A 230,686-nucleotide genomic window follows, 5' to 3' on the forward strand; every position below is an offset into this window, starting at 1 on the left:
GCTGGGCGCGCGCGTTCAGCTCGTCCCGCAGCGCCCGCCGCAGCAGCTTCCCGGTCTCGTTGAACGGCAACTCCGTCCATTCATGGACGTGCGCCGGCACCCGCGTCGAGCGCAGCCGGGCGCGGACCCACTCCTGCAGTTCCGTTTCCGACACGCGCGCCCCTGGCGCGGCGACCACGACAGCCTCGACCCGCTCGCCCCACTCGCGGTCGGCGACACCGACGACCGCGGCCTCGGCGACCGCCGGATGTTCGACGAGGACGTCCTCGATTTCACCGGGTGAGATGTTCTCGCCGCCGCGCACGATCACGTCGTCGGCACGACCGTCGAGGAACAGGTAGCCCTCGGTGTCGAGTCGTCCGCGATCCCGCGTCGGATACCATCCGTCGGCGTCGAGGGCGCTGTGGGAGGTGTATTCGCCGGCGACCTGCTCGCCGCGGACGAACACCTCTCCGTATTCCCCGACGGGGACCGGCGCGCCGGTGTAATCCCGAATCTCGACCTCCACCGAGGGCAGCGGGCGGCCGACCGAGCCGAGTCGCGCTCGGACGACAGGATCGACGCTGGCGAGGGCGGCGCGATGATCTTCCGGGCCGAGCACGGCGATCGTCGAACTCGTCTCGGTGAGTCCGTAGGCGTTGACGAAGTCGACATCGGGAAGCAGTTCCATGGCCCGCTCGACGGTCTGCTGCGGCATCCGGCCCCCGCCATAGGACAGTGCCCGCAGCGCCGGCAGTCGGGTGCCGGTCGTCTCCAGAACGTCGAGGATCCGTCCGAGCATGGTCGGAACCACCATGGCCTGGGTAATACTTTCTGCGGCAGCGAGTTCCACCCATGCCTCGGGTGAGAACGACGGGAGCTGCACCATGCGGCGCCCCGCATAGACCGAGCTGAGGATCGAGCTGATGCCGGCGATGTGGTAGTTGGGCACCGACACCAGGATGGCTTCGTCCTCGTCGGCGTTGAGGAACTCGACGGTGCCGACGATGTAGTTGGTCAGGTGCCGGTGCCGCAACACTGCGGCCTTCGGTGTGCCGGTGGTACCGCTGGTGAACAGCAGGACCGCGGGATCGTCCGGGTCGACGAAGGGCAGGTCGGGATCGGCGACGGACGACGAGGTGGCGTCAACGACGTCGTCGGTGCGACGGATCAGCACGTCCTCACGCGCGGTGAGTCGACCGGCCGCCTGCGCGCCGACCACGACCGTCGCGGGCGCGAGCCGACCGACCGCCTCGTCGAGCTGAGCATTGGTGAGCCGATAGTTCAGCGGTGCGATCGGCAGCCCGGCGGTGGCCGCCCCGAAGAGCAGAACCGGAACGGCGGGGGTGTTGAGATCCAGCAGCGCGACGTGCTCGTGACCCGACGCTGTCAACTGCGCAGCCAGAGAACGCGCTCGGTCGAGCAACTGGCGATAGGTCAGCCCCCCCACACGGGATCCGACAGCAATCCGATCGGGTGCGGTGTCCGCCGCCATCTCGAGGAGCAGGGTGAGATTCATCAGGTTTCTCCTCAATCAGAGGACGGCAGCGGCTTCGCGGACTTGAGCGTGAGCGGACGGCCATCGACGGTGAGCGTTCCCACGCCGGCCTTGACGCACAGGACCTCGAGTCCGGTGTCCTGGTCCTCGTAGCGCTTCCCGACCTGCGTGCCGTCGGCCAGTCCGGCAGCGGGCTGGCCGGCGGCTTCGGTAGGAGCTGCGGCATCGACCATCGGCTGTCCGCCGCATTCGATGACCAGTTCACCCGCCGGCCGCACGATGACCACGGACGTATCGCACACGGTGCTACGGAGTTTGGTTCCCGGCTTCATGTCGTCTTCTTTCTCGGTGCTTCAGCAATAATCGATGTTCAGTTCAGGGCGAGTTCGTCGCTGGCGAACAGCTCCCGGAACTTCGCCAGTGCCTGCTCCCGTCGAGCGGGCAGGTGGCCGGTCGGGAAGAGCCCGGGCGCGGGTTCCACGCCGCGCAGCAACTGCTTGGCGACCTGGATCTTGTGCAGTTCGGTGGCGCCGTCCGCGAGTGCCATGTGGAAGCTCTCCATCACCCAGCTGCCGAAGGGCATCTCGGTGGAGATTCCGAGGGATCCGTGGATCTGGACGGCGCGGCCGGCGACGTCGAGCAGCACCTTCGGCATCGCGGCTTTGACGGCGGAGATGTCGATGACAACCTTGCGGTAGTCGTTGTACTTGTCGATCTTCCATGCCGTCTGCAGAACGAGCAGCCGGAACTGCTGGAGCTGGATCCACGAGTCGGCGATCATTTCCTGAACGAGTTGGTGATCGGCCAGGGTGCCGCCGCGGCTCTGCCGTGACACGGCACGCTCGAGCATCATGTCGAGCGACTGCTGGACGAGTCCGACGGTGCGCATCGCGTGGTGGATGCGGCCGCCGCCGAGGCGGGTCTGCGCCACGGCGAAGCCTTGGCCCCGTTCCCCGAGCAGGTGGTCCTTCGGGATCCGTACATCGGTGTAGCGGATGTAGGCGTGCGTACCGCCGAGGCTCTCGTGCCCGGACACGCCGACGTTGCGGATGATCTCGATTCCCGGTGTATCCGAGGGAACGACGAACATCGACGCGCGATGGTGCCGATCCGCGTCGGGGTCGGTGACCGCCATGACGATCAGGAACGACGCGAAGTTGGCGTGTGAGGAGAACCACTTCTCCCCATTGATCACCCACTCGTCGCCCACCAGCTCGGCGCGGGTGGTGAACGCGGTCGGATCCGAGCCTCCTTGCGGCTCGGTCATCGAATAGGCTGAGACGATCTCGTTTTCGAGCAGCGGCTCGAGGTAACGCTTCTTGAGTTCGTCGTTGCCATAGTGCGCCAGGATCTCGGCGTTTCCCGAGTCCGGTGCGTGGCAACCGAAGACGACCGGGCCGCTGTGGGTGCGGCCGAGCTTTTCGTTGAGGAGGGCGAGCTTGAGCTGGCCGTATCCGGGGCCGCCGAGGTCGGGGCCGAGGTGGCAGGCCCATAACTTTCGCTCACGCACCTGCTGCTGCAGGGGCTTGATCAGGGAGTTGCGGACCGGGTCGTTGACGTTCCAGGCATGGTCGACGACGCGGTCGACCGGCTCGATCTCCTTGGTGACGAACTCCTCGACCCATTCGAGGTCTTTGCGGTACTCGTCGTCGGGTTCGAATCCCCAGCTCATAGCCATATCTCTTCTCCAAACTCAGCGGGTGAGGACGGTGCAGGCACTGATGCCCGGGGCGCCGTAGACGTGGGTGAAGGCCGTGCGGGGCGAGCCCGGAACCTGTCGGTCGCCGGCGTCCCCACGCAACTGCAGGACATTCTCGTAGACCTGGCGCAGCCCGGTCGCGCCGATCGGTTCACCGTTCGCGAGCACACCGCCGTCGGTGTTGATCGGCAGCCGTCCGTCGATCTCGGTAGCGCCGGTCTCGATCAGGGCGCCCTGTTCGCCGTGCTCACACAGTCCGGTCTCGGCCATGTGCATGATCTCGGCGCCGGATTCGGTGTCCTGGATCTGCGCCAGATCGATTTCGCTCGGTTCGATCCCTGCGGCTTCGAACGCCGCCGCGGCTGCTTCGACCGTGGGACCGTCCGCGACAGCCGGCGACGTCCAGGGGCTGTACACCTCGAACGAGCCGAACCGACGCGACCGGAATTCGCAGGACCGCAGGTAGATCGGCGTCGAGGTGTACTGCTTGGCGCGGTCCGCCCGGGCCAGGACCAGCGCCACCGCCCCCTCCCCCGGCGAACAGAACATGTACTGCGTGAGGGGGTAGCTGATCATGGGCGCGGTGGCGATCTCCTCGACCGACAACGGCTTGCGGCGCCACGCGTTCGGATTGCGTGAACCGTTGCGGAACGCCTTCGCGGCCACCTCGGCGAGCGTGGTGTGTTCGATGCCGTGCACACCCATGTAGCGCTGGATCTTCATGGCGAAGAACTGTGTCGTGACCATCATGCCGGTCTCGCCGTACCACGCACCGAGCCCCAGGTTCTCCGGGTCCTCGTTGAACGCTCCGGGGGGATGCTTGTCGAAGCCGACCACCATGCCGACGTCGTACGCACCGGAGAGGATGGCGTGTCGGGCGGACGTGAGCGCGGAGCCGCCCGTCCCACAGCCGTTCGAGACGTTGATGAAGGGAAGTCCGGTCATGCCGAGCTCGGACACCAGCGTGTCCGCATCACCGGCGGAATAGCTTCCACCGTAGGCGAACTGCATGTCCTTCCACTCCACGCCGGCATCGGCGAGAGCCTGCCGAACGGCGTAGGCGCCCTGCGTCCGCCCGCTCACCCCAGGGGTGCGGCCGAACGGGTGGATGCCGATTCCGACGATGGCGACGTCCTTAGGGTTCATCGGATGTCCTGGCCTTCCGAGTCGAGGGGAGCGAAGGCGTAGGTGAGCACCGTCGTTCCGTCAGGGTCGGTGAAGGCAGGGATCAGGCGAAGCCCGTAGCGGTCCCCGTTGTTCAACCTCTGTGGGTCGTTCTCGGTCAGGACGGATTCGACGAGCACCTCCCCCAGGTCGATGTATCCGACTCCGTAGGGCGTGAACGGCCCGCCGTCGGAGCGGTACGGCGACTTGGGTTCGAACCCCTGCACGGTGAACGCCCACAGTGTTCCTTCGCGCGGTAGTTCGTGGGGTTGTGTGTTGGTACGACTGCAGCGGGGGCACGCATCGTGGAAAGGGAAGGTCACCGTCGCGCAGTCCGCACAGCGACTCCCACACAGCGCCGGTCCGTCGCCGGAGCCGGTGTCGATGTCGGTGGTGAACAGCGTCCGGTCGATCAATCGATACGGCATCACGTCCGGTCCTTTCTGTACGAATATGCGTGCGACGCAATAGCGGATGTGCGGTACGGGCCACGACGGCGGGACCGGCCGATCCGGCCATGCCCGCCCAGCGTCGCTGGAATGTGATGCGGCTCGCATCCCCTTAGGACACTGTATTCATCATGAGGAAAATGGGCAAGGGATCTCGGATTTCCGATCGGACCCTGCGGACGGCCTCCCGGAAGTGCTCGGTCAGCGACGGCAGTCTCGCCACGGCGTCGTGCGGTCCGTGCGTGGCTCCGCCGGCAGGCCCAGCATGCGTTCGGCGATGATGTTCCGCTGGATCTCGTCGGACCCGCCTGCAATGCGGTAGCCCGGCACGCCGAGCACGTGCTGGCTCCACGCGAACGTGCCCCATTCCCCGGAATCGACGACGAGTCGGGGACCGAGCGCGGCAGCGACGAAGTCGGAGATCCCCAGCATGCGCCGGACCCACTGCATCTTGCGGACCGACCCGACCGCGCCCAGCGGGTGTCCTTGCCTTCGGGCCTGCTCGTCTCGGGCGTGGGCAATTTCGCCCAGCTTGTGCGCGATGACCACGTCGGCAAGCTGTTGCCGCAGCACGGGGTCCCGGTCGGCCCCGGTGAACGCGGCCAGCCCCACCGCCTGCCGCCAACTGCCACCTACCCCGGTCGTCGAGGAGCTGGCTCCGCGCTCGAAACCGAGGGTGGTCAATGCCACCTTCCAACCGTGCCCGACCTCACCGAGGCGCAGGCTGTCCGGAACTCGCACCTGATCGAGGAAGACTTCGTTGAAGCTGGTTCCACCCGACATCTGGCGCAACGGCCGGATCTCGATGCCGGGTGAATCCATGGGCACGAGGAAGGCGGTCATGCCCTGGTGCTTGGGGACATCCGGGTCGGTCCGGGCGATGAGCTGCCCCCACTGCGCGAACTGTGCCCCGGAAGTCCACACCTTCTGTCCGCTGATCACCCAATCGCCGCCGTCTCGCACGGCGCGGGTTCCCAGCGATGCCAGATCCGATCCCGCTCCGGGTTCGGAGAAGAGCTGACACGCCAACTCGCGTCCACTGAGAAACGAGCGGATGAAGCGCTGCCTCTGCTCGTCCGTGCCGAGCAACCGGATGGTCGGCGCGATCAGATGGAGAGTGACCGACAGCAATTCGTGGGCTCCACCGGCGTCGAACGCTCGTTCCTCCGCGGCGAACACATCCTCGAACTCCGGGGCCAAGGCACGACCACCGAATTCCTCCGGCCATGTCAGGGCGCCGTAGCCGGCCTCGTACTTCGTTCGCTGCCATTCCCGCAACCGGTCGAGGAGTGCTTGTTCCGCCTCGAACGACAGGTTGTGGAACACGGAGACATCGTCCGAACCGCTACCCCACACCGGAACACCGTCGTCCGTGCCGGCCCGGGGCAGTCCCGATTCGGTCAGCCAGGCCCGCGCCTGCTCACGAAACGTCTCCAAGCTCGGACTGCGCATCCGATCCACCTCCTTCGAGCCCCGGGGCTCTGTTGAATATTCGACACGGTCCTACTCGGGAAACGGGCCGAAACTGTTTCGGCCGCGGCGACACGAAAGATCACCGTCGGTCGTTCCCCACTGCTCGGGTCCGAGCCCCTAGGGCACCCACCACGTTCCGGGAAGGCACGACGTGCCTCGCTCGGCGCTGTCCCGTCCGACCGGTCAAGTGCGGCCACACACCGCATACGCCGCGCATCCGAGACCGTTGCGTCGGCAGATCATGCCCTCAACAGGCCCAGAGCTCGGCGCGCCAACGGCGCGACAGCAGCACCCCGCTCCCCCATCCGAGGGTCCGTCGACTCGCCTCGTACGAAGCGAGCGTAGAGCTGCTGCAAGATCACCACGGTCTTCCAGCATCCGAAGGCCTCGTACCATCCGATGTCGCTGAGATCCAGGGTGCTGTTCTGCGCGTATCGCTCCACGACAGCGTGCCGCGACGGCAGTTCGAGCGCATCCATGCCCGGTACGGCGGTAAACGCCGCATCCGAGCCGGGGTCGGCCGTGGCATCGGGCCAATAGTTCAACAGCGTTCCCAGATCCACGAGTGTGTCCCCGACGGTGGCCATGTCCCAGTCGAAGACCGAGGTGACGCGGGTGGGATCATCCGCGGCAAACTGGCAGTTGTCCACCTTGTAGTCGTTGTGCACGATGCCGCTGCGCTGGCTGATCGGTTTGCGCGCCGACAGCCGATTGGCGACGTCGCGAACCAGTGCGATCGTGTCGTCGTCGCCGACCTCGGCTTCGACCGCCGCCCATCGCTTCTGCCACCCCGCCAGTTGGCGCTCGAGGTAGCCTTCGGGACGGCCCAGATCGCCTAGACCCACCGCTGCGGGCTCGACCTCGTGCAGGTCGGCCAACGCATCGATCACTGCGAATCCGATCCGATGGCCCGCGTCAGCGAAAGATTGCATCGAGGCGGGCACGGTGTCCCACACGACGATTCCCTCTCGATACTCGTTGACGAAGAACTCGGCTCCGATCACGGTCGGGTCCGCGCAGTGCAGCAGCGCCCGCGGCGCCCGCGGATACCCGGCGTGCAGCCGCGAGAGCACCTTGTACTCCCGGGCCATGTCGTGCGCCCCCGGCGCCAGGGTTCCGAACGGTGGCCTGCGCACCACGAGGAGCGTCTCACCGAACTTCACCCGGTAGGTGAGATTCGCCGAGCCCCGCGGGAACTGCAGCACGGAGAATTCACCGTCCAGCTCCGGAAGGTGCTGCCGCAAATACCGTTCCAGGCTCTGCCAGTCGAGTTCTTCGCCGGCTCGCACGGGCGCCAGCTCCACCTGCGGCTCTGCCGCACTTCCGGAGGTCACTGCGTCTCCCCCACTCTCCACCGGGGCAAAATGATCCGATTTCCCTCGGCGTCGCGCCCCAGGTCTTCGAAATCGGCGTGCAGAACCGTGTTCTGGTCCACCTCGGCCCGCCCCGGTAGGTACCCGATCATGCGGACACCGGGACTGTCGTCGATGTCGATGAGAACCACGGTGTACGGCGTGGGAAACGAGTGATGCACCTGATGCTCGACAACGGTCCACGAACGCACCCGGCCGCGAGGTGGGACCTCACGCCATTCCAGCGCATCGGCGTCGCAATGCACACAGTAGGGACGAGGCAGGTGGGTGTGGCCACCGCATCGGGTACAGGTGAGCACGGCGAGTCGACCCTCTGCCGCCGCCGCAAAGAAGCCTCTCGACGCGGGATCGACAACGGTCGGGGCCAGGCGGGCGCTCATGCCGCCACCAGAATCAGTGCCGAGGTCGACGGCGGCGGAGCAGAGGTCACCAAGGACACCGAGGCCCCCGGGACCTGGTTGCTCGAGGTTCCCCGAATCTGGCGGACTCCCTCGACGATGTGGTTCATCCCATGGATGTAGCCCTCGGACATGTGTCCTCCGCTGGTGTTGAACGGTATCGATCCGCCGATCTCGAGCTCGCCCGCTGCGGCGAACTCCCCGGCTTCCCCGCGGTCGCAGAACCCGTAGTCCTCGACCTGGAGCAGGGCCGTGATCGTGAAGCAGTCGTACAGCTGGGCCGAATCGACCTCCTTCGGACCGAGGCCGGCTCGGCGGTAGAGGGTTTCTGCGCAGTACCGCGACGGCATGTCCAGCGGGTTGTCCCGCATCAGTACCGGATACATCTGCCCCGGCTGAGGGCGGGGACCGCTGGCCATGGCGGCGGCCCGGATCACAGCCGGCGTCTGCCGCAGGTCGCGGGCGCGCGCGGTGCTGGTCACCACCACCGCGGCTGCGCCGTCGGTTTCGAGGCAGTAGTCGAACAACCGCAGTGGTGAGGACAACATCCGCGAGTCGAGGTAGTCGTCGAGCGTCATCTTCCGGGCGTACATCTGCGCCCGCGGATTGTTGTTGGCGTGTCGACGAGCCGCGAGTGCGATGTGCCCCAGTTGCTCGGACGTGGTCCCGGTCTTGTACATGTACTCCTGAGCGAGGAGTGCGAAGAACTGGCCCGGGGAGAGCAGGCCGTAGGGGCCGAAGAACTCGGTCATCGACTCGCCTCCCCCCGTGGTCGTCGCCGGTTCCGAGGAGAGGCCGAACCGGTTTCCGGACCGGCCGTTGAGGGAACGGAACACGACGACGGTGCTCGCCTGGCCGCTCATGATGGCGCCGACGGCTTGGGCCACCATGGCCGCGGGGCCCGACCCTCCCGGCCCTGCCTCGCCGTAGTACGTCAGATTGCGGGCGCCGATGGCGTCGGCCAGCGCGGCGCACGAGACCAGATCCATGTCGTTGCGGATGACCCCGTCGACGTCGGCGGGGTCGAGGCCCGCGTCGGCCAGGGCCGCCCGAGATGCCGCGGCGGCGAGGGCTGTCACGCTGGTTCCCGAGTCCTTCGAGTAGTCGGATTCGCCGACGCCGACGATGGCGCACACGTCTCGCTGCCACATGTCAGTCATGGGAGAGCACCTCCTCGGTGTGTTCCCCGAGCATGGGTGGGCGGTGGGGGTCGCCGTAGCCGTTCGAGAATCGGTAGGGCGCACCGGGGAAGGTGGTCGTGCTGCCGTCCGCCATGGTCACGTCGACGAAGAAGTTCCGGGCCGCGAGATGCTCGTCGCGCAGCACCTCCTCGGGTGCGCGCAGCGGTCCGATCGGGAGCCCCCACTTCTGGCCGTCCCGGTAGACCGTTTCCGAATCCTGGATCATGAAGAACGCTTCGAGCAGGCCCTGGATGTGCGCGAAGTTCTCCTGCCGATAGGCCAAGGAGTCGAATGCTCCCTCGGCGAGGTCGGCGACGAGTCCGACCTCGTCCATCCAGGAGGTGAGGGCTTTCCACGCGAACTGATCGGCGAGGATGAGGGCGAAGTAGACCCACACACCGTCGGCGCACTGAAACAGCGCGGACTGGGTCGGCGACGGCTGCGCGTGCCGACAGGTTTGCCGTTTGACCACGGCCTTCGGGTAGAACCAGTACGGATTGGCGAGTTCGCCGGTGACCGCGATCGATTCGTGCATCGACACGTCGACCAGTTGGCCGCGTCCTGTCTGCTGTCGCTCGATCAGGGCGAGCACCACCCCGCACAGCGCGAAGCTGGCTGCCGTCATGTAGCCCTGATTGCCACCGGGCCGGATCGGCGGAATGGAGTGGTCGTCGTATCCACAGCTGTTGAGAAGCCCCCCGGCGGCCAGCCCGACCAGGTCGGAACTCAGATAGTTCGCCCACGGACCCGTGAGCCCGAACGGGGAGATCGACAGGGCGATCAGCTTGCTGTGCTGGGCGCACAGGCCCTCGAGATCGAGACCGGCCGTGGCGAGATCGACAGGTCGGCCGGTGGTCAGCACGATGTCCGCCTCCGCGATGAGCGCGGCACGGGCGGCGCGGCCCTGATCGTCGTCGGCCAGAACTACCGACTGTTTGGACGTGTTGTAGGTCCAGAAGTTCAGGCTGTGGTCGGGGTCCTCCGTCCCGTTGGCCCAAGGTCCGATGTGTCGGCTGGCGGCGCCGCCGGTCGGTTCCACCTTCACGACCGTGGCGCCCTGGTCTGCCAGCAACTTGCCGGCGTATTCCCCGGCCGGGTCGTCGGCGATCTCGACGACCCGCAGCCCGCTGAATGCCAGTTCCATCAGATCACACCTTCCGCGGTCAACTCGGCGATCTCCGCGTGATCCAGGCCCAGGATGTCGCCGAACACGTACTCGTTGTCTTCGCCCAGCAGGGGGGCAGAGCGCCAGTTCTGTTGCACGGTTCTGGTGAACCGCATCGGAGTGCCCTCGAATTTCGCGACGCCGATGACCGGATGGTCGAGCTCGAAGAAGGTGCCGCGATACGCGATCTGCGGGTCCGATTCCGCCAGATCCCGGGAGTTCTGCACCGCTGCCGCGGGCACTCCGGCCTGCTGCAGCAGGTGCATGGTCTCGTGAGCCGGCCGCAGCGCCGTCCACTGCGACAGGTGCGCATCGAGTTCGTCCTGACGCGCGTACCGGCTGCGCGCGTCCGCGAACTGCGAAGCCGTCGCCCAGTCGGGTCGGCCGAGGGCCGTGACGAGTCGCTCCCACTGGTCGTCGTCGAAGACCGCGATGGCAACCCAGGTGTCCTCGCCCTGCGCCGGATACACGCCGTGCGGTGCCGCGGCCGGGTGGACGAGCCGATTGCCCGTCGGGTACTCGGGGCGTCGCGTGACCACGCCGTTGACGGCGACGTCGAGCAGATCCGGGCCGAGCAGATTGATCCCGGCCTCGACGGCGGAGACGTCGATCTCCTGGCCCTTGCCGGTGACGGCGCGCTGCATGATCGCCATGAGAACCGCCGCGGAGTTGTAGTACGCCGCCTGGTTGTCCATGTACGACAATCCCCACCCCGACGGTTCACGCCCCGGGAGTCCCGAGATGAACGACAGACCGGACACCGCCTGCACCACGGGGCCGTAACTCTTGAACTTGTGGTGGGGTCCGCTGTGCCCGTACCCGCTCATTCGGGCGAGGATCACATCGGGAGTGATCTCTTTCAGTGCGTCGTAGGTCAGCCCCCACTTCTCCATGACACCGGGTGCGAAGTTCTCGGTGACCACCGAGCTCGCACCGATGAGTTGCCGGACGAGTTGCTGACCGCGTTCGGTCTTCATGTTGATGGTGACGCCGAGCTTGTTGCGGCTGTAGTTGTTGAACAAGCCGCCCTTGTTGGGGTCCGGGTTGGGGTCTTCCTCGCCGTACGAGCGGACCTCGTCCTTGTAGATCGGCAGGCGCCGCGGCATGTCGAGGCGATCACGTGATTCGATCTTGATGACTTCGGCCCCGAAGTCGGCGAGCATCCGCGTCGCTACGGCCCCGACCCCCATCCAGCAGAAGTCGGCCACTCGCACCCCTGCCAGTGGACCCACCCGCATCCCTGGGCGGCGCCCGATCGTCGTCGGCGTGGGATCTTCGATTGCAGTCACCACATGCCTCCTGTTCCAGAATCGTCTCGAGAGATGGGGTCGGGTGCGACTCCGTGGAGTCCGCCGATGTGTCTCGTGTCACCCGACCCCGAGCGTAAACATCATGAGGAAATAGCACAAGTTGTGCCGCGAAAAGACCCCGCACGCAAACTCCGTGCGGGGTCTCGTTGCGCCGCAGCCTTCTTGAGTCGACGATCCAGTCGTCAGCCCACGGCCATCCGACCACCGTCGACGGGCAGGATGGTCCCGGTGGTGAAGCTCGAGGCATCGCCGGCGAAATACAGAGCGGCCCCTACGATCTCGCTGGGCTTTCCCCCGCGGGGAATCGGCCAGGACGAGGCCAGCTCGTCGAACGCGTCCGCATCCCAGCCCTTGCTGATGTCGGTGAAGAACGCCCCGGCCATGATCGTGTTCACCCGCACTTCCGGACCGTACGTCGCCGCGAGCCCCTTCGTCAGCGAATTGAGTCCGGCCTTGGCCGCGCCGTACGGCACATACTCCGGAGCCGGCCGCTCGGAGGCATTGCTGCTGATGTTGACGATCGTGCCGTGGCCGGCGGATTTCATCCGTTCGGCCACCAGCGCACCGAGCCGGAACGGTCCCTTGAGGTTCACTGCGATGATCTTGTCGAACAGTTCCTGACTGATTTCGCCCAGGCTGGGATACAGCGGCGCGATGCCGGCATTGTTGACCAGCACATCGAGGTGACCGAATCGTTCGTACACTGCATCGACGAGGGCCGGCATCGCATCCCAGTCACCGACGTGCGCGCCGATACCCATCGTCTCGACACCGGTCCTCGCTGCGATCTCCGCGGCAAGGTCGATGCAGGGCTGCTCCTTCCTGCTGGCGACGACGATGTCGGCGCCCTCTTCCGCGAATGCCCACGCCATCTCGGCGCCCAGGCCGCGGCTGCCTCCTGTGATGAGGACGACCTTGCCGCGAAGATTGTTTCGGTCGGTTCCCATGCTTCTCCCTTCGCGGGCACGGAGCCCGCATCGGCAATTCAGTAGAGCGACTCGCCGCCGTCGACGATGTGGTTGACGCCGGTGACGAAGCCCGCTGCCGGGCTGCTCAGGTAGACCGCGGCCGCACCCATGTCCTCGACGGTGCCGGCCCGGCCCATCGGGACGGTCGCCGCCATCTTGGCGAACGTGTCGGGGTTGCGTTCGAGCGCCATCGGGGTCGCGGTGATGCCCGGTGAGAGCGCGTTGACTCGGACACCGAATTCGGCGAGTTCGTACGCGGCGACACGAACGAACTGGTTGAGTCCGGCCTTCGTCGTGGCGTAGTGAATCGTGCCGGGCCGGGTTCCCAGCGCGCGGATGGATGATACGACGAGGACGGCGGCATTCTGTTGCTTGTCCGCACGCGCCGCCATCCGGGTGGCGGCCTGGTGACAGCATCGGAAGGTGCCGCTGAGATTCAGGTCGAGCGTGGACTGCCAGATTTCCTCGGTCATCTCCAGGAACGGAACCATGGACCCGCTTCCCGCGTTGGCAACGAGGATATTGAGATCCCCGAACTCCGCGTCCACCCGGTCGAACATCGCGGCAACCGACTCCGGTTGTCGGATGTCGACCTCGACGATGTCGACGCGCTGGCCCGGCCGGGCCACGTTCTGCAGCTCCTTCTGTGCCGTTTCGAGCTGGGTCCGGCGGCGGGCGGCGATCATCACGTCCGCTCCGGCGCGGACCAGGGCCTCGGCGATCCCGAGGCCGATGCCCTCGCTGGCCCCGGTGACCAGTGCCCGCTGTCCGTCGAGCGCCGCTGTAGGGTTGTGTTCGTTGCTCATGCAGTCTTCCTGTTGTCATGGCGCACGGCGCCGGATGTGGTCAGACGTCGAGTACCAGACGGGCCGACTTGGCGCGTGACACGCAGGGCATCATGGTGGCACACGAGGCCTGCTCCTCCTGGGTCAGCACCGAATCGCGATGGTCGGGAATGCCTTCCAGTACGGGCGTTTCACATGTTCCGCAGGTGCCCTCGCTGCACGAGGAGATGATGTCGACGCCGCACTCCTCCGCCACCTCGAGAATCGACCGCCCCACCGGCACCGTCACCGTGACGCCACTCTGGGCGAATTCGACGTCGAACCCGTGGTCGGGTTCTGTGGGTTCGACGATCTTCGGGACGAAGCGCTCGACACGCAACTGTCGCGGGGGTGTCGCCTCGGCGCAGCGCGTTTCCAGGGTGGCCAGCAGACTCTCCGGGCCGCACGAGTACACCACGGTGTCGATCGCCGTCTCGGACACGAGCGTGCCGAGATCCGGGATTCCGAACTCGTCGTCGGGCCGGATACGCACCCGATCTCCGAACTTGGCGAGTTCGTCCAGATAGGCCATGCTCGTGCGGGACCGGCCGCAGTAGAACAACTCCCACTGAGTCCCCGCCGCCTCGAGCTGCCTGATCATCGGCAGGATGGGGGTGATTCCGATCCCGCCGGCAACGAACAGCACTCGTGGCGCCTGTGCGTCAAGCCGGAAGTGATTACGTGGTAGCGAGACGCGCACCGGCGACCCTTCGGGCAGGCACTCGTGCGCGTAGCGGGATCCGCCGCGGCCGGCCTGTTCGCGAAGGATGGATACGATCCAACGGTCGTCTCGAGCCTCGAGGCCGGTCAGGGAGTATTGCCTGAGCAACTCGCCGAGTTCGAGGTCGATGTGTGCGCCGGCGTCCCACGGGGGCAGGGCGCAGCCGTCCGGGTGCGCCAAGGTCAGCTCGACGATGCCGTCGGCAACCGAGCGGCGCTGGAGGACGCGTAGTTCGAGGTCCATTTTCACTTCCGGTTCGATCGGGCCGAGGGCAGGGTGCCTGGCGCAGCAGGATGCGACGCCAGGCACCTCCGAGAGTTATCCGTAGTCACACCACTCGGTCAGGCGACCGTTGTCGAACGTCATGATCGACAGGACGTTCAGCTTGCAGAACTCGCCCGCCTTGCCGAATCCGGGGACGTCGGCGGCGGCGGTGCCCTGCCAGGTGGTTTCCCGCATGACGGAATTACCGGTCGTCGCCCACCGAGTGGTCTCCCCGATCGCGCGGTCGGGGAAGACCGCGCTCATCTGTTCCACCGTCTGCAGCATCAGGTCGCGCCCCTTGGCCGCGACACCGCGGTTCTGGTGCACCACCACGACATTCTCGTCGACGAGCTCGCGCAGTGTATCGAGGTCGAGACGGTTCCAGGCATCGACCACACCGTGGGCGAGGTCCAGCAGTTCTACGGAATTGGTGTTGTTCATGGTCCTGTCCTTCGGGAAGGCTCGGGTTACGGCTGAACGGTGAGGGTGAACTCGTGGATCCCGCGGGTGGGCATCGAGTGGTACTGCACCGACTGTCCCTCGGCGAGCGCGAAACGCGGCATCTTCTCCACCATGCGCTCGAGAACCCGGGTCATCATCACGCGAGCGAAGTTCGACCCCAGACACCGGTGCGGTCCGATGCTGAACGCGAGGTGGTTCTTGTCCGTGCGGTGCAGATCCCAGGTATGCGGATTCGGGAACTTCGCAGGATCGCGATTGGCGCCGTTGTACGAGGTCCATACCTTGGCATCGGGTCCGAGTTCGGTCCGGCCGACGGTGACCGGACAGGTCGTCGTACGCTGCAGGACTGTCACATTGGCGAACATACGCAGTCCCTCCTCCACCGCCTCCGGGATCAGCGCCGGATCGGCAACGATCTCGGCGAGGTCGTCCGGATGGGTGGCGAGATGGTGGATCGTCCCACCCAGCACGGTTCCGGTCGATTCCAGACCCGCGATGGACAGCGGAAGAACCACCGCGATGCGCTCGGCGAGAGTAGGTTCGCGGCCATCGATCTCCTCGACCTGGCACACCATGCTGACGAGGTCGTCCTCGATCGGGTGCGCCATGCGTTCACGAACGAGCGCGTCGATCGCGGTGTAGAGGCTGACGAAGGCGGTCTCTGCCTCCTCGGCCGTTTCACCGACAAAGATGTCGTGAGCCCACTTCATCCAGTCGTCGATGCGGTCACCCTCGAGATTGAGCAGATTGGAGAAGACCGCGCGAAGCTGCAGCGGACGCAGGAAGTCCTCCATGACGCGGAAGCTACCGGCCGCGATGCCCGCGTCGAGGAAAGAGTCGATCTCCTTGGTGATCGCCGGCAGAAACCGGCGCATCTTCTCCTCCGTCAACTCAGGATTGAGGAGTTTGCGCCAGCCGGTCTGGGCAGGCGGATCGAGGTCCTCGGGCAGAAAGCGTCCTTCGTTCTTCGGCGGCTCGGAACGATTATCGTGTCCGAGGATCGCCACGCCACCCTCCGAGGAGAACCGCTTCCAATCCCGCAGGACCTTGAACACGTCCTCGTACCGGGTGGCGACGTAGCACGGCGTCTCACCCTGGGTATGAACGGACAGTTCGTCGCTGGCCTGCATGCGGTTGATCTCGGGCCAGAAGTTCTCGTTGAACTGCTCGGACCACAGATCGACGGGGCACCCCAACGGCATCGGTGTCGGGGACTGCACTTGCTCGGTCATTGTCAACTCTTCCTTCTCACGACACCGTGATCGCAGCTTCTGGACAGACACCGGTGATCTCGGACTCCCCCGTCGCCTCGGGGAGCGTTCCATCACCCTTCACGACGGCTTTGCCTTCCTCGTCCGCCTCGAACAGCGCGGGAAACCGCGCGTAGCAGCGGCCGTGCGCTTGGCAGTAGTCGTGATCGATCGAAATCTTCGCCATCGTGTTCTCCTAGGCTCGTGCCAGCTGACCACCGTCAACGGGGATGGCGACCCCGTGGATGTACCGGGCCTCCTCGGACGCGAGCCAGGCGACCGCATTGCTGACGTCCTCGGGCTCGACCCACGGAATCGGCAGGAGCGTCAGCTCGGCGAACAGCTCAGCGGCGTCGTCGGCGGTCGGGTTCTCGAGATGCGGAAGAAACATCTTCAGCAGGCTCTCGTTGATGGCCATCGGGGTGTTGACCGCACCCGGATTGACGGAGTTGACCCGAATATTGTGCGGACCTACTTCGTTCGCAAGAGAAAGCATCAGGCCCTGGAGTCCGTGCTTCGAGGCGGCATAGTGGGACTGCCCCGGTGCGCCGCGCAGTCCGACAGTCGAACTGACGAAGATCACCGAACCGCCCTCCCCGCGCTCGATCATCGACGGCAGTACCGCACGACATACGTGCCACGCACCGACGAGGTTGGTATCGAGGATGTCCGACCACTGCCGATCGGTGAGGCCGACGACTGCCCCTTGGTTCGAGATGCCTGCATTGGACACAAGGATGTTGATGCGCCCGAACTCGGTGAGCGCTTCGTCGACGACCTCCTGAATCCTGGCGAGATCGCGTACGTCGGCGGCGCGGGCGATGATCCGCTGCCCCTCCTTCTCGACCAGGCGGACTGTCTCCGCCAGATCGTCCGGGGTTCCCTGCGAGTAGTCGAGATTCTCCTGCTGCCGGCAGAGGTCGATCGCAACGATGTCGGCACCATCCTGGGCCAGCCGTACGGCATGTGTCCGACCTTGGCCGCGTGCGGCTCCGGTGATGAATGCGACCTTGCCGCTCAACCGCTTCATGGGGCCTCCTGGCTCAACTTCCGTGGGTGTCGTCGACCGCGACGGACACAGCGTCCGCGCAGCTTTCATGCGGTAAAAGGCGTCCCGCTATGGAACGGAGACGATGCGGCGATCATCGTGTGATGCCCATCACCGAGCCGCCTGAGACCATATTGCTCATGATGAACTCGGAAGTCAAGAGCCTTCGGCCTTATTCTTTATGAGGAATAAAGTCCGCCAGGCCGATCGGGAGGGTGAGATCCGGACGGCAGCGACCGACGTGCTCACAGCGAAGCCGGCGGGACAGAGTTGTCTCGCCGGCTTCCGTCAGCAGGATCGCATGCCGAGTGAGCGTGCGCTGGCTACAACCACTCGACCGGCGAGTTCAGCGGCACCGCCAAACGGGAGCGACAGTAGTCCACGACCCCACGTAGATGGTTCTCCATGAGCTCGCGAGCCCGCCGGCACCGCCCCGCAACCACCGCCTTCGCGATGTGCTGATGGTCGTCGGTGAGCACGGCGCGCAGCTTCCGTGGATCATCCAGGACAGCGACATGGTGCGTGACGATCTGGCCGTAGGTTTCGAGACTGAGCGAGAGCACTCGATTACCCGCCAAGGTGGCGACGGCATGATGAAACCCCGCATGTTCCTCGAGATACGGGCCGAGTCCTTCCTCGGAGTGCTCGTGCTGCTGCAGGAACGGTTCCATACGGGTTGCACGCAGCGCACCGTCGGGGTTTCGAGCCGCACGCTCGGCAAGTTCCGTCTCGGCCCAGACCCAGGCATCGAACAGTTCCTCGTACGTGGCACCCGCCATGTTGTAGAACAGCGCCGACACCCTGCCCAGATGGGCCGCGTCCACTGATCCAACGATGGGACCGCCGCCCGGTCCCCGGCGAATGGTGATCATTCCCTGGACCTCGAGGAGACGCAGACCCTCTCGGAGGGACTCACGACTGACACCGTACTGCTCGAGCATCGTCGCCTCCGAGGGCAAGCTCGTCCCCGGTGGCAAGCTCTTGCTCTGAATCTCACCGACAATCGTGCGCGCGACGGTCTCTGCGGCCTTCAACGGGCGCAACAGCGACACTTCACCGCGGGCAGCCGACCTGCTTCCGTTCACATCGCTTCGAGGCGTATTTCGTGGCATCTCATCCCCCTGACAGGACGGCCGGCGCAGATTCCGGACGTCGTTCGGACACTTTTACTTTCGTTTCCCGTCCCACACTTTCACGACCGGCCCGCGCAACACGTCCCAGAACCGACAGCAGGAATTCACACGGATACGACATCGTCTACCCTGAGGGTGCAGGTTGAAGACCGAGTTTGTCGGCGATCGCAGCAAGCCGGTCACAGCGCTCACGGTGCGTGCGTCCGCGCCACACCATGTCCGCCCAGATCACCAGGTCGCCCATACCGTGGTCGCGGTAGCGCTCGAACTCCGCGACATCGACCTCTGCCAGGCGGACGTAACAGGGAAACTCACCTCCCTTCCCCAACCCTTCTCGCAGCCGGTGGACCTCGCGCACCATCTCCAAGGACTCGACGAAGGTGGGCGTCCCTGAGGTGAACCACCCGTCTCCCAGCCGCGACGCCCGGGCCAGCGCGGCCGGACTGTTACCGCCGAGGATGATGGGAATCTCGACAGGCCTGGGGTGCACCTGAACATCCTCGAAGCGGAAATGCTTGCCTTCGTGCCGGAATGCAGTTCCCGACCATGCCTTGCGCAAGACCTCCAGGCACTCCTCGGTCCTCGACATGCGCGTACGGAAGGGTACCCCGAACGCGTCGAATTCCTCCTCGAGCCATCCGGCCCCTACCCCGAAGAGCACACGTCCCCCACTCATCTCCTGGACGGTGATCGTGGTACGCGCTGTATGGAGGGGATGCCGCAGTGGTGCCAGATACACGGCTGTGCCGAGCTTGATCCGCGTCGTGACTGCCGCGATTGCTGCATGGACAATCCACGGATCGACCAGTTCTGTCTCGATGTCGACGATGGGACCGGAATGATGCTGGCTGGTTCCCGCCGAAGGATGCTCTCCGGCATGAACCAAGGGACGAAGCACGTGTTCTCCGATCCAGAGAGCGTCGAAACCCAACCCATCAGCACACGCTGCGAGCTCAACCAGGTCGTTCCCGGTCATTCCGTACGCGCTCAGCCCTACGGAGGTCACCCTTGCCCCTACTTCCTGCGTGAATAGCAACGCTAGATGTTAGGTAGTACACAGTAGCGAGAATTGCTCATGATATAAAGGCCTCTACTGGCTGCCTTGTGGCAAGTCCGACCGGGTGGCCGGATTCGGCCGCTCCGAAACGGAGCATCGTTGAAGCGATGACGGTGTCGGGATGCCGAATCCGAAGAGACGACGCGCTTGAGCCGGCCTCGTCGAACCCCGTAGCTTCAGCAGCTGCAAGACAGCAACGAAGACGATCGTATATGAACCGATGGACACGGTGACCGGTCATCTGCCAGCCATCACCGCAGGGCCACTTGCAGACGCAGAGGAGTAGACCCGCGTAAGCACCCCGCAACATCTGCTCGCCCACGCCCAACTGCTCGACGGCACGGTAACCGTGGCCGTGCTGAGAGCCCTCACCGACCAGCACGGCCTGGAAGCACTGTCAAATGCTTGCCCGCTGGCACGGTCAGGTTCGAGATGAGTCCGCTCGGGCCCATGGACGCCTTCGACTTCTGCAGCAACTCCGATAACCGGACCTTATTATGGTACGTGCTGCATGGTGCAGTAAACGAACCGCACCCTTGCTCTCCGCGAGGGCTGGTTCGTATCCAAATCCACTATCCTGCAGTTGATCACACCTACGCCTCGGCGTAGCGCCGCTTCACAACCTGGTGCGCCGCCGAGGGCCACCCCGCGCTGCCGACGTATCCGCTAGCCGTCGCCGCCTGCCTGATCGCATCACGGACCACGACATCGACGCCCGCGACTACGTCCCGGCCATCCTGGCCTGCTAATCGCCGCGATCGCCCACCATTGCGAGGTCGGGAACCACCAGGTGCCGATCGGCTACGACCTGCTTCGCACCACCCTGGCCGGCATCCGCGCGACTACGCCACCGCTGGCCCTCGCCCCGTACCCCGCGGGCCCCTGCTCCGCAGCGACATCTTCCCGATCGTCGACAAGTAGGCCCGCACCGACATCATAAACTGGGCCAATTAGATCCTCGAACGCCGCGACGCCGCGCTCCTGCTGCTCGGGTTCGCCGCGGCGCTGCACCGCATCGAACTTGCGGCCCCGCCCGCAGTGATACGGCCGCTCGGCACCACACCGCCGTTCGACGAGCATCTCTGCCGCGGCTCCAGTCCCGTACCGGCAAGGACGCGCCGATGCTGCGGGTGCCCGGCAAGAACGACCATCCCTCCCCCACCGTCTCGTGTGGGGCGGCAGTGCACTAGGCGATCCGCCGTCGCGCCGAGCGTGCCGGTTTGCGACCCCGACCTCGTCGCCCGGTCAAGTCCCGTGAGGTGGTGTGCGGCGGTGTCGCGTGATTCCTCGTCGGTGGTTCAGGCGGTCAAGGCCGGTGTCACCTCCTCCGTGTCCTCGGTGACGCTGTCGGCGGGCGTATCGGTGCGGGAGCGAGCCAGTACGTCGAGGCCGAGGTAGCGGCGGCCTTCGATCCACTCGTCGTGCTGCTCGGCGAGCACCGCTCCCACGAGCCGGATCAGGGCGGTGCGGTCCGGGAAGATCCCCACCACGTCGGTCCGGCGGCGGATCTCCTTGTTGAGCCGCTCTTGCGGATTGTTGGACCAGATCTGCCGCCAGATCTGCTTGGGGAACGCGGTGAACGCCAACAGGTCGACCCGGGCGGCGTCGAGGTGCTCGGCGACCTTCGGCAGCTTGGCCTCGAGGGCATCGATCACTCGATCGTATTGGGCGTGCACGGAATCCGCGTCGGGCTGGTCGTAGACGGTCCCATGCTCATGGCAGGCGACAGACCCGACGCCGGAGCACCGAGCATCCTCGATGCCTTCTCGTACCGGAAATGGACAAGCACAAGGACCGCCACCGCCAACCGCGAACATCACCGACACACCCCACCACCACCCGCCGAACACCACCTGAAGAACCGAGCTGGTTCCGGATGCCGAAGCGGTGATCCCCCATCAGGGCCGCCGCCGACTAGGCTCGACGCCGTGAGCGTGCGTGCAGGAATCATCGTGACCGGAACCGAGGTGCTCACCGGCAGGATCGCCGACCAGAACGGACCCTGGCTGTCCCACCAACTCCTGACACTCGGCGTCGACGTCGCCCACCTCACCCTCTGCGGCGACCGGCCCGCCGACCTGACCGCACAACTACGCTTCCTCGCCGATCAGGGCGTCGACCTCATCATCACCAGCGGTGGTCTCGGCCCCACCGCCGACGACCTCACCGTCCCCACCATCGCCCAGTTCTGCCATCGCGAGCTACTGCTCGACCCCGAACTCGAAGAACACATCGCCGGTGTCATCCGCCACCACCGCCCGCACACCCCGGACCTCGACGCCGGGCCGACGCGTACCGGGATCCGCAAACAGGCACAGATCCCCACCGGTGCCACCGCCCTGCCACCGACCGGCACAGCACCGGGCGTGGTCATCCCCGCCGTAGCCGGTGACCGGCCGGTCCCGACCATCGTCATCCTCCCCGGGCCGCCCGCAGAGCTACAGGCGATGTGGCCCAACGCGATCACCGCACCTGCAGTCACCGACGTACTGACCCGAGCCGACGACCTGCAGCAGGAAACCGTACGCGCCTACGGACTGCACGAGGCACACCTCGCCGAGACACTGCGCCGAGCCGACGCAGAAATCGCCGACCTCGACCGGCTCGAGATCACCACATGCCTACGACACGGTGAACTCGACATGGTGACCCGATTCGCCTCCGCCGACACAGACATCTACCGCCGACTACTCGATGTTCTCACCGAACACCACCGACACCAGATCTTCTCCACCGACGGCACCACCATCGACGACCAGCTGATCGAGCTCCTCGACGGCCGATCCATCGCAACTGCGGAATCGTGCACCGGCGGACTCATCGCTGCACGCCTCACCGCCCGCCCCGGATCGTCGGCCTACGTCACGGGCGGCGTCGTCGCGTACTCCAACGACGCCAAGTCCGACCTGATCGACGTACCCGCCGAGACGATCGCCGCGCACGGTGCGGTCAGCGAACAGGTCGCCGCAGCGATGGCCGAAGGCGCCCGACACCGGCTCGAGGCCGACATCGCGGTCTCCACCACCGGAATCGCCGGCCCCACCGGCGGCACCGAAATCAAGCCGGTAGGCACAGTCTGCTTCGGGGTCGCGATCGACGGACAACCGACACACACCCTCACCCGCCACTTCCCCGGGAACCGCGAACAAATCCGAACCCTCACCACCACAGCCGCACTGCACCTCGTTGCCGCACAACTCAAACAACAATGAGACCCGCACCGAACCACCTAATGAGAGCCGGCGGGTCCGGCGATACGGCAGACTCGTCAACGGTAGCGGCGGGCAGGTGAGCACTCAAGCTCCCTGGACATCGAGTCGGGAGTGTCAGTTTTCCGGTGGATCCGGTTCTGGCGCATCGGTTTAGTTCTCACTCGGGTGATCCGACCCTCGAAGTGATAGCAAACGCGTTCAACGCCGGCTTCCACCTCATCGCCCATCGTGATCTTCCCTTCCCCGTCGGGTCCAGCGCCCGGTCGCCAAAGACAGACACTTCAACGCGGCTTGCTCGTTGGGTGTCGACCGTCACGTAATTCCCCGTGCTCGGGCGTGCTGAGTCGAGGGTCGAGGAGCGACTCGGCGACGACTGGGTTCGGGAACAGCGGGTACCAGTCCTTCGGGGCGCGATTGCTCCTCAGAATCAGCGGTTTGCCGGCGATCGCCCGGTCCGACACCAGATCGTAGAGGTCGTCAGACTGGGTGGTGGTGTGCTCGCGCATCGCGAAGTCATCGATGATCAACACCAGCGGCCGGGTGTGTTCGCGCATCCGCTGATCGATGGTGCGGTCTGCATGGCCGCCGGCGAGGTCGGCGAGCATACGGGCGCACTTGACGAACCGCACGTCCCCGCCGCGGCGGGCAACATGATGCCCGAGTGCTTGTGCCACATGGGTTTTTCCGACTCCAACGGTTATCGATGGGTGTTCGTCGACTCTCAGTAACGTCTCCGACGACGTGTGTTGACCTTGCTCTGTGATCGTTGTTGCCGGGTTATCGCCGGGAGCGCAACAACGTCAGGAGCGATGCTGTGGCCTACTGTGTGGCGGTGCGACCGCCTGGCGGGTGTCGGACATGGACGGTGATCGACGGCTCGTATCGGACCGTCGGACCGGTCGAGCAGTGGTTGGAGGCGCATCGGCACCTGTGGTCGCCGAACACGGTGCGTGGGTATGCGACCTCGCTGGCGCAGTGGTGGACGTTCCTCGAACGACGCGGAGAAGCCGACCGGTGGCAGGACGTCGGTGTCCCCGCGGTCGGTGGGTTCCTGTCGTGGTTGCGCAACGGCCGCACCGTCGAGCACGCCGTGGTCGCGGCGCAGCCGGTGCCGGCGCCCTCGACGCTGGAGGCACGGCTGGCGGCAGTGGTGTCGTTCTATGGGGGTTCCCCCTGACATGTGGACATCGTGAACACTGGGTCGTGAGGATCCAGAGGAAGAGATGTCACTGATGGTGATGAAGGCATACTCGGCGGAGTTCAAGGCCGATGCCGTCGCGCTGTACCTGTCCGATCCGAACCATGCCTTCGAAGGCATCGGCAAGGACCTGGGTGTCAGCCGGGAGACCCTGCGCAACTGGGTGCGCGCCGAACGTAAACGCACCGGCGCGCCCGCGGCCGGCCGCGGAGCCACGCGGCCGTCACGACCGTCCGGCGAGGTATCGTCCGAGTCCGTGCTGGGAGAAGAGAACAAGCAGCTCAGGGCCCAGATACGGAAGCTCGAGACCGAGCGGGAGATCCTGCGCAGGGCCGCGAAGTATTTTGCGGGCGAGACGAACTGGTGAGCCGCTTCCAGTTCGTCGACGACCACCGCGACACCGTGTCGGTGAAGTGGCTGTGCCGGATCCTCGAGGTGTCCCGCTCCGGTTTCTACCGGTGGCGGGCTTCGGCGCCGGTCCGCGCCGAACGCGCCCGCGCCGATCGGGAGTTGGCCGAGCGGATCGGCGTCATCCACGCCGATTCCGACGGCACCTACGGGTCCCCTCGGGTGACCGCCGAGCTGCGCGATGCCGGGTTCGAGGTGAACCACAAGCGGGTCGAGCGGGTGATGCGCGAGCACGGGATCGTCGGGGTGCATCTGCGTAAGACGGTGCGCACCACGGTGCCCGCTCCGGACGCGGCCGTGGTACCGGACCTGATCCGGCGGGACTTCACCGCGAGCGCACCGAACACCAGGTACGTCGGGGACATCACGTACTTGCCGATCGGCGACGGTCAGTTCCTTTATCTGGCAACGGTATTGGATCTGCACTCGAAGCGGTTGGCGGGGTGGTCGATCGCGGAGCACATGCGCACCGAGCTGGTCACCGAAGCGTTGCGGGCGGCCGCGTCGGTGCGTGGTCCTGTCGGGTTGGACGGCGCGATCTTCCACAGCGACAACGGGGCTCAATATGCGTCGACCGGGTTCGCCGAGGTGTGTCGTGAGCTGGGGGTGACCCGGTCGCGGGGTGCGGTCGGGACGTCGGCGGACAATGCGGCGGCGGAGTCGTTCAACGCGACGTTGAAACGGGAGACGCTGCAGGGACGGAAACGTTGGGCCAGCGCAGGCGAGGCACGTGCTCACGTGTTCCGCTGGGTCACGCGTACAACACGAGACGAAGGCATTCCACTCTCGGTCAGATCTGTCCGATCGAGTTCGAGCAGCGATCGGCTACGCTGGCCACTGCCGCATAGGAACTGGTGTCCACATCTCGGGGGAAACGCCCCGCGACCAACCTCATGGCGGTAACCCCGAAGTCGTCGTGGCCCTGGGTGAAGACGCTGCTGCATTCGGTCTACGACCAGACCGACGCGGATTCCGTTCACGCCCAATACGATCGCGTCATCGACGCGCTCGCAGCGCAGCTGCCGAAGGTCGCCGAGCACCTCGACGCCGCCCGGGTCGACCTGTTGGCGTTCACCGCGTTCCCCAAACAGATCTGGCGACAGATCTGGTCCAACAATCCGCAGGAGCGGCTCAACAAGGAGATCCGCCGCCGGACCGACGTGGTCGGGATCTTCCCGGACCGCACCGCCCTGATCCGACTTGTCGGGCGGTGCTCGCCGAGCAGCACGACGAGTGGATCGAAGGCCGCCGCTACCTCGGCCTCGACGTGCTGGCTCGCTCCCGCACCGACAAGCCCGCCGACAGCGTCACCGAGGACACCGGGGAGGTGACACCGGCCTTGACCGCCTGATCCACCGACGAGGAATCACGCGACGACGTCGTACACCACCTCACGGGACTTGACCCGCCGCCGTCGCGCACATGCCCGGAGCCGCTACCAGGCCGTGGGCCCGCACAGGGGTGTGACGACAGCTGATCCGATCGGCGAGAACACCGACCTCGATACCTCCGATGCCCCTCACGAGCCAGGCAGGACTTCCACGCCGACTCGACCAACACTCGACGGGTACGGAAGGCCGGCTCCCTCGGCCAACGGGCGCGCAGGTAACTGTTCTTCACACCTCGCGTAGCAAAGCCACCGCATCACTCATCTCGTAGCGGTCCACCAGCAGCGTCAGTACCTTCTCGACACTCATCGGCGGGTTCCCCAGACGCTTGACCATCACGTCGACCGCCTGCCGCGCCACCATCGGCGACACCGCGACGGTATCGGCGGCGAACTCGGCCGGAGACACAACCTTAAAGATGTTTCGATAATAGGGCGTGTCGTTGCACGTGATTCGCACCGCGCTGCTTGATCATTGACGAATGGCAGGGAAGAAGACCGATTCCGGCGACGAGTCCGACGCCCGGAAAGTCAAGCAACGCGGCGCTCGCCGTGATCTCGACGCGTTGCGTGACCGACGGATGCGGGCCGCAGAGATGTTCGCCGCGGGACGGCGGCAGATCGACGTCGCGGTCGAGTTCGAGGTCTCCCAGCAGACCGCGTCCCGCTGGTATCGACAGTGGGCAGACGGAGGCCGTGAGGCACTGGAAGGAGCAGGTCGGGCGGGACGCCGGCCGCGTCTCGACGACACCCAGATCGCCGCCATCAGAGAGGCATTACTCAAAGGACCCCAAGCCCACGGCTTCGCAACCGGAGTGTGGACCCTGGGCCGGGTCGCAATCGTCATCGAGCGGATCACCGGCGCGCACTACGGGCCCACCCAGACCTGGACGATCCTGCGGACCCGGCTCGGTTGGAGCCGGCAGCGCCCCGCACGGCGGGCAGTCGAACGCGACGAGGATGCCATCGTCGCCTGGCGCGAGAACGAGTGGCCGCGGATAAAAAAATAGCGCGGCGCCGAGGTGCATGGATCTGCTTCCAGGACGAAAGCGGCGTATCGCTGCTCCCGGTGGTCCGTGCAACCTGGGCGCCCAAAGGCACCACCCCCGTGCTCCGTCACCGATTCTCGTGGAAACGCATGTCCATGGCCGGGGTCCTGGCCTATCGGCCCGACCGCAGTCGCAGCGCGTTCGTGTTCTCCATGACCGACGGTGCCTACAACACCGACAAGCTCATCGAGTTCCTCACCGAACTCCGCGCCCACTTTGCCGGCGAGAAGCTCATCCTGATATGGGACGGGCTCATGGCCCATCGATCCCGGGCGATGACCGCGTGGCTGGCCACCCAACGCCACTGGCTCCACGTCGAACGCCTCCCTGCGTATGCGCCCGAGCTCAATCCCATCGAACAGGTCTGGGGCAACATGAAATCCACCGAACTGGCCAACCTGTGCCCCGATACCCTCGACGAGGTCCGCGTGGCGACCGAGACCGGACTGACCCGGATCGGCTCGAGCTACGACCTGTGCCACAGCTTCCTCGACCACACCGGACTTTCCCTATGATCATCACTCACTCAATTACCGAAACATCGTTAATATGCTTCGGCACACGGTCTTCCGGGAAATCCTTCAAGTTACTGGTGACGATGACACCCGCCCCACCGACAACCGCGGCCGCCACCACATGCTCGTCGTCGGGATCGGGCAGACCGTAGGAACCCTCCAGCGGCTCCCATCCGGTCACCACCGCATCGTCGAACGCTGCGCGCATCCGCCCCACCAGACGGGCCGCGGCGGCAGCCGCATCCGCAGCATCGCTTCCGCGGCCCTCGAGCTTGGCCGCCTCGTGGTACTCGAGCTCTTCGAGGATCGCGTCCGACCACAACGGCCGATACAGACCCGCGATCGCCAAGGACAGCAGGAAGTCGCGTTGTCGGCTGGGCCACAGCACGGACGTGTCGAGAACAGCAGCGAACATCCGCGCAGTGTAACGAGTCTCGGCGACGAGGCTCTTTCTCGCAGTTACGCGGTCGTGTTGCGGGCCCGCCGACGCGCCGCCACGGCCTTACGGGCAGCTTTCAACTGCTCGGTGACCACCTCGGGATCGTCTTCGTCGACGAGGGCCACGGACGTGGCAGCCAACGCGTCGTACTGCTGCGCGCGTCGCCGCTGCTGGTAGTCGAGGACATCACGCAGCACCAGTCGGTGCCGGGTGCCGACCTTCTCCGCCGGCAGTTCACCCACCGAGATCAGCCGTTTGACGGTCGGTCGGGTCACCCCCAGCAGATCGGCCGCCTGCTGGGTGGTCAGTTTCGTGGTGTGCGGAGCAACGGTGACCGCTCGCCCGGCCTGCAACGCCGAGACCACCTGCTTGAGGATCGCGTGCACCTCGGTCGGCAAGGGCACCTGGTCACCCTCGTCCGCACCGACGAGCAGGTACCGCGGTTCCACCCGGTCGTCGAAGCGCCGTTCGTGCGCGTCGAGGAAGCTGATCACCTCGGCGAGCCGGCCGCCTTCCTCGGGCTCCGGGAGATACGTGCGCTGCTCCAACGCCTGCGTCATGTCTTCACTCCTCCTATTCGAAAGAAACGTAACACCCTTTCGGAACTTTCGAAAGGGTGTTACGGGGAGCATCACACCAGCACTCCACGCACCCAGGCTCCCCGTTCAACGCCGGTGCGACCAGCCTCCTACCCGAACTGCCCGAGCTATTACTCACCGCGCTCGGCGACCGTGACGCGGTCCTCGACGGTGAGATCGTCGCCTTCGCTTCCAAGGGCCAGCCTTCGTTCGGTCTCCTCCAGCACCGCATGCACGTACACAAGCCCACCGCCGCGCGCGAATCCATGACCGCGACATCCCCGGACCGCGCATACAGGTGCCGCTGTTCTTCACCGAGGTCACCGGGTGAACGGACGCCCGGCGGGTGGATCGCCGAGCCCCGTGCGGCCCTGCTCGACGCGCACCTCGCCGAATATCCCGGGTCCGGCGGCGCCTCGACGTACTGGTACGGGCTCGAGCCGGTGATCCGGCAGGCCAGCGACGCGGCCCGATTCCGTTCGGAGCTCGGCGTTCCCGTGTTGCAGAGCGGTGACGTGGCCGCCGATGTGTATGCCCCCTGGCGGCTGCCGACGCGGGCCGTGCTCTACGTTCCGCAGTTCCTCGACTTCACCGCGGCCGGGTTCACGCCCGCGACCGCCGGCGCGCACACCCTCGAGGTGATCGTCCCCGCCGATCCGACGCTGTGGCGCACCGCCCGTGCAGTCTCCGACGCGGCGATCTTGGTCGATCCGGTGATTGCGACGCACGATGTGCTGCGCAGCCCGGGACCCGACGCGCACGAGGCTGCCGGGCACCTGCGCCGGGCGATCGAGGAGGGCACCTTCCGTGGCTGAGGTGCACCTCCTCGCGGCGTCGAACGCCGCCGATCGGGGCCTATAGGGCCTTGGCGGATCTCGCCGCCGCTGCCCACGGCAGCAACTACCGGGTCATCGACGGGCACAGGGTGCACATTCTCGGCCGAGTCTACCCCCTTACCCAGCAGGGTGCCGGCGTCACCGCCGACGCCGATGCCGGCATGGACACCGTGGTCGCGGCCGGCTCCGATCTGCACGAAGCTCTGGTGCGACGCGGGTACCGCCGCGTGCGGGGCAATCACTACGAAGCGTCCTCGGGCTCCGAAGTGCCTCTGGGCGTTCCCCCCGAGATGTGGACACCAATTCCTATGCGGCGGCCAGCGTAGCCGATCGCTGCTCGAACTCGATCGGACAGATCTGGCCGAGAGTGGAATGCCTCCTTCTGGTGTTGTATCGCGTGATCCAGCGGAAGACGACGGCTCGGGCCTCACCCGCACTGTTCCATCGCTTCCGCCCCTTCAGCGTCTCCCGTTTCAACGTCGCGTTCAGCGACTCGGCGGCCGCGTTGTCCGCCGACGTTCCGACCGCACCCCGCGACCGGGTCACCCCCAGCTCGCGGCAGAGGTCAGCGAACTCGGCCGATGCATACTGGGCACCATTGTCGGAGTGGAAAATTGAGCCGTTCAGGCCGGACGCGCCACGCACGGCGGCCGCCGATCGCAGTGCATCGGTGACCAGTCCGGTGCGCATGTGATCGGCAATCGACCACCCCGCCAACCGGCGCGAACTCAGGTCCAACACCGTCGCCAGATACAGAAATTCACCGTCACCGACTGGGAGGTAGGTGATGTCGCCGACGTACCGGGTGTTCGGTGCGCTCGCGGTGAAATCCCGCCGGATCAGGTCCGGCACCACGGCCGCATCCGGATCGGGGACGGTGGTGCGCACCGGTTTGCGCAGGTGCACGCCCACGATCCCGTGCTTGCGCATCACCCGCTCGACCCGCTTGTGGTTGACCTCGATTCCGGCCTCGCGCAGCTCGGCGGTCACCCGCGGAACCGAAGTCGGTGACGAAGTCCGGGCGTGTGTGGGCGTGGTCCGGAGATCGTCTCGGACCTTCGACACAGGAAGCCCCGCCTATCTCAGAGCCGCTCTCGCTGTGATCGCAACGGGCTGGCTCCCAATTCAGCGCAGCCACCGATACCGATCGCGTAGCCCGATTCGGTGCGGCGTAGGCGTCCTCCGTCGCGGCGAGCGTTCCTTCGTTTGCCTCGTGCTCAGCGATCTCCCGCCAGCCACGTCTGGCTCGAGTTCGGGGGCAGATCGATCGTCTCGCGGAGGAGGCGGTGCAGGCGGGCACCGAGACGGGGTGCGCCCCAATGGTGACGGTGGGTGCTTTCGTCAGTTCGGGATCGCCGGTAAGGGTACGCGCCAGCGGGGGGCCGAGGTAGGGCAGCAAGCAGCACGCGGGTTCGCTGGTTCAATCCGGACCCGGTTGCCTTCGTCGATCGACTACCGGTGACCCATCGCGTACGAGACGCGCTGCCGTGGATAGCGCCCCAGCACCGCCTTGGTCCTCGAGGTGGCCTGAACGAGGTCTCATTTGGCCCCGGACGGTTCAGCTATCCGTTCTCGTGATCCTCTCATCTGTTGACCGATCCAGCAGCGCGGCAATGACAGCGGGTTTCTCGAGGGAAAGAAAATGCCCGGCATCCGGTATCTGGACGAACTCGGCGTGGGGCAGCGCACGGTTGTTCGCGTCGCGGTCGGACGCCCTGGACCAATCGTGTTCCCCGTAGACCAGATCCACGGGAACCGTCACCCGTGGATACACTGATCTGGCAGCGACCAGACTCGGCAGGGCACCGTACACGGCCCGGGCCACCGAGGCATAACCGGGCCGCTTCCCCACCGCGAGGAGCTCGTCCAGGTATTCGTTCGTCAGAGCAGAGTCGTCGACGAAACCACCTCGCAGAATTGCATGCATGACGGGTTTCGGTTCGATCGTCGCGAATCGAGGGCCGATGACCGGCGCGAGGATGCCGGAGATGATGCCGCGGGCAAGAACACCGGAACGAAGAATGCCACCGGCGTAGTCGTAGGGATTGATCGCGACGACTCGCCGAACTCGCCCCGCAGACTCCGCCGCGGCGGTGAGGGCAAGGACGGCTCCCATCGACTCTCCCACCACCGTCACCTCGTGCAGGTCCAGGTGCATGAGCAGCCTGGTCACGCCGGCACGCATCGCCGGTTCGTCGTAAGACGCCCCCGGCACGATGTCCGAGTAACCCATCCCCGGCAGGTCCAGCGCGTAGACCGTGTGGTGCCGAAGTAGCAGCGGGATGAGGTGTTGGAAGTGTTCCGCCTGCGTACGAACGGTGTGCAACAGCAGAACCGGAGACCCGGAACCACCCATGAGATAACGCAGTCGGCCGGCGAGCGCGCCGTCGTCGGGTGACGGGTCCAGGAACTGACTCGTCGTGCCCGCGATGGTGATGCTGGGTCGTGAATCGTCGGCGCCCATGGTGTCCTCCCCACTACAGGATTACTTGATTTTCTCAAGCTATCATGTGATGGTTGCGCTGTCGTCGCGGTAATCCCCGACGACGCACCATCGGCGCACTGCACGTCCCTGAGAGCGATCGTGAGAAGCAGCCACTGATGCGCTGTAGTCGGTCGCTCGAGCCGCGGGTTCCGCTGCGGCGATCATCGCCGCGAGGCCTCGACGCGGCGCACCGTCGACTCTTCCTTCGGTCGCGACGGCAGGAACAACGCTGCGATGAGGGCACCGAGCACGGTCACTCCCGCGGCGACATACGATCCGGCCGTCAGGCCGCCGAGGAAGGCACTGTTCGCAGCGTGTGACACTGCCTGCGCTGTGATCTGGTCGCCACCTCCGCGGAGCTGCTCGGAGGCATATACCGCGGCGCCTATAGATTCTTGGGCAACAGTTTTCACTTCTTCAGAGAGGGCCTGCGCCGCGTCGGATGCTGCCAGAGACGAGGCGTACAGGGAGGCGTAGACGCTGCCGATGATCGCGACTCCGAGCGTGCCGCCGACCTCTCTGGTGGCGTCGTTCATCCCCGATCCGATACCCGCTTTCTCCGGCGGCACGGCCCCCATTATCGCTTCGGTCGCCGGGGCCGAAGTGAGTCCCAGTCCGAGGCCCAGTGGGACCATCTGCAAGGCGATCTCGGTGTAGCTCGTCGATTCGCTCAGGGTGGAGATCCAGAGAAACGCCGAGGTGAACAGGACGAGCCCAAGGGTGACGATGAGCTTGTTGCCCAGTTTTACCGCCAGAATGGTGCCGAGGACGGACCCTACCGCGATCGACGCCGCGACCGGGATGAATTTCAATCCCGTGTCGAACGGTCCGAAACCGCGAACGAGCTGGAAGTACTGGGAGATGAGGAAGATGAATCCGAACAACGCGAAGTAGGCGAACGTCACCGCGGCACTGGCAGCGGTGAACCGCATGTTGGTGAACAGTGCGACGTCGATCATCGGGTCGATTTGCTTGCGCTCCCACATAGCGAGAGCGAACAACAGTGCCGCGGCGACGGCGAATCCTCCCAGGGTCGCGGCGCTGGCCCAGCCGTGTTCCGGCGCTTCGATGACGGTGTAGACCAAAGTTCCGACTGCGAGCACTGACAGGACGAGGCCACCGGCGTCGAGGGGCGGTGTACTGGGGTCACGGGAGGTAGTCACCACTCCCGCCGACACCGCGATCGCGATGACGGCTGCGGTGGCGAGCGCGAGGAAGACGCTCCCCCACCAGAAATGCTCGAGCAACCAGCCGCCCAGGATCGGTCCGCACGCCACCCCCACGCCTGTTGTGGCCCCCCAGATTCCGATGGCCTTGGCCTTCTCGGCGCGTTCGGTGAACACGTTGGACAGGATCGACAGGGTCGTCGGGTAGACGAATGCTGCACCGAGCCCCATCACCGCCTGCCAGGCGATCAACTGTCCTGAACTCTCGGCGAACGACGCTCCGACAGCTCCGCCGCCGAAGATCGCCAGCCCCAGAAGCAGGGCCCCCTTACGTCCGTAGCGGTCACCGAGGCTACCGAACGCCAACACGAATGTGGCGAACAGCAGGTTGTAGGCGTCGACGATCCACTGCAGTTCCCGGTTGGTCGCCTGAAAATCCAGTGCGAGTGAGGGTAGAGCCACATTGATCGCGGTCGTGGCGAGGCTGATCGCCAGAGTCGCCGCGCACAACACGAGCAGGACCGCTGAGCGCGGCGTCTGGGATCGCTCTTGGATGATTGAGTTCACGACTTTATTATTTCAAGCATTCTGACAAAATTGTCAAGTGTAGGATGGGAGTGTGAAGTCGTACGGGGAATTCTGCTCGCTCTCGCGGGCGCTGGATGTGGTCGGTGATCGGTGGACGATGCTGGTGGTCCGCGAACTGCTGGTCGGGCCGAGCAGGTATTCGGACTTGCACAAGGCGCTGCCCGGGATCGCGACGAACCTGCTGGCGAGTCGGCTGCGAACCCTGGAAGAGGCGGGAGTTGTCGCGTCGACCGATGCGCCCGCGCCGGTGTCCGCGCGTGTCTATTCCCTGACCGAGTGGGGCCGAGGGCTGCAACGCCCCCTGGTTGAGCTGGCACGGTGGGGCGTGCCCCTGATGTCGGCGGGTACCGGCGAGGACCACAGCAGAGGGCGGTGGCTGGTATTCGCGATCATGGCGTTGTTTCCGGAGCCGGCCGCGACGCAGGAGGACTCCGGCGTTCCCGCGGTGACGGTACGCATCGATGCCGACGGTGACAGTCTGCTGCTCGTCTCCGACCCGACGGGAGTTCGCGCGTCGGTGACGAACGCCGGTGAGCCGGCCGAGGTGATCGTGGCGGGGTCGTCCGAGGAGGTGTTCCGCACGCTCTCCGGCGACCGCACCGAAGGCTCGCACGCCCACGTCACAGGCGACGCCGACGCGCTCCGACGCTTCTTCGAGCTGACCTCGTCGGCATTGACGCCGACCGCCACGTCGGACGCCAAACCTGAGAGCGGATCATCTTCGCCCACCTCGACTCCTCCCCTGCCCCTACACCGGTGAGCAGCTCGTCGCCTCGGTGCCGACCTGAACCGGCGCACCCGCCAGGCCTGGAAGCGGCGGCGGCCTGAGTTCGGTGGCGATTTCGTCGCGAAGCGGCCCGGCGGCAGCGGATTTAAGCGCCCTGTGGGAGGGTGCGACCGTTGAGACGATTGAGACCATTAAGAGCGTGTCTTGTATGGGTCGGATCCTGTGTACGGCATGATGCATGGCGTGGTCGATGCGTTGTCTACTCGGTTGGTGCCGGATGCGTTGTGGGAGATCGTCGAACCGCTGCTGCCTCGGTTCTCGCCGAGGCCGCAGGGCGGCGGCCGGGCGGCGCTCGATGATCGGGCGGTGTTCACCGCCGTCGTCTACCGTCCTCACCAGTGGCTGCGCCTGGCGGCACCTGCCACCGTCGTTCGGGGTCAGCGTCCCGACCGCGCACCGCCGCTTCGCGGCCTGGGCAAAGGCCGGGGTGTTCGACGAGCTGCACCGCCAAATCCTCGACCGACTCGGCGCCGGCGGGGACCTGGACTGGTCCGCGGCGATCCTGGACGCCGCGCACGTCCGGGCGAAAAAGGGGCTCTCTGACCGGTCCCAGTCCGGTCGACCGGGGCAAGAACGGCTCGAAGATCCACGTCCTCACCGACGCCGACGGGATCCCACTCGTCACCGCGGTGACCTCGGCGAACACCCACGACAGCGTCATGCTGCAGCCCATGGTGGCCGCGATCCCGGCGGTCCGGTCGCGTCGTGGTCCGCGGCGCCGGCGACCCGGCCGGTTGCGGGCGGACAAGGGCTACGACTACCCCGTGCACCGTCGGTGGCTGCGTCAGCGGGGCATCGTCCCGCGGATCGCTCGCCGTGGCGTCGACAGCAGCGAGCGTCTCGGGCGGTACCGGTGGAAGATCGAACGCACCCTGGCGTGGCTGAGCGGCTACCGCCGGCTGACGATCCGCTACGAACGTCACGGCGAGCACTTCGCCGGATTTCTCCAACTCGCCGCCGCGCTGACGTGCTGGAAGAAGCTTCCCAAATGAGACATACTCTAAGGACGGTGAGCCGCATGCCGCCTTCGGGTCACGATGCGTTGTTCGGCGTGATGGTGCGGTTCTTCAGCCTCCCCGATGCCATGGGAAAGCGCACTCGCTCTGTTAGCAGCTCTCCGAGAGCACGGACGCGGACGAGCAGCGCAAGAAGCGTTGATGCGCACCCATCGCAGCGCGCGGCTATCTACTTCGACCTGAAAAACGAGGCGTCTCGGTGAGCATGATTCGGCTGTTCTCGGCCGGTCGGGATTGGGTGGCCGCAAGTCTCTCGATCGGCGTCTTTCACGCTGCCAGGGTGCTGATCTTGACCAGGTTGTGTGCCAGGACCCCGTGGCCGATCCAGATCTGAGCGCCTTCGGTGCTGTCGATGCGGGTGCGGTCCCAGCCGTATCCGCGTTTGAGGGTGCTGATTCTGCCTTCGACTCCGGTGCGCCACTTGATTGACCGTCGGAACGCTGGGCGGTGTTCCTCGGCTCGCCGGCCAGCTGAGGGTTTGCCCTTGCGGGGGATCGCCACGTTACGCACGCCGAGGTCGTGGAGGTCATCCTCGACGGCTTTCTCGCCGTAGCCGCGGTCGGCGGTGACCGTGCGGGGTGGGCGTCCGGCGCGTGTGCGGACCCGATCCACAGCCGGGGCCAATCGGGGTGCGTCGGCCGGGTTGCCGCGTTCGACGTTGTGGTCCACGATCACGCCGTCGTCGCCTTCGACGAGCTGGGCCTTGTGGCCGAACTCGACGGGCCTACCGAGCCGTCCCTTGGCGATGGGCCGAGCGTCGGGGTCGTGCAGGCTGACCCGCCGGGTGGAGCCATCCGGTGTCTGCCCGGCCAGCCGCTGCCGGGTCTGCCAGGCGATCCGCCGGGTGGCGGTGACCAGGTCCTCGAGGTCGTCGATGGCCCGGGCCAGGCGTCCCCGCCGGCGTCCGGCCGCCGCGTCGTGCTCGCCCTGGGCCTTCTGGGCTGTGGCCTTGGCGCGCGCCCGGCGCAGCGTGTGTTTCGCGTTGGCCAGCAGCCGTTCGGCATCGGTGGCGGCGCTCTCGGCCAGGTCGGCCAGCTCTCCAGTCGTGTGCCGGACCGCCGCCAGTGCCTCATCGCGACCCGCGGCGCTGCGCGAACGCAACTTCGCCCCGATCGAGTGCGCCCGCTTGCCCGCCGCACGGGACCGGTCCCGCACCCGGGTCCGAGTCGCCCCACCGGCAGCCTGGATCCGCTTTCCGGTGACTGCGATCCGCCGGATCGCTTTGGCCAACAAACCGGAGTCGGTGGGGTAGGACACGTTGCTGGGGCGTTCCCCCGAGATGTGGACACCAGTTCCTATGCGGCAGTGGCCAGCGTAGCCGATTGCTGCTCGAAGTCGATCGGACAGATCTGACCGAGAGTGGAGTGCCTTCGTCTCGTGTTGTAGCGCGTGACCCAGCGGAACACGTGAGCACGTGCCTCCACTGCGCTGGCCCAGCGTTTCCGGCCCTGCAGCGTCTTCCATTTCATCGTCGCGTCGAACGACTCCGCCGCCGCATTGTCCGCCGACGTTCCGACCGCACCCCGCGACTGGGTCACACCCAGCTCACGACACACCCTCGGCGAACTCGGTCGACGCATATTGAGCCCCGTTGTCGCTGTGGAAGATCGCGCCGTCCAACCTGACAGGACCACGCGCCGCCGCGGCCGCCCGCAACGCCTCGGTGACAAGCTCGGTGCGCATGGGGTCGGGTGGCCGGAGGCCCGTGAGCCTCCGGCTCCCTCAGAACCGTGCGTGACAGTCTCCCGTCACACGGCTCTTCCCATTCCTGCCGTGGAGACCTGCGTGGTCATTCGCCAATGCACGAACGCGCGGGGATACGCCTCAACGAGACGCTTCCACCACGCGAACGCCTTCGAGAACCTCGCGATCCGTCGGAACTTGTTCCGGGCCCACCGCATCAGGTAGGCGTTGATGCGTCGTAGCAGGGGAAACAGCGCTGAGCGATTGTGCTTGCCGTAGTACTGCATCCAGCCCCGCACGATCGGATTGATCCATCGTGCGATCTCCCTGAGCTCGAGGTCCACGCGCCGACGCAGCTTCCATCGGCGCACCCTGCTCCCCATCTCCTTCAGCGCGCTCCGGGACACCGTCGGAGCAAAGACGGTCAACAGAGAGCCGCCCTTGACCCGCACCGGACGCGGAGCGAACGTATAGCCGAGGAAATCGAACGTCACCCGGTCGAACCGGCCACGGTGACGTCCTCCCCGGCAGTACGTGATGGTCGTCTTGTCGGGGTGAACCTCCAACCCGGCCTCGGCCATCCTGTCGGAGATCACCGAGACCATGCGCCGCGCCTGGCGCTCGGTGGCCGAATGCACGACGATGTCGGGCGGCAACAGTGAAGGGGCCCACGGCGTGACCCCCAACGCCCGGCTGTAGGACGGCCTCGAAGGACCCTAGGGGGACGGCGTCGACGGGCGACCACCACACCATTTTCACCCCGGAACGGGCGTCCCGACAGGGACATGCTGGCTAGCATGGTTGATTCCTTTGATCCGGATCAGTCACAGCGGCCGAACCGATCACCACGCGTTTCTCCACTACGCCCGGTCTGACGGTATCCTGACCGAACAGGATCACTCAGGTGGTTAACAGCCGAGCCTCGGGAGGCGCAGACATGGCTTCGGTCAACGACACACAGGCGGCTTCGCACAGCGAACTATCGGCGGCGCGACGCCGTCGAGACATCGCTCGCGCCGCTACCGAGCTGTTTGCGAGCCGTGGGTACGGCGGTGCCACGATGGATGCCATCGCCGAAGCCGCGGGAGTGACCAAGCGAACATTGTATCGCTATGTCCCGACTAAGCAGGACGTCTTGCCGCTCATCCACGAGCAGTTCCTCAGCGCGGCCGAGCAACTGATACCCGCTTCCCGGGACGGTGTTAGTGCTGAGCGCGGCCTCCAGGAGTTTATCGAGGCATACGTGCGCGTCGTCGTCGACCACCGGGGCGCGGTGCGGGTCTTCTTCGAGGAGGAGTACAACCTGTCCGCCGTCGCCAGGACCCAAGTGGTCAGTCGACGCGACGCTTTCGAAGGTCACCTTCGCGGGCTGCTGGCCACGGGGGCGCGCAGTAAGACGTTCCGGCCGATCGACCCTGCTGTCGCCTCTGCGGCAATCCTCGGCGCGCTCGCCGAGACCTACCGCTGGTACTCCCCCGAGGGACTATTGGGCGTGCACGACGTCTCCAACTCGCTGTGCCGCCTCGTGGTGGACGGCATTCTCGCTGACGGCGGCGAACCTGCTGCGCCAGTTCTTGCCATGCCGGCGGACGTGGCTGAGCTCGAGGCCGTCCCGACGATTCCCGACCACGTTCTCGAAGCAGCGGTCACATTGTTCGCATCCCAAGGCTTCCTGGAGACCAACACGCGCGACATCGCAGAGGCCGCCGGCATCACGAAAAGCGCGCTCTTCTACCACATCGGGTCGAAGGACGACCTCCTCTTCGCGATCGCCGCCAGCTTCGGACACGCGAGCGTCCAGCAACTGCACGACCTGATGAGCGACGTGACCGAGAAGACTGCTGTCGCCCAGCTCGAGCGCGTCATCGTCGGCCACGCAAAGACGATGGGCGAGCGCAGCGACGAAGTCCGCGTCTTCGTCGACCAGACCCGTTATCTGAGCCCCGAGAAGGCCGAGGTCATCGAGCAGCTACGCACCACATACGTCGCCGGCGTCGAAAGCATCATCGCCACCGGCGCGAACGCCGGGCTCTTCGTCCCGGTCAACACCAAGGTGACAACCCTGGCCATCCTGGGGATGCTCAACTCGATGCCACGCTGGTACCGACCGAAAGGTCCGCTGAGCCCGGAGCAGGTGGGCTCGATATTCGCCGACCTCGTCATTCATGGGATCCACCTCAAGAGCCCCTCAATGAGCCGGTGACATTGCAACGACGTCGGACACGGTCGGCGGGCGGACAGCCGCAGCCTTCTCCTGCCGGGAGAGTTCCGACTCGATCGCCTTGGTATCACGGTCTGACTTCAGACATGGGGTTCCCCGCCGCGCGAGGATCGCCTCAGCCCGAGCGTGTTGGGCCTGGTCAGGGCGATGCGCAGGAGTCCCGCGACACCGCTGTGGCCCGTGGCGCGTCACCGCGACACATACGAGGCCGCGATGCAGGCTCGACCCGTGCCCGCGGGAATCAGCCTCTCGTAGGTCTCCACGCCGGGCGGCGCCGCCAAGTGGGTCCGTCCAGCACGGGCGCGGGACGCAGAGGCGATCCTCTACCTGCACGGCGGTGGCTTCGTGATGGGCTCGATGGTGACGGCTCGCCCATCGCCGCCGACCTTGCGGCGTGGGCCGGGCGACCGGTACGCGTGCTCGACTACCCGCTCGCACCTGAAACCACGTTCCCTGAGCAGCCTCGTGCGGCAGCCCGCACCTGGGCTTGGCTCCTCGACCAGGTCGGAGATGTTCACGATCTGGTCATCGCCGGCGACTCCGCGGGGGCGCCCTCGCCGTCTCCACCGTGTTGCTGCTGCGCGAACAGCACCACCCACTGCCGGCCGCGTGCGTCCTGCTGTCGCCACTGCTCGACCTGCGCATGGACAATCCGGCACTCGATACGGCGCTTGCCGACGACCCCCAATTGCCCCGCTGGTTGCTCGGCTGGATGCGCGAGAGCTACCTGGGCGGCGTGACCGATCGGGACGACAGCCTCGCGTCTCCCGTACTCGCCGACCTCCGCGGGCTGCCGCGAACGCTGGTGCAGACCGCCGAGCTGGAGGCGCTTCGCCCGGACGCCGAGCTGTTCACCGCCCGCTGCGCAGAGTCCATGGTTGATTGCTCCCTTCAGGTCTGGCCCGGGATGATCCACGTCTGGCTCAACTTCACGCCCCGCCTGTCCGAAGCGGCCGAGGCGTTGCGGGCGGTGGCCGACTGCTGGCCGAACGACCATAAAGGCTCTGTCCGGTCAGTATACTTTCGTGATTTCTCGGCTACGCTGCTTTCCGATCGGGGACACGCGTCATAGCGACAACCGGGTGGTGCCGCGGCTGGTGCTCCCACTCCACCCCTCACCCGTCCAGGAGGACGTCATGACTCAAACTGATGCGCAGGCTTCGACCACCGAGGCGCTGGACCCGGACTAGATCGCCGCGAAGTACCTCGAAGAACGCGACAAACGGCTCCGAGCCGAGGGATTGGGCCAGTACATCACCGTCGACATCGACTCGGAGGTCGACCACGACCCGTTCGTCAAGGGGGTCGCCGAGCGCGCTGCGGTCACGGAGACCGTGGAGGTCCTCGTCGTGGGAGGTGGCTTCTCGGGGTTGATGGCAGCAGCCGAGTTGGTCCGCAGCGGTGTCCATGACATCCGGATCATCGAACGCGGAGCCAGCTTCGGAGGCACGTGGTACTGGAACCGGTACCCGGGCATCGCCTGCGACGTGGAGTCGGCGACCTATTTCCCCATGCTCGAGGAGATCGGCACGGTTCCGAGCGAGCGTTACGCGAACTGCGCCGAGATCCGCTCGCACGCCGAAGCCATCGCCCGCCGCTTCGACCTCGACGCGAAGGCGTTTTTCCAGACTCGCGTCAACGACCTCACCTGGGACGAGGGGACGAGCCGCTGGATCGCCACCACGACCCGCGGCGACCGGATCACGGCGCACCACGTGGCGCTCGCGACCGGAGGCCTCATCTCCAAGCCCAAGCTGCCCGGCGTGCCGGGTCTGATGGACTTCAAGGGCAAGTGGTTCCACACCAGCCGCTGGGACTACGACTACACCGGCGGTGACTCGTTCGGCGGCCTCACCGGCCTCGCCGGGAAGCGGGTCGCAATCATCGGCACTGGCGCCACCTCGCTCCAGGTCGTGCCCCACCTCGCCGAGGCGGCCGAATACCTGTACGTCGTCCAGCGCACCCCCAACGCCGTCGACATCCGCGGCAACGGGCCCACGGACCCTGACTGGTTCGCACGCCAGGCGCCCGGGTGGCAGACGGAGCGCATGGCCAACTTCGACTCGATCCTCGCGGGGATCCCCCAGGCCGAGGACCTGGTCGGCGACCAGTGGACCCAGATCTGGGGCTTCCCGCCGCTGGAGATGCCCGAGGACGGCTCGGCGCCCGACATGGACGCCTACATGCAGGCGATCATGGCCAACGACCTCAAGCAGATGGAGCGGATCCGCCAGCGCGTTGACGAGCTGGTCGACGACCCCGCGACAGCCGAGGCTCTCAAGCCCTGGCTCGCGACGCACTGCAAGCGCCCCGGCTTCCATGACAGCTACCTGCAGACCTTCAACCGCGCGAACGTGACCCTGGTCGACACCCAGGGCCGCGGCCTGGACCGGATCAGCGACCACGCATCCACTTCGACGACCCGGCCTACGAGGTCGACTGCATCATCTACGCAACTGGGTTCGAGGCAGCGATCTCCCCCGGCCGCTCGGGCGGCTTCGAGGTGCGTGGCCGCAGCGGCGTGCTCCTCGAGGATCGCTGGGCGGCAGGCGCGGCCAACCTCCATGGCATCTACACTCACGGTTTCCCCAACCTCCACGTCATCGGCGGGGTCCGCGGCGCCGCAGTGTCGATCAACATCCTGTACGTCAACCGCGAGCAGGCCCAGCACGTCGCGTCCGTGATTGCAGACCTCAACAACCGCGGGGTGGAGTCGTTCGAGATCACTGTCAAGGCCGAGTCGGACTGGCAGGACCGCATGGCGGAGAAGTCGGTCTACAACGAGGAGGCCACCCGCGCCTGCACCCCCGGCTTGTCGCGTACCGGGTCTGTTGGAGGGTCTCATCACACGGAAGGATGAGATCCATGGGAGCACCGCGAAAGTACCCGGAGGAGCTGAAGGAACGAGCGACGCGACTGGCAGTCGAGGCACGCCGCGATCCAGGATCCAAAACAGGAGCGATCAAGCGAATCGCTGATCAACTGGGCATCCACCCCGAGGCCCTGCGTACCTGGGTTCGTCAGGCCGAGATCGACGGTGGTGTCCGTCCGGGCACCACGACGGACGAGGCGAAACGCATTGCCGAACTCGAACGCGAGAACCGAGAGCTGCGGCGTGCCAACGAGATCCTGAAAACGGCCTCGGCGTTTTTCGCGGCAGCGGAGCTCGACCGCAAACTCAAGTGATCGTCGACTACATCGACGCCACAAAGCCGATTACGGGGTCGAGCCGATCTGCCGAGTCCTCGCACAGGCCGGAGTCCAGATCGCCCCGTCGACGTACTACGCAGCCAAAACCCGCCCACCATCGCCGAGGACGGTCCGCGACGGCGACCTGACCGAGCAGATCCACCGAGTCCACGCCGAGAACTACGCCGTCTACGGAGCCCGCAAGGTCCATGCAGAGCTGAATCGACAAGGAACCCGGGGCCCGGTGCACCGTCGAACGCTTGATGCGCACCGCAGGGCTTCGCGGTATCGGAAGGACGAAGAACCCGCGGACCACCATCGCCGCAGCGGACACCGACAGGCCCGCCGACCTGGTCAAACGCGGATTCACGGCCTCAGCGCCGGACCAACTGTGGGTTGCCGACATCACCTATGTCCGCACGTTCGCCGGATGGGTCTATGCGGCGTTCGTGATCGACGTGTTCTCTCGTCGCGTCGTCGGCTGGCAGCTGTCGACGAGTCTGCGCACCGATCTCGCCCTCGACGCACTAGAGATGGGCATCTGGACCCGCGAACATACAGGTCAGGACCTGCCGCGGTTGATCCACCACTCCGATCGCGGAGTGCAGTATCGAGCCGTTCGCTACACCCAGCGCCTCGCCGAGGCCGGCGCGGTCGCCTCGGTCGGCAGCTGTGGTGATTCGTACGACAATGCCCTCGCGGAAGCGTTCAACTCCCTGTTCAAGGCCGAACTGATCCGTAACAAGGGCCCCTGGCGATCGATCGACGACCTCGAGATCGCAGTGGCCGAGTACGTCGACTGGTTCAACTATCGCCGCCTCCACGGTGAAATCGGGATGATCCCGCCCGTCGAAGCCGAACAGTCCTACTACCATTCACACATCCCCGTCGGAACAACCGAGCGGGTCATCGAGAGCCTCCACTGAACCCGGGGCGCAACAGGTAGAGGCGACCTGACCGATATCGACAGTCGGTTCGGATGAAGATCCCCAACCACGACTATCACCTCGACGTGGGCGACTTGTCTGACATCGAGAAGTGGAACGCGCCACTCGCAGGCGTGGCGGCAATTTTCGCCACCACCCGGATTCGACGCCGCTGCACGGAACCGATTCTGGGGCAGGTTGTGATCCTGACCGGATCGTGGACCATACTGGAGTGAACCAACCGAACAGATCGCACAACTCGATTGCACGATCGGGTCCACAATCACAGCAGCGAAGCAGAGGTTTACATGGCTTCACGGGCACCAGCGGCGAAGCAGAAGCGACGCGAGGAGATCATCGATGTCGCGACAGCACTCCTCGGGAGCAAGGGCTACGGCCATACCACCATGGACGACATCGCGGCAGCCGCGAACGTCACCAAGCGCACGTTGTATCGCTATGTGCCCACCAAGCAGGATATCTTGCCGATGATTCACGAGCGGTTCCTTCGTGCCGCCGAGGATCTCAACTATCGATACAACAGCGAAGACGACCCCACGAAACAGGTGCTGACATTCATCCGCTCGTTCGTTACCGTGCTAGTCGAGCATCAGAACGCCGTCCGGGTTTTCTTCGAAGAGCAGTACAATCTTCCACCGGAGGCGCGATCGAAGATCGTCGATCGACGGGACGCCTTCGAACGCGGGTTCCGTGATCTGGTACGCGCTGGCCAACGGGCCGGCGCGTTCCGGCAATGGGACGTGGACATCGCGGCGTTCGGAGTCTTCGGTGCGGTCGGCAGCATTTATCTGTGGTATTCACCCTCGGGCGAATTCGGTATCGAAGAGCTCTCCGGTCTGATGTCGGACCTCTTGGTGGGCGGGCTTGCGGAGGCCGTCCCGCGCGCATCCAAACGGCCCCATAAACGGGCCTCTCGATTGGAACAAACCGCGGAAGCGGTCGGTGTGGAGCCGACGAAACTTCCTCCTCCGGTGATCGAGGCAGCAACTCGGTTGTTCGCGACACGAGGTTACCTGGAGACCAACACACGGGAGATCGCGGAGGCCGCAGGGGTCACGAAGAGTGGATTGTTCTATCACATCGGCTCGAAAGAAGACCTCCTCTATGCCCTCAACCTTCAATTCTGTCTGGCTCGTCTCGACGATCTCCGCCAAGTCCAGGCGTCGCAGGGCCTTGGCGACCCGGGGTCGCATTTTCGCCGATTGGTGATCAACCACAGTCGGATCATGGAGAAGGAATCCGCTTCCGTCCGGATCTCGCTCGATCAGCACCGATACCTCACCGAGGACAACCGCGCCCGGATCGACGCGTTGCACCGCCAGTACGTGGATGGTTTCGAGCGAGTGATTCGCGATGGTATCGACGCCGGTGTCTTCAAACGCGTGCATCCCCACGTTACGGCGCTCACGCTTCTCGGCATGCTCAACTGGATGTCACGGTGGTACCGGTCGAGCGGACGGTTGACCGCCAACCAGGTCGGCGCGGTCTTCGCCGACCTCTTCCTTCAAGGGCTGGCAGAGCCTTCATGATCTGGATCATCGGCTTGCCGAGCTGACGCAATGGCGCATGCGGACCGGGTCCAGGCACCGGGAAGCAATACCCGCTCGTCTTCGCGGCCCCGGCTCTGCGCGGTTCTGCTCGCGAGCTACCAGGACGCCGACAACGGCCAACGCGTCTCAATCGTGGCCCGGGCCGGTGTCGGTGCCACCGCGCCTGAGGTTCACCTGGCCGCCGCCGCTACGGCGGCCAGGCTTGCACTCGAGCTGCTCGTCGACCGTAAGGACGACCCGGTCGAGAGTCTTCCGACGCTGCTCGCGCGACTCCCGGACTGTCTGGCCGAGGCGATCGGATGACCGAACTGCAAGTGGATCTCAGACCAGCAGACAAGCCACCACCGGCACGGCGCCCGGGGCTCGGGCCCGGGAAGCGCAGGTCCGCGCCTCGCGCAGGGTCCGGTGCACGCTCCGAGCAATCGCTCCGGAAGTGTTCCTGTCAACGATGTCCGAAGGGATGATCGAGCGAATCGGCACCCAGAGTGAGCGCAAATTCACCCATCGATTCGCACTAACGTGTCGGCACGGCGGAGACGGAGTCTGGAGCTTCGCTCAGCGGAACGATCTTCGACCACACCGAACCCTTCCCGGACAAGAGAAGACGCGCGATCCGAGCGTCTCCGGACTCCGCGGTCCCCTCCTCGGCACGCCATGCCAGAACCGGCCGCGTCAACCTGTGAAGCGTGTGCTCCCGAGTCGTCCCCAATGCGCCCAAGACCTGATGCACGTTGCGGATGACGACCGACGAGGCGTGCCACATCAGAGAAGCAGCCACCGCAACGGGAAGCTGCAGCGCTGCGATATCATCGCCGGCATCGACAGCGGTCGCGACGGCGGCATCGAGCGAGAGTGTGGCAAGGGCACATTCCGCGGCGGCATCGACGACGAGGCGCTGCACGGCCTGCTGCGACCCGATCGACTTGCCGAACTGATTCCGTTCGGCTGAGTATCGCGTCGCGACACGGACCGACTCGGACATAGCGCCGGACATCTGTGCGGTACGGGCCAGGATCGTCCGTAGCCGCATCACCTCGACCGTCGTCGGGTCGATGGCAGTCGAGGCAATCACCGAGGGATCGAAACTCACGTGGTCGTAGCTGCGGCCGGACAGATCGCGATGTGGCTCGATCCGGACCTGTGAGTTCTCGGGACTCACCGAGCAGGCTCGCCACCCGTGCGTGTCTTCCCAGACCACTACGAGAGTATCCGCGACGCTTGCCCACGGGACTCGACCACTCACTTCCAGATGATTGCCGGGTCGTGGTGAGCTACGCATCGAGGCCGCGGTGGCGATGCCAGTACACGGAAGACCGGTCCGCTGAGACAGCCACCGCGCCACGAGATCGTGCTCCGCATACGGTATCGGTGCGGCGTACTGCGCCGCGGTCCGCAGGAGAACCGCCGATTCGGCCCAGGTCCCGCCCTCAGGCGTCGACGTCAGTTCCGCGAGTCCGAGCTCCTCGAGCCGGCGCCAGAGCTCCATATCGAGATCGCCGTCTGTGGCGACCGATCGACGGCGCTGCCAATCGGCGAAGATCTGGTCGATGAGCGTGACCACATCAGGGTCGGCTGTGTGCTTGCTGTGCATGTGAAGCTCCGTCTTCGCGCTGGTGGATGTGATAGGCCTCAGCGGAGCCCGAGAATCCGAGCCACGATGCCCCGAAGGATTTCGTTGGTTCCGCCACGCAGGGTGAAGCCGGGGCGTGCGAGCAGCGCCTCGTCCAAGGTGTCGCGCAGCGAGGCCGAATGTTCTCCGGCATTGAGGGCGTAGGCGAGATCCTCGAGAACATCGCCTTCTGTCATGGTGCCGAGCAACTTGACCACCGACGACTCGAAATCGGCGCTCTCGCCGCTGCTCAGTTTGACGGCGACCTGTGCCGAGGCATGATGGAGCGCGATCACGCGTGCCAGATTCCGGCCCAGAGCGGGCGTCGGCGCGAAATCACCGGCTCGAACAGCATCGGCGCACAATTCCAGGACCGGCTGCACCGAGAGGAAACGCTCCGGACCCGATCGTTCATAACCGAGTTCTGCGATGACCTGCTGCCAGCCCTCACCCACGACGCCGAGAACCTGGTGGTCGGGGATGAAGACATCGTCGAGCACGACTTCGTTGAAGTCGTGCCGGCCGTGGAGCGAGACTATGGGGCTGATGTTCACACCGGGTGCTCGCAGATCGACCAGTACCTGACTGAGCCCATCATGACGCCGAGATTTCGGGTCGGTGCGTACCAGGGCGAGCAGGAAATCTGCCCGGTGCGCATGTGACGTCCACACCTTGCGGCCGCTGACGTGCCAACCTCCGCGAGTCCTGCGGCCACGGGTGGCGACGGCGGCGAGATCCGATCCGGCCTCCGGTTCGGACATGCCGATCGAGAAGGCCAGCTCTCCAGCGGCGATCGCCGGGAGATACCTCTTTTTCTGAGCGTCGGTCCCGTGTTTGAGAAGCCCGGGTGCGATCTGTCGGTCGGCAAACCAATGCGCGGCGACAGGCGCACCCGCCGCGAGCAGCTCCTCGGTGACAACGAACCGCTCGAGGTACGTCCGGCCTTGCCCGCCGTACTCAGTTGGAACGGTCATCCCGACGAAGCCCGCGGCGGCCGCACGACGGCTGAAGTCACGGTCGAAACCGGACATCCACGAATCGACCTGGGGTCGGAAGCCGCCCGTCGCGAGCTCCTTCTCGACGAAACGGCGGGTGGCAGAACGAAGGGCCGTCAGATCACCCGCGGGCGGCAGACGCAATGGGGCCTCGTCGGCCGGCCGGTATGAGAGAGTCATGACAGTGCTCGCAGCATCGTCGCGGTACCCAGACCACCACCACAGCACATGGTGACGATTGCTCGCTCGTGTCCCGATTCGGCGAGTTCGTGGGCGGCCGTCAAGAGAAGCCTGGCTCCGGTGGCGCCGACCGGATGGCCGAGCGCGATGGCACCACCGTTGACGTTGACCGCATCCAAGGTTGCTCCCTCGGGGCGGAATTCCTCCAACCACGCGCCCAAAACGCTGGCAAAAGCTTCGTTCACCTCGACGACTCCCACCTCGTCCAGACCGACCTGGGAGCGCGCCAGCAGGCGCTTCGTAGCCGGGATGGGGCCCGTCAGCTTGATGACCGGGTCGACACCGACCAGCACCTGATGTTCGATCTCGGCCAACGGCGTCAAGTTGTTGTCCCGCGCGAAACGATCGGAAACGACCACCACGCAGGATGCGCCATCGGACACCTGTGAGGAATTGCCCGCAGTCAGTACGCCGCCAGGATCGAAGACGGGCTTGAGCCGAGACAACGTCTCCATTGTCGACGGCCTGGGTCCTTCATCGGTGTCGATTTCTCCGACCGCTGTGATCTCCCGGGTGAACCGGCCGGCAGCGATGGCTGCCGCGGCGCGCTCCTGTGAGGCGACGGCAATCTCGTCACACCGGATCCGATCCAGCTTCCATCGCTGGGCGATACGTTCTGCGGCCTCGCCTTGACCGGTCACCTCGAAGCGCTCGCGGTACTCGGCCGAATATGGATCCCCCATCCCTGATCCGACATCCTGTCCCAGCGGGTGGCTGCTCATGTGCTCCAGTCCGGCACACAGCACGACGTCGGCCACGCCGCTGGCGACGAGACCGGCCGCGAGGTGCACTGCTTGCTGGCTCGATCCGCATTTCGCATCGATTGTGGTGGCGGGCACTGCTACTGGCAGTCCCGACGTGAGCCAGGCGGTCCGTCCGACATTGTTCGCCTGATCACCCGCTGTGGTTACGCACCCGGTGATCACCTGATCAACCTTTCCGGCATCAATGGCGAGTGAGTCGAGGGTTGCGCGCATGAGCCCGCCGAGAAGCTCGGCAGGATGTGCGCCGGCGAGCCGACCGTTCCGCCGCCCGATGGGTGTCCGTGAACCGCCGGCCAGCAGCGCGTTGGCCATGTGAAACCACCTCCATAGGTGTTGTCTCATCACCGAATGCTCGGAGAGAGCCTTGCGAACAGGTGTCCTGATCAGTCAGTATACACATTGGACATTCGCCTGCTCCCGCCTTCGTGGTTGCGGGACTACTGGCATATCGGCAACAAGGAGGCTCGTGCACATGGGTGGAATCAACGTGGATATGAACGGCAAGGTGGCCGTCGTTACCGGATCGACTTCCGGCATCGGCCGTGCCATTGCCGACCTTCTTGCAGAGGCGGGCGCCACGGTCGTCATCCTCGGACGTGACGCCGAGCGTGCCCGAGCCGTCGCAAAGGAAATCGGCTCTGGTGCTATAGGATACGGTGTCGATATCTCGCAGAACGATAGTGTGCTGCGTATGCGCGATGAGGTCATGGCGCGGTTCGGCACTGTTCCTCTTCTGGTCAATAATGCCGGGCTCGACCGATATGGCGCTTTCCTCGACAACGAACCTGCGGTCTGGCCCGAGCTCATCGACGTCAACTACCTTGGTCCGGTGCAGGTGACGCATGCTTTCCTGCAGGGCATGGTCGATGCGGGCGGTGGCCGCATCGTTAATGTCTCGAGCGATGCCGGACGCGTGGGGAACGGCGGCGAGACGGTTTACGCCGGCACCAAAGGTGCCATGATCTCGTTCACCAAATCACTTGCGCGCGAGGTGGCGCAGCACGACATCACTGTCAACTGCGTCTGCCCGGGCCCGACTCGAACACCACTCTTCGATGCCAACATCCCGATCCGTAAGCAGGAAGCGCTTGCGCGTGCGACGCCCATGCGCCGAATTGCCGTTCCGGAGGATGTCGCCGGAGCAGTGCTCTTCTTCGCATCCGAGCTCGCCAGCTTCATCACGGGGCAGGTTCTCAGCACGAGCGGCGGACTGACCATGGTCGATTGACCCACCGCTCGGATTTGCACGGTGAGACAACGGAGCCGTCACCATTACGTCGTATTCGAGCCATGCGACCTCCCCGATAGGTCCGAGCGATGAAATCTGTCCGATCAGTATATATAAACACCGATGTGAGCTAGATTACCTCTCGCATGATCATGCTGGCCATCACCTCGGTTGAGCGGCTCCGACAAGTTCAGGAGTCACGAAGAGCGACATGCCTTCTGTGACTCCGCTCCACATCCACCAGGAGTTCGAATGTCACTTCCCCCATCGAAATCGAGCGAAAGAAGAACCGCTGTCGTCACGGCGATCTGCTTCGCCGCACTTGTCTTCGACGGCTACGACATGGTTGTGTACGGCTCTGTCGTACCTTCCTTGCTCGAGGTCCCGCAATGGAACCTCTCACCCCAACAAGCCGGTGCCATAGGAAGTTATGCGCTCTTCGGCATGTTTTTCGGGGCGATCGCCGCCGGAACTCTGACCGACTTCATCGGACGACGACGTGTGCTGATCGGATGCATTACGTGGTTTTCAGCACTGATGATCCCGGTCGCCTTGGCGCCGACGCCTGAACTGCTCGGTCTGTTCCGATTCCTGGCCGGACTGGGTCTCGGTGGGCTCGTCCCCACAACCATCGCGTTGGTCGTCGAGACAGCGCCCAAGGAGCGGCGGAACCTGATCAACTCGATCATGTTGGCCGGATTCCCGGCGGGCGGGATGCTGGCCGCTTTCGCGACTATTCTCCTACTGGAGCCGATCGGATTCAGGGGCATGTTCATGCTCGGTGCGCTGCCCTTGGTCACCCTGGTTCCGCTGGCGGTATGGTTGCTGCCGGAGTCGACTGATTTCACCGCAGCGCGTTCAGCGCGTTCGGATCGGAGCGATTCGGCAACTTCTGAATCCGGTACTGTTCGAGACCTGTTCAGAGGACGAACCTCAGTGGCCGCGACGCTCCTGGCGATTTCCATAGCGTCGGGTCTCTGCCTCAACTACGCACTGAATACCTGGTTGCCCAAACTCATGCAAGGTGCCGGCTATGAACTCGGCTCAGCCTTGACATTCCTTCTGGTACTGAACTTCGGCGGCGTTCTCGGCGGACTGTTCGGATCTGCTCTTGCCGATCTGCGTGGGGGAAAGTGGGTGGCGTGTGGAATGTTCCTGATCGCCGGACTGTCGTTGTTCGTCGTTTCGATTCCAAAGCCGATTGTGCTGACGTATCTGGTCATCGGGATCTCGGGAGCGACAGTCCTTGGCGCAGGCATCGTCGTCTACGGCTATATCGCGACGCATTTCCCGACCGGTTACCGAGCCACCGCCCTCGGGTTCACTTCTGGTTTCGGGCGATTGGGGGCCATCGCAGGACCGCTCATCGGTGGTGCGCTAGTGGCAGCGGCGGCGGGACTCACTGCCAGCGTCGCGGTCTTCGCCGCGATAGCCACACTCGGTGCACTAGCTGTCGTGCTCGTCCCGTCTGTCCGCGAAAGCCCCACAGGCACATCGTCGCCCGCGCAGATGGACAAGTCTCTTGTTCAGCCGTAGGTCGATGGCCCTGCCGATTCACAGACCCCGCCGCATCGGGTCGCACTGAAGGACAAGCAATCATGAGCGGACTTTTCGAGGGCAAGGTCGCCCTCATCACGGGTGCGGCCCGAGGCCAAGGGCGAAGTCATGCACTCCGACTCGCGGACGAAGGCGCCGACATCATCGCGATCGACATCGCATCCCAGATCGACAGCGTCCAGTACGCCATGGCAACACCGGAGGACCTCGCACAAACCGCCGCCGATGTCGAGGCCCGTGATCGCCGGATCGCCACCTACCAGACCGATGTGCGCGACTCGGATGCGCTGAAGGAAGCAATCAATGCGGGCGTCGCAGAACTCGGCCGCCTCGACATCGTCATCGCCAACGCGGGCATCGTCGCATTCTCAGCGAACGAGCCGGACCCATTGGCCGCGTTCGAGGACACGATCGCCACCAATCTCGCCGGGGTTCGACACACCGTCCAGGCTGCCGCGCCTCATCTTATCCAACAATGGAACGGAGGCGCGATCGTCCTGATCAGTTCCACACAGGGTCTCTCGGGCCGCGGTGGCAACGGATCCGGCGCCATGGACGGTTACGTCGCCGCCAAGCACGGTGTGGTGGGATTGATGCGCTCGTACGCCAACTGGCTGGCGCCGTACCGGATTCGGGTGAATTCGATACATCCGACCGGCGTGAACACGCCCATGGTGGCGAACGAGGCGGTCATGGAATTCCTCAATTCGTCTCCGAGCGTGGGCGCGGCACTGACCAACCTCATGCCGGTCGACATGGTAGAGCCGGCGGATGTCAGCAACGCGGTCGTCTTCCTGGTCTCCGACAATGCACGCTACATCACGGGAGTGACGCTTCCAGTCGACGCGGGGTTCCTGGTCAAATAGTCACCTGAAATGCCGCGGCGGGCGATGGGCTCCCTATCGGGAGTGCATCGCCCACCGCGGTGTCTGTTCCGTCCGCTTGCACTGTGCGCTTACGAAGCACTCGGGGCGCTCTGTGCTCGCCCCTTGCCAGCGGCTCGTACTCGCTCGTTTCGCGGTGGTCGGCGTCTCCGGGTGCGATACGAAGCGTCGCCTTGATCTCGCGGATAACCCGACCGGCGCCGACATCATCGCGAACGACATCGCGTCCCAGAGCGAAAACGTGCATCCCGCCATGGCCGCGTTCGAGGTCACGTCGCCACGCATCTCGCCGGTGTTCGACACACCGTCCAGGCCGCTGCGCCTCATCTCATCCAACAAGGGGACGGAGGCGCGATCGTCCTGATCAGATCCACACAGGGCCTCTCGGGCCGCGGGGGCAACGGAACGCCGGGGTTCTTGGTCGAGTAGTCACGTGAAAAGCCGCGGCGGGCGATGCGCTCCTTATCGGAAGTGCATCACCCACCGCGGTGTCCGCGTCGGCCCGCTGCCTCGTGAGCCGCGGTCGGCCGCGGTGCCTGTCCCCGCACGCTCACCGTGCGCTGTCGAAGCTCTTGCGGTACTCGGGGCGCTCTGTGCTCGCCACCTGCCGGCGCAGCTCGTACTCGTTCGCCTCGCGATGGTCGGCGTAGCCGGGTGCAATACGAAGCGTCTCCTTGATCTCGCGGATCAACCCGACCGGCGCATCCGCGAGCCGGTCGCACATGTCGATGCCTGTCTGAAGGAGTTCGGCGTCGGGTACGCACTTCCATGCGAGGCCCAGCTCCGCTGCCCGGCGGCCGCGAAGCGGAGCACCGAACAGCGTCATCGCCGCGGCCACCTGGGGTGATGTCGCGCGGTCGAGCATCCAGGTATGACCACCACCCGGGTGGATCGGGATCGAGATGAATCGTGAGTCGAATACGGCCGACTCTGCGGCGACACGTACATCACAGGCCAACGCCAGGTTGAATCCAGCACCCACCGCGGGGCCGTTGACAGCGGCGATCGTTGGCAGGCCGAGGTCGCGTACGGTCAGGAACGCGGAGTAGACCTGACGCAGAGCGGACTCGTCGGCGGTCCGCAGCACCGTACGATCCGCGCCCGCACAGAACGCCGAGCCGCTGCCGGTGAGGACGACCGCGTGCACAGATTCGTCGCGGTCCAACCCCGTCAGTGCGTCGGTGAGTTCAGCGGCCATCGTCAGTGAAATCGCGTTGCGGCAGGAGGGATCGTCGAGAGTCACGACCGCTGTCGGGCCGACGTGCTCTATCCGAACGGTTTTCATATATGTCTCCGTGGATCTCGCTCGACTCGACGAATGCTGTCTGACGTCGTCGTCAGATCAGCCGTCCGATGTCGGGAGCGGTCAGCGGGTTGCGGCGTCCAGTTCATACTCACCGATCTCTGGATCTTTGGTCCGCTCCCACAAATCGATCAACCGCCACGGTGAATTGGTCACGACGCGGCCGCTGTCATTGCGGTACCAGGTTTTCATTCCGCGGTGCGTCCAGATGAGACTCTCGTGCGCCACGTCGATCTCGGCGTTGTACTGATCGCGGAGGTCTTCGCGGCATTCGATGGTCTTGGCGCCGCGCTCGATCATCTCGGCGATGAGATTCATGATGTAGCGCACGTGGCATTCGGTGATGAACACGAGGCTTCCACCGTGACCGAGGTTGGTGTTCGGGCCGTACAGCATGAACATGTTGGGGAAGCCCCGTTCGGTCATGCCCAGATAGGCACGCGCATCGTCGTGGCCCCACTGCGTCCTCAGCTGTACACTGTCGCGACCCCGAACCTCGTACGACCCCAGCAGGTTGAGGCTGTCGAAACCAGTAGCGTAGATGATCACGTCGACGTCGTACTCGGTACCGTCGGCGGTACGGACCGAGTCGGTCCCGATACCCGCGACCCCACTTGTCTCCAGGGTGACGTGCGGGAGCTTGAGAGAATCGAACCACCCATTGTCGAGTAGCATCCGCTTACCGAATGGTGGATAGCTCGGCAGTGCCTTCTCGATGAGGTCGGGCCGGCCCTCGAGTTGCCTCTGGAAGTACTTCGTGAAGTACTCACGGTGTCCGTCGTTGGTCGGATTCACCGCAGTGGCATTGTCGCGCCAATCTGGGTGGATGACGAGACTTTCGTACACTTTGTCACCAAATATCCATGCCTGGCGCATCCGATACCATGCCGCGTAGTACGGCACGTGATCCATCAAGTAATGCGTGGCATCCGACACATCGCGGCTGTAAGTCGTATTCGGCGCGATCCATTGCGGCGATCGCTGAAAGACGACAAGCGATTCGACGGTTTCCGCTATTGCGGGTACCAACTGCATGGCACTGGCACCGGTGCCGATAACTGCCACCTTGCGCCCGCGCAGGTCCAGATCGGCCGGCCAGCGAGCCGAATGAAACTGCTCATGAGCGAAGGTGTCCTGCCCGGGGATCTTGGGGATCTTGGGTTGGTTCAGCTGGCCCACCGCGGATACGAGAAAAGTCGATTCCACGTGGAGTTCGGAGCCGTCGGAATCGGTACCGGACACGTGCCACGTGCCGGAACCCTCGTCGAACTTGGCATCCTCGACGCGCACACCGAATCGGATGTGCTCGAGCAGTCCGAACTTTTCGGCGGTTGCAGCCAGATACGCTTGAACATTGTCGCGCTTGGCGTAGTACTGAGGCCAGTTCGTCGGGTTGTAGGAGAAGGAATACCAGTAACTCGGTGTGTCGACCCCGCAGTCCGGGTATCGATTCTCGAACCATGTTCCGCCCAGATCCTGGTTCTTCTCCAGAATCGTAAAGGCGATGCCCGCTTCCTTGAGTTGGACACCCATACTGATGCCGGACATTCCCGCCCCGACAATGGTGACAGAGTACTCCGAACGCTGCGGTAGCTCGGAGAAGCGCTCCTTGTCGTACCGGGGACGAAGACCCATCTCCTCGGCCATCAGACCGGCGTACTGCTCGCCGACGGGTTCGCCCATGCACACGCTCATGATGCGTACGAGATCATCGTCGTCGAGTTCGCGTTCGGGCTGACCCGTGTCGTACCACCGCATGACCTCAGCCAGGGCGGCAGCCCTGACCTCGGCCTGTGCGCCTTCGTCCAATCCGCCGGTGGAGTTGTCCGACAAACCCTTGGTGCGGCTTGGCGCGTAGGGGGGGCGCAACCAACGCTCCTCGTCGGTGAGGTGCGCCAATACGGCGACAAGTGTCGGGATATTGGCGTCCTGCAACGCCTCCTCGAGTCGCTCCGGGTCGATGAGCTGGCGGCCAGCAGCCTTCCCTAGCGTGACGATCTGCTCGAAGGGTCGGTGGCCGGTGCTTGCGGACAGCGTCACTTCGCACCTCTTTCTCTTAGGTATCCTGTGCGGTCAGTATATACATAAGTCGAGCCGCGGGTGAAATGGTTGAGGGAATGCGCCGAGGAGTTGACCTGATGCGGACCGCCGCCGAGGTGCCCACCTCCCTGTTCAGCACAGACGTCAGCAACCTCTAGCGCGACTCGGGTCGCGGCACCGGCCCTGATCAGCGGCCTACAGCCGTTCCGACACTGACCGAGTGACGGGTCTGGCTGGTGATCCCCGAAAACGCTGCGCGCGAAGCCGATGCCAGCGAACCGAACCGCCGGGTGAGCTCGGCAAGTGCGTTCCTGGCGGTCACGCACCGGTCACTCGTGCGCGGTCTTGCAGCGGAACCGCATCTCGCCGCCAACGTGGATCGCCACGCCGGCACTGCGATCACTGCGGACGCCGGCGACAGTCCGTAGGTGCCATACTCCGTAGCTGCCATACTTGGCGACCGACCACCGCCAGGAAATCCTGGCCTCGTCGCCACGATTCGCGCAGCAGGTGGAAATCGCGAACCCCATCAATACTTTCTGTGGCATGCGTCAGCACCCCCCCGTTGTGACAGACGTCTTGAGTGGGCCAAGGAGACAACATGACCGCAGCCGGGTGCAGCGGTACCGCATGACCAGGGCGGACGTGGCGGCGCACCACCGTCTTGGTGCGGTCGTAGACGACGGTGGCCGGGACACCACCGAAGTGGTCGAAGGCACGAATGTGAGCTCCCCAGAACGCGGACAGACCCATGCTGTGGGTGAAACAGCGTCAGCGGGTCCCGCGAGTAGGAGAGCACCATGTGGAACGAGTAGACCTTGCGCCCGGAGCCGAACAGGTCCCCTTCCTCACCCCAGTCGACCTGGGCCTGCGCCCCGGGGACGGTGTCGAAGCGGCGGTGCAATCCACCCGAGGGCAGCGTCCGGTCCGCCTCCAACTCGTCGGCAATGACGGGACGTGCTGTGCGACAGAACATTTTGACGCGCTGATAGTGCACGGTGATGTGGTAGTCGGCGGCGAGGCGTTCGCAGATCACCGACGCCTTGAGGCCGATGTCGGCGCGGAGCATCTGTTCGATCACCGCGGCGGTCTCGTCGGTGATCGCCCGGGGCTGCGTCCCGGCCCGGGACGTGCCCTTCGGCGGGGTGGTCGGCGCGTCGGCGGCGAGGTAGCGGCGCCCGGTGCGCCAATCGCAGCCGCATTCACGGGCGATCTCGGCATAGGTCGCACCGGCCTCGTGCAGTGCTGTGAAACGGCGGATGTTCATCCAGGACTCTCCATCGAGGATCATGGGCAAGGGGCCACCCTTCGGGTTCGTCAACTTGGCGGTAGACGAGCCGAAGGGTGGCGCTTGCCGTGGGCGAGTAACGGCAGGACTCGCCGAACACCTACATATGAGGTTGTACCTGGACCGTCACGTCAGGGTGTACGCGGACAACATCGCCGCGGTCGACGAACAGATCGAGGCGCAGCTGGCCCCTTTCGCGCAGGCGGCGGCGCAGCTGGATGAGATCCCGGGGATCGGGCCGGTGGCCGCCGCGATCATTCTCGCCGAAATCGGGGTGGACATGTCGCGGTTCCCGACCGCCGGGCACTTGTGCTCTTGGGCGAAGTTCTCTCCCGGTGTCCACTCCTCCGCGGGTAAGTCCAAGGGCAACGGTTCGACCGGGCACGGCAACCGCTACCTTGCCCGGGTTCTCGGGGAGGCCGCCGTGATTGCGGGCCGCACCGACACGTTTCTCGGTGCCAGATATCGGCGGATCGCCAGACGACGAGGGAAGAAGCGAGCCATCGTCGCTGTCGGGCGTTCGATCCTGATCATTGTCTGGCATCTGCTCTCCGACGAGAACGCAGCCTTTGCCGATCTCGGTGCCGATCACTTCACCCGCCACCTCGACCCGGACAGACGGAAACACAGTCACATTCGTCAACTCGAAGCCCTCGGGTACTCCGTCACCTTGACACCGGCCGCCTGACCCGCACCACGCCACGCCCGCTTCCGCTCCGCTCGGCCGGGAGCTGGCACGTGTTCGCACCCGTGCGCAGGTCACCTCATTTTCGGATTAGCGGGCTACGAAACTCGACCACAACCTGACCGACAATCGACCTCGGCCTCCTTGCCAAGCCGGGACCAGTTGCCGCCATCGTCGACTGACCGCCCGACAACGGGCTACTTCCCCCCGCCATCCAGCTGGTGAAGAACAGCCCGGACGATCACCGGTCACCGCCAACAGAACCGATTGTCAGCGCTCACCTGGAGTGCTGTGCCGGGTCACTTTGCACTGCGGGCTGACGCGTTCGCCGCCAGCGTACGATTCATGACCTCGGTGTCGAGGTAGTAGGGCCGGCATTCGATAGCCTTACCGTCACGCACCCGCCACCACTCCGAAATATTGATCTGGAGTCTGTCGGGACCGGTAGCCATCACCAGGACCTGCGCTGCCACCCATTCGCCCTCGGCGATGAGGACCTGGACATCGAGGGTAGACCAATCGTAGTGCTCGGCGAGCGCCCCGATGCAGCCCAACACCGCATCTCGCCCTTCGTAGGTCCCGCCGACAGCCAACGAATCGGCCTCGACCAGTACCATGTCGTCGGACGCCAAGGCCAGGAAGGCCTCGATGTTGCCGGTCCGAACCGCATCGTAGATCGATTGGACGACATGCTTGCTCTGCTCGGCGGCGTTGACGGTAGTACTCATCGGTTCCTCGCTTTCTGTTGTGCCGGCCGCAGCCGACTTGGAAGTGCTCTATTCAATTCAGAGTTGCGGACGAAGCGAGCACCACGACAGCGTTTCCGCGGACGAGAACGGTATCGTCCCGCGAACACATCAGCTGAAGCCCTACTCGGCGCCCCGACGGTTCTTCCGACACGGATACGATCTCGGCAGTGCATGTCAACAATTGACCCGGATGGGCAACCGCCAGATTGGTCATGCCGACCGACGTCAACCGGCTGTTTGGTCCCGCCCAGTCAGTAACCTGGCGAACCATCAGAGCCGTCTGCAGCGGGCCGTGGACCAGTAGATCCGGGTAGCCTTCGCGCTCCCGCGCCCACGTGACGTCGTAATGAATGCGGTGCGCATTATGTGTCGCTGCCCCGAAGGCGAACATCTGCACCCGGTCGACAGTGACCTGCAGATCGGGCAGGCGGTCGCCTATGTGAAGGTCGTCGATCGAAGCGGTCTTTTCGACATCACCGGTACTCATCGCGCCACCAATCTGAAATCAGTTGTTGCGATGAGACTTCCATCAGAATCGGTGTACCTGGTCGTCCACGTCGCAAGGAGGAAATCACCGGATCTGCCGCGTTTGGAGACGATATCGGCGAGCACCCTGGATGCGAATACCTTCTCACCATCGAGGATCGCACGCAGGAACTCTGACTTGTCGCCGCCGGCCATCCGTCTCTCCGGCAGTCCGGGGAGGTCATACTCGGGCACGCTGCCATCGGCTCGGAGCTCGCCGAGAGCGCGAAGCGGACGGACGACCATCGGCAAGAACATCGGAGGCATCACCAAAGCGGGGTAGCCGTGACGCTTAGCCACGTCGATATCGAAGTACAGCGGGTTGGTCTCGCCCACCGCCAAGGCCCAGCGCTGGAACTCGCGGGCGCGCACGGTACCTTCGCCGGACCAGGTCTCACGCCCGATCCACGCCGCCGCCTCGTCTGGAATCGGTCGCGGCAATGTCGGCGATTCAGCCATCTGAGTCCTCCACTGTGTAATGAAGCAGCGTCACATCGTCGCGCTGCACAAACGACGGCCGGACGCGCAGTCCCACCCGCAGGTCGCCGGGGTTGACCCCGACGAGTTCGGTCACCAGGTGCGGCCCTTCATCCAAGCGGACAACGGCGATCGTCTGTGGGAGGTCGTGAGCCCACGCGGCAATCGTAGGTTTGTGACCCACGGTGAATGTGAAGACCTCACCGTGGCCCGAAACCCGTCGCCACTCGAGGTCGTCGGTGAGCGTGCCCGGTGTACGAGATCGTGGATAGAACACGTATCGGTCCGCGGACGGTGAGTACTGGATCAGAATCTCGCCTCGCGCCAGACCCTCCCAGAACGGCGCGGACACATCCGTGGGACGGGGAACCGGCTTGTCGTGCTCAACTGTCGTCGCGGTCATCTCAATCACCCTCCAAAACGAGAGCCACCTGTTCGCTCATGATCCCGCCATTGCCACTGACGAAGGCGATATTGCAGTCGTCGATCTGATTCGAGCCCGCCCGGGCGGAGATCTGCCGTACCGCGTCGCACACGTGATGCATCCCTCCCGCGACGTGGGCCTGCCCGAAAGACAATTGGCCGCCCACGGTGTTGCACGGGAAATCACCCTTGAACGTCAGATCATGTCCGAGGACGAACTCGCCGCCCTTGCCCTTGGGAACGAAACCGGCGTCTTCCAGGGACATCAGGACGGTGATGGTGTAGCAGTCGTAGATCGACACCATATCCACGTCCGTGCGTGCGCGGCCGGCCATCTCGAAGGCTCGATCGGCGGCCTGACGGATCGGTGTGTCGAGGAGATCCTCGACAAAGGCCGGCGACTTGGATGTCAGGCGTTCGCCGAATCCTCGGATCCAGACCGGACGGTTCCGTGATCGCGCTGCGACCGCTTCGCTGGCCACCACGACCGCCGCACCGCCGGAAACCGGCATCACCATATCCAGCATGCGCAGCGGTTCCGCGACCATCGGGGACGCGTTGACGGTCTCCAGGGTGATCGGCTTGTCATGGAAAATCGCTGTCTCATACGAGTTCGCGTTGGTGCGTTGGTCGACAGCTATTTTCGACAGCGCGGACCGATCGAGTCCGTACTCCGCGTCGTAACGCTGGGCGATCATCGCGTACGGGGCGTTTTGGGCGGCCAGACCGTACGGAAGCTCGAATTCAGCTTGTGCGGAGCCGAAGAGGGTGCTCGAGGCCCCCACGGAACCGCGCTTCGCATCGGGGGCCAGCAATCCTTGTGCCTTGCCGGTCCGTGAGCTGGGCGTCGGCTGCCCCGGCGTACAGCAGAGCACGACATCCGCGATTCCCAATTCGATCGCCGCCGCCGCGCGCCAGATCATACCAGCCGCTGTCGCGCCGCCCAGATCGACGAACTCCGCGAAATCGACCTTCAGGCCTAGATACTCGGCCACTGTGGCCGGAACGAACTTCGTCGACTCGGCGATCGCGGTCGTGCAGATGCCATCGATGTCTTCGGGCCGAAGCCCCGCATCATCCACAGCCGTCTTGGCCAGTGCGGCCCACTGCTCGAGTGACAGCGTGGGTCTGGCGACGGAGAGCTTTTCCGGTGCGAGCTCGACCATGCCGACGATCGCCGCTCTTCCACCGAGTCCATTGATCGCCCGATCGGCTCGGGTTTTCGACGCAGGACTCATGATTCCCCGCTCAGGTAGAGGTCGGCGAAGTCGGTGCGCAGACGATACTTCTGGATCTTGCCCACGGTTTCCGGCAATTCGGCCACGAAGACGATCGACTTGGGTGTTTCGTAGCCCGCGAGACGCTCCCGGCAGAATTCGATCAGTTCATCCTCGGCGACGGTCGCATCGTCGTGCAGAATGACAACACCGGTCACCGCCTCTCCCCATCGTGGATGGGGTAGGCCGACCACTGCGGCGCGCGCAACTGCCGGGTGGGTGGCGAGCATCGACTCGACACGCATGCTCGAAATGTTCTCGCCACCGCTTTTGACGATGTCCTTGTAGCGATCGACCAGGGAACGGAGTCCATTCTCGTCGACGATGACGCTGTCCCCGGTGTGGAACCAGCCGTCGCGGAAGGCCTCACGCGTCGCTTCTTCGTTTCGGTAGTAACCCGCGGTCATCACCGCGGACCGGTAGACCGCCTCGCCGGGGACACCCCGCACGCTGTTCCCGTCAATGTCGACCACATCGGAAGACAACATCGGGCTGGGAACGCCCACGCAGTTGATCGACGGCGCGGTGGCGGCATATGCCTCGGGCCACTTCGACGGCCAGAACCGGTGACAGGCGATCGACTCGGTCTGCCCGAAGACCCCGAGCACGTGCACCTGGGTGCCAAATCTGGCGCGCAGACGGTCCAGCGTGCGCGGCGGCATGGCGCCCCACCCGTAAACCACCATTGTGCACGCTGAGACATCCAGATCGATATTCGCTTCCAACTGGTCGAGCACATCGGCCGCGAACTGGGGCGATCCCACGAACAGTGCGGTGCTCCGGTCATCGTGCAGAGCCTGCGCCACCCGCGCCCCGGTCTGTCCGCGGCCGAGGTGGACGGTGCCACCCGACATCAGGGCGCCGAACGGGAACGGCTGATCGCCGACGTGGTAGATCATCGGCAGGAAAACGGCCAGGCGGACGTCGCATTCATGGGCGAGACCACGGGTGAGCGAGACCGCCATGCTCAGCGCTGCCACCTGGGTGGAGTGATGGGTGATCATCACGGCTTTGGGTAGTGATGTCGTACCGGAGGTGAACAAGAGTTCCCAGACGTCGTCGCCATGGATCTCGACGTCTGGCTCAGTCGTCGGTTGTCCCGCGACGAATTCACTCCAGGGCTTCGACCCTTCTACCACATCGCCGCCGGCCATGATGGTCGCGATGGCGGGCAGGCCAGCATCGGCAACCACGGCGGCGATTCGGGGCCACATCTCCGCGTCGACGATCACAGCACTTGGTTCTACGAGCGCCACCAGGTGACGAAGCACGTCAGGGGCGAGATTCACGTTCATCGGGGCGACGACCATCCCCGCCTTCGCGATACCGATCTTGGTCACGAATGCCTCGACCGTGTTGTCGCAGAACATCATCACACGGTCGCCCGGAACCAGACCCGCCGCGGCAAGGCCGTGGGCGACCTGGTTCGCGAGTGCGTCGGCCCGCGCATTGGTGAGTGCCGCGTACTCCGACTCGCCGCAGGCGCCGGTGAGGGAGATCTTGTCCGGATAGCTCCACGTGAGTCTTTCGAAGACATCGCCGACGGACGTACGTTCCCATCGGTTTGTTGCGCGTCGCCCGCGCAGGCTCTCGACATCGAAGGTGGGTTCGCGGCGATTCGATGCCTCGGCCCGGGTATGGCGCTCATCGATCTCGGTCATAGGAAGCCTTTCAAAAATTTCGACGATGGTGGTGGCCGTGCCACCATCGAGGTTACGTCTGTCGGCGGCACCCGGCCGCCGCTGCCGGTCGCCGAGATCAGTGACGATGACCGGGACTGATCACGTCCGCGGCCGTCGGCGTTCGCTCGGCGGCGGACGCCTCCTGCCGTGCCAGTTCGGCGTCAAGCGCGCGGTTGTCACGCCGGGCCCGAGCGGCCAGTACGCGCCCGGCCGAGTCGCTGAGCGTGCACATCCCCGGGATGGTGGGGTTGTGTGCGCATCCGCCGCCGGACCCTGTCGACAACGCGGTCCGAGCCGCGAATGGTTCTTGTTTGGACGGCGTGCCCACCCTGCCCCCCAGCCGAATCGGTACGAACACTCGGCGGGCCTGCCCGGTGCAGGATTCACAAGCGACCTGTACCGGTGGCGGGCTGCTCACCCATTTCTCCGAGATTGTCAGGCACTCGGAACACCTGAAGTCAACGAGGATCATGGCGCTCGTCTACTCAAAGTGTGAACCGGTGTTGCCGAGTTCGGCCCAGTCCTGCGGATCATGTGTGATCCAGACGGTTGCCTCCTCGGCCTCCTGGATGCGCTTGAGACGGCGAAGGCTCTGCAGCGCGATCTTGCTGTTGTCGTCGAAGGGCGTCGGGAATTCGGCGGCGAGAGCGGCTCGCAGGTGTGCGGTGTCTCCGGCAAGGATGAACGTCCGCGAAGCGAGCCGGACCTTCAGACTCAGATTTCCCTGCGTATGTCCCGGCATGGAGAGAATGGTGAGACTGCCATCGCCGAAGAGGTCGACGTCGGCTCCGGGCACGATCCGCCAGTTGAGCTGTCGCAACCCGCCGAGGGCCTCCGGCGCATACGCGAACGCGCCGACTGGATCCGGAGCGAACGCATTGGCGAACTCGCCGGCACCGACATAGAAGGTGGCCTGCGGGAACAGATGATGTGCACCCGCGTGATCGAGATGCAGATGAGACGACACGACATGCGTGATCTGCTCGGTCCGGAAGCCCCGGTTTGCGAGCTGCCGGTCGATCTGCTGCTCAGGCGTCGCCTGCAGGCCGAGGATGGCAGCCACCTCTTCGCCGTATTCTGCGACCGGATCTGCCATACCGCTCGGCGAGAGTCCGGTGTCGAAGAGGATCAGCCCCTTCTCGTGTTCGATGAGAAACGCCGGCATCGGGACGGTGATCGATCCGGATGCGCCGAACATCAACAGGCTGGAGTCGAAGGTGAAGGTGGGCGTATCGAGCGCCCACAGCTTGCGTGCAACGTTGAGAGACACGGGGTTTGCCGTTCTGCCGTCGTGTGGCGGGTGACCACACTTAGATGGGTGGATACTTGCCGCGCTAGAGAGTGGGGATATAGCCGGAGGGCAGGGCGATCGACTTGATCTGGTAGCAGTTCTCGCGCCCTTCGCGGGCTCGCTCGCGTCCGAGGCCGGAGCGTTTCACGCCGCCGAAGGGACCTCCACCGCCGCCGGGAGGCGCCTCATTGATGCGACAGGTGCCCGTCGTGACCCTCCGAGCGACCTCGACTCCGCGATCGAGATCCTCAGTGAACACAGCCCCGCCCAATCCATAGTCGGAATCATTGGCGATCCGAACTGCATCGGCATCATCGTCGTACGCCATCACCGAGATCACCGGTCCGAAGATCTCTTCCTGGGCGATAGTCATATCGGTGGTGACACCGGTGAATACAGTCGGTTCCACGAACCAGCCTCGGTCCAGGTTCCGCGGGCGAGCGCCGCCACACGCCACGGTTGCTCCCTGTTCGCGGCCGATGGCGAGATACTTCTCCACCCGCTCACGCTGCCGACGAGCCGCCAACGGCCCGACCGCGGTTGACTTCTCGTGCGGGTCACCGACCACCAGACCGGACACGGCGCCGACCAGTGCGTCGATCATCTCCTGCTCACGTGAGCGGGGCACCAGGATACGAGTCGTCGCGAAACACAGTTCGCCATTGTTGGGCATCGAACTCTCGATGACCTGGGAGAGTCGTTTGTCGATGTCCACGTCGTCGAGCAGGATCGCGGCCGATTTGCCGCCGAGCTCCAGCGTGACGCTCTTGAACGAGCTCGCGGCGAGGGAGGCCACGCGTTCGCCGGCCGCGGTGCTACCGGTGAAACTGATGCGGTTGACACCGGGGTGGGAAACCAGGCGCTCCCCGACTTCCACCCCGCCGGGGATGATGCTCACCACGCCTTCGGGAATTCCTGCCTCGTGGAAAGCCTCGGCGACGAGGTACGCGGAGAGCGGAGTCTCGGGCGCCGGTTTGGCGATCACCGTGCATCCAGCGAGCAGCGGGGTCACCATCCGTCCAAGAAGCGAATGCACCGGTCCATTCCACGGGATGATCGCGCCGACGACACCGATCGGAAGCCGTTCGACGAGCACTTTGCCGGCTGGGCCGTCCCGGAGTTCCGCCGTCTCGAAGGCCTCCATCTCAGCCACTTCAGCGGCAATCGACTTGACCGCTCCCCCAGTGAGCGGCCCCATGAAGCTCAACGGCGAGCCCATTTCGTCGATCTGCAAGTGGACGATCTCGTCGACTCGGGGTGCGAGCAGCTCCATAACCCGGGTCAGGTATGCCCCGCGTTCCTTGACGGTCATATGAGGCCACGGGCCTTCGTCGAATGCGTTCCGTGCGGCGGCCACCGCGACATCGACATCGGCCGGGGTGGCCAAGGGCACCGTGGCGAACACTTCCTCGGTCATCGGCGAGACGACATCCAGTCGGTCCTGACCGGCCGGCCGGCGCCACCGGCTGCCGATGTAGATCTCCTCACGATTCAGCATTGCGATTCCTTTCCGAAAGCACCGTGATGTGCTGGTAGGTGTAGTTCGGGCACGCGCGGAGCGGATGAGCGGGCACACTCCGTCTCCGGTACATCAGTCTGACCACTCCACGAGTGCGTCGAGCGCCTCGATGCGGTCGCCCGAGGCGAGAACCGGGTTGACCTCGAGTGACAAGACCGGCCGCGGCGCGGTTCGAGCAGCCCTGGCCACCGCCAGGATCTGCTGAACCAGACCCTCACGGTCGACCGAGGGGCCGCCGCGGTATCCGTCGAGCAGAATCGAAGCGCGCAGCTCGGTCAGCATCTCTTGGACGTCGGCGGCGGTCACCGGCAGAACTCGCAGACTGACATCCTTCATAGCCTCGGTCCAGACCCCGCCGAGGCCGACGGCGAGTGTATGCCCCCAGGTCGGGTCCGCCACGACTCCCACGATCAGTTCGATCCCACTGCTGCGCATCGGCGAGATCAGAACGCCGTCGGGTGGAGTCCCCGTAGCCGCGATTATCCGTTCCTGCACGCTCTTGTAGGCCGCGCGGAGTTCGTCGGCATCGCCGATTCCGAGGACGACACCGCCCATGTCGCTCTTGTGCTGGAGCGCCGCTCCAACAGCCTTCACCACCACGGGGTACCCCAGCCGATCGGCGGCGACGAGGGCGTCAGCCTCCGACATGACGTGCTCGCCGGGAACCACCGTCACCCCGCGCGAAGCGAGGTAGTCGCGCGTTCGGACCTCGTCCCACCCCTGTGGTCCCGGATCGGTGTCGTTGATGGCCTCGTCGTTGTCGAGCGGAGCCGATCGGTGTGGCGCCGCCGCCCTCGTCGCCTCCCACTCAGTGCGTTCGGCCAGCCGTCCGAGCGCGCGCACCACGTGTGCGAGCCCGCCGGACAGGAACCGAGCGTTGTGACTGCGGAAGTAGTTCGCGGCCAGCTGCGAGGTGCGGGCGCTGATGTTCTCGACGAAGAAGGTCGGCACCGTGCTGGTCGACAATCGTTCGGCCGCCTCGGCAACGACATCACTGAGATGGTTGGCGAGCGCTTCCGGTGTGTGGGGTGCCGGAACCCCCAGCATGAGCGCGTCGACTCGTGAGTCGCCCGCCACGGCCTCGGTGATGTCCGCTAACGCCCCCACGCGGGTGGTGGCCGTACCCGTGGTGTCGAGCGGGTTGTTCACTACACCCGGCGCTTCCGGAATGCGCGAGACGTCCTCGATGGTCTCTGCACCGAACTCCGGGAATTCCAGTCCGGCCCGCTCGCCGAGGTCCGCGGCCTGGGCGCAGAAACCACCCGACATGCTGATGAAGCCGATCCGCCGCCCGATCGCGCCGCCCGTTGCCGATGCGACGCCGGCCGTGTACACGAGTTCCTCGGCTGAGTAGACCCGGATGATGCCGTGCTGACGAAATGCGGCTTCGACGACATCGTCGTCACCGGCGATCCCACCGGTATGTGCTGCCGCGACTCGCGCCGCTGCGGAACCACGGCCGACTTTACAAGCGATAACCCGTTTTCCGGCCTGGTTCGCCATCGCAACGGCAGCCAGGAATTCGTCCGCATGACGCACAGACTCCAGATACAGGGCGATGACTCGGGTGTGCTCGTCCTCCGCGGCATACGCGACGGCGTCGCTTGCGGTGAGCATTGCCTCATTTCCGGTGGCCATCACCCAACTGACGCCGATCTGATCCTGAGCGGCGAAGTTCACCAAGGTCGAGCCGACAGCTCCGCTCTGGGAGATGATCGCGATGTCGCCGGTCGGGATCTCAGTCGGCAGCCGTGTCCCCATCGCGATGAGTCCAGTCGTGTTGTTGAGGAATCCCAACGTGTTCGGACCCAGTAGCGTGATTTCTCGTTGCTCAGCCACCCGGACCAGCTCCGCCTGCAGGGCTCTCGATTCCTCGTCGCCGGCCTCGGCGAATCCGCCGCTGAGCACCACGGCGTTCCGGATGCCGTGGTCGGCGATCTGCTCCACGGCGTCGATGACGCGGGGAGCGCCGACCGCGATGAACGCGAGGTCCAGATCGCGCGGAAGGTCCGCCACCGAACGGACGGTTTCCCGGCCGAAGACGAGTCCCTGCGCGTTGGGGTTGACCAGATGCACATCGGGTGCGCTGCCGACGCCACCGGCACCGTCGATGCTGCCGATAAGATGACGAAGGAACATGGACCGTTCACTCGCGCCCACGATGGCGACGCGGCGCGACTCCATGAGGCTGGCCACCCGCGCTGCGGCCTGCGCCGATGTGGTGGACGGGCTGATGACACTCATGCGGATTCCTCACTGGCTTTCTTGTCTTGTTGCCCCACGAGCCCGAGCTCGCGGCGTACCTTGTCCAGCGCTCCGTGCATCTCTTGATCGCGGCCGCGCAGGATCTGTGTCCGTGTTTCGATCTCCATTGCACCCGCGAACGTCGCGGTTTCGAGATTCAGTTGCATATCAGCCTTTGTCGACCGGACTGCCTCGGGCGGAAGGGCCGCGATCGATCGGGCAATGTCCATCACGTGGTCGAGCAACGTCTCGGCCGCTACCACTTTGTTGACCAATCCTGTGCGCTCCGCCTCCGCGGCATCCATGAACCTCCCGGTCAGCAGCAGTTCGGAGGTGAGCCCCCAACCGATCAGGCGGGGAAGCAGCCAGGAAGTACCGAGCTGCCCACCCGAGAAGCCGAGCCGGGTGAAGGCCGCGTTGAATTTCGCGGCCGGCGAGGCGTAGCGCAAGTCGGCGCCAAGGGCCAGCGAGAGGCCGCCACCGGTCGCCGGACCGTTGACCGCAGCGATGACCGGTATGCCAATTCCTCGTAGCGCAGTCATCGCGCCGGCCCCGAGTTCCTGGTGCCGACGCATCCGGGTGGACGACCACGACTCGATGTCCACCATGTTGGACAGATCGCCACCTGCACAGAATGCGCGACCGGCCCCGGTGAGTACCACTACCCGTTCATCTTCGTCCGAGTTGACCGCCTCGCCGAGCACAATCAAATCGGCGAACATCTGAGGGGTCATCGCGTTGAGTCGTCCGGGTCGGTTCAACGTTGCCAACAGGATGCCCGGGGACGGGTGATCGAGTCGTATCGTCTCGAGTTCGATACTGACGGTCATTTGTCCTCCTGCACGGATCGGAATACACCGGCTGCTCGTGTGCGGCGTTGGCCAATCGGACACGGTGTGGTTCCGGTCACCCGAGCAGTACGGTCGGAACCATACCCGCGGTAGCCTCGCTTGTACACTGTGCGGTCAGTGTATATCTTAGGTCACATCTTCTGCCTCGGAGGTCTATATGAGCGCAACGGACGCAAACACCCATGACCAACCGGTCTCGGAACGTCTCAGTCCCACCGTGCGCGGTCTGGTGCGGGCCATGTACCGAAACGCTGCACAGCCGGAATGGACCATCGAGCGTCACCGGATGGGCTTCGAGGAGGCGACCACTCCCCGACCGCTCGCCCCCGGGGTCGAGATCGAGAGGATCTCTACCCCAGGAGGTGCGGCGGAGTGGGTGCGGCCTCCCGGCTCCGACGATCGGCAGACGGTGCTCTACCTGCACGGTGGGGGGTTCATCATGGGATCGATCAATACGACACGAGCGATGGCCACCCACCTCGCGCTGGCGACCGGCCGCCCACTGGTTATCCTGGAGTACTCGCTGGCGCCCGAGGTCCGGTTTCCGACGCAGCCACGCGAGGCCTGCGATACATATGCCTGGCTCTGCGACCAGGTGGGCGCCGCCCAGCTGGTCGTCATGGGCGATTCGGCGGGGGGCGGCCTGGCGATGAGTGCGATCCTCGAGGCTCGCCGTCGTGGCCTGCCGATGCCCGCGGCGGCGGTACTGTTGTCACCGCTGCTGGATCTACGTATGCAAGATCCCGGGCTGGATCATGCGGCGGAGCACGACCCGCAACTACCTCGTTGGCTGTTGAGCATGATGTGCAGCAGCTACCTGGGCCCGGACCACGATGCCGAGAACCCGCTCGCCTCCCCCGTGCTGGCCGACCTGCGCGACTTTCCACCTATTCTGGTCCATGCCGCAGAGCTGGAAGGGCTCCGCGGCGATTCCGAACTGCTGAGCGTTCGGGCGCGGGAGTGTGGCGTACGCTGCGACCTCGAAATATGGCCCGGGATGATTCACGTCTGGCATGCTTTCGCGCCCCGTCTGCCCGAGGCGGCCGCCGCTTTCGAGCAGATCGCCGGCTGGCTCGATACGACCGTCGGCATCCAATGAAAGAGTCTGGCCGGTCAGTATACTTTCAAGTGTCTTGGAGTTACTATTCGCCTACGGACCGTGATTCCGGTCACTCGCTCGCAGCCCGATCGTGACGACGTCAGATCGAAGTCGCTCGACTCGTCAATCAGGAGGACATTCCATGACCGAAACGAACAGTGCCCCAGACGCCGCCCAGATTGCGGCCAAATACCTCGAAGAGCGTGACAAGCGCCTTCGCAACGACGGCCTCTCACAATTCGTGGAGGTTCCGGTCGACTCGGATATCGACGCCGATCCGTTCGTCGACGAACCGATCGAACGCGATCCGGTCACCGAGGAGGTCGAGGTCCTGGTGGTCGGCGGGGGATTCGCGGGGTTGATGTCCGCCGCGAATCTCGTACGTGAGGGAGTGACCGATCTGCGCCTCGTCGAGCGTGCGGCCGACTTCGGTGGTACGTGGTATTGGAACCGCTATCCCGGAATCGCCTGTGACGTGGAGTCCTCGATCTATCTCCCGATGATCGAAGACATCGGCACGATTCCCAGCGAGCTCTACGCCAGCGGCACCGAGATCCGCAACCACGCAAAGACTATCGCCGACAAGTACGACCTGACCCGGCGGACGTTGTTCCAGACCCGCGTGAACGACCTCGCCTGGGACGACGAGACCAACCGCTGGGTCGCCTCGACCACCCTCGGTGACAGCATCACAGCACGCCACGTGGTCCTGGGGACCGGTGGTCTGATCTCCCGGCCGAAGCTGCCGCGTATACCGGGCCTCGACACCTTCGCAGGCGAGTGGTTCCACACCAGTCGGTGGAACTACGACTACACCGGGGGCGACGCGACGGGAGGCCTCACCGGCTTGGCGGATAAGCGGGTGGCCGTCATCGGTACCGGTGCCACCGCGCTACAGGTGATCCCGCATCTCGCCGAATCTGCGGAGCACCTCTACGTCTTCCAGCGGACCCCGGCCGCGGTGGACTACCGTGGCAACGCCCCCACCGATCCCGAGTGGTTCGCCGCCCAGGAGCCGGGTTGGCAGCGCAAGCGAATGGCCAATTTCGATGGCCTGCTCGCGGGCATTCCCTTCGACGAAGACATGGTCGGCGACCAGTGGACGACAATCTGGGGTCTGCCGAAGCTCGAGATCCCGGAGGATGGATCGGCACCGGACACGGCGGCGTACATGCAAGCGGTGATGGCGAATGACCTCGAGCAGATGGAGCGGGTACGGGCTCGCGTCGACGAACTGGTCGATGACCCGAAAACCGCAGAATCGCTGAAGCCGTGGTTTGCCACTCACTGCAAACGCCCCGGCTTCCATGACAGCTACCTGCAGACCTTCAACAGGTCCAACGTCACACTCATCGACACGCAGGGACGCGGTGCCGAAAAGATCACCGAGAACGCGATCTACTTCGACGGGCAGGCGTACGAGGTCGACTGCATCGTTTACGCCACCGGATTCCAGGCGGCGATATCTCCGGGCCGCGCCGGCGGGTTCGAAATCCGCGGGCGTGACGGCGTAACGCTCGAGGGCCGATGGAAAGAGGGAGTAAAGAACCTGCACGGCATCTACACTCATGGATTCCCCAACTTGCACGTCGTCGGGGGCGTCAAGGGCGCGGCCATCTCGATCAACATCAATTACGTCAACGGCGCGCAGGCCGAGCACGTGGCGAAGGTGATCAAGTCGCTCAGCGAGAAGGGCGTCGAGGCATTCGAGGTCACAGCTGAGGCCGAGGATGATTGGTCTGCGCGGATGGCTGAGAAGTCGGCGTACAACGAGGAGGCCACTCGCGCGTGTACCCCGGGGTACTACAACAATGAGGGGGACTTCAATGAGAAGCCGCTCTTCGCAACGGTCTACGGTGGTGGACCTATCGAGTACATCGAGATCCTCGAAGAGTGGTGCGACAATGAGATCACAGCCACGTCGGTAATCACGACGAACGGATCGACTCGGTCCGATTCGACAGCTGGAAGGGCTCGATAACGATGATAACGACATCCGCGGCGGTATTCCGCGACCCAGCCCAACCCCTGATCGTGACCGAACTCGAGCTCGACGAGCCCCGCGCGGGTGAGGTTCTCGTACGGTATGTCGCAAGCGGTCTGTGCCACAGCGACCTGCACGTCATTGATGGTTCGATGTTCCACCCCGCGCCCGTGGTCCTGGGTCACGAAGGAGCGGGAATCGTGGAGGCGGTAGGTCCTGGCGTCACAACCGTCTCCGTAGGAGATCACGTGCTGACCTCCTACCAACCGGCGTGTGGTCGCTGCTGGTATTGCTCCCAAGGGCGCTCGAATCTGTGTGTGCTGCGCGATGCGAATCGCACCGTGATGGCGGACGGCACGACTCGGATGAGGGACAAGAAGACGGGCGAGGATATCCTTCACTTCTTCCAGCTCTCGACGCACAGCGAACGCGCCGTTGTCCCCGAACTCGGGTTGGTGCCCATCCGCAAGGACGCGCCACTCGATTTGGCATGTCTCGTTAGCTGCGGCGTTGCCACAGGTTTCGGCGCAGTCATCAATCGAGCGAAGGTGCACACCGGGAGCACGGTCGTGGTCATCGGGTGCGGCGGAGTCGGTCTCAACGCGATCCAGGCCGCCGTGCTCGCCGGGGCGGCCCGGATCGTGGCCGTCGATCGGCTACCCCACAAACTCGAACACGCTCGGGAGTTCGGTGCGACCCACACTGTGGACGGCACGGATACAGAGAAGGCCTTGGCCGACATTCGTCAGATCTGTGGTCACGACGGCGCAGACTACGCGATCGAGGCAGTCGGGGCACCGGCGACCATCATGATGGCGTTCAATTGCCTACACCGCGGGGGTACCGCCGTCATCAACGGAATCGCCGCGGATGGCACGACGATCACCTTCGACCCGCGGCTACTGCTAACCGAGCGGGTTCTGACCGGAACCTCGTTCGGCAGCATCCGGTCGCGAATCGATCTGCCGATGATCGTCGACCTGTTCATGGACGGCAAGTTCAAACTACGCGAACTTGTCAGCCGGCAGGTCGGCCTGGCGGAGATCAACGACGCGTACGACCGCCTCGCCAAGGGCGAAGCACGCCGCGAGGTGCTCGTCTACAGCTGAATGGGGACGCCGCAACGCCCGTTCGGATCGGTCGCAGGCCGACTGGTCCATGGGTGCCGGCACCACTGCACAGGCCCACGGTTCGGAGATCGAGCCGGGGGCCTGTGCAGTAGGAACTCACACGGTTCGATCCGCACTCCCCGTCGGCGAAGCACGGAATGAGCGTGCGGACATTTCGGTGGACGCGATACCGTCAGCGGCGACGCTTGTGTGTGTGACCTGCATGCGCCAGAGGCAGGCGGGGTCGCGAATCAGCGTCTGCGTCGGCGCGACTCCGCTCGGGCGCGCTGTGGCGGGCGGTCGAACCGTTCAACTTCGCCATCGTCAGCGGTCGGTATGGGTCTGGTCTGGTCTGGTCATATTGAATATCGCCGAGAGTACTTCTAAAAGCTCTGAGCAGTAACGCTATCCATCGTCGTTGAGCATCCGTATGGCGCTGTCGTGACAGTTGAAACAGGCGTTGGCGCGGATCCAGAATGCGCAGGCGGTCTCTTTGCGTTCGTCGCCAAGGATCTCCGAGTACGCCAGCCGGGAGTGGTCGCCGCTTGCGTGATGCACGAAGGCGTACCCCGGGTGCTGCTTTCCCTGTTGCTGTTGCGATGCCGTCAGATTCGTCATCGGCCATCAAGTCCCCGCGGACGGTTCAGGGCTGTACTCGACCGCGTACCCCAGCTGCCACGCCGATCCGCTCAGCCAACTCCTTTTCGGCGCGCGCGGCGCAGGACGGGTCGCCGGCCTGGCACCGATCAGAACCCAACCCGAGGACCGCGAGGAGATGGCACAGCCAATTCATCGGAACGGTGCCATGGTGACCTTCAACTAATTGTCCTGTGGCCGAAATAGATTCGTTTCAGTGTTCGCATTTTCCCGCTTGAGGCACCCCTACCACGCGCCCCGATTGCCGGGTCCCTCTTTACCACCGAGGCGACGTCACTTACACCTCTGCGGCGCGTACCGCTCACAGCGCACCGACTTCCAAGAGGTCCTCATGACCCACGCTAATGCCTTCCTCACTCCGAAGGGCAGAGTGAAACTCGCTTCGGCGATTGTCGATCAGGGCTGGACGTTGCGCCGCCGCTGGGCGATTCCAATGCTCACCCGCGACCGCGAAGAAATGAGCCGACCGCTACCGGGTCGGCGGCGAGACTGCGATGGTTGCCCGCTCCAGCCGGCCACATCGCAGCCCTCATCGCACCCCGACCCGAACCGAACGGCGAATCATCAACCCGCGCTTCACGCGTTGCTGGGGAGCACACCGCATCGCCTATCACCTGCATTTCCCGCGCAGCACCGTCGGGGCAGTCTTACGCCGCTCGCGATGCCGTTGTTGCGGCACCTGGACCACACCAGCGGTCTCGTGGTCCGCCGCCCGGCACCGCGCCGCTACGAACACGACACCCCCGGTGATTTGATCCACGTCGATATCAAGAAGCTCGGTCGGATTCTCGACGGCGGCGGCCACCGCAAGCTCGGACGCACGATCGGCAACCGCAACAACAAAAAGCAGAGCCTGAGGTACGCCTTCGTGCATCACGCAAGCGGCGACCACTCCCGGCTGGCGTACTCGGAGATCCTTGGCGACGAACGCAAAGAGACCGCCTGCGCATTCTGGACCCGCGCCAACGCCTACTTCAACCGTCATGACCTCACCGTCAAACGGGCCACTGGCTCAACCCGCCACCCCATGGACCGGAAAACGGGGCCGACCCGAGATCGGCCCCGCTGCTGACTAGAACCGATCAGCCCAGGTTTCTCCACTTTGCAGCCACGTGGTGTTCCTCCAGCCGCGGTCCACGGCCGGGGAAGAGCTTCTCACGCAAGGTGCCGGGCTGATAGTCGCGCTTCATCAGTCCCCGCTGCTGTAGTTCTGGCGCTACGTGGTCAACAAAGTCGGTGTAGGTGCCAGGAACCAGCATCGACATGATGTTGATACCGTCGACGCCAGCCGCACGGTATTCCTCGAGCTTGTCGGCGATGCTCTCGGGTGTGCCCGTGACCCGCCACTGTTTGGCGGAAAAGGCGAGGAGATCCGCCACGGTTGCCGGTCGGTCCGGCACCGTGTCGATGACGAGCTGGATGACGCCTCTCATGCCCGGAACCTGCTGGATCAGTTCCTCGAGTGGCTCATCGGGATCACTGGTGCTGAGGTCCACACCGATGGTGCCACTCATCACCGCCATCTGGGCTTCCAGATCGTTCCACTCGTCGTACTCGGCTTCCTTGCGTCGAGCCTCCTCCTCCGTCGAGCCCACGATGAAGGTGAGCCCTTCGATGAAGCGGATGTCATCGGGCCGCCGGCCCGCCTGGGCAGCGAGCGCCTTCACCTTCTCGATCTTTGCCGCGGAGGCCTGTGGCGGCCCCGAGATCATGAAGACGCCTTCCGCGTGCTTGGCGGCAAAGGCCATACCGGCCGACGATGCGCCCGCTTGGAAAAGAACAGGCGTACGTTGCGGCGACGGCTCCACCAGGTGCGGGCCTTCGACGCTGTATCGCTCGCCCACGTGATTGATCTTGTGGATCTTGCGCGGGTCGGAGAACAGGCCGGTGTCGCGATCCTTCACCACAGCCTCGTCTTCCCAGGATCCCTCCCACAGCTTGTAGGTGACCTCGGTGTATTCCTCGGCCCACCGATAGCGCTCGTCGTGATCGACGATCGTCGGCAATCCCATGCTGCGCGAGCCGTTCTTCGACACGCTGGTAACGACGTTCCAGCCGATTCTGCCCTTCGTCAGGTGGTCCAGCGTCGACGCAGCGCGAGCGAACGAGAAGGGATGTGCTTGCAGGATCGAGCTCGTGTACACGAAACCCACATCTTCCGTGGCGTGTGCCATTGCGGAGATGAGAACACTCGGATCGCTCACCGGGAACTGCACCGCACGCTCGGCGATCACGTCCCACGAACCGCGGAACTCGCCGTACAGGCCGAAGATGTCGGCGATGAAGATCCCGTCGAGCTTCCCGCGCTCAGCGATCTTCGCCATCTCTACCCACAGGTCCAGTGAGTTGTATTCGATGGCACGGGATTCGGGATGTCGCCACATTCCAGGCGAGATGTGGGACGGCGTATTCATGATGAAGATATTGAAAAGCAACGGGTCTGTGCGTGACATGAATTCGTCTCTCTGTAAGTGGTCACCATGGCCCAATGCGGCAGAGGGACCTGTCTGCCGGATTGGCAGGCTGGGGCTGAGGTCGGGCCCTTCAGCCGGCGTTGGCTGGCGGGTTGGCACCGACAACGACCGCGACGTAGGTGCAGTCTTCGTCGTAATGGTTGCGCCAGGCGTGCGGAGCACCGGCCATCACCAGGATCGATCCTGGTGACAGAGTCCGTACCTGCCCGCCGGGTAGTTCGATGTCGACCTTGCCGGAGATGATGATCTCGTAGTCGATCGTGTCCGTGCGATGCATGCCTGCGTCGCCGTGGGGGTCGCCCTGGACGTCGTCCCTGTCCAACGCAGAGACGTCGAGCTTTCCCGCGGAGCGGGCAGGAAATCGGAAGATGCCGAGGTTGGATCCGCCCGGTGGCGGGAAGGACATGTCAGCGGGAGCTGCGCCGATATTCGTCGGCAGAGACACGACGCCCCCGGTGGACCACAGGAATGCTCCATCGAGCGATTCCGGAATCTCCATCGTTGCGGGCGGACCCGCTTCGACGAAGTAGGAATTGCCATCAGCGTCAACCACTGCGACAACAAGGTCGAACTCATCTGCTACAGCCATGGTGGGGCTCCCTGCTCTCGTGGAATGTCGGCCGCGGCGCACCGGACGCCCCGGATAGCCGTGAAGGTCGGTGTACAACCGTTCGGTCTGCTACTGGTCAGTCCTGTCGAGGCGCGGGGGCGCCGGCAACGATGTCGTCGAACCGGCCCTGGAGCGTCTCCACAGGCGCTGGATGGGTCAGGACGTGCGGCTTGTTGTTCTTGATCGCGTCGACCGCCATCCGCCCCACCGCATCGGGAGTGATGTACTCCCAGGGGCTCGCCGCGACATCGGCGTCTATCTCCTGCTTGACCGCGCTCTTCTCGACCGGGTTCTCGGGCTGCGTGACGTACTCCGTCCACGACTTGACCCCGCGCGTATCGGACTGTTCTTCCGCGGAGCGGAAGCGCTCACTCGTCACGATCCGCGTCCGGACCGGGCCGGGGTGCAGGATTGTCACCCCGATGTTCTGAGTCTTTAGCTCCTCGCGTGTGGCGTGCGACAGCCCGTCCACCGCGCTCTTGGAAGCCGAGTAGGCCGAGTGACCCGCGACGGGCACGAGAGAAGCCATCGACGAGGTGTTGAGGATGTGCTTTTCGCCGGGGGTCTCCCGCATTCGGGGAACGAAGACGTGGTGGCCGTGCAACACACCCCAGAAGTTGACCGCCATGACCCACTGGAAGTCCTCGTAGCTGGTATCCCACGAGGCCCGGAACGGTCGCAGTGTGACCCCGGCGTTGTTCACGAGGATCTCGACGGAGCCGAACTTCGCATAAACGTCGTCTGCAAGCTGCTCGACCTGATCGAGCTTCGACACGTCAATTGCGTACGCTGCGGCCGTTCCTCCGCTGGCCGAGATCTCCGCCGCGACTGCCTCGGCAGCGTCCTTGTCGAGGTCGACGACCGCGACGCTCACTCCTTCGGCGGCGAGCTCGAGCGCGATCGACCGCCCCATGCCTCCACCGGCGCCCGTGACGACGGCGGTGCGGCCGCTGATTTCCTTCATACTGAATCCTTTGTGACAGAAGCCGCGCCGGCGCGACGACAGCGCTACACGGATCGGCTTCGGGGGAATGTCGGCCATCGAGTAGGTGGACAGCGTGTGTTCTACGACACAACAATAGAAACGGCACAGCGCCGAGCGGTATCGGGACTGTGCCAAGCAATTGCGTGAAGATGACATCCGCCGGCCTGGGCCCCTCATAGCTACCCACACGTTGTACGCGACGAATCGGTGCTTGCATCCCTGGCCGGCGATCAGCCAGGAATCGATCACTTCATTGCTACTCCCGCGCCGAAACACACGTTCAACAAGAAGAATCCGACCCCGGGTGGGCAAACCCATCTCCCGGCCGCGGAGCCAGAGATCGATTTCACGGCATGTCTAGTGCCGCGTCAGTGAACCTTCGCCTCGATATGGTGTGACACGCTGGTCGGGTCCAAACTCGCCGAGTTCCTGGTCGCCGAGGGGGTGGCCCGTCGACATCAGTCACGAGGGTCTGCGGGTGCTGCTCCGCGAGGAGGGTGTCTCGTTTCAAAAAGTGAAAACGTGGAAACGCTCGAAGGACCCGGACTACGCGGTCAAGAAGGCCCGGGTCGAGCATCTCTACGCCATCGCCGACGGCGAAGTCGAGGCCGAACCCCATGAGCCGCAGGCGATCGTCTTCCTCGACGAGTTCGGGCCCTTGAACCTACAACCGCACCCCGGCCGACAGTGGGCCGAACGCGGCGGCAAGCACAAGGACCCGAACCGGGAGCCGCGGCGCCGAGCGACCTACACCCGCCCGCATGGGGTGCGGCACCTGTTCGCCGCCTACGCCCTGGGCAAGGATCGGCTCTACGGGCACGTGAAGACGACGAAAGACCGCACCAAGTTCCTCGAGTTCTGCCGCTACCTGCGCAGTCTCTACCCGGTCGAGGTGCGCATCGCGATCGTGTGTGACAACTTCGCCCGCACCTGACCACCCACAGGTGCCGGCGGGTGGCGGAGTGGACCGAGGCCAACAACGTCGAGATCGCCTACACCCCGACCCACAGTTCGTGGTTGAACCGGATCGAGGCGCAGTTCACCGCCCTGCGCTACTTCGCCCTCGACGGCACCGACCACGGCAGTCACCGCGAGCAGGCGTCGATGATTCGCCGCTACATCATCTGGCGCAACAAACACGCCGAGGACGAGCGACTACGCGAGATCGTGGACAGGGCAAACATAGCCTGATGCGGCACTAGCCGGTCGTCGCCGGGGAGATGCCGAGTGCTGGATGCTCGTGACTCGCCCGTCGCACTGGGGACGGGCGAGTCACGGGGTGTTCGGTACCGAGCACGCAGGAACACTCTTTGAGGGATAGGTCCGAGCCCCCGAGTGGATCGGCCTTGCACCGGTGCCGCTCGACTGCCCGCGACCGTTGTATGATCGGGTGAATACCGGTGCCGTGTCGATGGAATCGCTCACCTGCTGAGCACGGCCCAGTCCATCGCGGGCCGCCATTCGGCACCCTGCTCACCGGGAGCCGAAGGCCGCGCACGGTCCCTCCGAAGCACGGTCCAGGCCGCGGTGGGCGCAGCTACCCGCGAACTGTATGCGCCGGCCATTCGGCCCGAAGGGACGCTGATCGACGGAATCAAAAGTTCGCGAACAATGTTCGACTCAGCCGCTCCGCGCCGAAGTGCTCGCCCACTTCGTGGCCCACCGTTTACCGACCTGAGCCGCAGCGCGGCATCGGCCCAGCCGGCACCCGCCGGCCCAGAGACAGAGCGATAAGATCCGGTGCCGGTCACATGGCTTCAGAAGGTACGTGATCCATTGTCGTCGAGAACTGGTTCGCGGGTCGCTCGAACCCGAGCGTCTCGCGCAAGGTCGTGTGCTTGTACTCCGTGCGGAACCGTCCACGTCGTTGGAGCTCGGGCACCACCAAGTCCACGAAGTCTTCGAGCTCCTCGGGAGTGCCCTGCAGGCAGAGGATGAAACCGTCGCACACCCCGCTGTCGACCTCGTTCTCCATGTAGTCCGCGATCGTCTCGGCGCTACCGACTACAGTGCCTGGCACGTTGAAGCGGGCGATGAGCTCTCGCAGCGTGGGCTGTCGGCCGTCGACCGAAAGCGACAGGACTGCCTGACGATAACCCGCAGTAAGTCGGTTGTCGCCTAGCTCGGGCAGCGGTTCGTCGAGCGGGTACCCCTTGAGGTCGACGCCGAGCATCCCCTCCATGTCATCCAGAGCCAGCCGTGGATCGAGGTGCGACGCCAGCCAGTCCCACTTTTCCTGCGCCTCCTGGTCGGTCCGACCGATGACCGGAGTGATCTGAGACAGAACCCTCATATCCGTACTCGCACGGCCTTTCGACGCTGCGAGCCCACGGAGTTCCTCGGTGTAGGCCCGACCGGCGGCACCGGTCAGCGGAGTGAAGATGACTTCGCCGACCGACGCGGCAAGCTCCCTGCCCGGCCCCGAGCTGCCAGCCTGCGCGATGACTGGGTATCCCTGCGGGGGACGCATGATGTTAAGCGGCCCCGCGACGTCGTAGTACTTGCCATGGTGGTTGGTGGGATGCATCTTGCTCGTGTCGTAGAAGACGCCGGCCTCCTTGTCGATGAGATAGGCGTCCTCCTCCCAGCTGTCCCACAGCTTCTTCACCAGCTCGACGAATTCGGTGGCCCGGTCGTACCGCAGCTCGGTGGACACCTGAGCAGCATCGCTGAAGTTGGCAGCATCGAACGCGCTACCGGATGTCACCACATTCCATCCGACCCGGCCTCTTGAAAGGTGGTCGATGCAGGCTAGCTGGCGCGCCAGGATGTAGGGCTGGTGGAACTGGGTGTGGGCGGTCGCGATGAGACCGATGTGCTCAGTCGCGCTCGCCATCATCGTGACGGCGATGAGCGCGTCCCAGACGCCGACCTTCGCCGTTAGGTGCCGCAACTCGTTCGACATGGGCCAGACCGACTGGTTGTCCGCCATGAAGACGGCGTCGAGCTTACCCCGCTCGGCAGTCTGGGCGATACCGCGCCACAGGTCCGGGTCCCAGATATCGTTGCCCGTGGTGTCCGGACGCCGCCACGACGCCTTGTGCCAGCCGCCCGCATGGGGCATGACGCAAACGTTGATGTGATTGCTGGTCATGTCGCTTCCGTTCTGCTGCCGACCACCCGCTATATGTCGGCCGCTGGGTCCAAGTGAGGTCTGCGCACGGGCGGTGTACAGCTGCCGCGCGTCACGCGTCGATGGCAGTCCATCGCAGGCACCATCTCGGCTACTCTGCGGATGCGGACCGAACAGCATGTGCCCGTGCCCGATCCCAGTGTCCCGTCACCGTACCGACGGTGGATCGACGGGAGTTATCGGAGGCGCGTCAGCCACTTTCGACTTCATGCCAGGGCGATGCGCGACGGCCGTCGGACGACCACTCTGATCTGATCTGACGATGATCTTTACGAGTGGGTTTCGTTCGAGAACACAGGCACCACGTCCGTCGCGGTTTCGGCGATGTCGTGAACGTCGAGACGGACTCGGCTCGCCAGATCAGAGATGAACGGTGCCGCCCTCGTCCTGCCGAGAGTTAGAGAGTCCGCATATGCGGGGCGCAGCCGGGGGAGATCGAAGGATCGGCATGTCGATGCAGGCAGGGGGACGGGCTTCGAGTTGATCATGTGATTGCTGAAGTCCCACGATCACCCCGAGCGCCCGTGCCCCTGCTGCCAGTCTGTCTCATCGAACCCCTGAAGGCCCGACTTCGCCGCGCATCTCGACATCGATGCCCGACCGGAGTTCGAGCCGACGCATCCGAGGGGATCCCACCGCCGGAGGGTCCGAAGACCGGGTCGTGTTCGAACACGTGCTCGCCGCACTCATGCACGGCAGCGGCTACGAACGCATCGCCATCGCCGGATGCTCCGACCGCACCATCCGTCGACGCCTCGCCGAATGGTCCGCCAAAGGGATCGGCCTCGAGGTGCTCCGTGCCGCCCTGGGCGCCTACGACCGGATGCTCGGCCTCGACCTCGATCACCTCTCGGTCGACGGATCGATCACCAAATCCCCGTGCTGATGGGAGGTTTCGGGTCGATCGCCGGTCGATCGCGGGAAGCAGGGCACGAAACGCTCGGTGGTGTGCAACGGCGGCCGGATTCCGCCGGCGCTGGTGCCGGCCGGCGCGAACCGGCACGACTCACCACTGCTCGAACCCACGATCCGGGCCGTGCCCGACATGATCGGGCCGCTGCCGCAGCACTCGTGTGTGCACCTCGATCGCGGCTACGACTCGGCCAAGACCAGGGATCTGCTTGAGGAGTTGGGCTACGAATACGATATCGCCCGCAAGGGGGTGCCCGCCCCGGTTCAGGCGGGAAGACGCTGGGTGGTCGAGCGGACACATGCGTGGATGAACGGGTTCGGCAAGCTGCGTCGCTGGACCGACAAACGCGCCGTGATCGTCGACTTCTACCTCTCCTTGGCCGCTGCGCTGACCGTGCTCAGGCGCCTGAGCAACCGTGCACGCGCCCACTACCGGTGGCCGACCCGACCCACCACCCGACGACTCAAGTGATCACCATTTGCCGGTCGCTCTTAAGCTCGCGATTGACTAGTCAACGGCCAGGCTCAGCGGACGTCCACGGGAGCGGGTCGCTGTCGCGCAGACGACTGTGGTGTTGTCGGTAGTGGCTTGGGGTAGCGCCCGACCAACGTCGGAACGCGGTGCTGAAGCTTGCAACTTCGACGTAGGCGAGCTGTGCGGCGATCTCGGAAACCGGCAGGTCGGTATCGGTCAGGAGACGGCACGCCTCCCGCAAACGCGCCACCTCCCGCAACTCACGGAAACTGACGTCGCACTCATCGAGCCTACGCTGCAGCGTCCGCTTGGACACAGCGAACTCACGGGCGACGTCGGTCAGTGTCATCCCTGAACTCCCGGGTCTGCTCAGGATTGCAGCGACCTGCTGATCGAGCTGGAACGACGCCCGGACCCAGTCATCCGCGCGCCCAGCCCTACCTGCATAGACGTCGTACAGAAGCCTGTTCGATCGCGGGAGCGGGACGTCCAGCAGCTCACTCCGCCAACCGATCCGAGCAGCATTCCGGCTCAGAACCGCCTTCCGGCCGACCAGTTTGGTCAATGCCGGCGGAACGGAAGCCATCGGCAACTCGACCCGGTCCAGCGGGAACGGTCCGTTCCACAGGTCGTTTAGCATCGCCGCCATGGCAGCGACGTCCCGACAAATGGAGAACCGATAGAACGGGCTCGACGGAGGGACATCGGGAGGCAGGCTGATCTCGATGCCCGAACTCCCGGTGTCGAGCTCGTCGAACGTGCGAAAAGTGACAGCGCTGTAATACATGTCCACGGTGGCCGGCAGCTCCCTCCAGTGACGGAGCGTCGGCGCGACGATCATGGCGGAGCCCAGCGAGTCAAAGGCCGGAAAAAGGTACCGCGTCCCGGTTTCGACCCAGATGTCTGATCTGTGCTCGGTAGCCGCTGCGAAGGCTTGCTGAAACGCAAGCTCCTGGCGCCACCCGATCCGACCATCCCCACGCGCTAGGAGGTCGGCGCGGATGTGCGCCGCACGGAGCAACGGCTCCGGGTCGAGGCCGTGATCCTTGGAGACCTCACACATAATGCGCACGCTCAGGCTGGGCACCTCTGCCCAGGCGCGACGTTCAGGGGGATGCGAAGCCTTCCCCGTGGCGGCTCGTGCGTTCCCGCCCCTGTTCTCAGCGGGGCGGTGAACATCGAGCACTCCCATTTTGCCCTCCTCGACATCAACGCTGCTCCTGCACACAACGGGGCAGTGTCGCCGATATCACAGTATACCGCCTTCGAAATGTCCCAGTCCGAGGCGAGCCGCTCTACCGGGGCTGGTCGACAGCTCGGTGGGACGCGTCATCGACACACTGCTCCGCAACGACGCCGTCCTGTGCTACGCCCTCCTCTACGGGCCGGACGCACCGCCTCCTTCCTCGGCGAACGTTACCGACGCACCCGCAAACGCCGCGACGTCACCGGCCGGGTCCAGGCGGCCTTCCCGGACGGGGTGGCTGGTACGGGTTCGATCTGTGGACCCGCGCCGCCGCGACCGGCGCGGACCTGCTCTGGCGGGTCAAGACGAACCTGCGGCCGAAGCATGTGGACACCCAGGCCGACGGGTCGTGGCTGGCCGAGATCGCCCCGTCGGCGGGCTCGAACCGCAGCACGATCGAACCGTTGATCGTGCGGGGTGATCGACTACGCCCTCGACAACGGACGAGACGATCCCGAGCAATACCGCCTGCTGACCACGATCCTCGACCCCGAACAGGCCGCAGCGGAGGATCTCGCCTTCGCCTACGCGCAGCGGTGGGAGATCGAGAACACCTTCGACGAGCTCAAACCCACCAGCGTGGGGCGCGGGCGGTGCTGCGCTCGCAATCGCCGGATCTGGTCCTGCAGGAAATCTGGGGGCACCTGTGTTGTCACTACGCGATCCGCACCCTGATGGTCGACGCCGCGCTCGCCGGCGGGCACGACCCGGACCGGATGTCCTTCGTCGCCGCGTTGCGCATCACCCGCAGAGCGCTCTCGCACAGCGCTTTTCCCCCTCACGACCGTAAGGCCCCACCGGGTTGTGGCGGTGCGCCATCGACAAGCTCCTGCGTCGCCTCAACTCGGTTCGCCGACTGCGGCCGGGCCCGCGCGTGGTCAAACGCAAAGTCCTCAAGTGGGCCGCCAAACGCTCACACCACCGACATCGTCCGCAGCCCACGCACACGGCGGTATGCACAGTGAGGCCACCTAACTGAACTGTATTGGGACTAGGCGCGAGCAGGGCTGCGCATCCGATCGCGGGGCACCTCCAACTCGACCGGCGCGGCCTCGGTCAACACGATCTTGGCGCGTCTGCCACCCACGGGAGTTGCCGCTGCCCCTGCCGGCGGGGTCGCTCTTGCCGTAGCCGAGGTGGGATCAAGAATTTGCCCTTTCGACGAACCATGCAGCGACCTGGGTGCGTGAGGTGAATCCCAGCTTCGTCAGCAGGTGTTCGACGTGCCCTTGTGCGGTGCGAGGGGAAATCACCAAGCGAGCGGCGATCTCCTTGTTTGTCAGTCCCTCGGCGATCAATCCAGCAACCTCCCGCTCGCGCTTGGTCAGGTGCGCGGCGGGACCGCTAGGTGGCGCCTCAGGAGGATGAAGTTGCTGACCCAACGCGTAGGCGACGGCGGCGTCGAAACTCAGTGCCGCGCCATCCCGGTGCCCGGACGCGGAAACCTCCCTGCTCAACGCGCGCCGCGTGGCGCCGTCGAATTCGTCCTGGTACTCGCTCAAGTTGGGCAAGAAGACCATCGGTCTGCCTACCGACCGGCTCAACTCCTGCGAGGCGCCCATCAGTACGACCGCCCGTCGTGCGTCTTGGTCCTCGGCGGCGATCCATGCCAGCGCCTGCAGGCACAGGCTGGCATTGAACCGGTCGTTCACCTCGCGGTCGAGTTGCAATGCCTGCTCGAGGAGCTGGACACCTCGTTCACGCTCCCCGCGTCGCCATACGGCGACCGCCAGCCCCCACAGGCAGTACGACCGAAACACCGATTCACCCCGGGCATTGGTGATGGCCAGAACACGCTCGTAACAGTCGATGGCCTGTTCGGTGTCACCGAGAAACTCGTCGGCCAAGCCGAGGCCGGTCAGCGCCACGACCTCGACCACATCGTTGCGTCCGGTGTATGTCTGGACAGCCTTCTCGAGATGAGCGCGTGCGTCGAGAGCATGTCCACCGAACAGGGCGGCGTAACCGAGAGCGCTGTCGATGTGGGCGCGTGTCAGCGGATCGCAGGTGCGAGCAGCGAGCACGTGTGCCTGGTCGAGCAGGGCGGCTGTCGCCTGCAGGTCACCCTGAATTCCGCTCATCAGGCTGCCGAGAAACAGCGCTTTGGCGTGATCGGTGGTCGGCGCGGACGGTTGACTGGCTAGAAGCCGGTCGAGCCACCGTCTCCCCTCGCTGAACAGACCCTGGGAAAGCCAGAACGGGTACAAGGCGGCAACGATCCGAAGCCCGGAATCGGGGCTGTCGGAGACACAGAATTCCAATGCGTCCCGAAGATTCGGGTGTTCCCGCACGAAGGTGGTGATCAACGCGAGCTCGCGTGAGCTGATCCACTGCGATTCCGCGTCGAGTGCCAGGCGTTCACACCAGTCTCGGTGCCGCTCAGATAGTTCGGTGTGCTCGCCGCTCTCGTGAGCCTTTTCTCGGCCATAGTCGCGCACGGTCTCGAGCATCCGAAACCGCACCGTCGCACCCGCCGCCTCCCGGGTCAGGATCGACTTGTCGACAAGGTAGGTCACCGTGTCGAGGAGAGCCTGCGGGGTCAGATCGGGGCCGCAGACTTGTTCGGCGGCATCGAGATCGAAGCTGCCGGCGAACACCGAAAGTTGCGCCCACAGTCGCTGCTCCGCCGGTGTACACAGGTCGTAACTCCAGTCCATGCACATCCGGAGCGTTTGCTGTCTCGACGGTGCGTCCCTGCTGCCGCGGGTCAACAGTAGGTACCGGTCGGTCAAGCGTTGCAGAATCTGTTCCGGTGTCATCGTTCGCAACCGCGCGGCTGCCAGCTCTATCGGTAACGGGAGTCCGTCCAATCGCTGGCAGATCCGAGCGATGGTGACCCTGTTGTCGTCGGTCACCTCGAATCCCGGGGCCGCGGTCGCGCCGCGTTCGGCGAACAAGGTGACCGCGTCGTTACCGGCCACCGCCCGCGAGAGGTGGCCGGGGTCGGGGACGCCGAGCGGTGGTACGAGCAGCACCGCTTCCCCGCCGATGCCGAGCGGTTCGCGGCTGGTGGCGAGAATCCGGAGCCGAGGGCACCTGTGAAGCAGGGTTTCGGTGAGCTTGGCGGCAGCAGCGACCAGTTGCTCGCAATTGTCCAGGATCAGGAGCTGCTCGCGGGGTGCGAGGAACTCGACAAGCACCTCGCGAAGCGGTCGCGCCGATTGATCACGTAATCCCAGCGCGTTGGCCACCACCCCCGCCAAGAGCAGCTCGTCGCGCAACTCCCCGAGTTCCACAAGCGTGATGCCTTCCGCGAAGTCGCGACGCACCTTGGCGGCGATACGGAGGGCCAGACGGGTCTTCCCTACCCCGCCGGTGCCGGTCAGGGTAAGCAGCCGCGACCTCGACAGCACGTTCTTCGCCGCGGTCAGCTCCGTCCGCCGGTCGACGAAGCTGGTCAACTCCAACGGGAGATCGCCCCCACGGCCCGAATCCGTCGACCATGACGGGGAAGGCGACACACCCCTTTCGGAAGGCCCGTCCACAAAAGGTGCGCCGGGCGCCAGCCCCGGCGCGGTGTACATGGCCATCCCGTCGACCGCGAAACCATGACGCAATTGGGATTCGCGCAGCTGTCGGCTCAGCTCCGTGACGGACGGGCGAGCCGCAGGGTCACCTGCCATGGCCTGTTCGATGATTGCGCTGACGTCCTCGGAAATACCGTGCTCGCGTGGGTTCGGAACCGGCTCGGACGTGATCCGCAGGAACTGGGCGACCAGATGCTCGCCGCTGCGGCGTTCGAACGCCGCGTGACCAGTGAGCGCCGTAAACAAGGTGGCGCCGAGGCCGTAGACGTCCGCGGAAGTGGTCGCAGAACGTCCGGCGATGACTTCCGGGGCGGTGAAAGCCGGTGACCCAGTTACCACCCCTGTGGTGGTCTCGAACCCCCCGGTAATGTGCGCGATGCCGAAGTCCGTCAGCGCCGGCTCGCCGTAGTCGGTGAACAATATGTTTGCGGGCTTGACATCACGATGGAGGATGCCAAGACCATGCGCGGCCTCCAAGGCACCGGCCATCTTCACAGCGAGTCGGAGTACCTCGTCCAGGGGAAGCGGGCCGTGGTGTCGAATGCGGGCATCTAGAGAGCCTCGGGCGTAGTACGGCATCACAATGAACGGCCGGCCGTTCTCGGTGACATCGGCATGGAGAATGTTGACGATGTTGGGATGACCGGTCAACCGGCCCGCCGCACGCTGCTCTCGAATGAACCGCTTCCTGTTCTGTTCGTCGAGATCCGCGGTAAGCACCTTGACAGCCACCGTGCGCTCGAGCGCCGTCTGCGTGCACCGGTACACGACCCCGAATCCGCCGCGTCCAATCTCGAGCGCATCCTCGAACCCGGCCGCGGCAAGCTCCGCCGTCACCACGCCGGGCACGCCGCGCTGAGTCGCGAATGGATCCACGTTATTCATCGACACATCTCTTCACGGTTGCACGTCGAACTGGTCGACGAACTCAGTGAGCAACACCTAAGCATATCCCAGGGCGCTCCCACCGCGGCCGGACCGATACCACAGCACGAGGGCTCCGGTCGATCGGTGCGCCGGTCGGAGCCGCCGATGTACCTCTCAGCTTGACTTTTAACCTCCGCCATCACGCCGGGCAGTTGGTCCTGGCATGGTTCGGCGTGTCGTCGAGGCAGGAGGCGGCCACCGTCTGATCATCTCGAGGTTCCTTCCACAGAACTTTCGAGACGAACCAGGCGGTGACCGTGAACATCAGTGTGCCCGACCAGGGGGTGGTCGGGGAAGGATCGGATGCCGATGCGCGTGTCGCCCTGACCGCGTTCCGCGAGGAGTTCTACCGCTGTCTGCAGGCCCGCAGCGACGCGGTGTTCGAGTTGGCCGATGCGCTGCTGTGCGCAGGCGGCGCGGTCCGCAGCCTGGTCGAGCTGTCCCTGACCCCGGAGCACCGCCGCGGCCACGGCGCTTTGTACGACGCAATCAACTGTGGCCGAATGGATATCGCTCGACTCCGTCGTTCGCTCGCCGATCTGACGGTGCCTCGTGACCGCGACGGTGCGATCGTACTCGCAGTCGATGTCAGCCCGTGGCTGCGCCCGGACGCCCGCACCAGCGCACACCGGGCGTTCTGCCACGTCTACGGGCGAGGCAAGAACGCGGCGCAACTGATCCCCGGATGGCCGTACTCGTTCGTCGCCGCCCTCGAGCCGGGCCGTACCTCACCGGCGGCGGTGCTCGACGCCCGCCGGCTGCATCCCGATGACGACGACACGACGGTCACGGCCGCCCAGGTGCGGGAGGTGGTGGTCCGGTTACGCGAGGCCGGGCAGCACCGCGACGGCGACCCGGACATCCTGCTGATCTTCGACGCCGGCTACGAGCTGGCCCGGTTGGCGTTCGTGCTCACCGATCTCCCGGTGCTCGTGCTAGGCCGGATGCGCAGCGACCGGGTGTTGTGTTTTCCGGCGCCGCCGCCGGGCCGCACCGGACGCCCGCCGCGGCACGGCCGCGAGTTCCGGTTCGCCGATCCGGCGACCTGGCCGCAACCTGCGAGCACCACGGGCACTGTCACCGACCGGTACGACACCGCCACCGCATCAGTATGGAATCGGCTGCACCCCAAGATTACTCATCGAGGTGTGTGGGCCGATCACCCCGGTCCACCGCCGATCGTCGCGGGCACCGTGCTCCGACTCGAGGTCGAGCATCTGCCCGGGAACCGGCACCCGGACCCGGTGTGGCTGTGGTGCTCGGATCCGGACGTGGTCCTCGCCGAGGACGTCGACCGGTTGTGGCAGATGTTTCTCAGGCGCTTCGATCTCGAACACACCTTCCGACTGTTCAAACAGACTCTCGGCTGGACCTCCCCGAAGATTCGTAGTCCCGAGGCCGCCGACCGGTGGACCTGGCTCGTGCTCGTCGCGCACACTCAACTGCGGCTCGCCCGACCCTTGGCCGAGGACCTGCGTCGTCCCTGGGAGAAACCTGCACCGCCGCATCGATTGTCCCCGGCCCGCGTCCGCCGGGGGTTTCCGCGCATCCACCGGGCCCGGGGCTCTCCGGTCGGTGCGCCGAAACCCTCCCGGCCCGGCCCCGGACGGCCACCCGGCTCGAAGAACACCCGCCCTGCACCCCTCACCACGTGGGCAAACGCCACCGAACTGACGCCCAGGAATTGGTCGGTGTCACGCCGGCAGGGTCGGGTGGCCCCGGGGAATCTCACCCCGGGGCTCCCACAGCACCGTGCTTAACAGTCTCCCGTTACACGGCTCTTCTCACCTGATCCATTGAAAATCGGCCATCCAGTCCCAGTGGGCGAACAGGCGAGGCTGGCGTCGCAACAACCCCTTCCACCACCGCTCGGCCCTCTTGAACGACCTCAGCCGCTTGAACTTCCGTCTCGCCCAGCGCACCAGGTAGGTGTTGATGCGCCGCAACAGAACGTAGATCTCGCTCCGATAGAACTTGCCGTAATAGGTCATCCACCCCCGAATGATCGGGTTCATCCACCCGGCCAACTCGGCCAGATCCTGAGCGGTTCGCAGGTGAATACGCCAGCCCTTGACCTCCGCGCTCTTGGCTTTGAGCGCATCGGCACCCATCGCGGGCAGAAACGCACTGAACACTCTCAGTCCATCCCTGGTCTGCGCCTTCCGCGCTCGAAACGTATACCCCAGGAACGTGAACGACGTGTTCTCACATTCGAACCGCCGATTCTTGTCCTTGCAGTACACGATCTTGGTCTTGGCCGGATGCAGCTGCAACCCGACCTCGGCCATCCGAACCTCTAACGCGGCCAACACTTCCCTGGCCCTGTGCTCCGTCGCGCAATGCACGACGGCATCATCGGCATAACGTTCGAACTCCACGGTCGGGAACTCCCGCTCCAGCCACATGTCGAACGCATAGTGCATGAACAGATTAGCAAGCACGGGCGAGACAGCCGACCCCTGCGGGGTCCCGCAATCCCGCTCGACCAACCTGCCGTCGGGCATGAGAATTGGGGCCACCAACCACCGCCGCACATACAGCACAATCCAGCGCTGCTCGTGAGTCGTGTTCGCGGCCACCGCCTTCGCCATCAGATCATGGTCAACCGAATCGAAAAACTTGCTGACGTCCAAATCTATGACCCAGGCCTTCTGCCAGCACCTTTCGCGGCACTTCGCGACCGCGTCCAACGCACCGCGCTCGGGCCGGTACCCGTAGGAGTCGTCATGGAAGATCGACTCCGTCCGAGGTTCCAACGCCAGCGCGACCACCGTCTGCGCCACTCTGTCACCGACGCAAGGTATGCCGAGAACCCTCGTCCCGCCACCATGCGGCTTCGGTATCTCCACCGCACGCACCGCGGGCGGAAAGTACGTCCCCGAGGACATTCGGTTCCAGATCTTGTAGAGGTTGTTCCCCAGATCGACCTCGAACTCCTCGATGGACTGCCCATCCACCCCGGCGGCACCCCTGTTCTTCCGGACCTGCTTCCACGCCCGCCACACCAGGCTCTTCGGTATGTCGAACGGTTTTCCTTCCGAACCCGTACTGCTCACTCGGCTCCTCCCGGGACACACCCGGTTGCTCGAACAAACAACACCAGATGAGCCGGCCCCTTCGCTCCACCCCCATTACAGGAGCTTCCCCACTACTACGAGCCGGTCCGCCGGCGCGCGCCGCCACGGTACTCAACACCTCCGGTTTCGGCCGTCCGGTGCTCTCCCTCTTCACCCACCCGCCCGGGAACCGGACATCGGGCAGTATCGACACGCGCCTTCCCACGTTCCATGCAGAAGCCGCAGTTCGGGCTCGCGCCGCCTCCATGCCGGACACCGCCTGGCCAATACACGGTCACCCGCCAGGCTCATCCCGGCGCCATTTAACCGCCCCGGTTTTGATGCCAGCTACTTGTTTCGACACGTCAACAGCGGTTCACTCGCGTTCGCCTTCCCGAACCCCACCTGACGCACTCAAAGGCGCGCCTTCCCCCCGACGCTCACCACGACAGTCTTCAGCTAACGCAGCTCGGGGTGGTTTGAAGCCTCCTACCGCAAGGCAACTCCGAGGGGCCACAAAACCCTCATCTCCTGCACAGCACCGCTTCCAGCAAGGTCACCTACTCAATCAAACCTCACCTTCCGCGCTCGTGGCGCACTTAAAAGCCAAGCTCAGAACGTGTTTGAGAACCTGGTGGATGTCACGCCGATCGGGCGAGCCGGCGTGACATGGTCACGATCATGGCGATGTGCACCATCGCCTCATGATGATCGGGCCGGGTCTCGTAGTCGCGGACGCATCGACGGTGTTTGCTGATCCACGCGAAGGTCCTCTCGACCACCCACCGGCGGGGAAGGACCGTGAACCCGGTGGCATCGTCGGTGCGCTTGACGACCTCGACCACAAGAGCGAGAACGTTTTTCGCCCAGGTGACGAACCGTCCGGCGTAGCCGCCGTCGGCCCACACCAGGCTGATCGTCGAGAATCGGGCCCGCAACGACGCCAGCAGCCGCAACCGCGCATCACGGTCCTCCGATTCCGGCCACGGTCACCACCACCGCCAACAGCAGCCCGTTGGTGTCGACCGCGATGTGCCGTTTGCGGCCGTTGATCTTTTTCCCCGTGTCGTATCCTCGGCTGGACCGGCCCACGGTGTCGGCACCGGGCACCGATTGCGAGTCGATGATCGCCGCTGTGGGCAGAGGGCCGCGGCCGTCGTGGATCCGGAGCCGATCGCGCAGTGCGTCGTGGATGCGCTGCCAGGCCCCGGCGCGGACCCAGCGGGCGAAGATGGCGTACACCGTCATCGCCGGCGGGAACTCCGATGGGAGTTGCCGCCACGCGATACCGCCACGCACCACGTAGAAGATCGCATCGAGAATCAGTCGGCGGCAGTGTTTCTCGGGCCGTCCACCGTGTCCTGTGGCGTTGCCGGGAGGTGGGAGCAGCGGCTCGAGCAGCGCCCCCTGCGCGTCGGTGACCGACGACGAGGGATACACCCGGCATCGGTGCCCGGCGGCCCCCTCGGGGGTCGGGCATGACGGGCACAGCGCGATGAGCGATGATGACAACGTGGGCTCCTGGTCGGGTCGTGGCGTAAGCACCTACTGACCTACCAGGAGTTCACTTCCTCCTCAGTGATCCCATCTTGTAACTTCAAGCACAGAGGTTCACAAACACGTTCTCAGCGAACTTGACCACCACGAGCGCGTCCACCGTACTGCGCCCATCGACTACGCCGACCAGCCTCAGTCCGTCCTGCATCCACAGATCATCGACACGAGACCCTGTCGCCGGTCACATCGACAGCTACTGGCCAGCCTGCCGATAGAGCCATCGGTCCACAGGTGCAGCACCACCACTGCGCACCGTTGGCGCTCCTTGCGTCGCCCCCGGGCTGTACGGACTTAGGAGAGGTAGAGACCCCGTAGCACGCCGCAGCACAGGGGCCGGATCGGGTCAGTCATACGCGAGACTGCTCGGACGTTGCCTACCGAAAATAGATATGAGTGCGAGTTGGCGCGGCTTCACCGCTCATCCGCACATTGGGACCAGAGAAGGGAGTAAGAGGCACGCGACCAACCGCCCAGCAGGTCACATCGTTCTCCCACAGCGGCGAGGCGCGGTGCTATCCTCCCGGGATTGCGGTTCTGGTGGGCACAGTCGCATAGGCCTCGATCCTCGAGCGGTCGAGGAACACATCGGGTGCCAAGTCCGCATGACCTGTGACGGCCCTTCGGCGACGTGTACCTGGCCGATGCCCCGTTCGACCCTATTCACGTTACTCATCTTCGTCGTTGTCGGAAAAGGCCGCCCTGATCGCCACTTACTCCGATGTGGCACGTTCGCACAACTCGGCTGACGCTACTTCGCTACAACGGGACAGCCAACCCTCGATAGTGTTACAGGTCACAGGCCGTCCAGGGCCCGGACGAGACTTCCGCGGTTCGCAGGGACCTACCGCATGCTCCGCGTGCCGGCCGGAGGGATTTTTTAACGAAAGGTTCTCTGTTGGAGAAGATCAAGGGCCGCACCGCGGTGGTCACCGATGCAGGCGGCGGCATCGGCCGTGCTATCGCACTGGAACTCTCGGCCGTGGGCGCCCAACGTCGCCATCGTGGACATCGACAAGGCGGCGACTCCTACGTTGCGAGCGCCTCGCTCAACGGCATCCACTCGTCCCCGTACAACCTCGCCTACGGAGCCGCCAAGGCGGGACTGGTCTCGCTCGTCCGATCCCTCGCCGCGGAACTCGCGCCCACCAACGTCCGGGTCAACGCCATCCCACCCGGCATCATCGCAACTCCACGAATGCAGCACCTGTTGGACACCACCGGCCGCAACGGTGAGTTCGCCGACGCCGTACCCATGAAACGACTCGGCTCACCAGAGGACGTGGCCGGCGCCGCACTGTTCCTGACCTCACCGCTCGCTTCCTACATCACCGGCCAGGTCATCGGTGTCGACGGTGGCGCATCGGTCAAATACCCACTAGCCCTGATGACAGATACACACTAAAAGGAGATGGCGAGATGACCACGACAGTCTTCGACCCCAAGGAACTGCGCAGAATCTTCTCCGGATGCCCCAGCGGAGTCGTCGCCATCTGCGCCGAGATCGACGGCACACCAACGGGCATGGCGGTCAGCACGTTCGTACCGGTATCCCTCGAACCGGCACTGGTAGGGGTGTTCATCCAGAACACCTCACGCACCTGGCCGATGCTCGAACGAGGAACCCGACTCGGACTGAGCGTTCTCGGGTCGGACAACGAGCACGCGGCCACCGCGTTGGCCATGAAAGAGGGGAATCGGTTCGAATCGATCACCACCACAGTCGCCGACTCCGGTGCCGTCTATGTCGACGGCGCAACAACATGGCTCGAAGGCGCGGTGTGGTCGAAAACCCCGGCAGGAGACCACTTCATGGTCCTCTTGGAAGTTCACTCCGCCACGATTCACGACGTCACCGGTCCCCTGATCTTCCACGCCAGCACCTTCCACAGACTTCCGGCCTGACCAAGGGGTGTCCACCATGGTTCGATCAGTGATAATGCACAACGAGACGGCGCCGTCCTTCGTGCCGGAACGCATCGTCGAATTCTCGACATGGTCGGGTCCACGAACCTACGAGGAACTCGTCGACGCCGACGCAGTCGAACTCGACATCGAAAGCCTCGACAGGTACGAGCACGCGGCACTCGGTGTGCGCGCGATGTACGCGACCGCAAATCTTCCCACACCGCCGCTGCTGGTCCGCATCAATACCTGCCTTGCGGCAACAGCACGCGAGGCGATGCGAGAGTTCGAGCGGACCGTCGGCCGGGGTAGCGAAGCCCACCGCAAACATGTCTGGTTCGTCGGAACCGAGAACGGCCTGCGTGGCCTCGTCCAGGACCTTCAGGTCCTCCGTCTCGGCGACGGCGTGTCATGCGTCCCCGCTCCGCAGTTGGCGGCATCAGCCGCTGACGACCGGCGCTGATCCGTCCAGCCCGGACACCCGAACTCCGACCAACCCCGAACGGAGCTATTCCGACTGTGTGACATCGGTCCGCGTTGCTGCGCCCGGTCTACGGGGCATCAGAAACAAGGAGCGTCATACGGGCACGCGAAGATCGCCGAACGTGCCCTGTTTCACAAGGGCCTCGCTCCGCTGGTCACGACCCTGTCCACCGGGATCAGCGCTCCGGTGAGTGCGGAGACGCGGCTGCGGGCTGGCAAGACCGGACCCGGGCGCGGCGCCGCCTCCCAACTGCGCTCGGCGATCACCACTGCCCGCGTCTGTGGCGCCGACGGCAAGATCATGGCCCGGGGAATCGGCGTTCCGGAATGTGTCAAGGCGTTTGAGTCCAACGGGAGTTACGCAGCGGCCTGATCGGCGCCGGGTCGGTCAGGTTCGGCTGCGGGTTTGTTGATCCATGCATCGGCGGGCAGATCCAGGATCTTCGGGGTGCCGGCCGTCCCGAATCGTTCGGGATGCCGCGCTCGGGCTCGAGCGAGCATGGCGGCGCGTTCGGTGGCCTTCTGCTCTGCGAGACCGAAATGCACGTCCGCCGGCGTGTGCAGGCCGATACCGATATGACGATGTTCGTGGTTGTACCACGCGGTGAACGAGGCTACGAGATTCCGAGCATGGTGGATCGAGGCGAAGCGTTCCGGCCACATCGGCCCGTACTTGAGGGTCTTGAACAGCGCTTCCGAGTACGGGTTGTCGTTCGATACCCGTGGCCGTGAATGCGAGCGGGTGACCTCGAGATCGGCGAGCAGCGTCGCAACGGTCTTACTCGTCATCGACGTTCCCCGATCGGCGTGCACGACATTCGGGATTCCATGCACAGCAAAGATTCGGTCATCATCTCCGTAGCGAGCAGTCCGGACTCGTGCGTTTGCACGTGCGCTCCGACGATGTAGCGGGAGAAGATGTCGATCATCACGTAGGCATCGAAGTAGGTGCCCTTGACCGGACCGGGCAGCTTCGTAATGTCCCAGGTATACACCTGTCGTGGCGCGGTGGCCACCAGTTCCGGACAGGCCCGGGCGGGATGGCGAGCCTGCCGACGCCGCTCCTTGACCTGCGCGTTCTCCCGCAGAATCCGATACATCGTCGACACCGAACACAGATAGATCCCCTCGTCGAGGAGTTGGGCGTAGACCTCGAGTGGCGCCTGGTCGACGAACCGGGCGCTGCACAGCACATCGAGCACGGCCCGGCGTTCGGTGTCGGTGAGTTTGTTTTCCGGGCTGCGGCCGGCGGTGGTGACGGCCGGGTCCGTTGCCGTAGGACGAGCTTTGTCCCGCGCTGCGGTGCAGCGGGCGATTCCTGTCAGTGTGGTTGCATCCCTTGTGGTTATACCGGAGTTGGTGAGTTCGTGATGGGCGTGGATCAACGCTTCTTGCGCTGCTCGTCCGTGTTCGTGCTCTCGGAGAGTTGCTCCAAGAGCTCGTGTGCTTTTCCCATGATCCCCAGTGCGGTTTGGGTGGTGGCCAGCTTCTTGTTCGCTCGTTCGAGTTCGCGTGTGAGTCGGGCGATCTCGGCTTGTTCGGCGGTGAGTTTGCCGGTCTTCTCGTCGGGTTTCGTGCCGTCGAGGGCGCCGGCGTCGCGTTGTTTACGCCATTCGCTGATCGTCGACAGGGCAAACGTAGCGTGATACGGCACTAGTAGCGTGTCGCTGCTTAATTCTGTCCTGTTTCGTTAGGGTTGGGGCGGCAGACTTCCCCTTCCCCTCTGCCGGTCAGGACTGTTGTCATGCCTTCACAGAAGAAGCGTCCGGTGACGTTGAGCTCGGCTGATCGTGAGTTCTTGGAACGATTGACCACCACCGGGGTGCATCCGGCCTCGATGATCCGACGGGCCCGGGTGTTGCTGGCGCTGGACACCTCGGCCGGGGTGGTGGATGAGAGGAAGGTGATCGCAGCCCGGTTGGGAGTCTCGGGTGAGACGGTGCGACTGGTGGCCAAGCGGTTCGCTGAGACCGGTCGGGACGTGGAGGCCACGATCGGGCGCAAACAGCGTGACCTCCCGCCGGTGCCGTCGCAGATCACCGGCGAGATCGAGGCCAGGTTGATTGCGTTGGCCTGCTCGAAGCCGCCCGAGGGTCATGCCCGGTGGTCGCTGCGACTGCTGGAGAAGCACGTCGCCCTGGTCGAGGGCATCCCCGACCTGGACCACTCGACCATCGGCCGGATCTTAAAAAAACGAAACTTCGTCCTCACCTGAAGAAGTGTTGGACCATCCCACCAAAAGCGAACGCGGAGTTCGCCGCTCGGATGGAGGATGTCCTGTCGGTCTACGCCCGCCCCCACGACCCCTCTCACCCGGTGGTGTGTATGGACGAGAAGCCCTACCAGCTCCTCGCTCACGTGCGTGAGCCGATCCCGGCAGGCCCGGGGCGCGATCTGAAGGAGGACTCCGAGTATGTGCGGCACGGGACCTGTTCGATCTTCTGCTGGGTCGAGCCTCTGGCCGGCTGGCGGCGTGTCGATGCCCAGCCCCGGCGCACCAAGGTCGACTGGGCTCGGCAGGTCAAAGAGCTATTGTGCGTGGACTACCCGGACGCGGAGACGGTGGTGCTGGTGATGGACAATCTCAATACTCACGGCATCGGATCGCTCTACGAGGCCTTCGAGCCGGCCGAGGCGTTCGCGCTCGCACAGCGGCTCGAGATCCACCACACCCCCAAACACGGCTCGTGGCTCAACATCGCCGAGATCGAGCTCTCGGTGCTGACCCGCCAGTGCCTGGACCGGCGCATCGAGGACCTCGAGACACTGGGCGCCGAACTCGCTGCCTGGCAACGGCAGACCAATGCCGATCAACGCCAGGTCCAGTGGCACTTCACCACCGACGACGCCCGCATCAAACTCCGCCACCTATATCCCAAGACTTAGCGGCGACAGTCTACTAGTTCCGGCGCTCGAGGCGACGACAGGTCGGTCGGAGTGTGGCGGAAACTCCCAACTCCTTGGCGCCATCGCGTTAACGGTGCGGCGGTCACACCTCATAGCGTCGTTGGGAGATCCACCGCGTCGGCCCTGAACGAACGGGACCATTCGGTGGACCGTGTTCAAGGAGGTACTTGGCATGAGCACACTGCAGCTCGACGTACTCGACCACGACCCGACGGCCAAGGCGGCCACGTTGCGTACGGCATACGGCTGTTTCCCGAGCGGTGTCATCGCCATCTGCGCTCTACAGGACCGCGAGCCCATCGGGATCACCGCGAGCTCATTTTTGGCCGTGTCCATGGAACCGCCGGACGCTGCCACCGCCCGCCCGAGTGACAACAGCGGTGCGGGATCGCAGACGAATCCTGACGCTGCGGCTACTCCACTGGGATACATCACTCCGCCGCTGGCAGGCTCGTCGTGGCGAACAAGTCGAACAATGCCGACGTCCTGACGTATTTGGCGCCGTGCCGAAGGCGCGGGCAGGTATCGATGCGGGCGTGGTGAGGGGCCTCGGCCGCGACAGGACAACGGATCAACGGGAAGGGCAACGATGGCGCAACATATTCCGGTTTGTGTCACGCCTGATGCGGGTGGTTGGCACCACGCCTGGTGGCGACGCCCGAACACAACGGGCAGCACACCCGTGCTCGTTGAGGACGCGCTGTGAGCACTCCGCGGTTCCTCGTCACCACCCCGTTGCCGGATCCCGCCACTGGCCTGCTCGCCGCTGCGGGATCGGTCACGGTATGGGAACACGAGCACACCCCGGAGGAGTTGGTGGCCGCCTGTGAGTCGGGAACGTACTCGGTCGTGCTGTCCCAGCTCACCGATCGCCTCGGCGCGGAGGAACTCGCGGATGCACGGATCGACGGAATCTCGAACTACGCGGTGGGATTCGACAACATCGACGTGGTCGCCGCCACTGCTCGGGGAATTATGGTCGGAAATACCCCCGGGGTGCTCACCGCGCCGACGGCGGACATCACGATGCTGCTGATCCTCGCTACCGCCCGACGTTGTGTTGAGGCCGACGGATTCCTTCGGCGGGGCGAGTTCTCCGGTTGGTCACCGAATCTGCTACTGGGCCACGATGTGACAGGTGCGAAACTCGGCCTGATCGGTTCCGGTCGCATCGCTGCCGCCACGGCACGCCGGGCCGCAGGGTTCGACATGACGATCCAGCACTGTTCGGCCCGGGGCCGGCACGACGAGGTCCAACCCGGGGTGGGCGTGGATCCCGTGCTCGGCCGCCGGGTGTCTTTCGACGAGTTGATCGAGACCTCCGACTTCGTCTCCGTGCACGTTCCGATGTCGGCGTCGACGCACCACCTGATCGACCGAGAGGTGCTGGCACGGATGAAGCCGAGCGCGATTGTCGTGAACACCGCTCGAGGTCCGGTCGTCGACGAGAACGCGTTGGTGGAGGCCTTGCGCGACGGCGTCATCGCAGGCGCCGGACTGGACGTGTACGAGAACGAGCCTGCGCTGGCGCCGGGGCTCGTCGACCAGGCCAACACGGTTCTGCTCCCGCATCTGGGCAGCGCCACCGTGGCCGTCCGGGCGAAAATGGCGGAACTGTGCGCACTGAACGCACTCGCGATGGCGCGTCGGGAGCTTCCGCCACATCCGGTGAACCCCGAGGCGTGGGTCGCATGACGGTGATCGTTGCGCCCGACAGCTTCAAGGGCACGCACACCGCGCCCGCCGTCGCGGACGCGATCGCTCGCGGGCTCGAGGCGGCGGGAGTCACCGCGCTGCGGCTGCCGGTCGCCGATGGCGGCGAGGGCACCCTCGACGTGCTCCGGGCGCCCCTCGGCCTCGACATCGTCGAGGCCGACGGGGTGAACCCGTGGCATTCCACGATCCCAGCGAAATGGGGCCTATCACCAGACGGTATCGCTGTCGTCGAGGTCGCGCAGACCTGTGGGCTGACGACGCCGCACCACGGGATTCGTGATCCGCGTACGGCCGACACCGTGGGGGTTGGACGCCAGATCGTCGACGCTGCCCGTCGCGGAGCACGGGAGATCGTGGTGGCTGTCGGCGGGTCCGCGACCACAGATGGTGGCGTCGGGGCGATCTCTGCGATCGAGGAGGCCGGTGGGCTCGGCGGAACCGAAATCACCGTGCTCAGCGACGTCCGGACCCGCTATTGCGACGCCGCGACGGTGTTCGGGCCACAGAAGGGCGCCGACCCAGCGGACGTCGAATTCCTCACGCGACGACTGCACGCCACCCGCGCCGAGCTCCCGCGTGACCCCCAGGGGGTCGAGGGATCCGGCGCCGCGGGCGGCCTCGCCGGTGGACTGTGGGCCTGCTTCGACGCCCGCATCGTCTCCGGCGCCGGATTCGTCCTCGATGCACTGGGTTTCGCCGACGCGGTCACATCCGCGAGAGCGGTGATCGTGGGGGAGGGGCGTCTCGATGCACAGACCGCGGAAGGCAAGATCGTCTCCGAGATCCTGCTGCGATCGGCGGGTGTCCCGGTGCATGCGGTCGTGGGCACGGTCGACGACAGCGCGGACGCCCTGTCTGCCTTTGCCGACGTGCGGATCGCGTCCACCATCATCGAACTCGAGGCCGCAGGCCGCGACCTCGGCGCGTGGTACCGATGAACGTCGGTCCGACCCGAGTGGACAGTGGACGATCGACGGGCACCACGTTCGTCGTCAAGATCGCTCGCGGACTCGAGGCGGGCGGGAGTCACCGCGCTGCGACTGCCGGCGCGGGAATCGACGGCATCAACATCATGTCCATGCTCGTTCCGGGGACCTACACCGATTTCGTCGATCACGTTATCCCAGTACTGCAAGCGCGGGGCCTGGCGCAGCGGGACTGCTCGCCGGGCACCTTGCGCGAGAAACTCTTCCCGGACACGGGTCCGCGCCTCGGCGACAACCACCCCGTAACCTCCTACCGAAAGTTGATGTGATGAACGAGAAGAAGACGACCCGGCTCCGCCGGATCTTCGAAAGCGACCGAACCGAACTGATGCCCTTCGGCGTGATGCCGATCCACGCTCAGATGGCGGAACGGGCCGGATTCGGCTCCTTCCACATCTCCGGGGGCATGATGTCCTGGTGGAACGGACTTCCGGACGTCGGATTGATGACCCGGACGGAAATCATCGACGCCGCGCGCAGAATCGTTCAGTCGACGGATATCCCGGTATATTGCGACGCCGACACCGGGTACGGCGGGATCCAGAACGTCCGCAAAACAGTTCAGGATTTCATTGCCGCCGGTGTCGCCGGAATCCACCTCGAGGACCAACGCGACCCCAAGAAAGCCGGCGGCCAAGCGGGGATCGCGATCGTGTCCGACGAGGAGGCAATCGGACGACTGCGCGCGGCCGTCGAGGCCAGAGACGAGCTCGACCCCGACTTCGTGATCACCGCCCGCACCGACGGCTACGGCGCCGCAGGCGGCGGGCTCGAGGAGGCCCTGCGCCGGGGCAAGCTCTACCGGCAGGAGACCGGCGTCGACGTTATCTTCTACGAGGGCATCCGCACGTGGGACGAAGTACGCTACCTGCTCGCCGAGACGCCCGGGCCGACCTACGCGATCGCGAGCCGCCACGCCGGGCCGACGCCGCCGGTGGACGAGCTGTCGAAGATGGGGCAGGCCATCAACATCGTCCCCTTCATCATTCCGGGCATCCAGGAGCTGTGGAAGCTCCTGCTGAAGGTGCGCGACACCGGTGAACTGGCGCCGATCGACGGGTACCTCGACCACATGTTCGAGCTCGAGGGCACGGAGGAGTTCGTGGGCTGGGGAGACGCGTTCGTCAAGCCGACCTATCAGGAGGTACGCGGCCTCGAAGAACGGTTCCTGCCGGCCGATCAACAACGCGACTACGATGCGATCCACGACTGAATCCCGCGGCGCCGCTCCCCGCCGTCAACCGCTCATAGGAGACCCGTTTTGATCACCACCGTCGTCGTCGGAAACCCGAAGCCGACCTCCCGCACCCTCGCCGCGTCGATCCTGCTCGTCGAGAAACTCACCGGCCGCGGGCCCGACCACGTCATCGACCTGGTCGACCTCGGCCCCGGTTTGCTGAGCTGGGGCGACGAGAAGGTCGCCTCCGCCGTCCGGACCGCGCAGTCGTCATCGCTCGTGGTCTTCGCCAGCCCCACCTTCAAAGCCACCTACAGCGGACTGCTCAAACTATTTCTCGATCAGTTCCCCGGCGGTACCGGCCTGGCCGGCGTCGTGACCGTGCCGTTCATGCTCGGTGGGGCACCGGCACATGCACTGGCGCCCGAGCTCACCCTCAAGCCCGTCCTGTCCGAACTGGGCGGCACCTGCGCGCTGCCCGGTCTCTATCTCCTCGATGCCAGCTACGCCGACGACCCGGCGTTGCCGGCCTACGCCGACCGGTGGCGGCCGGTCGTCGAGGCTCTGGCGAAAACGGAGTCAGGGGACGACCCCCGACGGGGGCTTGTCGTGGGCGGCGTGCGCAGTAGGTCAGTAGCCGATGCGACCAGCACCAACGGCGATATCCAGAAGCCACCCCAGTAACTTGAATGTCATCCCTGTAGGAGTGAGGTCTGTCAATTTGGAGGTTCGACCCTCTGTGCGGACGGCGCTGGGTAAGGGCCCGGGGTCAATGCGGAGCGCCCGGAGCGTAGCAACGGACGAGCGGCGTTTGACGGCGGCCCGCGCCACGCAGACTCTGATGGGGTCGAGTTCAGCGAACGTGGGTGACGATGTGGTTGGTTGGATTCGTCTCCAACTACGATGCATGCGTTGAGGTAAGGGACGATCGGGTGGGGGTGTCGGGGCCAACCTGTTCGAAGGAACGTGCCAAGGTCTGCGATCCGGGATGCCTCTCCCCCTCCCCTATGTCCGGCTGTGGCCGATCCGGGGTGCCTGTTCCCCTACGCGAACCCGCCAATCCCGGGATGCGATCCGCCGCTCTAACTCCGGCGGAACGCACAAGCCGGAATATCACACCGTGAAGTGGCGATCCGTCTCGTGGTTCGGCACCGATGTCATCGAGTACGCGAAGCAGGTCCGCGAGGATTTTGTCGGCTTTGTCTTCGATGCCGTCGCGGATGTCGGTGACATCCGTGAGTTGACCGTGCGCGGTGTGGCGGGCGTGGATGCCGCGGTCGTAGTAGTCCGTATCGAGCTCGACGTCCACGATTTCCGGTAGCTCGGGCGGGACGGCCGCCGTATCCCTGCGCAGCACCAATCGTTTGTGCGCTGGCGCGTGCCCGGTCAGATGCGCTGTGACCAGCGCTGCTATCGACTGCGCCGTGAGCGGAGTTGCAGTGAAGGGGTTGTGGCCTCAGCGGTCGATCGGCATCACCAGCTGGCGGTCGTCCCGGCGCATCGTCTCGGCGAAGGAGGAGAGGTCCTCGCCGTCGCGGTCGAGACGCTGAGCCTGCAGCTGGGTGCTCGGGTACCGGTCGAGGAAGCCGAGCACCTCGACCCAGCGGCGATGCATCGCCACCGCGGACACCGGGCCGTCACTGCCGTCGGGGATCCGGATCCACCGCTCCCCCACCCGCACAACCAACGCTGCGTCGGCGGCGGTGAGGTCGGTGCGCCGTAGGCCGGCGATGTCCTCGAATCCCAGCCCGCCGACCACCAGGGTCAGGATCAGGGCGTCGCGGCGCCCGAACAACCCGTCCGGCCACCCCGTGGTCGGAATCTGCGGGATTCGCTGCCACGCAACCGACCTGACCCGCTCCATCCGTTCGGCACGAGTTTCGTTGAGTAGTTGGCGGATCGTTTCCGCGCGGCCCGGCGCCGGCAGGCTATTGGTGGTGTGGACGGCGTTGATTGCAGTCACCCGGCGGCGCTGGGTGCCAGCGGCGGCCGGGTGGTCGGCGAGGAACTCCGCCACAACAGTGGGATGCGCTGGCAATGCCCGGTGCTCGCAGACATCGCACCAGTCCGTGAACAGGGCCCAGTCGTGGACGTAGCGGTGCGGCACCCGCGGCGTTGGGCTGCTGTTACCCAGCTCCGCGGCAGTGGCTGTGTCGATGTCCAGGCTCACCCGCAGCTCCTACAAACCGATGTTCGTGACGGCGTTGCCGAGGAGCGGGGCGTGTTCGCGGGCGTACAGCTCCACCGTCGCCGGGTTCGAATTTCCGGTCTGGCGCATGATCGCGTGTGCGTCGGCGCCGTTGCGGAATGCCTGGGTGACGAACCCGGCCCGCAACGAGTGCCAACCGAGCTGGGCGACGAGGGTGTCGTCGTACCCGGCGAGGGCGGCGCGGCGGCGGATCGCCGCATGCACCGACGACCCTGATAGGGCGGTGTCGGAGAGGTTGCCGTTCTTACGGATCGACCGGAACAACGGCGCCCGGGCCCGCATCCGCGGCACCGCCGAACGGCACACATTGTGTTGCAGCGCATCGGGAACAGCGGAGCCGCCGGCTCTCATTAGGGGGATCTCTGACGGGTCGGAGCCCGGTCGACCGGGGCAAGAAGGGATCGAAGATTCACGTCCTATCCGACGCCGACGGGATCCCGCTTCTCACCGCGGCGACCTCGGCGAACACCCACGACAGCGTGATGCTGCAGCCCATGGTCGCCGCGATCCCGGCGGTGCGGTCGCGCCGCGGTCCGCGGCGCCGCCGACCCGGCCGGTTGCGGGCGGACAAGGGCTACGACGCCGCCGTGCACCGCCGGTGGCTGCGCGAGCGTGGCATCGTTCCGCGGATCGCGCGCCGGGGTGTCGACACCAGTGAGCGCCTGGGCCGGTACCGGTGGAAGATCGAACGCACCCTGGCCTGGCTCACCGGATACCGCCGGCTGACGATCCGCTACGAACGTCACGGCGCCCACTTCGCCGGCTTTCTCCAACTCGCCGCCGCGCTGACGTGCTGGAAGAAGCTCGCCAAACGGGGATGATGTCCTACAAAGGACGGAAAGCCCTGCTTCGATCATCCCTTGATCACCGAAGCAGGGCTCTGGCAGCCCGAATGCAGGGGGGTGTCGGGATCTGCCCGTGCCCGCACATGGAGGCACGCCGTCTCGCCCAGGCTGCACGCGCACCGCTGGCCGACATGTCACCTGCGGTGGATGCTTGTGGGACGAGCCGTCAACAGGTATGGCCGTCCTCCCCGGCAACCACATCGACTGTCGACATCGTTACAATACTCAATCTTGCTCTATAACACCAGTATTCACTTTGATCGTTGTCTTGCTGCATCACCTGTACATCGTGACCGGCGCCTCGGTCGCCGATGTGGGAATACTCCGGCGGCGACTGTTGCACCCCCGAAACCGGAGCGCCCACAAGAAAGGCCTGAGCAAAGAGCCTCGTGAAGCGAATAATGGCTGCGGCAGCGCAACACTCGCGTCGTGAACACCTCGGGATCGTCGCTCAAGAGGTACATCATGCACCGCACCACAGCGCGTACCCACATGAGACACGCTCTTATTGGCGTTGCAACTATCAACGCGTGTCGCCCATCGTCCGCGAGGAACGGCACGTACCAGTGAGAAGCAGATCGCTCGGGCCGCGCGGCTGGAGATCTTGTCTTTTTCCTCTGCACGCGACGAGCAAGGGGTCGTCATCATCTGGGACGCGAGATCAAGATCAACACTGCGGGTTATCCGAGGCCAGGGACCAGAAGCACCTTGCAGGCATCGCCGGTGAGAAGTTCGACCGCTTCGTCGATCTGGCTGAGTTTCATCCGGTGGGTAATCAGCCAGTCAAGCTCGAGTCGGCCGGAATCGAGTAGAAGCAGGCTTTGTTCCCAGGTCTCCCACAGGCGTCGCCCGAAGATCCCGCGCAGGGTGATGCCCTTCTTGTTGATGTAGGCGGCGATGTCGATGTCGATCGGGCGGCTCGGGTGGCCGACCGTGACGACGGTCGCCTCGCGGCGAACCGCCTCCAACAACGTGTTCAGAGCGGACGGAGCGCCCGAGCATTCGAAGGCGACGTCGAATCCACCGCGCTTTCCGGTCAGTTCCCGGCACCGTTCGACGACGCCGTCCCCGGGGGTGAGGGCGGTGACGCCGAGTTTGGTGGCCTGGGCGCGACGGTATTCGTTCGGTTCGACGACGACGGTGTAGGCGGCACCCATCAGCTGTGCCAGGTGCGCGAGCACCAGGCCCACCGGGCCGGCGCCACTGATCAGTACGGCCCGTCCTGCCACCGAGTAGTTGGCTCGCTGGATCGCGTGGACGGCGACGCCTGCCGCTTCGAGGAGAGCGCCGGACTCGAATGACAAGGCATCGGGCAGCTTTACGCAGATTCCGGCCGGCACGCTCATGTGTTCGGCGAAGAGGCCGTCGATGTGCATGCCGATGATGCCGGTTCGTTCGCAGGTGTGCGCGTCACCGGTGCGGCAGGGAAAGCACTGGCCGCAGGTGAGGTGACTTTCCAGCGCCACTCGGTCGCCGACGGTCAGCCCGGTGACACCGGGCCCGACTTCGACGACGGTTCCCGCGCCTTCGTGACCGAGAATGACGGGCAGGTTCAGGTTGAATGCCTGCGCGGACGGTGTCCACTCGTACAGTTCCCGGTCGGTGCCGCACAAGGACGCCGCTGCGACCTCGATGACGACGTGGCCGTCGCCGGCCTTCGGGTCGGCGACGTCGGTAACGTAGTCGACGCCGCGTTGCGCTGCTGATTTCATTACTGCCCTCACGGGTTTCCTTCTTTCTCTCGATCCGGGGGTTTGGTTACGCTGGGAGGTGACCGGCGAAGCGGCTCAGGATGTCCGGGGGCCCGACTTGTCCGCCCTTGAGGAGCAGGCGGCATCCCGCGACGGCTGCTGCGTCGTCGCTGTGGCAGATCGGACCGGCGGTGACGAACTGTTCGGTGACCCGTAGTTGCTGCACGCCCATGGCGATCAGGGCGTGGCTCGAGGTGTCGCCGCCGAAGACGGCGATGTCATGGGTCAGGCCCGCGGACGCCATTCGGGCGGCGAGAGAACCGATCAGGGATCCCACGTGGGCAGGCTCGACCGGTCCGAGGTTCGAGTAGCGCGGGTCGTCGGTTCCTCGGGTGGTGTGCACGACGACGTCCCGGCCGGCGGACAATGCCGCCGACACCGCCGCCTCGAGGGCGGCGAGTTGCTGAGGTTCAGAGGACGTCAACAGGGAGAGCGGTACCGGCACCTCGACCCAGCCCTGGTCGAGGGCGTCGGCGATCTGCTGCGCGGTAACACTCGACGCCGAGGCGCTGACCGCCAGGACCGGGCCGCTGGCGCGGTGCGGGTCGGAGGTGATGGGGGTGCGGTGCCCTACGGTGCGGGCGAGGGCGGCCATGATGCCCCCGGATCCGACGACGATCGCCGGGCTCGATCGGTCCGGGTGCGTGCGCAGGGCCGCGGCGACGGTGTCGAGGTGGGTGTCGCTGACGGCGTCCACGACGAACGCCGGTCCGCCCGCGGCGCGGTGCTGTTCCCACGCCTGGGTGAATGTGCCGTCGTCGTAGATCGGCAGCTGAATCGCACCGGGTGCGACCTCGGTGCCGAACTGCTCGGCCAGGAGTTCGCGTAGGTCGGCCTCGTGCATCGGAGTGGAGGGATGGGTGGCCATGACCGGGTGCCGGTCCAGTCGGTAGATCCGCCCTCCGTAGGTGGCGTAGTGGTGACTGAACGCGGTGAACCGGCCGAATCCCGGTTGCGCCGGCACCACCGGGATGGGTCCGTGCTCGGGAAATCGTTCGTGGATCAGTTCGATTCCGCGGCCGATGCTGCCGAGCTTCGGTGAACTGTCGAACGTCGAGCAGACCTTGTACAGCAGTACCTCGAGATCGAGTTCGGCGATGCGGGCGAGGTCGCGGCGTACGTGTTTGTCAAAGGCCGTCCCGCCGAGGGACCGCGCCGGCCCGGCGATACCGACGACGTCGGCGTCGTCGGGTAGTGCTGCGTCGCCGATCACGAGAACCGCATCGAGCCCGTATCGATGTGCCTGGGCGAGCACGTCGCTGGCGCCGGTGAGATCGTCGGCGACGAATCCGAAAAAGGCCATCTCAGTTCCTCCCGAACGCCTGCACCGCGTGCAGGAGGTCGGTGTCGCCGTCGTCGGCGCGGCCCGCGGCAGCGATGGCCAGCGGGACCCCGTCGACGGCCGCCGCCCACGCCTCGCGCAGGCTCCGGACACCGGCGGCGGGACCGTCCGGGTGGGCGGCTACTCCGCCGCCGGCAAGCATCAACAGGTCCGTCGATCCGACTGCGTCGAAGGTCGGAGCGGGTGTGGTCACGTTCTGGCCGGAGGACAGCACCGGCAGCGGCGTGGTCGTCTTACCGAGGGGTGCCAGCAGGGACTGCACATTCGCGGTGACCTGCGCATCGCGTTCGTAGAATTTGCTGCCCAGCCCGCTCACGTGTAGGTGGTCGGCGCCGGCGAGTCGGGCGAACTGCTGCCATACCTGGTAGTCGATGCCCAAGCCTTTTGCGCGCATCGATGCCGCCAGGCCGGCGCGGTGTCCGTGGATGGGGACTTCGGTGAACGAGCGCAGCCATTCGAGTGCCGGGATGCCCATGACCGGAATGTTGAGCATCACGCATCGTCCACCGGCTTGAACGACCGTGTCGTGTCGCTTGCGCAGACCTTTCAGGTCGCCGGTGATGTTGAACGCGTACATCGTCGGGTGCCCGGTGACCTGCTCGGCGGCAGTGATCTCCTCGGTGGCGACCGCGACGCGTCGTTCCAGTGGCAGGTAGTCGGGATCGGTCATCAGCTCGTCGTCCTTGATGACATCGATCGACGCCCGCGCCAATTCCCGCACCACGAGCCGGAACTCGTCCTCGGACAACCCGACATTCGGTTTGACGATGGTGCCGATCAGCACGCCCGGAGCGGCGCCGATCAGCTCCCGGGTACCCCCGATGCCGTAGGCGGGGCCGGGGTGCGCGGAGACGAATTCCTCGGGCAGCGTCAGCGCCTCGAGTCGGCAGGCGAACAGGTCACCGAGTTCGAAGAGGTTCCCGGCGACAGTGGTATGCAGGGTCGCCAGGTCGGTCCCGATGTTCTCCATCGGGAAATCCACCGTCACCAGTGCGGCGCGGACCTTTTCCGGGGCGGCACGGGAGGTAAGTGAGGGTGGGCACGCCCCCAACTCCTCGACCTCGACGATCTGCGCGGCATGTCGTTCCCGGATCCGAGCCGACTCTCCCGGCACCGGGACGAACGTGCCGCTGGACTGTTCCCCCGCCATGAGGGCTGCCGCCTTCTCCGGAGGAATTTCCGACTCGAGGTAGTAGGTGCATCGCACCGTGCGCTGATCCCGCATGAAGTCTCCAATCGTGGGTCGGATCGCTCGCGTTCGGCGGGCGTCGACCTGGCGCATCTGATGTGTCACATTTCTCCGCGGGCACCCAGCGAAGTTTGTGCGTACTTTTCGTACGTACATTAGACTGTGATTGCAGTCACCGTCAACCGAATGAGGATCCAATGCACGTCAACGCCATTGCGCACGCCTACGATGAGGTCGTGCACACGGAAGTGGCGGGGCAACCCCCGCGCGTCGACCGAGATGATGCGCGCCCACTTCACGTGCAGATTTTCGACATCCTGCACCAGCAGATCTCCAGCCACGCCCTGCCGCCCGGGTCCGCGCTGCCCACCGAGGACGAACTGCAGCAAGAGTTCGGCGTCTCCCGCAGCGTGGTCCGGCAAGCGCTGGCGAGCCTGGCCGACCGTGGCTTGATTCACCGCCAGCGCGGTCGCGGAAGCGTGGTCGCCGCCACTCCTGTGCTCCGGCGCAGCGTGCAGCGCGCCGGCGGCCTGAACGAGCAGGCCGTTGCGCAGGGACAGCAGTTACGCACGCATGTCGTCAGCGTCCAGCCGTCTGCGCCGCCGGACGCAGCACTGGGCGAACTGGGGACCGGACGCGCCTGGCGGATCGAGCGCGTCCGTTACCTGGACGATGTCCCTGTCGCCTACATGCGCACCTGGGTACCCCGCGAGCTATTTCCCCACTTCACCGAGGAGCTGCTCGAGGGCAACTCGCTGTTGGCCCTCATGCGGGCGCACGGATACACACCCGCCGGCGGTCCACGGCACGTCCAAGCCGTCGCCGCGGACCCGAACCTTGCGTACTCCCTCGAGGTCGAGACCGGGGACCCGCTCCTTCTCCTCGAAGGCGTCACCCGCGACACCGGCGGGCAGGGCCTCGAATGGTTCAGCGTCTGGCACCGCGCGAACACGGTCTTCGACGTCGACGCACAAGTTGCCGCAACCCCTCCGGCGATCTCGCCGGAGCAGGTCACACGACTGCGCTCGATGGTGCGCGAACTCGACGCCGCACTGGCCGAAATCGACGGCACCCGCTAACCGGCACGACCCTCCTGCCTCCGGCTCGACCGTTTCCGGTCGAGCCGGACGGCGACGAGACCCGCCCACCGGTACGGGGCGGTGTATCGGGCGCGCGGACTGGCAAAACCTCCCACCCTCTACGGCGATGGCATGGCAGCGGCACTGCACTGCCCCGCGACCGGCCGCGACTCGAAACGGCGGGGAACGCCGCCCCCCTCGATCGGTTCCACACGGCCCCCATTGACAGTGACCACAGTCACGCTTAATGTACGTACGAAAGGTACGCACAAGCGGACCGGCCGAAGTCGCCGCTCGATGAGCCCGAACCGTTCGGGCAACTCCGGACTCGTAGTGAACTCGTTCCGACGAATTCCGCTCGGCCACACCACCGCCGCGCCCGACTGTTCGCGGGCGACGTCCCTGACCGATCATAAAAACTGCGGACCCACCGGTTCCTTCAAGGGAGAATCCCATGACCGTCCCCATCAAAGCCGCCATAGAGAAGATTCCCGGCGGCATGATGCTGATTCCGCTGCTCCTCGGCGCCGTCATCCATACCTTCGCACCCGGGGCAGGCAGCTTCTTCGGCTCGTTCACCGGCGCGTTCTTCACCGGTCTCGCCCCGATCCTGGCGGTGTTCTTCTTCTGCCTCGGGGCGACCCTGGAAGTGCGCTCCACTCCGTACATCATGAAAAAGGGCGGAGTTCTCCTCGGCAGCAAGATCACCTTCGCCGCCCTCATCGGGATTGTCGCCGGCAAGTTTCTCGGCGAGGCGCCCGTCGAGGGTGGATTCCTCGCCGGACTGTCCGTCCTGGCGATCGTCGCCGCCCTCAACGACACCAACGGCGGTCTCTACATCTCCCTGATGGGTCAGTACGGACGGAAGAAAGACGCCGGCGCGTACTCGATCATGTCCCTCGAATCGGGGCCCTTCCTGACCATGGTGACGCTCGGCATCGCAGGCTTGGCCGCCTTCCCCTGGCAGGCACTGGTCGGCGCCATCTTGCCGCTGGCCCTGGGCATGCTGGTCGGCAATCTCGACCCGAAGATGCGTGAACTCCTCGCACCGGCCGTTCCCGCGATGGTGCCGTTCCTCGGGCTGGCATTGGGCCTGACCATCAACCTCACCTCGGTCGTCGACGCCGGCCTCCTCGGCATCCTGCTCGGACTCTTCGTCGTCCTCGGCGGCGGGCTGGTCCTGTTCCTCGCCGACAGGATCTCCGGTGGCGACGGCGTCGCCGGTCTGGCCGCAGCCACCACAGCCGGCAACGCCGCACTTGTTCCCGCCATCGTTGCCGAGGCCAACCCCATCTACGCTCCCGCCGCGGAGACCGCCACGGTCCTCGTCGCCGCCTCCACCGTCGTCACCGCAATTCTGTGCCCCGTGATCACGTCCGCCTGGTCACGGCGCGTCAACCGGAACGCCCAGAGCACCCCCGCCGTCGAGGACACTCCCCCGGACGAGACACCCTCTCCCGTCCATGCCGGTACCGCAGCATCACGCGCCCACCGTGCGCTGCCACCCACCTGACAGCTGCACCGAAGCCCGTACGTCCCGACACGAGAGTGAATCCAATGCCTCTGGCGCAGAAACCCTTTCGACAAACGACCGCACACGTCCGCATCAGCGAGGACACGAGGCAACCGGCACCGACGGCAGGGCCGCTGACACCGACCCCCCGCTCCGGGCGCCGAACGAAGATCGTCTGCACACTCGGGCCCGCAACGGCAACCGGCGACCGCATACGCGAACTCGTCGACTGCGGAATGGACATCGCCCGGCTCAACTTCAGCCATGGCGCACATTCCGACCACGAGGAGAACTACCTCCGGGTGCGCGAGGCGTCCGAACACACCGGCCGGGCGGTGGGTGTTCTCGCCGACCTCCAGGGCCCGAAGATCAGATTGGGGCGCTTCTCCGAAGGCAGCGTCGTCTGGTCGGCCGGCGACGTCGTGCGGATCACAGTCGACGAATGCGAGGGCACCCACGACCGGGTCTCGACCACCTACAAGCAGCTCGCCGAGGACGCCGAGCCCGGTGACCGGTTGCTCGTCGACGACGGCAAGATCGGATTGGTCGTCACCGAGGTCGACGGCAACGACGTGGTGTGCCGGGTCACCGAGGGCGGACCGGTCGGCAACAACAAGGGTGTGTCACTGCCGGGAATGAACGTGTCGGTCCCGGCGTTGTCGGGCAAGGACATCGCCGACCTCGAATTCGCCCTGCGCCTCGGTGTCGATCTCATCGCCCTGTCGTTCGTGCGGTCGGCGGCAGACATCGAACTCGTCCATGCCGTGATGGACCGGGTCGGCCGCAGGGTCCCGGTGATCGCGAAACTCGAAAAACCGGAGGCGATCGACAACCTCGAGGCCATCGTGCTGGCGTTCGACGCGGTGATGGTTGCCCGCGGCGATCTGGGTGTCGAACTTCCCCTCGAACAGGTGCCGCTCGCGCAGAAACGGGCCATCCAGGTCGCCCGCGAGAATGCGAAACCGGTGATCGTCGCGACGCAGATGCTCGAGTCGATGATCGAGAACTCCCGGCCGACCCGGGCCGAGGCATCCGATGTGGCGAATGCCGTCCTCGACGGTGCCGACGCCGTCATGCTGTCGGGCGAAACGTCCGTCGGGAAGCACGTAATGGAGACGGTCCGCACCATGGGCCGCATCATCAGTGCGGTGGAGGAGAAGTCCACACACGTTCCGCCGCTGGGACACGTACCCGGCACGAAGGGCGGAGTCCTGTCCTACGCGGCGCGGGACATCGGGGAACGATTGGGTGCGGCGGCGCTCGTCGCGTTCACCCAGTCCGGGGACACCGTGCGCCGGCTCGCGCGGCTACACACTCCACTGCCGTTGCTGGCGTTCACCCCGCTCCCGGAAGTGCGCGCTCAACTCGCGCTGACCTGGGGCACCGAGACGTTCCTCGTCGACCCCGTCGAATCGACCGACCAGATGATCCACCAGGTCGACCACGCGCTCCTCGGCCTGGGCCGGTACCAGCGGGGCGACCTCGTCGTCATCGTCGCGGGATCACCTCCGGGCACCGTCGGCTCGACCAACCTGATCCACGTCCACAGAATCGGCGAGGAAGACCACCACTGACTCGCCGCACCCGCGCCGATGCCTACCCGATGCCGGCGCAACGTCCACGGGGGCCGTCACCGCCGACGAACAGGGCGCGTCGCCCCACGGCACCGATCACAATTCGTCACACCTCACCTCACGGAGACCGCATGACTGCCCGCCTCACCCGAAACCGCACCGGAGACTTCATCCGCCGCAACAACAAACACGGCTACCGCACCGGACAATGGGCCCAGATCATAATGACCGTACCGTCAGGCAACCGAGATTGCTGGCTGGTCATCTACCAAGACGGCGAAACCGACGTGATCCCGATCGACCACCACACGGGCCGATACGAATTCAGCTCCGAGCCGGTCGACTGGCGGCGCTGACCTGACCACCGTGGACCCTGCTCTCGCCCACCAGGCACTCGCGCAATACACCACCTCTGCAGCCGCGCCGCCCCGACCCACTGCCGAGGTGAGGGATTGGCAGCTGCACGCCCGTCGACCAGCAGCGGCGCGCGTGGGGTGCGGGGGCGGTCTCCATTGGCGGCGTAGTCGCGGCGGATCCCGGACAGCGTGGAGCGCACCAGGTCGTGGGTGTGCGGGGTGGGATGCCCGGTGGTGCGGTGATGGTGACCGATCGCGGCGACCCACCGGGCCAGCGTGACCGGGGCGTAGGCTCCCCCGCCCGGGTGTAGGTGTCGGCGGCGTCGACCAGATACGCGGCGACGGTCACCAGGTGCGCCGGCAACGCCGGATGCCCCTGCGCGGTGCACCAGGCGGCGAAACGTCGCCACGCCGACGCGTACGTGCGCCGGGTGCCCTCCGACCGGGCCCCGGCCACCGCCCCGGCGATCCGGGCGGCCGCCTCCTCCGACAACTCCGGCGCCGACCCCCACCCACCTGCGGGGACGACATCGGTTGCGGCGGTGCGGCTGCCGTAGGTCTGCTCGATCGTCACAAGCGCCGACACTACCGACCCGCACCGACACAGACCCCGCCCCGCGAAACCACGGTGTGACGTGCAGATTCGACATCGACGGTGCGGAAACGCGCGAGACAGCCGCTGGACCCCGGTGCTGGCGCCGATACCATCATCGAGATGACGGACCTCATCACACACAGCCCACCGGGCCCGACGGAACACCACCGTCCGGGCGTGTCAGTGCCAGTATTGGTCCCCGCCGCCGAGCTGGCCGAGGAATTCCTCGCCCGGGCCGTGGCCGCCGCCCTCGCCGACGGGGACTCCTGGACGCAGATCGGCGAACGACTCGGGGTACCTACACCGAACGCCAGCGGCCGCGGCTAACTTTCCGACGAGGACTGGCAGAACGCGATCGCCGAGCACGAGAACGCCCGAGCAACCCGGCGGCATCCCACACTGCCCGGCACGCAGGAGACCACGCTGTTCACAGACGACACCGAGAGCCACTAGCGAGCCGGCGGCCCGGCATACCGCGCGTGCTCCGACACGAGTACGCCGGCGACCGGGTCGGCACGAGATCTGTGCCGCGGCACTGCCACCGGTGGCGCGTTGTGTAACACCGGCAAGCATCCGGGCGGTGTCACTACTGCTCCACCGGCTGCGTCAGTCGTGTTTCGCGCCGGTAGGGCCTTCCCCTCGCCGGAGCTGTTCACCGCGGTGATCGAAACGGAGTTCGCGCGGAACCCTTTGTCGGGCTCACGACCACCGGGATCAGCGGCTACCCGGGTCGACGGTCACCTCGTCAGTGTCCGCGAAGATCAAGCGCCCGTCATCGAGCGCCACCGCCCACCGATGCGCCGGCGGCTACTCGTGCCCACGACCGCCGGATTCGGTCAGCGGCCCGTAATCTTCAACGACCTCCCCGATCACGTCGGCCGTTTCCTGGTCCTCAGTGAGTTCACCTTCTGCGGCGAACAGTTCGGTGCGGAGGTCGTCGCGGTTCAGCGGTAGAACCGGAAGATAGCTTCAGCGACGCATGCTGGCTTCGTCAGATTTTCGCATTCGATAGTCATTGCGAGGTTCATTTGCGTGTACGTGTCGTATTCACAAACGTCCAGGACGCTTGCGTGGCCTCGCACGCGGCTCCCGACTCGCACCGGAGACGGAAAGCGCACCTTATTCAGGCCGTAGTTCACGCCCATCCTCGCTCCGTCGACGACAAGGATCTGCTCGAACATGGCGCTGACGAGGGACAGCGTCAGGTATCCGTGAGCGATCGGTCCTTCGAATGGGCTCTCACGCCGAGCGCGTTCGGGATCGACGTGAATCCATTGGCGGTCTTCGGTAGCGTCGGCGAAGTTGTCGACCCGCTCCTGCTTGATGGTGAACCAGTCGCTGTGTCCGAGTTCTGTGCCGTTCACGTGTTTGAGGTCGGCGAGGCGGATGATTTTCGGCGGCATATCGGCTCTTTCTGTGGGGATGGCTGGGAGTCGTTCTGGAACGGCCAGTAGGAGTGAACAGCACATCGGTATTCTTCGATTCGCGAAATCCTCTGGCGCGAATCTCCGATCACCAGGTAGTGGCGGGCGCAGTTCACTGAGCGCTCACGTGTAGAGCTGCGCCAAACGTAGCCCGATGGTGATCGTCAGTCTGTCTTCGGCACAGTTCAGGTTAAGTCCATACTTGGACTCAATCCTCTTGAGTCGGCTGTAGACGGTCGAACGGTGCATATGGAAATCAGCTGCGATTCTGTCGACCTCGCCGTTGCGGTTGAGATACTCGCGCAAAACTCCGACCATTTCGGCCCGCTCGTGGGCGACAAGGTGCGCAACCCTCGGATCGAGAGTACGTAGTCCGCGGTCCCTGCCGAGCGTCGCAAGACTACGCCAGGAGCCGAGGTTGTCCCATCGGGAGATCGTTGGGCGATCATTCAGCAACTTCCCCACTCGAAGAGCCCGCAAGGCCTCCTCATACGACTGTCTGGCCGCCTCGAGCCCATCGACCTCGCCGCCGACACCGAAGAAGACCACCGGCGGAGGGCTGCTTTGCTTCAGAATTACTGAGAGACGATCGAGTTCTTTGTCGGATGTTCGCTCGTCTTCGTTGACAACGATGACAAGTCGGTCGTCGATCTCCGCCCAGGCTCCTTCGCCCCCCGGTGGGCCGTCCCACATGATCCGGGTGAGGTGGGAGGCGGCGTCATCCGCGAACTCGGACACGAGCACGCGGATTTGCGTAGCGCTTTCAAATGCCCGCATGAACCGAAGGCTGTCAACCCCCTCACCCCTGATTGCCGGGTCTGGACTGAGCGCCGACCGAACTGCCAGCTGAGACTGGCTGGCTCGACTCTTCTGAAGTTCGATCTCCAAACCAGCGGATACAAGCGACCTTTCGTTTACTATGTGCCAGTCGGAGGGAATCCTCTGGTCGGGGTCGAGCGCAAATATGTATCCGATCGCATGCCCCTTGTAGGGGATTGTAATGATTGTGCGAGGTAAGGCGCCGACTTCTTTGTTCTCAGGGACCCGCACAAGGCCAATTTTCGGATCGAGATACCTCTGCATCCACTCAGGCACACGCGACGGATTGCCGAGCAAGATGCCCTCTCGTCGAATAGAGTCCGACGATTCCGGCGGCTGGTGTGAAAATGCGACAATCGCGCCCAACCCTGCAGTAACCAAGATCGGTGTCTCGTATTGCAAGTACAGTAGATCGGCGATCAGCTGAGCCTGACTAGACCCCCGCATGCGTCCTCCTGCAGTTGCCGTAGTCCATGCCGGTGTCTCGAGAATACCTACTACGCCCCGTCACTTTGGTAGTTCAGACGGAGTCCGGTGCGGAACTCCGTGAGCTCCCAGATCGCGCCGCGCCCTGCCGAAGTGATGTATGCGACATCAAGATCTGGACCACCGAAGCAGATGTTGGTCACGTGCGAGTCATAAACCGGAATCTCGACGAACTCAATGATCGTCCCTTCGGGAGAGAACACAGTGATCCCTCCGAGTTCGAGCGTCGCGACGCAGACGTTGCCGTCCGCGTCTACGGCGAGCGAATCGAACATCGCACCAGAAGGTCCGTGTGACACTCGCGGCTTCTCCTCGGACAACTCGCCGGGCGCGAGCACCTTCCAGCTCGACAACCGGCCGTGTCCGGTCTCCGATACGTAGACGACCGTACCGTCAGGGGATAGGCCCACGCCGTTGGGCTGAGTCAAGGGAAGGTGTGGTCGTGCATTGTGAACGAGCTCGACAATCGCGGAGCCGTCAGCCTTTGCGTAGTACAGTCCACCGAGGTCCGCCAACCTGTCGTCCGCGCGGCCGGTGTCGGTGAAGTAGAAGCCCCCGTGTGCGTCGAAGACAATGTCGTTGGGTCTGAGGAGCGGCCGCCCGTCGCATTCGGTGTACAACTGCGTGACTTCGCCATTCAAGCCCACCCTCTGGACTCCTGGCGGAGCAACGCTCACCGGAACGCCGTTCGGGTCCCCGCCCTTGAATCCGTTGTGTGATGCGAAGGCCATGCCGCCATTGTTGACGACGTACAAGTACCCGTCGGGCCCGAGCGCGGCTCCGTTGGGGCCACCCTTCGTTTCGGCCAAAGTCTGCGTTCTTCCGGACGCGGGGTCCACCGCCACCAAGATCCCGTGTTCGACGTCCGTTACTACGAGGCGCCCATCTTGCAGGATCGTCGGTCCTTCCAAGAACCCTAGACCGCTGATGATTTCGCGGAATTGCACGTTGTACTCCTAACCAATTCGTCGACTCTCGATACTCTCCGGTCGTAACAGCGGACGTCAGTGCGCGTGTGTCGCATGATCTGCACGAGACTGCCGACGGGCGTCGCTTTCTGGCGGTTGTTTCCGGTCTCGCTGCACGTCCGCACGAGAAACCGAGAAGCACTACCCGGTTCGACTTGATCGCGACCGCGCACCCTTCACCCCGTAGCGGCAGTCCAATGCACGGGCGCAGACTAGCGGATCGGGTGGTCGGAGCGGGCCCTCAGTCAGAGAGGAAGTCCCGGTCACGCTCGGGACGTCTCTCTCGCGCGCAGTTCCTTACGGAGGATCTTGCCGCTTGTGGACTTGGGGATCTGGTCGATGAACTCGACGATCCGGATCTTCTTGTGTGGTGCGATGCGGGCGGCGACGAAGGCGAGCACCTCGTCGGCGGTGAGGAGGTGTCCGGGCTGCCGAACCACAAATGCCTTCGGGATCTCCTCACCGTCGGCGTCCTGGATGCCGATAACCGCCGCGTCGGCGACAGCTGGATGGTTGAGTAGAAGTGCTTCGAGTTCGGCGGGAGGCACCTGGTAACCCTTGTACTTGATCAGCTCTTTGACTCGATCGACGATGTGGAACAGGCCGCTCGGCTCCACGGTGGCAATATCGCCGGTATGCAGGAATCCGTCCTCGTCGAGGGTCTCATTGGTGGCCTGGGGGTTGTGCAGGTAGCCGACCATGACGTTGGGCCCGCGAACCCACAATTCGCCGGGCTCGCCCGGGGCGACATCGGCACCGGTCGCGGGGTCGACCAGCCTACACTCGATGTTCGGCAGCGCGTACCCGATGCTGCTGAGGTCATCGTCTGGGCGGGCTGGATCCATCATGTGGCTGGTCGGGGAGAGCTCGGTCATCCCGTATCCTTGCAGGACCATGCAACCGAGCCGGTCGCCGACCGCGCGCCCCAGGGTGGCGTCCAGGGACGCGGCGCCGGAGACCACCCCCTCGATGCTGGAGACGTCATACCTGGTGAGGTCGGTCTGCTTGGCCAAGGCGACGGCGATCGGCGGCGCTATGTAGACCCAGGTCACCCGGTGCTCGGCAACGACGCGCAGGAACTCGTCGAGGTCGAATCGAGGCATCGTGACGAGGGTGGCGCGCCGTAGCAGCGCCTGGTTCATGATCACGGTCATGCCGTAGATGTGGAAGAAGGGCAGCACCGCGAGGATGACCGACGCGCTGTGCGTCGGTGTGATCGCAGCAGTCTGGACAAGGTTCGCCACCACATTGCGGTGCGTCAGCATCACACCCTTGGGCAGTCCCGTGGTCCCCGAGGAGTAGGGCAGTACGGCCACACTCGAGGGCTTGCTGATCAGCTCCGGTGCCACGGCGTCGGTGGCGATCAGCTCGGCCAGCGAGGTGTAGCCGGCCGCCTCGTCCAGAACGAAGATCGCCTCTCGTGTGAGACCGGCTGCGATGGCCGCCTCGCTGGCACGTTCCAGGCATGCAGCGACCGTGAAGAGCGCTTTTGCGCCGGAGTCGACGAGCTGGTGTGCGAACTCTGGAGCCGAGTAGAGCGAGTTGGCGCTCGTGACGACCGCGTTGGCCCGCAGGATGCCGTGAAACGCTGTCACCCAGTTCGGGGAGTTCGGCGCGAAGATGGCGACCACATCGTCGGCCCGGATACCGCGGGCATGCAGTGCCCCGGCCAGCCGGCGCACGGTCTGCTCCAGGTCGGCATAGGTCACCGACTCCCCACTGGCTCCGTCCACGACTGCGGTCGAGCCGGCCCGCTCGCCGAACCCGCTCCCGAACAGTAGTTCTGGCACGGTCACGTTCGGGATCTCCACCGGCGGGTAGGGGCTGGTGATCGGCACCGGACGGCTACCGTTGGTCTTGGTCTTTCTCGAGGTCATGAGGGTCCTCTCGGTACGCTGCGAGGCCCGGCCGGTCAGAGCCAGGACGGGTCGAGCTCGACACAGGTCCGGTCCAGCCCGGCGAGCAGGTCGAGCTGCGGGCCGGTCCGCGGGAGTTCGTAGCGGTAGAAATATCTGGCTGCCGCATGCTTGCCGCGACGCAGATCGTCGTCGCCGCCCGCTGCAGCCAGGAATTGTTCCAGCCACACCCAAGCCAGGACGATGTGCCCGGTCGCCTCCAGGTAGATCGAGGCGTTGGCAAGCCGGACAGTCAGATCCTGTTCGTTGTGGATGCGGTGGGTGACGTCGACCAGTCGGGTCAGCGCCGCGTCGAGCTGCGCGGCCATCTCGGCGGTCTCACCACCGCTGCCGAGTCCGGTCTCGATGGTCGAGCGCAGGAGGGTCTCCAGCGCCTGCAGTCCGGCACCGCCGCCCATCAAGGTCTTGCGGCCGAGCAGGTCGATGCCCTGGATTCCGTGGGTGCCTTCGTGGATCGGGTTGAGCCGGTTGTCGCGGTAGTGCTGCTCGACGTCGTACTCCCGGGTGTAGCCGTACCCGCCGAGCACCTGGATCGCGAGGTCGTTGGCCTCGACGCACCATTGCGACGGCCAGCTCTTCGCGACGGGGGTGAGGACGTCGAGGAGCAGCGCGGCGTGGGCTCGTTCGTCCTCGCTGTCGGCGGAGGCTTTCTCGTCGAGGAGCTTCCCACAAAAGAGGATCAGTCCAAGGGCGCCTTCGACGTACGACTTCTGCGCCAGGAGCATTCTGCGTACGTCGGCGTGCTCGGTGAGAGCGATTTGCGGCTGTGTGGGGTCCTTCGCTTCCGGCGCGCGCCCCTGGGTCCGGGTGCGTGCGTAGTCGAGGGACTTCAGATAGCCGGTGTATCCGAGGGCGGCGGCGCCCGCTCCGACTCCGATCCGGGCCTCGTTCATCATGTGGAACATGTAGGTGAGCCCTTGATGAGGCTGCCCGACGAGGTAGCCGACCGCTCCGGACTGGCCGCCGGGAGTGTGGACGCCCTCACCGAAGTTCAGCATCGTGTTGGTGGTGCCGCGGTAGCCCATCTTGTGGTTCAGGCCGGCGAGCACGACGTCGTTGCGTTCGCCGATCGAGCCGTCGTCGTTGACCAGGAATTTCGGCACGACGAACAAGGAAATGCCTTTCACGCCCGGTGGCCCGCCGGGGATCTTGGCCAGGACGAGGTGCACGATGTTGTCGCCGAGTTCGTGGTCACCTGCCGAGATCCACATCTTGTTGCCGAAGACGCGGTAGGTGCCGTCTCCCGCTTCTTCGGCGCGGGTCGTGATGTCGCTGAGTGACGACCCGGCCTGGGGCTCGGACAGGCACATGGTGCCGTGGAACCGTCCCTCGACCATCGGACGGACGAAGGTCGCGACGAGCTGGGGTGCGGCGTGTGCCAGCAGCAGGTTGGCGTTGGCGATCGTGAGGAACGAGTAGGACCAGGTGCCGGCGTTGGCGGCGGCAAACCAGGCACTGCACGCGGCGTGGACCACGTGCGGTAGTTGAAGTCCTCCGGCATCGGTGTCCATCGTCGCGGCGAGCACGCCGGACTCGGCGACAGCGTCGATCGCAGGTTTGACCGCGTCGTGGACCACCACGCGACCGTCGACGAACTGCGGTTCCTGGACGTCGTTGGTCCGGTTGTGCGGGGCGAAGCGTTCGGTGGCGATGTCGGCGCACAACTCGAGTACGGCGTCGAAGGTTTCGCGTGAGTGCTCGGCGAACCGCTTTCGAGCGGTCAGCTCATCGGCGTGAAGCCAGTCGTAAAGCAAGAACTCGAGGTCGGGTCGGGACAGCAGGAGCGACTGCGGTGTCATGTGTTCCCCTTGGCGGATAGTTGTGAGGTACTCATCGATTGAGGGCCAGACCGCCGTCGACGGTGAGTAACGCGCCCGTGACGAAGCCGGCCGCGCGGGAACTGAGGTAGACGACGGTCCCGGCGATGTCGTCGGGTTCGCCGAGTCGTCCCAGGGGCGTTTGTGCGATGAAATCGTCCGAGCGTTCCTCGAGGGTCTTGGCCATCATCTTCGTGGAGAAGGGTCCCGGCGCGATGGTGTTGCAGGTGATGCTGCGGGGTCCCAATTCGACAGCGAGGACACGGGTGAGGTGGTGGAGACCGGCCTTGCTCGCCGCGTAGGAGTAGTTCGGCAGCGAGGGCACGCTGAGCCCGTCCACCGAGCCGATATTGATGATCCTGCTGGGTGACTGGGTCGTCGCAGTCTTGCTGAGGTCCGGCAGGAACGCCTGGGTCAGGAAGAACGGGGACTTCAGATTGAGGTCCAGGACTTTGTCCCAGGCGGTGGCGGGGAAGTCCTCGATAGGTGCACCCCACGTGGCTCCGGCGTTGTTGACGAGGATGTGCACCTCGTCGTGGCGTGCTCGGACCGCGTCCGCGAGTCGGTGACATTCCTCTTCGCGCGACAGGTCTGCCGGGATGGCTGTCACCTCCCCGAACTTCGCCAGCTGCACACGTGCCGTCTCGCACGCCTCCGTCTTCCGGGAGGAGATGACGACAGACGCACCTGCCTCGAGCAGGCCTTGCGCAATCATCAAACCGATTCCTCGGCTCCCGCCGGTCACCACGGCCGTCCGGCCACTGAGGTCAAACAAGGTGCTCATCGAGGGCTCCAGACATGCAGGGCGCGGCCCGATATGTCCCCCGACCCGGTCGCGGGGTCCGAGGGCGCGTGCCACACGTGAGATGAGATGACACCGGGGTCATCCTGGGTGACGGCGTCGAACCGTCCGGGGAGGTAGCTGGTCATTGGTCCTGCCGATCAGATGGAGATACCGCCGTCGACGGGCAGGACCACGCCAGTGATGTAGGCAGCCTCGTCGGAGGCGAGGAACGCGACCGCGGCGGCCATCTCCGACGGTGCGGCGAAGCGCTGCATCGGGATCTGCTCGGTCAGCTGGGCGAGCTTGTCCGCGGGAATCGACTCGATCATCCGGGTTTGGGCGTTCGGTGAGATCGCGTTGACCGTGACCCCGAAGCGTGCCAGCTCCTTCGCCGCGGTTTTGGTGAACCCGATGATGCCGGCCTTGGCCATGGCGTAGTTCGACTGGCCAGGGTTGCCATGGAGACCGGTGAACGAGGTGACGTTGATCACTCGCCCGCCGCCCTGCCTGCGGAAATGCGGCACCGCGGCGCGGGTGAACCGGAAGGTGCCGCCGGCGTGCACGGCCATCACGGCTTCGTAATCGTCATCGCTGATCTTCCACAACATTGCGTCGCGGAGGATGCCCGCATTGTTGACCAGAACGTCGAGACGTCCGGTGTCGGAGATCACCCGCTCGACGACCGCCTCGACCTCGGCGGTCTGCGCGACATCGGCGGCCAGTCCCACCGCACCGATCTCTTTGGCCGCCAGCTCGACGGCGTCCGCATCGAAGTCCACCAGGTAGACCGTGGCGCCCGCGGCCCGGAAGTTCTCACCGATCGCCTTGCCGACGCCGCGGCCCGCCCCGGTCACGACGACGGTGCGACCGGTGAAGTCGAAGGTCAGGTTGGTCATCAGGACAGCCTTTCGTAGATGATTGCCATGCCTTGGCCGCCGCCGACGCACATGGTCTCCAGACCGATGCTCTTGTCCCTGGCGCGCAGCCCGTTGAGCAGGGTGGTGGTGATGCGGGCGCCGGTCATGCCGAACGGGTGCCCGACGGCGATCGCGCCGCCGTGCACGTTGAGCTTGTCGCCGAACGGGTCGATGCCCAGGTCACGAGCCGACGGGATGACCTGCGCCGCGAAGGCCTCGTTGAGCTCGACCAGGTCCACGTCGTCGATCGTCATGCCGGCACGGGCCAGGGCCTGCTTCGACGCCTCGACCGGGCCGTAACCCATGATCTCCGGGGACAGCCCGGTGACGCCGGTGGAGATCACGCGGGCCAGCGGGGTCAGACCCAGGTCGCGCGCCTTCGTGTCGGACATGATGATCAGGGCGGCAGCGCCATCGTTGAGAGGACAGCAGTTGCCCGCGGTGACCAGGCCATCCGGCCGGAACACCGGCTTGAGCTGGGCCACCGATTCGTAGGTGACGCCGGCGCGGGGACCGTCGTCGGTGCTGACGACGGTGCCGTCCGGCAGGGTGACGGGGCTGATCTCACGGGCGTAGAACCCCTCCGCGATGGCCCGCTCGGCAAGGTTCTGCGAGCGCACGCCGAAATGGTCCATCTCCTCGCGAGTCACGCCCTTTGCGCGGGCAAGGTTCTCCGCGGTCTGGCCCATGGCGATGTAGACGTCCGGCAGCGCCCCGTCGTCGCGGGGATCGGTCCAGGCGTCGGTGCCGGACTCGGCGGTGGCGACCGTGCGGGCCTCGGCGTCGGCGAACAGCGGATTGTGCGTGCCGGGAAGCTCGTCGGAGCTCCCTTTGTCGTACCGGGACACCGTCTCGACGCCGGCCGAGACGAAGACGTCGCCCTCGCCAGCCTTGATCGCATGCAGAGCCATGCGGGTGGTCTGCACCGACGACGAACAATAGCGGGTGATGGTCGTGCCGGGCACCGAATCCAGCCCGAGCAGCACCGACACCACCCGCCCCATGTTGTAACCCTGTTCGCCACCGGGCAGTCCGCAACCGAGCATCAGGTCGTCGATCTCGCTCGGGTCGAGCGCGGGCACCTGATCGAGGGCTGCGCGCACCATCTGCGCGGCCAGCTCGTCCGGACGCATGTCCCTGAGCGAGCCCTTACGCGCCCGGCCGATCGGGGACCGCGCGGCGGCAACAATCACTGCTTCAGTCATCCACACTCCCAGGTTACTAACTGATTAGTAAGCACTATAGGGGCACAACTCCGGTGAGCACAAGTAGTGAGATTCTGAAAGCGGAACACGAGGAGAGCGGGTCGATGATCACCACGCAAGACCAGGAGGCCGCAGTCGACGCGGAAATGGAAATCCTTGCCGCGGAAGATCCCTGGCGAGATCTACCGCTGACCGCGCGAATGGTGGTCGAGTCGGCATTGCCAGTGGGTCCTCGGTCCCCGCATCGCCCATCCGGCGGTCCTCGAGCTCCTGTCCCGCTGCGGTGGACCGGCCGGAATCCGCAAGGCCGGCAGGCGCAAGCTCACCGCGATCGCGGTCAAGCACGCGCCCCGCATGGGCACCCGACTTGTCGACGAGATCCTCGCCGCCCTCGACGAGCAGACCGTGGTGGTGCCCGGCACCACGGCCGCCGAAACCGTTCTCCCCAAACTCGTTGATTCACTGAAAGTAACTCTGTTACAATGCAAAACGGTCGCTGCGGACGTGGAGAGGGCCCTCGATGACCACCCTCTTTCCCCAGTCCTGACCTCGATGCCCGGCATCGACGTCAGGACGGCAGCTCGGATCCTGATCGAGGTCGGCGACGGCTCCGCCGCGCACCTGGCGGCCTACGCCGGCATCGCACCGGTCACCCGTAAATCGGGCTCATCGATCCGTGGCGAGCACCCGGCCCGATCCGGGAACAAGAAAGAAACTCAAACGCGCACTGTTCCTGTCCGCATTCTCCGCCCTCCATGACCCCACCAGTCGCGCCTACTACGACAAGAAAAGGGACGAGAAGAAGAAGCACAACGCGGCCCTGATCTGCCTCGCCGACGCCGCTGCGATGTTCTCTACGCCATGCTGAAAACAAGGAACTCTACCGGGCACTGCTCCCCTAAGCGGCTTGGTCGCCAAGTTCGGTATGACTTCTTGCCCCTGTCTCTCGAATGTCCCGGGGGGTGGTGTCGCCGAACCTGGTGGCGTCGATGGACCGCTGATAGGGACAGGGCCACCGGATTTGCGGTAGGTCTCTTCGTAACGTGGGTGCCGGGTGTCGACGTCGGATCGGTGACCGTCCGGAGCGGAACGAAAGGCACGCTTCATGGACCCGACCTACGCCGTGTTCTGCGGCGTTGACGTGGGCAAAGGTGAACACCACGCCGTCGCACTCGGCACCTCGGGAACCCGACTGTTCGACAAGGCCCTGCCCAACGACGAGGCGAAGCTGCGGGACGTGTTCGGTCGCCTGGCCGAACACGGCCCGGTGCTGGTGATCGTCGATCAGCCGAACACGATCGGCGCCCTGCCGGTCACCGTCGCCCGAGCCTGTGGCCTGACGTGGCCTACCTGCCGGGGCTGACGATGCGCCGCGTCGCCGACCTCTACCCCGGCCAGGCGAAGACAGATGCCCGCGATGCGTTCATCATCGCCGACACCGCCCGGACCATGCCGCACACGCTGCGCCGGGTCGACGTCGGTGACGAGGCCCTGGCCGAGCTCGGGGTCCTCGTCGGGTTCGACGACGACCTTGCCGGGGAGGCCACCCGAATCAGCAACCGTATTCGCGGATTGCTCACCGGAATCCACCCCGCCCTCGAACGCATTCTCGGCCCCAGGATCGCGCATCCAGCCGTGCTCGAAATCCTGTCGCGATGCGGTGGACCGGTCGGCATCCGCAAGGCCGGCAAGCGCCGGCTCACCGCACTCGCGACCAAGCACGCCCCGCGAATGGGCACCCGCCTCGCCGAGGAAATCCTTGCCGCCCTGGATGCACAAACGGTGGCGGTTCCGGGCAGCAACGCCGCCGAGATCGTCCTGCCGAAACTGGCCGATTCGTTGAAAGAGGTTTTGCAACAGCGTAAAAGTATTGCCGACGACGTGGAGAGGATGCTCGATGACCACCCTCTTTCGAAGGTCCTGACCTCGATGCCCGGCATCGACGTCAGGACTGCAGCTCGCATCCTGCTCGAGGTCGGCGACGGCTCGACGTTCGCTTCGGCGGCGCATCTGGCGGCCTACGCCGGCATTGCGCCGGTGACTCACCGTTCCGGCTCGTCGATCCGTGGTGAGCACCCCGCCCGGTCGGGCAATCGCAAACTCAAACGGGTGTTGTTCCTGTCCGCGTTCGCTGCGTTGCACGACCCGACCAGTCGCGCCTACTACGACCGGAAACGCGCTGAGGGCAAGAAGCTTGGGCGCCGCGTTGATTTGTCTCGCTCGCCGTCGCTGCGATGTCCTTTACGCGATGCTCAAGAACAAGACCTTCTACCGCACCCCCGCTGCTGCCGCCGCTTGACGAAACCATAGGGACACCCCCCGGCCGGGGTGGCGACACGGGTCCGTGCCGCCACTGCCTGACGATCTGTCACGTCGTATCCGCCGACCGGCAGGTTCGACGTACCCCAGGGATTCCTCTCAGGTGAGTGCGTGGCCTTTCAGCGCGGCGAGGATGTCCTGCACCCGGTCCTTGGCGTCACCGAAGAGCATCTGGGTGTTCTCCCGGAAGAACAGCGGGTTCTGCACGCCCGCGTAACCAGTGGCCATGGACCGCTTGAACACCACGACGTCGGCGGACTCCCAGACACGGAGCACCGGCATCCCGGCGATCGGGCTGGCTGGGTCCTCGGCGGCGGCCGGGTTCACGGTGTCATTGGCCCCGATGACCAGCACGACATCCGTCTCGGCGAGGTCGTCGTTGATCTCGTCCATCTCCAGAACGATGTCATACGGCACCTGCACCTCGGCGAGCAGCACGTTCATGTGCCCGGGCAGCCGACCGGCCACCGGGTGCACCCCGAACCGCACCCCGACACCCTGCTCGCGCAGCTGGCGGGTCAACTCCGCGACCGGGTACTGCGCCTGCGCCACGGCCATCCCGTACCCGGGGGTGATGACCACCGACCTGGCCGCGGCCAGCAACTCGGCCACACCAGCTGCGTCGATTTCCCGATGTTCGCCGGTCACTTCCGCTCCGCCCGACGACGCGGGTGCACCGAAACCACCGGCGATGACGGAGATGAACGAGCGGTTCATCGCTTTGCACATCACGTAGGACAGGAACGCACCCGAGGAACCGACGAGCGCACCGGTGATGATCAGCAGGTCGTTGGACAACAAGAAGCCCGACGCCGCCGCGGCCCAGCCGGAGTAGCTGTTGAGCATCGACACGACCACCGGCATGTCGCCGCCGCCGATCGAGGCCACCAGGTGAACCCCCAGCAGCAACGCCAGGACCGTCACCACGCCGAGCAGCCACCATGTAGGGGTGATGACGAACAGCACCGTGAGCGCGGCGAACGCCACCAGCGCACCGAGGTTGAGCACATTCTTGCCCGGCAGCTGCAGCGGTTTCGACGCGATCTTCGCCGACAGCTTGAGGTAGGCGACGATCGAGCCGGTGAATGTCACCGCGCCGATGAACACGCCGACCACGACCTCGCCGTGATGGATGCCGAGCAGCGCCCCGGTCAGGTCCGTGTGGCCACTCGAGACTTCGAGGAAGCCGTTCCAGCCGACGAGCACCGCCGCGAGACCGACGAAGCTGTGCATCAGGGCGATCAGCTCCGGCATGCCGGTCATCTCGACGACTCGGGCCCGCCACAACCCGATGGCACCGCCGATCACCACCGTGACCGCAAGCAAAACGATCCCGAGACCGGACGCCGATTCGAGCGCCGTCGCCACGGTCGCGATCAGGGCGATGCCCATGCCGATCACGCCGAAAAGAACACCGGCGCGGGATGTCTCGTGTTTGGACAGCCCCGCGAGGCTGATCACGAACAGCAGGGCGGCGATGAGATAGGCCGCCGTCGTCCACGACGAAGCATTCATTTTCTACCTCAGCTCCTCGAGAACATCGACAGCATGCGGCGGGTCACCGCGAAGCCACCGACGATGTTGATTGCGGCCAGCAGGACGGCGACCGCACCCAGCGCGGGGACCAGCATTCCGTTGCCGCCCGAGCCACCGGTGCCGATCTGCAGGATGGCACCGACGACGATGATTCCCGAGATCGCGTTGGTCACCGACATCAGCGGTGTGTGCAGGGCGTGGTGCACGTTCCCGATCACGTAGAAGCCGATCACCACGGCCAGGACGAAGACCGTCAGGTGCCCCGCGAGCTCGGCCGGTGCGAACGCGGTGGCCAAAAACAACGCCACCGCGCCGACGATCCCCACGGCGGCCCGGGCAAACGGTAACCGGGGTTTCTTCGGTGTCGGTTCGACCTTCGTGTCCGCGGCGTGCGCGGCAGGGGCCGGGGCGGCGCTCACCGACACCGGCGGCGGCGGCCACAGCGTCTGGCCCTGGTGGGCGACGGTCAGCCCGCGCTGCACCACGTCGTCGAGATCGAGCACCAGCTGCCCGTCCTTGGCGGGGGTGAGCAGCTTGAGCAGGTTGAGCACGTTCGTGCCGTACAACTGCGAGGCCTGCGTGGGCAGCCGGCCCGGCAGGTCGGTGTAGCCGATGATCGTGACCCCGGTGTCGGTCACGACGACCTCACCGGCCACCGTGCCCGCCACGTTGCCGCCCTGCGCGGCCGCCATGTCCACGATCACGCTACCCGGCTTCATCGACGCGACCTGCGCGGCGTCGAGCAGCCTCGGGGCCGGACGGCCCGGGATCAGGGCAGTGGTGATCACGATGTCCACGTCCGCGGCCTGCTCCGAATAAATCTCCGCCGCACGCCGGTCATACTCCTGCGACGTCGCCTTCGCGTAGCCGTCGGTGCTCGCCTCCTGAGCGACCTCCACGGCCAGGTACTCGCCGCCCAACGACCTGACCTGATCGGCGACCTCGGGCCGCGGGTCGGTGGCCCGCACCACGGCGCCGAGGCTGTTCGCCGCGGCGATCGCCGAAAGTCCGGCTACACCGGCACCGGCGACGAGCACCTTCGCCGGCGGGACCTTGCCCGCCGCGGTGACCTGCCCGGTGAAAAACCGACCGAAGGCGTGCGCCGCCTCCACCACCGCCCGATAGCCGGCGATGTTCGCCATCGAGCTCAGCACATCCATCGACTGCGCTCGTGAAATCCGAGGCACCGCATCCATCGCCAGCGCCGTCACACCCCGCCGGGCCAGCGCCTCCACCCGATCCGGATCCAGCGCCGGGGCCAGCATCGCGACCACGACGCTGCCGGCACGCAACGCCGGGATCTCATCCAGCTGCGGAGCGTTGATCATCACCACGACATCCGAATCCCAGACGGGACTCGCCGAGATCTCCGCCCCGGCCGCGGCATAGGCAGTGTCGGCGAACCCGGCCCGCTCCCCCGCCCCGGACTCCACGGTCACCACATACCCGAGGTCGACGACCTTGCGCACGGTCTCCGGTGTCAGCGCAACTCGGGTCTCGGCCTTCACGGTCTCCGCCACCACCCCGATCCGCATCGATGAGGTGACGGGAGTTGGCGTGGGGGAAGAGGGTATCGGGGGACTCGCGCTCATTTGTACTCCTTACTCAGCGCATGCACGCCCGGACACCGGTCAAGACCGGTCGGGCGACAACAGATTGTTGACCTGGGCATTAATCGATCCTGGTTACCGGCTCGTCGCCTGGATGGAGCAGGAACCAGGTTCGACCACACAGATGCGGTGCCAACCTCGACTGCGGCCGCGATCGCGGCGTCCCAGTGCTGGGCGCTGCGGTAATCGGAGCGCCACGCGCGGAACCGGCGTCCCCGATGATCAGGGCCGACCGGTTGTCGATATTGGCGATACGCATGAGAAGTCTCCGAGTAGGGTTTCGGGCCTGAAAGTTAGGCTCGCTCAGTGAATCCCGCGTCGACCTTCATCTCGAGGCCGGTGATGTAGCGGGAGGCATCGGAGGCAAGGAAGAGGACTGCTTCGCTGATGTCGTGTGCGTCGACGAGATCGACGGGGAGCAGATTCGCAGAAACGTTGTTTGCCATGTCCCGGTTGTCTGCGTACCACTGGACCAGCTGGGGGTTGGTTACCATGTGCGTACTGACACCGGTGGGGTGGACGGTGTTGACGCGAATTTTGTGCGGTGCCAACTCGTTGGCGAAAGTACGCATTAGTCCGACAACGCCGTGTTTTGTGGCGGTGTAGTCGGCCATTGAGCGTAGACCCTTGATTCCGGCGGTCGAGCTGGTCAGCACGATCGATCCGCCAGCGCCACGCGCGACCATGGACGGTATGGCAGCCTTCAGCGTATGGAATGTGCCGGTGAGGTTGATGTCGATGATGTCCCGCCAGCGCTGGAGCTCGATGTCGACGCTGTCGAGCGGCCCGAACGAGTACACACCGGCATTGGCCAGGACGATGTCGATCTGGCCGAAGTGTTCGAGGCCGTTGTCTACGACTCGTTGCACGGCATCGAAGTCGCGCACGTCGGCCTCGGCGGCGACGATCTTTTGTCCGGTGGCTTCAACCAATGCAACGGTCTCCGCGAGGTCGTCACTGGTGGACATGTCGTAAGGGATCGTGCTGACGGGTTTGCAGATGTCGAGGGCGATGATGTTCGCCCCGTGCCGTGCAAGGGTGACTGCGTGCTCGCGCCCTTGGCCGCGGGCCGCGCCAGTGATGAAGGCTATTTTTCCCTGAAGTGATGAGGTCATCGTCGGCTCCGTTTCAGTGGGTGAGGTTCTGTACTTCGGCCGACGCCAGCCAGGGGTAACGCTGGGTGTCGTCGCCGGCGTAGTCGGGGTCGAAGTAGATGAAGCAGCGGTGGATCTTGTGGTCACGAATTTCGAAGACGTCGCTGAAAGGTCGTCCGGACGCATGTCCCTGAGCGAGCCCTTACGCGCCCGGCCGATCGGGATCGCGCGGCGGCGAGAATCACTGCTTCGGTCATCGACATTCCTCATCGCGTTACTAATTGATTAGTAAGCACCCTAGGGGGAAGATCGCAGTGAGCACAAGTGGTGAGATCTTTGGAGCGCAGCACGAGGGGAGCGGGTGGATGATCACCAGTCATGACCAGGAGGCCGCAGTCGGCGCGGCAGTGGAGATTCTTGCCGCGGAGGATCCGTGGCGAGATCTACCACCGACCGCGAAGTTGGTCGTTGAGTCCGCCGTGCGCTCGTTCGCCGACCGCGGCTTCCATGCCACCACGCTCAAGCACATCGCCGCCGGATCGGGACTGAGCACCGCCGCGCTGTACGTGCATTTCGGCTCGAAGGACGAGTTGCTGTACGAGATCAGCCGTCGAGGTCACGAGAGCGCTCTGACGATCGTGGAGAAGGCCGCCGCGCTCGAGCCCGCGGACCATGCTTTCCACACGCTCGTCTATGTCTTCGCGCGCTGGCACGCCGAGCGGCACACCGTTGCCCGAGTCGTCCAGTATCAGCTCAACGCCCTGACCGGTGTACAGGCCGAGAAGATTGCGGACATCCGCAGACGGACAGAGCATGTGGTCCGTCGCGTCGTCGCCGCAGTATCCACCACCGGTGATGACGACATCGACCTGCGGGGCCTCAGCGCCGCGGTCATCTCACTCGGCATCGACGTTGCCCGGTGGTACCAGCCCGACGGGCGCTATACACCCGACGAGGTCGGCCGACTGCAGTGCAGGCTTGCAGCTCGCCTCCTGCAGCTGGGATCGCACTCAGCTTCATCTAACTGAGACGGTCTGAAACCGTTCGCGGCACACGGGTGGACCCCCAACGACTTCAACACAATGCTCGATGAAAGGTCGAAGCGAAAAGGGCATCGCCAAGAGACGAGGAGCCAAACTCGCCGCCGACTTGCTATCAACCTGCTCGACGGACAGGCCAGGGCGGGTGCGGAAATAAACTCGGCTAGCTAGCTCGAATGTCTTGTAACGCTACGCCGCGCGCCGCCAGTGTTCCGGTCTGTCACACTATCGGACAATGTTTCGGGCTTCGGTGAAGCCATACTTAGAGTATGTCTCATTTGGGAAGCTTCTTCCAGCACGTCAGCGCGGCGGCGAGTTGGAGAAATCCGGCGAAGTGCTCGCCGTGACGTTCGTAGCGGATCGTCAGCCGGCGGTAGCCGCTCAGCCACGCCAGGGTGCGTTCGATCTTCCACCGGTACCGCCCGAGACGCTCGCTGCTGTCGACGCCACGGCGAGCGATCCGCGGGACGATGCCCCGCTGACGCAGCCACCGACGGTGCACGGGGTAGTCGTAGCCCTTGTCCGCCCGCAACCGGTCGGGTCGCCGGCGCCACGGACCACGACGCGACCGGACCGCCGGGATCGCGGCCACCATGGGCTGCAGCATGACGCTGTCATGGGTGTTCGCCGAGGTCACCGCGGTGACGAGTGGGATCCCGTCGGCGTCGGTGAGGACGTGGATCTTCGAGCCGTTCTTGCCCCGGTCGACCGGACTGGGACCGGTCAGAGAGCCCCCCTTTTCGCCCGGACGTGCGCGGCGTCCAGGATCGCCGCGGACCAGTCCAGGTCCCCGCCGGCGCCGAGTCGGTCGAGGACTTGGCGGTGCAGCTCGTCGAACACCCCGGCCTTTACCCAGGCCGCGAAGCGGCGGTGCGCGGTCGGGACGCTGACCCCGAACGACGGTGGCAGGTGCCGCCAGGCGCAGCCACTGGTGAGCACGGTAGACGACGGCGGTGAACACCGCCCGATCATCGAGCGCCGCCCGGCCGCCGCCCTGCGGCCTCGGCGAGAACCGAGGCAGCAGCGGTTCGACGATCTCCCACAACGCATCCGGCACCAACCGAGTAGACAACGCATCGACCACGCCATGCATCATGCCGCACACAGGATCCGACCCATACAAGACACGCTCTTATGGGCATTCCTCAGGACGCATCGTTGACAGCCAGCAACTGGGGCACCCGCAATGAGCTCGAAGAAGTGTTGGCGCTCGCCCAACGCGGCAGACTCATCTCAAATGTCGAGAAGTTTCCACTGTCTGCCATCAACGATGTCTTTACCCGACTGGCAAACGGACTCGTTCCCGGCAGGGCAGTCATCGTCCCATAACGATATCTCGCAACACCGAGACCAGCACCCGGCCTCCGCTGTGCTGGCCTCGGTGTCGGCCTCCGCTCCCCATTCTCGCGGAAGACGTACCATCCGTGGTCGGACTCGTCCAACTCGAGGAGGGCCCCCGCGTGGTCTCTCGACTTGTCAATGTCGACGATGTCGAGCTGATACCGGGACTCAAATTGAAGGTGAGATTCGATGGCATCGACGGCGACACAGTGCTGGCGACGTTCGAGCCCGAATAGTCTGTAAGACATCGGCACTCCGCACTGCGGCGCCGCCCACATGGGCGGGGCGGCATGCGGAGTGCCGTCGTATATCTGCCCGTGCCGGTCGGCGTATCGGCGACTCGACGTCTTGAGCAGGGCGCTGCCTGAACGTCGTCGAACCATGGCTGCGCGCGGTCTCTCGCCCCTGAGTGAGACTTCGGCGCAGCGTGGCCAGAAGAGACAACATCCTGTCCGCTTCGGTCATTCCCGCCGTCCCCACCACGACGTAATGTTCGTCACACACGGTGACCAGGGCGGCCTGGGTCACACAGGAGGTAGCCCCGTGTGAACGTTCGCTCCTAGCTCTTCTGTCACCTGTGTCGCCGGACCGCAAGCGTCCCAATCGTATTCTCGACCAACGGATCGGATAAAACATTCATGCTGACCAAAGCCGCAATCCTGCCCGAAATCGGTGCCGAGTGGGAGATCCAAGAGATCGAGCTGGGTGATCCGATCGTCGGAGAAGTGCAGGTCCGCCTCGCGGCCTCCGGACTGTGCCACTCCGATGAGCACATGGCCACCGGCGCGAGCCCGGTTCCTTTCCTGCCGCTGCTCGGTGGCCACGAGGGCGCGGGCGTTGTCACCAAAGTCGGTCCCGGCGTGCGCGGCATCGAGGAGGGCGACCACGTCGTCCTGGCCTTCACCCCGGCGTGCGGAACCTGCCGCCCGTGTGCCTCAGGTCTTCAGAATCTATGCGACGAGGGTGCCGGCTTGATGACCGGTCGATCCATCGCCGATGGCTCATTCCGCGCCAAGACACCCGACGGCAAGCCGTTGCTGCAGATGTGCCTGCTCGGCACATTCGCCCCGTACGTCACCGTCAATCAGGCATCGGTTGTCAAGATCGAGAAGGACATTCCTCTCGAGGCAGCGGCGCTCCTCGGCTGCGGTGTCTCGACCGGTTGGGGGTCGGCCACCGCGATCGGAAGAACCCGACCCGGCGACACGGTCGTCGTCGTGGGCATCGGTGGAGTCGGGATCAACGCAGTCCAGGGCGCCGCCGCGGCGGGGGCGCGCTACGTGGTTGCCGTCGATCCGGTGGCGTTCAAGCAGAAGAAGGCGCTGGAGTTCGGCGCGACACACGTCTTCGACTCGATGGCAGATGCGCAGGCAGCACTGCCGGACCTCACCTGGGGTCGTCTGGCCGAGCTCGTCGTGCTGACCGTCGGGGAGGTCGAGGGCCACCACATCCAGGAGGCACTCTCGCTCACCGCGAAGGGCGGCCAGGTCGTGGTGACCGCGGTCGCCCACCACGCCACCAACGAAGTCAATCTCAATCTCTTCGAGCTGACCTTGCTGCAGAAGCGCGTCCAGGGCGCGATCTTCGGTGGCGTCAGCCCGCGAACCCAGATTCCCAGCCTCCTTGAGCAGTACCGCGTCGGCAACCTCAAGCTCGAGGAACTGGTCACGCCCTACCGGCTCGAGGACATCAACCAGGGATGGCAGGACATGCGCGACGGCAAGAACCTGCGCGGAGTCATCCGCTACACGGAAGCGGACTACTGAGCGCACCGTCCACCGTCCCACTCTTGACGAAATGAGTTCCCTGACATGAACGTGCACGACACGCATTACATCGGCGGTGCCTGGCGACCCTCGACGAGCACCGAGTACATCCCCGTGGTCAACCCGGCCACCGGGGAAGAGATCACCAAGGTCGTCGCCGGGACGAGGGCCGACGTCGATGCGGCGGTCGATGCCGCCGCCGCCGCCGCACCAGCCTGGTCCCAGACCTCCGTTGAGGATCGTGCCAAGTTCCTGTCGGGTATCGCCGAGGGAATCACGGAGCGACTCGAGGACATCGCCGGCCTGTTGAGCAGCGAGATCGGGGCACCGATCGGATTCGCCCGCGCAGTACAGGTACCGCTGGCGATCAACAGCTTCAGCCACGCAGCCGAAACCGCTGCCGAGTTCGACTTCGAGTACCCCGAAGGGAACTCGACCATCGTGCACGAGCCCTTCGGTGTGGTCGGTGCCATCACGCCGTGGAACTACCCGCTGTTCATGGTGGCCGAGAAGGTCGCCTACGCGCTCGCGGCGGGCAACACAGTCGTGCTCAAGCCCAGCGAGGTCGCCCCGCTGAGCACCATCTCGCTCGTCGAGATCTTCGAGTCCGTGGGGGTGCCCCCCGGCGTGTTGAACGTGGTGTTCGGCACCGGTCCGGTCGTCGGTGAGGCCATCGCCGCACACCCCGAGATCGGGCTGATCACCTTCACCGGATCCACCAGGGCAGGCCAGCGGGTCGCCGAACTCGCCGCACGCACGGTCAAACGCGTCACGCTGGAACTCGGCGGCAAGAGCCCCACCGTGGTGTTGGAGGATGCCGACCTGTCGGCGGCCATCCCGGTCGCGGTGCAGGGCGCGATGATGAACTCAGGCCAGACCTGTTCGGCACTGACCCGTCTGGTCGTGCCACGGGACAAGCAGGCCGAGGTCGAGTCGATCGTGACGGAGACGCTGGCCAACTACACAGTCGGCGACCCTTCCGACGACAACACCGTCCTGGGTCCCCTCGTCTCGGCGGCACAACAGCAACGAGTCCTGGACTACATCGAACGTGGGAAAGCCGAGGGCGCACGCGTGGTCACCGGCGGCGGCACCGGCCGTCCGCAGGAAGACCAGGGAGCGTACGTAGAGCCCACGGTCTTCGCGGACGTCGACACCTCCATGGTGATCCATCAGGAGGAGATCTTCGGGCCGGTGCTCGTGATCGAACCCTACGACGACGAAGAAGATGCGGCGCGGATCGCCAACGATTCCGTGTACGGTCTCGCCGGGGCGGTGTGGTCGGGCGATCCCGCACATGCGCATGCGTTCGCCCGTCGCATCAAGGCGGGCCAGGTCTCGATAAACGGGGGCGCTTTCGACCCGAATGCGCCGTTCGGCGGCTACAAGCAGTCAGGCGTTGGTCGACAGGCGGGCCGTTTCGGTCTTCAGGAGTTCCTCGAGGTCAAAGCGCTTCAAGGCTGACCACCGGCGGTGGTCGCCGGAGCCAACCGGCGACCGCCGCCCAGCAAGATCACTATCACGAGGAGAACGATTCCCATGCCTCTAGAACCAGTATCCCAAGCCATGTTGGCCCAGATGGCCGAGGACGGAGCACCTGCAATCCACGAGTCGACACCCGCAATCGCCCGCATGACCGGACCGATCATGGCCGGTTTGAGCGGCCCGGGCCCGGAGGTCGGCAGCGTCCGCAATCTCAAGCTGGAGGGCAATGGCGGAAAGTTCCGAGTCCGTGTGCTCCGACCCGAGGCCCCGTCGCAAGCGATCATCGTGTACTTCCACGGCGGCGGCTGGGTTCTCGGCGACATCGACCTGCAATACGACAATGTGGCCCGCTCGCTGGTGAACGCGACGCAGTCGACGGTGGTGCTCGTCAACTACCGGAAAGCACCCGAACACCCCTTTCCCACGGCCATCGAGGACAGCTACGTCGGACTCTCCTGGGTCAACGATCACGCGGGCGAGCTCGCACCGGAGGGGGTTCCGCTGATAGTCGCCGGCGACAGTGCCGGGGGCAATATCGCCGCCGTCATGACGCAGTGGGCCCGTGACAAGGCCGGGCCGCGGATCGACTACCAGGTCCTCGTCTACCCGGTGACCGACTGCGACCTGAACACGGATTCTTACCTTGCCGAAGAAAACCAACTGATGCTCAGCAGAGACACCATGATCTGGTTTTGGGACCACTATCTCGCCGATCCGGAGGCACGCAAGCACCCCGATGCGTCCCCACTGCGCGCCGAGAGTCTCGCAGGGCTGCCGCCGGCGCTGGTGTACGTCGCCGAGTACGACCCCTTGCACGACGAGGGCATCGCCTACGCGAAAGCGTTGGAATCCGCCGGGGTGCCGGTGACGCTCGACGAGGCCGAGGGGCAGATGCATGCATTCTTCCAGATGGTCAACATCCTGCCCGGAGCCGAACAAGGCCTGCGGCTCGTTGCCGAACACTTGAACAGTCACATCGCTTCGCTGGGTGGGGAGAGTCTGATCAATGCCTGACCATGACGTCATCATCATCGGTGCCGGCTTCGCCGGCCTGTATCAACTCTATCGACTGCGCGAGCTCGGCTACGACGCCCGTGTCATCGAAGCCGGCGGAGACGTCGGCGGCACCTGGTACTGGAACCGCTACCCGGGGGCACGCTGCGACGTCCCGTCGATCGAATACTCGTACTCTTTCGACCCGGATCTCGAACAGGAATGGAACTGGAGCGAACGGTACGCCGCGCAGCCGGAGATCCTCTCCTATGTGCAGCACGTGGCGCAGCGCTACGACCTGCGCAAGGACATCACTTTCAACACACGCGTCGACAGGATGGAATGGGACGACGAGGCGGGCCAGTGGACGGTGCTGACCGACGACGGCGCATCGCGCACCGCGCGTCATGTCATCGCGGCGACCGGGTGCCTTTCGGTACCCACTCAACCCGTCTTCGACGGGGCGGATGATTTCCGCGGCGAGCTGTACTCGACTTCTAGCTGGCCGCACGACGGTGTCGAATTGGCCGGCAAGAAGGTCGCGGTGATCGGCACCGGCTCGTCGGGTGTACAGACGATCACCGCGATCGCACCGGTCGTCGGTGAGCTGACCGTGTTCCAGCGCACGCCGGTATTTGCGGTGCCGGCGCACAACGGACCGAACGCCGAGCGTCTGGCCGACGCGAAGACCCGCTATCGCGAGATTCGGGAGAGCAGCCGGATGACCCTCGGCGGACTCCAGTGCGACGATGGCAAGCGCCTGCTGGTGGAGACCGACCCTGCGGAGGTCGAGCGCGAACTCGATCGGCGCTGGGCCAACGGTGGCCTGTGTTTCCAGAACAGCTTCAAAGACATCGTGACCGACGCTCAGGCCAACGAGGTCGCTGCGGACTACATCCGTCGGCAGATCCGGGAGAAGGTCACCGACCCCGATCTGGTCGAGAAGCTGTTACCCCACTACCCGGTCGCGACCAAGCGGCTGTGTGTGGATACCGGTTATTACGAGGTGTACAACCAGGACAATGTGTCGCTGGTCGATATCCGGGAGCGCCCGATCCGCCGTATCACCGAGCGCGGGATCGTCGCTGGCGACACCGAGCATGAGTTCGATGTCATCATCCTGGCAACCGGATTCGATGCAATGACCGGTGCGCTCAACTCGATCGACATCCGCAACGGCGAGAAGTCTCTGCGAGACAAGTGGGCTCACGGCCCGCGCACCTACCTCGGTCTGATGTCGGCGGATTTCCCGAACCTCTTCTTCATCACCGGTCCGCAGAGTCCATCGGTTCTGTCCAACATGCTGACGTCCATCGAGTACCACGTCGACTGGATTGCCCGCGCCATGGAGCACATGCGCAAGCACGGATTGAGGCGTATCCAGGCCGAGGCCGACGTCGAGGACAACTGGGTGAACACCACCAACGACCTCGCGGACCTGACCCTCATGCCGCAGGCCGCGTCGTGGTACATGGGCGCTAACATCCCGGGCAAGCAACGGGTTTTCATGCCTTTCGTCGGTGGCGTCGGCACCTACAAGCAAATCGGCGACGGCGTCGAGGTGGCGCACTACCACGGCTTCGAGATGGTCTGACCCGCCTCGGCCCTGTCACCTCGGATGGCTTCCTGATCGTCCGGGGTGACAGGGCCGAGTCGGGTGTTCCGGTTTGTGTCGCCGTCGTGGACGGCGGCCCGGAAATGCCCTGCCCCTGAGACCTTCCCGCGTTGATTTTCACCAGAAACCAGCAACTAAAGGAGCAGCAAATGGCCGAGGTCATGACCGATGAGCGCGCGATCATCGAGGTGGGAATGCGCTATGCACGCAGTATCGACACCCGGGATCAGGAAGGATTCATGTCGTGCTTCACCGCCGACGCGGCCTTCGGGCTGCCGAAGCTTCGAACCCAGGCTGTTTTGGATCAGACGCTGCAATTCCTGACCGAGTTGTTCTCCGGCACCCAGCACGTCACTACGCAGTTCCACGTCGAGGTGTCGGGCGACGAAGCATCGATGCACTCTTACTACATCGCCACTCACGTATGGCGTCAGCAGCTTTCCGACCCGCTGTTCGTGATGGGCGGCTTCTACGAGGATTCCCTGATTCGCACGCCCGACGGTTGGCGAATCCGCGATCGCCTTCTCAAGAATGTCTGGGTGACTGGCGACCGCGACGCCATCGCCGCAGCCGGAATGGGAGAACTCTTAGAGTGAGGCCTGGGGGCTGCGACGTCCGTGGTCGGATGTGAGTAGCTCGGCTGGATGGAAGTGCCTCGCAGAGAAGCCGACGGCACGCCCTACGCAACTTCGCTAAATCGATCCCGCTTCGGAGGAGGAATTTGTGAGCAACAACTTTGAAGGCAAGACCGCGCTCGTCACTGGCGGAGGGTCAGGACTGGGGGAAGCTATCAGCAAAGACCTCGCGAAGAACGGTGCCAACGTCGTCGTCTTCGACCTCAACATCGATGAAGCCACGCGTGTCGTGAACGACATTACGGCCGCAGGCGGTATCGCAGTTCAGTTCTCGGGCGACGCGGCCGTCGCCGAGGACGGCAAGAAGGCTGTCGAACTTGCGGTCGCGACCTACGGTGCCCTCAACTATGCCGTCAATAATGCTGGAGTCGTCGGTGCCGACGTTCCGGTTGGAGACCTTGACCTTGAGGACTGGGACCGGGTCATTGGCATCAATCTGAGCGGAGTCCTCTACGGAATGCGCTACCAGATCCCGGCTATTCTTGCTTCGGGCGCCGCGGAAGGCGCCATTGTGAACATAGCCTCGGTCCATGGCGCCGTCGCCGCCCCTGGCTACGCGGCATATACTGCGGCCAAGCATGGTGTGGTGGGTCTGACCAGGAATGCTGCGGCTGAATACGGAGCTCAGGGGCTGCGCGTCAATGCGATCGGGCCCGGTTACATCAACACACCGATGATGGTCCCCGCGCCGGAGGAAGTTGTCACTGCGATCAAAGCGAAGCATCCGCTCGGCCGCCTGGGACAGCCGGAGGAGATCGCTAACGTGACCACGTTCCTCCTCTCCGACAAAGCCAGTTTCATGACCGGCTCGTATGTGCGCGTTGACGGCGGCTACACCGCAGTCTGAGCGTCAGTGCAGATACGTCCCTGGAGTGGTGGGGTTTGATTCGGCGAGGCGGCGTGAAGCAGGTGCCCATCGGCAAGATCTTCGGTGTGTACGGCCAACCACGCAGTGAAAGAGAATCACCGGCAGCCTCGCCGCTCTTCCCTGTCCGAACTTGTTCGAGGCGTTCCGCGCCGGTGAGAGGGTGGCTTCGCCGTGGAGGCCGGGCGGCAACCGCAAGGGCTTGGTCGAGAAAGCCAACCACTTTGCCGCGCAACGCTGGTGGCGAACTTCGTCCGACGAATTGACCGTCGAGCAAGCACAAGTCTCCTTCGACGAGTTCTGCATGCTGCGCACAGACACCCGACTCGTCGCGCAGCCCAGAGCTCGAAGTCGGCTCCGCACCCGACTATGAGCGTTGACGTCGGCAGGTCGGTGACCTCGGTGACCCAGGCGCCGCGGTTGGCGGCCCTGGGCAACCGAAGCCTGGTCGCCAGTCGCCGAAGACACCAGCGCCCGCAACCTCCGTCGAATCCGCCTCGGATTCGATTCAGTCGCGACGAAATCCCGGGACCGTTTCCGCCCAGCGGCGTTGCGCACGCAGGAAGCTCGGGAGATCACTGAAACCGAGTCGGTATGCCGTCTCGGTTGCGGTCAGTTGGTCGACCTCCAGCAGTTCTCTTGCGACCGAGGCGCGTACGTCGTCGACGATTCGCCGATAACTGGTTCCCTCCGCAGTCAATCTCCGACGGAGGGTGCGCTCGGTCATGTGAAGCGCGCGTGCTGCGCCGGCGATACCGTCCTCGTGCCCACCGAGCCGCAGCAGCCTGGCGCGTACAGTCGCCGCGACACCGCGCCGATTCAACCGCTCGTTGAGAATCCGTTCGCAGTATGCGATGCACTCCCGCGCGGTTTCCGGACACGCTTGCGGCAGCGCCTGCGTCAGGTACTCCTGCTCGAACACGATCGCGGTCTCGGGGGCGCCGAACTCGACCGGGGCTCCGAAGAGGGGATCGCCGGCCGCGCCGGTGAATTCTGACCGGACTGAGAGTAGCGGCACGGCAGTGGAGTCCCCCGCGAACAACTCGCCGTGCGTGGTGATCGTGGCGGCCAGGTCGCGTTCGATCAAGAATCGGCGCACATCCTCCGGTACGCCGTGTCCACTGAACCGGGTCACGTACCGACCGTCCGGCGTGATCTCCGCGGTCACCGTCGAGTATGCGAATGTCAACCCCATCAGTCGCAGCGCGGTCCGCGTCATGTCGACCGTACGAGGGCTGCTCAACAGAGCAAAACCGAACTGTCCGTACGTCGTGAGATGGAACTTTCGACCCACTTCCAGTCCGAGTCCGGGACGGTTCTTCATCAAGGCGAGAAAGTTCCGCGTGGCCGTGATCTCCTGCCTGGCATCGACGAGGGTCGCGGAGCTGTCAAGATCTTCTGGGGAGAGGCCCGTCGATACCAACACCGCTTCGCGGGAGTAGCCGCGCTCGACAGCGTGGTCGGCCATGATGCGAACACCCCGGGCTGTTCTCGGGTGGTCCCAGTGGCTCCTCGACACAGCGAACGCACCCGGGCGTCTCTTCTCCGACACCGGTTCGTCCGGTGGGTTCAGCGGGCTGGTCGAACTCGGGAAGGTACTCGTCATCCTCACCTCAACACTTGAACTTCGGCAGCCAGGCGAGCATCGAAGAGGGAAGGGTGAACCACCCGACTCGTCGATGATGAGTGGCGCCTTCTCGGGGGTGCCGATGCGCCAGGTGCGAACAAAGCGCTTTGCCCCGGAGCCAGTTTAGAACCGGAGTACCGCACGGGCAAGGCGTCTTATCGGCCCACGCGCTCGTCGAGTCGCGGCGCCTCGGTCACACCGGCTCGGGCAAGGTCGGCTGTGATCCATTCACGCAGATCCACTTTCCTGATCTTGGTTCCGGACATCGGCCATTCTGTGACGATACGCAGATACCGCGGGATCTTGAACGAGCTGATCGCGCCACGGCAGAAGTCGATGAGCTCGTCGAGGGTCAGCGAGGCGCCGGGGGCGAGCTGGACGTACGCGGCGGGGACCTCCTGGTAGCGCGCGTCCGGCGCGGCGACCACCTGGACGTGCGCGACTGCCGGGTGCTGGGCGAGGTAGTCCTCGATCTCGACTGCCGCGACGTTCTCGCCGCCGACCTTGAGCATGTCCTTGATCCGGCCGCCGAAGACGACGTTGCCGTCCGCGGTCATCATGGCGCGGTCCCCGGAATGGAACCAGCCGTCGGCGTCGATGGCGGCGGCAGTGCCGGCGGGGTCCTTGTAGTAGCCCTCGAACGTCGAGTAGCCGCGAATGCACAGCTCACCCATCTCGTCCACGCCGGCGTCCTGACCGGTCTCCGGATCGACGATCTTGACCTCCATTCCGTCGACCGGCCGACCCAATGTCCGCAGCCGGATCTCCGGTGGGTCGTCGGGCAGGGGCATGACGAGGTGGGGGCCGCACTCGGTGGAGCCGTAGCACGTCACCTGGCGAGCCTGCGGCATTGCCTGCTCGAACTGCGTGATGCGCTCCGGCGTGGCGATGTTCTGGACGAGGCGGACCGCGCTCAGATCGGTGACGGGAAAGTCGGGGTGGTCGAGGACCGCGTGCCAGATGGTCTCGAAGATCGGATTGAGCACCGTGCAGCGTTCCTCCGCGATCATGCGCAGGGCGGCACCGGGCTCGAAGTGACCGGCATGACAGAAGGTCGCTCCGACGGAGAAGCAGCTGAGCATCGGCAGGATGCCGCCGCAGTGGAACAGCGGGAGCGGGTTCCAGAAGGAGTCGGAGGGGGTGAGCAGGAACCGGGTGCGGGCGACGTTCTCGGCGTGCCGGGCCAGCGCCTCGTGGGTCAGCAGGCAGCCTTTGGGATAGGCGGTCGTGCCCGAGGTGTACATCAACAGAGCGATGTCGCGGACCCGGACCCGCTGTCGCAGGGTCTCGATGCGAGACCGGTCGACGGTCGCGGCGCCGGCCTCGAAGGTGGCGCGGTCGAGCATCCCCGGTGCCGTGCCCGACAGATTCACCACCGCTCGAAGCCGCGGGGCGGCCTCGAGGTGCAACATTCCGGGCTCGCCGACCGCGAGGTCGGGCAGCACCGTGCTGATCAGCTCGGCATAGTCCGTGCCATCGGGGTCCGATGCGACGAGGAGCACGTCGATGTCGGCATGTTCGATCACATAGGAGAGCTCGTGCGCCTTGAATCGGCTGTTGATCGGCACGCACACGGCGCCGAGCTTGGCGGTGGCGAGTAGCGCGGTGACGTAGTCGGAGGTGTTCGGCATCAGGATCCCGACCGTGCCCTGGCCGTCGACGCCGAGGGCGAGCAGGCATGCGGCAACGTGGTCGATGCGCGAAGCGAGCTCCGGATACGTGAAGCGAGCGTCGGGCATGATCAGGGCGGTGGCGTCGGAGCGCCGTGCCTGCTCGTCTACCAAATCGCCGAGCGTCGTTACTCGGATGACCATGTCGGGTTCCTCATCGATCGTCGGTTGGAGTTTTCGTCGGGGCGGACGACAGAGCCGGTGGTATCCGAGCCGCATCGGCTGCTCGGATACCACCGGTGAATGTCAGGCGGACACGGATGTCCGTCCGCCGACCTTCTGCAGGTACGACAGCAACTCGGCGTTGTAGGTGGCGGGTTCCTCCATGTGCGGGGCGTGTCCGCATCCCGACATCGTGAACAGTCGGGCATCCTTGAACAGCCCGATCGACGCCTCGACGCCGTCGAAGGGTATGAATGCGTCCTGGTCCCCAGCAATCACGAGTACGGGGTGGTCGAGCTGGCGGGCCAGATCGCGTTGGTCGATGTCGATCAGCTCTCGCAGGCTCTGGTCGGCGCGGGGCCCGTTCTGGGTGAACTGGCTCCACGCCCACTGGGAGAGATCTGCCGACACAGGCTTGGCGAAGCAGGCGTCGGCAATCGCCTTCATCGCGGCTGCACGATCCTGCGCCATCAGGGCGAGAGAGTCTTCGCTGCCCTGACGGTCGTTGCCATAGGGCCAATCCTGGGTCGGGGTGAAGCGCGGCGTCGCCGCACCGGTCAGTACGACACCGCCGACGTTGTCACCCAGACGGGACGCGGCCTCCATGACCACTGCGCCGCCGAGCGACCAGCCATTGAGGATGGGTTTGACGAGACCGCACTTCTCGACCAGCGTCACCACATCGGACGCGATGGCGCCGATCGAAGCGTCGGTGAAGTCCTTGTCGGACTCCCCGCACCCGCGGTGATCGAGGGTCAGGACCTCGTGTCCTGCCCCCAGCAGGGCACTGACAACGGTGTTCCACAGGCGGGTTGTCCCACCCCAACAGTGCACCAACACCACAGGGGTGTTGTCTCCGCGGAAGTGCTCATAGTAGACGCGCTTACCCTGCTCGACGTCGAGGAACGCCATGACTTTCTCCATTCATCGTTTTTCGGTCGTGCTGAAGATCGAGGTGACGCGAGGTGCCCGGGACGTGAAGGCCCGGGTGCCGACCGGTCCGATAACGGACCGGTCGGGTGCGTTCGGCTCAGCCGACCGTTGCGGCTGACCGGGCGTCGACGAGATCGAAACCCCGGCGCTCCGCCTCCTCGAGCAGGTCGACGTAGGCAGGCACTCCACCGAACCAGTAGAGGATCTTGTGGGCCTTGCCCGGGATGTTGGCGCCGAGATACCAGCTGTTCGCCTCTTCGCCCTTGCCGAGGACCGTCGAGTCGAAGGCTTCCTGCGTGACGCGGAACCAGTCGTTCACCGTCTGGCGGGACACCTCCGCGAGCTTGCCCTCCTGCTCGCAGTGCGTGATGACCTTCCCGATCCACTCGGCCTGGTGCTCGATGACCGGCGGGTTATTGGAAAAGGGCCCCTGTGGGCCGAGGATGGTGAAGAAGTTGGGGAAACCATCGACCATCATCCCCATGAAGCTCTCCGCGCCGTCGGCCCAGCGGCCCTTGATCGTCTGCCCGTCGCGGCCTTGGACGTTCATGTGGGTCAGCGCTCCACTGACCGCGTCGAATCCGGTGGCGACGATGATCACGTCGAATTCGAGTTCGCCGTCCGCCGTCTTCAGGCCCTTCTCGGTGAACCGCTCGACGGGGTTCGCCTTGACGTCGACCAGGGTGACGTTGTCACGGTTGAACGTCTCGTAGTAGAAGTGCCCGAAGGGCACCCGCTTGCCACCGATCGGATGGTCGGTCGGGCAGAGCATCTCAGCCGTCTTCGGGTCCTTGACGATCGCACGGATCTTCTTTCGCACGAACTCCGATGCCAGATCGTTGCACTCCTGATTGCCCATGATGTCGTCGAAGGTCTCGAACAGATAGCGGAACCCGCCCGCCTCCCACCCGGCGTCTAGCACCTGCTCGCGAGTCGCGGGCTCGATGTCGCCCAGCTCCCGGTTGACCGGGTCGAACGCCATCGCGAACGGCTGCGCCCTGACCATCTCCCAGACATGGTCGTAGTCACGCTTGATCGCGTTCCGGTGCGCGTCGGTGAGGGTGTAATTGCGGGCAGGCATGACGTAGTTCGGCGTCCGCTGGAAGACGGTGAGACTCTCGGCTTCCTGGGCCACGATCGGAATGATCTGGATGCCGGTGGCTCCGGTGCCGATGACCGCGACTCGCTTGCCGCTGAAGTCCACCGGCTCGTTCGGCCAAAGTGAGGAGTGGTAGGCCTGCCCCTGGAAGTTCTCGACCCCCTCGAAAGGAAAGTGGGGGACGCCCAGCTGTCCCGAAGCCGCCACGACATAGCGGGAGGTGTACGTCTTGCCCGTATCCGTCGTCAGAGTCCACAGCTGCGAGTCCTCGTCGAAGACCGCGGACTCCACAGTCACACCGAACTCGATGTCCTTACGCATGTCGTGGCGGTCCGCGACGTGACCGAGGTAGGCCTGGACCTCGGCCTGGGTGGGAAAGCGCTCCTTCCAGTCCCACTCCTGCGCGAGATCCTTGTCGAACGAGTAGCAGTACACCCAAGCTTCGCTATCGGTACGGATCCCCGGGTAGCGGTTCCAGTACCAGGTACCGCCGACGTCGGTGCCCTTCTCGAGGATCTTGGTGGAGATTCCCCGCGACCGAAGCTCGTGCATAGAGCGAAGACCACTGAATCCCGCGCCGATGATGATGGCCTCGACGTCCACTCCGGCCCCGGCCTTCGGCTCTGCCGCGGACATCTCTGCGTTTGTCACTTCGAACTCCTCCTGATTTCCACTGCATGTGCTGCGTTAAACGGCACGCCCCACAGAACCGGGCCTCGTCGTCCGATCCCGGCTACTGCCACTGCCGTCCTGTCCCTGCCGGTGTGGTAGGTCGGTCGTCCCGCAAGAACTGCGTATGTGGTGGCGGCTATGACTGGAATCGTGCTTCAACGGTGGTCGCTGAGACTGTCCGACTACGCGACAGCCCGCGACACTCGCCGCGTGCGGTGTAGCGATATGGGACACTTATGTTGCAGTGCGGTGAGGTTGACTTGCGTCACACCGCCGAGTCGCAGCGGTTCAAGTCACACATCATAATGCGGAGTTATCAATTGATACTTGAACGTCGGGAGCAGGTCGTCCGCAGCGCACGCGAGGACTTTCTATTCGGTGATCAGTCGGTTGTCGACATTCGCCCCGAGATCGTGGCGTCGTGGCGTCGATCGCGCTTGTCCGGGGTAACTCCGAATGGAATAGAGGTGCCGTTCTCGCCGCACCTCGACGGGGCTAGTCAAATGCTCATCGCAGCGGCCGCGCCTGTCATCGACCGGCTCGCAGACCAGCTCCCGAGTGGGACTGCCGTCATTCTCGCCGATTCCGAGGCGCGCATACTCGACCGGCGGGCCGCCGACCCTGCGTATTCGCGCTACCTCGACGAGGTGTTCTGTGTGCCAGGCTCCATCTACAGCGAGGAACACATCGGCACCAACAGCATCGGTAGCGTCATCGAGACTTCAGCCCCCGTCGCCATCGCCGGGGCGGAGCATTACCGGGACAACTTCCAGAACTTCACCTGTGTGGGGGCGCCCTTGCGTCATCCGCTGACGCGGAAGCTCGTGGGAGTGCTCAATGTCTCGTGCTCCTACCAGGACTCCAACGGCATGATGATCCCACTCGTGCTCACGGCAGCGCACGACATTGAGGCGCGCATGTACGAAGGGGCGTCGCTGCAGGAGCGCATGCTCCTCGAGGAGTTCCTCAGAGCTTCACGCCGTACGTCGGGCGCAGTTGTCAGCCTCAACCAGGACTTTCTGATCACCAACACTGCGGCGGCTACGCTCCTCGATTCCAGGGACCACGTCCTTCTATGGGAATGGGCCACAGCGTCGAAGGCTCAGCGCGGCGAGTTCACAGGTGAAGTGCAGCTACATGGCGGAGACGTCGTCCAGGCGAAGGGCAGGACGGTTGGTGAGGGACGTGGGGGTGCCGCTGGAGTGCTCGTCGAGCTTCGGCGACGCAACTCGGGATCACCACACCGTAAGCCGGCCGCTCCGGTGTCCGACCCCGACCTGCCCGGGCACAGTGCGACATGGCGTCGAGCGCTCAGCGACGTCACCGCCGCAGCGCGCTCCGCACGCGACGTCCTACTCACCGGTGAAGCGGGGACAGGGAAGAGCCGACTGGCGACCCGCGTCGGGGGTGATGACGCGGTCGTCTTCGAGGCTGCGCTTGCCGCGGTCGATCAGGACTGGGCGATGCAGGTCCGCCGCGCGTTCGAAGGGTCGAAACCGGTTGTCATCCGGCACCTCGAAGTTCTGCCTCCAAGCCATGTTGCCCTTCTCTCGGCCCTCTTGAGAAGTCCGCGCGCCGCGCGTGTGGTGGCCACCGCCAACACCGCCGATCTCGGTAATCACGCTGCTCGCCTGATGGACCATTTCGGGGCACGGGTCGACGTTCCTCCGTTGCGACAGCGTCCCGAGGACATCCCCGACATCGCCACTGCGCTGCTTCGCACACCGGACAGCGGCCCACCGCCACGCATTCAGCCCGCCGCCCTGCAGGCGCTCCGCAGCCTGGCCTGGCCTGGCAACATCCGCGAACTCGGCGCTGTGCTCGAATCGGCTCGGCTACGTTCTCTCGGCGGAGACATCGGGCTCACCGACCTTCCGCCCGAATATCGTCGAGCCGTGGGAGCGCCACTTCCGACGCTGCAGCGCTCGGAGCGAGAGACGATCCTGGCGGCGCTCGCCGACTCGCGCGGAAACAAACTCGCGGCCGCCGAGCGGCTGGGTGTCGCGCGCTCGACGCTCTATCGCAAGATGCGGGCTCTGGGCATCAACGGCGATTGTGACTGAAAAATGTTGTGACGAGGGAGCTGCCGCGCGTCTTCGGGAATGAACAACTGTCTTCTGTGAGCGGGAAAGGACGAGACATTTGGCGCGGGTGCATTATGAACGTCTCTTCCAAGGCCGAGATCGACGGTGGCGTCCGGCCGGGCACCACCACCGACAGGCGAGACGCATCGCCGAACTCGAACGTGAAACCGAGAACCGCGTCGTGCCAACGAGATCCTGACAACGGCATCGGCGTTTTCGCGGCAGCGGAGCGGGGTCGCAAACTCAAGTGATCGCCCGTCTACATCGACGCCCATAAACCGATTACGAGGTCAGGCCGATCTGCCGGGTCCTGAGCCGGGCCGGTGTGCGGATCGCCCCGTGGACGCACTACGCCGCCAAGACCAGCGCCATGCCGGTGGCTCAGGCGGCGAAGGTCTCCCGCAGGGGGATGGGTAGCAGGGCGGGCATCGGCTTCCGTGGCGTAGGCTGGCTCAGATCGGAGAAGTTCTCCGCTTGATGATATGGAGACTGCCTCCGATTGTTAACGTCGTTCGGTCACCGAAGGGGATGGATTGTGGCCAAGGGTGCGGTGCGTGCGGATGCTGCGCGCAACAAGGAGAAGATCCTGGCCGTGGCCAGGCAGTGCTTCGCCGAGCAGGGGCTGGAAGTCTCGCTCGACAGCGTGGCCAAGCGGGCCGGCGTCGGCGCCGGGACGCTCTACCGGCACTTCCCGGGGCGTGAGGCGCTGGTAGCCGAGCTGCTGGACGCCGAGATGGGTGCGCTCGAGCAGAACTTCGTCTCCCTACGGGACTCGGATCTCCGCGTCGAGGAGAAGCTGGAGCGCTGGTCGCATGAGCTACGGCGCTGGATGACGAGCTATGCCGGGCTCCCGGAGCCCCTGCGCGAGGCTCTAGACGGCGGGTCGGGCGCGCTGACCGTCGGCTGCGACGTGGTGATCGGCTGGACCGAGGAGATCGTCCAAGAGGCGAAGGCGGCGGGTGTCGTGAAGGACTTCGTCACGGGGCGCGAGTTCTACCGTGCCACGCTCGGGCTCGCCTGGGTGGCCACGGCGGCCGGTGTTCGTGGCGGCGCCGAGGCGGACGGCCTCCATCGCATGGCGCGGGAAGGGTGGGCGTCGCCGGGTCGGGGGACGGCTCCTGTTTGATAAGTGGATAGCATCTCCGTATCCTCTAAACGGATGGCCTCTCCGCTTGTGGTCATTCCACTCGCGATAGAAGGAGGGCGATCATGGGTGGCGACGCGATGTTGCTGGGAGTGGCCCTGGGGGACAGCTACGGCGCGCACCCCGGCGCGTGGCGGATGCCGCATACCAACCCCAATGCCTACACCGATGTAGAGGTCCAGGTGCGAGCGGCGCAGACCGCCGAGCGCGGCGGGCTCGATTACGCCTTCTACCCCGACCGGGTCTTCCTGCAGGGGGACCTTCTCGTACGGCCCCCGATTTTCTCGATGGAGCCGCTGATGGTGCTCGCGGCCGTCGCCCACGCCACCCGACGGATCGGCCTGGTCGCCTCCTCCTCCACCGCCTTCAACGAGCCGTACACGCTGGCGCGTCAGCTCCGGGCCCTCGACCTGATGAGCCATGGGCGTGCCGGGTGGAATGCGATTCCCAGCTACGAACCGGAGGCCTTCGCGAACTACGGACGCCAGGTGCCGCAACGCGACGAGAAGTACGAACGCCTCCACGAGGTCGTCCAGATCACTCAGGCCCTGTGGGGAAGCTGGGAACGCGAGGCCGGCCAGCCCGACCAGACTGCCGGGCGATTCGCCGATCCCAGCCACATCCGTCCGGTCAACCTGCAGGGACGTCGGGTCGGTGCCCGCGGACCGCTCCAGATCCCGCCGTCCGAGCAGGGCCAGCCGGTGATCTTCATGCCGTCGGCCAGCGGACTGGGGCTGCAGGCTGCAGGCATGTACGCCAACGGCATCATCGCGATGCCGTCGACCATCGAGGAGAGCCGGGCCCAACGCGACATGATCCGTTCCCTCGCCGAAGCCGCGGGGCGAACCGCGGACGAGGTGAAGTTCTTGGCCTTCGTCACCTTCGGTCTTGGCGCCACCGAGCAGGAGGCCGTGGAACGGCGCATGGTCCTGGAGCAGGCGGCCGGCCTCGAGGGGCGCCTGGCGCACCTGTCCGCGGTGCTCGGCCTCCGCCTGGACCCGGCCGATGCCGACAAGCCGCTCACCAGTTCCCAGGTCAGGGGTCTGCGTCCGAGCCCCGGCGTGCCACAGGCGGCCCGGGCCGTCGAGCTCGCCAGCCAGGGCCTGTCACCCCGCGAGATCCTCGCCCACGGCGTCCTCGACGCCCTCTCCGGCCTGGTCGGCACCCCCGAACAAGCCGCCGACCGGATGCAGGAGTGGATTCAGGCAGGCGTCTGCGACGGCTTCACCCTCGTCGTCGATGACCTGCACGACGGGCTCGACGCCTTCGTCGACCAGGTCGTCCCGATCCTGCGACGACGTGGCCTGCGGCCGGACAACTACCTGGGCGCCACCCTGCGCGATCACCTCAGCCTGCCCGAGCAACTCGGCCTCGACCCTCGCCTGGCCAGCGACAACTGACAACCAGCCGCCAAAAGGCCCACTCGTACCAGTGAACGTCCCGCCGTCCATCCTGGATCTGGTGCAGGCCGAGGATCGCGCCATCGAGGGCCCACCGCATCCTGGTCGACACCGGGCCTTAATCGGCTCCTACCCGTGGGCCGGGCCACGGGCGAAGCGATCCGACGCTAAGAACATGACCGCTCGGGGTCGATGATCCACGTCGACGCGAAAAAGTTCGGCAACATCCCCGAGGGCGGCTGGCGCTACGTCGGCCGCCGCCAGGCCGAGAAGAACCGCGCCAAGACGCCGGAGAAGCCGCGCAACAAGTACCGGGACCCGCTCCTGAGGCAGGCCTACGTCCATACCGTCATCGACGACCACTCTCGGGTCGCCTACGCCGTGATCCCGCGTGGACGACCTCATCGCGGCCCTGGGAATCGAGTCGGGCATATCCAAGTCCGAGGTGTCGGGGTCTGCGCCGGTCTCCACGAGGTCGTCGACGCATTTCGCACCTGCCCGCTCGATCACCTCGTTTCCTTACGTCTACCTCGACGCGACCTACCCGCATGTACGCAGGCGCCCCCTCGCAGATGACCTCGATGGCGGTCGTGGGCGCCACCGGGATCACCGCCACCGGTGCGCGTGAGGTCCTCGGCGTCGATGTGGGAGACAGTGAGGACGAGGTGTTCTGGCGTAGCTTCCTCGCTTCGCTGAAAAGCATCGCTTATCCGGCGTCCGACTGGTGGTCAGCGACCAGCATGCTGGCCGAATCGCGGTGCTGCGCAGCTCGTTCCACGGGGCCGGGCACCAGCGGTGTCGGGTGCATTCCTTCACCACGCGGCTGCGCTGATCTGCTTCAAGAAACTCCCACGTGAGACACGTTCTCAGCCACTGCGGGCGCAGTACATAGAACGTGATGTGGCACAGTTGCCGTTTCTCGTCTTCGACGGGGCATGCCGGAGCGATATCAGGGTATGCCTCGTCGATTACGGGCACGCGTGCGTCCTACTTTCGGCGATACTGAGGGATACATCATCGGGAGGTGAGCTGTGGTGCCTTCGGTTGCGTTCGGAGCGGACGAGTCGGTGTAGGTGATGTCCGAGATCGATCCGTTCGCGACACAACGCGGGACGGTCGGTTCGGTCGTGGCGGAATTGGCGGCGGCCGGGTTCGACGATGCCCGGGAGATCGGCCGGGGTGGTTTCGGTGTCGTCTACCGCTGTACGCAGACGGCGCTGGAGCGGACCGTGGCGGTGAAGGTCCTCACCGCCGATCTCGACGAGCCGAACCGGGCGCGGTTTCTGCGGGAACAGCGCGCGGCCGGCCGACTGACCGGGCACCCGCACATCGTCAACGTCCTGCACGTGGACATAACCGACACCGGCCGACCGTTCCTGGTGATGCCCTATCACGCTCAGGGATCCCTGGAGGCACGGATCCGCCGGCACGGGCCGCTGCCGCTCGAGGAAGCACTGCGGCTGGGGGTGAAGATCGCCGGGGCCCTGGCCACCGCGCATCACCTCGGAATCCTGCATCGGGACGTCAAGCCCGGCAACATTTTGCTCACCGACTACGGTGAGCCCGCACTGACCGATTTCGGCATCGCCCACGTCACCGGAGGGTTCGTCACCACCACCGGGGTGGTGACCGGATCGCCGGCGTATACCGCGCCCGAGGTCATCGCCGGCGAGGCGCCGAGCCCGGCGGCCGATGTCTACGGCCTCGGGGCGACGTTGTTCACCGCGCTCACCGGTCATGCCGCGTTCGAGCGCCGCAGCGGCGAGCAGGTGATGGCCCAGTTCCTGCGGATCACCGCCGAACCGGTGCCCGACCCCCGCGAGCACGGCGTGCCCGAGGACGTGAGCGCGCTCATCGAACGGGCGATGTCCGGTGACCCGGCACACCGCCCGTCCGCCGCGCAGCTGGGGCAGCACCTGCGTGAGGCTCAGCGCCGTCAGGGCTTCCCGGTCTCGGAGATGGCCCTGCAGACCACAGCCGAACCAGACGGGCCGCCGTCGGCGAGCCGGGAGGCTGCCGCGAGGGAACCCACGTCGGCCCGGTACGCATCGCCGGCACCGGTGGGGGCCTCGGGTCGCACGGGCGCTCTTCCCCTGGAGCTGACCAGTTTCGTCGACCGCCGCGCAGAACTGGCCGAGACGAAGAAGCGACTGTCGACCTCCCGGTTGGTGACGTTGACCGGGATCGGCGGGGTGGGCAAGACCCGGCTGGCGGTGCGGGTCGCCGCCACCACGCGAGACGAGTTCCCGGCCGGGGCATGGCTCGTCGAGCTGGGTGAACTACGCGACGAGACCCTGGTCGCCCGGGTGGTGGCCGGCACCCTCGGGTTGCGGGACGCGTCGGCAAGGCCACCTCTGGAGGTGCTCGTCGATTTCCTCGCCCCGCGCCGCGCGCTGCTGGTGCTCGACAATTGCGAACAGGTGATCGCGGCGGTGGCCACGCTCGCCGAATCGGTGTTGCGGGTCTGCCCGGCGGTGCGGATCCTGGCGACCAGCCGCGAGCCGCTCGGAATCGGCGGGGAGGCAGTACTGCCGATCCCGCCGCTGCCGGTCCCCGATCCCGACCGACTGGGGGCGGGGTGGCCGGGTAACGACGCGGTGGCGTTGTTCGTCGAGCGGGGCGCGGCGGTGGTGCCGGGCTTCGCCCTCACCGCGGACAACAGGGCCACCGTGGCCCGGATCTGCCGGCGGTTGGACGGGTTGCCATTGCCGGTCGAGTTGGCAGCGGCGCGGCTGCGGGCGATGTCCCCCGAGCAGATCCTGGCGCGGCTGAACGACCGGTTCGCGCTGCTGACCCGCGGCAGCCGGGGCGCGCCGTCACGGCAGCAGACGCTGCGCACGTGCATCGACTGGAGCAACGAGCTGTGCACCCCGCTTGAGCAACGGGTGTGGAGCCAGCTGACGGTGTTCGCCGGCAGCTTCGACCTCGACGCCGCCGCACACGTCTGCGACCTGCCCGCGGACGAGCTGCTCGACACAATCTCGTCGCTGATGGACAAGTCGATCCTGATCCGCGAGGCTTCCAATACGGCGGTGCGGTTGCGGATGCTCGAGACGGTGCGGGACTACGGACGGGAAAAGGCGCAACAGAGCGTCGAGTATCTCGAGTTGTGCCGCCGATATCGTCACTGGTATGAGCGGCTTGCGGTCGCGGCGGAGGCCGACTGGATCAGTGTCCGGCAGCTCGAGTTGATTGCCACGCTCAAGCGGGAGCTGCCGAACCTGCGTGAGGCCCTGGGGTTCTGTGCGGCGGACGATCCCGAGGTCGGGCTGCGGATGGCTTCTGCCCTCTTCCCATTCTGGATCTCCCAGGGGCTGCTTGGTGAGGGACGGCGCTGGCTCGACCAGTTACTGGCCGTCCGACCCGGATACCCCACAGTCGATCGGGCCAAGGCGATCTACGCCGACAGTCTAATGGCCGGACTGCAAGGCAACCTGGCCGCCTCGACTGCGCTGGTCGAGCAAGCTCGCACCCTCGCAGATCGGACCACCGAACCGATGGCGCACGCACGCCGCGACCTCGCCGAGGGATACCTCGCGCTGTTCCAGGGGAACCTTCTCCAGGCACGTGCGCATCTCCAGCGTGCCCTCCAGGTGTACGGCGGAGAGCCGAATCTTCTGTTCGAGGTCGCTACACTCCAGGTCCTGGGGATCACCCACCACTTGCTCGATGATACCGAGCGGGCCGTCGACTGCTACGAGCGGGTACTCTCCATCACCGAAGCGCACGGCGAAACGGTGTACCGGTCGTACACGTTGTGGTCGTTGGCCCTCGCAGTCTGGCGGCGCGGTGATCTCGAGCGCGCGAAGCGATTTCTCGGGCGAGCACTAGAGGCAAGTCGGAGGGTGAACGACCGGTTGAATGCCGGCATGTGCGTCCAAGCGCTGGCCTGGATCGCTGCGGACGAGCGCGACGCGCAGCGCGCGGTGGTGTTGATGGGGGCTGCAGAACAGCTCAGCCGTTCGGTCGGGAGCCCGACAGTGTTCTTACCTGATCTGGCCGTCTATCAGGACGAGTGGGAGCGCACGACTCGAAGCCTTATGAGTGACGATGCTTTCGCCGCAGCTCACCGCGACGGCACCGCGCTCAGTTTCGATGCAGTCGTCGCCTACGCACTGGGTCAACAGGTCCTACCCTCACCGCGCTCCCATGCCGGCGAGGCCGGGGAACCGACCAGGCGTGAGCGGGAGGTCGCCGAATTGGTCGCCATGGGAATGTCGAACAAGGAGGTCGGTGCCCATCTGGGAATCACGCCACGGACCGCGGCGGGGCATCTCCGCCACCTCATGTCCAAGCTAGGATTCACTTCTCGTGCCCAGATAGCAGCGTGGATTTCGAGTGAACAGGGTGGAGAGGCTGCACCTTTGGAGTGGACACCTTGACAATGGGCCATCAAGGTCCAGGAAGGGAAAGTTGAGGATAGGACGTCAGTCGCTGGATCTGGAGGAGTTCGCAGGCCGCTCAATTCTGGCGACCAACGCTATGAACACCGAAGAGTCGACACTGCGGCTTCTTCGCGGATCAGAGCTCGACATCGTGCAGGTCGACAGAATGCTCGTCGACATCGAGTCGCGACGCGTGCTGATCGAAAACTTCACCCCGAGCAAGCAATTCGGTGAGCAACTACGTAATGCCATGATCTCGGCCTCGCAGCCCTTACGCAGAGGGCATCGACAGCGCCCGCGCACGCATCACCCTGGTCGAGCAGCACGCCGATCGCCTCGCGGCGATCATCACCGCCGAGCACGGCAAGGTGCTCTCCGACGCCCGCGGGGAGGTCACCCGCGGGCTTGAGGTCGTCGAGTTCTCCTGTGGCATTCCGCAGATGCTCAAGGGCGAGTTCTCCGAGAACGTCGGCCGCGCCGTCGACGGGGTCACCTTCCGCCAGCCGCTCGGTGTCGTCGCCGGCATCTCCCCGTTCAACTTCCCGGCCATGGTGCCGATGTGGATGTTCCCCGTCACCCTCGCCTGCGGCAACACCTTCGTGATGAAGCCGTCCGAGAAGGTCCCCACCCTCTCCGTCGAACTCGCCAAGCTGCTGACCGAGGCCGGCCTGCCGGACGGGGTGTTCAACGTCGTGCACGGCGACAAGGTCGCCGTCGACGCGCTGCTCGCGCACGAGCAGGTCGACGCGTTGCTCGCGCACGAGCAGGTCGAAGCTGTCAGCTTCGTCGGCTCCACCCCGATCGCCGAGTACATCCACACCACCGCCGCCGCCCACGGCAAGCGGGTCCAGGCGCTCGGTGGCGCGAAGAACCACATGGTGATCATGCCCGACGCCGACCTCGACCAGGCCGTCTCCGCCCTGATGGGCGCCGCGTACGGCTCCGCCGGTGAGCGCTGCATGGCCATCTCCGTCGCCGTCCCGGTCGGCGAGGACACCGCGAACGCGCTGCGCGAACGCCTTGTCGCCGCCCTGGGCGAGCTCAAGGTCGGCCCGGGCACCGAGCCCGGGGTCGAGATGGGTCCGCTGGTCACCGGTGTGCACCGCGACAAGGTCGCCTCGTACATCGATCTCGGTCTCGAGGAAGGCGCCGAACAAGACTCGCGCGGCGGCATCCGCCGCGGCCAACTGGACATGGAGCGAATGTTCCGGGTCCATCAGGATGCCGGGCACCTGGACGTGGTCGATGGCCGCGCATCTTCCGGAGGGGATTGCCCGCGGGCGACGGTGACGTCGACCAGCTGACCGTCGGTGGTGAGGGTGCCGGTGACCCGCACACTGGTCCGTGCGGCTTCGGTGGTCAGGGTGGCGGCCTGTTCGGCCGTCTCGCCGAGCATCGGGATGGTGCGGTCGCGCAGGTACCGGGTCTCGGCTCGCAGGAACGCCTGCTCGTCGGTGACCGACCCCAGGCCGACGACGTCGGCGACACCGGCGATGTGAACCTCGACCGCCCACCCGCGGCCGCCGGGGAGCGGGGTGACCGCGAAGGCGTCGTCTCGGTCCCGCGCAGACGCGGAGTCGAGAATCAGCAGCGTCGCCATGTCGGTGGCAGTCGGTGATGCCATGTCGATACCCCCTTGGTTCACTACAGGTCGTCGACGATAACCCGCTGCTGTCCACTGCGGGTCGCCGGCACACGCCGGGCCAACCCCCAGGCGTGGGTGGCATCCTCGTGTGAGGTCCCAATGGAATGGTGTGCGGTCAGCGCTGCGGGGTGTCACTACTCGGCCGACGATGGTGACGGTCTTGGCGGTGGCGACGACGGAGTCAGAGAACGGTGTCGGGATCCTTACCGGTCAACAGATAGAATCGGTCCTTGTCGATGTCGAGGCCATGCTCCAGCACGGACTCCAGCATCCGCAGGCGAACGCCCTTCTCATCGGCCGCCGCAAGGATCTCTTCGACCTGCTTTCTGGACATCCGCAACGTGAACCCGGCGGAGAGTCGCTGGTTGAAGTAGTCCCAGTTGTCCAGTACCCAGGATCCTCCACTGCTGATGGCTGCAGCCTCGCGCACGTTGTCTTCGGTCAAGCCATAGGCGGCGGCGAACTTCATCACCTCGGACGCAACCGTGCGGGTGGTGGTCATGATGGCGTTGTTGCACAGTTTCGCCACCTCGCCGCCGCCGAGAGTGCCGAAGTAGAGCGGACGACCAATGGTCTCCAAAAGCGTTTTGTCTGATCCGACCGTTTCTTCTGTCGCTCCGACCAATACCGACAACGTCCCATTGAGGCGGTCTTCCACGCTGCCGCTCACCGGGGCGTCATACAGCGTCGCACCGGAATTCTCGACCAAGCGCGCGACCTCGAACAGGAGTGCCGGGGGCACGGAGGACTGGATGACAACAGACTGTCCGGGAGCCAGGTACTCGACGAGCTGCTCTACTACCTTCAAGACGACGTGCTCAGGATCCACGCAGACAAAGATCGTGTCTGACGCGGCGGCGAGCTCACCGAGGGAGCCCGCAGCGCTGGCGCCCTCAGCGACCAACTTGTCGACCGCCTCTCTGTTGATGTCGAACACAACCTGTCTCACCCCAGTGCGTGACAAGCGCGTGGCGATTCCGCCGCCCATGTTGCCGAGACCGATGTAACCGGCTGTGCCAGAGTATTTTTCGTCGCTCATATTCTGACCGTCCTCTTCGTGGCTTGGTGAAAACGTGATTCTTGCAGTGTGGCGCAAGTGTGCTGGCGAGCGCCCTCGAAGGCGTCGGCGTTGACGCCTCGCTCGTAAAACCTTGAGAACGAGGCGAAGACGCAAACTCGTGTGGAGGAGTCTCTGGATGTGCGCAGGGTACGAACACCCGACAGATAGAGCCGCAGACGTGGGTGTAGCCTGCAAAAGCTTCAATCAGCCGTTCGCCGAGCATACCGAAACCGCAGTGGCAGCGTACCGAGAAATCATGTTCGACGCACGGCAGCAGATGCCCGACCGCGGCGGGCGAAAACCCGAATCCCACCTCGTCACCATCGGTGAGAAAACCCCGTAGGGCTGTTCCCGTAGGCACATGGCCGACATCGGCTTACCCGACGCATATGCCCTGACCGTTCTTCCAAGGGTATTGGCAGTGAACCGGTAGATCCCTCGGACGGGGCCACCGCCCAGGACTGCAGACCCGTGTTCACCGGATCGGTCGTTTCTCGCGACGCTCGTCCATCGCCGACGGTCGCCCGGACGGCCATGATCGAGACATTGATATTTGCAGTCCTAGAAGGTCAGGAGCGTCCATGGCGGATACATCGACTCTCGGGGGTTCCCGAGCGGCTACCGCAGTCGTGTACAAGGGACCAGAAGTCTTCCACCTCGACACGATTTCCTTGCCCGAACTGGGAGCAGGCGAACTACTCGTCGAAATCGAGATGGCCGGCGTGGACGGTTCCGAGCTTCACATGTTCCGTGGGGAGTTCGATCACCTCAACAAACGAGCACCCTTGATCTTCGGCGACGAGATCATCGGACGCGTGGTGGCCACCGGCTCGCCGTCCGAACGCGACGTAGCTGTCGGTGACCGAGTCACCGTCGAGGCGCGTTGGCCCTGCGCCGGCTGTCTGATGTGTGACAGAGGCCAGTACTACCTGTGCGAAAACAATCCCAACCGTGAGGGTTACGGCCAGATTTCGATGAGCAAGGCTCCCGGACTCTGGGGTGGCTACGCCACGCACGTCTTCGTCCCCAAGGCTGCACTGGTATATCGCGTGCCGGATGAGCTCGACCTGGGGTCGGCCCTGGTTGGGTGTTCGGTCCTGGCGAACGGCCTGCGATGGAACAACTACGCCGGCATCGGGGCAGGAGACCGTGTTGCCGTACTGGGGCCGGGTCCCCAGGGCCTCGCGTGTGCGGCCGTCGCGCACCGAGCCGGTGCGAAAGTGATCGTGATCGGGGTGGAGCACGACTCCGAGCGCCTTGCGGCGGCTACCCGGCTCGGAGCCGAAGCTGCGCTGATACTCGTGCCCGGGGACGAGGACCGGCTTCTCGACCAGGTCCGTGAGGTCTTCGATGAGGTGGATTACGTCATCGAGGCATCGGGCGCCACCTCCGCCAAGGCACTGGCCACACGTCTGGTGCGTCACCAGGGAACCATCGTGAACGTCTCGGTGTCGGCCAGCGCTCCGGTGGATTGGATGGCTCTGTTGCGCAAAGAAGTGACCATCATGCACGCCCTGTCCCATCCGCACACAGTTGAGGCCGCTCTCAAGCTCGCCGTCGAGATGAAGAACGAAGGGACGAAGCTCGGAGAGCTGATCACTCACCGCTTCGACCTCTCCGAGGCCGCCCATGCGATCCAGGTCGCATCCTTCAACACCGACGAGCGACCGATCAAGGTCGTCCTTGTCCCGTCCCTGGCGGGGGCGGTCCCGGGAGGTGGGCCGGCATGAGGACTGCGGCAAGAGAGCGCTTCGACAGTGTGGTGAGTCGCGGGTTGCGGCCCCTGGGTGCATTTGTGATGACGAACGATCCCTCGACCAGCGCGATCTTCTCGTCAGTGGGCTATGACTTCGTCATCATCGATCGAGAGCACGGGATGATCGATCTCATGGCGGCGGTGAATCATGTCCGTGCGGTGGAGATGGGCAGAGCCGTTCCGCTGATTCGCGTTCTGGAACCGACGGCGGGGGCAATCCAGCAGGCGCTGGACGCAGGTGCACACGGGATCGTCGTCCCCAAGGCCGAGGACGCCGCGCAGATCGAGCGCCTCGTCGGGGCCACCCGGTACGAGCCGGGCGGCCGCGGCAAGTGCCCACAGACGCCCGGAGCCGAGTTCCTTGCCGTCGACTGGGAGGTGCGCGCCGCACGTCACAACCAGAACGTGCTGCTCATACCACTTCTGGAGACGATGGCAGGTGTCGAGAGCGCCGCGAAGATCGCGGCCATCGAGGGCATCGATTATCTCTTCTTCGGCCCGGCGGACCTCTCCCAGGATCTCGGTCTGAACATGTACACCGACCGGGACCAGATCCGGGAGATTTTCAACGGGGTGCGGTCCGCGATTCGTCCGACCGGCGTGCGGATCGGAGCACCCGCCGGGTTCGGCCTCGATGAGGAAGCCGACTTCCTGACGATCGGATCAGACGTCGGCAACATTCGGAGCAAGGCCGTCGAGGGACTGACGCTGTTCCGGCCGACGAATACCTAATACGTGGAGCGGCACACTTGGCTGCTCCACCAACGAGTACCGGTGGGACGGTAGGAAAGTGCTGCTGCCGGCGCGACCCGGCACGACGCCACGGAAACCTACTTTCACCTTCCACACCACAGATCGGCCTCGACCACCAGCCGGGGTACTGACAGCCGCCAACAAGGAGGCCAGAGATGGACATCGTTGCCGAAAACGTCGGTCACACGAGCGCGAGGGGCAACCCTGTCGACGACGCGATCCGGGCGTTCACCGCCGGCGGGCTCGTGATCATCGTCGATGATGCCTCACGCGAGAACGAGGGCGATCTCGTCGTCGCAGCGGAGTTCGCCACCACGGCCCACCTCAACACGATGATCACCCAGGGGCGCGGTCTGGTCTGCGTAGCGGCTGCCGGTTCCATCATCGACCGGTTGGAACTGCCCCAGATGGTCGAGTCGAACGGCGACACCCACGGAACGGCGTTCACCGTGTCCGTCGACTCCGTGGCCACCGGCACCGGCATCTCGGCGGCCGACCGGGCCACCACGGTCCGTGCGATCGCAGACCCGGGCACCCGACCTGCGGAGCTGCGCCGGCCCGGCCATGTCTTCCCGCTGCGCGCAGTCGACGGGGGTGTACGCGCACGGCGCGGGCACACCGAGGCCTCTGTAGAGCTTGCCCGGCTGTCCGGTCTGACACCGGCGGCGGCCATCTGCGAGATCCTGGACGAAGAAGGGGCCGCCGCCGACGCGGCCTACCTGAGGCGGTTGGCCCAGCGACTCGACATCCCGTTGATCACAGTTGCCGAGCTCGTCGCCCATCTCGACGCGGCAGACCGACTGGACTCTCCCGTCGGCGCGCGACTTCCGACGCGCTACGGGACCTTCTCGGCTGTCGCTCATCGGGACACGGCAGGGACCGAGCATTTGGCCCTCGTTCTCGGCGACCTCACGGCCGTCGACGCGCCGCTGGTCCGTGTGCACTCCGAGTGCCTGACGGGTGACGTGCTCGGGTCGTGGCGCTGCGACTGCGGCGACCAGCTGGACCTGGCTCTCTCCGAGATCGGCGCTGCGGGCGTCGGTGCGGTCCTGTATGTGCGCGGGCACGAGGGTCGCGGTATCGGACTGATCGAGAAGATCAAGGCCTACGCCCTGCAGGACACCGGCTGCGACACCGTCGAGGCGAACGTGCTGCTCGGGCATCCCGTCGACGCTCGTGACTACGGCCCCGCAGTCGACATGCTGCACATGCTCGAACTCAGACGGGTCAGCCTGCTCAGCAACAACCCGGACAAGCGGGCTGCGCTGGAACGGGCCGGCATCGACGTTGCCCAACTCGTTCCGCTGCGCGCACCCGTCCGGGTGGACAACCGCACATATCTCGAGACGAAGACCCGGCGGCTCGGACACCAGCTGGAGCCGGGCGTCTGCGCGCCCCCGCCGACCCGCCCGGCGCGGCGGCTCACGGAGATAACCGCTGCGGACGACGGCGGACTCGGGTCCGCGGACACCGCGGGCCACACAGAGAGGAAGGAATCGGCATGACCGACGTGCAACCGACTGTGAACCCACAGATTCTGCGGGACGTGTGTGGCCGTTGGGCCACCGGGGTCGCAGTCGTCACCGGCCGCGACGCCAGTGGCGCCCCGCTCGGGATGGCGGTCAACTCCTTCACCTCGCTGTCGCTCACCCCGCCCCTGGTGTTGTTCTGCCCCGCGCTGTCGTCGAGCACCTGGCCCGGCATCCGGACGAGCGGCCGCTTCGCGGTGAACATCCTCGGTGCCGAGCAGGAGACGCTCGCCGCCGCCTTCTCCCGCTCAGGTGGGCCGAAGTTCGACGGAGTGGAGCTCGAATCCCTCCCGGACGGGCTACCAGCCCTGCGCGGCGCCATCGCTCGCCTGGTCTGCGACATCGAGGCGGTCCACCCCGGCGGTGATCACGAGATCGTTGTCGGCCGCGTGATCCACACCCAGCAGGACGAGCACCCGCCGCTGCTGTTCTACCGGGGCCGCACGTCGGCGATGACTCTCGGCTGAGCCGGAATCGATCCTGACGATCCCCCTGGCGTTCGCTTCGCCCTTCGCCGTCAAACGGCGGGACGACCATGCCTGTGCAGTCGACACGCGATAGCTGCGGCCGCCACGACCTAGACGAGGAAAACCCGTGTTCGACAAGATCCTGGTGGCCAACCGCGGCGAGATCGCTGTGCGCGCGTTCCGCGCTGCATATGAGCTCGGAGCCGCCACAGTGGCGGTATTCCCGTATGAAGACCGGAATTCCACGCATCGATTGAAGGCGGACGAGTCGTATCAGATCGGGGTGTCGGGGCACCCGGTGCGGGCGTATCTGTCGGTGGAGGAGATCATCGACGCGGCGCGGCGGTCCGGCGCGGATGCGATCTATCCCGGTTACGGGTTCTTGTCGGAGAACCCAGATCTGGCGGCGGCGTGTGCGGCGGCGGGGATCACGTTCGTGGGTCCATCGACCGAGGTGTTGGAGCTGACGGGCAACAAGGCCCGAGCCGTGGCGGCCGCGCGTGAGGCAGGTCTGCCGGTCCTGACGTCCTCGAAGCCGTCGGCCGACGTCGATGAACTCGTCGCCGCTGCCGAGCAGATGTCGTTTCCGGTGTTCGTCAAGGCGGTTGCCGGTGGTGGTGGCCGTGGGATGCGTCGGGTCGCGGTGATCGAGGACCTGACCGAGGCAATCAATGCGGCGTCGCGTGAGGCGGAGTCGGCGTTCGGTGATCCGACGGTGTTCCTAGAGCAGGCGGTGATCAATCCGCGCCACATCGAGGTGCAGATCCTGGCAGACACCCACGGGGACGTGATTCATCTGTTCGAACGTGATTGCAGTGTGCAGCGCCGTCACCAGAAGGTGATCGAGTTGGCGCCGGCACCGAATTTGGCACCGGAGCTGCGGGAGCGCATCTGCGCGGATGCAGTCGCCTTCGCCCGCCACATCGGCTATTCATGCGCGGGCACCGTCGAGTTCCTGCTGGATGAGCGCGGGCAACATGTGTTCATCGAGATGAATCCGCGGATCCAGGTCGAGCACACGGTGACCGAGGAGATCACCGACGTCGATCTGGTCCAGTCGCAGTTGCGGATCGCCTCCGGCGAATCTCTGGCCGATCTCGGGTTGTCGCAGGACCGGCTGCAGATCCGGGGGGCGGCCTTGCAGTGCCGCATCACCACCGAGGACCCGACGAACGGGTTCCGCCCGGACACCGGCCGTATCACCGCATACCGCACCCCGGGTGGGGCGGGGGTCCGTCTGGACGGAGGCGCAACACTGGGCGCGGACGTCAGCGCTCATTTTGATTCGATGTTGGTGAAGTTGACGTGCCGGGGCCGGGATTTCGCGACGACGATCGCGCGGGCGCGGCGCGCGGTCGCTGAGTTCAGGATCCGTGGGGTCGCGACGAATGTGCCTTTCCTGCAGGCAGTCCTCGATGACCCGGATTTCCGGGCCGGCCGGGTCACGACGTCGTTCATCGAACAACGCCCCGAGCTGTTGACCGCGCGGACATCGGCGGACCGTGGGACGAAGATTCTCACCTATCTGGCGGATGTGACGGTCAACCAGCCCCACGGCGAGCGACCGACCGCCATCTATCCACGTGACAAACTGCCCACCCTGGACCCGTCGCTGCTCGCTTCGCCGCCGGACGGATCCCGGCAACGACTGCTCGCACTCGGTCCGGAGGGGTTCGCCGCCGATCTGCGGGCGCGTCCGCAACTCGGAGTCACCGACACCACCTTCCGCGACGCGCATCAATCGTTGCTGGCCACCCGCATCCGCACGTCAGACCTGCTGGCGGTCGCACCGTATGTCGCGTCGTCGACGCCGGAGTTGTTGTCGGTGGAGTGCTGGGGTGGGGCCACCTACGACGTGGCGTTGCGGTTCCTCAAGGAAGATCCATGGGCGCGGCTGGCGGCATTGCGCGAAGCGATCCCGAACATCTGCCTGCAGATGTTGCTGCGCGGAGCCAACACCGTCGGTTACACCCCGTATCCGACGGCGGTGACCACCGCCTTCGTCGATGAGGCCGCTGCGACCGGCATCGACATCTTCCGGATCTTCGACGCGCTGAACAATATCGAGGCGATGCGCCCGGCGATCGACGCGGTACGGGAGACCAACACCGCGGTCGCCGAGGTCGCCATGTCCTACACCGGCGACCTCGCCGACCCCGACGAGACCTTATACACCCTGGACTACTATTTGCGCCTTGCCGAGCAGATCGTCTCCGCAGGCGCACACGTGCTGGCGATCAAGGACATGGCCGGGCTGCTCCGCGCCCCCGCCGCCAGGAAACTCGTCACCGCGTTGCGTCGTGAGTTCGATCTCCCGATCCATGTCCACACCCACGACACCCCCGGCGGACAACTCGCCACCTATCTTGCGGCGTGGGAAGCCGGCGCCGACGCCGTCGACGGGGCCTCGGCGGCGCTCTCCGGCACCACCTCACAACCGGCGTTGTCAGCGATCGTGGCCGCAGCTGCGCACACCGACCGTGACACCGGACTCGATCTCGCCGCGGTGTGCGATCTCGAACCGTACTGGGAAGCGGTGCGCAGGGTGTACGCGCCGTTCGAATCCGGCCTGCCAGCCCCCACCGGGCGCGTTTACACCCACGAGATCCCCGGCGGACAGCTGTCGAACCTGCGCCAGCAGGCCATCGCACTCGGGCTCGGTGACCGGTTCGAGGCCGTCGAGCGGGCCTACGCTGACGCCGACCGCATGCTCGGCCGCCTGATCAAGGTCACCCCCTCCTCGAAGGTCGTCGGTGACCTGGCCCTGGCTCTGGTCGGCCGCGGGATCTCGGCGGCGGGGTTCGCCGAGAATCCATCGGGCTACGACATCCCGGATTCGGTCATCGGGTTCCTACGCGGCGAACTCGGCGACCCTGCTGGCGGCTGGCCCGAACCACTTCGCACCAGGGCACTCGAAGGCCGGGCGGCCGCACCGGAGGTCACAGCGATCTCCGATGCTGACGAACAAGCCCTGCAACAGCCCGGGCGGGCGCGTCAGGAGACGTTGAACCGGTTGATGTTCCCTGCACCGACACGCGAGTTCGAACAGCACCGCGAAACCTACGGCGACACCTCCCGACTCTCCGCCAACCAGTTCTTTTACGGGCTGCGCTACGGCGAGGAACACCGCGTCGAACTCGAACCCGGCGTCGACCTGCTCATCGGACTCGAAGCGGTCAGTGAACCCGACGACCGCGGTATGCGCACCGTGATGGCCATCCTCAACGGCCAGCTACGGCCCGTACAGGTCCGCGACCGCGCCGTCGGCGTCGAGATTCCTGCCGCAGAAAAGGCCGAACCCGGCAACGATCACCACGTCGCCGCCCCCTTCACCGGTGTCGTCACCGTCGCCGTGGCCGTCGGGGACGAAGTCGAACCCGGCGCCACCATCGCCACCATCGAAGCCATGAAGATGGAAGCCGCCATCACCACCCCCAAGGGCGGCACCATCGCACGTATCGCCATCACCACCACCGCGCATGTGGAAGCCGGCGACCTCGTTATCGAACTGAGCTGAAGTGTCGAACGCACTACCGAAGCGAAAGAGCTTTGCAATGCCCAGCGAATCATCAACGCCACACCAGCGTCAGCTGAAGCCGGTTTCGGCGCTCGAACGATACGATCTCGCTCTCATCGAGCACTTCGCACGCTGGCTGCCCTTCGGCGGACCATCGGCCCAGACGGTGTTCGAGGAGTTCGGCATCTCCCCGGCCACTGCATACCGTCGGATGCTCGATCTGACCGAGCCCAACGTCCTCAACCGCGTCCCCCACGAACGTCGCGGAGGCCTGGAGCGCGTGGCCGCCTATCGCGTCACGTTGGCTCGCAACCTGCGCACGATCTCCAGGAGTCAACGATGACGAATCCGAACAGCGGCCCACGAATGACGTCGCTCCGGGTGGGACTGTAAGAACAACGGTGTAACTCTGAAAGGAGATACGCCACCATGACTGATGTGATCGATCGTAAGGCAGAGACGAACTCGGTTCAGCCGAGTGTCAGCGATGCGCAACTGAAGGAGCTGGTTGAGCAAGCCCGAGCCGAAGGGTTGCAGCCCGCCGGCGTATTCCCACATCGGCGACCCGGGGCCGGTCACGATGTACAGGTGATGCAGCAAGACAACGATCACGGTGAATGCTGGTGTTATATGGCAAGATTGAGTATTGTATCGATGTCGACAGTGGATGTGGTCGCTGGGGAGAACAGCAATACCTGTTGACGGCTCGTCCCATATGCATCCACCGCAGGTGACATGTCGACCAGCGGTGCGCGTGCAGCCTGGGCGAGACGGCGTGCCTCCATGTGCGGGCACGGGCAGATCCCGACACCCCCCTGCATTCGGGCTGCCAGAGCCCTGCTTCGGTGATCAAAGGATGATCGAAGCAGGGCTTTCCGTCCTTTGTAGGACATCATCCCCGTTTGGCGAGCTTCTTCCAGCACGTCAGCGCTGCAGCGAGGTGGAGAAATCCGGCGAAGTGCTCGCCGTGGCGTTCGTAGCGGATCGTCAGGCGCCGGTATCCGGTCAGCCACGCCAGGGTGCGTTCGATCTTCCACCGATCGGCCGAGGCGCTCGCCGGTGTCGACGCCCCGGCGAGCGATGCGCGGGACGATACGTCGGGCGCGCAGCCACCGGCGGTGCACGGGGTAGTCGTAGCCCTCCGCCTGCAACCGGCCGGGTCGGCGACGACGCGGCCCGCGACGCGACCGCACCGCCGGGATCGCAGTCACCAGCGGTTGGAGCATGACGCTGTCGTGAGTGTTTGCGGAGGTCACCGCGGTCACGAGCGGGATGCCCTCGGCATCGGCGAGGATGTGGATCTTCGAGCCGTTCTTCCCGCGCTCGACCGGGCCGGGACCGGTCAAAGAGCCCCCCCTTTTCGCCCGGACGTGCGCGGCATCCAGGATCGCCGCGGACCAGTCCAGGACCCCGCCGGCCCCGAACCGGCCCTGGACCTGCCGGTGCAACTCGTCGAACACCCCGGCCTTGACCCAGGTCGCAAAACGCCGGTGCGCGGTCGGGACGCTGACCCCGAACGACGGCGGCAGGTGCCGCCAGGCGCAACCGCTGGTGAGCACATAGACGATCGCGGTGAACACCGCCCGATCGTCCAGCGCCGCCCGGCCGCCGCCCTGCGGCCGCGCCCGGAACCCGGGCAGCAGCGGTTCACCGATCTCCCACAACGCATCCGGCACCAGCCGGGAAGACAACGCATCGACCACGACATGCATCATGCCGCACAGACGATCTACTCCATAAGAGACACGCTCTAATACTGCAACGACAGTTTGTGACCAAGGTTGTACCTATGGTAATTGATCTTGGTGCAGTCGGAGGTGTTGGAATGGTCAGCGGGGTTCACGGCGTTCTGCAGTCGGTTCGCACACCGGTTTTCGCAGGTGGAGGCGCGGCGGCGGATGGTGGCCTATGTCCGTGGATTGCTCGCGGAGGTCGACCGTAAGAACGGCTGGACGCTGGCCGAGGCTGCCGGGGACACCGGTCCGGAAGGCATGCAGCGGCTGCTGAACTTCTATGCCTGGGACTGCGATGGGCTGCGCGATGCGTGCGGCAGGTGGTAGTCGAGACGATCGGCGACGAGAAGACCGGGGTGCTGATCGTCGACGAGACCGGTTTTCTGAAGAAGGGCAGCAAATCCGCCGGCGTGGCCCGGCAGTATTCCGGCACCGCCGGGCGGATCGAGAACAGTCAGGTCGGAGTGTTCCTCGCCTACGCCTCCGATCGTGGTCGGGCGTTGATCGACCGGGAATTGTATCTACCCAAGTCCTGGACCGAGGACCGCGATCGCTGCCGCGATGCCGGCATCGACGACAGTAAAGAGTTTGCGACCAAACCCGAACTGGCCCAATCGATGATCGAACGAGCGGTCGACGGCGGTATCCCGTTCGGGTGGGTGACCGCCGACGAGGCCTACGGGCAGGTCGGCCGCCTGCGGATGTGGCTCGAATCCCGCGGCGTTGCGCACGTGCTGGCCGTGCCCAAGTCGCAGATGGTGATCTCGATGCAGCTACGTCAGCGCCGGGCGCACGCGGTGATCGCAGAGCTCGAGCCGTCGGCGTGGCAACGACTGTCCTGCGGCGACGGTGCCCACGGACCGCGGGTGTACGACTGGGCCGCGGCCCCGATCCGGCCGCTGCGCGAGCCGGCGCGATCCCGGCACACGATCTCGACCTCGGGACGGCCACGCAGCCACGTCGCGACCGTGTCCGCGGTGCGGTCAGGCAACAGGTCGATCGGGGTACGGGTGGTCATGTCGATGACGACGGCGGAAGTAGCCGTGTCCCCGGCGGAGCGAGAAGTCGTCGATACCCAGAACGGGCACCTCCTCGACGGGCCGGTCGGGGATCGCCCGCACCGCCCGCAGCACGGTGTCGCGGCCGACCGCGACTGGAGAGCCGGTTCTGCAAGACGGGCGCCGGCCCGTCCGGCCACCGCCAGTCCGATCGCCTCGATCATGGCCGCCGCTGCGGGCGTGCGCCGGCTCCACGGCAGCGTCAAACCCGCAATCTGCTCGGCGAAGGTCTTTGCGGCGCAGTCGGTCGTGTCGCAGAAGAATCGACGGATCCGGAGGTCGATCAGGACCGGATACCCACCGATTGCGGTATCGGCCAGTTGCCGGCGATACCGAGAATGCACTCGACGCGCTTCGCCGACACAACGTGGGCACGCCGCCCGCTCGCCCCGCGGCCGAGCCTCGATGCGGATCACCGATCCGACCCGACGGACATCGAGAACATCGAAACTCTCCAAATGCGGGAGCAAGCCCCTCCCGCCATCCTCAGCGCACCCGAAAGATCCTCAACTACCCACGTCGGTGCAGTTCAGCGACACGCCCAGCGCCATCACGGAAAGTCCGCCAGATCCACGCCTCCCTGTCCCTTGACATCAGGCCCCGCTCTGTTATCCCGCCTCGGCTGCTCTTGAAACGGCCAGACCAACGGAGGGCTCTCAGGAGTTCTTGTGTGTCCCACGCTTCCAAAACGGACACCGTGGGTCACCTACCGGCGGGACGGTAGGTGACCCACTCAGCGAGGCTGCCGTACTGAGCGGGACGCAGCGGGTCTCGGTCACTGCGTGTGCATTCGGACGAGTGTTTCGACGGGCTCTCGGGTACTGCGGTAGCGGTAGGCGGCCGCGCTTGTGTCCGGCCGACCGAACGAGATACCGAACAGGAGCTTGGATTCGGCGGAAATCCCCAGTTCCCGGCGGACGGTGTCGGCGAACATACCCAGCGTTGTCTGGGGAACGCCCGCGAGACCTCGTGCCGCCAGCGCGAGGAGGAAGGTCTGCGCGAACATGCCCACATCGGAGGCCACCCTCACGGAGTCTCCGACTTGGGGCAGGAAAAGGAAGGCGGCGTGCGGTGCGCCGAAGAAGTGGAGATTCTGTACGGAAACCGAGCGTCGTTTCTTGTAGTCTTTCCGTTCGACTCCCAGCGCCTCGTGGTAGGCGGCACCCTGAGCGTGGCGGCGATCGCCCAGCGCGCCCGTATACGCTGCCGCGTCGAATGAGAAGTCTGGATTGGGGGGGGACGTTTCCTCGGCCTCCAACAGCGCAGCAACGAGCCGGTCTCGAGCGGCGCCAGAGACGATATGGACCTCCCACGGCTGGGTATTGCAGTTCGACGGCGCCCATGAGGCGTCAGCAAGCGTCTCGTGCAACGTCACGTCATCCAAGGGTTCCGGCAGGAAGCTGCGGTAGGACCGGCGTTCGCGGACCAGCGTCCGGAACGGTGTCGTCAAACTGGTTCCGACCTCCGTCGGGTGCGAGTGCTGGGCCTGAGCCCCTCGCTGTCCGCTGCTCGCCGGAAGCCGAGACGAGTCCGCCGTCGTCGGTCCCGAAGGTGGCTGAGCCATCTAGTTGCTGCCTTTCTCGACGAACGCCCCTCGGTAGTTCGCGGCCGGGTGTCGGTCGTTGATACGCGCCGACCCAAACCACTTGTCCCGCAACGTTCCTGGAGTGTATTCGGTCTGCATGAGCCCACGTCGTTGCAGTTCCGGCACCGCGTAGCGGGAAAAATCGACGACTTCCCCGGGGCCGTTGATGAAAGAGAGATTGATACCGTCGAGGCCCGCTGCCGCCCACTCCTCGATGCAGTCGGCGACCTGTTCCCCGGTCCCCACGACATGCGGTGTCATGGGTTTGGAAATCACCTCACGGAAGGTCCACTGCTTGTTCGGAGCCGCCTCGGCGAGGGCGCGGACAGCCCCCTGCATCGCGTCTGTGTTCAGCTCTCCGATAGGTGAGTCGAGGTCCAGGCCGCTCAGATCGAGCCCCATCGCCGAGCTCTGATAGGCAAGACTCGCCTCGTCGCTCAGGAACGCCCGCATCTGCTCCGCCTTTTGCTGGGCCTCAACCTCCGTGGCACCCACGATGGCCGAGATCGCCTGGAACACAAGGATGTCTTCAGGGTTGCGGCCGGCCTCCTTCGCCAGGGCCCGCACGTCCTCGACAAAGGTAGCAGCACCTTGCGGGCTCTTTGCCGAGATGAAGATCGCCTCCGCGTTCCGGGCCGCGAACGAGCGTCCGCTGCTCGAGGAGCCCGCCTGGAAGAGAACCGGAAGTCGCTGCGGCGAGGGCTCTACACACAGCGGCCCCGCCGAGCGGTAGAACTCGCCGACATGATCGATGGAATGTACAGCCGTCGGGTCTGCGTAGACACCGGTCTCGACGTCACGGACGACCCCGCGGTCCTCCCAGCTGCCTTCGAGCAGCTTGTAGCAGACGTCGACGTACTCCTCGGCACGCGCGTACCGCTGGGCATGGTTGGCGACTTCCTCAAATCCGACATTCCGCCATGCGGACCTCTGGAACGACGTCACGATGTTCCATGCCACTCGCCCCTCGGTGAGATGATCGAGCGTCGCCACACGGCGGGAGAAGCTGTACGGATGTTCTTGGATCACGTTCGCGCTGAAGGCGAACCCGAGGTGTTCGGTGACGGAGGCGAGGGCGGGCACCAGCGCGCTAGGGTCGTTGATCGGGAATTGGACGCCACGCCGGACGGTCGCGTCTCGCGAGCCCTGGTAGGTGTCGTAGACCCCGGAGTGGTCGGCCCAGAAGATGGCATCGAACCGTGCCTCCTCGAGCGTACGAGCCAGGTCCATCCAGGACTTCAACGACCTGTAGTCGTGATCGGCCCCCAAGGGCTGATTCCAAGGCGAACCCGGAAATCCCGCTGGGGCGTTGGTCGTGAACATACAGAACCGAAGGGGCCGGTCGGCCCGCGACGTGTCCGAATCAATCTCGCGCATAATCAAACCCTTCAAACCTTCTGTCTTTCAGAATGTTTCATCGTCATCACACGGCGGATGTTGTGACAGCACCCTTACTTTGGGAGACGATGGCCGACTCCACGAAGCTCGCCGCCGTCACCAGAGGGTTGAGGACGGGAACTCCGAAGAACGCTCCATCTGTGTTCAGCTCTTCGATTCCCCTGCTGAAAAAAGTGCAGGCGAAGTAAACGACGTCAGCGCCGTCCTCGGCAATGGCCGCCGCGGCCTGCCGCACGCCGTCGGTGCGCAGGGCGTCGGTCATCGCGTCAAGGGTCAACTCGCGCAATCGTTCGGGATCGGCGGAGGTCAGGTGGTCGAGCACGTCCGGTTCCGGGTGCCCGGGGATCGACACACGACGGGATGCGTAGTCGCCCTCGCTCAGGCCGTACTCGCGGGCCATGGTCCGCCAGAAGTCCCCGCTGCCCAATGACCGGAGACGCGATGCATAGCTGTCGGGCAGCTGTCTGGGCAGGATCGCGAGTTTGCCGAACGCGTGCGACGTCCGGATCGCCGCCTCGGTGGGAGCGGAGACTGGGATCTGAACCGCCTCGCGGACGACCTCGAGGCACGGGTCTCCGGAGCAGGCGATGACCAGACCATCGAAACCTTCCGCCTGCGCCCGCTGCGCCTCCGCGATCATCGCGGACTCGATTCCGGCGACAGGCCAAGGAAGGGGTGGAGCGGCGTCACCCAGGTTCCGAACCTCGATCGTCGTATCCGGTCGGACTCGCGGTCCCACCACCTCCTGGGCCGGCGCATCCATATAACCCATGCCCCACGGGTTCAGTAACAGAATTCGCTGAGACATCGCACTCCCTTGCAAGACGCTCGTCGGTCTTTTCGTCAAAGACGAGTCTGGTAGAGAGGCTCGTGGTGCGCCCGCGCCACTTGTCGGGAGTTTTTCCGAAAGCAGCAGACAACTGTTCGAGTCGTTGCGGCGAACCCGATATGAGAGGTCGGGCTCAGGCTCCCTTGATGCCCAGAGTCCGCATCTTGCGATAGAGCGTCGAGCGCGCGACACCCAGCCGCTCGGCGGCCGCGAGTTTGTTTCCGCGCGAGTCGGCGAGCGCCGCCAGGATCGTCTCTCGCTCCGAGCGCTGCAGCGTCGGAAGTGGCGCTCCCACGGCTCGACGATATTCGGGCGGAAGGTCGGTGAGCCCGATGTCTCCGCCGAGAGAACGTAGCCGAGCCGATTCGAGCACAGCGCCGAGTTCGCGGATGTTGCCAGGCCAGGCCAGGCTGCGGAGCGCCTGCAGGGCGGCGGGCTGAATGCGTGGCGGTGGGCCGCTGTCCGGTGTGCGAAGCAGCGCAGTGGCGATGTCGGGGATGTCCTCGGGACGCTGTCGCAACGGAGGAACGTCGACCCGTGCCCCGAAATGGTCCATCAGGCGAGCAGCGTGATTACCGAGATCGGCGGTGTTGGCGGTGGCCACCACACGCGCGGCGCGCGGACTTCTCAAGAGGGCCGAGAGAAGGGCAACATGGCTTGGAGGCAGAACTTCGAGGTGCCGGATGACAACCGGTTTCGACCCTTCGAACGCGCGGCGGACCTGCATCGCCCAGTCCTGATCGACCGCGGCAAGCGCAGCCTCGAAGACGACCGCGTCATCACCCCCGACGCGGGTCGCCAGTCGGCTCTTCCCTGTCCCCGCTTCACCGGTGAGTAGGACGTCGCGTGCGGAGCGCGCTGCGGCGGTGACGTCGCTGAGCGCTCGACGCCATGTCGCACTGTGCCCGGGCAGGTCGGGGTCGGACACCGGAGCGGCCGGCTTACGGTGTGGTGATCCCGAGTTGCGTCGCCGAAGCTCGACGAGCACTCCAGCGGCACCCCCACGTCCCTCACCAACCGTCCTGCCCTTCGCCTGGACGACGTCTCCGCCATGTAGCTGCACTTCACCTGTGAACTCGCCGCGCTGAGCCTTCGACGCTGTGGCCCATTCCCATAGAAGGACGTGGTCCCTGGAATCGAGGAGCGTAGCCGCCGCAGTGTTGGTGATCAGAAAGTCCTGGTTGAGGCTGACAACTGCGCCCGACGTACGGCGTGAAGCTCTGAGGAACTCCTCGAGGAGCATGCGCTCCTGCAGCGACGCCCCTTCGTACATGCGCGCCTCAATGTCGTGCGCTGCCGTGAGCACGAGTGGGATCATCATGCCGTTGGAGTCCTGGTAGGAGCACGAGACATTGAGCACTCCCACGAGCTTCCGCGTCAGCGGATGACGCAAGGGCGCCCCCACACAGGTGAAGTTCTGGAAGTTGTCCCGGTAATGCTCCGCCCCGGCGATGGCGACGGGGGCTGAAGTCTCGATGACGCTACCGATGCTGTTGGTGCCGATGTGTTCCTCGCTGTAGATGGAGCCTGGCACACAGAACACCTCGTCGAGGTAGCGCGAATACGCAGGGTCGGCGGCCCGCCGGTCGAGTATGCGCGCCTCGGAATCGGCGAGAATGACGGCAGTCCCACTCGGGAGCTGGTCTGCGAGCCGGTCGATGACAGGCGCGGCCGCTGCGATGAGCATTTGACTAGCCCCGTCGAGGTGCGGCGAGAACGGCACCTCTATTCCATTCGGAGTTACCCCGGACAAGCGCGATCGACGCCACGACGCCACGATCTCGGGGCGAATGTCGAGAGCCAGCTGATTACCGGACAAGAACTCCTCGCGGGCACTGCGAACAGTCCGCTCCCGATGGTCAAGGAGCATGTGACACCTCCACGCCTACGGTGTGACTAACACCTCCGCGCACTTGTTATGTGACGCAAGTCAAGCTCAAGACACTGTAGCATTACTGTCTCATATCGCTACACCTCATTCGGCAGGCGTCCCGTGCTGTTGCGTAGTCGGACAGTCTCGGCGACGGCCGCTGACGCACGATTCACAGTCATAGCCGCCCCAGAATCCGCAGTGATGCGGACGGCCTACCTCGCAAACGGCACGACTGACGGAGGAGCTGGCCGGAATCTGACGACGAAAAGCCCGGTCTGTCGACCGGACCGCTGAGCGCAGCAAACCAGCTATCAGAAGGAGTTCACAGTGACAAACGCAGCACAGGCCGCGGAGCAGAAGGGCGAGGTGGACGTCGAGGCCATCGTCATCGGCGCGGGATTCAGTGGTCTTCGCTGTATGCACGAGCTTCGGTCGCGGGGAATCTCCACCAAGATCCTCGAGAAGGGCACCGACGTCGGCGGTACCTGGTACTGGAACCGCTACCCAGGCGCCCGTACGGACAGCGAGAGCTGGGTGTACTGCTACTCGTTCGACAAGGACCTCCAGCAGGAGTGGGACTGGAAGGAACGCTTTCCCACCCAGGCCGAGGTCCAGGCCTACCTCGGTCACGTCGCGGACCGCCACGACATGCGTAAGGACATCGAGTTCGGTGTCATGGTGGAAGCTGCGAAGTTCGACGAGGACTCGCAGCTGTGGACGGTCACGACGAGTACGGGCCAGACGTACACCTCCCGCTACGTCGTCGCAGCAACGGGACAGTTGGGCATTCAACACTTCCCCTTCGCGGGGGTCGAGAACTTCCAGGGGCAGGCCTACCACTCCTCGAGCTGGCCGAAGGAGCCCGTCGACTTCACCGGCAAGCGAGTCGCGGTCATCGGCACCGGAGCCACCGGCATCCAGATCATTCCGCTCGTGGCCCAGGAAGCCGAGAGTCTCACCGTCTTCCAGCGGACGCCGAACTACGTCATGCCTGCCCGCAACTTCGCCCTCACCGACACCCACCGCAATGCGATCAAGCGCGACTACGACCGCGTCTGGGAGCAGGTCCGGGACCAGCCGTTCGGAATGGCATTCGACCCGGTCAACCGGATCTCGGGCGACACCGAGCCTGCCTCTCGCGATCAGGTGCTGCAGGCCGGCTGGGAGGCGGGCGGGTTCCGCTACATCTTCGAGACATTCGATGACCTTCTGACCGATCAGGAGTGCAACGATCTGGCATCGGAGTTCGTCCGGAACAAGATCCGTGCGATCGTCAAGGACCCGAAGACCGCTGAGCTGCTCTGCCCGACCAATCACCCGGTCGGCGGCAAGCGGGTGCCCCTCGGGCACTTCTACTACGAGACGTTCAACCGTGACAACGTCACCCTGGTCGACGTCAACGCGAACCCCGTCGAGCGGTTCACCGAGAAGGGCCTGAAGACGGCGGACGGCGAGCTGGAGTTCGACGTGATCATCATCGCCACCGGATTCGACGCGGTCAGTGGAGCGCTGACCCACATGAACGTCCGCGGCCGCGACGGGCAGACGATCGAGAACCGCTGGGCCGACGGCGCGGAGAGCTTCATGGGGATGATGGTCGATGGTTTCCCCAACTTCTTCACCATCCTCGGCCCCCAGGGTCCGTTCGCCAACAACCCGCCGGTCATCGAGCACCAGGCCGAGTGGATCGGGAAGGTCATCACGCACTGCGAGCAGGAGGGCAAGCTCGCGGAGGTGTCCCGCCAGACGGTGAACGACTGGTTCCGCGTCACGCAGGAAGCCTTCGACTCGACGGTCCTCGGCAAGGGCGAAGAGGCGAACAGCTGGTATCTCGGCGCCAACATCCCGGGCAAGGCCCACAAGATCCTCTACTGGTTCGGTGGGGCGCCTGCCTACTTCGACCTGCTCGAGGAGGCGGAGCGCCGGGGTTTCGATCTCGTCGACGCCCGGTCAGCCGCAACGGTCGGCTGAGCCGAACGCACCCGACCGGTCCGTTATCGGACCGGTCGGCACCCGGGCCTTCACGTCCCGGGCACCTCGCGTCACCTCGATCTTCAGCACGACCGAAAAACGATGAATGGAGAAAGTCATGGCGTTCCTCGACGTCGAGCAGGGTAAGCGCGTCTACTATGAGCACTTCCGCGGAGACAACACCCCTGTGGTGTTGGTGCACTGTTGGGGTGGGACAACCCGCCTGTGGAACACCGTTGTCAGTGCCCTGCTGGGGGCAGGACACGAGGTCCTGACCCTCGATCACCGCGGGTGCGGGGAGTCCGACAAGGACTTCACCGACGCTTCGATCGGCGCCATCGCGTCCGATGTGGTGACGCTGGTCGAGAAGTGCGGTCTCGTCAAACCCATCCTCAATGGCTGGTCGCTCGGCGGCGCAGTGGTCATGGAGGCCGCGTCCCGTCTGGGTGACAACGTCGGCGGTGTCGTACTGACCGGTGCGGCGACGCCGCGCTTCACCCCGACCCAGGATTGGCCCTATGGCAACGACCGTCAGGGCAGCGAAGACTCTCTCGCCCTGATGGCGCAGGATCGTGCAGCCGCGATGAAGGCGATTGCCGACGCCTGCTTCGCCAAGCCTGTGTCGGCAGATCTCTCCCAGTGGGCGTGGAGCCAGTTCACCCAGAACGGGCCCCGCGCCGACCAGAGCCTGCGAGAGCTGATCGACATCGACCAACGCGATCTGGCCCGCCAGCTCGACCACCCCGTACTCGTGATTGCTGGGGACCAGGACGCATTCATACCCTTCGACGGCGTCGAGGCGTCGATCGGGCTGTTCAAGGATGCCCGACTGTTCACGATGTCGGGATGCGGACACGCCCCGCACATGGAGGAACCCGCCACCTACAACGCCGAGTTGCTGTCGTACCTGCAGAAGGTCGGCGGACGGACATCCGTGTCCTCGACCACCCCGACTTTCCCGTCACCGATCTGAGCGCGGTCCGCCTCGTCCAGAACATCGCCACGCCGGAGCGCATCACGCAGTTCGAGCAGGCAATGCCGCAGGCTCGCCAGGTGACGTGCTACGGCTCCACCGAGTGCGGCCCCCACCTCGTCATGCCCCTGCCCGACGACCCACCGGAGATCCGGCTGCGGACATTGGGTCGGCCGGTCGACGGAATGGAGGTCAAGATCGTCGATCCGGAGACCGGTCAGGACGCCGGCGTGGACGAGATGGGTGAGCTGTGCATTCGCGGCTACTCGACGTTCGAGGGCTACTACAAGGACCCCGCCGGCACTGCCGCCGCCATCGACGCCGACGGCTGGTTCCATTCCGGGGACCGCGCCATGATGACCGCGGACGGCAACGTCGTCTTCGGCGGCCGGATCAAGGACATGCTCAAGGTCGGCGGCGAGAACGTCGCGGCAGTCGAGATCGAGGACTACCTCGCCCAGCACCCGGCAGTCGCGCACGTCCAGGTGGTCGCCGCGCCGGACGCGCGCTACCAGGAGGTCCCCGCCGCGTACGTCCAGCTCGCCCCCGGCGCCTCGCTGACCCTCGACGAGCTCATCGACTTCTGCCGTGGCGCGATCAGCTCGTTCAAGATCCCGCGGGATCTGCGTATCGTCACAGAATGGCCGATGTCCGGAACCAAGATCAGGAAAGTGGATCTGCGTGAATGGATCACAGCCGACCTTGCCCGAGCCGGTGTGACCGAGGCGCCGCGACTCGACGAGCGCGTCCGTGGGTAAGTCGCTGATAGAGCGTTCCCGGAGATACCGGACCGCCGAGTTCACAGAGGGGATCCACAGCGCAGCAACGGATTTGGGGCTCGCCGAGGTTGACACCGTTCTTCGCGAGGTCTTTGCTGATCGCTCCCCCAGTCCTGACCCTCCGCCCGTGACGAGCGCGGTCTTGCCTTCAAAGTTGCTCACAACATTCCTCCTTCTAAGAGGACATCTCATTTGGCGAGCTTCTTCCAGCACGTCAGCGCTGCAGCGAGGTGGAGAAATCCGGCGAAGTGCTCGCCGTGGCGTTCGTAGCGGATCGTCAGGCGCCGGTATCCGGTCAGCCACGCCAGGGTGCGTTCGATCTTCCACCGATCGGCCGAGGCGCTCGCCGGTGTCGACGCCCCGGCGAGCGATGCGCGGGACGATACGTCGGGCGCGCAGCCACCGGCGGTGCACGGGGTAGTCGTAGCCCTCCGCCTGCAACCGGCCGGGTCGGCGACGACGCGGCCCGCGACGCGACCGCACCGCCGGGATCGCAGTCACCAGCGGTTGGAGCATGACGCTGTCGTGAGTGTTTGCGGAGGTCACCGCGGTCACGAGCGGGATGCCCTCGGCATCGGCGAGGATGTGGATCTTCGAGCCGTTCTTCCCGCGCTCGACCGGGCCGGGACCGGTCAAAGAGCCCCCCCTTTTCGCCCGGACGTGCGCGGCATCCAGGATCGCCGCGGACCAGTCCAGGACCCCGCCGGCCCCGAACCGGCCCTGGACCTGCCGGTGCAACTCGTCGAACACCCCGGCCTTGACCCAGGTCGCAAAACGCCGGTGCGCGGTCGGGACGCTGACCCCGAACGACGGCGGCAGGTGCCGCCAGGCGCAACCGCTGGTGAGCACGTAGACGATCGCGGTGAACACCGCCCGATCGTCCAGCGCCGCCCGACCGCCGCCCTGCGGCCGCGCCCGGGACCTACCTGTTGGTCGACCGCACCGGATTCCCCTTGGAGATCGGTTGTTTCGAAGGGAATCACGCCGAGACCCGCACGATCGTGCCGATCGTGCGCCAGTTCCAGGAGCGTCACAACATCGACGGTGTGGAGATGGTCGTCGCCGCCGACGCCGGGATGCTGTCGTCAACGAATCTGAAGGATCTCGATGCTGCCGGACTGAAGTTCATCGTCGGATCGCGGGTGACGAAGGCGCCGGCGGATCTGGCCAGTCATTTCCACTGGAACGGGGACGTGTTCGCCGACAGGCAGGTCATCGACACCGTCACCCCGCGGCACGCCAAGAGCGTGGTCAACGACATCGGTCGTCGCGGTGAGCCGGTGTGGGAGCCCGCCGACACATCGGCGTGGCGGGCGATCTGGGCGTACTCGGCCAAACGTGCCGTGCGGGACAACCAGACGTTGAACGCGCAGGAAGCTCGGGCGAAGGCCGTCATCGACGGCACCCGCACTGCCCGATCGCCGCGGTTCGTCAAGACCACCGCGAAGGGCAAGACCCTCGACACGGCGGGTATCGCCCGGGCCCGCTCCCTCGTCGGGCTCAAGGGCTACGCCACGAACCTTCCTGCGCACGTGATGAACCCGCATGGGGTGATGGCGAAGTATCACGACCTGTGGCAGGTCGAGCAGTCGTTTCGGATGTCGAAGACCGACCTGCGGGCCCGGCCGATCTTCAGTCACACCCGGGATGCGATCGAGGCGCACCTGACCATCGTGTTCGCTGTGTTGGCGATTCCGCGCTATCTGCGGGACGAGACCGGGATGTCCATCCGGAAAATCGTGCGGACCCTGCGTCCACTGCAGGAAATCACCACCTCGATCGCCGCCCATGAGCACACCGCCCTCGATCCACTCACCGACGACGCCGCGAGCATCCTCGATGCCCTCGCAATCCCGAATCGCCGATCAGCGTTGGCACACTAAACTGGTGCAACTCAGGTCCGGAGCAACGCGGTGACACGGCGGTTCCCGGATGTGACGTACGTTACCGAGACGAGGAGCGGCCGGGAATTGTCGTACCGGACAGGATGCCGACCGTTTCGGTCACATCCGAGCAACGCCGTTCGGCGGCCTCCCAACTCCGGTCGCCCGAGCCGTCGTGCTTGGACCCCCTGACATTCACCACATGCTCTTTCTCCGGTGAATGTCAGGCTCAGGCATAGAGTTGCGCGAGTCGCAATCCGACCACAGTGGTGAGGCGGTCTTCAGCGTCGTTGAGATCCAAGGTGTATTTGCTCTCGATCCGTTTGAGGCGGCTATAGATTGTCGAGCGGTGCATGTGAAGTTCGGACGCGATTTTCTCGACCTCGCCATTGCGTTCCAAATATTCACGCAGTACGGCGATATTGTCGTCGCGCTCGTGATCAATGAGACGTGCCACCCTGGGGTCAAGTGTGCGCAGCCCGCGTTCCTTACCGAGTGCTACGAGTGTCCGCCAAGAACCAAGCTTGTCCCAGTAGGCGACGGATGAACCGTCCCGCAAGACCCTTGCGACACGCAACGCTCCGAGCCCTTCTATGTAGGACTGCCTCGCCGCGTCAAGACCATGCACTTGACCACCAACGCCATGAAACGTCCTGAGGAAAGGTCTGCTTTGGCGCAAAGTCGTTTGTAAACGCTCAATTTCCTTAATAGGATCATGTTCGTCGTCATTAATGATTGCCACGAGTCGGTCATCCAACTCTGCCCAGGCGCGCCCGTCGCTTACCGATCCCACCCACGCCAATCGAGAGATGCTCACCTCGCGGTCGTCAAGTTCAGACACCAGCACGCGGATCCGCGTCGCCTCTTCAAAGGTTCGTAGAGAGCCCAAGCTGTCAATCCCGACCCGACGGGTCGCTGGGTCGGGACTCAGTGCGGATCGAACTGTCAGTTGGATCTGATTCGACTGGGACTTCGAAAGCTCGATCTCCAATCCGACCGCTGTCAGCGTTCGTTCGTTCTTCAAATGCCAGTCGGACGGAATCCTTTGGTCGGGGTCGACCGCGAAGACGTAGCCGACCGGGTAGCCGCGGTGCGCGATCGTGATGATGGTGCGCGGGAGAGCCTGAAATTCGGCATTTGCAGGAGCGCGGACCAAGCCCTTGTTGGGATCCAGGTAGGCCGTGAGCCAGTCTGGGACATAAGACGGGCTGTTGACCAGAATTCCATCACGCCGGACAGAGTCTGTTCGGTCGGGCGGCTGATCAGAGAATGCCAGAACGCTCGTTCGGCCCGCCGTGATCAGGATAGGCGTCTCGAACTGCACGTACAGTAGCTCCGCGAGCAACTGAGCTTGGCTAGGCGTCCTCACCGTTTCCCTCCGAAAGACTCTGGGGCCGACACCTCGGACCCCGCTATGGACTCCCTATCCGGAGTAGTTCAGTCTAAGCCCTGTGCTGAACCCAGTAACCTCCCAGCCTTGTTGCGCACGCTGCGGTTCACGGCCGCGCCGGTGGCGATGTCGGTGACGGTCGGGGTGTAGGCATGGTCGCCGACTGCGTTGCCGCCCTCGTGGCCGACCAGGTCGATCTCGACGAACCCTGGTTTCGCGTCGTCCCACTGCGCCCAGGTGCGGATCGGGATCTGCGACTCGAGCACCCGACCCCGGTTTGGTGTGGCTGCGACCTCGCAATTGGTGTTTCTTCCGTTCCGGAGCCAAGCGCCGGTCGATGGTGGCCGCGGACATCCGCACCAGCAACGCGGCGGTCTCGTCGTCGATGTCGAGCTCGCCGAAGTGGCGTAACTGCGGCACCAGCTCGGCCAGGACCGGGGCCAGCCGCTTGCCGGCCGGCATCCCCAACACTGCCCAGCAGAAGACGACCCTTCGGCGGTAGCGCAACTCCGAGCGCCCTCTCGAACGACACGCCACACCCGGGCACTCTCGAGTGAGTCAACAAAGGGGGCTACGCGGGCATTTTGAATGAGTCAACGCGGACAATTGCGGAGTCGTCAGATTTTGCGTAATATGACCCGCCGAGATCTACGAGCCGTCCCTCAGCACGGCCGGTATCGGTGAAATAGAAACCGCCGTGGCTATCGAACACAATGTCGTTGGGCCTCAGCAACGGCCGCCCATCACACTCTGTATAGAGCTGGGTGATCTCGGCATCGAGGGTCACCCGCTGGATTCCCGAAGGAGCAACTGTGAGCGGGACTCCGTGAGATCGGACGCTTTCATGCCACTATGCGCGGTAAAAGCCATACCACCGTTGTTGCATACGTACAGGGCCCAGTCCGGTCCCAGTGCAGTTCCGTTCGGTCCACCTTTCGTTTCCACCAGTGTCTCGATTTTACCGGACTCACGGTCGACCACGAGAAGAGTGCCGTGTTCGACATCGGTGACGATCAGGCAACCATCCTGAAGAATGACCGGACCTTCCAAAAATCCTAGTCCTGAAACAATCTCGCGAAATCCATACCACTTTACTCCTTATGATGACGTCGAGGCTCCGGACATCTCCGCTCGCTGCCACGACGCGCGGCGTTCGGCCCTTGGACGCCGCGCGGAGGTCTCGGTCACTGCGTGTGCATTCGGACGAGTGTTTCGACGGGCTCTCGTGTACTGCGGTAGCGGTAGGCGGCCGCGCTTGTATCCGGCGACCGAACGAGATACCGAACAGGAGCTTGGACTCGGCGGAAATCCCCAGTTCCCGGCGGACGGTGTCGGCGAACATACCCAGCGTTATCTGGGGAACGCCCGCGAGACCTCGCGCCGCCAGCGCGAGGAGGAAGGTCTGCGCGAACATGCCCACATTGGAGGCCACCCTCTCGACACCCTCATGTCGTCGACCGGTCCGGTCGACCTCGACGCAGTGTCGGTCCGCAGGTCCGGTCCTATGTCACCGGTCTGGGTGGGCGATACTCCCCGCAATCGTGCAAACTCAAAGCCACTGTGCTGCGGTGCTTCCTGCGGTTCGCGTGGATATCCGGGCGGATGAGCTCGGACCTGACCGGTGCGGTCGGCCCGGTGATCACCCATCGGTCCGGCAAAATCCCCAAGGCGCTGCACCCGGACGAGCTGGCACGACTGTGGGCAGCACCCGATCGTCGGACGCTGACCGGATCCCGCGACTTCGCCCTGCTGATCCTGATGTCCCGCCTCGGTCTGCGCGCCGGTGAAGCCGGCGGCCTGCGCCTCGACGATATCGACTGGGCACACGCCAGCCTGAGGGTTCGTGTCAAGGGCGGGAACCCTTGAGCTGCCCATCCCCGGCGATGTCGGCTCGGCCCTGGTCGAATATCTGCAGCGGCGTCCGGCCTCGACACAGCATCATGAGGTGTTCCTCACGAACTACGGGACGTCGGTGCCGATGACCCGCGGAGATCATCGACCTCATGGACGCCACCGACGTGGTGTTCACCCCACGGCGGGCCGTAACGATGCGCACCCTCATCGGATTGCTCTTCGTCACCGGAATGCGCATCGGTGAGACACTGCGCCTGGACATCGGCGACCTCGACACGGATCGGCAGACCCTGACGATCCGACACGCGAAGTTCGGTCGCGAACGCCTCGTCTGCCTCGACGCCAGCACCAGCGAAGCACTACGGGCCTACCTCGATGGCCCGCCACGCCGTGATCTGGGCACGGGCGCCGATCGGCCACTGTTCGTCACCGGCAGAGGCACCGAGGTGTCCTACTCCACTGTCTGCGGCGGCTTCCATTAGATGGTCGGCCATGTCGGGCTCGTCCGCCGCGCCGGTGCCCGCCCACGCCTGCACGATCTGCGCCACAGGTTCGCCACCCGGACGATGATCGACGCCTACCGCCCAGGGCGCGATCCCGGACACACGTTCGCCGTATTTTCGCTCTGGCTCGGGCACTCCAACCCGGCCGACACCTACTGGTATCTCCAAGCGGCCCCGGAAGTCGCGGCGATCGCCGCCGGACGCCTCGACAACGACCAGGAGGGGTGATGACCCACCGTCTCGCCCCAATCCTGCAGCAGTACTTCACCACCTACGTGCTCACCCAGCGGGCACTGAGCCCGGCCACGATCCGGACCTACCGCGACTCCTGGGCACTGCTGCTCACCTTCCTCGCCGAACGCACACAGATCCCGCCCTACGCGCTCGACCTCGCCCACATCGACCACCGGTGCGTCACCGCGTTCCTCGACCACCTCGAGAACGAACGCGGCAACACCCATCGCCACCCGCAACCTGCGGTTGGCCGCGATCAAGGCCTTGCTGACCTTCCACAGCGCGACCATGCCCGAACACCTCGACACCATCGCGGCGGTCCAGGCGATCCCCGTCAAGAAACACCCGCGACCGCACCTGACCTACCTCACCACCACACAGGTGCAGGCCCTGCTCGACGCGATCGACACCACCATCTGGACCGGCCGACGGGACCAGGCCACGTTCGCTCTCGCCGCCCCACACCGGACTGCGCGTCAGCGAACTCATTTCCTTGACCGTCGACAGTGTTCACCTCGGCACCGCCGCGCACGTCGCTTGCACCGGAAAGTGACGCAAACACCGCATCACACCCCTGACGACGGCCACCGCCACGCTACTGAAAACCTATCTCTGCGAACGGCGCACCCGACCCGGGCACGCACTGTTCCCCAACCTACAAGGCGAACCACTGTCCGCCGACGCGATCGCGCAACGGCTACGCACCCACGTGCACCACGCAGCGCGCTCCCGTCCGGAACTGGCCGACACCCGCATCACTGTGCACACCCTCCGGCACACGGCCGCGATGCGGTTTCCTCGCCGTCGGCATCGACACCGCGGTGATCGCCCTATGGCTCGGCCAGGAATCCACCGCGACCACCAGCATCTACCTCCATGCCGACATGGACATCAAACGACGGGCCCTCGAACGGACACGTCAACCGGAAACCGTCGCAGGTGACTACACGCCCTCGGACTCACTCCTCGCATGGCTGCAAGCCCTGTGATTATGCCGAACAATCCGCCATGGCGAGGCCGCCACCAGCAACGATGTGCTCGTATCGGCATAACCCCGACATCGTCGTAACCCTACTTAGGCCGAGTTCGGCCTAACAAGGGCTACGTCACCAACCTGCCCGCGACTCTGATGACGTCGGGTGAGGTCATCGCCAAGTATCACGACCTCTGGCACGTCGAGCAGTCGTTCCGGATGTCGAAGACCGACCTGAGGGCCCGGCCGATGTTCCACCACACCCGCGACGCCATCGAAGCCCACCTTACGGTCGTCTTCACCGCACTCGCCGTCGCCCGCTACCTTCAGGCCGAGACCGGGACCTCGCTCCGCTCCCTGATCCGGACCCTGCGTCCGCTGCAGGAAATCACCATCACCATCGCCGGCCACCCCCACACCGCCACCGCCACCGCCACCGACCCACTCAACCCGGACGCGGTCCGCATCCTGACCGCCCTGGGTCTACCGACCCGATGAGCGGGGCACTAAATCTGTGCAAGTCAGGCGAATGCCACCGCTCGAACCTACCTGCTGAGTGTCCCGATCCACCTCGTCAAGGTTGTAAATGCACAGGTCACAGACCCGGCAGGCCATCGACCCGGCAGTAATGTCCTAACTCAGGCCAGACGTCGTGCGCCCCTGTCCACGGGCGACCCCTGCGTAGCTCGGTGCCGTTGGCCCCGAGCTACGCAGGTTAGGGATTTCTATTCAGGTTCAAAAGTGGCCAGCGCAGTGTCATCATCAACCTGATCGAATCTCACTTTTAGCCGCAGCCCAGGAGTTAGCTCGATATCGTTGACATTGACTAGTCGGGAGACCAAGCGGGGGCCCTCTTCAAGCTGAACCAGCGCAACGACAAACGGAACGTCGTCCGCAAGGATTGGGAGAGGAGCTAACTCGGTCTCCGTCCACGAAAATAATTCGGCCCGACCGGAGCATTCGACCCACTTCAGGTCGAAGGAACCGCAACGCGCGCACATTTCTCGCGGAATATGGATCCAAGACTCACACTTGTTGCATCTCAGCAGACACAACTTCTCCTGGACGAAGTGCCCGTAGAACTCGTCCCCCAGCGGCGACGGAGCCGGACTAATGTAGGTCAGGTTTTTCGCAGTATTAGTCATTTCGGAGAACCGCCAATCCGCCGTCGCCAAAGTCTCCCCATCCGGTTACTACACCGACGTGCGCGTCGTCTACTTGTCGAAGCCCGGCCTCGCCTCGGAGCTGCTTGACCGCTTCGTTGATATGGTTCATTCCCCATATGTGCGCCTCGGAATGGAGGCCCCCGTGCGTGTTCATCGGCAACTCTCCCCCAAGGCGCAGACGTCCGTCCTGGACATAATCCCCGACCTCACCTCTTTCACAGAATCCCATGGCTTCGATCTGGAGCAACGCAACGAAGGAGAAGCAGTCGTACACCTGCAAGAAATCGATATCCGAATGGCTCACTCCAGCGGCTTCGAAGGCGCGCGGCGCCGCATCACTCAAGCCAATCTTGAACAGATCTTCACGGGAACTAAAGTCGTCTGCCGGGTATGGATGACCTTCAGCGATCCCGGAAATGAACACCGGTTTCTTTCGCATATCTCGCGCACGTTCAGGAGACGAAACGATGACTGCGCATGCGCCGTCGTTTTCCAGGCAACAATCGAACTTCCTGAAAGGCTTCGATATCCAACGCGAGTTGTCATAGTCTTCGCGAGAAAGTGGACGACCGTACATCAACGCGTTGGGGTTCATCTGAGCATTCGCCCGACTACTGAGGGCCACTTCAGCCAATGCATCTTCGCTCGTGCCATACATAGCCATATGCCTTGTGGCCAGCCATGCGTACCACTGAACCGGCGCGACCGCGCCGTGAGGGATGTAGTAGGACCCCAACGAACCTGCAATGGCCTCAATATTCGTGCCAACTTTGCTGATACGGCGATCCGTGTACCCGTTCCACCCCAAGGGTACGAGGACGTTCTCCGCGACACCTGTGGCCACTGCCATAGCCGCAGTCTGAAGGGCGACTACAGGACTGGCACCGCCCATCAGCACGGTCGAGGCGTACCTCAGGTCCCTTATACCTAGGTTTGCGGCGAGTTGTTCAGCTGTGCTGGCAACGGGCGGCCCTACAATCCCGTCGATTTGATGTGCCTCTAAACCAGCGTCATCCAGCGCGTTCCTGGTTGCTTCGAGGAGTAGGCGAAGTTCAGATTTATCTGTTCCGCGGATAAATTCTGTCTGGCCAATACCAACGATGCACGACTTATCAGTGAGTGCGTTCATCTATCTACCTCCCAAATTCTTCTCAATGCCTATTTTCCATAAATGCCGCAGCTGCTCTAGCACTGGCACGCATTCATTCTGGTATCGAAACCATCGCTTCGATGAAGGGCCGATGCAGCGCTCTCGGAGAGGGGACAACAACTACTCCCCTTTTCCGCCTACATCGGAGTCGCGAACAAGCATGAGGCCTCCGATAGAAACCGCGGCGGTAAGCAGGAAATACCATACTGGGCTCGAGGGACTGTCAGTCCATTCGATCAGGGAAGACGCAATGAACGGAGCGGACCCCCCGAAAATGGCAATTGACAGGTTGTATCCGATCGCAGATCCGGTAGACCGCAAGTGAACTGGCAACAGTTCGCTCATCATCGCCAACGGGTTTCCGAGCAGGAGTGCGAATGCGATCGCCAGCAGAATCCACGGGGCCAGAAGGGAAGTGGGCGTCGAGTCAGGGGCAGCGAGGAAGAACCATACCGTGGCCAGCGCCAATAGTACCGATGTCAGAATGAGATAGTCCCTGCGGCGTGCAAACCTGTCACCGATGTACCCACTGATCGGAGTGAGTACGATCGCAATCGCTCCGGCGAGTACCACATATCCGAACGTCGGCCCCCATTCGAAGCCCACGATGGTTGTCAGGAATGTGGTCGAGTACGTCATGACCAGGTAAATGGACGAGCCCATCAGGGTGACGGTACAGAACACCAAGAAGATTTTCCTGGGATGGCGCAGGGCTTCCTTCAGCGGCGACTCGGACGTGTTGTTGCTCTCTTTGAGCGCTTCGAAATCGGGGCTCTCTTCCAGCTTCATTCGGATGTAGATAGCGAGAAGTCCGAGAGGTCCAGCGAGCAGGAATGGAATACGCCAACCCCACTCCGTCATTGTCTCCTCGCCGAGCGCCCAGCTCATTCCATTCGCAACAAAAGCTCCCAAGAGGAGCCCTACGATTGAGGCGGCGGCGATGATGCTTGTAGCGGTGCCCCGCCGTCCTTTTGCAGCGTACTCGGCGATGAACGTGTTCACGGTTCCGAGCTCTCCGCCGGCGGAGAGACCTTGGAGCAGGCGAAGGAGAATCAGCAGAATGGGCGCCAGCACCCCTATAGATGCTGCTGTGGGCAGAAGTCCCATCAGCACCGTTCCTGCACTCATGAGGCTGAGCACAAGAAGGAGTGTCGTCTTCCGGCCAATTCTGTCAGCCATCGGACCGAAGACGATTCCGCCGATCGGCCTGATGAAGAAGGCCAGAGCGAAGACCGCGAAGGCGCTGATCACATTGACCGCGGGGTCGTCCGAGTTGAAGAAATTGGCGCCGATATATACAGCTAGGAACCCGTAGATCGCATAATCGTACCATTCGAAGATGTGCCCGCAGATAGCTCCAACGAATGCGGATTTTCGTCTCTTTGAACTCAGCGTTTTTTGTTCATTGTTTTCGACCCTCCCTGCGCCGTCAGTCGAGGCACTGGCAGCGTGATTCACGAGCATATTTTTATCGCTGTCCATGGGTTTTCCTTTAATGTTCAGGGGCGATGCCCACCGGGACGACATCCCGTCTTGGTTGTACTCACCGTCCGATGTAGACCGGGCGCCGCTTCTCCATAAACGCCAAGGGTCCCTCTTTTGCGTCCGCGGAGGCAGACACCACGTCCCAGGCGCGATCTTCGATCACGAAGGCCTCGTCCAGAGTCATCCCCGATGTCTCGATGATTGCCCGCTTGGCTGCAGCCACAGCGACTGGACCGTTCTCGTTGATTTGGTGGGCAATCTTCAGTGCCGTGTCCATGAGTTGGTCAGGCGCCGTTACGGCGTTGACGAATCCGCAACTGAGCGCCTCTGAAGCAGAGATGGGCTCGCCGGTGAGTATCATTTCCATTGCCCTCGCGAAGGGCATCTGGCGACTGAGGCGAACAAGCGACCCTCCCGCCGGGACAATTGCCCGTTTCACTTCGGGCAAACCAAAACTGGCGCCTTCCACACAGATCCGAATGTCCGTTCCCTGGATCAATTCGGTTCCACCAGCCAAGCAGAAGCCGTTTACTGCCGCGATAATCGGTTTAGGGAAGTAGGTTCGCAGCATCGCTGCATCCCGAATCTTCGGATGTGTGTCCATCAGAATGGACTCATACTCGTTCTGTGGTGCCCTGGCTCGAGTGAGCACAGGAACCACCGAACTCAGATCAGCACCAGCCGAGAACGCCTTGTCGCCGGCTCCAGTGACGATGACGGTTCGTACCTGAGGATCGAGTGCCCACTCCTCCCAGGCCTCGGCCATCTTGACGAATATTTCCGCGTTCATCGCATTGTGCTTCTCTGGCCTGTTCAAGGTCATGATCCCTACATGCCCGCTGACCTCTGTGATCAATGCCGTCATCTCAGCAACACCTCGCTCTCTTGGGGCGTGACTCCAAATTCGGGACCAGTGACGATTTGCCTCGCCGATGCAGGTCTCTGTGCCGCGGTCACGAGCAACGCTCACGCTGGCGCTTTCGTCAGCGCGACGATCGGTCCGGGCGATAATCCTGAGCATGGCGCCACTGAGCCGCGTGAGACTGTCCGAATACGCGACAGACCGCGACACTCGCAATGCGAGGTGTAGCGTTACGCGACAGTTCTCCTGTGGGGCGATTATTGCTGCAAGAGTCGGGTTGCGAGCCTGCACTGCAGTCGAGCGACCTCGTCCGGGGTGTAGCGACCGTCCGGTTTGTACCAGCGGGCGACATCGATGCCCAGCGAGACGACCGCGACGGTCAGGCCACGAGAGTCAACGTCATCGTCGACACCGCCCGATACAGCGGCTACGACGCCCCGGACCACATGCTCGGTCCGTCTGCGGATGTCCGCGATTTCCTCTGCATGCACGCCGGTCAGGGCGTTGAGCTGGTACTGGGCGACTGTAGCGACGGTCCGCCGCTCGGCATGCCACCGCGCGAAGGCGTAGACGAGCGTGCGAAAGGCATGGTCCGCGGGCTCGAGCGCGGCGGCCTTCTTCACGATCGTCAGCGCGCTCTCGTGACCTCGACGGCTGATCTCATACAGCAACTCGTCCTTCGAGCCGAAATGCACGTACAGCGCGGCGGTGCTCAGTCCAGATCCCGCAGCGATGTGCTTGAGCGTGGTGGCATGGAAGCCGCGGTCGGCGAACGAGCGCACGGCGGACTCAACGACCAACTTCGCGGTCGGCGGTAGATCTCGCCAGGGATCTTCCGCGGCAAGAATCTCTGCCGCTGCTGCGGCGGCGGACTCCATGTCAAGACTGGAAATCATCGACCCGCTCCCTCGTGTTGCGCTCCATGGATTTCACCACTGGCCTTGTTCCGACCCTCATCCCCATGGTACTTACTAATTGATTAGTAACCCTAAGGAGTGTGGATGACTGAAGCAGTGATTGTTGCCGCCGCGCGGTCCCCGATCGGCCGGGCGCGTAAGGGCTCGCTCAGGGACATGCGTCCGGACGAGCTGGCCGCGCAGATGGTGCGCGCAGCCCTCGATCAGGTGCCCGCGCTCGACCCGAGCGAGATCGACGACCTGATGCTCGGTTGCGGACTGCCCGGTGGCGAACAGGGTTACAACATGGGGCGGGTGGTGTCGGTGCTGCTCGGGCTGGATTCGGTGCCCGGCACGACCATCACCCGCTATTGTTCGTCGTCGGTGCAGACCACCCGCATGGCTCTGCATGCGATCAAGGCTGGCGAGGGCGACGTCTTCGTCTCGGCCGGCGTCGAGACGGTGTCCCGGTACGACAAAGGGAGCTCCGACGAGCTTCCCGGCACGCACAATCCGCTGTTCGCCGACGCCGAGGCCCGCACGGTCGCCACCGCCGAGTCCGGCACCGACGCCTGGACCGATCCCCGCGACGACGGGGCGCTGCCGGACGTCTACATCGCCATGGGCCAGACCGCGGAGAACCTTGCCCGCGCAAAGGGCGTGACTCGCGAGGAGATGGACCATTTCGGCGTGCGCTCGCAGAACCTTGCCGAGCGGGCCATCGCGGAGGGGTTCTACGCCCGTGAGATCAGCCCCGTCACCCTGCCGGACGGCACCGTCGTCAGCACCGACGACGGTCCCCGCGCCGGCGTCACCTACGAATCGGTGGCCCAGCTCAAGCCGGTGTTCCGGCCGGATGGCCTGGTCACCGCGGGCAACTGCTGTCCTCTCAACGATGGCGCTGCCGCCCTGATCATCATGTCCGACACGAAGGCGCGCGACCTGGGTCTGACCCCGCTGGCCCGCGTGATCTCCACCGGCGTCACCGGGCTGTCCCCGGAGATCATGGGTTACGGCCCGGTCGAGGCGTCGAAGCAGGCCCTGGCCCGTGCCGGCATGACGATCGACGACGTGGACCTGGTCGAGCTCAACGAGGCCTTCGCGGCGCAGGTCATCCCGTCGGCTCGTGACCTGGGCATCGACCCGTTCGGCGACAAGCTCAACGTGCACGGCGGCGCGATCGCCGTCGGGCACCCGTTCGGCATGACCGGCGCCCGCATCACCACCACCCTGCTCAACGGGCTGCGCGCCAGGGACAAGAGCATCGGTCTGGAGACCATGTGCGTCGGCGGCGGCCAAGGCATGGCAATCATCTACGAAAGGCTGTCCTGATGACCAACCTGACCTTCGACTTCACCGGTCGCACCGTCGTCGTGACCGGGGCGGGCCGCGGCGTCGGCAAGGCGATCGGTGAGAACTTCCGGGCCGCGGGCGCCACGGTCTACCTGGTGGACTTCGATGCGGACGCCGTCGAGCTGGCGGCCAAAGAGATCGGTGCGGTGGGACTGGCCGCCGATGTCGCGCAGACCGCCGAGGTCGAGGCGGTCGTCGAGCGGGTGATCTCCGACACCGGACGTCTCGACGTTCTGGTCAACAATGCGGGCATCCTCCGCGACGCAATGTTGTGGAAGATCAGCGATGACGATTACGAAGCCGTGATGGCCGTGCACGCCGGCGGCACCTTCCGGTTCACCCGCGCCGCGGTGCCGCATTTCCGCAGGCAGGGCGGCGGGCGAGTGATCAACGTCACCTCGTTCACCGGTCTCCATGGCAACCCTGGCCAGTCGAACTACGCCATGGCCAAGGCCGGCATCATCGGGTTCACCAAAACCGCGGCGAAGGAGCTGGCACGCTTCGGGGTCACGGTCAACGCGATCTCACCGAACGCCCAAACCCGGATGATCGAGTCGATTCCCGCGGACAAGCTCGCCCAGCTGACCGAGCAGATCCCGATGCAGCGCTTCGCCGCACCGTCGGAGATGGCCGCCGCGGTCGCGTTCCTCGCCTCCGACGAGGCTGCCTACATCACTGGCGTGGTCCTGCCCGTCGACGGCGGTATCTCCATCTGATCGGCAGGACCAATGACCAGCTACCTCCCCGGACGGTTCGACGCCGTCACCCAGGATGACCCCGGTGTCATCTCATCTCACGTGTGGCACGCGCCCTCGGACCCCGCGACCGGGTCGGGGGACATATCGGGCCGCGCCCTGCATGTCTGGAGCCCTCGATGAGCACCTTGTTTGACCTCAGTGGCCGGACGGCCGTGGTGACCGGCGGGAGCCGAGGAATCGGTTTGATGATTGCGCAAGGCCTGCTCGAGGCAGGTGCGTCTGTCGTCATCTCCTCCCGGAAGACGGAGGCGTGCGAGACGGCACGTGTGCAGCTGGCGAAGTTCGGGGAGGTGACAGCCATCCCGGCAGACCTGTCGCGCGAAGAGGAATGTCACCGACTCGCGGACGCGGTCCGAGCACGCCACGACGAGGTGCACATCCTCGTCAACAACGCCGGAGCCACGTGGGGTGCACCTATCGAGGACTTCCCCGCCACCGCCTGGGACAAAGTCCTGGACCTCAATCTGAAGTCCCCGTTCTTCCTGACCCAGGCGTTCCTGCCGGACCTCAGCAAGACTGCGACGACCCAGTCACCCAGCAGGATCATCAATATCGGCTCGGTGGACGGGCTCAGCGTGCCCTCGCTGCCGAACTACTCCTACGCGGCGAGCAAGGCCGGTCTCCACCACCGACTGGAAGATCACGGCATTCTCCATCTGGAGCCTGGCCAAGCTCGCCGAACACCTGACCGCGCAGAAGATCGTACCGACGATCAGCGGCGACATGCTGCGCCGCATCCTGCGCGAAGGGAAGGTCACCTGGCAGTCCACCACCACCACATGGAGGGCCTCCACCGACCCGGATTTCCTGTCCAAGATGCACGTGATCCTCGCTATCTACGACACTCCGCCGGCCGTCGGACGGCTGATCTGTGTCGACGAGTCCGGGCCGTTGAACCTGCAACCCCGCAAAGGAAATCGTGGCGACCGGCCGCATATCCGCTCCGGTTTGCGGGCGACGTATCACCGCTACGACGGTGTGATGCGCATGCTCGTCGCACCCGATTTATCGAGCGGCCGAATGTATTACCGCATCCGACCCCGCAAACGTGCCGGTTGGTTCCTCGGTTTCCTCAAGGTGTTGAGGGCGCGGTGGCCCGGGGAGAAGTTGTACGTGGTGCTCGACAACTTCTCCCCGCACCGGCACCCGGCCGTCCGTGAATGGACCGCCGACAACGACGTCGAGTGGGTGTTTCTGCCGACCTACGGGTCGTGGTTGAACTGGATCGAATCCGATTTTGCGGCCTGGCGGCACTCCGCGCTGAACGGCACCGATCATCGCAGTCACGCCGAGCAGAACGCCGCCATCGCCGCATACATGCTGTGGCGCAACGCTCGCGGAACCGAAACCCGATTCGCTCCGGATTCACCGGTCCGGTCGTGGACCGAGTATCTGCATTACCCCGGCCAAGGTTGTTTGACGAGCCACTAGCGGTAGTTTGTTGGTTCGGGAGGTAGAGGTGCAGGTCGTGACCTGCCGCGACCGAGTCCAGCAGTGCCTGCAACTGCGGTGGCGGGGGCGCCGTCGACCATGCCGGCCACCAGCGTCGCAACGCGATCCAGGGGGAAAGCCAGCCACGGATCGCCCGCAGCGCCCGCGGCCACGACGGAGCCGGCGCGGCGGTGTGTGGCCCCCCTCTCTCCGCGGCCGGGTCCGGCCTGCGATGTGGTTGCGTTCTGCCGTGATGCCGTATCATCTTGCCCTGGTGGATGATCGGAGAACCAGGCAGCCCAGCAGAAACTGAACGCACAGTTCACGAGCACCTGGTGGCGGTGGATGGCCACATCGGAGCGGACCTGGAAGTCGGCCCAGCCCAACTCGTCCTCGATCTGCTTGTAGCTCTGCTCGATCCAGTGCCGGATACCGTAGATCCGCACGATCTCGGTCAGGTCCGCGGCCGGATGCGGACCGTCGGCCTCACGCGGGCCACCGGGACGGGGAAGGTTGGTGACCAGATACCAGGTCGCCTTGTCCGGCAAAGCCGTCGGGTCGGCGGTGGCCACCACCAGACGGTGGGTGCCGTCCGGCCCCCACCAGCCCAAGGTGGCGTCCGCGGCCCACCAGGTCTCGGTGTGCCCGTCGCGGAAGGTGCGGGTCACCGCCTGCCAGTCGCCCGGCTCGTCCGGACCACCCCAGGCCAGGGCGCGGGCCGCATCGACCGGGGTGTGCGCGCCCGGCCCGTAGGCCCAGGTGCCGCGGTGCGGCCGCAAGGCCGTCACGAACGGTAGACCGGCCTCGGCGAGTTCACCGCGGAACCCGTCCTGGTCCCCGTACGCGCTGTCCGCGGCCACCGCACGGAACACGAATCCCGCATCCCGGGCCGCGGCCGCCAGGTCCGCGCCGATCGCCAGCTTCGTCCGAAAACCCGGATCGCTCTTGCCCTTCGCGAAGTGCTTCGCCGGAGTGTACGGCTGCGCGTGCACCGGATAGTACAACCGTTCGTCGGCCCACACCGTGGTGACAGTGACCACACCGTTGTCGGTCTTGCCGTACCGGCCCAGCCACTGGCGGCCGACGTGCGCGGTCTTCCTCCCGTCCTTGCGGTCCCCGCTGTCGTCGATCACCAGCACCCCGCCGTCATGCGGAGTCGTGGCCGGGTCCGCGAGGAGCATGTCCAGTCGTCGAGAATTGATTCGGTCGGCGTCCCAGCGGGATTCGGAGAGGAAGAACTGCAGTCGCTGGACCGCCGGGTGCTGTGCGCCGGTGACCGGTTCGGCCCCGGCCAGCGCGGTCAGCGTCTTGTTCCGGTCCCGTGGTGCCAGCAGCCCGGTCAGGTACTGCCGGAACCCTCGTGGCTGCGCGACGCGGGTGAACAGCTCGTCGAACCGGACCGCGTATTCCTCCAGTGGGCCCGGTGCTGCCGGGCAGGGTTGATGTCGGGTCATCACGCACCCCCAGTGGACTGCATGGGTACTACCTCCGGAATACCGCTGACCTGCACAAAAGTCAACAAACTACCGCTAGTGTCCTGAGTCGTTAATTCATTGGCAATTTGATAGAGTACGGCATGGTCGATGGGCGCGGGCCGAAGTTGGCAGTTCTGGAACTGAGCCATTCCGAGCGAGATGTGTTGCAGGGCTGGGTGAGGCGCAGCAAGACCGCGCAGGCACTCGCGACGCGGGCGCGGATCGTTCTGGCGTGTGCGGACGGATTGTCCAACAGTGAGGTTTCTCGGCAGCTGCGGGTGTCTCTGCCCACTGTCGGTAAGTGGCGCAAGCGCTTTGTCGAGTATCGGCTCGACGGGTTGAGTGACGAGCCCCGGCCGGGCACGCCACGCAAGATCAGCGATGCCCAGGTCGCGAGAGTGATCACCGCGACTCTCGAGGAGGCGCCGGCGGGCGGTGACAGTCACTGGTCGACCCGGTCCATGGCGGCCGCAACGGGGATGTCCCAGACCGCGATCTCACGGATCTGGCGGGCATTCGGCCTGCAACCGCACCTAGTGGACACGTGGAAGCTCTCGACCGATCCTTTGTTCATCGACAAGGTTCGGGACGTGGTGGGGTTGTACCTCGATCCGCCCGACAAGGCGATGGTGCTGTGCGTAGACGAGAAGTCGCAGATGCAGGCCCTCGATCGCACTGCGCCCATGCTGCCGATGATGCCGGGTACGCCCGAACGCAGGACGCACGACTACATCCGCCACGGAACCACGAGCCTGTATGCGGCACTGGATATCGCCACCGGTAAGGTCATCGGCCAGCACCAGCGTCGCCACCGGCACCAGGAGTTCCTGCGGTTCCTCAAGACCGTCGACGCCAACACCCCCGCCGAGCTGGACCTACACCTGATCTGCGACAACTACGCCACCCACAAGACCCCCGCAATCAAGAAATGGCTGGCTGGTCACCCGCGGTTCCATCTGCATTTCACCCCCACCTCGAGCAGCTGGCTCAATCTCGTCGAACGCTGGTTCGCCGAGTTGATCAACCGCAAGCTCCGTCGCTCGTCTCACCGCAGCATCCAAGCCCTCGAAGACGACGTCACCGCCTGGATCGCCGCATGGAACGACGATCCGAGACCCTTCGTGTGGACCAAGACCGCGGACGAGATCCTCGACAGCCTCGCCCGCTACTGCACCCAAATCAATAAAACAATTAACGACTCAAGACACTAGCCCTCAGCGAGCGTCATCAGTTCGGCCAGGAGCTTGGCGACCTCGCCGGCCTCGGTGAGGAACCCGTCGTGTCCGTCGCGCGAGACAAGGACGCGCAAATCACCCGATCCCGGCAGGAGATCAGCGATCTCCTGCTGCAGACGCAGCGGATACAGCCGGTCGGAGTCCACGCCGGCGACGATCGTCCGAACCGGGGTGGACGCGAGTGCGGCCTCGACGCCGCCGCGTCCGCGCCCGACGTCGTGCTGGTTCATCACGTCGGACAACACCACATAGGTGCCGGGATCGAAGCGCGCGACGAGTTTGCGCGCCTGGTGCTCGAGATAGCTCTGCACGGCGTACCGGCCGCCGCGCCACGGATCCTCGCCGTCCTGCGGGAGGTTCCCGAAGCGCGTGTCGAGTTCGAGTCCGGTCCGGTAGGTGAGGTGCGCGATGCGCCGGGCGATGGCCAACCCGGTCTCGGGGCGCCGCCCCGTGCCGTAGTAGTCGCCGCCCTGCCAGTCGGGGTCGGCCGTGATGGCGGCCATCTGCGCGCTCTGAGTGCCGATCTGGTCGGCGGTGGAGCGGGTTGCGGTGGCGAGGACGAGCGAGGCCCGCACCCGCTCGGGGTGAGCGATGATCCACTCAAGGGTGCGCATCCCGCCCATCGAGCCTCCGGTCACGGCCGCGAGGACGTCGATGCCGAGCTTGTCGAGCAGCGTCACCTCGGCGGCCACCTGATCGCGCACGGTGATCAGCGGAAAGCGGGAACCCCAGGCCCTGCCGTCGGGAGCGGCGCTGCCGGGTCCGGTGGTGCCGCGGCAACCGCCGAGAACGTTCGTCAAGACCACGCACCAACGATCGGTGTCGATCGGGGCGCCGGGGCCGACCATGCCCGACCACCAGCCGGGGGACGGATGGTCCGGCCCGGCGGGGCCGGTGACGTGCGAGTCGCCGGTGAGAGCGTGTTCGACCAGCACCACGTTGTCGCGGGCGGGGGACAGCTCGCCCCACCTCTGCATGGCGATGGTGACGTTCGGCAGCGTCTCACCGCTTTCGAGGACGAGATCCCCGATATCGATGGTGTCGAGGCGTCCGTCCGCCGGGGGCAGCTCGACGCGACGAGGCTCGGTGCCCGCCGTCAAGAGGTGACCGCCTTGAGGCTCGCGGTGGGATGGCAGGGCCGGCTGCGAATGTCGGTCATCGTGTCCTTCCGGCGATGGTGGGAGGTTCGATCGCGGCTCGCGTGCGACAGCACATCATCATCTCAATCCTCCCGACAGCAGGCTTGTCGGTGGGGTTCCACCGACCGTGTCATCACCCGGAGCACCCCACCCCGGTCGGAGGGTTGCCGGCCAGCAAGCCGGGGCTTGACGCTGGCACTCATGACTTTCGCGGCAGTCTAACGGTAAAACCGACGGAGGCTGTTGACAGGTACAGCTGGCTTCGCCTGGGAACCCGCCGCGTTCGGTCACTCGGGAGCTGGTCTGTGAACCGGCCGATGACAGGCGTAGCCGCAAGTCAAGCTCAATGCACTGCAACACAACTGTCTCATATCGCTACACCTCATTCGGCAGGCGTCCCGTGCTGTTGCGTAGTCGGACAGTCTCGGCGACGGCCGCTGACGCACGATTCACAGTCATAGCCGCCCCAGAATCCGCAGTGATGCGGACGGCCTACCTCGCAAACGGCACGACTGACGGAGGAGCTGGCCGGAATCTGACGACGAAAAGCCCGGTCTGTCGACCGGACCGCTGAGCGCAGCAAACCAGCTATCAGAAGGAGTTCACAGTGACAAACGCAGCACAGGCCGCGGAGCAGAAGGGCGAGGTGGACGTCGAGGCCATCGTCATCGGCGCGGGATTCAGTGGTCTTCGCTGTATGCACGAGCTTCGGTCGCGGGGAATCTCCACCAAGATCCTCGAGAAGGGCACCGACGTCGGCGGTACCTGGTACTGGAACCGCTACCCAGGCGCCCGTACGGACAGCGAGAGCTGGGTGTACTGCTACTCGTTCGACAAGGACCTCCAGCAGGAGTGGGACTGGAAGGAACGCTTTCCCACCCAGGCCGAGGTCCAGGCCTACCTCGGTCACGTCGCGGACCGCCACGACATGCGTAAGGACATCGAGTTCGGTGTCATGGTGGAAGCTGCGAAGTTCGACGAGGACTCGCAGCTGTGGACGGTCACGACGAGTACGGGCCAGACGTACACCTCCCGCTACGTCGTCGCAGCAACGGGACAGTTGGGCATTCAACACTTCCCCTTCGCGGGGGTCGAGAACTTCCAGGGGCAGGCCTACCACTCCTCGAGCTGGCCGAAGGAGCCCGTCGACTTCACCGGCAAGCGAGTCGCGGTCATCGGCACCGGAGCCACCGGCATCCAGATCATTCCGCTCGTGGCCCAGGAAGCCGAGAGTCTCACCGTCTTCCAGCGGACGCCGAACTACGTCATGCCTGCCCGCAACTTCGCCCTCACCGACACCCACCGCAATGCGATCAAGCGCGACTACGACCGCGTCTGGGAGCAGGTCCGGGACCAGCCGTTCGGAATGGCATTCGACCCGGTCAACCGGATCTCGGGCGACACCGAGCCTGCCTCTCGCGATCAGGTGCTGCAGGCCGGCTGGGAGGCGGGCGGGTTCCGCTACATCTTCGAGACATTCGATGACCTTCTGACCGATCAGGAGTGCAACGATCTGGCATCGGAGTTCGTCCGGAACAAGATCCGTGCGATCGTCAAGGACCCGAAGACCGCTGAGCTGCTCTGCCCGACCAATCACCCGGTCGGCGGCAAGCGGGTGCCCCTCGGGCACTTCTACTACGAGACGTTCAACCGTGACAACGTCACCCTGGTCGACGTCAACGCGAACCCCGTCGAGCGGTTCACCGAGAAGGGCCTGAAGACGGCGGACGGCGAGCTGGAGTTCGACGTGATCATCATCGCCACCGGATTCGACGCGGTCAGTGGAGCGCTGACCCACATGAACGTCCGCGGCCGCGACGGGCAGACGATCGAGAACCGCTGGGCCGACGGCGCGGAGAGCTTCATGGGGATGATGGTCGATGGTTTCCCCAACTTCTTCACCATCCTCGGCCCCCAGGGTCCGTTCGCCAACAACCCGCCGGTCATCGAGCACCAGGCCGAGTGGATCGGGAAGGTCATCACGCACTGCGAGCAGGAGGGCAAGCTCGCGGAGGTGTCCCGCCAGACGGTGAACGACTGGTTCCGCGTCACGCAGGAAGCCTTCGACTCGACGGTCCTCGGCAAGGGCGAAGAGGCGAACAGCTGGTATCTCGGCGCCAACATCCCGGGCAAGGCCCACAAGATCCTCTACTGGTTCGGTGGGGCGCCTGCCTACTTCGACCTGCTCGAGGAGGCGGAGCGCCGGGGTTTCGATCTCGTCGACGCCCCGTCAGCCGCAACGGTCGGCTGAGAGAGTGTTGTGGAACCCTGTGCTGACGCGGCGTGTCGGCCGTGGTATCCGAACGTGATCGATGATCGTGTCGGTACGTGTGTCCGTGTGTGTGCAAGCCCGCCTACGACTCGTCGCTGACCGATGCGCAGTGGGCGGTGATCGCACCGCTGCTGCCGCGACCGAGCCCGCGGCTCGGCGGCCGGCCGCCGGTGCACCCACGCCGACTGGTCGTCGACACGATCTTGTACGTGCTGGCCACCGGCTGCGCCTGGCGGTTGGTCCCGCACGATCTGGCCCCGTGGAGCACCGCCTACCGGATCTTCGCCGCCTGGAGCGCGGACGGCACCTGGGCGCGCATCCACGACATCCTGCGAGATCGGTTGCGTGCCAACGACGGACGTGATCCGCAGCCGTCGGCGGCGGTGCTGGACTCGCAGTCGGTGCGCAGCAGCGAGGGCGGCGAGCAGATCGGCTACGACGCCGGCAAACGCGTCCGGGGCCGCAAGCGTCATCTGCTGTCGACACCCTCGGGTTGATGTTGGTCGGGCTGGTGCATTCGGCGTCGGTGCAGGACCGGGCCGGGGCCCGGCTGGTGCTGGCCGGGGCCCGGACCCGGTTCCCCGGGTTGGGGCTGGTGTGGGTCGACGGCGGGTACGTCAACTCGGTCGATGCGGGCATGGTCGACTGTTGGCGAGCTGACGCAACGCCGGGTTGTGGCCCACCCCGAGGGCTCGTTGCTTGTCGTAATATGCGCGGGCACCCGGCGATCTCGACAATGCACTGAACGCCTGCGAGGTCAGGGCATCGAGAAGCCGGTCGTTGTGGACGAACCGGGCCACGGCGACCTTCTTCCTCCCGGACGCGCGGGTGATCGGCGAGGTCCCGGCGTAGTTCTTGCGTGCTTTGGCGCTGGCATAGCGGTCGTGGTCGTCACCGAACTCTGCGAGCACCCGGGCGCCGAGCGCCTGTCCCAGCCCCGGCTGGGACAAGATGATCTCAGCGGCCGGGTGCTGCCCAAAATGGGCATCTACCTGGCCACCGAGGGTCTTGATCTGGGAATTCAGCACGGTCAGGACCGCGACCAACGCCCGGACCGTCGCCGCGTCGGCGTCGGTGACCACCTCGGGTTGGCCGAGATGCTCGCAGCGCAACGCGGCTGCGATCGTAGCGGCTTTGTCCGCGACGTTGCGGCGGCGGGCACCTTTGAGTGCGGCACCTATCTGCGTGGTGGTCAGCCGGGCCGCCTGCGCCGGGGTCGGCGCCTTGGCCAACAGTTCCAGGGTGTCGGCGGCGTCGAGATCCTCGAACCCGACGAGCGCGGCGGGGAAGTAGTCGCGCAGGGCGTGCCGCAGTCGCTGGGTGTGGCGGGTCCGCTCCCAGATCATCATCTTGTGCATCCGCGCGACGACCTTGATCGCCTCGGCGCGAGCGGAATCCCCCGCCACCGGCCGCAGCTCGTGGGAGTGGGTACGGACCATGTCGGCCAGTACATGCGCGTCACCGGCATCGCTCTTGGCTCCCGACACACCGAGTCGGTCACGAAACCGTGCCGCCTGCAACGGATACACCGCCAGCACTGGGTAACCGGCCGCGACCAGCGCGCCGACCCAGGGGCCCCGGTCGGTTTCGATCCCGATCAGCACCTCGGTGTCGTCGGCGTCCTCGCCGACCAGATCGCCGATGATCGAGTGCAGCCGTGTCATCCCGGCTACACCCTCGGGCAGGCGGGCTTTGACCAGCCGGCGCCCGGAGGTGTCCATCACCTCCACGTCGTGATGGTCTTCGGCCCAGTCGTCTCCGACGAACAGTCGCATCGGTCCTCCTCGATGTCTCGATGTCGATCACCGTCGAGCAACCGGCGAGAGAACTATCAGCGACCTAATCAAGCAGTGCTCACGCCCCCGCAACGGGGTCGGGCACGACATCCCAGCAGCGATCAACTCTCCCGGCCTACCGACAGGGGCACAGTCTTTCACCAGGGCTTCGAAGTCCAGGACCAGAAAGTGCTCACCTACCGGTCGCCCACCCACCAGGAGTGTGCCGGATGGCACCACTCCCCGAACTGATTAGGACCGGTTCGTGATCTACCCGTCTTTCAAGAAACAGGTACGTGTATGGGCCGTTCGGCCGTGGTCCGACTCGTTCGTGACCGGAATGCTATGGAGTGTCCCGTCCGAACTGAACCGCCCTGGATCGAGTGGAGACTTCGTTCAGGCCACCTCGGGGATGGAGGTAGCGATGGGGCGCAGCTCACGGTAGCGCGTCTCGTACTCGTTCGGCGAGAGATAGTCGATCGACGAATGCAACCGGTCCGCGTTGAACCAGCGGACCCAGTCGGCGGTCTCCCGCTCGACCTCGGCCCGACCGGACCAGGACAGTGCCCGGTCGATCAGCTCGGTCTTGTAGAGCCCGATCGTCGACTCCATCAGAGCGTTGTCGAGGGCGTCCCCGACACTACCGATGGAACCAGCGATCCCCGACTCGACCAGCGCTTCGGTGAAGGCGAGAGAGGCGTATTGGGCGGATTCAACCGGTCGATGCAACACCGCGTCGTTGGAGCAACTGTAGCTGTTCGGTGAACACTTCGGCTGGGGTCTTCCAATCCAACACTTTCCGCGGTCGATTATTGACAGTCAGCGCGACTGCCTTGAGGTCCTCAGCGGTCCAGCGGGACAGATCGGTTCCCTTCGGGAAACACTGTCGCAGAATACCGTTCGTGTTCTCATTCGTCGGTCGCTGCCACGGTGAGTGCGGATCAACGAAGAACACTCTCGTGCCGGTGTCTAGAGCGAACTGGGCATGGCCGGACAGTTCCCTCCCGCGGTCCCAGGTCAGCGTCTTGCGGAGCTGCTCCGGGAGCGTCGTCATCGATGCCCTCAGTGTGGCGTTCATCGCGACGGCGCCGTATCCGCCGAGAGACGGACCGTTCTTCACGGCCGGCTTCTCACTCCAGCCCTCCAGGCGAGGCAGGTGCACGAGGATCGTGGATCGGCTGCTGCGCTCGACGAGCGTGCCGATCGCAGACCGGCCGGTACCGATGATGAGGTCACCTTCCCAATGCCCTGGGACAGCGCGGTCTTCGGCCACGGCGGGACGTTCGCTGATCACCACGTCCGCGGTGACATGCCCTTGTGCCTTGTTCCGCGATCGGGCTCGGGGCACCCGCAGTGCCCGGCCGGTGCGCAGGCACGCGACCAACTCCCGCTTCAGCGCGCCTCTGCCCTCGATGTACAACGACTGGTAGATCGCCTCGTGGCTGATGCGCATGGATTCATCCTCCGGGAAGTCGATGTGGAATCGTTGCGAGATCTGCTCCGGGCTCCACGCGCTCGACCACCGCCGGTCCTGCCGGTGTGGCTTGCGTCGGCCCTTCCACTCCGGCACTTCCGGGCCGGTGACGACCGCGCCGTCCGGACCTCGGATGACGCAGCTCAAGCGGTCCTGAACATAATCCCGCAGACGCGGGTTCGCCACCATCTTCGCGGTCTTCGGTCGCCGGGCCATCAGCTCGGCTTTCCACTGCGCGACCGACGCCCGATACTCCAGCATGCCGCTGCGGGTGGCGACATTGCGCCGCAGTTCACGCGAGATCGTCGACGGAGCGCGACCGAGTCTGCGCGCGATCTCACGCACACCGACGTCCTGCGCCCGCAGGATCGCGATCTCCTCCCGCTCGGAAAACGACAGGTACCGCCCACCAGGCTCGGTCAGCTCGATCGTCGACATCCCGCCACCTTGGCGGAACCAGCGGCTTCCCACCGCCGGCGACACGCCCACCATGCCGGCCGCGTCCTCCGAGGACACTCCCTCCGCGATCTTTCTCCAGAACTCGCGTTCGATGCTGCGCCGAGTGCCGGCGCACCCGGCGAGATCATCGCCGATCGACCTGTCAGCTCCTTCAACCATCCGGACGGTCTGCCCATGAACACCCTCCTCGTCAGGAGTGTTGCATCGACCGGTTGAATCCGCCTTGACTTCCAGCATCCGAGTAATGAACCAAACCTATTGATGTGAAACGGAAGTCAGTTCTTCGTCTCGTGCAGAGAGCTTGCTCGAGGACGCCGTGAACCAAGGGTGTGGCCTTCGTTGTCATCACCCGCCAACCCAATATTCGACGCGAGAACACGTCGACACAGAATGCGGTGTAGACGAACCCGGCCAGCGTCCAGCAGTAGGTGAAATCGGCTACCCACCATTGATCCGGGCGTCGCGGTGCGGCCCAGTTCCGCTCGATCAGGTCCGGATGCCGGGGCGCTCGCTCATCGCGCTCGGTGGTGACCATGCGGCGTCTGCCGCGGACCGCGCCGGCGATGCCGGTGATCGACATCAGCCGGGCCACCTGATCGCGGCCGATGTCGTGACCAGCGCGTTTCATCGCGTGCCACATCTTGCGGACACCGTAGACCCGCCGATTGGCCACATACACCGCGTGCACGGCATTCGCGGCGTAGGCGTCGGCCAGTTCGGCGGCGGAGACACGTCCGCGCGCCTTCGCCTTGTAGTAGGTGGACGGGGCGATGCTGATGCCGTGCTCGGTGAGCACGGCACAGATCGGGACGACCGAAGAATCGTTCCCGGTGGGCGTCGATGTAGTCGACAATCACCGCAGGCGGCGGTCGACCTCCGCCGCCGCGAAAAACGCACTCGCCGTCTTCAAAATCTCATTGGCCCTGCGTAATTCGGCGTTTTCCTTACGTAGTCGACGAACCTCGTCGAGGCCGGCATCGCTGTCCGACGTCGAGACGGTCGGGGAACCCTTTCGCTCCGCGGCTTCGATCCAGTTCCGCAACGTCGCCGGCGCGATGTCGAGCAGTTCGCCGACGTGGCGGCGGGCGGCGACCTTCGAGCCTCCGTGCTCGGCGATCCGGTCCCGGTACATCCGGACCGCCCGTTCCTGGGTCTCCGCGTCGTACTTCCTCGGTGCAGGCATACCAGCATTCTCCTTGTTAGATCAGGAGCCTCCACCTCGTCCAGGGCGGTTCAACCGACCCCAGGGTCCTCGGACATCGTCCCACCCGAAGGACTCCATTCCTTGGCCAAGCACAGAATGCGTCGGGGCAACCGACTGCAGGTCTCGACCACAGGACTGCTGATCGCCGGGGGTGTGACGATGGCAGCATGCCTGCTTCCGGCGTCTCCTGCCGCAGCGGAGCCGATCACGATTCCCGACATCGGGACGTTCGACCTCCCCCACCCGCCGGCGCTTCCTCCGGTGCCCACCCCTGCACCCCTCCCGGTTCCGAACCCCGCACCCCTCCCCGACACGGCACCCTCACTGCCGCCGTCGCCGTCGACCCACGGTGCGCGGGCGCTCGCCGCGGCCGAGTCGAAGATTGGCTCACCGTACCTCTGGGCTGCGGCGGGGCCGGATGCGTTCGATTGCTCAGGCCCGGTCCAGTGGGCGTACCAGCAGGCCGGTATCGTCGTGCCGCGCACCACCTACGACCAGCTCGACGGGGGACAACCGGTGGATCGGGCACACCTGCAGCCCGGCGATCTCGTCTTGTTCAACGGAGCGCAGCATGTCGGGCTCTACGCCGGGAACGGCACGGTCGTCCACGCCCCCACCACCGGGCAGCCGGTAAAACAGGCACCACTGGACTCGATGCCGCTCTACGCGGCCCGCCGGTACCAGATTTCTCCGCCCCGTACGCCGGTCGAGAAGCCGCCGGCACCAGGATGCACGGCACCCTGGGGTCGACGAATCGCGGATCCAATCCCTGTCGTGAACCATGATTTCAGGGCCTAGGGGTGCTCGTCGGGGGAGCCCCCCGAACGCCGTGGTGGGTCGGCGGGTGCGGCCGCGGTGGCGAGCGGTGGCGCATCGAGAACCCGCGACGAGACCGGACGTGAGCCGATCCCCCAGTCAGATCCGGCAGGATCACGCATCGATCCCCGCCTTGCGCCGGACCTTCGCTCCCGGGCGGGGCGCTCGGCGATATCGGTACTGCGCTCGTGCGGTGGGAAGTCGCATTCGACGGGATCCGCCAACGGCCAGCAGCGTCGAGGCCCGCTCGACCGGGTCGTCGAGTTCGCGGCCGTCGAGATACGCCAACATGGCCAGACCGTCGCAGGCCCGGGAGTCGATCAACTGTGCGCGGGCCGCCTCGTCGTCCCAGTCGATGGACGGTTTGGCGGCACTGGCGTAGTCGTCACCGCTGGTGAGTACCGCTCGCAGCTGCTGCGCCCGGTTTGCATCGACGGCCGCGAGCACCCCCCGAATCGCCGAACGGACCAGCGTGATCGTGTCCATCGTGGCGACCGCGTCGTACAGCGGCGTCGAGTCCAGAACCCGCTTGCGGCCGATCACCCCGGCCTGGTGGGCCACCTCGAGCACCGCCTCGAAGACCCTGTTCGGCCGAGTCGAACGGGCCAACCTGGCCCGCATGTCCACCAGCACCGTGTGCACGAATCCCGGATAGTCGAAGTCCAATCCACCTGCGGCGTACTTCCACCGAGCATCGAACGCGAACCGATCGACCGCCTCACGCTCGGACAGGCCCTCGAGTCGTTGCAACACCATCACCACCGCCACGATCATCGGCGGCACGCTACGACGCCCGACATCGGCGAACAGGTCGGCGAACATTTCATCCGGGAACAACCGGAAGCATTCCCGGTGCAGTACACCGTAAATCGAGTCCTTTCCCACCCGGTCCTGGCAATACTCCACCGTCGATCGGAGCAGACTCGACTGACCGGACACCCTACCCAGACTCACCCCTTCATTCTGCTCGAGCCGCCTCGATCAGCGCGGCAACGCCACGCGAAAAACACCAGCCATCTAGGCCGTCCCCAGTGTGGTCAGGGCGGTTATCTCGAGCGTCCGGTCTCCGCGTGCGCCGAACTGTGCGAGTGCGGATTCGAGGCGGGAGCGGGCATGGTCGAGATCACCGCTGAGGACGCCGAGCCTGCCGTCCGCAGAGTAAACGAACGCTCGCATCAGGGGGTCGGCGGTCTGCGCGGCGAGTGTGCGCCCGTGCTCGACCAATGTCGTCCCGGTGGGGAGGTCGCCCTGGACGCCGGCCATCACGCTGGCGCCGTAGAGCGCCTTGGCCCATTCGACGGTGGGTGGGCCCTCCTGGCGGGCGAGCAGTCGGTCGTACCCACCACCGGCTGGCATCGTGATCATGCCCGTAGGGCACTGCGTGGCGTGCTGCGGCCGTGAGTGGTGCGTCCGCGGACACCCGACCACCGATGTACGCCCGAAGGCCGTTGCTGCACTCGTCTTCTGCTGGGCAGTGTTGGGGATGCCGGCCGGCAAGCGGCTGGCCCCGGTCCTGGCCGAGCTGGTGCCGCAGTTACGCCACTTCGGCGAGCTCGACATCGACGACGAGACCGCCGCGTTGCTGGTGCGGATGTCCGCGGCCACCATCGACCGGCGCTTGGCTCCGGAACGGAAGAAACACCAATTGCGAGGTCGCAGCCACACCAAACCGGGGTCGGGTGCTCGAGTCGCAGATCCCGATCCGCACCTGGGCGCAGTGGGACGACGCGAAACCAGGGTTCGTCGAGATCGACCTGGTCGGCCACGAGGGCGGCAACGCAGTCGGCGACCATGCCTACACCCCGACCGTCACCGACATCGCCACCGGCGCGGCCGTGAACCACAGCGTGCGCAACAAGGCGCGCAGATGGGTGATCGCCGCCCTCGACGAGATCGCCGGCATCATGCCGTTCCCGATCCTCGGCGTGGACAGCGACAACGGCAGTGAGTCATCAATCATCACCTGCTCGCGTGGTACGCGAAACGCACGATCACCTTCACCCGGCCCCGGCAGGGCAACTCCAACGACGGTTGCCATGTGGAGCAGAAGAACTGGGCGATTGTGCGTACTGTGGTCGGCTACCACCGCTACGAGACCGAGGCAGAATTGCTGCTGCTCAACAAGATTTAGGTGTTGCAGTCGCAGCTGGCCAACTACTTCTGCCCGCAACAGAAACTGATCTCGAAGGTCCGTGAGGGCGCGAAGGTGATCAAGAAGTACGACACGGCGGCCACTCCGCATCGGCGTGCCGAACGACACGACGAACTCCCCGAGGAAGACCTCGCGATCCTTGCCGACACCTACGCTCGCCTGAACCCCGCCGCCCTCCAGCGGGGGATCCAGGCGCTGACTACCGAGCTGTTGACGCTGACGACCACAAGGCGGGGCCCGCGCGAAGGGCGGCCGTCACGCGGGCATCGGCACCTGAGCATTCCCGCGCGCCGTGGCGCGCGTTCGTGAGGCCGGGAAGATGCTCGTCTCTGCGTTGCCCCAGGCCACGGGCGGGCCGACCATAGCGTGTGGAGCGGTGGTCGTGACGCCACGGCCGTTGTTGCCTTGGAGCCGTAGAGCCCGAACTTGAGCCTGGTCGGGCGGGACAGTCGTAGGGATTCGTGAAGTGTTGCCGACGAGCACGAGTGTCAGACTCCACCTGTTTGCCCAGTCCCGCTTGCCGCGGCCACTGCTCCTCCGCATCCGAGAATGATCGCAGGAGCGAACGATGGAAGTCGTACACGAACGTTGCGCAGGGATGGACATCTCCAAACGCGACGCCAAGGTCTGTATACGCACCCCGGGAGCCCGTCCCGGGACCTACCGCAAACAGCTCAGCGTCCACGGCGCGATGCGACGCGATATCGCCGCGCTGCGTGAGCATCTGCTGGCCGCGCAGGTCACGTTGGTGGTGATGGAAGCGACCGGGGACTACTGGAAGCCGTTCTACTACGCCCTCGAAGACGACCTGAACCTGATGCTGGTCAACGCCCGGCACGCCAAGAACCTGCCCGGCCGCAAGACCGATGTCTCCGACGCTCAGTGGCTCACCGAGCTGGCCGCACACGGCCTGGTCCGTGGGTCGTTCATCCCGCCCTGGCCGATCCGGCGGCTGCGGGACCTGACCCGGCAACGGACCCTGCTCACGACACAGAAGACGCGGGAGACCCAACGGTTGGAGAAGCTGATCGAGTCGACCGGGATCAAGTACACCTCGGTGACCACGCGCACCCTGGGCGTCTCGGGCAGAGCGTTCCTCGAAGCACTCATCGCCGGGGAGACCAGCCCGCTCGTCCTCGCGGGCCTGGCCCGGGGACGACTGAAGAACAAGACCGGCCAACTCCGGCTCGCGCTCGACGGGAACTTCACCAACCACCACGGCCAACTGGTCGGACTGTACCTGGACCGCATCGACGTGCTCGATCGGCACATCACCGCACTGACCAGAATGATCGACACCCTGGTCACCGACTACGACCTCGCCTGGGCGCGAGGGCTTCTGGTGACCGTCCCGGGTCTGAGCACCACCGGCGCGGAGAACATCCTGGCCGAGACCGGTGTGGACATGACCGCATTCGAGACGCCGGCGCATCTGGCGTCCTGGGCCGGCGTGTGCCCCGGCCAGCACGAATCAGCAGGCCGATCCGGCCCGGGGAAGACCCGACCCGGCAACGCACACCTCAAGGGTGCTCTCGGCATCGCGGCTATGGCCGCGGCGCGTACCAATGGCTCGTTCTTCCAACAACGGTACCGACGACTGTCCGCCCGACGTGGTCCCACCCGCGCCCTTGTCGCCGTCGAACACTCCCTCCTCGTTGCGATCTGGCACATCCTCACCGACCACGAGCCCTACCGCCCGCACCGACCGAAAGCCGCATAGTCCCGCCCCTCCGGCAACCCGACGGACCGCGACCGCCGGGGTCCTTCTCTGTTGCCCACTCACCACCGCATCTTCGTGTCAGGCAATAGGGCCGTACGGCTTTTCGAGCACAGCGGCGACAAGGACGAATCGAGGATGGTCGCCGACACCTGTGAGCATCTTGCACTTCGGCCGGTCAACGAGATGGGTACATGAGCTTGTGTGGCGTGAAGGACACGGCGTCTTTCACGCCACCCAGTGCCATTGATGGAATTGGTCAGCCGGCGTGCCCTTTGGCGAGCCGCAGCCCCTCGTCGCGTGTCTCTGCAACGATCTGCCACTGTTCGCACGAACACGCACAACTGAAGCCTCCCCCGGGGAGTGGGACCACAGACTGCACGTCGCAACTACTGTCGGCGATAGCCTCTTGCATCATCTCCAGCGGAGAGTCGTACATGATGTTCTCGGACATACCCGGGCCCGCTATACCGAGGGAACCGGCGGCAGGCCCGGAAAGAGCTCTTGGAACGCTCCTACCGTGATTCTCTCTCGAATCGCCGGATCGGCGTCCTTGAAGAGTCCCTGAAGGGTCTTCTGCGTATGTCCGTAAGTCCCCTCCATATGGGGGTAGTCGCTGCCCCAAAGAACGTTGCTGTAACCCATGTGTGCAGCGGCCATGACTGCCGTGGCGTCGTGCTGAAACGATGCGTAGACCTGTGTATACAAGATCTCACGCGCCGACCGCTTGAGCTTGTGCTTAACCGCCGAGTCGTGCTGACGATACCCCTCCTCCATCCGGTCCGCGATGAACGGCACCCAGGTCGCGCCTCCCTCAGCGACCAGCACCTTCAGCTCGGGATGGCGATCCAAAGCTCCACTGGCGACCATTTTCATCGCCGCTCGTTGGCCACCGAAGGAGGTCTCGGTGAAGTTGAGGATGAATCCGCCGGGACCGCGGTACTTGATCTCACCGTTGGTGTTCCCAGAGGAGAGATCAACCGGATCCGTGCCGATGTGGAACGCGATCACCATCCGAGCCGCCTCAGCTGCAGCCCAGAACGGTTCCCAATCCGCGTGATGGTAGTCCTTCTGTAGCGGGTGCGGAGTCACCGGCAAAAACACCGCGCGATAACCCATCTCCGCAACGCGCTCAAGCTCCGCAATCGCGTCTCCGACATCGAGAGTCGATACCTGGGCGGTGGCGACCAGTCGAGGATGAGGCTTGTCGATCGTGTCCCAGGCCCAGTCGTTACTCACGCGAAGCGCTTCGCGCAACACTTCCGGAGTCCTGAACGACGAACTCCACATGCCCAGGGAAGGAAAGACGAGCTCTGCCCATACGCCTTCCTGATCGAGGTCAGCCATCCGCTTGTTTACGTCGCGAGCACCTGGGGCGCGCATCGATGCCTCGATGAACTCCTGCGCCTTCATGGTCGGCAGCTTGCGCCGGAAGGACATGCCGTCGATGTGCACGGTTTCCCATTGCCCATCAGGATCTTTGACAGTGCGAGGCACCAAATCAGCAAGCCGTGACGGGAGGTTTTCTCTCCACAAGTCTTCGGGCTCGAGGAAGTGGGAGTCCGCAGAGTTGGCCCAGATCTTTGTTGCCATAACTTGTTTCCCTAAGAGTTGTCGGTGTCTGTCACAGTCGCCTTGTAGCGCGTCACTAGCTACTCCGCCAGATCAAGCCCGCGAGAGTCCGGGTGCCTCACCGAAGTCGGCCGACGCGTCCTCGCACAGGAGACCATATAGGTAGATAAGTAAACGCTATCACGGCGCCATGCTACACATCATTACACTGTAAAGTAAGTGCGTGTCTATCTCGGCTCTACTGACGTAACCGTGGGTGGGGTCCGGCCGTGGTGGAAGCGCACGCCGTTGCCGCAGTAGCGTTCTGGCTTGTCTAGGGTCAGTTCGCTACAGGTGCGGAGAACGGCGTGCGCGCAGCCAGGATATGGCGTCGGGTGTTGGGTGTCGACAACACGGTCATCGACGCGGTCGGTTTCGACGAGCAGGCCGGGGCGGTGGTGGTCTCGGTGCGGCCGCAGGCCCGCGCCCGTCACCGGTGCGGGGTGTGCCGGCGCCGTTGCCCGCGCTACGACGGAGGAGCCGGACGGCGCCGGTGGCGGGCCCCGGACTGGGGTGCGGTGCCGGTGTTCGTCGAAGCCCCCGCTTCGCGGGTGCGGTGCGCCGAACACGCGGTGGTGGTGGCGGCGGTGCCGTGGGCCCGGCACGGCGCCGGGCACACCTATGGTTTCGATGCGACGGTGGCGTGGTTGGCCACGCAGACCTCCCAGACGGCGGTGTGCGAGTTGATGCGGATCGCCTGGCGCACGGTCGGGGCGATCGTGGCGCGGGTGTTCGCCGACGGCGACGCCGGCGCCGACCGGCTGGCCGGGGTGCGGCGGATCGGGATCGACGAGGTGTCCTACAAGAAGGGCCACAAGTACCTGACCGTGGTCGTCGACCACGACACCGGGCGGTTGGTGTGGGCCGCTCCCGGTCACGGTGCCGCGGTGCTCGCCGGGTTCTTCACCGCGCTCGGGCCGGACCGTTGCGCCGAGATCACGCATGTGACCTCGGATGCGGCCGGCCCGGTCGCGGCGACGGTGGCCCGGTGGTGCCCGGCCGCGGTGCGCTGCGCCGACCCGTTCCACATCGTGGCGTGGGCGACCGGTGCCCTCGACGTGGAGCGGCGGGCGGCGTGGAACCGGGCCCGGGGCCCGCGTCCGGCGGCCCGTCCCTGGGCCGGGGCGGGATACAAATCGCGCACCCGCTCGGCCGGGGATCCGGCCACCGCGGCGGTGAAGAACAGCCGATGGGCGTTGCTGAAGAATCCCGAACACCTGACCGCGGCCCAGCGTGATCAGCTGGCCTGGATCGAGGCTCACGACGCCCGGTTGTTCCGGGCCTGGCAGCTCAAGGAACAGCTACGGCTGATCTTGAAGCTGCCGTCTGCGGTGGCCCCCGATGCGCTCGATGCGTGGATCGAGGACGCCGCCGCCAGTGGCCTGCCGGCGTTCGTCGGCCTGGCCCGCAGTATCACCGCCCAACGCCCGGCGATCCTGGCCACGATCGAACACCGGTTGTCGAACGGGCGGGTCGAATCGGTCAACACCAAGATCCGGCTCATCGTCCGCCGCGGCTTCGGGTTCCACACCCCCGAGGCCGTCATCGCCCTGGCGATGCTCAGCCTCGGAGGCGACCGACCCCGACTACCCGGTAGAACAAACCCACGGATCAGTCAGTAGAGCCTCTATCTCACTGGCAGTGGACTGACCCGACACGCCCGAATCAAGGAAGCCTCCTCGCGGGGGCATCGCGTCGAAGTTTCAAAGCGCCTGAACAGGATCGTCCGGGTTGCGGCTGAACCCACCGAGAAGTCCGCAGTTGGCCATCCCGCACCACGCGAGTTCCTGGCGCGTTGCGTCGAAGGTAGTTGCACGGTCGCAGCATCGACGACCACCACAACGTCAGTCACGTCGACAGCGCGACCCCCCAACAAGCACAACACTCACCGCCGCCACGCTCACGGCCCCGCGACACACCGTCCCTGCCCGTGGCAGGATCCGCTGCCGAAGACATGCGCCTATCGTGGCCTCACCTGCTGCCTCTGTCACCGCGCCAGCTGAGACATAGGTGCAGGCACCGGCCAGCATCACCCGGCGGAAAATGGCGGCGGAGGAAGCTGGGGCCAGAGCGGCGACGACTACTGTGGGACCGCTGCACGATCAGGTGACAGATAGCGTCACGCAGCCAGCAGTTCCGCGTTCTCGCCGGCAGTGGTGCCAGGCTCGATGCTGTCCTCGCCCTCGGCGGCCCGCGTCCAGTTCGTCAGACAGGATTCGCGAATGCCGACGTCCGTGGCAAATCCCCGCAGCTGTTGACCTGGTTCGCGGTTGCGGGCAACGCGGACAACGTCGTCACGGAACTTTATGGACTACGGCTCGGGCGCGGGGTCCATGATTCCAGCAGAGCCTCACGGCACCCCAGTTTCAGATGTGACCTGTTCCTACATCAGTCCCCTCCTCCGGGTGACTGACGTCCCACCTCGACGTCCCCTTCTGCACCTTCCCAGCCCCTTGTCGGGTTGGCCACTCCAAGGGGCAGCCTCAGAATTCCTCTACGCACCATGATCGGGACCCGTGAACAATAGCGCTGCGGAGCCCGTCAGGTGTTGAATATGCACTACAATTATCATCGCCCGCATACTCCCGTCGGAAACGGCCGCCTGCGAGGAAGCACCGGATCGGTGTCGCAACGTCATGTCCTCATGCGCCTAGCCGAGCCATAATTGTTTATGAGCGTGTCTCTTATGGATGGGATCGCCTGTGCGGCATGATGCATGTCGTGGTCGATGCGTTGTCTTCCCGGTTGGTGCCGGATACGTTGTGGGAGATCGTCGAACCGCTGCTGCCCGGGTTCCGGGCGCGGCCGCAGGGCGGCGGCCGGGCGGCACTGGACGATCAGGCGGTGTTCACCGCCATCGTCTACGTGCTCACCAGCGGCTGCGCCTGGCGGCACCTGCCGCCCTCGTTCGGGGGCAGTGTCCCGACCGCACACCGCCGCTTCGCCGCGTGGGTCAAGGCCGGGGTGTTCGACGAGCTGCACCGCCAAGTCCTCGACCGACTCGGGGTCGGCGGGGACCTGGACTGGTCCGCGGCGATCCTGGACGCAGCGCACGTCCGGGCGAAAAGGGGGGCTCTCTGACCGGTCGCAGCCCGGTCGACCGCGGCAAGAACGGCTCGAAGATCCACATCCTCTCCGACGCCGACGGCATCCCGCTGGTGACCGCGGTGACCTCGGCCAACACCCATGACAGCGTCATGCTGCAACCGATGGTCGCCGCCACCCCGGCGGTGCGCTCGCGCCGCGGTCCGCGGCGCCGCACGCCGGGCCGGTTGCGGGCGGACAAGGGCTACGACTCCGCCGCCCACCGCCGGTGGCTGCGCGCACGGGGCATCGTGCCGCGCATCGCCCGCCGCGGGATCGAGTCCAGCGAGCGCCTCGGGCGCTATCGGTGGAAGATCGAACGCACCTTGGCGTGGCTGACCGGCTACCGCAGGTTGACGATCCGCTACGAACGCCACGGCGAGCACTTCGCCGGCTTCCTGCAACTCGCCGCCGCACTGACATGCTGGAAGAAACTCTCCAAATGAGACATCCTCTAAGCAAAGGACTTGCGTGTTCCGCAACCTTGCCACTCCAGCGTTTTGACGTTGCGGACTCCGCCCATATGGCGACGTCCTCCGGCCAGGTCGACTCGGTGGTACGACATAGCAGTCCGCGCCGAGAACGGCGCGGGCCGCCATGCCGCGGTCACCTCTACTGCGTGATGTACAACTTCGTCACATCCGGCTGCATTTGACCGAGCGGGTCACTTTGCACGGGCAGATCATTGATTCGGTTCTTGTTGTAGCCGCCGTTGTCCAGCACGAAGACTGTGTTGACAGTAAGTGCGAGATCCTTGAACGCAATGTCCTGGCACTCGACCGACTTCGCAACGAACTCGTCGCTCGCCGGATCCAGCGCGGCCAACGCATGGGTGCACGCATCCAGTTCGGGTACAGGGTAAGAGCACGCATTCGAGACGGCCTCGCTGTTGAGCAGGCGGAAGAACGATCCCGGAATCCCGCGCATCATGGGCACGCCCGCTACCTCGCCGTTTGCGCCCTCAGCCCGATACCACTGCTCGTTGATGTCGGTTGCCGCGGTCAGCTCCATGTTGACGCCGATCTCCTTCCACTGCGCCTGAAGGATCTCGAAGTGCTTGGATTCGTTGGGCAAGACCACGGCCCTGAAGTTCAGACCGTTGGGATATCCGGCTTCTTTGAGGAGGTCCTTGGCCTTCTGAACATCGTACGGATACGCACTTGCCAGATCCTCGGCATACAGACGGTTGTCGCTAGGAACCAATCCCACTGCAGGCTCGCTCTTTCCGCCCATCAGCAATTGGTTGACCCTCTCACGGTCCGTACCGAAATTGAGCGCCTTGCGCACCCTGACGTCACCGAGGGGCTCACCTTCTCGCATACAGAACAAGGCAGAGTCCGTGCCCGGAAGGCGGTTGGAGTAGCCTTGCAGGTCTCCCCCCAGCGCGGAGGCGTCGGAAGACGACATGAGATTCAGGCCGGCGACGAAGTCGATCGTACCGCCCCGTAGCCCGTTCATTCCTGCGGCGCCGTCTCCGATATGCTGGTATTCGATGCTAGCCAATTTGACGTTGTCCGCGTCCCAGTAGAGGTCATTCTTGACCATGCGTACTCGGGCCCCAGGCTGAAAGGACTCCACTTTGAAGGGGCCTGCCGTGATGACATCCCCGTTGTGGTTTCCTGGCGTGCGCATGGTTTCCGGTGCGACCGGCGTGGTTTCGGCGTCCGCCAGCAGCGGGTAGAACAGCGCCATCCTTGGTTCGGTCAGCTGGATGGTGAACTTGGTGGGTGAGTCGACTGTCATCGAGTTGATGAGTCTGAGCTCCGACAGGCGTAATCCGGGTGGCTGAGCCGCGGTCGTGCGCTTGATGCTGTCGATGGCGGCCTGTGCGTCCAGTGTCTCGCCGTTGCTGAACTTCAAGTCAGGGCGCATGGTCACGCTGACAGTCGTCGGGTTGACGACAGCAACTTCTTCAGCGAGGTCGGGCTGGTACTCGCCGCTTTCGTCGATCTTCAGCCAAGAGTTCGCGACCGGGTAGACGTATCCGTACCAGTTCGGTCCAATTGTTGCCGGGTCGAAGCTGATCCCACCCTGAAACGTGAGATCGACTCCTCTGACGAAGACCCCGTTGGGGTCGTACTCGCCGCTGAAGCTGGCGTTGCTGCCGGCCCCACATGCCGACAACAACGTCGTCATTCCCATTAGTAAGCCTGCGCCTAGGGCGGTGATACGGCGTCTCATCCTTACTAGCCTCCTGGTCGGGGGTAACTCGTGTGGTGGTCGAACCGAACTTACGTCTGATTGATTAATCTGTTTAAACCATATGAGTTCGCTGTGATATCGGCAACAGTCCCTCTGGCGTCAGTGGGGACTCCGACGGGATGCTTGCAGCGATTTTGGATGACCAACTGCATGTTGACATCGATCCCGGGAATGCGAACGGTCCTGATGAGCGAAGTGACCGAGATTCGACGACCATCGCGGCGAACGCCCCACTGCGACCGATCAACAAGTGGCTACGGCCTTCGCAGTCGACCGGTGACCCATTACTGACGCAGTCGCGCGGCGTCCGGCCCAGACTGTACGAGCGAGTGAACTAACGACAGTTTGCGCACGGGCACGCAAGAGCCTCTGACTGGGACGTATGCCCTGTGTATTGCGGGATCCGCCATTCACGTGCTCCTTCGACTGCTTCGCTCCGAGCACACTGCGGTGGCCGACGGGAATCAAGTGCCTAGTCCGATGCGGAACGACCCCTGGCTCTAGGCCGGCCGCGGCATCGGGAGATCAATGACGGAACGTCCGGCGAGTTGAGGACCGTGTGTATGCAGATGGCAGCGCACAGTCACATCGGTTGCAGCGGCGTAAGCCTCGGGATTTGCCGTACGGCAGATGTCCATGACATGGGCACACCTGGTGTGGAACCGACACCCATCAGGCGGGTTCGCAGGGGAAGGTATCTCGCCCTTCAGCTCGATTCGCTCTCGCGCTCGCTGAACTACGGGGTCCGCCATAGGGATCGCTGACAGCAGTGCCTGCGTATAAGGATGGCGGGGACGGGTGTACACCTCTTCTGCGGGCCCATACTCCACCACTTGCCCAAGGTACATAACTGCAATGTTGTGACTGACATGCCGCACGACGGCCAGATCGTGCGCAATGAAAAGGTAGGCCACTCCGCGGTCGCGTTGGAGATCTGTGAGCAGGTTGATGACGTCCGCCTGCGTCGAAACGTCGAGGGCACTGACCGGCTCGTCGAGGACAAGCAGTTTCGGCCCGCACGCCAGCGCTCGCGCGATGGCAACCCGTTGCAGCTGGCCACCCGAAAGCTCCTGTGGGTAGCGATGCGCATGTGTCGGCTGCAAACCGACAGTTGCCAACAGTTCGCCGACTCGTTCCTGATGTAGAGATCGGGGTATCAAGCCGTGGGTACGCAGCGGTTCTGCGACACTAGATCCCACCGTCGCCATGGGATCAAATGACGAGTACGGGTCCTGGAACACGACCTGCATCTTGCGCCGTAGCGCGCGTAGCGCTGCCCCGCGGAGTGAGCTGGTCTCCGCGCCGTCGAAGAGCACGTGACCATCTGTCGGTGCGTCCAACCGCAGGGCAAGTCGACCAAGAGTGGACTTGCCCGATCCTGACTCCCCTACCAGACCCAGGGTCCTGCCTGGACGAAGCGACAGGCTGACGCCATCAACGGCTGTTACGTGTCGGGTGGGCCGTCCCAGAAGGTCCTTGTTGACAGCGAAGGTCTTGCGTACGTTCTGGAGCTCGAGGACATTGTCATTCATGAGGTAACGACCTTCAACAACTTGTCGGATCGAATGCATCGGACTTGATGCGCCGGTTCCGGCTGAGTCAGCGGAACGGGGTGCTCACACTCGAAACTCCGGTGCGGACAGCGCGGCGCGAAACGGCACCCCTCGGGAAATGCGGAGGGCAGGGGAACCGTCCCCGGAATCGCGGTGAGTCGCTCTCCACTCCCTGCAAGTTGAGGCATCGCCTTCATCAGAGCTTGGGTGTATACGTGCCTCGGCTGCCGGAAGAGTTCGTCCACTGGCGCCTGCTCCACAACCTGACCGGCGTACATCACCACCACCCGATCACAGATGTCTGCGACCACTCCAAGATCATGTGTGACGAGGATCATCGACATGCCGAGCTCTCGCTGGAGCGAACGCAACAGGTCGAGAATCTCCGCCTGAATGGTCACGTCGAGAGCCGTGGTCGGTTCGTCCGCTATCAACACCCGCGGTTCGCACGCCAGCGCCTGGGCGATCATCACTCGTTGCCGCATACCGCCCGACAACTGATGAGGATACTGGTCGAGCCGCACGTTCGGATCAGATATTCCAACCATATCGAGCAGTTCAGCCGAACGAACTCTAGCCGCCGCCGCAGTCAGGTCGGTGTGGAGCTGCAGCGTTTCGACCAGTTGATTCCCAACCGTGAAACCGGGATTGAGACTTGACATCGGATCCTGAAAGATCATCGAGATGTCTTTGCCACGGACTGAACGCAACTCCTTGGTTGACATAGCCGTAAGGTCGCGGCCGTCGAAAGTCACCGATCCGCGCTCGATCCACCCAGGAGGCGTAGGAACCAAACGCATGATGCCGAGCGAAGTCATGGACTTGCCGCAACCGCTCTCTCCGACGAGGCCCACGATCTCACCTGGACCGACATCGAAGCTCACGCCGTCTACCACCGTGACCGGTCCGGACTCTGTGGCGAATCGGATCTCGAGGTCCCGGACGGACAACGTGGCAGTCGACGACGGTTGCGTCGCCGCCGCCCGATTCTTCTTCACGGACGTGACGCCTAGGCCGGCCCCTCGCCGAATCGCGCGCGGTGCCTTCACTGGCTGGTGACCCAGTGAGTCACGCAATCCGTCCCCGATGACATTCCAGGCGAGGACGGTCAGAGCGATTGCGATTCCGGGCGCCAGCATTTGCCAGGGATGAGCGAAAATCACGTCGTACGCACGTCGCAGCATTTGGCCCCAACTGGGATCGGGTGGTTGCACACCCAACCCAACGAAGCTGAGAGATGCCTCCGCCAGCAGCGCGGCGCCGAGGAGAACAGTGACCTGGACAATCAGTGGTGAGGCCATGTTCGGCAGGATCCTGCGGATGAGGATGACGTGTGGCCGGGTTCCCATTGCACGGGAGGCTTCGACGAAGGTCTCCTCCTTGACCGCGAGTGCTTGGGCACGAATCAGACGAGTGAGTCCTGGAACGAAGATGACCGCGATAGCGACCGTTGTACTTCCCAGGCTCGCACCGAGCATCGCGGCAATGGCGATCGCGAAGACCAGAGGAGGGAAGCTGGCAAACGCGTCCATGGCACGCATGACGAGGTAGTCGAATCGTCCGCCGAGGTAGCCGGCTGTCAATCCAAGTACGAGTGAAACGACGAGAGCGAGACCGACGATCGTGAACGCTGCTTGCAAGGCAACTTGAGTGGCATACACCATTCGGCTGAAGACGTCGCGTCCGAGTTCATCTGTCCCCAGCCAGTGAGCGGATGACGGCTCCATGAATGGAACGGAGTCCTGGCTGGCTGGATCGTAGGGTGCTATGAGGGGCGCGAAGATCGCACAGACCACGATGACAATCAACCACGCAAGTCCAGACATCGCGGCACCGTTCTTTCGGAACCGTCGAGCAGCCTTCCTCACTGGGCCGGATGAGCCGTGCCTCGATTGTGCGGATTGCTCTGATGCGACGACGTCAGAGTCGTCGATGACTTCCCTTGTCTGTTCGGTCATGACGTACGCACCTTCGGGTTGAGGAAGCTGTAGGCGATGTCAACCAGGAGCATCAGCACGACCTGGATGAGCGCAAAGAAGACGACGATGCCTTGAATCATCGGCAGGTCGGAGTCGAGCACAGCTTGTAGTAGCCGCGTACCGAGGCCGGGGATGCTGAAGATCTGTTCGACAAGCACGGACCCCCCGATGAGCGATCCCATTGTCAGGCCCAGAACGGTTACTGTCGGCATCGCGGCGTTCTTCAGTGCATGTTTGCCGACTACTCGAGTGACTCCTCCACCTTTGCCCCACGCAGTGCGGACATAGTGCGATCCCATCACGTCGACCAGCGATGCCCGTAGCTGCCGCATGATGATCGCTGCGGGAAGCATCCCGAGTGCGATGGCGGGCAGGACCAGGGACTGTGACCAGCCTGCTGGGTCTTCGGCGAACAGGGGCAGACCCCCTGGCGGTAGCCAGCCGAGCTGTAAGGAGAACGCGGAGATGAGGAGCATTCCCAGCCAGAAGTTCGGGACTGCCATACCGATGCTCGAGCCGACGGTGGCAACCCGGTCGCGAGTGCTGCCTGGCCGCTTACCTGCGACGAAGCCTGCCAAGCCGCCTACGATCACGCCGAAAGCGATTGCCGCGAAAGCCAGTGTCAGCGTGACAGGGAACCTATCCTGGATCGTTCCGATCACGGGACGCTGGTCGACAAGCGAGTCGCCGAAGTCCAGGACCAGCGCGTGCCTCAACCAGTCCCAGTACTGAACCAGCAACGGTTGGTCCAAGCCCAGCTCGGCACGGACCTCGGCGATCCGTTCTGGAGTTGCGTTCTCGCCGCCCGCCAACACAGTGGCTGCATCCCCAGGGATGAGGGTAGACAGCATGAAGACGACAAACGACACCAGTAGCATCACCGGGATGAGGGCCGCAATCCGTCGCAGAATCAACGCGAGCATCGAGGCCTCCGTTCCGCTGTCTCGTGGCAGAAACATATGGTGAGCATGTGTAGCTCCAACCTGAAAGACGAAGGCGTATAGGATCTCGACGCGGCCTCCGGAAGACCGGTCAGTGTTGCCCCCCGCAGCGACTATAGATTAACTATCTATCTAAATAAACCCTTTTTGCGTAGCTGCTTTCCGTCACTTTTCCTGCGTCTACCCGGCGCGCACGTCCACGGGGCATGGTGGTGTAGTCGTAGTACATTGCCCCGCAGCGTGTTTCGATACCATCGGGCAAGGACTCCCTCCGGGCCTTCTCTTGACCGTTAGGAGTCTCCTCGCCACCGTGCCCAACCGAGCCACGTTGTCACCGCGCCGACGGGGGCGTCACGGCGCACGTCGATCCGGATCCGGTGCGCGGATCTGGTTTTCGATACATGCAACCTCGATTCGGGGTGCTCGTCGCTGCATGAGGAGGCGACCGAACCGACCCCGATCTGAGTTTCGACGCCGCCGGCGACTTCGCGAACGGAATGTCGCGTTGATGCGAACTTCTCGAATCAGACTTCATCCCAATCTGATTGATCGGACTGGTCCTCTGTCGGTGGAGACTGGCGACTCGGCGCCTTCATGGGTTCGCTGAACCACGGACCCCGCGCCTGCTGGTTCACGGAACGCTCTACTGACGGAAGTCGGTACTGCAGTAGTTCGACAGTAGCCGTGCACCTGACGGATGGCGCCGTTGCGGTCATTCGATGCACTCAGAGCGACGTGCTCCCTCTGCCCCAGGTAGCGGGGGGAGCAATAAGAGGTGCTTCGTTACAGGTGGCTACCAGTAGCGCGTCAGGTGTTGTGCCAATACCCCACGCCTCGGCGATACCCACTGTCTCCATGTGACTTCCGATGGCATCGGCGCCGAGGCTCGGACCGAGTCTTCCGTGACACTCGCAGGCCTCGGCATAGATCCCAGCGTGGCCCCGCGCTGCTCGCGCCAATTCTCAGGGGGCGGTGATGAACCTCGAGCCCGAGGAGACAAAAAGGGGTGTTCCCCTCGTACGAGAAGAACACCCCGCCCTCGAGAACCGGCATAGGTGATCGGCGCCGATCACAACCACGCCGGAAGCGAGAGACTGGCTATCGCCCAGCGTCGCGGGTGTACACGACGAAACGTGTGACCAGGCCGTCACCATCGAGCGTCGCATGATCAATTGCACTCAACAGGTATTCGGTTTCGTCGTTGATCTGAGCCTCCAATTCGTACACGCACATGTCACCCTGCTCGACGAAGCTCGCGAGGCGCAGTCGGGACTTGATGGAGGGAAGGAAGTGCTCGTAGAACGAAGCTATCTCCTGTCGCCCTCGCAACTCGCGACCGTTTGGAGCTAGGAAGAGCGCGTCATCCGCGAACAGGGACGAGAGCCTGTTGTATTGCCCCGCGTTCGTGTACTCGACGTAACGCTCCGCGAACTGGCGGGTCTGGGTCGTCATGCTGAAACGGTTTCCTTTCAATGAGAAGACTGCTGTTCGGGGTTCGATAGCAATGATTGCAGTAGCACAGTGTGTTGCTTATAGGGCAGCATCTCGAAGGTTCGCCCAGGGGTAGAATCCGGGCCCTACCCGAGGTGCTGCTGACTGCTCACGAGGGGTTGATCGGCCTCCTCGGCCTGGGTCCTGGAATCACGCCGCTGCGCTGCAACATGCCTGGTCCGAAGCGCGGCGACCACCGCAAGAATTCCGAGCCACAGACCGGTGAGGAACGACCCCAGCACGAACAGACCCGAATTGAGGACCAATGCAAGCCAGAACGGAGCGATGGCATTCGACACCCGGGTGGTGGAGTGCGCGAATCCCATGCCACTTGCGCGGACAGCCGTCGGGAACTCTTCGCTGGCAGTGACGTTGGTAAGGGGCGAGTACGCACCACTCACGGCCATGACGACGAACGCAGCGGCGATGACGACTGCGGTCTCGTTCGACGCGAAGAAGATGACGATGCTGATGCAGGCCATTGCAGCCAGAGTGAACATCATCGCCCAGCGCGATATGAATCGACTGGAAAGGTAAACAATTCCGGCGCCAATAGGTGCGCCGTACAGGGAAACGGCGGTGACCGTGAGTGCCAAAGAGGAATCGAATCCCCGAGTATCGAGGATGGTGGGCAGCCACATGGAGAACGACTGACCGGCCGTCGAATACAACATCAACATCACCGACACCAGCACCAGCGACACGAGCAGAGGACCGCGAGTCAAACGAACAGGTTCGCCGGCGCCTGCCTGGACCGTGTCAGGTTCCGCGCTCACGTCCTCGACGGTGGGCGAACCCACGAGAGATGCGGCGGATTCGTCCGCTGAGTCTGCTTTCACCAGCGTACGCGATACTCCGGAGTTGCGCTCCATGGACACCATGGCCGATTCTGCATCGTCGAGGCGCCCCTGAGTTACCAACCACAGCGGGGACTCAGGGAGCAGTCGGAGCGGAATGTACAAGAGAATCGCCAGCGCGCTGATGCAGAAGACAAAGCGCCATCCGTCGGGTCCGATTGGAATAATGAGGCGGGCAAGGGTAGCGAAAACAGCTGAGCCCGCTACGCCGATGCCCGATACGATCGCTGTGCGTGCGGTCCTACGCGACGGCGGACTCATTTCAACCAAATAGATGATCGCGACCACGAACAACGATCCGATTCCCGTTCCCGCCATGAATCGAAGAAGGATCAGTTCGATCGGTGAAGAGATGAGCGACTGCGCCAAAGTGAAGAGTGTCGTGACAGCCAATGCGAGGCGGAAGATGCGCACTCGGCCATACCGGTCCGACAGAAGGCCACCGATAGACGCCCCTAGGAATGACCCGATGAATGTTGCTGACATCGTGAGGGCGAACATGCCGGTGGACAGGCCGATCGCCTCTCGCAACGTCGGGGCGACGAGCCCAAGCGATGCGCCGTCACCGATGTCGAAAAAGATGGCCAGCGCGGCCACCGCGATCACCATCCGGGATCGTCCGCGTGCCGGCAACTTCTCGAGACGTGCGGTGATACTGCGGTGGACCGTGTCACGCTGCCCAGGGTCCATCGACTGATCGTCGGGTTGTTTCATTTTCACTTGCTCCTGTTCGGGACATCAGCAGGGGCGTAGGAACGATCCGTGACGTCTGTGCGGGAGGAATTGCATGAAGGTGCCGTATCGCCACAATGCCATGTGACGCCAGTCACATTTATTGAACTATATGACATCGGTCCCGTCAAGGGTGGAACACTGTCGGATTCGGCTGCCGAGTTCTGCTGCGGAGGGAACTTCCTACGCGGCGGACGGCGCGATCCAGTAGGCGATCCGAGACCCGAACACGCTTCAACACAAAGGTTTAGATGAGCCCACGAGGTTGTCGAGCAGACAGGAGGTTAGCCGTCTGTTCGCCTACGAATGCGCGGGTGTTCGGTCAGCAGGCAGCACGCTCGTCAGCCCGCGCCTGTGTGATGTCGGTTTCTCCTGGGTATCCGCCGCCACCGAAAGCTGCATCGAGTGCGTCATAGTCAATGACGCCGCCAACCGTCGGAATTTCCTGGACGAATTCGATGAACTTCGGCTTCTTGTACGAGGCGATGCGCTTCCTGCAGTACTCGCGCAGCTCGTCCTCGGAGACCGTTTGCCCTTCCTTCAAGACGACAATCGCCTTGACAGACTGCATGAAGACAGGGTCCGGCACCCCGATAACTGCCGACTTCGCCACGGCGTGATGGGTGTTCAGACAGCCCTCGACCTCCGGGGGATAGATGTTCTCCGCCGCGGACTTGATCACCCGAACCATGGTGCCGAGAAAGGACACGGAGCCGTCTGGCTCTCGACGACCGGCATCTGTTGTCCGCCACCATCCGCCGTCGAGGAACCGTGCAGCGTTCACCTCGGGACGGTTCCAGTACCCGAGGTGGACGACGTCGCCACGAATCGCGATCTCACCGAGTTCGCCGTCAGGAACTTCTTCTCCGGCCGGATCCACGATCTTCACTTGTGTCCCAGGAAAGGGCCTTCCCGCGCTACCAGTGCCCTCCGGGCCGATGGCTCGTACAAGCGCCATACCGGTCAACTCGGTCTGGCCGTACCCGCCGGGGCGCTGACCCCACGGTGAAGGGTCGACAGGCAATGCGCTACCCCACATGGGTCCGAACGCACCAGCTCGTAGCGCGGAGATATCTTGTCCTGCTTCACTGTTCAGCTTCTTGATCTCGGCGATGGTCGGAGGCATGAGGAAGGCCGAAGTCACCTTCTCGTTGGACAGGATCTCGAGGATGTTGGCGGCGTCAACACGAGGGGTATAGACATTGGTCCCACCCCGCACGTAGACCGGTAATGACTCGAGTTGAAAGTTGGCCGTGTGGAAGAGCGGACCTGAGTTGAGGAAGATCGAGTTGTGGTCGGCACCCGTAATCTCACCGGTCCCGAGTGCCATGGAGATGAGATTTCGGTGGCTCAGCATTGCGCCGCGCGGGCGCTCTGCCGTAGCAGCGGTATAGATCACCAAGAGTGCATCGTCGGACCGGACGTGCCCGTCCTGCAGCGGAGTCGCCGGAGCCGCTGCAACTCTGGCCTCATACCCATCCGACTCGGTGCCGTCGTGTTTGATCCAGGTTGCGTCGAGCTGAGCGAGTTCTCGTGCGAGTGCAACCGTGTCGCCGATCTCCTTCTCCTGCCAGAAGACGACCGCGGGTTGGAGGTCATTGATGACGAACGCCATCTCCTCGGCGGGCTGACGCCAGTTCACAGGGCAGATCATCGCCCCCAACCGGCCGGCAGCGGTGAGCAACTCGAGGAAGCGAAACGACCCTTGGGCCAACCACAGGATGCGGTCGCCCCGAGAGACACCGCACTGCGCCAGTACGTGTGCAACACGATCGACCCGTCGATCGAACTGACGCCAAGTGAATCGGGTGCTCCCGTCGACTACGGCCTCACGCGTGGGGTAGCTTCGGCCATTCTCTCGGCAAATGTCGGAAATAGTCGGTTGATAGACCATGTCACACTCCTTGGGGCTCGACGGGCGTAAACATCGGAAGCGACGCGCCCTCGATGTCGTGGAAGACGACTCGCACCTGCATTCCGATACTGATGGCTTCTGGTGGGCACCCGACAATATTGGTGAGGTACGTCCAGCCTTCGTCGCCTGTGACGACGCCAAGGACATACGGCGTCTCGAAGTCGGCAGAGAGGGGTCTGTGCACCACAGTGAATGTGGTCACCGTCCCCGTACCGCGGCATTCGACGTAGGACCAGTCCGTCGAGTCCGTTCCGGGTGTACATCGTTCTGGCGGGAAAAAGTACCGACCGGTCCTGTTGCACCGTGGGATCACGAAGCGGTGAGCCCGCGCGGCTTCCCAGAACTCGGACGACCAGGTTGAAGGTATTGCAGCAGGGCTTCTCAACGCGGTCCCTTTCCGAAGATGGCGAGTTCATAGTGTCCTGCGGCTGAACCAGCGTTCGCTGCCAGTGCGGTCTCGACGCCCTGAAGTTGATGCACCGCCGTACCCCGTATCTGCCGCACACACTCGATCACTTTGAGTGTCATCTGCTGAGTGCCGTTCCAAGCGTACGAGAGGCATCCTCCATCGGGATTCACCGGACGAGGCCCGACGATGCCGATCGACTCAGAGGTCACGTAACGGCCTCCCTCGCCCTCAGGGCAGTACCCCAAGATCTCGAGTTGCCGAATGATCTCGAACGAATTGGGGTCGTAGAGACTCAGGACGTCGACGTCATCACGACTCCGGCCGGCGATGGCGAAGGCACGCTCGGCGGCGGCGGTGCCGAGCCTGCCTACCGCATCGTAGGAGGGCGGCGTGAAGTACGGTCGCCCGACGGCTTCCATGGACCCACCAAGTACAGAGACCGGTATGTGTGGAAGGTCCCGCGCACGGGCCGTCGATGTCAGGACAACTGCAGCACCGCCTTCGCCGGAGAGGCATACGTCGAGCCGATGCAAGGGGGAAGCCACCATGGGCGACGCCAGAACATCGTCTACGGTGTACGGTCCCCGTCCGAACATGATCGCCTCCGGGTTCGTGTGACCGTTGTTCCGGATTGTCGCGGACACACTCGCGAGCTGCTCGGGCGTGGTTCCGAAGCGATGCATGTGCTCGGCCGCAACCAGGGCGAAGAGAGGGACGACGTAGGCGCCCCAAACGTCGGTGAACTCCCCTGGCTCGGCTCCTGCGCCGACGGTTGCGCCCGGTCCGAACATCCCCGCCATGCCGCCGCCGACCACCACGACGTCACACAGGCCGGCGTTGATCGCTGCGGCCGCATTGAGCACACCCCGTACGCCGGAGGTGTCGAGCAGTGAATCGGCAATCCACCGAACGGGGCCACCGAGGGCGCGAGCCCACGAGGAGCCCTCCCCCGGACGACCGCCTTCACCCGGCCACTCCGCGGCGACTCCGTCGACGTCTGATGGCTTCAAGCCCGCGTCCGCGATCGCACCGAAGACAGCTTCTTGTGCAAGTTCCAGCGACGTGCGGCGTGGGAGTGCTCGAGACTGCTCAGTGGCATAGATTCCAACCACAGCGACGTCTTGGAGCGGCATCAGTGTTCCTCCAGATCTCGACGAAGGTGATGACTGACCTTCGCCAGCCGGCTCGACCAGCGTTTCCTACCCAGTCGAACCACATATAGTTAGATACTTAAGCTGATACTACTGTGCACCACGTCACGTTACAGTGTAAAGTAAAGAGCGAATTTTTGCAGCTCACCGGCCGGACCATAGGCGAGTTTCATCCCGTGAGCTGGGACTTGCCCGGTAGCCCGCGGCCGATGTCGTTCCAGCTGCCGGAGCCGGCGTGGCCGCCCGGTACCTCCCACCAACCGCGCCGAGTACCGTATCCGGTAAGAGCGCGGTGGATACGGCGACACCGACGATCAGCACATCGCGCCCGATCCCATCCCACTGCGTCGAGGCCATCGCGGTCCGGGGATCAGAAGAGCCTCGGTTCACACATGCCAGGCCCACCGGGCGCTGGGGTGCTCATTCGGCGGCGCCTGGCATCGGAAGGTGCGAGCGCTCAGGAAGCTTCTGCGCCGGTCTCCGCCTTCAGCTGAGCTGGCCGGCGCGGGCTCGGATTCCGTCAATCAAGGTTTCGATACCGAAATTGAAGTAGTCGGCACCCCGCAACTCGTCGAGGTACGGCATGATCTGCGCCACCGTCGACGGTAACCCCACCCGGTCTTCGGGTTGAGGCACGGCGTCCAACGCCACCTGGTAACGCCCGAACAGATAGGTGTGGATCATTGCGTAGGCCAGGACGACCTGCCTCTTTTCCAATCCTGCCTCCAGCAGGATCGCCATCAGTGCGTCGACCAATCTCCAATCGGAGTAGAGCATGCGCTGGAGCAGCAGGCTGGCGATCCCGGGATGTCGGCGCAGTTGCGCATCGCTCCTCTCGATCAGCAAACGGAGCTGAGTGTCCCATGGCCCATCATCTGCAGTGGGGATGCGAACATCCGCAAGGGTTCGCCGAGCGACAAGGTCAAGAAGCTCCTGCTTGTCCGTCACATGCGAGTAAGCAGCCATTTGGGAGCGTCCGAGTTCACGAGACAGGCGCCGCATCGAGAGGGCATCGAGCCCGTCCGCTCGAATGATCGTCAGGGCTGCATCGACGATCTGATCCTCGGTCAACGACGGCGGGCGTCCTTTGCCACGCCGAACTGTGTCCTTCATCGCGCGCGAAGAAGATGAACGCTCGTTCGAATTCACAGCGACAGTGTACTCATCGTCCCGCCAGCACCCTGGGGACGACGAGTACACCCCCGTGCCGCCATCACCGCACGCATTAGATTCCGAGGCGTTCGAGGAGCCTCTCGTGCGCCCACGTGGGGCCCCCGAGAAGCAGATCTGTCGTCTGAACGCGCAGGCCGATCGCCTGGGCGACCGTGGGGTCGAATTCGCTGGAGCCGGCCGTCCGAAGCCGCCGGGACACACTACGAGCCGCCGAAGAACACCCGATATGCGCCATTGCAGAAGCAACTGAGCTTTCGCCGATCCTGTTGTCTCCCTGAAGTTTGATCGCTCGGAGCAACAGAGCAGTTGCACTCCATCGCAGAACCTCCATCGCAGCAATCTCGCTGGTGTACCGGCGCCACGCTTCGCTGTCACCACACGACGGAGGCAACTGCGACAGCGTCTTCAGGGCACGATCCACCAGACCCACCTGTTCGGCAGCCAGGGCGGTTGTCCCCCGGTCCACGGTACGGTTCATGACCTGTCCGCCAGCACCTTCCCTGCCGATCATCACCGCAGGCGTGTCGTCGAATGCGACCCGGGCCAGCGGCCGATCAGCATCGAGTGTCGCGAGCGAACTGATGCTCACTCCCGGGGCTGAGGCTTCGACGAGGTACAGGGACGGGCCACCGACCGTGCGTGCGATCGTGAGAATCGTATCTGCCCCCACGGCACTCGGTACAAACCACTTCTCGCCGGAGATCATCCAAGAGTTGCCATCCGAAGACGCGCGGGTGCGAACGAGTGCCGGGTCCCACGAGCCGGACTCCTCCGCCGCAGCCAGAGTTGCCTTTCGGAGATCGGCACTGTCTCTGGTGGATGGAGACGCCACGGAATAGGCTTGGGCGGCGAGACCTGCCGAAGCGAAGTAATCGGTGGACGACAGTGTGAAGCCAGCCGAGTACGCGACCTGCGCGAGCCCCCTTGCAGACGAAGAATTTTCAGACCAGACAGCTTCGGGCAGGATGGTCGACAGCGACTCGTTGCGCTCGATCACGTGACCTGTGACCTCGACAGAGATCGCGTTCAGCGCCTGCTCCGCCTGATAGACCAGTCCACTCGTCGCCGACACCAGCGGCAGGAACGGATCACGGAAGGGGTTCCCGGCATCTGCGAGCAGGCGAGGACCGAGTACCTCGGCGATGAACTCGCCAGCGGTTGCCAGTACACCGCACTCTGCGGCTTCGATCACGGGGGCCGGGCAGTCGGCGATTCCGACGCGCAGTTCGCGTACGGCAGCGAGACCGACCAGGATCTGGCTGAGCCGTCGCCGCAGAGCGCGATCGCCCCAGGTCCACGTGGAGCGCATCAGCGCTGGCAATGTCTCGCCGCCGAGTCGGTCGAGGTAGTCGGCACGCTGTTCAGATGCCATCACCGCGGTGACGATTGTGTGCGTCATCAGTTCTCCAGGAGAGTCTCGAACGGTACCTTCACAGGATGGCCCTTTAACGTTACGCTGTAAAGTATATAAGTTCACGCCCACGCCTGCGGCCGTCGCCCGCGCCAGGAAACATCTGCC

At 64.9% G+C, this 230,686-nt stretch carries 168 protein-coding genes, 45 pseudogenes, 1 riboswitch and 1 other annotated feature (2 of these 215 running past the window's edge); of the genes and pseudogenes, 96 read left to right on the forward strand and 117 right to left on the reverse strand.

Annotated elements, in window-relative coordinates; genetic code table 11:
• A protein-coding gene (locus HFP48_RS28305; RefSeq protein WP_168580727.1) for an acyl-CoA dehydrogenase family protein crosses the window boundary here: on the reverse strand, nt 1–80 show its start. It extends 1,120 nt beyond the left edge of the window; the window shows 80 of its 1,200 coding nt (coding positions 1–80); the start codon lies at nt 78–80; its stop codon lies off the left edge, out of view.
• Nucleotides 1–1,498, reverse strand: the 5' portion of a protein-coding gene (locus tag HFP48_RS28310; RefSeq protein WP_168580728.1) for a class I adenylate-forming enzyme family protein. 20 nt of this gene lie to the left of the window's left edge; only the first 1,498 of its 1,518 coding nucleotides appear in the window; its start codon is at nt 1,496–1,498; its stop codon lies off the left edge, out of view. Before HFP48_RS28310 ends, HFP48_RS28305 begins: the two co-directional genes overlap by 100 nt.
• Nucleotides 1,499–1,509: 11 nt before the next feature.
• The gene (locus HFP48_RS28315; RefSeq protein WP_168580729.1) at nt 1,510–1,809 is read right to left on the reverse strand and encodes a hypothetical protein; all 300 of its coding nucleotides are present in this window, start codon (nt 1,807–1,809) and stop codon (nt 1,510–1,512) included.
• A gap of 38 nt (nt 1,810–1,847) precedes the next feature.
• Nucleotides 1,848–3,149: an acyl-CoA dehydrogenase family protein gene (locus HFP48_RS28320; protein ID WP_168580730.1), complete on the reverse strand. Its 1,302-nt coding sequence runs from the start codon at nt 3,147–3,149 to the stop codon at nt 1,848–1,850.
• Nucleotides 3,150–3,170: 21 nt separating this feature from the next.
• Nucleotides 3,171–4,322, reverse strand: coding sequence for a thiolase family protein (locus tag HFP48_RS28325; protein ID WP_168580731.1), 1,152 nt, complete (start codon nt 4,320–4,322; stop codon nt 3,171–3,173).
• Nucleotides 4,319–4,768 carry an OB-fold domain-containing protein gene (locus tag HFP48_RS28330; RefSeq protein WP_168580732.1) on the reverse strand — a complete coding sequence of 150 codons (450 nt, stop codon included), beginning with the start codon at nt 4,766–4,768 and terminating at the stop codon, nt 4,319–4,321. The genes HFP48_RS28325 and HFP48_RS28330 overlap by 4 nt, the downstream gene beginning before the upstream one ends.
• 222 nt (nt 4,769–4,990) lie before the next feature.
• Complete coding sequence (locus HFP48_RS28335) at nt 4,991–6,241, reverse strand: acyl-CoA dehydrogenase family protein (protein ID WP_168580733.1); 1,251 nt, start codon at nt 6,239–6,241, stop codon at nt 4,991–4,993.
• 260 nt (nt 6,242–6,501) lie between these two features.
• Nucleotides 6,502–7,596 carry a phosphotransferase family protein gene (locus HFP48_RS28340; RefSeq protein ID WP_168580734.1) on the reverse strand — a complete coding sequence of 365 codons (1,095 nt, stop codon included), beginning with the start codon at nt 7,594–7,596 and terminating at the stop codon, nt 6,502–6,504.
• The gene (locus HFP48_RS28345; protein WP_168580735.1) at nt 7,593–8,015 is read right to left on the reverse strand and encodes an OB-fold domain-containing protein; all 423 of its coding nucleotides are present in this window, start codon (nt 8,013–8,015) and stop codon (nt 7,593–7,595) included. The genes HFP48_RS28340 and HFP48_RS28345 overlap by 4 nt, the downstream gene beginning before the upstream one ends.
• A complete protein-coding gene (locus tag HFP48_RS28350) occupies nt 8,012–9,193 on the reverse strand; it encodes a lipid-transfer protein (RefSeq protein WP_168580736.1) in 1,182 nt (393 codons plus the stop codon). The genes HFP48_RS28345 and HFP48_RS28350 overlap by 4 nt, the downstream gene beginning before the upstream one ends.
• On the reverse strand, nt 9,186–10,358 hold the full coding sequence (locus HFP48_RS28355) for a CoA transferase (RefSeq protein ID WP_168580737.1): 1,173 nt from the start codon (nt 10,356–10,358) through the stop codon (nt 9,186–9,188). The genes HFP48_RS28350 and HFP48_RS28355 overlap by 8 nt, the downstream gene beginning before the upstream one ends.
• Entirely contained in the window at nt 10,358–11,668 is a 1,311-nt protein-coding gene (locus tag HFP48_RS28360; protein WP_246872599.1) for a CoA transferase, read from the reverse strand. The genes HFP48_RS28355 and HFP48_RS28360 overlap by 1 nt, the downstream gene beginning before the upstream one ends.
• Before the next feature lie 203 nt (nt 11,669–11,871).
• On the reverse strand, nt 11,872–12,636 hold the full coding sequence (locus tag HFP48_RS28365) for a glucose 1-dehydrogenase (protein WP_168580738.1): 765 nt from the start codon (nt 12,634–12,636) through the stop codon (nt 11,872–11,874).
• 38 nt (nt 12,637–12,674) lie between these two features.
• Nucleotides 12,675–13,463, reverse strand: coding sequence for an SDR family oxidoreductase (locus HFP48_RS28370; RefSeq protein ID WP_168580739.1), 789 nt, complete (start codon nt 13,461–13,463; stop codon nt 12,675–12,677).
• 40 nt (nt 13,464–13,503) lie between these two features.
• Nucleotides 13,504–14,445, reverse strand: a complete 942-nt coding sequence (locus HFP48_RS28375; protein WP_168580740.1) for a PDR/VanB family oxidoreductase — start codon at nt 14,443–14,445, stop codon at nt 13,504–13,506.
• 75 nt (nt 14,446–14,520) lie between these two features.
• On the reverse strand, nt 14,521–14,907 hold the full coding sequence (locus HFP48_RS28380; RefSeq protein ID WP_165040813.1) for an ester cyclase: 387 nt from the start codon (nt 14,905–14,907) through the stop codon (nt 14,521–14,523).
• Between the two features lie 26 nt (nt 14,908–14,933).
• Nucleotides 14,934–15,935, reverse strand: coding sequence for a cytochrome P450 (locus tag HFP48_RS28385; RefSeq protein ID WP_246872600.1), 1,002 nt, complete (start codon nt 15,933–15,935; stop codon nt 14,934–14,936).
• Nucleotides 15,936–16,176: 241 nt separating this feature from the next.
• Nucleotides 16,177–16,365, reverse strand: a complete 189-nt coding sequence (locus HFP48_RS28390; RefSeq protein WP_168580741.1) for a ferredoxin — start codon at nt 16,363–16,365, stop codon at nt 16,177–16,179.
• A gap of 9 nt (nt 16,366–16,374) precedes the next feature.
• Entirely contained in the window at nt 16,375–17,208 is an 834-nt protein-coding gene (locus HFP48_RS28395; protein WP_168580742.1) for a mycofactocin-coupled SDR family oxidoreductase, read from the reverse strand.
• Between the two features lie 341 nt (nt 17,209–17,549).
• On the reverse strand, nt 17,550–18,278 hold the full coding sequence (locus HFP48_RS28400; RefSeq protein WP_246872601.1) for a GntR family transcriptional regulator: 729 nt from the start codon (nt 18,276–18,278) through the stop codon (nt 17,550–17,552).
• A 205-nt stretch (nt 18,279–18,483) separates the two neighbouring features.
• Nucleotides 18,484–19,365 (reverse strand): TIGR03619 family F420-dependent LLM class oxidoreductase, encoded by an 882-nt coding sequence (locus tag HFP48_RS28405; RefSeq protein WP_168580744.1) that lies wholly within the window; start codon nt 19,363–19,365, stop codon nt 18,484–18,486.
• 1,349 nt (nt 19,366–20,714) lie between these two features.
• A pseudogene (locus HFP48_RS28410) lies at nt 20,715–21,122 on the reverse strand (transposase); the annotation flags it as partial.
• A gap of 222 nt (nt 21,123–21,344) precedes the next feature.
• Here HFP48_RS28410 and HFP48_RS28415 point away from each other — a divergent pair.
• Nucleotides 21,345–22,628 (forward strand): competence/damage-inducible protein A, encoded by a 1,284-nt coding sequence (locus tag HFP48_RS28415; protein WP_168580745.1) that lies wholly within the window; start codon nt 21,345–21,347, stop codon nt 22,626–22,628.
• Nucleotides 22,629–22,978: 350 nt separating this feature from the next.
• Here the strand turns inward: HFP48_RS28415 and HFP48_RS28420 are convergent.
• Nucleotides 22,979–23,323, reverse strand: a pseudogene (locus HFP48_RS28420) (ATP-binding protein); the annotation flags it as partial.
• 119 nt (nt 23,324–23,442) lie between these two features.
• Between HFP48_RS28420 and HFP48_RS28425 the strand changes: the two are divergent.
• The 3 pseudogenes from HFP48_RS28425 to HFP48_RS28435 all read left to right on the forward strand — a co-directional run.
• Nucleotides 23,443–23,790 (forward strand): annotated as a pseudogene (locus HFP48_RS28425) (site-specific integrase); the annotation flags it as partial.
• Between the two features lie 70 nt (nt 23,791–23,860).
• Nucleotides 23,861–25,082: pseudogene (locus HFP48_RS28430) on the forward strand (IS3 family transposase).
• Between the two features lie 33 nt (nt 25,083–25,115).
• Nucleotides 25,116–25,585, forward strand: a pseudogene (locus HFP48_RS28435) (transposase); the annotation flags it as partial.
• A 265-nt stretch (nt 25,586–25,850) separates the two neighbouring features.
• Here HFP48_RS28435 and HFP48_RS28440 read toward each other — a convergent pair.
• Nucleotides 25,851–26,030, reverse strand: coding sequence for a hypothetical protein (locus HFP48_RS28440; protein WP_210432847.1), 180 nt, complete (start codon nt 26,028–26,030; stop codon nt 25,851–25,853).
• A gap of 73 nt (nt 26,031–26,103) precedes the next feature.
• Between HFP48_RS28440 and HFP48_RS28445 the strand changes: the two genes are divergently transcribed.
• Together HFP48_RS28445 and HFP48_RS28450 are read left to right on the forward strand one after the other, a co-directional pair.
• Complete coding sequence (locus HFP48_RS28445) at nt 26,104–26,631, forward strand: winged helix-turn-helix domain-containing protein (RefSeq protein ID WP_246872602.1); 528 nt, start codon at nt 26,104–26,106, stop codon at nt 26,629–26,631.
• Nucleotides 26,610–27,185, forward strand: a complete 576-nt coding sequence (locus HFP48_RS28450; RefSeq protein WP_168580746.1) for an IS630 family transposase — start codon at nt 26,610–26,612, stop codon at nt 27,183–27,185. Before HFP48_RS28445 ends, HFP48_RS28450 begins: the two co-directional genes overlap by 22 nt.
• Before the next feature lie 40 nt (nt 27,186–27,225).
• Here HFP48_RS28450 and HFP48_RS28455 read toward each other — a convergent pair.
• Both HFP48_RS28455 and HFP48_RS28460 read right to left on the reverse strand, forming a co-directional pair.
• A pseudogene (locus HFP48_RS28455) lies at nt 27,226–27,600 on the reverse strand (PIN domain-containing protein); the annotation flags it as partial.
• Between the two features lie 44 nt (nt 27,601–27,644).
• Nucleotides 27,645–28,184, reverse strand: coding sequence for a helix-turn-helix domain-containing protein (locus HFP48_RS28460; RefSeq protein WP_168580747.1), 540 nt, complete (start codon nt 28,182–28,184; stop codon nt 27,645–27,647).
• A gap of 56 nt (nt 28,185–28,240) precedes the next feature.
• Here HFP48_RS28460 and HFP48_RS31325 point away from each other — a divergent pair, with 56 nt between their 5' ends.
• Entirely contained in the window at nt 28,241–29,017 is a 777-nt protein-coding gene (locus tag HFP48_RS31325; protein WP_210432848.1) for a hypothetical protein, read from the forward strand.
• 327 nt (nt 29,018–29,344) lie between these two features.
• Here the strand turns inward: HFP48_RS31325 and HFP48_RS28470 are convergent.
• From HFP48_RS28470 to HFP48_RS28480, 3 genes and pseudogenes are all read right to left on the reverse strand, one after another.
• Nucleotides 29,345–30,034, reverse strand: a pseudogene (locus HFP48_RS28470) (IS3 family transposase); the annotation flags it as partial.
• A 562-nt stretch (nt 30,035–30,596) separates the two neighbouring features.
• On the reverse strand, nt 30,597–31,502 hold the full coding sequence (locus HFP48_RS28475; RefSeq protein ID WP_168580748.1) for an alpha/beta hydrolase: 906 nt from the start codon (nt 31,500–31,502) through the stop codon (nt 30,597–30,599).
• Between the two features lie 182 nt (nt 31,503–31,684).
• Entirely contained in the window at nt 31,685–33,256 is a 1,572-nt protein-coding gene (locus tag HFP48_RS28480) for an MFS transporter (protein WP_246872603.1), read from the reverse strand.
• Between the two features lie 97 nt (nt 33,257–33,353).
• Between HFP48_RS28480 and HFP48_RS28485 the strand changes: the two genes are divergently transcribed.
• Both HFP48_RS28485 and HFP48_RS28490 read left to right on the forward strand, forming a co-directional pair.
• A complete protein-coding gene (locus tag HFP48_RS28485) occupies nt 33,354–34,037 on the forward strand; it encodes a helix-turn-helix domain-containing protein (RefSeq protein ID WP_282597494.1) in 684 nt (227 codons plus the stop codon).
• A 201-nt stretch (nt 34,038–34,238) separates the two neighbouring features.
• A pseudogene (locus HFP48_RS28490) lies at nt 34,239–35,056 on the forward strand (IS5 family transposase).
• A gap of 291 nt (nt 35,057–35,347) precedes the next feature.
• On the opposite strand, the pseudogene HFP48_RS28495 reads toward HFP48_RS28490, so the two are convergent.
• The 3 genes and pseudogenes from HFP48_RS28495 to HFP48_RS28505 all read right to left on the reverse strand — a co-directional run.
• A pseudogene (locus HFP48_RS28495) lies at nt 35,348–36,346 on the reverse strand (transposase); the annotation flags it as partial.
• 29 nt (nt 36,347–36,375) lie between these two features.
• A pseudogene (locus HFP48_RS28500) lies at nt 36,376–36,802 on the reverse strand (integrase core domain-containing protein); the annotation flags it as partial.
• A 26-nt stretch (nt 36,803–36,828) separates the two neighbouring features.
• The gene (locus HFP48_RS28505; protein WP_168580750.1) at nt 36,829–37,419 is read right to left on the reverse strand and encodes a group II intron maturase-specific domain-containing protein; all 591 of its coding nucleotides are present in this window, start codon (nt 37,417–37,419) and stop codon (nt 36,829–36,831) included.
• A 281-nt stretch (nt 37,420–37,700) separates the two neighbouring features.
• Here HFP48_RS28505 and HFP48_RS28510 point away from each other — a divergent pair, with 281 nt between their 5' ends.
• From HFP48_RS28510 to HFP48_RS28550, 8 genes and pseudogenes are all read left to right on the forward strand, one after another.
• Nucleotides 37,701–38,966 (forward strand): TetR family transcriptional regulator, encoded by a 1,266-nt coding sequence (locus HFP48_RS28510; RefSeq protein WP_168580751.1) that lies wholly within the window; start codon nt 37,701–37,703, stop codon nt 38,964–38,966.
• 104 nt (nt 38,967–39,070) lie between these two features.
• Nucleotides 39,071–40,056: pseudogene (locus tag HFP48_RS31805) on the forward strand (alpha/beta hydrolase).
• Nucleotides 40,057–40,225: 169 nt separating this feature from the next.
• Nucleotides 40,226–41,668: an NAD(P)/FAD-dependent oxidoreductase gene (locus tag HFP48_RS28525; RefSeq protein WP_168580754.1), complete on the forward strand. Its 1,443-nt coding sequence runs from the start codon at nt 40,226–40,228 to the stop codon at nt 41,666–41,668.
• Complete coding sequence (locus HFP48_RS28530; protein ID WP_168580755.1) at nt 41,611–41,844, forward strand: hypothetical protein; 234 nt, start codon at nt 41,611–41,613, stop codon at nt 41,842–41,844. The genes HFP48_RS28525 and HFP48_RS28530 overlap by 58 nt, the downstream gene beginning before the upstream one ends.
• A 5-nt stretch (nt 41,845–41,849) precedes the next feature.
• A pseudogene (locus HFP48_RS28535) lies at nt 41,850–43,099 on the forward strand (IS3 family transposase).
• Nucleotides 42,128–42,258: a sequence feature (AL1L pseudoknot), on the forward strand. It overlaps the preceding pseudogene by 131 nt.
• A gap of 53 nt (nt 43,100–43,152) precedes the next feature.
• A complete protein-coding gene (locus HFP48_RS28540; protein WP_168580756.1) occupies nt 43,153–43,335 on the forward strand; it encodes a hypothetical protein in 183 nt (60 codons plus the stop codon).
• A gap of 72 nt (nt 43,336–43,407) precedes the next feature.
• Nucleotides 43,408–44,649, forward strand: coding sequence for a TetR family transcriptional regulator (locus HFP48_RS28545; protein WP_168580757.1), 1,242 nt, complete (start codon nt 43,408–43,410; stop codon nt 44,647–44,649).
• A 30-nt stretch (nt 44,650–44,679) separates the two neighbouring features.
• Nucleotides 44,680–44,973, forward strand: coding sequence for a hypothetical protein (locus HFP48_RS28550; RefSeq protein ID WP_168580758.1), 294 nt, complete (start codon nt 44,680–44,682; stop codon nt 44,971–44,973).
• 211 nt (nt 44,974–45,184) lie between these two features.
• Here the strand turns inward: HFP48_RS28550 and HFP48_RS28555 are convergent, their stop codons facing one another.
• Genes HFP48_RS28555 through HFP48_RS28565 form a run of 3 tightly spaced genes read right to left on the reverse strand, consistent with a single transcriptional unit; the run spans nt 45,185 to nt 48,590 of the window.
• Nucleotides 45,185–46,261 carry an acyl-CoA dehydrogenase family protein gene (locus HFP48_RS28555; RefSeq protein ID WP_168580759.1) on the reverse strand — a complete coding sequence of 359 codons (1,077 nt, stop codon included), beginning with the start codon at nt 46,259–46,261 and terminating at the stop codon, nt 45,185–45,187.
• 38 nt (nt 46,262–46,299) lie between these two features.
• Complete coding sequence (locus tag HFP48_RS28560) at nt 46,300–47,454, reverse strand: acyl-CoA dehydrogenase family protein (RefSeq protein WP_168580760.1); 1,155 nt, start codon at nt 47,452–47,454, stop codon at nt 46,300–46,302.
• Nucleotides 47,451–48,590 carry an acetyl-CoA C-acyltransferase gene (locus HFP48_RS28565; protein ID WP_168580761.1) on the reverse strand — a complete coding sequence of 380 codons (1,140 nt, stop codon included), beginning with the start codon at nt 48,588–48,590 and terminating at the stop codon, nt 47,451–47,453. Before HFP48_RS28565 ends, HFP48_RS28560 begins: the two co-directional genes overlap by 4 nt.
• Nucleotides 48,591–48,750: 160 nt before the next feature.
• On the opposite strand from HFP48_RS28565, the gene HFP48_RS28570 reads away from it, so the two are divergent.
• The 4 genes from HFP48_RS28570 to HFP48_RS31330 all read left to right on the forward strand — a co-directional run bounded on the left by HFP48_RS28570 (nt 48,751) and on the right by HFP48_RS31330 (nt 52,311).
• Entirely contained in the window at nt 48,751–49,506 is a 756-nt protein-coding gene (locus HFP48_RS28570; RefSeq protein WP_246872605.1) for a glucose 1-dehydrogenase, read from the forward strand.
• 252 nt (nt 49,507–49,758) lie between these two features.
• Complete coding sequence (locus tag HFP48_RS28575) at nt 49,759–51,042, forward strand: MFS transporter (protein ID WP_168580762.1); 1,284 nt, start codon at nt 49,759–49,761, stop codon at nt 51,040–51,042.
• Nucleotides 51,043–51,104: 62 nt separating this feature from the next.
• Nucleotides 51,105–51,929 carry a mycofactocin-coupled SDR family oxidoreductase gene (locus tag HFP48_RS28580; RefSeq protein ID WP_168580763.1) on the forward strand — a complete coding sequence of 275 codons (825 nt, stop codon included), beginning with the start codon at nt 51,105–51,107 and terminating at the stop codon, nt 51,927–51,929.
• 154 nt (nt 51,930–52,083) lie between these two features.
• Complete coding sequence (locus HFP48_RS31330; RefSeq protein ID WP_210432849.1) at nt 52,084–52,311, forward strand: hypothetical protein; 228 nt, start codon at nt 52,084–52,086, stop codon at nt 52,309–52,311.
• A 186-nt stretch (nt 52,312–52,497) separates the two neighbouring features.
• Here HFP48_RS31330 and HFP48_RS28590 read toward each other — a convergent pair whose 3' ends face one another.
• The 3 genes from HFP48_RS28590 to HFP48_RS28600 form a co-directional block, all read right to left on the reverse strand.
• Nucleotides 52,498–53,232 carry an enoyl-CoA hydratase-related protein gene (locus tag HFP48_RS28590; protein WP_168580764.1) on the reverse strand — a complete coding sequence of 245 codons (735 nt, stop codon included), beginning with the start codon at nt 53,230–53,232 and terminating at the stop codon, nt 52,498–52,500.
• Nucleotides 53,233–53,313: 81 nt separating this feature from the next.
• Nucleotides 53,314–55,290: an NAD(P)/FAD-dependent oxidoreductase gene (locus HFP48_RS28595; protein ID WP_168580765.1), complete on the reverse strand. Its 1,977-nt coding sequence runs from the start codon at nt 55,288–55,290 to the stop codon at nt 53,314–53,316.
• Nucleotides 55,291–55,819: 529 nt separating this feature from the next.
• Nucleotides 55,820–56,581 (reverse strand): hypothetical protein, encoded by a 762-nt coding sequence (locus HFP48_RS28600; protein WP_246872606.1) that lies wholly within the window; start codon nt 56,579–56,581, stop codon nt 55,820–55,822.
• Nucleotides 56,582–56,684: 103 nt separating this feature from the next.
• Between HFP48_RS28600 and HFP48_RS28605 the strand changes: the two genes are divergently transcribed.
• Nucleotides 56,685–57,266 carry a transposase gene (locus tag HFP48_RS28605; RefSeq protein WP_348983367.1) on the forward strand — a complete coding sequence of 194 codons (582 nt, stop codon included), beginning with the start codon at nt 56,685–56,687 and terminating at the stop codon, nt 57,264–57,266.
• Nucleotides 57,267–57,562: 296 nt separating this feature from the next.
• Here the strand turns inward: HFP48_RS28605 and HFP48_RS28610 are convergent, their stop codons facing one another.
• From HFP48_RS28610 to HFP48_RS28655, 10 genes are all read right to left on the reverse strand, one after another.
• Nucleotides 57,563–57,991, reverse strand: coding sequence for a nuclear transport factor 2 family protein (locus tag HFP48_RS28610; protein ID WP_168580766.1), 429 nt, complete (start codon nt 57,989–57,991; stop codon nt 57,563–57,565).
• Nucleotides 57,992–58,043: 52 nt separating this feature from the next.
• A complete protein-coding gene (locus HFP48_RS28615) occupies nt 58,044–58,499 on the reverse strand; it encodes a MaoC/PaaZ C-terminal domain-containing protein (protein WP_168580767.1) in 456 nt (151 codons plus the stop codon).
• Nucleotides 58,496–58,996, reverse strand: coding sequence for a MaoC family dehydratase N-terminal domain-containing protein (locus HFP48_RS28620; protein ID WP_168580768.1), 501 nt, complete (start codon nt 58,994–58,996; stop codon nt 58,496–58,498). The genes HFP48_RS28615 and HFP48_RS28620 overlap by 4 nt, the downstream gene beginning before the upstream one ends.
• The gene (locus HFP48_RS28625) at nt 58,989–59,417 is read right to left on the reverse strand and encodes an OB-fold domain-containing protein (RefSeq protein WP_168580769.1); all 429 of its coding nucleotides are present in this window, start codon (nt 59,415–59,417) and stop codon (nt 58,989–58,991) included. Before HFP48_RS28625 ends, HFP48_RS28620 begins: the two co-directional genes overlap by 8 nt.
• Nucleotide 59,418: 1 nt before the next feature.
• Nucleotides 59,419–60,675: a thiolase family protein gene (locus HFP48_RS28630; RefSeq protein ID WP_168580770.1), complete on the reverse strand. Its 1,257-nt coding sequence runs from the start codon at nt 60,673–60,675 to the stop codon at nt 59,419–59,421.
• On the reverse strand, nt 60,672–62,375 hold the full coding sequence (locus HFP48_RS28635) for an AMP-binding protein (RefSeq protein ID WP_168580771.1): 1,704 nt from the start codon (nt 62,373–62,375) through the stop codon (nt 60,672–60,674). The genes HFP48_RS28630 and HFP48_RS28635 overlap by 4 nt, the downstream gene beginning before the upstream one ends.
• A 502-nt stretch (nt 62,376–62,877) precedes the next feature.
• Nucleotides 62,878–63,666 (reverse strand): N-acyl homoserine lactonase family protein, encoded by a 789-nt coding sequence (locus HFP48_RS28640; RefSeq protein WP_246872607.1) that lies wholly within the window; start codon nt 63,664–63,666, stop codon nt 62,878–62,880.
• A gap of 64 nt (nt 63,667–63,730) precedes the next feature.
• On the reverse strand, nt 63,731–65,185 hold the full coding sequence (locus HFP48_RS28645; protein ID WP_168580772.1) for an aldehyde dehydrogenase: 1,455 nt from the start codon (nt 65,183–65,185) through the stop codon (nt 63,731–63,733).
• Nucleotides 65,186–65,278: 93 nt separating this feature from the next.
• On the reverse strand, nt 65,279–67,450 hold the full coding sequence (locus HFP48_RS28650; protein ID WP_168580773.1) for an acetate--CoA ligase family protein: 2,172 nt from the start codon (nt 67,448–67,450) through the stop codon (nt 65,279–65,281).
• Nucleotides 67,447–68,280: an enoyl-CoA hydratase/isomerase family protein gene (locus HFP48_RS28655; protein ID WP_168580774.1), complete on the reverse strand. Its 834-nt coding sequence runs from the start codon at nt 68,278–68,280 to the stop codon at nt 67,447–67,449. The genes HFP48_RS28650 and HFP48_RS28655 overlap by 4 nt, the downstream gene beginning before the upstream one ends.
• Before the next feature lie 178 nt (nt 68,281–68,458).
• Here HFP48_RS28655 and HFP48_RS28660 point away from each other — a divergent pair, with 178 nt between their 5' ends.
• From HFP48_RS28660 to HFP48_RS28670, 3 genes are all read left to right on the forward strand, one after another.
• The gene (locus HFP48_RS28660) at nt 68,459–69,400 is read left to right on the forward strand and encodes an alpha/beta hydrolase (protein WP_168580775.1); all 942 of its coding nucleotides are present in this window, start codon (nt 68,459–68,461) and stop codon (nt 69,398–69,400) included.
• A gap of 142 nt (nt 69,401–69,542) precedes the next feature.
• Nucleotides 69,543–71,381 carry an NAD(P)/FAD-dependent oxidoreductase gene (locus tag HFP48_RS28665; protein ID WP_168580776.1) on the forward strand — a complete coding sequence of 613 codons (1,839 nt, stop codon included), beginning with the start codon at nt 69,543–69,545 and terminating at the stop codon, nt 71,379–71,381.
• A 53-nt stretch (nt 71,382–71,434) separates the two neighbouring features.
• The gene (locus HFP48_RS28670; RefSeq protein ID WP_168580777.1) at nt 71,435–72,493 is read left to right on the forward strand and encodes a Zn-dependent alcohol dehydrogenase; all 1,059 of its coding nucleotides are present in this window, start codon (nt 71,435–71,437) and stop codon (nt 72,491–72,493) included.
• Nucleotides 72,494–72,943: 450 nt separating this feature from the next.
• Here HFP48_RS28670 and HFP48_RS28675 read toward each other — a convergent pair.
• Nucleotides 72,944–73,063, reverse strand: a pseudogene (locus tag HFP48_RS28675) (IS481 family transposase); the annotation flags it as partial.
• Between the two features lie 418 nt (nt 73,064–73,481).
• On the opposite strand from HFP48_RS28675, the pseudogene HFP48_RS28680 reads away from it, so the two are divergent.
• A pseudogene (locus HFP48_RS28680) lies at nt 73,482–74,150 on the forward strand (leucine zipper domain-containing protein); the annotation flags it as partial.
• Nucleotides 74,151–74,232: 82 nt separating this feature from the next.
• Here the strand turns inward: HFP48_RS28680 and HFP48_RS28685 are convergent.
• The 3 genes from HFP48_RS28685 to HFP48_RS28695 all read right to left on the reverse strand — a co-directional run bounded on the left by HFP48_RS28685 (nt 74,233) and on the right by HFP48_RS28695 (nt 77,276).
• Nucleotides 74,233–75,603 carry an LLM class flavin-dependent oxidoreductase gene (locus HFP48_RS28685; protein WP_168580778.1) on the reverse strand — a complete coding sequence of 457 codons (1,371 nt, stop codon included), beginning with the start codon at nt 75,601–75,603 and terminating at the stop codon, nt 74,233–74,235.
• 91 nt (nt 75,604–75,694) lie between these two features.
• On the reverse strand, nt 75,695–76,213 hold the full coding sequence (locus HFP48_RS28690; protein ID WP_168580779.1) for a cupin domain-containing protein: 519 nt from the start codon (nt 76,211–76,213) through the stop codon (nt 75,695–75,697).
• A 97-nt stretch (nt 76,214–76,310) separates the two neighbouring features.
• Nucleotides 76,311–77,276: an SDR family NAD(P)-dependent oxidoreductase gene (locus HFP48_RS28695; RefSeq protein WP_168580780.1), complete on the reverse strand. Its 966-nt coding sequence runs from the start codon at nt 77,274–77,276 to the stop codon at nt 76,311–76,313.
• 357 nt (nt 77,277–77,633) lie between these two features.
• On the opposite strand from HFP48_RS28695, the pseudogene HFP48_RS28700 reads away from it, so the two are divergent.
• Nucleotides 77,634–78,410 (forward strand): annotated as a pseudogene (locus HFP48_RS28700) (transposase); the annotation flags it as partial.
• Nucleotides 78,411–78,966: 556 nt separating this feature from the next.
• On the opposite strand, the gene HFP48_RS28705 reads toward HFP48_RS28700, so the two are convergent.
• Entirely contained in the window at nt 78,967–80,313 is a 1,347-nt protein-coding gene (locus HFP48_RS28705; protein WP_168580781.1) for an LLM class flavin-dependent oxidoreductase, read from the reverse strand.
• A 530-nt stretch (nt 80,314–80,843) separates the two neighbouring features.
• Here HFP48_RS28705 and HFP48_RS28710 point away from each other — a divergent pair.
• Nucleotides 80,844–81,736, forward strand: a pseudogene (locus HFP48_RS28710) (IS5 family transposase).
• Nucleotides 81,737–81,776: 40 nt separating this feature from the next.
• Here HFP48_RS28710 and HFP48_RS28715 read toward each other — a convergent pair.
• Nucleotides 81,777–82,931 (reverse strand): AraC family transcriptional regulator, encoded by a 1,155-nt coding sequence (locus tag HFP48_RS28715; RefSeq protein WP_246872608.1) that lies wholly within the window; start codon nt 82,929–82,931, stop codon nt 81,777–81,779.
• A 284-nt stretch (nt 82,932–83,215) separates the two neighbouring features.
• Between HFP48_RS28715 and HFP48_RS28720 the strand changes: the two are divergent.
• Nucleotides 83,216–83,764: pseudogene (locus tag HFP48_RS28720) on the forward strand (transposase); the annotation flags it as partial.
• A 363-nt stretch (nt 83,765–84,127) separates the two neighbouring features.
• Here the strand turns inward: HFP48_RS28720 and HFP48_RS28730 are convergent.
• A complete protein-coding gene (locus HFP48_RS28730; protein WP_168580783.1) occupies nt 84,128–87,397 on the reverse strand; it encodes a protein kinase in 3,270 nt (1,089 codons plus the stop codon).
• 326 nt (nt 87,398–87,723) lie between these two features.
• On the opposite strand from HFP48_RS28730, the gene HFP48_RS28735 reads away from it, so the two are divergent.
• Nucleotides 87,724–89,199, forward strand: coding sequence for an NF041680 family putative transposase (locus HFP48_RS28735; protein ID WP_246872711.1), 1,476 nt, complete (start codon nt 87,724–87,726; stop codon nt 89,197–89,199).
• Nucleotides 89,200–89,223: 24 nt separating this feature from the next.
• Here the strand turns inward: HFP48_RS28735 and ltrA are convergent, their stop codons facing one another.
• On the reverse strand, nt 89,224–90,495 hold the full coding sequence (gene ltrA / locus HFP48_RS28740; RefSeq protein WP_168580784.1) for a group II intron reverse transcriptase/maturase: 1,272 nt from the start codon (nt 90,493–90,495) through the stop codon (nt 89,224–89,226).
• Nucleotides 90,496–91,136: 641 nt separating this feature from the next.
• Nucleotides 91,137–91,935, reverse strand: a protein-coding gene (locus HFP48_RS28745; protein ID WP_246872713.1) for an IS5 family transposase whose coding sequence is annotated in 2 segments (ribosomal slippage) — nt 91,137–91,469 and nt 91,471–91,935 — 798 coding nt in all. Because the reading frame shifts where the segments join, the coding sequence is not laid out codon by codon here.
• A 1,012-nt stretch (nt 91,936–92,947) separates the two neighbouring features.
• On the opposite strand from HFP48_RS28745, the gene HFP48_RS28750 reads away from it, so the two are divergent.
• The 4 genes and pseudogenes from HFP48_RS28750 to HFP48_RS31810 all read left to right on the forward strand — a co-directional run.
• Nucleotides 92,948–93,454 carry an SDR family oxidoreductase gene (locus HFP48_RS28750; RefSeq protein ID WP_168580785.1) on the forward strand — a complete coding sequence of 169 codons (507 nt, stop codon included), beginning with the start codon at nt 92,948–92,950 and terminating at the stop codon, nt 93,452–93,454.
• Between the two features lie 14 nt (nt 93,455–93,468).
• The gene (locus tag HFP48_RS28755) at nt 93,469–93,954 is read left to right on the forward strand and encodes a flavin reductase family protein (RefSeq protein WP_168580786.1); all 486 of its coding nucleotides are present in this window, start codon (nt 93,469–93,471) and stop codon (nt 93,952–93,954) included.
• 61 nt (nt 93,955–94,015) lie between these two features.
• Nucleotides 94,016–94,417, forward strand: a complete 402-nt coding sequence (locus tag HFP48_RS28760; protein WP_168580787.1) for a hypothetical protein — start codon at nt 94,016–94,018, stop codon at nt 94,415–94,417.
• A 71-nt stretch (nt 94,418–94,488) separates the two neighbouring features.
• A pseudogene (locus HFP48_RS31810) lies at nt 94,489–94,750 on the forward strand (IS1380 family transposase); the annotation flags it as partial.
• A 44-nt stretch (nt 94,751–94,794) separates the two neighbouring features.
• Here the strand turns inward: HFP48_RS31810 and HFP48_RS31815 are convergent.
• Nucleotides 94,795–96,073, reverse strand: a pseudogene (locus HFP48_RS31815) (IS3 family transposase); the annotation flags it as partial.
• A gap of 108 nt (nt 96,074–96,181) precedes the next feature.
• On the opposite strand from HFP48_RS31815, the gene HFP48_RS31820 reads away from it, so the two are divergent.
• The 9 genes and pseudogenes from HFP48_RS31820 to HFP48_RS31825 all read left to right on the forward strand — a co-directional run bounded on the left by HFP48_RS31820 (nt 96,182) and on the right by HFP48_RS31825 (nt 102,544).
• The gene (locus HFP48_RS31820; RefSeq protein WP_246872461.1) at nt 96,182–96,652 is read left to right on the forward strand and encodes a helix-turn-helix domain-containing protein; all 471 of its coding nucleotides are present in this window, start codon (nt 96,182–96,184) and stop codon (nt 96,650–96,652) included.
• Complete coding sequence (locus tag HFP48_RS28780) at nt 96,541–97,323, forward strand: IS630 family transposase (RefSeq protein ID WP_210432779.1); 783 nt, start codon at nt 96,541–96,543, stop codon at nt 97,321–97,323. The genes HFP48_RS31820 and HFP48_RS28780 overlap by 112 nt, the downstream gene beginning before the upstream one ends.
• 193 nt (nt 97,324–97,516) lie before the next feature.
• The gene (locus HFP48_RS28785; protein ID WP_168580678.1) at nt 97,517–97,834 is read left to right on the forward strand and encodes a hypothetical protein; all 318 of its coding nucleotides are present in this window, start codon (nt 97,517–97,519) and stop codon (nt 97,832–97,834) included.
• Between the two features lie 212 nt (nt 97,835–98,046).
• On the forward strand, nt 98,047–99,039 hold the full coding sequence (locus HFP48_RS28790) for a D-glycerate dehydrogenase (protein ID WP_168580791.1): 993 nt from the start codon (nt 98,047–98,049) through the stop codon (nt 99,037–99,039).
• Entirely contained in the window at nt 99,036–99,998 is a 963-nt protein-coding gene (locus tag HFP48_RS28795; protein WP_168580792.1) for a glycerate kinase, read from the forward strand. Before HFP48_RS28790 ends, HFP48_RS28795 begins: the two co-directional genes overlap by 4 nt.
• Nucleotides 99,995–100,315, forward strand: a complete 321-nt coding sequence (locus tag HFP48_RS28800; protein ID WP_168580793.1) for a hypothetical protein — start codon at nt 99,995–99,997, stop codon at nt 100,313–100,315. The genes HFP48_RS28795 and HFP48_RS28800 overlap by 4 nt, the downstream gene beginning before the upstream one ends.
• A gap of 92 nt (nt 100,316–100,407) precedes the next feature.
• Nucleotides 100,408–101,259, forward strand: coding sequence for an isocitrate lyase/PEP mutase family protein (locus HFP48_RS28805; protein ID WP_282597495.1), 852 nt, complete (start codon nt 100,408–100,410; stop codon nt 101,257–101,259).
• A 48-nt stretch (nt 101,260–101,307) separates the two neighbouring features.
• Nucleotides 101,308–101,805: pseudogene (locus tag HFP48_RS28810) on the forward strand (NAD(P)H-dependent oxidoreductase); the annotation flags it as partial.
• Nucleotides 101,806–102,211: 406 nt separating this feature from the next.
• Nucleotides 102,212–102,544 carry a hypothetical protein gene (locus HFP48_RS31825; protein ID WP_246872609.1) on the forward strand — a complete coding sequence of 111 codons (333 nt, stop codon included), beginning with the start codon at nt 102,212–102,214 and terminating at the stop codon, nt 102,542–102,544.
• 135 nt (nt 102,545–102,679) lie between these two features.
• Here HFP48_RS31825 and HFP48_RS28815 read toward each other — a convergent pair whose 3' ends face one another.
• Complete coding sequence (locus tag HFP48_RS28815; protein ID WP_246872610.1) at nt 102,680–103,393, reverse strand: hypothetical protein; 714 nt, start codon at nt 103,391–103,393, stop codon at nt 102,680–102,682.
• A 9-nt stretch (nt 103,394–103,402) separates the two neighbouring features.
• Nucleotides 103,403–103,741: pseudogene (locus HFP48_RS28820) on the reverse strand (integrase); the annotation flags it as partial.
• A gap of 44 nt (nt 103,742–103,785) precedes the next feature.
• On the opposite strand from HFP48_RS28820, the pseudogene HFP48_RS28825 reads away from it, so the two are divergent.
• Nucleotides 103,786–104,253, forward strand: a pseudogene (locus HFP48_RS28825) (IS5 family transposase); the annotation flags it as partial.
• A gap of 704 nt (nt 104,254–104,957) precedes the next feature.
• Here the strand turns inward: HFP48_RS28825 and HFP48_RS28830 are convergent.
• The 3 genes from HFP48_RS28830 to HFP48_RS28840 are packed head-to-tail and all read right to left on the reverse strand — an operon-like array spanning nt 104,958 to nt 108,595.
• A complete protein-coding gene (locus HFP48_RS28830) occupies nt 104,958–106,001 on the reverse strand; it encodes an alcohol dehydrogenase catalytic domain-containing protein (protein ID WP_168580796.1) in 1,044 nt (347 codons plus the stop codon).
• Nucleotides 106,002–106,035: 34 nt separating this feature from the next.
• Nucleotides 106,036–107,331, reverse strand: coding sequence for a four-carbon acid sugar kinase family protein (locus HFP48_RS28835; protein ID WP_168580797.1), 1,296 nt, complete (start codon nt 107,329–107,331; stop codon nt 106,036–106,038).
• Nucleotide 107,332: 1 nt separating this feature from the next.
• Entirely contained in the window at nt 107,333–108,595 is a 1,263-nt protein-coding gene (locus HFP48_RS28840) for a RuBisCO large subunit C-terminal-like domain-containing protein (RefSeq protein ID WP_168580798.1), read from the reverse strand.
• Nucleotides 108,596–108,756: 161 nt separating this feature from the next.
• Between HFP48_RS28840 and HFP48_RS28845 the strand changes: the two genes are divergently transcribed.
• The 4 genes from HFP48_RS28845 (at nt 108,757) to HFP48_RS28860 (ending at nt 113,081) form a co-directional block, all read left to right on the forward strand.
• Nucleotides 108,757–109,638: a GntR family transcriptional regulator gene (locus HFP48_RS28845; protein WP_168580799.1), complete on the forward strand. Its 882-nt coding sequence runs from the start codon at nt 108,757–108,759 to the stop codon at nt 109,636–109,638.
• Nucleotides 109,639–110,092: 454 nt separating this feature from the next.
• Nucleotides 110,093–111,151, forward strand: a complete 1,059-nt coding sequence (locus HFP48_RS28850; protein ID WP_168580800.1) for a 2-keto-3-deoxygluconate permease — start codon at nt 110,093–110,095, stop codon at nt 111,149–111,151.
• Between the two features lie 134 nt (nt 111,152–111,285).
• Nucleotides 111,286–112,725 (forward strand): pyruvate kinase, encoded by a 1,440-nt coding sequence (pyk, locus tag HFP48_RS28855; protein WP_168581135.1) that lies wholly within the window; start codon nt 111,286–111,288, stop codon nt 112,723–112,725.
• 131 nt (nt 112,726–112,856) lie between these two features.
• The gene (locus tag HFP48_RS28860; protein WP_168580801.1) at nt 112,857–113,081 is read left to right on the forward strand and encodes a hypothetical protein; all 225 of its coding nucleotides are present in this window, start codon (nt 112,857–112,859) and stop codon (nt 113,079–113,081) included.
• A 113-nt stretch (nt 113,082–113,194) separates the two neighbouring features.
• On the opposite strand, the pseudogene HFP48_RS31830 reads toward HFP48_RS28860, so the two are convergent.
• Nucleotides 113,195–113,574: pseudogene (locus tag HFP48_RS31830) on the reverse strand (integrase); the annotation flags it as partial.
• Between the two features lie 279 nt (nt 113,575–113,853).
• Here HFP48_RS31830 and HFP48_RS31835 point away from each other — a divergent pair.
• Nucleotides 113,854–114,003 (forward strand): hypothetical protein, encoded by a 150-nt coding sequence (locus HFP48_RS31835; protein WP_246872611.1) that lies wholly within the window; start codon nt 113,854–113,856, stop codon nt 114,001–114,003.
• Between the two features lie 387 nt (nt 114,004–114,390).
• Here the strand turns inward: HFP48_RS31835 and HFP48_RS31840 are convergent.
• From HFP48_RS31840 to HFP48_RS28905, 9 genes and pseudogenes are all read right to left on the reverse strand, one after another.
• Nucleotides 114,391–114,597 (reverse strand): annotated as a pseudogene (locus tag HFP48_RS31840) (hypothetical protein).
• Nucleotides 114,598–114,620: 23 nt separating this feature from the next.
• Nucleotides 114,621–115,079, reverse strand: coding sequence for a MaoC family dehydratase (locus HFP48_RS28870; protein ID WP_168580802.1), 459 nt, complete (start codon nt 115,077–115,079; stop codon nt 114,621–114,623).
• 144 nt (nt 115,080–115,223) lie between these two features.
• Entirely contained in the window at nt 115,224–116,195 is a 972-nt protein-coding gene (locus tag HFP48_RS28875; RefSeq protein WP_168580803.1) for a helix-turn-helix domain-containing protein, read from the reverse strand.
• Between the two features lie 221 nt (nt 116,196–116,416).
• Entirely contained in the window at nt 116,417–117,352 is a 936-nt protein-coding gene (locus tag HFP48_RS28880) for an SMP-30/gluconolactonase/LRE family protein (RefSeq protein ID WP_168580804.1), read from the reverse strand.
• 284 nt (nt 117,353–117,636) lie between these two features.
• Nucleotides 117,637–119,250, reverse strand: coding sequence for an AMP-binding protein (locus tag HFP48_RS28885; RefSeq protein ID WP_246872612.1), 1,614 nt, complete (start codon nt 119,248–119,250; stop codon nt 117,637–117,639).
• 35 nt (nt 119,251–119,285) lie between these two features.
• Nucleotides 119,286–121,088: an acyl-CoA dehydrogenase gene (locus tag HFP48_RS28890; RefSeq protein WP_168580805.1), complete on the reverse strand. Its 1,803-nt coding sequence runs from the start codon at nt 121,086–121,088 to the stop codon at nt 119,286–119,288.
• A gap of 31 nt (nt 121,089–121,119) precedes the next feature.
• Complete coding sequence (locus HFP48_RS28895) at nt 121,120–121,890, reverse strand: glucose 1-dehydrogenase (RefSeq protein WP_168580806.1); 771 nt, start codon at nt 121,888–121,890, stop codon at nt 121,120–121,122.
• A 158-nt stretch (nt 121,891–122,048) separates the two neighbouring features.
• Complete coding sequence (locus tag HFP48_RS28900; RefSeq protein ID WP_168580807.1) at nt 122,049–122,786, reverse strand: SDR family NAD(P)-dependent oxidoreductase; 738 nt, start codon at nt 122,784–122,786, stop codon at nt 122,049–122,051.
• The gene (locus HFP48_RS28905; RefSeq protein ID WP_168580808.1) at nt 122,786–124,012 is read right to left on the reverse strand and encodes an acetyl-CoA C-acetyltransferase; all 1,227 of its coding nucleotides are present in this window, start codon (nt 124,010–124,012) and stop codon (nt 122,786–122,788) included. The genes HFP48_RS28900 and HFP48_RS28905 overlap by 1 nt, the downstream gene beginning before the upstream one ends.
• A gap of 228 nt (nt 124,013–124,240) precedes the next feature.
• Here HFP48_RS28905 and HFP48_RS28910 point away from each other — a divergent pair.
• Both HFP48_RS28910 and HFP48_RS28915 read left to right on the forward strand, forming a co-directional pair.
• A pseudogene (locus tag HFP48_RS28910) lies at nt 124,241–124,914 on the forward strand (transposase); the annotation flags it as partial.
• A gap of 203 nt (nt 124,915–125,117) precedes the next feature.
• A pseudogene (locus tag HFP48_RS28915) lies at nt 125,118–126,311 on the forward strand (IS110 family transposase).
• Between the two features lie 119 nt (nt 126,312–126,430).
• On the opposite strand, the gene pntB reads toward HFP48_RS28915, so the two are convergent.
• From pntB to HFP48_RS28930, 3 genes are all read right to left on the reverse strand, one after another.
• A complete protein-coding gene (gene pntB / locus HFP48_RS28920) occupies nt 126,431–127,846 on the reverse strand; it encodes a Re/Si-specific NAD(P)(+) transhydrogenase subunit beta (RefSeq protein ID WP_168580809.1) in 1,416 nt (471 codons plus the stop codon).
• Nucleotides 127,847–127,854: 8 nt separating this feature from the next.
• On the reverse strand, nt 127,855–129,402 hold the full coding sequence (locus tag HFP48_RS28925; RefSeq protein WP_168581137.1) for a Re/Si-specific NAD(P)(+) transhydrogenase subunit alpha: 1,548 nt from the start codon (nt 129,400–129,402) through the stop codon (nt 127,855–127,857).
• A 368-nt stretch (nt 129,403–129,770) separates the two neighbouring features.
• Complete coding sequence (locus HFP48_RS28930) at nt 129,771–130,592, reverse strand: mycofactocin-coupled SDR family oxidoreductase (protein WP_168580810.1); 822 nt, start codon at nt 130,590–130,592, stop codon at nt 129,771–129,773.
• Nucleotides 130,593–130,978: 386 nt separating this feature from the next.
• Between HFP48_RS28930 and HFP48_RS28935 the strand changes: the two genes are divergently transcribed.
• Complete coding sequence (locus tag HFP48_RS28935) at nt 130,979–131,599, forward strand: TetR/AcrR family transcriptional regulator (protein ID WP_246872613.1); 621 nt, start codon at nt 130,979–130,981, stop codon at nt 131,597–131,599.
• 286 nt (nt 131,600–131,885) lie between these two features.
• On the opposite strand, the pseudogene HFP48_RS28940 reads toward HFP48_RS28935, so the two are convergent.
• Nucleotides 131,886–132,704, reverse strand: a pseudogene (locus HFP48_RS28940) (IS5 family transposase).
• An 886-nt stretch (nt 132,705–133,590) separates the two neighbouring features.
• On the opposite strand from HFP48_RS28940, the gene HFP48_RS28950 reads away from it, so the two are divergent.
• The 6 genes from HFP48_RS28950 to HFP48_RS28975 all read left to right on the forward strand — a co-directional run bounded on the left by HFP48_RS28950 (nt 133,591) and on the right by HFP48_RS28975 (nt 140,293).
• Nucleotides 133,591–134,718: an NDMA-dependent alcohol dehydrogenase gene (locus HFP48_RS28950; protein WP_168580813.1), complete on the forward strand. Its 1,128-nt coding sequence runs from the start codon at nt 133,591–133,593 to the stop codon at nt 134,716–134,718.
• A gap of 45 nt (nt 134,719–134,763) precedes the next feature.
• The gene (locus HFP48_RS28955; RefSeq protein ID WP_168580814.1) at nt 134,764–136,182 is read left to right on the forward strand and encodes an aldehyde dehydrogenase family protein; all 1,419 of its coding nucleotides are present in this window, start codon (nt 134,764–134,766) and stop codon (nt 136,180–136,182) included.
• Nucleotides 136,183–136,257: 75 nt separating this feature from the next.
• Nucleotides 136,258–137,217 (forward strand): alpha/beta hydrolase, encoded by a 960-nt coding sequence (locus tag HFP48_RS28960; RefSeq protein ID WP_168580815.1) that lies wholly within the window; start codon nt 136,258–136,260, stop codon nt 137,215–137,217.
• Nucleotides 137,210–138,790: an NAD(P)/FAD-dependent oxidoreductase gene (locus HFP48_RS28965; RefSeq protein WP_168580816.1), complete on the forward strand. Its 1,581-nt coding sequence runs from the start codon at nt 137,210–137,212 to the stop codon at nt 138,788–138,790. The genes HFP48_RS28960 and HFP48_RS28965 overlap by 8 nt, the downstream gene beginning before the upstream one ends.
• A gap of 170 nt (nt 138,791–138,960) precedes the next feature.
• Nucleotides 138,961–139,407, forward strand: a complete 447-nt coding sequence (locus HFP48_RS28970) for a nuclear transport factor 2 family protein (RefSeq protein WP_168580817.1) — start codon at nt 138,961–138,963, stop codon at nt 139,405–139,407.
• A 127-nt stretch (nt 139,408–139,534) separates the two neighbouring features.
• Entirely contained in the window at nt 139,535–140,293 is a 759-nt protein-coding gene (locus HFP48_RS28975; RefSeq protein WP_168580818.1) for a glucose 1-dehydrogenase, read from the forward strand.
• Nucleotides 140,294–140,819: 526 nt separating this feature from the next.
• On the opposite strand, the gene HFP48_RS28980 is transcribed toward HFP48_RS28975, so the two are convergent.
• From HFP48_RS28980 to HFP48_RS28995, 4 genes are all read right to left on the reverse strand, one after another.
• Complete coding sequence (locus HFP48_RS28980) at nt 140,820–141,779, reverse strand: AraC family transcriptional regulator ligand-binding domain-containing protein (RefSeq protein ID WP_168580819.1); 960 nt, start codon at nt 141,777–141,779, stop codon at nt 140,820–140,822.
• 314 nt (nt 141,780–142,093) lie between these two features.
• Nucleotides 142,094–143,752, reverse strand: a complete 1,659-nt coding sequence (locus HFP48_RS28985) for an AMP-binding protein (RefSeq protein ID WP_168580820.1) — start codon at nt 143,750–143,752, stop codon at nt 142,094–142,096.
• A 102-nt stretch (nt 143,753–143,854) separates the two neighbouring features.
• Complete coding sequence (locus HFP48_RS28990) at nt 143,855–144,682, reverse strand: alpha/beta hydrolase (RefSeq protein ID WP_168580821.1); 828 nt, start codon at nt 144,680–144,682, stop codon at nt 143,855–143,857.
• Between the two features lie 118 nt (nt 144,683–144,800).
• Entirely contained in the window at nt 144,801–146,453 is a 1,653-nt protein-coding gene (locus tag HFP48_RS28995) for an NAD(P)/FAD-dependent oxidoreductase (protein WP_246872614.1), read from the reverse strand.
• Nucleotides 146,454–146,977: 524 nt separating this feature from the next.
• Between HFP48_RS28995 and HFP48_RS29000 the strand changes: the two genes are divergently transcribed.
• The 7 genes and pseudogenes from HFP48_RS29000 to HFP48_RS29030 form a co-directional block, all read left to right on the forward strand.
• A complete protein-coding gene (locus tag HFP48_RS29000; protein ID WP_168580822.1) occupies nt 146,978–148,537 on the forward strand; it encodes a helix-turn-helix domain-containing protein in 1,560 nt (519 codons plus the stop codon).
• A gap of 556 nt (nt 148,538–149,093) precedes the next feature.
• Complete coding sequence (locus HFP48_RS29005) at nt 149,094–149,684, forward strand: TetR/AcrR family transcriptional regulator (RefSeq protein WP_246872615.1); 591 nt, start codon at nt 149,094–149,096, stop codon at nt 149,682–149,684.
• An 83-nt stretch (nt 149,685–149,767) separates the two neighbouring features.
• Complete coding sequence (locus HFP48_RS29010; RefSeq protein WP_168580824.1) at nt 149,768–151,102, forward strand: NtaA/DmoA family FMN-dependent monooxygenase; 1,335 nt, start codon at nt 149,768–149,770, stop codon at nt 151,100–151,102.
• A 74-nt stretch (nt 151,103–151,176) separates the two neighbouring features.
• Nucleotides 151,177–151,489: pseudogene (locus HFP48_RS29015) on the forward strand (IS481 family transposase); the annotation flags it as partial.
• 4 nt (nt 151,490–151,493) lie between these two features.
• Nucleotides 151,494–151,910, forward strand: a pseudogene (locus HFP48_RS29020) (transposase); the annotation flags it as partial.
• Nucleotides 151,911–152,178: 268 nt separating this feature from the next.
• On the forward strand, nt 152,179–155,484 hold the full coding sequence (locus HFP48_RS29025) for a protein kinase (protein WP_168580825.1): 3,306 nt from the start codon (nt 152,179–152,181) through the stop codon (nt 155,482–155,484).
• 314 nt (nt 155,485–155,798) lie between these two features.
• Nucleotides 155,799–156,641, forward strand: a pseudogene (locus tag HFP48_RS29030) (aldehyde dehydrogenase family protein); the annotation flags it as partial.
• Here HFP48_RS29030 and HFP48_RS29035 read toward each other — a convergent pair.
• Nucleotides 156,633–157,111, reverse strand: a pseudogene (locus tag HFP48_RS29035) (RNB domain-containing ribonuclease); the annotation flags it as partial. The pseudogenes HFP48_RS29030 and HFP48_RS29035 sit on opposite strands and share 9 nt — an antisense overlap.
• A 202-nt stretch (nt 157,112–157,313) precedes the next feature.
• Complete coding sequence (locus tag HFP48_RS29040) at nt 157,314–158,171, reverse strand: NAD(P)-dependent oxidoreductase (RefSeq protein WP_168580826.1); 858 nt, start codon at nt 158,169–158,171, stop codon at nt 157,314–157,316.
• A gap of 602 nt (nt 158,172–158,773) precedes the next feature.
• On the opposite strand from HFP48_RS29040, the gene HFP48_RS29045 reads away from it, so the two are divergent.
• From HFP48_RS29045 to HFP48_RS29075, 7 genes are all read left to right on the forward strand, one after another.
• Nucleotides 158,774–159,922 (forward strand): alcohol dehydrogenase catalytic domain-containing protein, encoded by a 1,149-nt coding sequence (locus tag HFP48_RS29045; protein WP_168580827.1) that lies wholly within the window; start codon nt 158,774–158,776, stop codon nt 159,920–159,922.
• Between the two features lie 68 nt (nt 159,923–159,990).
• On the forward strand, nt 159,991–160,680 hold the full coding sequence (locus HFP48_RS29050) for an aldolase/citrate lyase family protein (protein WP_168580828.1): 690 nt from the start codon (nt 159,991–159,993) through the stop codon (nt 160,678–160,680).
• Between the two features lie 176 nt (nt 160,681–160,856).
• Nucleotides 160,857–162,206, forward strand: coding sequence for a 3,4-dihydroxy-2-butanone-4-phosphate synthase (ribB, locus tag HFP48_RS29055; RefSeq protein WP_168580829.1), 1,350 nt, complete (start codon nt 160,857–160,859; stop codon nt 162,204–162,206).
• Nucleotides 162,203–162,697, forward strand: coding sequence for a flavin reductase family protein (locus HFP48_RS29060; protein WP_246872616.1), 495 nt, complete (start codon nt 162,203–162,205; stop codon nt 162,695–162,697). The genes ribB and HFP48_RS29060 overlap by 4 nt, the downstream gene beginning before the upstream one ends.
• Nucleotides 162,698–162,824: 127 nt before the next feature.
• Nucleotides 162,825–166,214: a pyruvate carboxylase gene (locus tag HFP48_RS29065; RefSeq protein WP_168580830.1), complete on the forward strand. Its 3,390-nt coding sequence runs from the start codon at nt 162,825–162,827 to the stop codon at nt 166,212–166,214.
• A gap of 37 nt (nt 166,215–166,251) precedes the next feature.
• A complete protein-coding gene (locus HFP48_RS29070; RefSeq protein WP_168580831.1) occupies nt 166,252–166,557 on the forward strand; it encodes a hypothetical protein in 306 nt (101 codons plus the stop codon).
• Between the two features lie 86 nt (nt 166,558–166,643).
• Entirely contained in the window at nt 166,644–166,916 is a 273-nt protein-coding gene (locus HFP48_RS29075; RefSeq protein ID WP_168580832.1) for a hypothetical protein, read from the forward strand.
• 190 nt (nt 166,917–167,106) lie between these two features.
• Here HFP48_RS29075 and HFP48_RS29080 read toward each other — a convergent pair.
• A protein-coding gene (locus HFP48_RS29080; RefSeq protein WP_168581140.1) for an IS5 family transposase occupies nt 167,107–167,926 on the reverse strand; the annotation gives its coding sequence in 2 pieces (ribosomal slippage) (nt 167,107–167,254 and nt 167,253–167,926; 822 coding nt in all).
• Nucleotides 167,927–168,019: 93 nt separating this feature from the next.
• On the opposite strand from HFP48_RS29080, the pseudogene HFP48_RS29085 reads away from it, so the two are divergent.
• Nucleotides 168,020–168,855: pseudogene (locus HFP48_RS29085) on the forward strand (IS701 family transposase); the annotation flags it as partial.
• Between the two features lie 461 nt (nt 168,856–169,316).
• Here the strand turns inward: HFP48_RS29085 and HFP48_RS32210 are convergent.
• The 5 genes and pseudogenes from HFP48_RS32210 to HFP48_RS29110 all read right to left on the reverse strand — a co-directional run.
• Nucleotides 169,317–169,421 (reverse strand): annotated as a pseudogene (locus HFP48_RS32210) (hypothetical protein); the annotation flags it as partial.
• Between the two features lie 359 nt (nt 169,422–169,780).
• Entirely contained in the window at nt 169,781–170,455 is a 675-nt protein-coding gene (locus HFP48_RS29095; RefSeq protein WP_246872617.1) for a nitroreductase, read from the reverse strand.
• Between the two features lie 114 nt (nt 170,456–170,569).
• Nucleotides 170,570–171,967: an NtaA/DmoA family FMN-dependent monooxygenase gene (locus HFP48_RS29100; protein WP_168580834.1), complete on the reverse strand. Its 1,398-nt coding sequence runs from the start codon at nt 171,965–171,967 to the stop codon at nt 170,570–170,572.
• 46 nt (nt 171,968–172,013) lie between these two features.
• On the reverse strand, nt 172,014–172,796 hold the full coding sequence (locus HFP48_RS29105) for an aspartate/glutamate racemase family protein (RefSeq protein ID WP_168580835.1): 783 nt from the start codon (nt 172,794–172,796) through the stop codon (nt 172,014–172,016).
• A gap of 154 nt (nt 172,797–172,950) precedes the next feature.
• Nucleotides 172,951–174,504 (reverse strand): helix-turn-helix domain-containing protein, encoded by a 1,554-nt coding sequence (locus HFP48_RS29110; protein WP_168580836.1) that lies wholly within the window; start codon nt 174,502–174,504, stop codon nt 172,951–172,953.
• A 513-nt stretch (nt 174,505–175,017) separates the two neighbouring features.
• Here HFP48_RS29110 and HFP48_RS29115 point away from each other — a divergent pair.
• The 3 genes from HFP48_RS29115 to HFP48_RS29120 all read left to right on the forward strand — a co-directional run bounded on the left by HFP48_RS29115 (nt 175,018) and on the right by HFP48_RS29120 (nt 178,392).
• Entirely contained in the window at nt 175,018–176,661 is a 1,644-nt protein-coding gene (locus HFP48_RS29115) for an NAD(P)/FAD-dependent oxidoreductase (protein ID WP_168580837.1), read from the forward strand.
• Nucleotides 176,662–176,779: 118 nt separating this feature from the next.
• On the forward strand, nt 176,780–177,634 hold the full coding sequence (locus tag HFP48_RS31850) for an alpha/beta hydrolase (RefSeq protein WP_246872618.1): 855 nt from the start codon (nt 176,780–176,782) through the stop codon (nt 177,632–177,634).
• A 23-nt stretch (nt 177,635–177,657) separates the two neighbouring features.
• Complete coding sequence (locus tag HFP48_RS29120; RefSeq protein WP_246872715.1) at nt 177,658–178,392, forward strand: AMP-binding protein; 735 nt, start codon at nt 177,658–177,660, stop codon at nt 178,390–178,392.
• 209 nt (nt 178,393–178,601) lie between these two features.
• On the opposite strand, the gene HFP48_RS29125 is transcribed toward HFP48_RS29120, so the two are convergent.
• Nucleotides 178,602–179,361 (reverse strand): IS5 family transposase gene (locus HFP48_RS29125; RefSeq protein ID WP_168581141.1). Its coding sequence is split into 2 segments (ribosomal slippage): nt 178,602–178,743 and nt 178,742–179,361, totalling 762 coding nucleotides; the frame shifts between segments, so codons are not numbered across the junction.
• Between HFP48_RS29125 and HFP48_RS29130 the strand changes: the two are divergent.
• A pseudogene (locus tag HFP48_RS29130) lies at nt 179,340–180,296 on the forward strand (IS1634 family transposase); the annotation flags it as partial. The gene HFP48_RS29125 and the pseudogene HFP48_RS29130 sit on opposite strands and share 22 nt — an antisense overlap.
• A 229-nt stretch (nt 180,297–180,525) precedes the next feature.
• Here HFP48_RS29130 and HFP48_RS29135 read toward each other — a convergent pair.
• From HFP48_RS29135 to HFP48_RS29150, 3 genes and pseudogenes are all read right to left on the reverse strand, one after another.
• Nucleotides 180,526–181,620 (reverse strand): helix-turn-helix domain-containing protein, encoded by a 1,095-nt coding sequence (locus HFP48_RS29135; protein ID WP_168580839.1) that lies wholly within the window; start codon nt 181,618–181,620, stop codon nt 180,526–180,528.
• A 143-nt stretch (nt 181,621–181,763) separates the two neighbouring features.
• Nucleotides 181,764–182,169: pseudogene (locus HFP48_RS29140) on the reverse strand (integrase); the annotation flags it as partial.
• Between the two features lie 701 nt (nt 182,170–182,870).
• Nucleotides 182,871–183,121 (reverse strand): annotated as a pseudogene (locus HFP48_RS29150) (nitroreductase family protein); the annotation flags it as partial.
• A gap of 167 nt (nt 183,122–183,288) precedes the next feature.
• On the opposite strand from HFP48_RS29150, the gene HFP48_RS31340 reads away from it, so the two are divergent.
• From HFP48_RS31340 to HFP48_RS29175, 6 genes and pseudogenes are all read left to right on the forward strand, one after another.
• On the forward strand, nt 183,289–183,552 hold the full coding sequence (locus HFP48_RS31340; protein WP_210432850.1) for a tyrosine-type recombinase/integrase: 264 nt from the start codon (nt 183,289–183,291) through the stop codon (nt 183,550–183,552).
• A gap of 137 nt (nt 183,553–183,689) precedes the next feature.
• The gene (locus HFP48_RS29160) at nt 183,690–184,022 is read left to right on the forward strand and encodes a tyrosine-type recombinase/integrase (protein WP_168580841.1); all 333 of its coding nucleotides are present in this window, start codon (nt 183,690–183,692) and stop codon (nt 184,020–184,022) included.
• Entirely contained in the window at nt 184,023–184,271 is a 249-nt protein-coding gene (locus HFP48_RS29165) for a hypothetical protein (RefSeq protein WP_168580842.1), read from the forward strand.
• Complete coding sequence (locus tag HFP48_RS32215) at nt 184,271–184,774, forward strand: site-specific integrase (RefSeq protein WP_348983368.1); 504 nt, start codon at nt 184,271–184,273, stop codon at nt 184,772–184,774. Before HFP48_RS29165 ends, HFP48_RS32215 begins: the two co-directional genes overlap by 1 nt.
• A 101-nt stretch (nt 184,775–184,875) precedes the next feature.
• A complete protein-coding gene (locus HFP48_RS32220) occupies nt 184,876–185,220 on the forward strand; it encodes a hypothetical protein (RefSeq protein WP_348983378.1) in 345 nt (114 codons plus the stop codon).
• Nucleotides 185,221–185,373: 153 nt separating this feature from the next.
• Nucleotides 185,374–185,748: pseudogene (locus HFP48_RS29175) on the forward strand (transposase); the annotation flags it as partial.
• 639 nt (nt 185,749–186,387) lie between these two features.
• On the opposite strand, the gene HFP48_RS29185 reads toward HFP48_RS29175, so the two are convergent.
• The 4 genes from HFP48_RS29185 to HFP48_RS29200 form a co-directional block, all read right to left on the reverse strand.
• On the reverse strand, nt 186,388–187,545 hold the full coding sequence (locus HFP48_RS29185) for a transporter (protein WP_168580844.1): 1,158 nt from the start codon (nt 187,543–187,545) through the stop codon (nt 186,388–186,390).
• Between the two features lie 141 nt (nt 187,546–187,686).
• Nucleotides 187,687–189,048, reverse strand: coding sequence for an MFS transporter (locus HFP48_RS29190; protein ID WP_168580845.1), 1,362 nt, complete (start codon nt 189,046–189,048; stop codon nt 187,687–187,689).
• 61 nt (nt 189,049–189,109) lie between these two features.
• A complete protein-coding gene (locus HFP48_RS29195; RefSeq protein ID WP_168580846.1) occupies nt 189,110–189,916 on the reverse strand; it encodes an enoyl-CoA hydratase-related protein in 807 nt (268 codons plus the stop codon).
• A 254-nt stretch (nt 189,917–190,170) separates the two neighbouring features.
• Nucleotides 190,171–190,809 (reverse strand): TetR/AcrR family transcriptional regulator, encoded by a 639-nt coding sequence (locus HFP48_RS29200; protein ID WP_246872619.1) that lies wholly within the window; start codon nt 190,807–190,809, stop codon nt 190,171–190,173.
• Between the two features lie 105 nt (nt 190,810–190,914).
• On the opposite strand from HFP48_RS29200, the gene HFP48_RS29205 reads away from it, so the two are divergent.
• From HFP48_RS29205 to HFP48_RS29220, 4 genes and pseudogenes are all read left to right on the forward strand, one after another.
• Nucleotides 190,915–192,141 carry an acetyl-CoA C-acetyltransferase gene (locus HFP48_RS29205; RefSeq protein ID WP_168580808.1) on the forward strand — a complete coding sequence of 409 codons (1,227 nt, stop codon included), beginning with the start codon at nt 190,915–190,917 and terminating at the stop codon, nt 192,139–192,141.
• Nucleotides 192,141–192,878, forward strand: coding sequence for an SDR family NAD(P)-dependent oxidoreductase (locus tag HFP48_RS29210; protein WP_168580807.1), 738 nt, complete (start codon nt 192,141–192,143; stop codon nt 192,876–192,878). Before HFP48_RS29205 ends, HFP48_RS29210 begins: the two co-directional genes overlap by 1 nt.
• 158 nt (nt 192,879–193,036) lie before the next feature.
• Nucleotides 193,037–193,549: pseudogene (locus tag HFP48_RS29215) on the forward strand (SDR family NAD(P)-dependent oxidoreductase); the annotation flags it as partial.
• Between the two features lie 25 nt (nt 193,550–193,574).
• Nucleotides 193,575–194,351 carry an IS630 family transposase gene (locus HFP48_RS29220; RefSeq protein ID WP_282597496.1) on the forward strand — a complete coding sequence of 259 codons (777 nt, stop codon included), beginning with the start codon at nt 193,575–193,577 and terminating at the stop codon, nt 194,349–194,351.
• Here the strand turns inward: HFP48_RS29220 and HFP48_RS29225 are convergent.
• Nucleotides 194,348–195,805: an IS701 family transposase gene (locus HFP48_RS29225; protein ID WP_246872620.1), complete on the reverse strand. Its 1,458-nt coding sequence runs from the start codon at nt 195,803–195,805 to the stop codon at nt 194,348–194,350. The two genes, HFP48_RS29220 and HFP48_RS29225, sit on opposite strands and share 4 nt — an antisense overlap.
• A gap of 122 nt (nt 195,806–195,927) precedes the next feature.
• Here HFP48_RS29225 and HFP48_RS29230 point away from each other — a divergent pair, with 122 nt between their 5' ends.
• Nucleotides 195,928–197,037: an IS630 family transposase gene (locus HFP48_RS29230; RefSeq protein ID WP_168580847.1), complete on the forward strand. Its 1,110-nt coding sequence runs from the start codon at nt 195,928–195,930 to the stop codon at nt 197,035–197,037.
• Here the strand turns inward: HFP48_RS29230 and HFP48_RS29235 are convergent.
• On the reverse strand, nt 197,034–198,161 hold the full coding sequence (locus HFP48_RS29235; RefSeq protein ID WP_168580848.1) for a homoserine O-acetyltransferase: 1,128 nt from the start codon (nt 198,159–198,161) through the stop codon (nt 197,034–197,036). The two genes, HFP48_RS29230 and HFP48_RS29235, sit on opposite strands and share 4 nt — an antisense overlap.
• Nucleotides 198,162–198,295: 134 nt before the next feature.
• Nucleotides 198,296–198,407: riboswitch (SAM riboswitch) on the reverse strand.
• A gap of 400 nt (nt 198,408–198,807) precedes the next feature.
• Here HFP48_RS29235 and HFP48_RS29240 point away from each other — a divergent pair.
• Both HFP48_RS29240 and HFP48_RS29245 read left to right on the forward strand, forming a co-directional pair.
• Nucleotides 198,808–200,451: an NAD(P)/FAD-dependent oxidoreductase gene (locus tag HFP48_RS29240; protein WP_168580849.1), complete on the forward strand. Its 1,644-nt coding sequence runs from the start codon at nt 198,808–198,810 to the stop codon at nt 200,449–200,451.
• A gap of 77 nt (nt 200,452–200,528) precedes the next feature.
• Nucleotides 200,529–201,115 (forward strand): annotated as a pseudogene (locus HFP48_RS29245) (IS5 family transposase); the annotation flags it as partial.
• Here HFP48_RS29245 and HFP48_RS29250 read toward each other — a convergent pair.
• The 4 genes and pseudogenes from HFP48_RS29250 to HFP48_RS29265 form a co-directional block, all read right to left on the reverse strand.
• A complete protein-coding gene (locus HFP48_RS29250; protein WP_246872621.1) occupies nt 201,090–202,247 on the reverse strand; it encodes an IS110 family transposase in 1,158 nt (385 codons plus the stop codon). The pseudogene HFP48_RS29245 and the gene HFP48_RS29250 overlap by 26 nt on opposite strands.
• Before the next feature lie 396 nt (nt 202,248–202,643).
• Nucleotides 202,644–202,955, reverse strand: a pseudogene (locus HFP48_RS29255) (integrase core domain-containing protein); the annotation flags it as partial.
• 4 nt (nt 202,956–202,959) lie between these two features.
• Nucleotides 202,960–204,308: pseudogene (locus HFP48_RS29260) on the reverse strand (IS30 family transposase).
• Between the two features lie 95 nt (nt 204,309–204,403).
• Nucleotides 204,404–205,363 (reverse strand): annotated as a pseudogene (locus HFP48_RS29265) (IS3 family transposase); the annotation flags it as partial.
• Between the two features lie 102 nt (nt 205,364–205,465).
• On the opposite strand from HFP48_RS29265, the pseudogene HFP48_RS29270 reads away from it, so the two are divergent.
• A pseudogene (locus HFP48_RS29270) lies at nt 205,466–206,065 on the forward strand (C40 family peptidase); the annotation flags it as partial.
• 249 nt (nt 206,066–206,314) lie between these two features.
• Here HFP48_RS29270 and HFP48_RS29275 read toward each other — a convergent pair.
• Together HFP48_RS29275 and HFP48_RS29280 are read right to left on the reverse strand one after the other, a co-directional pair.
• Entirely contained in the window at nt 206,315–207,022 is a 708-nt protein-coding gene (locus HFP48_RS29275) for a transposase (RefSeq protein WP_282597497.1), read from the reverse strand.
• Nucleotides 207,023–207,217: 195 nt separating this feature from the next.
• Entirely contained in the window at nt 207,218–207,565 is a 348-nt protein-coding gene (locus tag HFP48_RS29280) for a hypothetical protein (RefSeq protein WP_168580679.1), read from the reverse strand.
• Here HFP48_RS29280 and HFP48_RS31855 point away from each other — a divergent pair.
• A pseudogene (locus HFP48_RS31855) lies at nt 207,545–208,583 on the forward strand (integrase); the annotation flags it as partial. The gene HFP48_RS29280 and the pseudogene HFP48_RS31855 overlap by 21 nt on opposite strands.
• 337 nt (nt 208,584–208,920) lie before the next feature.
• Nucleotides 208,921–210,072: an IS110 family transposase gene (locus HFP48_RS29290; protein WP_168580850.1), complete on the forward strand. Its 1,152-nt coding sequence runs from the start codon at nt 208,921–208,923 to the stop codon at nt 210,070–210,072.
• Nucleotides 210,073–210,534: 462 nt separating this feature from the next.
• Here the strand turns inward: HFP48_RS29290 and HFP48_RS29295 are convergent, their stop codons facing one another.
• A complete protein-coding gene (locus HFP48_RS29295; RefSeq protein WP_168580851.1) occupies nt 210,535–211,662 on the reverse strand; it encodes an amidohydrolase family protein in 1,128 nt (375 codons plus the stop codon).
• A gap of 326 nt (nt 211,663–211,988) precedes the next feature.
• Here HFP48_RS29295 and HFP48_RS29300 point away from each other — a divergent pair, with 326 nt between their 5' ends.
• The 3 genes and pseudogenes from HFP48_RS29300 to HFP48_RS29305 all read left to right on the forward strand — a co-directional run bounded on the left by HFP48_RS29300 (nt 211,989) and on the right by HFP48_RS29305 (nt 215,210).
• Nucleotides 211,989–213,302 carry an ISL3 family transposase gene (locus HFP48_RS29300; RefSeq protein WP_168580852.1) on the forward strand — a complete coding sequence of 438 codons (1,314 nt, stop codon included), beginning with the start codon at nt 211,989–211,991 and terminating at the stop codon, nt 213,300–213,302.
• Between the two features lie 858 nt (nt 213,303–214,160).
• Nucleotides 214,161–214,345: pseudogene (locus HFP48_RS31860) on the forward strand (hypothetical protein); the annotation flags it as partial.
• A 47-nt stretch (nt 214,346–214,392) separates the two neighbouring features.
• Nucleotides 214,393–215,210, forward strand: a protein-coding gene (locus tag HFP48_RS29305; protein ID WP_210432864.1) for an IS5 family transposase whose coding sequence is annotated in 2 segments (ribosomal slippage) — nt 214,393–214,744 and nt 214,744–215,210 — 819 coding nt in all. Because the reading frame shifts where the segments join, the coding sequence is not laid out codon by codon here.
• Between the two features lie 166 nt (nt 215,211–215,376).
• Here the strand turns inward: HFP48_RS29305 and HFP48_RS29310 are convergent.
• The 11 genes from HFP48_RS29310 to HFP48_RS29360 form a co-directional block, all read right to left on the reverse strand.
• Nucleotides 215,377–216,900, reverse strand: coding sequence for an ABC transporter substrate-binding protein (locus HFP48_RS29310; RefSeq protein ID WP_168580853.1), 1,524 nt, complete (start codon nt 216,898–216,900; stop codon nt 215,377–215,379).
• A gap of 566 nt (nt 216,901–217,466) precedes the next feature.
• Nucleotides 217,467–218,537, reverse strand: coding sequence for an oligopeptide/dipeptide ABC transporter ATP-binding protein (locus tag HFP48_RS29315; protein WP_348983369.1), 1,071 nt, complete (start codon nt 218,535–218,537; stop codon nt 217,467–217,469).
• Complete coding sequence (locus tag HFP48_RS29320) at nt 218,495–220,477, reverse strand: dipeptide/oligopeptide/nickel ABC transporter permease/ATP-binding protein (RefSeq protein ID WP_168580855.1); 1,983 nt, start codon at nt 220,475–220,477, stop codon at nt 218,495–218,497. The genes HFP48_RS29315 and HFP48_RS29320 overlap by 43 nt, the downstream gene beginning before the upstream one ends.
• Nucleotides 220,474–221,421 (reverse strand): ABC transporter permease, encoded by a 948-nt coding sequence (locus HFP48_RS29325; protein WP_168580856.1) that lies wholly within the window; start codon nt 221,419–221,421, stop codon nt 220,474–220,476. The genes HFP48_RS29320 and HFP48_RS29325 overlap by 4 nt, the downstream gene beginning before the upstream one ends.
• Nucleotides 221,422–222,537: 1,116 nt before the next feature.
• Nucleotides 222,538–222,891 (reverse strand): nuclear transport factor 2 family protein, encoded by a 354-nt coding sequence (locus HFP48_RS29330; RefSeq protein ID WP_168580857.1) that lies wholly within the window; start codon nt 222,889–222,891, stop codon nt 222,538–222,540.
• Nucleotides 222,892–223,016: 125 nt separating this feature from the next.
• Entirely contained in the window at nt 223,017–224,501 is a 1,485-nt protein-coding gene (locus HFP48_RS29335) for an MFS transporter (RefSeq protein ID WP_168580858.1), read from the reverse strand.
• A gap of 340 nt (nt 224,502–224,841) precedes the next feature.
• Nucleotides 224,842–226,413 carry an AMP-binding protein gene (locus HFP48_RS29340; RefSeq protein WP_168580859.1) on the reverse strand — a complete coding sequence of 524 codons (1,572 nt, stop codon included), beginning with the start codon at nt 226,411–226,413 and terminating at the stop codon, nt 224,842–224,844.
• Between the two features lies 1 nt (nt 226,414).
• Nucleotides 226,415–226,819: an OB-fold domain-containing protein gene (locus HFP48_RS32145; protein ID WP_168580860.1), complete on the reverse strand. Its 405-nt coding sequence runs from the start codon at nt 226,817–226,819 to the stop codon at nt 226,415–226,417.
• A complete protein-coding gene (locus tag HFP48_RS29350; protein ID WP_168580861.1) occupies nt 226,816–227,976 on the reverse strand; it encodes a thiolase family protein in 1,161 nt (386 codons plus the stop codon). The genes HFP48_RS32145 and HFP48_RS29350 overlap by 4 nt, the downstream gene beginning before the upstream one ends.
• Before the next feature lie 504 nt (nt 227,977–228,480).
• The gene (locus HFP48_RS29355) at nt 228,481–229,143 is read right to left on the reverse strand and encodes a TetR/AcrR family transcriptional regulator C-terminal domain-containing protein (protein ID WP_246872623.1); all 663 of its coding nucleotides are present in this window, start codon (nt 229,141–229,143) and stop codon (nt 228,481–228,483) included.
• 76 nt (nt 229,144–229,219) lie between these two features.
• Complete coding sequence (locus HFP48_RS29360; RefSeq protein ID WP_168580862.1) at nt 229,220–230,566, reverse strand: acyl-CoA dehydrogenase family protein; 1,347 nt, start codon at nt 230,564–230,566, stop codon at nt 229,220–229,222.
• Between the last annotated feature and the right edge of the window lie 120 nt (nt 230,567–230,686).

The sequence above is a fragment of the Rhodococcus sp. DMU1 genome, from assembly GCF_012272955.1.
In the GTDB taxonomy this organism is placed as follows: Bacteria; Actinomycetota; Actinomycetes; order Mycobacteriales; family Mycobacteriaceae; genus Rhodococcus; species Rhodococcus aetherivorans.

Coding starts and splice junctions, on each gene's coding strand:
- HFP48_RS28860 (WP_168580801.1), top strand. CDS start 112,857: ATGACTGCCCGCCTCACCCGAAACCGCACCGGAGACTTCATCCGCCGC.
- HFP48_RS29205 (WP_168580808.1), top strand. CDS start 190,915: ATGACTGAAGCAGTGATTGTTGCCGCCGCGCGGTCCCCGATCGGCCGG.
- HFP48_RS28545 (WP_168580757.1), top strand. CDS start 43,408: ATGGCTTCACGGGCACCAGCGGCGAAGCAGAAGCGACGCGAGGAGATC.
- HFP48_RS28590 (WP_168580764.1), bottom strand. CDS start 53,232: ATGAAAACCGTTCGGATAGAGCACGTCGGCCCGACAGCGGTCGTGACT.
- HFP48_RS28630 (WP_168580770.1), bottom strand. CDS start 60,675: ATGAGTCCTGCGTCGAAAACCCGAGCCGATCGGGCGATCAATGGACTC.
- HFP48_RS28950 (WP_168580813.1), top strand. CDS start 133,591: ATGCTGACCAAAGCCGCAATCCTGCCCGAAATCGGTGCCGAGTGGGAG.
- HFP48_RS29195 (WP_168580846.1), bottom strand. CDS start 189,916: ATGACGGCATTGATCACAGAGGTCAGCGGGCATGTAGGGATCATGACC.
- HFP48_RS29360 (WP_168580862.1), bottom strand. CDS start 230,566: ATGACGCACACAATCGTCACCGCGGTGATGGCATCTGAACAGCGTGCC.
- HFP48_RS28695 (WP_168580780.1), bottom strand. CDS start 77,276: ATGGCCGACATTCCCCCGAAGCCGATCCGTGTAGCGCTGTCGTCGCGC.
- HFP48_RS29110 (WP_168580836.1), bottom strand. CDS start 174,504: ATGCTCATCGCAGCGGCCGCGCCTGTCATCGACCGGCTCGCAGACCAG.
- HFP48_RS29050 (WP_168580828.1), top strand. CDS start 159,991: ATGACGAACGATCCCTCGACCAGCGCGATCTTCTCGTCAGTGGGCTAT.
- HFP48_RS29185 (WP_168580844.1), bottom strand. CDS start 187,545: ATGAACGCACTCACTGATAAGTCGTGCATCGTTGGTATTGGCCAGACA.
- HFP48_RS29060 (WP_246872616.1), top strand. CDS start 162,203: ATGACCGACGTGCAACCGACTGTGAACCCACAGATTCTGCGGGACGTG.
- HFP48_RS31825 (WP_246872609.1), top strand. CDS start 102,212: ATGCCTCTCCCCCTCCCCTATGTCCGGCTGTGGCCGATCCGGGGTGCC.
- HFP48_RS28785 (WP_168580678.1), top strand. CDS start 97,517: ATGAGCACACTGCAGCTCGACGTACTCGACCACGACCCGACGGCCAAG.
- HFP48_RS31850 (WP_246872618.1), top strand. CDS start 176,780: ATGGCGTTCCTCGACGTCGAGCAGGGTAAGCGCGTCTACTATGAGCAC.
- HFP48_RS28380 (WP_165040813.1), bottom strand. CDS start 14,907: ATGAACAACACCAATTCCGTAGAACTGCTGGACCTCGCCCACGGTGTG.
- HFP48_RS28325 (WP_168580731.1), bottom strand. CDS start 4,322: ATGAACCCTAAGGACGTCGCCATCGTCGGAATCGGCATCCACCCGTTC.
- HFP48_RS29105 (WP_168580835.1), bottom strand. CDS start 172,796: ATGTCTCAGCGAATTCTGTTACTGAACCCGTGGGGCATGGGTTATATG.
- HFP48_RS29340 (WP_168580859.1), bottom strand. CDS start 226,413: ATGGTCTATCAACCGACTATTTCCGACATTTGCCGAGAGAATGGCCGA.
- HFP48_RS28985 (WP_168580820.1), bottom strand. CDS start 143,752: ATGGTCATCCGAGTAACGACGCTCGGCGATTTGGTAGACGAGCAGGCA.
- HFP48_RS28730 (WP_168580783.1), bottom strand. CDS start 87,397: ATGAATAACGTGGATCCATTCGCGACTCAGCGCGGCGTGCCCGGCGTG.
- HFP48_RS29350 (WP_168580861.1), bottom strand. CDS start 227,976: ATGCCGCTCCAAGACGTCGCTGTGGTTGGAATCTATGCCACTGAGCAG.
- HFP48_RS28615 (WP_168580767.1), bottom strand. CDS start 58,499: ATGAGTACCGGTGATGTCGAAAAGACCGCTTCGATCGACGACCTTCAC.
- HFP48_RS28540 (WP_168580756.1), top strand. CDS start 43,153: ATGAAGATCCCCAACCACGACTATCACCTCGACGTGGGCGACTTGTCT.
- HFP48_RS28955 (WP_168580814.1), top strand. CDS start 134,764: ATGAACGTGCACGACACGCATTACATCGGCGGTGCCTGGCGACCCTCG.
- HFP48_RS29165 (WP_168580842.1), top strand. CDS start 184,023: ATGGTCGGCCATGTCGGGCTCGTCCGCCGCGCCGGTGCCCGCCCACGC.
- HFP48_RS28460 (WP_168580747.1), bottom strand. CDS start 28,184: ATGACGCAGGCGTTGGAGCAGCGCACGTATCTCCCGGAGCCCGAGGAA.
- pntB (WP_168580809.1), bottom strand. CDS start 127,846: ATGAATGCTTCGTCGTGGACGACGGCGGCCTATCTCATCGCCGCCCTG.
- HFP48_RS28370 (WP_168580739.1), bottom strand. CDS start 13,463: ATGAGCAACGAACACAACCCTACAGCGGCGCTCGACGGACAGCGGGCA.
- HFP48_RS28870 (WP_168580802.1), bottom strand. CDS start 115,079: ATGCCGCCGAAAATCATCCGCCTCGCCGACCTCAAACACGTGAACGGC.
- HFP48_RS28685 (WP_168580778.1), bottom strand. CDS start 75,603: ATGTCACGCACAGACCCGTTGCTTTTCAATATCTTCATCATGAATACG.
- HFP48_RS28805 (WP_282597495.1), top strand. CDS start 100,408: ATGGCGGAACGGGCCGGATTCGGCTCCTTCCACATCTCCGGGGGCATG.
- HFP48_RS29075 (WP_168580832.1), top strand. CDS start 166,644: ATGACTGATGTGATCGATCGTAAGGCAGAGACGAACTCGGTTCAGCCG.
- HFP48_RS29230 (WP_168580847.1), top strand. CDS start 195,928: ATGGTCGATGGGCGCGGGCCGAAGTTGGCAGTTCTGGAACTGAGCCAT.
- HFP48_RS28965 (WP_168580816.1), top strand. CDS start 137,210: ATGCCTGACCATGACGTCATCATCATCGGTGCCGGCTTCGCCGGCCTG.
- HFP48_RS29325 (WP_168580856.1), bottom strand. CDS start 221,421: ATGCTCGCGTTGATTCTGCGACGGATTGCGGCCCTCATCCCGGTGATG.
- HFP48_RS28625 (WP_168580769.1), bottom strand. CDS start 59,417: ATGACCGCGACGACAGTTGAGCACGACAAGCCGGTTCCCCGTCCCACG.
- HFP48_RS29100 (WP_168580834.1), bottom strand. CDS start 171,967: ATGCGCGAGATTGATTCGGACACGTCGCGGGCCGACCGGCCCCTTCGG.
- HFP48_RS28960 (WP_168580815.1), top strand. CDS start 136,258: ATGCCTCTAGAACCAGTATCCCAAGCCATGTTGGCCCAGATGGCCGAG.
- HFP48_RS28850 (WP_168580800.1), top strand. CDS start 110,093: ATGACCGTCCCCATCAAAGCCGCCATAGAGAAGATTCCCGGCGGCATG.
- HFP48_RS29320 (WP_168580855.1), bottom strand. CDS start 220,477: ATGACCGAACAGACAAGGGAAGTCATCGACGACTCTGACGTCGTCGCA.
- HFP48_RS28570 (WP_246872605.1), top strand. CDS start 48,751: ATGGGTGGAATCAACGTGGATATGAACGGCAAGGTGGCCGTCGTTACC.
- HFP48_RS28550 (WP_168580758.1), top strand. CDS start 44,680: ATGGCGCATGCGGACCGGGTCCAGGCACCGGGAAGCAATACCCGCTCG.
- HFP48_RS29280 (WP_168580679.1), bottom strand. CDS start 207,565: ATGATCACGATGCCAGCCGGTGGTGGGTACGACCGACTGCTCGCCCGC.
- HFP48_RS28390 (WP_168580741.1), bottom strand. CDS start 16,365: ATGGCGAAGATTTCGATCGATCACGACTACTGCCAAGCGCACGGCCGC.
- HFP48_RS28650 (WP_168580773.1), bottom strand. CDS start 67,450: ATGAGTGTCATCAGCCCGTCCACCACATCGGCGCAGGCCGCAGCGCGG.
- HFP48_RS29310 (WP_168580853.1), bottom strand. CDS start 216,900: ATGACGACGTTGTTGTCGGCATGTGGGGCCGGCAGCAACGCCAGCTTC.
- HFP48_RS29200 (WP_246872619.1), bottom strand. CDS start 190,809: ATGATTTCCAGTCTTGACATGGAGTCCGCCGCCGCAGCAGCGGCAGAG.
- HFP48_RS29010 (WP_168580824.1), top strand. CDS start 149,768: ATGGGTGGCGACGCGATGTTGCTGGGAGTGGCCCTGGGGGACAGCTAC.
- HFP48_RS28350 (WP_168580736.1), bottom strand. CDS start 9,193: ATGACTGACATGTGGCAGCGAGACGTGTGCGCCATCGTCGGCGTCGGC.
- HFP48_RS28705 (WP_168580781.1), bottom strand. CDS start 80,313: ATGACCAGCAATCACATCAACGTTTGCGTCATGCCCCATGCGGGCGGC.
- HFP48_RS28555 (WP_168580759.1), bottom strand. CDS start 46,261: ATGCACAGCAAGCACACAGCCGACCCTGATGTGGTCACGCTCATCGAC.
- HFP48_RS28600 (WP_246872606.1), bottom strand. CDS start 56,581: ATGATCCTCGATGGAGAGTCCTGGATGAACATCCGCCGTTTCACAGCA.
- HFP48_RS29190 (WP_168580845.1), bottom strand. CDS start 189,048: ATGGACAGCGATAAAAATATGCTCGTGAATCACGCTGCCAGTGCCTCG.
- HFP48_RS28365 (WP_168580738.1), bottom strand. CDS start 12,636: ATGGGAACCGACCGAAACAATCTTCGCGGCAAGGTCGTCCTCATCACA.
- HFP48_RS29040 (WP_168580826.1), bottom strand. CDS start 158,171: ATGAGCGACGAAAAATACTCTGGCACAGCCGGTTACATCGGTCTCGGC.
- ribB (WP_168580829.1), top strand. CDS start 160,857: ATGGACATCGTTGCCGAAAACGTCGGTCACACGAGCGCGAGGGGCAAC.
- HFP48_RS32215 (WP_348983368.1), top strand. CDS start 184,271: ATGACCCACCGTCTCGCCCCAATCCTGCAGCAGTACTTCACCACCTAC.
- HFP48_RS29315 (WP_348983369.1), bottom strand. CDS start 218,537: ATGCATTCGATCCGACAAGTTGTTGAAGGTCGTTACCTCATGAATGAC.
- HFP48_RS29160 (WP_168580841.1), top strand. CDS start 183,690: ATGGACGCCACCGACGTGGTGTTCACCCCACGGCGGGCCGTAACGATG.
- HFP48_RS28800 (WP_168580793.1), top strand. CDS start 99,995: ATGAACGTCGGTCCGACCCGAGTGGACAGTGGACGATCGACGGGCACC.
- HFP48_RS28395 (WP_168580742.1), bottom strand. CDS start 17,208: ATGAAGCGGTTGAGCGGCAAGGTCGCATTCATCACCGGAGCCGCACGC.
- HFP48_RS29295 (WP_168580851.1), bottom strand. CDS start 211,662: ATGGCAACAAAGATCTGGGCCAACTCTGCGGACTCCCACTTCCTCGAG.
- HFP48_RS29330 (WP_168580857.1), bottom strand. CDS start 222,891: ATGACGACCCAGACCCGCCAGTTCGCGGAGCGTTACGTCGAGTACACG.
- HFP48_RS28795 (WP_168580792.1), top strand. CDS start 99,036: ATGACGGTGATCGTTGCGCCCGACAGCTTCAAGGGCACGCACACCGCG.
- HFP48_RS28925 (WP_168581137.1), bottom strand. CDS start 129,402: ATGCGGATCGGGGTGGTGGCGGAGACCGTGAAGGCCGAGACCCGAGTT.
- HFP48_RS29210 (WP_168580807.1), top strand. CDS start 192,141: ATGACCAACCTGACCTTCGACTTCACCGGTCGCACCGTCGTCGTGACC.
- HFP48_RS28335 (WP_168580733.1), bottom strand. CDS start 6,241: ATGCGCAGTCCGAGCTTGGAGACGTTTCGTGAGCAGGCGCGGGCCTGG.
- HFP48_RS28840 (WP_168580798.1), bottom strand. CDS start 108,595: ATGCGGGATCAGCGCACGGTGCGATGCACCTACTACCTCGAGTCGGAA.
- HFP48_RS28715 (WP_246872608.1), bottom strand. CDS start 82,931: ATGGGAGTGCTCGATGTTCACCGCCCCGCTGAGAACAGGGGCGGGAAC.
- HFP48_RS28355 (WP_168580737.1), bottom strand. CDS start 10,358: ATGGAACTGGCATTCAGCGGGCTGCGGGTCGTCGAGATCGCCGACGAC.
- HFP48_RS28510 (WP_168580751.1), top strand. CDS start 37,701: ATGGCTTCGGTCAACGACACACAGGCGGCTTCGCACAGCGAACTATCG.
- HFP48_RS28475 (WP_168580748.1), bottom strand. CDS start 31,502: ATGGGCGCCGACGATTCACGACCCAGCATCACCATCGCGGGCACGACG.
- HFP48_RS28375 (WP_168580740.1), bottom strand. CDS start 14,445: ATGGACCTCGAACTACGCGTCCTCCAGCGCCGCTCGGTTGCCGACGGC.
- HFP48_RS29225 (WP_246872620.1), bottom strand. CDS start 195,805: ATGACCCGACATCAACCCTGCCCGGCAGCACCGGGCCCACTGGAGGAA.
- HFP48_RS28560 (WP_168580760.1), bottom strand. CDS start 47,454: ATGACTCTCTCATACCGGCCGGCCGACGAGGCCCCATTGCGTCTGCCG.
- HFP48_RS29335 (WP_168580858.1), bottom strand. CDS start 224,501: ATGAAACAACCCGACGATCAGTCGATGGACCCTGGGCAGCGTGACACG.
- HFP48_RS28835 (WP_168580797.1), bottom strand. CDS start 107,331: ATGGCCTTTTTCGGATTCGTCGCCGACGATCTCACCGGCGCCAGCGAC.
- HFP48_RS28605 (WP_348983367.1), top strand. CDS start 56,685: ATGAGGTTGTACCTGGACCGTCACGTCAGGGTGTACGCGGACAACATC.
- HFP48_RS28635 (WP_168580771.1), bottom strand. CDS start 62,375: ATGACCGAGATCGATGAGCGCCATACCCGGGCCGAGGCATCGAATCGC.
- HFP48_RS28655 (WP_168580774.1), bottom strand. CDS start 68,280: ATGACCGTCAGTATCGAACTCGAGACGATACGACTCGATCACCCGTCC.
- HFP48_RS28845 (WP_168580799.1), top strand. CDS start 108,757: ATGCACGTCAACGCCATTGCGCACGCCTACGATGAGGTCGTGCACACG.
- HFP48_RS29250 (WP_246872621.1), bottom strand. CDS start 202,247: ATGCGACTGTTCGTCGGAGACGACTGGGCCGAAGACCATCACGACGTG.
- HFP48_RS28320 (WP_168580730.1), bottom strand. CDS start 3,149: ATGAGCTGGGGATTCGAACCCGACGACGAGTACCGCAAAGACCTCGAA.
- HFP48_RS28565 (WP_168580761.1), bottom strand. CDS start 48,590: ATGGCCAACGCGCTGCTGGCCGGCGGTTCACGGACACCCATCGGGCGG.
- HFP48_RS28755 (WP_168580786.1), top strand. CDS start 93,469: ATGACCACGACAGTCTTCGACCCCAAGGAACTGCGCAGAATCTTCTCC.
- HFP48_RS29070 (WP_168580831.1), top strand. CDS start 166,252: ATGCCCAGCGAATCATCAACGCCACACCAGCGTCAGCTGAAGCCGGTT.
- HFP48_RS28645 (WP_168580772.1), bottom strand. CDS start 65,185: ATGCTGAATCGTGAGGAGATCTACATCGGCAGCCGGTGGCGCCGGCCG.
- HFP48_RS28575 (WP_168580762.1), top strand. CDS start 49,759: ATGTCACTTCCCCCATCGAAATCGAGCGAAAGAAGAACCGCTGTCGTC.
- HFP48_RS28900 (WP_168580807.1), bottom strand. CDS start 122,786: ATGACCAACCTGACCTTCGACTTCACCGGTCGCACCGTCGTCGTGACC.
- HFP48_RS28330 (WP_168580732.1), bottom strand. CDS start 4,768: ATGCCGTATCGATTGATCGACCGGACGCTGTTCACCACCGACATCGAC.
- HFP48_RS28905 (WP_168580808.1), bottom strand. CDS start 124,012: ATGACTGAAGCAGTGATTGTTGCCGCCGCGCGGTCCCCGATCGGCCGG.
- HFP48_RS28980 (WP_168580819.1), bottom strand. CDS start 141,779: ATGGCCGACCACGCTGTCGAGCGCGGCTACTCCCGCGAAGCGGTGTTG.
- HFP48_RS28890 (WP_168580805.1), bottom strand. CDS start 121,088: ATGACACCGCAGTCGCTCCTGCTGTCCCGACCCGACCTCGAGTTCTTG.
- HFP48_RS28930 (WP_168580810.1), bottom strand. CDS start 130,592: ATGACCTCATCACTTCAGGGAAAAATAGCCTTCATCACTGGCGCGGCC.
- HFP48_RS28315 (WP_168580729.1), bottom strand. CDS start 1,809: ATGAAGCCGGGAACCAAACTCCGTAGCACCGTGTGCGATACGTCCGTG.
- HFP48_RS28345 (WP_168580735.1), bottom strand. CDS start 8,015: ATGAGCGCCCGCCTGGCCCCGACCGTTGTCGATCCCGCGTCGAGAGGC.
- HFP48_RS29290 (WP_168580850.1), top strand. CDS start 208,921: ATGGAAGTCGTACACGAACGTTGCGCAGGGATGGACATCTCCAAACGC.
- HFP48_RS28970 (WP_168580817.1), top strand. CDS start 138,961: ATGGCCGAGGTCATGACCGATGAGCGCGCGATCATCGAGGTGGGAATG.
- HFP48_RS31340 (WP_210432850.1), top strand. CDS start 183,289: ATGAGCTCGGACCTGACCGGTGCGGTCGGCCCGGTGATCACCCATCGG.
- HFP48_RS28690 (WP_168580779.1), bottom strand. CDS start 76,213: ATGGCTGTAGCAGATGAGTTCGACCTTGTTGTCGCAGTGGTTGACGCT.
- HFP48_RS28895 (WP_168580806.1), bottom strand. CDS start 121,890: ATGAGCACCTTGTTTGACCTCAGTGGCCGGACGGCCGTGGTGACCGGC.
- HFP48_RS28620 (WP_168580768.1), bottom strand. CDS start 58,996: ATGGCTGAATCGCCGACATTGCCGCGACCGATTCCAGACGAGGCGGCG.
- HFP48_RS28580 (WP_168580763.1), top strand. CDS start 51,105: ATGAGCGGACTTTTCGAGGGCAAGGTCGCCCTCATCACGGGTGCGGCC.
- HFP48_RS28445 (WP_246872602.1), top strand. CDS start 26,104: ATGGCAGGGAAGAAGACCGATTCCGGCGACGAGTCCGACGCCCGGAAA.
- HFP48_RS28665 (WP_168580776.1), top strand. CDS start 69,543: ATGACCGAAACGAACAGTGCCCCAGACGCCGCCCAGATTGCGGCCAAA.
- HFP48_RS29025 (WP_168580825.1), top strand. CDS start 152,179: ATGTCCGAGATCGATCCGTTCGCGACACAACGCGGGACGGTCGGTTCG.
- HFP48_RS29000 (WP_168580822.1), top strand. CDS start 146,978: ATGCTCATCGCAGCGGCCGCGCCTGTCATCGACCGGCTCGCAGACCAG.
- HFP48_RS28990 (WP_168580821.1), bottom strand. CDS start 144,682: ATGGCGTTCCTCGACGTCGAGCAGGGTAAGCGCGTCTACTATGAGCAC.
- HFP48_RS29275 (WP_282597497.1), bottom strand. CDS start 207,022: ATGTTCGCCGACCTGTTCGCCGATGTCGGGCGTCGTAGCGTGCCGCCG.
- HFP48_RS28660 (WP_168580775.1), top strand. CDS start 68,459: ATGAGCGCAACGGACGCAAACACCCATGACCAACCGGTCTCGGAACGT.
- HFP48_RS28610 (WP_168580766.1), bottom strand. CDS start 57,991: ATGAGTACTACCGTCAACGCCGCCGAGCAGAGCAAGCATGTCGTCCAA.
- HFP48_RS28885 (WP_246872612.1), bottom strand. CDS start 119,250: ATGACCTCGAGAAAGACCAAGACCAACGGTAGCCGTCCGGTGCCGATC.
- HFP48_RS29045 (WP_168580827.1), top strand. CDS start 158,774: ATGGCGGATACATCGACTCTCGGGGGTTCCCGAGCGGCTACCGCAGTC.
- HFP48_RS31820 (WP_246872461.1), top strand. CDS start 96,182: ATGCCTTCACAGAAGAAGCGTCCGGTGACGTTGAGCTCGGCTGATCGT.